Source organism: Cronobacter turicensis (genome assembly GCF_041222865.1).
In the GTDB taxonomy this organism is placed as follows: Bacteria; Pseudomonadota; Gammaproteobacteria; order Enterobacterales; family Enterobacteriaceae; genus Cronobacter; species Cronobacter turicensis.
In genome coordinates this window covers 171,980-399,270 of the sequence record NZ_CP165997.1, presented here as the reverse complement: position 1 = coordinate 399,270, position 227,291 = coordinate 171,980, and the positions used below count along the sequence as shown (strand labels likewise).

Sequence of the window (227,291 nt, the reverse complement as noted above, 5' to 3'; positions counted from 1 at the left end):
CTGACCTTCGTGCTCCTCCGTTACACTTTGGGAGGAGACCGCCCCAGTCAAACTACCCACCAGACACTGTCCCCACGCCGGATCACGGCGCCAGGTTAGAACATCAAACATTAAAGGGTGGTATTTCAAGGTTGGCTCCACGCAGACTGGCGTCCACGCTTCAAAGCCTCCCACCTATCCTACACATCAAGGCTCAATGTTCAGTGTCAAGCTGTAGTAAAGGTTCACGGGGTCTTTCCGTCTTGCCGCGGGTACACTGCATCTTCACAGCGAGTTCAATTTCACTGAGTCTCGGGTGGAGACAGCCTGGCCATCATTACGCCATTCGTGCAGGTCGGAACTTACCCGACAAGGAATTTCGCTACCTTAGGACCGTTATAGTTACGGCCGCCGTTTACCGGGGCTTCGATCAGGAGCTTCTCTTGCGATAACCCCATCAATTAACCTTCCGGCACCGGGCAGGCGTCACACCGTATACGTCCACTTTCGTGTTTGCACAGTGCTGTGTTTTTAATAAACAGTTGCAGCCAGCTGGTATCTTCGACTGACTTCAGCTCCACCCGCAGGGGCTTCACCTACATGTCAGCGTGCCTTCTCCCGAAGTTACGGCACCATTTTGCCTAGTTCCTTCACCCGAGTTCTCTCAAGCGCCTTGGTATTCTCTACCTGACCACCTGTGTCGGTTTGGGGTACGATTTGATGTTACCTGATGCTTAGAGGCTTTTCCTGGAAGCAGGGCATTTGTCACTTCAGCACCGTAGTGCCTCGTCATCACGCCTCAGCCTTAACTCTCCGGATTTGCCTGGAAAGTCAGCCTACACGCTTAAACCGGGACAACCGTCGCCCGGCCAACATAGCCTTCTCCGTCCCCCCTTCGCAGTAACACCAAGTACAGGAATATTAACCTGTTTCCCATCGACTACGCCTTTCGGCCTCGCCTTAGGGGTCGACTCACCCTGCCCCGATTAACGTTGGACAGGAACCCTTGGTCTTCCGGCGAGCGGGCTTTTCACCCGCTTTATCGTTACTTATGTCAGCATTCGCACTTCTGATACCTCCAGCATGCCTCACAGCACACCTTCGACGGCTTACAGAACGCTCCCCTACCCAACAACACATAGTGTCGCTGCCGCAGCTTCGGTGCATGGTTTAGCCCCGTTACATCTTCCGCGCAGGCCGACTCGACCAGTGAGCTATTACGCTTTCTTTAAATGATGGCTGCTTCTAAGCCAACATCCTGGCTGTCTGGGCCTTCCCACATCGTTTCCCACTTAACCATGACTTTGGGACCTTAGCTGGCGGTCTGGGTTGTTTCCCTCTTCACGACGGACGTTAGCACCCGCCGTGTGTCTCCCGTGATAACATTCTCCGGTATTCGCAGTTTGCATCGGGTTGGTAAGCCGGGATGGCCCCCTAGCCGAAACAGTGCTCTACCCCCGGAGATGAGTTCACGAGGCGCTACCTAAATAGCTTTCGGGGAGAACCAGCTATCTCCCGGTTTGATTGGCCTTTCACCCCCAGCCACAGGTCATCCGCTAATTTTTCAACATTAGTCGGTTCGGTCCTCCAGTTAGTGTTACCCAACCTTCAACCTGCCCATGGCTAGATCACCGGGTTTCGGGTCTATACCCTGCAACTTAACGCCCAATTAAGACTCGGTTTCCCTTCGGCTCCCCTATACGGTTAACCTTGCTACAGAATATAAGTCGCTGACCCATTATACAAAAGGTACGCAGTCACCCTCTTACGAAGGCTCCCACTGCTTGTACGTACACGGTTTCAGGTTCTGTTTCACTCCCCTCGCCGGGGTTCTTTTCGCCTTTCCCTCACGGTACTGGTTCACTATCGGTCAGTCAGGAGTATTTAGCCTTGGAGGATGGTCCCCCCATCTTCAGACAGGATATCACGTGTCCCGCCCTACTCATCGAGCTCACAACCTGTGTGCTTTCATGTACGGGACTTTCACCCTGTATCGTGCGACTTTCCAGACGCTTCCATTAACACACAAGCTGATTCAGGCTCTGGGCTGTTCCCCGTTCGCTCGCCGCTACTGGGGGAATCTCGGTTGATTTCTTTTCCTCGGGGTACTTAGATGTTTCAGTTCCCCCGGTTCGCCTCGTTTGACTATGTATTCATCAAACGATGATGCACCAGAGTGCACCGGGTTTCCCCATTCGGACATCGTCGGTTATAACGGTTCATATCACCTTACCGACGCTTTTCGCAGATTAGCACGTCCTTCATCGCCTCTGACTGCCAGGGCATCCACCGTGTACGCTTGTTCGCTTAACCTCACAACCCGAAGAAGTCTTCGTGCTGCGAGTTTGAGAGACTCTGACACACCGCGCATTCCTTATTACGGAGAAATGCAACAGCATGTCTGTTTCAATTTTCAGCTTGTTCCGGATTGTTAAAGAGCAAATATCTCAAACATGACTTTACAGTCAGTTTTGAGATATTAATCGGTAACGCCTTTCACTCATTACCAGCAGGTGGCGTCCCTTAGGGGATTCGAACCCCTGTTACCGCCGTGAAAGGGCGGTGTCCTGGGCCTCTAGACGAAAGGGACTTCGCTTTCGCAGACAACCCTGCTTCTTTACTTTCTATCAGACAATCTGTGTGAGCACTACGAGGTTGTATCTTTCAGGTAAGGAGGTGATCCAACCGCAGGTTCCCCTACGGTTACCTTGTTACGACTTCACCCCAGTCATGAATCACAAAGTGGTAAGCGCCCTCCCGAAGGTTAAGCTACCTACTTCTTTTGCAACCCACTCCCATGGTGTGACGGGCGGTGTGTACAAGGCCCGGGAACGTATTCACCGTGGCATTCTGATCCACGATTACTAGCGATTCCGACTTCATGGAGTCGAGTTGCAGACTCCAATCCGGACTACGACGCACTTTATGAGGTCCGCTTGCTCTCGCGAGTTCGCTTCTCTTTGTATGCGCCATTGTAGCACGTGTGTAGCCCTGGTCGTAAGGGCCATGATGACTTGACGTCATCCCCACCTTCCTCCGGTTTATCACCGGCAGTCTCCTTTGAGTTCCCACCATTACGTGCTGGCAACAAAGGATAAGGGTTGCGCTCGTTGCGGGACTTAACCCAACATTTCACAACACGAGCTGACGACAGCCATGCAGCACCTGTCTCAGAGTTCCCGAAGGCACTCCCGCATCTCTGCAGGATTCTCTGGATGTCAAGACCAGGTAAGGTTCTTCGCGTTGCATCGAATTAAACCACATGCTCCACCGCTTGTGCGGGCCCCCGTCAATTCATTTGAGTTTTAACCTTGCGGCCGTACTCCCCAGGCGGTCGACTTAACGCGTTAGCTCCGGAAGCCACGCCTCAAGGGCACAACCTCCAAGTCGACATCGTTTACGGCGTGGACTACCAGGGTATCTAATCCTGTTTGCTCCCCACGCTTTCGCACCTGAGCGTCAGTCTTCGTCCAGGGGGCCGCCTTCGCCACCGGTATTCCTCCAGATCTCTACGCATTTCACCGCTACACCTGGAATTCTACCCCCCTCTACGAGACTCAAGCTTGCCAGTTTCAAATGCAGTTCCCAGGTTGAGCCCGGGGATTTCACATCTGACTTAACAAACCGCCTGCGTGCGCTTTACGCCCAGTAATTCCGATTAACGCTTGCACCCTCCGTATTACCGCGGCTGCTGGCACGGAGTTAGCCGGTGCTTCTTCTGCGAGTAACGTCAATGACTGCGGTTATTAACCACAATCCCTTCCTCCTCGCTGAAAGTACTTTACAACCCGAAGGCCTTCTTCATACACGCGGCATGGCTGCATCAGGCTTGCGCCCATTGTGCAATATTCCCCACTGCTGCCTCCCGTAGGAGTCTGGACCGTGTCTCAGTTCCAGTGTGGCTGGTCATCCTCTCAGACCAGCTAGGGATCGTCGCCTAGGTGAGCCTTTACCCCACCTACTAGCTAATCCCATCTGGGCACATCTGATGGCATGAGGCCCGAAGGTCCCCCACTTTGGTCCGAAGACGTTATGCGGTATTAGCTACCGTTTCCAGTAGTTATCCCCCTCCATCAGGCAGTTTCCCAGACATTACTCACCCGTCCGCCACTCGTCAGCAGAGCAGCAAGCTGCTCTCTGTTACCGTTCGACTTGCATGTGTTAGGCCTGCCGCCAGCGTTCAATCTGAGCCATGATCAAACTCTTCAATTAAAAGTCTGATGCTCAAAGAATTAAACTGTTAGTTCGTAATGAATTAACTGTTGTTCACTTGAGACTTGATATTCATTTATCGTCCGAAGACGTTAAGATATCAGTGCCCCGAGTGCCCACACAGATTGTCTGATAAATTGTTAAAGAGCGGTGCGACAAGGCTTTCAGCCTGCTGTCGCGAGGTGGCGTATATTACGCTTTCCTCTTTCAGAGTCAACCCTTAATTTCAGGATTTTTCTCTTATCGCGCCGGCCATTTCGTGAAGTGCTTCACATTGCCGTCTCGATGGAGGCGCATTATAGGGATCTCAGTTTTCAGCACAACCTTTTTTTCGATCTTTTCTTTCAACTGCTGTTTTTTCATGCTCATTGCTGCGATCCCGCGCGATCTGCTCAACGAACAGGCGCATTTACGCTTGCACACTGCCTTAAATCCAACCAAAGTCTTCTTACTCTTGATAAGAAACCGAGGCGATTATGTCTTCTTCTGTATTACGTCTTTATAAAAATACCTTTCCCGGCACAGGCCAGCGCGTAATGGTGGATAGCTCAAGCGTAGTGATTGGCGATGTTAGACTGGCTGACGATGTAGGCGTCTGGCCCCTGGTGGTGATCCGCGGAGACGTCAATTATGTTGCCGTTGGCGCGCGCACGAATATTCAGGATGGCAGCGTGTTACATGTCACGCATAAATCTTCTTATAACCCTGAGGGTAATCCGCTCATTATTGGCGAAGACGTTACGGTTGGGCATAAGGTCATGCTGCATGGCTGCACCATTGGCAATCGCGTGCTAGTCGGCATGGGCTCGATCGTACTTGACGGCGCCATTATAGAAAATGACGTGATGATAGGTGCCGGAAGCCTGGTGCCGCAGGATAAGCGTCTGGAAAGCGGTTACCTGTATCTTGGCAGCCCGGTAAAGCAGATTCGCCCGTTAAAAGACGCAGAGCGCGAAGGGCTGCGCTACTCGGCAAATAACTATGTGAAGTGGAAAGATGAGTATCTGGCTCAGGAGAGCCAGACCCAGCCCTGATTATCCTCTTCCTGAGCAGCGATAAGCTGCTCAGCTTCTTCTTCAAGATCCCAACGGTGCTGTCGGAATGCCGCGATCCATTCATCGGGCGACTCACCAGAAAAACGGGCCACCAGCACAGACTGCGGAATCGCACAGGTAAGGACCAGTCCATTGACCAACGCCGGAAAACACACGACCTGACGCCGTTCATCCCAGTGCTCACGATCCGGGAACTGAATCGCCTGATTCATTGCGCCAGCTCCTGCTTGAGCTTCTCAATCACCGGCACAACTTCCGGCAGGACGCCATGCCAGAGCAGAACCGCGTGCGCCGCCTGGCTCACCAGCATACCCAGCCCGTCCGCGAGATGCGTTGCGCCCTGTGTCTGACACCATGACAGGAACGGCGTCAGGCCTTTCTGATAGAACATGTCATAGCAAGCCATTTTTTCCGCAATCAGTGCCGCCGGAAGCGCCGGGATCTCACCATGCATCCCGCTGGAAGTGGCATTAATAATGAGATCGAACTTATGACCAGCCAGATCCGCAAGCGCGACGGCGTTTACGCTGCCGGTATGACTAAAGAGCGTCGCCAGCTCCTGCGCGCGGGCAAAGGTGCGGTTAGTAATGGTTACCACACAATCCAGCGACAGCAGAGGCAACAAGACGCCCCTCGCTGCGCCGCCAGCGCCCACCAGCAGGATCCGGTAACGCGGCTGGATCATATCAAGGCGCTCAAGATCGCTTAAGAGACCAATACCATCCGTGTTATCGCCGAGTAAACGCCCATCCTCAAGCCGCTTCAGCGTATTGACCGCACCGGCAAGCGCCGCTCTTTCCGTCAGTTCATCGGCACGGGCAAAAGCCTGCTCTTTAAAAGGCACCGTCACGTTTGCGCCCTTTCCCCCCGCGCTGAAAAAGTCTTCCAGCGTCTTCACAAAGTTATCACGCGGCGCCAGTACGCGTCCGTACGGATGCGTAATCTGTAACTGCTGCGCAAATTGCTGATGAATAAACGGCGATTTACTGTGCGAGACAGGATTACCAAAAACAGCGTAGGTTTCCATGCGTTACCCTTGTCGGAAAAGTGCACCCGTCAGCGCATCACGGATCTCAGAAGGATTTTGTCGCCCCCCCGTTGCGCCATGCAACACCGGGAAAGCGTCACCGAACTGTGCCAGCACTTCCTGCGCCGTACGGCATGGCTCAAGCCCGGAAAGATTGGCGCTGGTCGATACCAGCGGTTTGCCGAAGGCTTCGCATAGCGCAATGACCTGCGGATGATTCGTGACGCGAACCGCCAGCGAGTCAAAACGGCCCGTCAGCCAGCGGGGCGTTGATGCCTTTGCCGGGAAAACAAACGTCACTGGCCCAGGCCAGCAGGCAAACACCGCTTCACGCTGTTCCGGCGTCAGCGCTGCATCATCTATATAGGGCTTGAGTTGCTCAAAGTTTGCCGCAATCAGGATGAGTCCTTTTTCCATGGGCCGCTGCTTTAATTCCAGCAGTCGTTTTACGGCGGTTTCGCTGTCTGGGTCACATCCCACACCGAATACCGCTTCTGTTGGATAAGCGATGACATGTTCTTTTTTAAGGACGTCGACGATAGAGGATATCGCGTCCGCAGGCTGATTATTCTTCACGGTCTTATTCCGCCGTTACCGGCTTTCCACATTGTTTACTGGCGCAAAAGCGTTTCATGCCGTGCGCGGTTTTCTTTTCTATAAGGAGGGGATAATGGCATTCCGGGCATTCGCCTGCCACCGGTCTGGCATTAATCACAAACTGGCATTCCGGATAGCGATCGCAGGAATAAAAGGTTTTGCCAAAGCGCGACCGACGCTGAACCAGATGGCCATCGCTACACTGAGGACAGTGCAATGCGGTTTCGTCAGGTTTGTCGATTTGTTCAGTGTGTTCGCACTCAGGATAACGGCTGCAGCCGATAAACATGCCGAAACGCCCCTGCCTTAGCACAAGCGTCGCGTCACATACCGGGCATTGCTGGCCTTCAAGTACTTTGACGATGTGACCGTCCGCCTGGCCTTTCAGCGGGCGAACGTAATCACACTCGGGGTAATGCGAACATCCCAGGAAAGGACCATGCTTCCCGGAACGTATAAGGAGTTCAGCCCCGCATTTTGGGCAGGGCTCGTGTTTGGGCACTGAAAAGAGTGCTGACCTTGCCATAATTCACCACTGCGCTGAAAATATCAGTGCAGCATACCGTCATTCACCTCAAAGAGCAGTTCTTCCATTTGTTGATAGGCATTTTCACATCCGGGGATGTTAAAAAGCACCATCAGGATGACCCACTTAAGATCTTCTAAATCAAACTCGGCGGTATCCAGCGCCATGACGCGCTCAATAACCATTTCACGAGTTTCGAGATTCAGCACCTGAATTTGTTCCAGAAACAGCAGGAACCCCCGACAGCTGGCGTCCAGCCGCTGGCACTCTTCTGCGGTGTAAATACGCATTGAGAGTGGATCCGACGCCAGTTGCATCGGCGCGGAAAGACCATCCTGATAATCCGCCAGCTTTTCCAGCCATAACAGCGCATTAAAGATATCTTCCTGATCAAAACCCGCATCCGTCAGGTCCCGCGTCAGCTTATCCTGGTCAACGCGCATCTCAGCTTCGTTATGGATATAGGTTTCAAACAAATACATTAGTACGTCGAACATGGCCTGCCCTCCTCACTCGGACATAGCCGCCGGGTACAGCTGCGATCCATCCTGCTAACTCCAGTTCGAGTAGCTGGGCTACCGTCAATGGCACAGGTTGGCCGGCACGTTCAGCGACGACGTCAACAGGTGTAACCTCATCTCCTACGTTAGCCAACAGCTCGGGAAATGGCAATGCACCTTCCTCTTGATCCGGTGAATAATTCACAGTCTTGAGCCAGGGCAGCTCGTTTTGTAAATAATCGATAATGTCCTGAGGATGCGTAACGGCGATAGCGCCTTGTTGAATCAGCCAGTGCGGCCCTTCACAACCGGGATTACCGACAGGGCCCGGCAGCGCGAAAACTTCGCGCCCTTGCTCAACGGCGCACCGCGCTGTGACCAGTGAACCGCTGCGTAACGCGGCCTCGACCACCAGCACACCAACGCTCAATCCGCTGATGATACGATTACGCCTTGGGAAGTGCGCAGGCCGGGGCTGCGCCTCAAAAGGAAACTCTGACACCACCGCTCCGCCTTGCTCAATTATCTCCTCCGCCAGTTTGCGATGACGCGCCGGATACACCTGTGCGAGGCCGTTACCCAACACCGCGATAGTTTTCCCCTGCGCCTTAAGCGCGCTGCGGTGCGCGATAGCGTCTATCCCCAGCGCCAGCCCGCTGGTTAAGGTCAGGCCGCTTTCCGCCAGCGCATAACAGAATTTGCTGCCCCACTGCTCGCCATACCACGAATGATGGCGGCTACCGACGACAGCCAACTGCGGCCGGGTCAATGCCCGGGGATCGCCTGCCACCAGCAACGCGCCGGGGAACCATTCGATTGCGCGTAGAGAAACGGGATAATGCGCAGAGCGCGCAGTGAGTAAATGGTGCCCCGGCATTTCAAGCCAGCGCAGAGCAGCCTCAAGCTTCGCCTGCGGATAACCGAAGAAAAGCGCCCGTTGCTTTATGTTAAGCCCCGCCAGCCGTAATGCCTCGGCGGGATCGCCGGGCATATTTTGCAGCCGCTGAAAAGCCCGAACCATTATTTCGCCGCTCAGGCTATACACCGCCATCAGGCGTAACCAAATCTCCGTTGGTGACATCGCGCTATCCCCCGCCAGACGCCGTTCTCTAATCCCTGTGATTCGTTGCTGATGCTGTCAATCAAAGGGGGATTTGTCTAGAATAGAGGTTAAGATCCTTTCAACTCTTGAATACAGCTCTGGAAATTTATGTCAGTTTTGCAGGTATTACATATTCCGGACGAGCGGCTTCGCATCGTCGCTGAACCGGTTAAAGAAGTTAATGCAGATATTCAGCGTATCGTTGATGATATGTTCGACACGATGTACGCCGAAGAAGGCATTGGGCTTGCCGCAACCCAGGTAGATATTCATCAGCGTATTATCGTGATTGATGTTTCTGAAAATCGCGATGAGCGCCTGGTCCTTATCAACCCGGAGCTGCTGGAACAGTCCGGCGAAACCGGCATTGAAGAGGGCTGCCTCTCTATCCCGGAACAACGCGCCTTTGTGCCGCGTGCCGAGAAAGTGAAAATCCGCGCGCTTGACCGCAACGGGAAATCGTTTGAACTGGAAGCTGACGGTCTGCTGGCCATTTGTATCCAGCATGAAATGGATCACCTGGTTGGTAAATTATTTATCGATTATCTGTCGCCAATGAAGCGTCAGCGTATTCGCCAGAAAGTTGAAAAACTGGATCGCATGAAGGCGAAAGCCGCAGGTTAAATAAAGACAGGGAATAACGTGTCCGAGTCACTTCGCATTATTTTCGCCGGTACGCCGGATTTCGCAGCGCGTCATCTCGACGCGTTGTTGTCCTCTTCCCATCAGGTCGTTGGCGTATTCACTCAGCCAGACCGTCCGGCGGGCCGCGGTAAAAAGCTGATGCCAGGGCCGGTAAAAGTGCTGGCGCAAGAAAATGACATCCCGATCTTTCAGCCGAAATCTCTGCGTCCAGCTGAAAATCAGGCGCTCGTGTCTGCACTGAATGCTGATGTCATGGTGGTGGTCGCCTACGGCTTGATTCTTCCTGAAGCAGTGCTGGCGATGCCCCGCCTGGGCTGTATTAATGTACACGGCTCGCTGCTTCCGCGCTGGCGCGGCGCGGCGCCTATTCAGCGTTCGCTGTGGGCGGGCGATTCAGAAACCGGCGTGACTATCATGCAGATGGACAAAGGGCTCGATACCGGCGACATGTTGCGTAAGCTTTCCTGTCCGATTACTGCCGACGACACCAGCGCCTCGCTGTATGAAAAGCTGGCACAGCTTGGCCCGCAGGGGCTGCTCGCCACGCTTGAGGATCTGGCAACGGGCCGCGCGGTTCCTGAAAAACAGGATGACGCACAGGCAACGTATGCAGACAAGCTTAGTAAAGAAGAGGCCCGCCTCGACTGGACGCTTTCCGCCGGGCAGCTTGAACGCTGTATCCGCGCGTTTAACCCCTGGCCTGTTAGCTTCTTCATGATTGACGATCAGCCTGTGAAAGTCTGGAAAGCGTCGGTTATCCATCAGCAGGGTAACGCGGCTCCTGGCACCGTGCTTGATGCGGGTAAACAGGGTGTCCAGATAGCGACGGCGGATGGCATCCTCAATCTGGAAGAACTCCAGCCTGCGGGTAAAAAACCGATGTCAGCGCAGGATCTTTTAAACTCCCGCCGGGAGTGGTTTACGCCAGGCGCGATTCTCGCCTGAGCGACGGCATTAACAGCCCGGTTTTCCGGGCCTTTTTATTTCAGATGCAGGTTAACCTGCCCGTGGCTATGAAAAAATCCATTAATCTCCGCAGCCTGGCGGCGCAAGCTATCGAACAGGTAGTCGAAAAAGGCCAGTCCCTCAGTACCGTTCTGCCGCCGCTCCAGCATAAAGTCTCTGATAAAGACAAAGCGCTGTTACAGGAACTTTGCTTCGGCGTTTTGCGCACGCTCTCGCAGCAGGAATGGCTTATCAATAAGCTGATGTCGCGCCCGATGACAGGTAAACAGCGCACCATTCATTACCTGATTATGGTGGGCTTATATCAGCTGCTGTATACGCGTATTCCGCCGCACGCGGCGCTGGCTGAAACCGTGGAAGGCGCGGTGGCGATCAAGCGCATGCAGTTTAAGGGGCTGATTAACGGCGTATTGCGCCAGTTTCAGCGCCAGCAGGATGAGTTACTGGCCGAATTTGCAGGTCAGGATGCGCGCTGGTTACATCCGATGTGGCTGTTAAAGCGGCTTCAGACCGCCTGGCCACAAGAGTGGCAAGCCGTGGTGCAAGCCAACAACGAGCGCCCGCCGATGTGGCTGCGCGTCAACCGTCAGCATCATTCCCGCGACGAGTGGCTTACGCTGCTGGAAGAAAACGGGATGACGGGTCATATCCACCCGCGTTACCCGGACGCCGTACGCCTTGAGGCGCCGGCGCCGGTCAGCGCGCTGCCTGGTTTTGAGCAGGGCTGGGTAACAGTGCAGGACGCCTCGGCACAGGGTTGCGTCGAACTATTAGCGCCGCAAAACGGCGAGACGATCCTCGATTTGTGCGCCGCACCTGGCGGAAAAACCACACATATCCTTGAAGCTGCGCCGCAGGCTAACGTGCTGGCCGTTGACGTTGACGCTCAGCGCATCTCTCGCGTTTATGAAAACCTGAAGCGTGTGAAGATGAGGGCAGAGGTCAAGGTGGGCGATGGCCGCTTCCCGGCAACCTGGTGTGGCGATATGCAGTTTGACAGGATCCTGCTTGATGCGCCCTGCTCCGCGACCGGCGTTATTCGCCGTCACCCGGATATTAAGTGGCTGCGTCGTGATTCTGATATCAGTGAGCTGGCGCAGTTGCAGTCTGATATTCTCGACGCTATCTGGCCGCACCTGAAACCGGGCGGTACATTGCTGTATGCGACCTGCTCCATTTTGCCGGAAGAAAACAGCGAACAGATTCGGGCGTTTTTAACCCGAACGCCGGATGCGCAGCTGGACGGTACGGGCTCGGCGCAAACGCCCGGCATACAGAATCTTCCCGGCGCGACCGAAGGCGATGGCTTCTTTTACGCTAAGCTAATCAAAAAGTGATCGGGCCCCGCAAGCGGCCCCGGATGGGTGAAGCATAACGATGAAGATAATTATTCTGGGTGCAGGTCAGGTGGGCGGCACGCTGGCGGAAAACCTGGTGGGTGAAAACAACGACATTACGGTTGTCGATACCAACAGCGATCGCCTTCGCGTACTTCAGGATAAGTTTGATCTGCGCGTCGTACAGGGACACGGCTCCCATCCGCGTGTTCTGCGCGAAGCGGGCGCCGATGATGCGGATATGCTGGTTGCGGTGACCAGCTCCGATGAAACAAACATGATTGCCTGCCAGGTGGCGTATTCGCTTTTCAATACACCGAACCGCATCGCACGCATCCGCGCGCCGGATTATGTCCGGGATGCCGAGCGCCTGTTCACCCCCGAAGCGGTGCCGATCGATCACCTGATCGCGCCGGAACAGCTGGTCATTGATAACATCTACCGGTTGATTGAATATCCGGGCGCGCTGCAGGTGGTGAACTTCGCCGAAGGTAAAGTCAGCCTCGCGGTCGTGAAAGCCTATTATGGCGGGCCGCTGGTTGGTAATGCGCTGTCGACCATGCGCGAACATATGCCGCATATCGACACACGCGTCGCTGCCATTTTCCGCCATGACAGGCCTATCCGGCCGCAAGGATCCACCATTGTGGAAGCGGGCGATGAAGTCTTCTTTATCGCGGCGTCGCAGCATATCCGCGCCGTGATGAGCGAACTTCAGCGTCTCGAAAAACCCTATAAACGCATCATGCTGGTTGGCGGCGGTAATATCGGCGCAGGCCTCGCGCATCGGCTGGAAAAAGATTACAGCGTAAAGCTTATCGAGCGCGATCAACAGCGCGCCGCAGAGCTTGCTGAAAAACTTCAGCATACGATTGTTTTTTATGGCGATGCGTCGGATCAGGAACTTCTCGCGGAAGAGCATATCGATCAGGTGGATCTTTTTATCGCCGTCACTAACGATGACGAAGCGAATATCATGTCCGCGATGCTCGCTAAACGGATGGGCGCCAAAAAAGTCATGGTGTTGATCCAGCGCCGCGCTTATGTGGATCTGGTCCAGGGAAGCGTGATCGACATTGCTATCTCTCCGCAACAAGCCACCATTTCTGCGCTACTTGGGCATGTGCGCAAGGCCGACATCGTGAGCGTCTCTTCTTTACGCCGTGGTGTGGCTGAAGCAATCGAAGCTGTTGCACATGGCGACGAAACAACATCCAGAGTCGTAGGACGTGTCATCGATGACATCAAGCTTCCGCCGGGTACGATTATCGGTGCCGTAGTACGGGGTAATGATGTCATGATCGCCAATGATAATTTACGTATTGAGCAGGGTGACCATGTAATCATGTTCCTGACCGATAAAAAATTCGTCACCGACGTCGAGCGACTATTCCAGCCGAGCCCGTTCTTTTTATGATTATCTGGCGGCTGCGGCCGCCATTATTATTTTCGCTTGATATTATCCGCATTATTTCCGGGGCTAAAAAGTAATTTGCATTATGCGGCGAAAATGGAAAATCATATTTCCTTTGTTAGACTTAGGTAGGCTTTGAAATCCAGGGAGTAGAAAATGAGCTTTTTTAAAGAGTTTCGTGAGTTCGCGATGCGCGGAAATGTGGTGGATTTGGCAGTGGGTGTCATTATCGGTGCGGCTTTCGGTAAGATTGTCTCGTCACTGGTTGCCGATATTATTATGCCGCCGCTGGGCTTACTGATCGGGGGTATCGACTTTAAACAGTTCGCTCTGACGTTACGACCTGCAGTTGGAGATACGCCAGCTGTCATTATGCATTATGGCGTTTTCATTCAGAACGTATTTGATTTTATTATTGTCGCTTTCGCTATTTTCCTTGCTATTAAGGTGATTAACAGATTACACCAGAAAAAACCGAAGGAAGCGGCGGGTCCAAGCAAAGAGCAGGTACTGCTTACCGAAATCCGTGATTTGCTGAAAGAGCAAAACAATCAGCGTCCTTAACTGCTCTTAAAAGCAGAAGGCCAGTGGTAAAAAAGCGTTTTGCTTGTTTGCCACTGGCCTCCCAGTTACCACCTTTGCCGTGTTTCGCTTTACGCTGGTAGCTGCCCTTCCCCTTCAGGTTTTTTTCAACGCGCTGCCGAAACAGTGGATCATGTAACAGGGCTTCAATGGCGTTGTCCTGAATTTGCCCCTTCGTATGTTTATAGCGGTTCATAAATGCTCCTGTGATTAATTCGCGGCAAGTGTAGGCCTGCGAATGCAAAAGATCAACGTTGTCCATTCTCTCCGTTCGCACCTTGTTCCAGCGTCTCAAGAATCGAGCAGTAGACGCTGCTGTGCGCCGTCCCACAGCACGCGTCGTTTAGCTTTTGCAGCGAAACACGCATGTTTTGTAACTCCTGTATACGGCTGTCCACTTCATTCAATCGTGCCTGCACAATGCCTTTTGATTCCTGGCAGGTGTGATGCTCAGGATCAATGCGGATCGATAACAGTTCTCTTATCGCCTCAAGCGTGAAGCCCAGCTGTCGGGCATATCGGATGAAGCGCAGGCGCCGCAAATCGTTTTCTGTATAGAGCCGGAAACCGCCTTCTGTACGGATTTCATGCTCCATCATCTTCTGTTTCTCATAGTAACGCACGGTGTCAGGCGTAACATCAGCCAGACGGGCAAGCTCTCCGATACGATACATCGTTACTCCTCCAGTTTACTGGCGACAGCGCGGGCATAGCTGCCATGCAAAAAATCAGTACTCAGACCGGCTTGTTTTAATTTCAGCTCCAGGAGGGCCAGTCTTTTACAGGCACGTTGATAATCGGGGTGCTGCTGATTGATGCCCTGTAACAGATCGTTAAGCATCAACGCTTCTTTACGTGCTTCCAGTTCAGGCGGAAGATACCCTGCATTTTTCAGTAACCGGTAACCCACTCGTAGCTGAGGATCCAGATGAGAATCATCATCCAGCGTCAAAGGTTCGCCAGAACCGGGCAGGTTGTCGAATTCGCCTTTTTGTTGGGCTTCGAGGATATGACGCTCAGCCCACTGATCCATTAACCACATCGCGGCCTCCTGGAAGGGAATGAGAAAGAAGAACAGAAATGAAGCATAGGTGATTGGCGAGGAGAACGACAGATATAAAAAAACCCGCCGAAGCGGGTTTTTTCACTACACTGCAAATTACTCTGCAGCTGCTTCTGCTTGCGGCTCGGCGCGATCAACCAGCTCGATGTATGCCATCGGAGCGTTGTCACCAGCACGGAAGCCACACTTCAGAATGCGAGTGTAACCACCGGCACGGGCCGCAAAACGCGGACCCAGCTCGTTAAACAGTTTTGCCACGATCTCGTTATCACGAGTGCGGGCGAATGCCAGACGACGATTAGCTACGCTATCAGTCTTGGCAAGAGTAATCAGCGGCTCAACTACGCGACGCAGCTCTTTCGCTTTAGGCAGGGTCGTCTTGATGATCTCATGACGAACCAGAGAACCTGCCATGTTGCGGAACATAGCCTGGCGATGGCTGCTGTTGCGGTTCAGTTGACGACCACTCTTACGATGGCGCATGACCTTATCCTTCTCAGTAAAACCTTAACCTGTGATCCGGTTACTCGTCAGCAATGCTTGCCGGTGGCCAGTTTTCCAGGCGCATGCCCAGAGAAAGACCACGGGAGGCCAGCACGTCTTTAATCTCAGTAAGAGATTTTTTACCAAGGTTAGGCGTTTTCAGCAACTCAACCTCGGTACGCTGTACCAGATCACCGATATAGTGGATAGCTTCTGCCTTAAGGCAGTTAGCAGAGCGGACAGTCAATTCCAGATCGTCAACAGGGCGCAGCAGGATCGGATCGAATTCTGGTTTCTCTTCTTTAACTTCCGGCTGACGAACATCACGTAAGTCAACGAAAGCTTCAAGTTGTTCTGCCAGGATGGTCGCCGCACGACGAATCGCCTCTTCAGGATCGATTGTGCCATTGGTTTCCATTTCGATGACCAGCTTGTCCAGGTCGGTACGCTGTTCTACACGCGCTGCTTCAACATTGTAGGCAATACGTTCTACAGGGCTGTAGCAAGCGTCGACCAGCAGACGGCCGATTGGGCGCTCATCTTCTTCCGAATGAATTCGGGCAGACGCCGGCACATAACCACGACCGCGCTGAACTTTGATACGCATGCTGATAGATGCGTTTTCATCGGTCAGGTGGCAGATCACGTGCTGCGGCTTGACGATTTCGACATCACCGTCGTGGGTGATGTCGGCTGCGGTTACAGGGCCAATGCCAGATTTATTCAGAGTAAGTACAACTTCATCTTTACCCTGAACTCTTACCGCCAGCCCTTTCAGGTTGAGCAGGATTTCCAGGATATCTTCCTGAACGCCTTCTTTGGTGCTGTACTCGTGCAGTACACCATCAATCTCAACCTCGGTCACCGCGCAACCCGGCATCGAAGAAAGCAGAATACGGCGCAGTGCGTTACCCAGAGTATGGCCAAAGCCACGCTCTAAAGGCTCAAGGGTCACCTTGGCGTGCGTCGAACTCACTTGCTCGATATCTACCAGGCGCGGTTTTAGAAACTCTGTCACAGAACCCTGCATTGTGTCCTCTCTTTGGTACTAAGCTTTACTTGGAGTAAAGCTCGACGATCAGGTGTTCGTTAATGTCCGCAGACAGATCGGTGCGCTCAGGCTTACGCTTGAAGGTACCTTCCATCTTGCCAGCATCAACTTCCAGCCAGGTTGGCTTTTCACGCTGCTCAGCCAGCTCCAGAGCGGCTTTCACGCGAGACTGCTTTTTCGCTTTCTCACGAACGCTGACTACGTCGTTCGGACTAACCTGGTAAGAAGCGATGTTAACAACACGACCGTTTACCATAATGGCTTTATGGCTAACCAGCTGACGTGCTTCTGCACGAGTGGCGCCGAAGCCCATACGGTATACAACGTTGTCCAGACGACCTTCCAGCAGAGCCAACAGGTTTTCACCGGTGTTGCCTTTCAGACGCGCGGCTTCTTTATAGTAGTTACGGAACTGACGCTCCAGCACACCGTAGATACGGCGAACTTTTTGCTTTTCACGCAACTGCACACCATAGTCAGACAGACGCGGTTTACGCGCACCGTGCTGGCCAGGAGCTTGTTCAATTTTACACTTGGTATCGATCGCGCGAACGCCAGACTTAAGGAACAGGTCTGTGCCCTCGCGACGGCTCAGCTTGAGCTTAGGACCCAAATATCTTGCCATTTTCTTTCTCCAACATTCCTAAAAACGGGCGTTATACGCGACGTTTTTTCGGCGGACGACAACCGTTGTGAGGGATCGGAGTCACATCAGTAATATTAGTGATGCGGAAACCAGCGGCGTTCAGAGCACGAATAGTAGATTCGCGGCCCGGACCCGGTCCCTTAACCATAACTTCCAGGTTCTTGATACCGTATTCTTTCACGGCTTCTGCGCAACGCTCTGCTGCAACCTGAGCTGCAAACGGAGTGGATTTGCGAGAACCACGGAAACCGGAACCACCGGCAGTTGCCCAACCCAAAGCGTTACCTTGACGATCAGTAATAGTAACGATGGTGTTGTTGAAAGAAGCATGGATATGAGCCACGCCGTCAGAGACTTGTTTTCTTACACGTTTACGTGCACGAACTGGTGCCTTTGCCATTATTCAATCACCCCGATTATTTCTTGATCGGTTTGCGCGGACCCTTACGGGTACGTGCGTTGGTCTTGGTACGCTGACCGCGAACCGGGAGACCACGACGATGACGCAAACCGCGATAGCAACCAAGATCCATCAGGCGCTTGATGCTCATACTCACTTCACGGCGCAGATCACCTTCAACGACAAATTTGGCAACTTCGTCACGCAGCGTGTCGATTTGTTCTTCAGACAGCTCACTGATCTTAACATCTTCAGCGAAACCCACTGCAGCCAGGATAGCTTTAGAACGGGTTTTGCCGATACCGTAGATCGAGGTTAATGCGATTACGGCATGCTTATGATCAGGAATGTTAATGCCTGCTATACGGGCCACTATGCACTCCTACTATATTGATTATGCGCCCCATGCTGAAAAGCCCGTTTTCAGGATACTCAAATGGAAACGCACAGACATACAAAAGATTGGCTGGCTAATCTAGCCAGCTCAACCCAACTTTGCAAGAAAAATATGCGAGATAATCAGCCTTGACGCTGCTTATGCTTCGGCTCGGCACTGCAAATCACACGGATGACACCATCACGCTTAACGATTTTGCAGTTACGGCATAATTTCTTGACGGAAGCACGAACTTTCATTTTTACTCTCCGTAACTTCACAAGCGACCATTAACGGCCATAGCCTTTGAGGTTCGCTTTCTTCAATGCAGACTCATACTGACTAGACATCATCAGAGTTTGCACTTGAGCCATAAAGTCCATGATCACAACAACAACGATAAGTAACGACGTTCCACCGAAATAGAACGGGACTTTCATTGCGTCACGCATGAACTCCGGGATCAGGCAAATGAAAGTAATATACAGCGCGCCAACAAGAGTCAGGCGTGTCATTACTTTATCGATATACTTCGCCGTTTGTTCTCCCGGACGAATTCCTGGTACAAATGCACCGGACTTCTTCAGGTTATCTGCTGTCTCACGCGGGTTGAAAACCAACGCCGTGTAGAAGAAACAGAAGAAGATGATTGCAGACGCATAGAGTAACACATAAAGCGGTTGCCCAGGCTGCAAATACAGCGAAATTGTTGTCAGCCAGTTCCAACCAGTACCGCCCCCGAACCATGACGCGATGGTCGCTGGGAACAGAATAATACTGGAAGCGAAAATCGCCGGAATAACCCCAGCCATGTTCACTTTCAGCGGTAAATGTGTGCTCTGTGCAGCATAGACACGACGACCTTGCTGACGTTTTGCATAGTTCACGACGATACGGCGCTGACCACGCTCAACAAAGACAACAAAGAAAGTCACTGCAAATACTAATACTGCAACCAACAGCAACAGGAGGAAGTGCAGGTCGCCCTGCCGCGCTTGCTCGATGGTATGGCCAATGGCCGGCGGAAGCCCCGCAACGATACCAGCGAAGATTATGATTGAGATACCGTTGCCGATACCACGTTCAGTAATCTGTTCGCCCAGCCACATCAGGAACATTGTCCCGGTAACCAGACTCACAACAGCGGTGAAATAGAATGCAAAGCCCGGATTAATTACCAGGCCTTGCATACCAGGCATATTCGGCAGACCGGTAGCAATACCGATCGACTGAAATATTGCCAGCACCAGAGTACCGTAGCGGGTGTACTGGCTGATCTTACGACGACCAGACTCCCCTTCTTTCTTCATTTCTGCGAGCGTCGGATGAACGACGGTCAACAGCTGGATAATAATAGAGGCCGAAATGTACGGCATAATACCCAGGGCAAAGATAGAAGCACGGCTAAGAGCACCACCAGAGAACATGTTGAACATTTCAATGATGGTGCCACGCTGTTGCTCAAGCAGTTTGGCAAGTACAGCGGCATCAATACCAGGGATCGGAATAAAAGAGCCAATTCGGAACACAATCAGCGCACCGATAACAAACAGCAGTCTGCGTTTCAGTTCGCCAAGGCCACCTTTGGCACTTTGAAAATCTAATCCCGGTTGTTTAGCCATCTGCTACTTATTCCTCGATTTTACCGCCAGCAGCTTCGATAGCAGCACGAGCGCCTTTAGTCACACGCAGGCCACGAACAGTTACCGGACGAGTAACTTCACCAGCCAGAATCACTTTCGCGAATTCGATCTGGATGCCGATAATGTTTGCCGCTTTCAGCGTGTTCAGGTCTACTACGTCGCCTTCTACTTTAGCCAGATCAGACAGACGAACTTCTGCAGTGATCATTGCTTTACGAGAAGTAAAACCGAATTTCGGCAGACGACGGTACAGAGGCATCTGACCACCCTCGAAACCGCGACGTACGCCACCGCCAGAACGAGATTTCTGACCTTTGTGACCACGACCACCGGTTTTACCGAGGCCAGAACCGATACCACGACCCAGGCGTTTACCCGCCTTTTTGGAGCCTTCGGCCGGAGACAGAGTATTTAAACGCATCTCTTACTCCTCAACTTTAACCATGAAGGAAACCGCGTTGACCATACCGCGAACAGCAGGAGTATCCTCGCGCTCAACGGTGTGACCAATACGACGCAGACCCAGGCCAAGCAGCGTTGCCTTGTGTTTCGGCAGACGACCGATTGCACTGCGGGTTTGAGTGATTTTAATAGTCTTTGCCATGGTCAATTACCCCAGAATTTCTTCAACGGATTTACCACGCTTGGCAGCGACCATTTCCGGGGATTTCATATTGGCCAGGCCATCAATAGTTGCACGAACCACGTTGATCGGGTTGGTGGAACCATAGGCTTTAGCCAGTACGTTATGAACCCCAGCGACTTCCAGAACGGCGCGCATTGCACCACCGGCGATGATACCGGTACCTTCGGAAGCCGGCTGCATGAATACACGAGAACCCGTGTGAGCACCTTTAACCGGGTGCTGCAGGGTGCCGTGGTTCAGCGCGACGTTAATCATATTGCGACGAGCTTTTTCCATCGCTTTCTGGATCGCTGCCGGAACTTCGCGTGCTTTACCGTAACCAAAACCAACGCGGCCGTTGCCATCACCAACTACAGTCAGAGCGGTGAAGCTAAAAATACGACCACCTTTTACGGTTTTAGATACGCGGTTTACCGCGATCAGCTTTTCCTGCAGTTCGCCAGCTTGTTTTTCGATGTGAGCCATCTTACACCTCTACCTTAGAACTGAAGGCCAGCTTCACGGGCAGCATCTGCCAGTGCCTGGACACGACCATGATATTGGAAACCAGAGCGGTCAAAGGAAACATCTTTGATGCCTTTTTCCAGCGCGCGCTCAGCAACAGCTTTACCAACTGCAGCAGCGGCGTCTTTGTTTCCAGTGTACTTCAGTTGCTCAGCGATAGCTTTTTCTACAGTAGAAGCAGCTACCAGAACTTCAGAACCGTTCGGGGCGATTACCTGTGCGTAAATATGACGCGGGGTACGATGTACCACCAGGCGGGTCGCACCAAGCTCTTTGAGCTTGCGACGTGCGCGGGTCGCACGACGGATACGAGCAGATTTCTTATCCATAGTGTTACCTTACTTCTTCTTAGCCTCTTTGGTACGCACGACTTCGTCGGCGTAACGAACACCCTTGCCTTTATAAGGCTCAGGACGACGGTAGGCGCGCAGGTCAGCCGCAACCTGGCCGATCAGCTGTTTATCCGCGCCTTTCAGCACGATTTCAGTCTGAGACGGACATTCTGCAGTGATACCCGCAGGCAGCTGATGATCAACAGGGTGAGAGAAACCCAGAGACAGGTTTACTACGTTCCCTTTGATCGCTGCACGATAACCTACACCAACCAGCTGCAGCTTCTTAGTGAAGCCTTCGGTAACACCGATAACCATTGAATTCAGCAGGGCACGCGCGGTACCAGCCTGAGCCCAACCGTCTGCGTAACCATCACGCGGACCGAAGGTCAGAGCATTATCTGCATGTTTAACTTCAACAGCATCGTTGAGAGTACGAGTCAGCTCGCCGTTTTTACCTTTGATCGTGATAACCTGACCGTTGAGTTTTACATCAACGCCGGCAGGAATAACGACCGGTGCTTTAGCAACACGAGACATTGTTTCCTCCGATTAGGCTACGTAGCAGATAATTTCGCCACCAAGACCAGCCTGGCGCGCTGCACGATCAGTCATAACACCTTTAGAGGTAGAAATAACCGCGATACCCAGGCCGGCCATTACTTTCGGCAGCTCATCTTTTTTCTTATAGATGCGCAGACCTGGGCGGCTGACACGCTGAATGCTTTCTACAACAGCTTTACCCTGGAAGTATTTAAGAGTTACTTCCAGTTCCGGCTTGGTGTCGCCTTCAACTTTAAAATCTTCAATAAAACCTTCTTCCTTCAGCACGTTGGCAATTGCCACTTTCAGCTTGGAGGAAGGCATGGTGACCGCAGCTTTGTTCGCGGCCTGACCGTTACGGATACGGGTCAGCATATCCGCGATCGGATCTTGCATGCTCATCTGTCTTTACTCCCGTGATTCAATTGGTGACAATTACCAGCTAGCCTTTTTCAGACCCGGGATTTCACCGCGCATAGCGGCTTCACGGACCTTGATACGGCTCAACCCGAACTTCCGCAGGAAAGCGTGCGGACGACCAGTTTGACGGCAGCGGTTACGCTGACGAGACGGGCTGGAATCACGCGGCAGAGTCTGCAGCTTCAGAACAGCGTTCCAACGATCTTCGTCGGAAGCGTTCACATCAGAAATGATCGCTTTCAGTTCAGCGCGTTTAGCGAAGTATTTTTCAGCTAAAGCTACGCGCTTTACTTCGCGTGCTTTCATTGATTGCTTAGCCATGAAGTAACCCTACCTTACTTGCGGAACGGGAAGTCAAAGGCAGCCAGAAGAGCACGGCCTTCTTCATCAGATTTCGCAGTAGTGGTAATGGTAATATCCAAACCACGAACGCGATCGACTTTGTCATAGTCGATTTCCGGGAAGATGATCTGCTCACGGACACCCATGCTGTAATTGCCACGACCGTCGAAAGACTTAGCGGACAGGCCGCGGAAGTCACGAATACGCGGTACAGCAATAGTGATCAGGCGCTCAAAGAACTCCCACATGCGTTCGCCACGCAGAGTTACTTTACAGCCGATCGGATAGCCCTGACGGATTTTGAAGCCTGCAACAGATTTGCGTGCTTTGGTGATCAGCGGTTTTTGACCGGAGATTGCTGCCAGGTCAGCTGCTGCGTTATCCAGCAGTTTCTTGTCAGCGATCGCTTCACCAACACCCATATTCAGGGTGATCTTCTCGACCCGAGGGACTTGCATGACAGAATTGTAGTTAAACTCAGTCATGAGTTTGTTAACTACTTCGTCTTTGTAGTAATCATGCAGTTTCGCCATCGTACTACTCCAAATTACTTGATAGTTTCGCTGTTAGACTTGAAGAAACGGACTTTTTTGCCGTCTTCGAATCTAAAGCCTACACGGTCAGCCTTGCCGGTTGCCGCATTGAAGATTGCAACGTTAGAAACCTGAATAGCAGCTTCTTTTTCAACGATGCCACCCGGTTGGTTCAGGGCCGGAACCGGCTTCTGATGTTTCTTAACCAGGTTGATACCTTCAACAATGATCTTGCCGGAAGACAGGACATTTTTTACTTTACCGCGTTTACCTTTATCTTTACCGGTTAACACGATAACTTCGTCATCACGACGGATTTTCGCTGCCATGATTCGCTCCTTAGAGTACTTCTGGTGCCAGAGAGATGATTTTCATAAACTTCTCAGAACGAAGTTCACGAGTTACCGGCCCAAAAATACGCGTACCGATAGGCTGCTCGCTGTTGTTGTTCAGAAGAACACAAGCATTGCCATCGAAGCGAACGACAGAACCGTCAGGGCGACGAACACCCTTCTTGGTGCGCACCACTACCGCCTTCAGCACATCACCTTTCTTAACTTTACCGCGCGGAATCGCTTCCTTGATGGTAATTTTGATGATGTCGCCGACGCCTGCGTAGCGACGGTGCGAGCCACCCAGAACCTTGATACACATTACGCGACGCGCGCCGGAGTTGTCGGCGACGTTCAGCATAGTCTGTTCTTGGATCATTTCAGTGCTCCGCTAATGTCAACTACTACTTCGGGACCTAACTTTCAGGTCGTTAAAAATCCCCATAATCGAGGGCGCGGCATTATAACACCGCTCACAGGATATGGGTAGAAAAAATAAACGGCTCATCGCTGAGCCGTTTATTCTGTTAGAGAGCGCTACTCTATTACAGAACCGCTTTCTCTACAACGCGAACCAGCGTCCAGGATTTGGTCTTGGACAGCGGACGGCATTCGCGGATTTCAACCACGTCACCGATACCGCATTCGTTGTTCTCGTCATGTACGTGCAGTTTGGTCGTACGCTTAATGAATTTACCGTAGATCGGGTGTTTCACAAAACGCTCGATGGCAACAACAATGGATTTCTCCATTTTGTCGCTAACAACGCGACCTTGCAGAGTACGGATTTTATCGGTCATTACGCACCCGCCTTCTCAGTCAGTAAAGTCTTAACGCGTGCGACATCACGACGCACTTGCTTCAACAGGTGAGTCTGTTGCAGCTGGCCACTTGCAGCCTGCATACGCAGGTTGAACTGCTCGCGCAGCAGGTTAAGCAGCTCGGTGTTCAGCTCTTCAACACTCTTCTCACGCAGCTCTTTTGCTTTCATTACATCACCGTCTTAGTTACAAAGGTGGTTTTAATCGGCAGTTTCGCTGCTGCCAGCTTGAATGCTTCACGGGCCAGCTCTTCCGGCACACCGTCCATTTCGTACAGGACTTTACCCGGCTGAATCAAGGCAACCCAATACTCTACGTTACCTTTACCTTTACCCATACGCACTTCCAGCGGCTTTTCGGTGATCGGTTTGTCCGGGAATACACGGATCCAGATCTTACCCTGACGCTTAACTGCACGGGTCATTGCACGACGTGCTGCTTCGATCTGACGGGCAGTCAGACGACCACGGCCAACAGCTTTAAGACCGTAAGTGCCGAAGCTAACATCCGTACCCTGCGCCAGACCACGGTTGCGGCCTTTGTGCACTTTACGGAATTTTGTACGCTTTGGTTGTAACATCAGCGACGCTCCTTATTTACGGCCTTTACGCTGCTGCTTTTTCGGTTGAGCAGCCGGTTTTTCCGGTTGTTCAACAGCAGCCATACCACCAAGGATCTCACCTTTGAAGATCCACACTTTAACGCCGATTACACCGTAAGTGGTGTGCGCTTCGGAGGTGTTGTAGTCAATGTCAGCGCGCAGAGTGTGCAGCGGAACGCGACCCTCACGATACCATTCGGTACGTGCGATCTCAGCGCCGCCCAGACGGCCGCTAACTTCAACTTTGATACCTTTAGCGCCCAGACGCATGGCGTTCTGTACAGCACGCTTCATAGCACGACGGAACATAACACGACGTTCCAGCTGAGAAGTGATGCTGTCAGCAACCAGTTTTGCGTCCAGTTCAGGTTTACGAACTTCGGCGATATTGATCTGTGCAGGCACGCCAGCGATGTCCGCTACGCCCTTACGCAGTTTTTCAACGTCTTCACCTTTTTTACCGATAACGATACCCGGACGAGCAGTGTGAATAGTCACACGGATGCTTTTAGCCGGACGCTCGATAACGATACGAGATACAGACGCTTTAGCCAGTTCCTTGTTCAGGTACTGACGAACTTTAAAGTCGCTGTCCAGGTTGTCAGCGAATTCTTTGGTGTTCGCGAACCAGGTAGAGTTCCATGGTTTGACAATACCCAGGCGAATACCATTAGGATGTACTTTCTGACCCATTGCTAGTCTCCAGAGTCTCAGCGATCGGACACAACCACAGTGATGTGGCTGGTGCGCTTCAGAATGCGATCTGCACGACCTTTCGCACGCGGCATAATGCGTTTCATGCTCGGGCCTTCGTCTACGAAAATTTTCGTGACTTTCAGATCGTCAATGTCAGCGCCATCGTTGTGTTCAGCGTTAGCAATGGCAGATTCCAGGACTTTCTTAACCAATACAGCCGCTTTCTTATTGGTGTAGGTCAGAATATCCAGAGCCTGCGACACTTTCTTACCGCGAATCAGGTCAGCCACAAGGCGAACCTTCTGAGCAGAAGAACGAGCATGGCGATGTTTAGCGATAGTTTCCATCTCTTCCTCCTACTTATTTCTTCTTGGCTTTTTTATCAGCCGCGTGACCGCGATAAGTACGGGTCGGTGCGAATTCACCCAGTTTGTGACCGACCATTTCATCGGAAACAAAGACTGGAACGTGCTGACGACCATTATGGACAGCGATGGTCAAACCGATCATGTTTGGAAAGATCGTTGAACGACGGGACCAAGTGCGCAGGGGCTTCTTGTCACCGCTTTCCACCGCTTTCTCTACCTTCTTCAGCAAGTGCAGGTCAATAAAAGGACCTTTCTTGAGAGAACGTGGCATGGCTTATCCTCTAAAATTATTTGCTACGGCGACGTACGATGAATTTATCAGTACGCTTGTTGCTGCGGGTCTTCTTACCTTTGGTCTGAACGCCCCACGGAGTTACCGGGTGCTTACCAAAGTTACGACCTTCACCACCACCATGTGGGTGATCTACCGGGTTCATCGCCGTACCGCGAACGGTAGGACGAACACCACGCCAGCGTGCAGCACCTGCTTTACCCAGAACGCGCAGCATATGCTCAGCGTTACCAACTTCGCCCAGAGTCGCGCGGCAGTCAGCTTCCACTTTACGCATTTCGCCAGAACGCAGACGCAGGGTGACATAAGCACCGTCACGAGCAACGATCTGAACATAGGTACCAGCAGAACGTGCCAGCTGACCGCCTTTACCTGGTTTCATTTCTACGTTGTGAACAGTAGAACCAACCGGGATGTTGCGCATCGGCAGGGTGTTACCTGGTTTGATTGCAGCATCAACGCCAGACTGAATCTGGTCGCCAGCTTTCAGGCCTTTCGGGGCCAGGATGTAACGGCGCTCGCCATCTTTGTACAGAACCAGTGCGATGTTCGCAGAGCGGTTCGGATCGTACTCAAGACGTTCAACAACTGCCGGGATACCGTCTTTGTTGCGTTTGAAGTCAACAATACGGTAGGCCTGTTTGTGACCACCACCGATGTGACGAGTGGTGATACGGCCATTGTTGTTACGACCACCGGATTTGCTGTTTTTTTCCAGCAACGGAGCAAAAGGTTTGCCCTTGTGCAGCTCAGGGTTAACCACTTTAACAACGTGGCGACGACCCGGAGATGTCGGTTTACATTTAACAACTGCCATTGTATTACTCCTCCGACTTACTCAGCGCCGCCGATGAAGTCCAGATTCTGGCCTTCTTTCAGGGTGACGTAAGCTTTTTTCCAGTCGCTACGACGACCGATACGCTGTCCGTGACGTTTAACTTTCCCTTTAACTACCAGGGTGTTAACGACTTCGACTTCGACTTCAAACAGTTTCTGCACAGCAGCTTTGATTTCTGCTTTAGTCGCGTCTTTAGCAACTTTGAGAACGATGGTGTTGGTTTTTTCCATCGCAGTAGACGCTTTTTCAGAAACGTGCGGTGCGCGCAGCACCTTCAGCAGACGTTCTTCACGAATCATGCCAGCATCTCCTCAACTTGCTTAACAGCATCAGCAGTCATTACGACTTTGTCGAAGGCGATCAGGCTAACCGGGTCGATACCTGTAGCATCACGTACGTCAACCTTGTGCAGGTTACGTGCGGCCAGGAACAGGTTCTCGTCCAGCTCACCGGTGATGATCAGCACATCTTCCAGAGCCATGTCTTTCAGTTTCTGTGCCAGCAGCTTGGTTTTCGGCGCTTCTACAGAGAACTTCTCGACAACGATCAGACGATCCTGACGTACCAGTTCGGACAGGATGCTTTTCAGCGCGCCGCGGTACATCTTTTTGTTAACTTTTTGACTGTGGTCCTGCGGACGCGCAGCGAAGGTCACGCCACCAGAGCGCCAAATCGGGCTCTTGATGGAACCAGAACGCGCACGACCGGTACCTTTCTGGCGCCACGGTTTTTTACCGGAGCCAGTTACTTCAGCACGGGTCTTCTGAGCACGAGTACCCTGACGAGCACCAGCTGCGTAAGCAACTACAACCTGGTGTACCAGCGCTTCGTTGAAATCACGACCGAAGGTAGTTTCGGAAACAGTCAGCGCGCTCTGCGCGTCTTTCAGTACTAATTCCATTGCTATCTCCTCACGCCTTCACAGCTGGTTTAACGATCAGGTCGCTACCGGTTGCACCCGGGACAGCACCTTTAACCAGCAGCAGGTTGCGCTCAGCGTCAACACGTACTACGTCCAGGCTCTGAACAGTTACACGTTCGTTACCCAGCTGACCTGCCATTTTCTTGCCTTTGAACACTTTGCCCGGAGTCTGGTTCTGACCGATAGAACCCGGAACGCGGTGAGACAAGGAGTTACCGTGGGTAGCGTCCTGGGTACGGAAGTTCCAGCGCTTAACGGTACCGGCGAAACCTTTACCTTTAGAGGTGCCAGTTACGTCGACTTTTTTAACTTCAGCAAACAGCTCAACGCTAATGCTCTGACCTACAGTGAATTCTTCGCCATCAGCGAGACGGAATTCCCACAGACCACGGCCAGCTTCTACGCCAGCTTTAGCGAAGTGACCCGCTTCCGGCTTAGTTACGCGGTTAGCTTTTTTAGCACCGGTGGTAACCTGCACAGCGCGGTAGCCGTCGTTAGCCAGGTCTTTAACCTGAGTAACGCGGTTTGCTTCAACTTCGATTACGGTTACTGGGATAGAAACGCCTTCTTCAGTGAAGATGCGGGTCATACCCACTTTTTTACCGACTAAACCAATCATTGTTTCAACCTCTCAATCGCTCAATGACCTGATTAACCCAGGCTGATCTGCACGTCTACACCGGCAGCCAGATCCAGACGCATCAGAGCATCAACGGTTTTCTCGGTTGGCTCAACGATGTCAACCAGACGCTTGTGAGTGCGGATTTCGTACTGATCGCGCGCGTCTTTGTTAACGTGCGGAGAGATCAGAACGGTAAAGCGCTCTTTGCGGGTCGGCAGCGGGATCGGACCACGGACTTGCGCACCAGTGCGCTTAGCAGTCTCGACGATTTCCGCGGTTGATTGATCGATCAGACGATGATCAAACGCTTTCAGGCGGATACGGATTCTTTGGTTCTGCATGAGACCAGAGCTCCAATTATTTTATAGACGAAAATGATTACTCCTCGAACCCATTACGATTGATGGGAGAGTGTAATCGTTCTTACGTAGCTCCCCGATTGGGAGCATTGTTTGATAGCCAAACAGCAACTATCAGGGTTCATATCGAACCTGCCGTCATTAATGACAAGCCCGCGCATTATACGTAAATCTGACGGCGACGCAAGCACTGATTAGAAATTAAACATCCTTTCGCGCTGCCTCGCATTCCTTTGTAAAGGCTTTGTACACATGGCTGCTTTACTGGAATGAAGTTCGCATTGGTGAAAGAAGGCTGTTTTTGATGTTTCTGTAAAAGCGTATTTTGCCAGTCCGTCAGGAGCGCTTCAGGAATGAAAAATGATAGTGATATGGATATCTGGTTATATATTGCTCAATGCCATGCTTATAGCAAAGGATCTACGTGATGGACTGCTACCTGACAGCCTCACCTGTCCCCTGCTCTGGCTGGGCCTTTCTTATCATCTTATCTTCCAGCCGCAATATCTGGCGGATGCTGTCATTGGCGCGTTGGTCGGTTACCTTTCATTATGGTTGCTGTACTGGACCTACCGTTGGTTGCGCGAGTATGAAGGGCTGGGCTATGGGGATGTAAAATTTTTGGGTGCGCTGGGCGCCTGGCATGGATGGCAAATGCTTGGTCTGCTGCTCGTTATCGCATCTGTATTGGGACTCATTGCCGTATTTGTGCTTTATCAGCTAAAAGGGCGGCCTCTTTTATGTAAAACCCCGCTACCTTTTGGGCCGTTTATGGCGGTAGCAGGGTTAATATGCAGTGGCGCTACATTCCAGATACTAAATCTGTGAACGTTAGCTCTGCTCTTTAATCTGGGACTGAATGTAATTCTGCAGACCAATTTTACCGATAAGATCCAGCTCGGTTTCCAGCCAGTCGATATGGTGCTCTTCATCTTCCAGGATTTTGATCATGATATCCCGGCTGACGTAGTCATGAATAGAGTCGGCATAGGCGATCGCTTCACGCAGGTCTTTTGCCCCTTCCATCTCAAGCGTGAGATCGGAGCGCAGCATTTCTTCTACGTCTTCGCCTATATGTAACTTGCCCAGGTCCTGCAGGTTGGGGATACCCTCAAGAAAGAGAATGCGCTCGATATAGATATCAGCGTGCTTCATCTCATCAATGGACTCATGATACTCAACATCGTTGAGGCGCATCAGGCCCCAGTTTTTGAACATTCTCGCATGGAGAAAGTACTGATTGATTGCGACTAGCTCGTTTCCCAATAATTTATTGAGATAATTTATTATCTTGATATCACCTTTCATTTTGCTTCCCTCCGCTTCCACTACATGAAGCGTAGATGGGCTGGCGAGGAAGTCAAAATCTCAGGTTACGCAATTTCCTGATATTCCGGGATCTGCATCAGTTCGTCTTGCATAATTTCACGCGCAGCGCGGACACACTTACCACACTGGTTACCGATCGGCATAAATTTACGCAACTGCTGGAAGGACTGAGGATGGTGCTGACGTACCGCCTGCCGTATTTTTTTATCGCTGATACCATTACACAAACAAACGTACATGATAACTCCCGTTCAGTTTATGCGCAGATTTTAAATGAGAATGGTTATGATTACAACGAGACTTGAATGGACTTTTATCTGGCAAGAAGCATTTAATGAACAGAAAAATAGTATCCAGCCTATTTTCCTTTATAAAACAAAAAGGGCGCCGAAGCGCCCTTTTCAATTCTTGAGCAATTAGCCCAGAACTTTAGCAACCACGCCCGCGCCAACGGTACGGCCGCCTTCGCGGATTGCGAAACGCAGACCGTCGTCCATCGCGATCGGGTGGATCAGGGTGACAACCATTTTAATGTTGTCGCCCGGCATTACCATCTCAACGCCTTCCGGCAGTTCGATGGTACCGGTCACGTCAGTGGTACGGAAGTAGAACTGCGGACGGTAGCCTTTGAAGAACGGAGTGTGACGGCCGCCTTCGTCTTTGGACAGAATGTACACTTCAGATTCGAACTTGGTGTGCGGCTTGATGGAGCCCGGCTTAGCCAGCACCTGACCACGTTCGATTTCTTCACGTTTGATACCACGCAGCAGAACACCTACGTTCTCGCCAGCACGGCCTTCGTCCAGCAGTTTGCGGAACATTTCAACGCCGGTACAGGTGGATTTCGCGGTGTCTTTGATACCCACGATTTCAACTTCTTCACCCACTTTGATGATACCGCGCTCTACACGACCGGTAACAACGGTACCACGACCGGAGATGGAGAATACGTCTTCGATCGGCAGCAGGAACGGCTTGTCAATCGCACGCTCCGGTTCCGGGATGTAGGAATCCAGGAAGCCTGCCAGTTCGATGATTTTCGCTTCCCACTCTGCTTCGCCTTCCAGCGCTTTCAGAGCAGAACCACGAACGATCGGCGTGTCGTCGCCCGGGAAGTCGTACTGAGACAGCAGCTCGCGCACTTCCATCTCAACCAGTTCCAGCAGCTCTTCGTCATCAACCATGTCGCATTTGTTCAGGAACACGATGATGTACGGAACGCCTACCTGACGACCCAGCAGGATGTGCTCACGGGTCTGCGGCATCGGGCCGTCAGTCGCAGCAACAACCAGGATAGCGCCGTCCATCTGAGCAGCACCGGTGATCATGTTTTTCACATAGTCGGCGTGGCCCGGGCAGTCAACGTGCGCGTAGTGGCGAGTCGGGGTGTCATATTCAACGTGAGAGGTGTTGATGGTGATACCACGAGCTTTTTCTTCCGGCGCGTTATCGATCTGGTCGAATGCACGAGCAGAACCACCATAGGTTTTCGCCAGAACGGTAGTGATGGCAGCAGTCAGGGTAGTTTTACCATGGTCAACGTGGCCGATAGTACCGACGTTGACGTGCGGTTTTGTACGTTCAAATTTTTCTTTAGACACGGCTATATTCCTTACTATAGTGCCCCCTCGCCGAGGGGGCACGGGACTTTGGTTTTAACCCTGCGGCTTATTTGCCACGGGCTTCGATAACGGCCTGAGCAACGTTGTTCGGCGCATCATCATACTTCAGGAATTCCATAGTGTATGATGCACGACCTTTGGTCAGAGAACGCAGCTGAGTTGCATATCCGAACATTTCAGACAGCGGAACTTCAGCGTGGATCTTAACGCCAGTTACTTCGGATTCCTGACCACGCAGCATACCGCGACGACGGCTCAAGTCACCGATAACGTCACCAGTGTTCTCTTCCGGAGTTTCTACTTCAACCTTCATGATCGGCTCAAGCAGAACTGGTTTTGCTTTCTTAAAGCCTTCTTTAAAGGCGATAGAAGCAGCCAGTTTAAACGCCAGTTCAGAGGAGTCAACGTCGTGGTAAGAACCGAAGTGCAGACGAACACCCATGTCAACAACCGGGTAACCAGCCAGCGGACCAGACTTCAGCTGCTCCTGGATGCCTTTATCAACGGCAGGGATGTATTCGCCAGGAATCACACCACCTTTGATGTCGTTGATGAACTCGTAGCCTTTCGGGTTTGAGCCCGGCTCCAGCGGGTACATGTCGATAACAACATGACCGTACTGACCGCGACCACCAGACTGCTTGGCGTGTTTACCTTCAACATCGGTAACTTTCGCGCGAATGGCTTCGCGGTAAGCAACCTGAGGTTTACCAACGTTAGCTTCAACGTTGAATTCACGTTTCATACGGTCAACGATGATGTCGAGGTGCAGCTCACCCATACCAGCGATGATGGTCTGGTTAGATTCTTCGTCAGTCCATACGCGGAAAGACGGGTCTTCTTTAGCCAGACGGCCCAGAGCCAGACCCATTTTTTCCTGGTCAGCTTTGGTTTTCGGTTCAACCGCGATAGAGATTACCGGCTCAGGGAACTCCATGCGCTCCAGAATGATCGGGTGATCCGGGTTACACAGAGTGTCACCGGTGGTCACGTCTTTCAGACCGATAGCAGCCGCGATGTCGCCTGCGCGAACTTCTTTGATCTCTTCACGTTTGTTAGCGTGCATCTGTACGATACGACCGAAACGCTCACGTGCGGATTTCACGGAGTTCAGGATGGTGTCGCCAGAGTTAACCACGCCAGAGTACACGCGGAAGAACGTCAGGTTACCAACGAACGGGTCGGTAGCGATTTTGAACGCCAGTGCAGAGAACGGCTCTTCATCGCTAGCGTGACGCTCAGCCGGAGTATCTTTACCGTCGTCCAGGATACCGTTGATCGCAGGTACGTCAACCGGGGATGGCAGGTAATCAATTACCGCATCCAGCATCGCCTGTACGCCTTTGTTTTTGAACGCAGAGCCGCAGGTTACCAGGATGATTTCGTTGTTCAGAACGCGCTGACGCAGAGCCTTTTTGATCTCTTCTTCAGTCAGTTCTTCACCGCCCAGGTATTTCTCCATCAGCTCTTCAGAAGCTTCAGCAGCGGACTCGATCAGGTTCTGGTGCCATTCGTCAGCGAGGTCCTGCATGTCAGCCGGGATATCTTCGTATTCGAAGGTTACGCCCTGGTCTGCATCGTTCCAGTTGATGGCTTTCATTTTCACCAGGTCAACAACACCGGTGAAACCTTCTTCAGCACCAATCGCCAGCTGCAGCGGAACCGGGTTCGCGCCCAGACGGGATTTGATCTGACCAACAACTTTCAGGAAGTTCGCGCCCATGCGGTCCATTTTGTTAACGAACGCAATACGCGGAACTTTGTATTTGTTAGCCTGACGCCATACGGTTTCAGACTGCGGCTGAACACCACCAACTGCGCAGTAAACCATTACCGCACCGTCAAGGACACGCATGGAACGTTCTACTTCGATGGTGAAGTCAACGTGGCCCGGGGTGTCGATGATGTTGATACGGTGCGGTTCATACTGCTTAGCCATACCAGACCAGAATGCGGTAGTCGCAGCAGAGGTAATGGTAATACCACGCTCCTGCTCCTGCTCCATCCAGTCCATAGTTGCGGCGCCGTCATGAACTTCACCGATTTTGTGGTTTACACCGGTGTAGAACAGAATACGTTCGGTAGTAGTGGTTTTACCGGCGTCGATGTGCGCACTGATACCGATGTTACGGTAGCGTGCAATAGGTGTTGTACGAGCCATTTGATTCCTCTATTGCCTTAGGCGTTCAGGATAAGTTACCCAGAGCGGGCGGCTTACCTGAAGCGCCCGTCTGGTGACTAACATGCCGCAGGGATTACCAGCGGTAGTGTGCGAACGCCTTGTTGGCTTCTGCCATACGGTGAACGTCTTCACGTTTCTTAACTGCAGTACCTTTGTTGTCTGCAGCATCAGAAAGTTCGTTCGCCAGGCGGAGAGCCATGGATTTATCACCGCGTTTACGAGCAGCTTCAACGATCCAACGCATTGCCAGAGCATTGCGGCGAACCGGACGGACTTCAACTGGAACCTGATAAGTAGAACCACCAACGCGGCGAGACTTAACTTCTACAGTCGGGCGCACGTTTTCGAGAGCGACTTCGAAAGCTTCCAGTTCGGATTTACCAGAGCGCTGAGCCAGGGTCTCCAGCGCGCTGTATACGATAGATTCTGCAGTAGATTTTTTACCGTCTACCATCAGGATATTGACAAATTTAGCCAGCAGTTCTGATCCGAACTTCGGATCCGGCAGAATTTTACGCTGACCAATGACGCGACGACGTGGCATGGAAATACTCCGTTGTTAATTCAGGATTGTCCAAAACTCTACGAGTTTAGTTTGACATTAAAGTTAAAACGTTTGGCCTTACTTAACGGAGAACCATTAAGCCTTAGGACGCTTCACGCCATACTTGGAGCGAGCCTGCTTACGGTCTTTAACGCCGGAGCAGTCAAGCGCGCCACGCACGGTGTGGTAACGAACACCCGGAAGGTCTTTAACACGACCGCCACGGATCAGGATCACGGAGTGCTCCTGCAGGTTGTGACCTTCACCACCAATGTAGGAAGTCACTTCAAAACCGTTAGTCAGACGAACACGGCATACTTTACGCAGTGCGGAGTTCGGTTTTTTCGGAGTGGTGGTATATACACGGGTACATACACCACGTTTTTGCGGGCAAGCTTCCAGCGCCGGCACGTTGCTTTTAGCAACTTTGCGAGCGCGAGGTTTGCGAACCAGCTGGTTAACTGTTGCCATTAAATAGCTCCTGGTTTTATAGCTTTTGCTTCGTAAACACGTAATAAATCGCCCTCATATAATATGAGGACGCGGAATTTTAGGGCTGTGTTTAAAGGGTGTCAAGAAATATACAGCGTTCGCACGTTACCAGGCCATCTGGCTTGCGTGTTTTACGGTAAGTTTGACGAACTCATTATAGCTAATCGTGTCGATATTGCTCGAAATTTGAGCGGAAAGCCCTCGAGCCTCCACATCGCAGTGTAAGGCGGCAACCCGGGCGGGCGACGCCAGCAGCGCAGCGAGATAGCGGCTGTCGTTAAGCGCAGCGACCACGCCGTCCTGCATCAGAAGAAGATCGTCGCCCGGACATACAAGGCGCAGCAACGCGTTAATATCAGACTGCCAGGGCGAGCGAGAAAGCGTGTACAGCATGGCGCTCCTTAAAAAGTCAGCACGACGTCGTAATCATTGAGGCGCTCGCGCAACGCACCGGCGCTAAGCGGCTCGACATCAATGACAAAATCGTGTTTGTCGCCAAGCCCGCGCTCCTGAAGGGACGCCAGGCAAATATAGCAGCGGTCAATATCGTACAACGGCAGAACTTTAAACGTAGAGATGTAGTCGCGTCCCAGAATCGCCTGCGGGTGCTGGCCCGGCAGAATCTGAAAAACGCCGTCGCTGATAAAAAAGACGCCGATCTCTTCCGTTAACGCGGACATCGCCAGCAGCGCGTCGAGTCCTTCGCGGCCCGCCGCAGTGCCATGCGGCGCCTGGGTAAATACAAAAGCCACCTGTTTCATTAAAACTCTACCACTCTGTCACAGGTCAGCGCGGCTTCGGCAAGCGCGCCCAGGCCGCTCAGCTGAAACCCGGGCTGAAGATTGGCACCCGGCAGCCCCTGCGTACGCGCTTCATTTTCATCCGTCACGCCGCGTCGCAGCGCGGCCGCCACACAAATGTGCAGCGCGACGCCGTTTTCATCATGCAATTGTTGCCAGGCGCGCACCAGATCGAACTCGTCGCTCGCCGGCGACGTGAACTGATTGGCGTTATAGACCCCTTCCCGATAAAAAAAGACGCTCTCAAGGCTATGGCTTTCCGCCAGTAACGCTTTCGCAAACTGCAGGGCGCTGCTGGCCTGTTGCGTACCATAAGCAGGCCCGGTGACCATCAGGGCGAAGCGCATTACCGTTCGTGCCCCTGGAAATCGCCGCTTTTAAACTGGCGGATGTACAGGTACACCGTGTGCTTGGAGATATTCAGCCGGTCAGCCACCTGATTAATAGCGTCTTTAATATCAAAAATGCCTTTCTCGTAAAGGTTAAGCACAATCTGACGGTTCTTGGCGTTGTTCGAGACGTTGCGGTCCGCGTTCACCTCTTCAATGGTGAACTCCAGCGTCTGGGTCACCAGGTCTTCAACAGACGAGGCAAAGTTGACGGAAGACGGCACTTCCTGCGTTTCCGGCGGCACAAAGGTACTCATAATCTGGGAGAACGGCACATCAAGATTCATGTTAATGCACAGCAGGCCTATCACGCGGTGCTCCCGGTTACGGATGGCGATAGTGACCGATTTCATCAGAACGCCGCTTTTCGCACGGGTGAAATAGCATTTCGACACGCTGCTGTCAGCGCCGGTCATATCGTGCAGCATACGCAGCGCCAGATCGGTAATCGGCGAGCCGATTTTACGCCCCGTATGTTCGCCGTTGGCGATGCGGATTGCCGAGCATTTCAGATCCTGCAGGGAATGCAGCACAATTTCACAGTGGGAGCCGATGAGCATCGCTAACCCGTCCACGACCGCTTCGTAGGAGCGCAAAATATCAAAGTCGGTCTGTTCGAAAGGACGCTGATCCAGCAGATCGAGTTCGCTGGCCTCATTGGTTAATAGCGAATTGGACATGAAAACATACCACCCTTTACAGCGAGCCTGTCGTCTCAAGGTCTGGGCAGACTCATCATTCAGTTGTTACGTAACTCGCTAAAGTAATACAGCGGGCGCAACACTAGCCAGCTTTTATTATACGTGGCCCGGATAAAAAAAACCGCCGCCCGGAGGCGGCGGTCTGCGAAGCGTTACTTCGCTTTGGCGGCGTCGTCCGCTTTATCGCCTGCGGCGGCCTTCGGTGCGGCGTCTGCTTTCGCCGCCGGATTGATATCCAGCAGTTCTACGTCAAACACCAGGGTGGAGTTAGCCGGAATACCCGGAACGCCATTTTTGCCGTAAGCCAGCTCAGGCGGGATGACCAGCTTGATTTTGCCGCCTTTCTTGATGTTTTTCAGGCCTTCAGTCCAGCCCGGGATCACACCGTCAAGACGGAAAGAGAGCGGCTCGCCGCGTTTGTAAGAGTTATCGAACTCCTGACCGTCGATAAGCGTGCCTTTGTAGTTAACCACAACGGTGTCGCTCTCTTTCGGCGCAGCGCCGGTACCTTCTTTCTCGACTTTATACAGCAGGCCAGTAGAAGAGGTCTTCACGCCTTTCTCTTTGGCGAATTTGTCACGGAAGGCTTTGCCTTTCGTTTCGTTTTCTGTCGCGTCTTTCTCGACTTTCGCCTGAGCGGCACCTTTCACGCGCGTTTCGAAAGCCTGCAGAGTCTGCTCGATTTCCTGGTCAGAGAGTTTGCTCTTATCGGCAAACGCGTCCTGGACACCGGCGATCAGCTGGTTTTTATCCAGTTTGATGCCCAGTTTTTCCTGTTCTTTCAGGGAGTTTTCCATGTAACGGCCCAGCGAAGCACCCAGCGCGTAAGCCGATTTCTGATCGTCGTTCTGGAATGCGGCTTTGCTGTCAGCGGCAGCAGTATTCTGCTGCTGTGCGGCTGGCGCAGCAAAAGTCAGGGGCGCATTGAACGCCACAGCCATCGTGGTCGCCAGCAGCGTTACTTTAAACAGTGATTTCATCCATTATCTCCAGGGTTGGGGCCTCTCACCCCAGGGTTATCTTAAAAACGAAAGTCGTACTATAAAACGTCGCAGCGGAAATCAACATAACCACTTTTCCGTTTCGCGCGTTATTTCAGACTTAATTTGTTTAAATAAGTTTCTTTCTGATGAAGCAACCCGGCAGAATCCGGAAAAGTTGCGTAGAATCGCGACGCAAAGGGGGAAACATCATGCAAAACGAATCGACTGAACACCGCATTGCTGAGCTGGAAAGCCGGCTAGCGTTTCAGGAAACCACCATTGAAGACTTAAACGCCGCCATCACAAAGCATGAGCTGGAGCTCGCGAAGATGCGCGAACAGCTCAAAATTATGGTGGAGAAAATAAAAGCCTCGCAGCCGTCAATGATCGCATCGCAGGCGGAAGAAACGCCGCCGCCGCATTACTGACAGGTAAATCGCGGGCAGTAAAAAGGGGCGCCGGAGCGCCCCTTTTTTATCAGGCTCTTAGTGGCAACCGCAGCCGCCGTTACCGCAACCGCCTTTACCGTGCTCGTGGTCGTGGCTATGGCCGTGACCGCCGCAGCAACCGTCGTGATCATGGTCATGATCGTGGTCGTGATGATGGCCGTTCGCGCCGTGAACGTGGCCATGGGCCAGCTCTTCTTCGGTCGCTTCGCGGATAGCAACAACTTCTACGTTGAAGTTCAGGTTCTGGCCCGCCAGCATGTGGTTGCCGTCAACGACAACATGGTCGTCGCCCACTTCGGTAATTTCTACCGGTACCGGGCCCTGATCGGTTTCCGCCAGGAAACGCATGCCAACCTGCAGCTCGTCAACGCCCATGAAGACGTCTTTCGGTACGCGCTGCACCAGGTTTTCATCGTACTGGCCGTAAGCGTCGTTGGCGCCTACGTTCACATCGAATTTATCGCCAACATCGTGACCTTCCAGCGCCGATTCCAGGCCGGAAATCAGGGAGCCGTGACCATGCAGGTAGTCCAGCGGCGCACTCACCGGAGACTCATCAACCAATACACCGTCTTCTGTACGTACCTGATAGGCCAGGCTGACCACCAGGTCTTTTGCTACTTTCATGATATCTCCTGAGTGAGGAAAAAAGACTGGCGCCGATTGTAGCCCAATTCGGCGCCTGTGTACCCTTTAGCTTAAAGAAACCTGGGGCATCTCGCTAGTCGGGATGAAAAATCCCTATGACTTGCTCATCTTTGCGAACCTTCTCGCGAACTTCTTTATCCGCCTCGCGCATCTGATGCCCGCACTTAACGCACTCGACAATATCGACCTGATTTTCACGCCACATGGCGAGAGAATCCTGCGCCTGGCATTTCGGGCACACGGCCCCGGCAATAAAACGTTTACGCACAGCCATAGGTTCACCTTCTATTCAAATTCGTCCCAGCCGTCCAGCTGGCGTCGTTCCTGCTGCATCTCGCGATGGAAAATCTCTTCCAGCTCGCGCCGCGCCTCGCGTACACGGGAGATTTGCGCGTTATCGGTATGTACCGGCATCAGTTCGCGCAGCATGCGCATATCAAGGCGCCGGAAATGAAGCTGCGCGCGCTGCGCCTGGTGAGGATGCATCCCCAGCGAAACCAGCGTTTTGCGCCCAAGCTCCAGGGCGCTGGAGAACGTCTCGCGCGAGAACTGTTTGACGCCCGCCTGGAGGAGCTCGTGCGCCTCGACGCGACCGCGCGCCCGCGCCAGGATCTCCAGTTGCGGAAAGTGCTGCTGGCAGAGATGCACGATGCGCATTGTGTCTTCCGGGTCGTTGCAGGTCACGACGATAGACTCTGCGGATTCAGCCCCGGCGGCGCGCAGCAGTTCAAGCTCGGTGGCATCGCCATAGTAAACTTTGTAGCCATATTTACGCATCAGGTTGACCGCGCTGATATCGCGCTCCAGCACCGTAATACGCATTTTGTTGGCCATCAGCAGGCGACCAATCACCTGCCCGAAACGTCCGAAGCCGACAATAATCACCTGCGGCTTATCATCTTCCACATAAGGCGTTTCATCGTGGTCGTCCTGGGCGTTGAAGTGGCGCGCCAGCAGGCGGTTGATGCCTTTCATCACCAGCGGCGTGGTCATCATCGAGAGCGTCACCGTCACCAGCAGCAGCGCCATCTGGTCATTATGAAAGAGCTTCTGCGATGAGGCGCTGGAGAAGAGCACAAAGGCGAACTCCCCGCCCTGGCTCAATACGCCCGCAAACGGCAACCGCTCGGTGCGCCGCAGGCCCTGAAAACGCCCGAGGCCATACAGCACCGCCATCTTGACGCTCACCAGCACGACCACGCTCATCACGACCCACAGAATATGGGTATAGAGGACGCCCAGGTTCAGCGCCATGCCGACGGAGATAAAAAAGAGCCCCAGCAGCAGACCTTTAAACGGCTCGATGGCGATTTCCAGCTCGTGGCGATATTCGCTCTCGGCCAGCAGAATGCCCGCGATAAACGTGCCGAGCGCCATGGAAAGCCCCAGCAAATCCATAAACAGCGCGGAACCCAGCACCAGCAACAGCGCGGCGGCGGTAAACACCTCGCGCACCCCCGAGCCGGCGATAAAGCGAAACACCGGGCGCAGGAGATAACGCCCGCCGACCAGCATGACCGCGAACGCCAGCACTTTCATGCCGATTTTCAGCCAGTCCGGATGCTCATCGCCGTTGCCCGCAAGCAAAGGCACCATCGCCAGCGCCGGGATCACGGCGAGATCCTGAAACAGCAGCACGGAGAACCCTAACTGGCCGCCTTCGGTGCGGTTCATCCCTTTGTCGCGCATCAACTGCAACGCCATCGCGGTAGACGACATCGCAAGCCCGATACCGCCTACCACGGCCGCCTGCCACGCGAAATCAGTGAGCATCAGCAGCCCCGCCAGCACCACGGCGCTTAACAACACCTGCGCGGCGCCGATGCCGAAAATCGAGCGCCGCAGCTTCCAGAGTTTCGAGGGATTAAGCTCAAGCCCTATCAGGAACATCAGAAACACGACGCCCAGCTCCGAAAAGTGCAGGATCTCGTCGACATCGCTGATAAAGCCAAGCCCCCACGGGCCGATGGCGATCCCCGCCAGCAAATAGCCGAGTACCGCGCCGATACCCAGCCGCGCTGCAATCGGCACCGCCACCACCGCGGCGAAAAGAAACAAAATGCCTGCCAGCAGCAGGTCGGAACCTTCCATCAAAAGCCTCCCGGCGTTAACGGGTCCGCCAGCCAGCGTTCATACGCGTGGCCGTGAGACGCCAGTTCGGAAAGCGACTGACGCCGCGCCCAGTAAATAATCAGCGGCGTCATCCAGTGCATACGGCACATGGCGGCGGTCAGCTCGAAAGGCCGCAGAATGTCGCTCAGGGCATAGCGGTTAAACCCATCCGGGCGATAGGCCGTCTCCGGTTCGCCAGTGGTAATAACGCAGCGCCAGTATTTTCCGGCAAGCTCAGTGCCGCCCACGCCGCTGGCGAAACCGCGGCTTAACACGCGATCGAACCACTCTTTCAGCAGCGCCGGACAGCTATAGGTATAAAGCGGGAACTGAAAAACAATCACATCGTGATCGCGCAGCAACGCCTGCTCGTGGCTGATATCGATAAAGAAATCGGGATAGTGGGCATAGAGGTCATGCACCGTGACATTCGGTAATTGCAGAGCCGGCTTAAGCAAAACCCGGTTGGCCACCGAGTCCTGAGATTCCGGATGGGCATACAGCAGCAAAACTTTCGCTGTCTGTGACATCATTCCCCTCCAGGGCGTCGTCATTGTTACTATTTTGGGCTACCATGGCGGCCCCACGCGGTGCCCAAAGCATCACGTTACATGAATATAATGACAATTTAACATAGTCTGAATCTACGGCGCCTTATGATTGTTTTCTCCTCGTTACAAATTCGTCGCGGCACTCGCGTGCTGCTGGACAACGCCACCGCCACGATCAATCCGGGCCAGAAAGTGGGCCTGGTGGGCAAAAATGGCTGCGGCAAATCCACGCTCCTGTCGCTTCTGAAAAACGAGATTAGCGCCGACGGCGGGAGTTTCACCTACCCCGGCACCTGGCAGCTGGCCTGGGTGAATCAGGAGACGCCTGCGCTCGCGCAGCCCGCGCTGGAATATGTGATTGACGGCGATCGCGAATACCGCGCCTTTGAGCGCGAGCTGAACAACGCCACCGAGCGCAACGACGGTCACGCGATCGCCACAGCGCACGGCAAACTGGACGCCATCGACGCCTGGACCATTCGTTCACGCGCCGCGAGCCTCCTGCACGGGCTGGGCTTTAGCAATGAACAACTAACGCACCCGGTGAGCGACTTCTCCGGCGGCTGGCGTATGCGTCTTAACCTCGCGCAAGCGCTGATTTGCCGCTCCGATCTGCTGCTGCTCGACGAACCGACCAACCACCTCGATCTCGACGCAGTCATCTGGCTGGAAAAATGGCTGAAAAGCTATAACGGCACGCTGATCCTTATCTCGCACGACCGTGATTTCCTGGATCCGGTGGTGGACAAAATCATTCATATCGAACAGCAGAATATGTTCGAGTACACCGGCAACTACAGCTCGTTTGAACGCCAGCGCGCCACGCGTCTCGCCCAGCAACAGGCAACCTACGAAAGCCAGCAGCAGCGCGTCGCGCATCTGCAAAGCTTTATCGATCGCTTTAAAGCGAAGGCGTCCAAAGCGAAGCAGGCGCAAAGCCGTATCAAAATGCTGGAGCGCATGGAGCTGATTGCGCCTGCCCACGTGGATAACCCGTTCCACTTCAGCTTCCGCGCGCCGGAAAGCCTGCCCAACCCGCTACTGAAAATGGAAAAAGTCAGCGCCGGTTATGACGAGCGCATCATTCTGAACTCCATCAAGCTCAACCTGGTGCCCGGCTCGCGCATCGGCCTGCTGGGGCGCAACGGCGCCGGGAAATCGACGCTGATTAAACTGCTGGCGGGCGAACTTAACCCCATCAGCGGCGACATCGGGCTCGCCAAAGGCATCAAGCTCGGGTACTTCGCGCAGCATCAGCTGGAGTTTTTACGCGCCGACGAATCGCCGTTGCAGCATCTGGCGCGCATCGCCCCGCGTGAAACCGAACAGCAGCTGCGCGACTATCTCGGCGGCTTCGGCTTCCAGGGCGATAAAGTCACCGACGTCACCGAGCGTTTCTCCGGCGGCGAAAAGGCCCGTCTGGTGCTGGCGCTTATCGTCTGGCAGCGCCCTAACCTGCTGCTACTCGATGAACCGACCAACCACCTGGATCTCGACATGCGCCAGGCGCTAACTGACGCGCTGATCGAATTCGAAGGCGCGCTGGTCGTGGTCTCGCACGACCGTCACCTGATCCGCTCCACCACCGACGATCTCTATCTGGTGCACGACGGCAAAGTCGAACCGTTCGACGGCGATCTGGACGATTACCAGCAGTGGCTGAGCGACGTGCAGAAGCAGGAGAGCCAGGGCGACGACGCCAGCCGCGAGAAAGACAACGGCAACAGCGCGCAGGCGCGCAAAGATCAGAAGCGCCGCGAGGCGGAGCTGCGCACCCAGACGCAACCGCTGCGTAAAGAGATAACCCGTCTGGAAAAAGAGATGGAAAAGCTCAACGCCACGCTTGCGGGCGTCGAAGAGAAACTTGCCGACAGCGCCATTTACGATCCGGCTCGCAAAGCGGAGATGAATGAGTGCCTGCAAACGCAGGCCAGGACCAAAGCGGCGCTGGAAGAGTGCGAAATGGCGTGGCTGGACGCGCAGGAGCAATTAGAAACGATGCTGCAAAACGAGTAACCGGGCGCGGGCGCCCGGTTGGCTGGATTAACGCTGCGCCGCCAGGCGCTGGCGCAGGGTTTCCAGATGCTCCACGCCGTGAAGTTTGCCATCCAGAAAACGGGTTTTCAGTTCACCCAGCTGCTCCTGCTCCAGGGTCTGTTCGTCAAACAGCTGATAATCGCCGTTGTCGTCACGCTCCACCCGCAGCAACCCGCGCGCTGAGCGTTTCAGTCCGCTGTCGGTTTTCGGCTCTTTGAAAATCATGCGGCCCACGCCGTTCACTTCGCCGTATGTCGCCTTCATCGCAAAGCCGAACGTGTCGCGGGTGTTGTACTGATACGTAAACGAACCGACGCCAAACACCACGTTTGAGCTGGCGAAGCCTTTCGCCGCCAGACGGCGCAGGATCTCTTCAGCGCGATCAAGCGTGATGGAATCGCCATAAATCAGACCTACATGCGGGTCGAGCACTTTGAAGCCTTTGTCATTCACGGTGCCGCCGAAAATTTCCCACAGCACTTCCACCGAGCCTTTCTCTTCCGGCGTGCGCTCGCCGCGCGTGTCGTCATCGGCGCCGGTACCGCAGAGGATCTCTACCGGGTCGCCGCTGTCCGGGCGGAACACCACGCGGCCTTCACGCGCCATAATCTGCGTTTTCAGCTCACGGGTATATTCCGTGATGACGCGCCAGTAGTCCCAGGTATCCGACACAATCGAGACAAAGCCATTCGGGTAGAGATCGCAAATCAGGCGGCGGAACGTCTCGATTTCGCTCTCTTTCTCGCCCATGCACATCACGCTGTGCTCGGTCGCCGGGATGGACGCGGCAATGAAGCACTCCTGGCCCTGGGTGTAGTAATCGCGGGCATAGAGCATCGACGGAATGTTATCGGTGCCTTTAAAGCTCAGCAGATGGCCACAGCCCGCCTGCGCGGTATCCTGAAGGCCAGACATGCCGCGAAACGAGAAATCGTGGCACTGAAAATCCAGGTGGCTTACGTCAGAGCAGGTTTTCTCTGCCCAGCGCTCGCAGATAGTACGGTAGTGATGCGCGATAGTGGCGTTGGTGGAGGATTTCCACAACTCCGCCGAGAGCACGGTTTCCAGATAGTTCACCAGCCAGAAGAATTCCGGGCGCGTATTGGTGATGGTCAGCACCGGCACTTTCATCGACACCTTGCTGCCTTCATCCAGCGCTTTGATATGCAGCGGCAGATAGCCGAGCTGATGCAGCGCGCGAATGTGATCCGCGCTGACAGCGCCCTTGCCGATATAACTGTCCATCACCGCCTGGTATTCGTCCACCACTTCCGCCTCAGGACGCGCGAAGAACTGCTCGTTAAACAGATCGACCAGGAACCACTGCAGGAACCCCTGCAGGCCGAAAAACACCAGCTTGCCGTCCGCGACAGGAGAGTGGAAATGACGGTCGCTGCGCGGCGTAAAGTTGGAATAGACTTTGGTGGTGCCTGCCGGATACTGCTCGCGGTGCGACACTTTGTAGCCATCAATAGCCAGAATCGGATTCATGTTCATCTTCCCTCTCCTTACGCGTTATAAATTTTATTGATATCAATCATTTCTACCCGTTCCTGCGCCAGTTCAGCGGGCGCGAAGGAGGTGGTCGTATACAACTGGTCGATGCCGTTATTCAGCAGGTTGTCGACGCCTTTAGAAAACACGCCGTGGGTAACATAGAGGCTGACGCTTCGCGCGCCTGCCTCGCGCAGTACCTGGGCTGAGCCGATAAACGTACCGCCCGCGTCACAGAGATCGTCCACGATCAGTGCCGCTTTGCCTTGCACATCGCCGTCTACCAGGCGAAAACCGGTCAGCTCGCCGGTCGCGACATTGCGCTGTTTGGTCAGAATGGCGAACTCATGGACGCCTGCGGCCTGCGCGACGGCATGGATTTTCTTCAGCGCCCCGGCATCCGGCGCCACCAGCATTAACTCGCCGGCCTTCAGGGCGCGCTCAAGCGTCTTGCTTTGTAACAGGCAACGCTCCTGCGGGATAGCCACCAGATTTTCAATCGCGGCGGCGGCGGCCTCACTGTGGGGGTCGAGTACCCTCACTTTGTCGAAACCGAGGGTGTTCAACTGGCGGGCGAAGACTTTCAGCGCAAAGCTGTCGCCTGGCTGCATGTGCCTGTCCTGACGCGCATACGGCAGCCACGGCAGTTCCAGATGGCTGAAGCGCACATCGCAGTGTTGACGCACCGCGTCGGTCAGTTGCGCCAGCACCATAAAATCGTCCATCGTTTTCATGGCGGCGGCGCGAATACACATCAGCGAGGCGACGCGCGGCAGTTCGCCGGTTACTTTCGCCCATACGGCGCCGTCAGGAAAACGCCCGGTCTGTGTTGCAATCTCTTGTCCGTCTACCATCAGTTGCGGCTGCATCATTTTCGCCCCCGGTTAATGAGTTTGTGTCCTTGCGACACATTTAATGTTGTCCAAGAGACACTAATAAACAAGCGATATTTTCGCCGCGCTGGCTAAAAAATAGCATGTTACTGAAAATTAAAACATTACAGGTTTACTTTGTCCCGGTGCCCTGGGCTGGTAAACTTGTCTCTGAGACAATTAAACGGAGCGGCGCATGACCACTGAAGCGGAATATCTGGAAAACTATGACCCTGCGCGGTTCCCTTCTCCGCTGGTGACCGTCGATAGCGTGCTGTTCACCCTGCATGACCAGGCGCTTTGCGTGCTGCTGGTACAGCGCGCCCGTCAGCCGCAGCAGGGGCGCTGGGCGCTGCCGGGCGGGTTTATCGATATGCGCAAGGATGACTCCACCCATGCGACGGCGCTGCGTAAGCTGACCGAGAAAACCGGCGTGCGCCCGTCATGGCTGGAGCAGCTGGAGACCTTCTCCGGCCCGGATCGCGATCCGCGCGGCTGGAGCCTCACCACCGCCTGGTTTGCGCTAATCGCCTGGGTCGACTGCCAGCCGCATATCGCCTCCGTCAGCGATGCGCAGTGGGTGCCGGTGGCGGAGCTTGGCGCGATTGAACTGGCGTTCGATCACCTGACGATTATCGACGCGGCGCTGCGCCGCCTGCGTCAGAAAACGATGTATTCGCTCCTGCCGGTTTACTGTCTGCCGGAGTGCTTTACGCTGAGCCAGCTTCAGGAGGCGACGGAAATTATTCTCGGCCAGCCCATTCAGCGTAAAAGCCTGATCCGCCGCTTTGAAGCCTCCGGGATGTTTGAAGAGACCGGCGAGAGCGTCGCCACCGGCGCCCGTAAGGCCAGGCTCTGGCGACGCAAGCCGGACGCCGATATTCACCTGTTCTCGCGCAATTTACTGGCTGAATGATCCGCACCAAAGCATCAACAAAATGGATAACAACCGGTATAGTAGTTAGCGAACTAATAAAAGACATCAGCTATGGCCGACATTACTCCCGCAGAACTTCCTGCACTGAACACCGATTCCTCACACTTTCAGCCAATGCCGGGAGTCAGCAATCCACACCTGCAAACCATGCTGCCGCGCGTGCTGCGCCGCCGGGTGCAATTTGAGCCGTACTGGCAGCGTCTGGATTTGCCGGACGGCGATTTTGTCGACCTCGCGTTTAGCGAAAACCCTGACCAGGCGCGCCATAAGCCGCGTCTGGTGGTGTTTCACGGGCTCGAAGGCAGCCTGCACAGCCCTTACGTTCACGGCCTCATCCATGCGGCGAAAGCACGCGGCTGGCTCGGCGTGGTGATGCACTTTCGCGGCTGTAGCGGCGTGCCGAACAAGATGGGGCGCATCTACCATTCTGGGGAAACCGAAGACGGCACCTTTTTCCTGCGCTGGCTGGATGAACGCTACGGCACCGTGCCGACGGCGGCGGTCGGCTATTCGCTCGGCGGCAATATGCTTGGCTGCCTGATGGCGGAGATTGATGCCCGTTTCCCGCTGACCGCAGGCGTAATTGTGTCCGCGCCCTTTATGCTGGAACACTGCTGCAACCATATGGAAAAAGGGTTTTCGCGCTTCTACCAGTTCTATTTGCTGAACCTGTTGAAAGCCAACGCCTCTCGTAAGCTAAAAGCCTGGCCCGGCACGCTGCCGATTGAACTCGCCCAGCTTAAACGTCTGCGCCGCATTCGCGATTTCGATGATTTGATAACGTCGAAAATTCACGGCTTTCGCGACGCCGTCGATTACTATCGCCAGTGCAGCGCCATGCCGCGTCTTACGAATATCACCCGCCCGACGTTGATTATTCATGCCAAAGACGACCCGTTCATGGATCATCACGTGATCCCTGATACCGCCGCGCTGCCTGCTAATATTGAATATCAGCTGACGGAGCATGGCGGCCACGTGGGCTTTGTCGGCGGCACGCTGCGTCAGCCCAGAATGTGGCTGGAGCAGCGCATTCCTGACTGGTTAACCCCTTATCTGGACCGATAAATGATCATTCCCTGGCAAGAGCTGGCGCCCGACACCCTGGACCGCCTGATTGAAGCCTTCGTCTTGCGCGAAGGCACCGATTATGGTGAACATGAACGCTCGCTTGAGCAAAAGGTCGCCGACGTGCGGCGTCAGTTGCAAAGTGGCGAGGCCGTTCTTGTGTGGTCTGAACTGCACGAAACGGTCAATATCATGCCGCGTTCGCAGTTTCGCGGTTAACGTTCCAGGCGGAGCCCTGCCCCGCCGCTTCAGGGAGTTGTCTCGCTATGTCTGCCAAACATCCGGTTATCGCCGTCACGGGCTCCAGCGGCGCGGGAACCACCACCACCAGCCTCGCGTTTCGCAAAATTTTCGCCCAGCTGAATCTTCATGCCGCCGAAGTGGAAGGCGACAGCTTCCATCGCTACACGCGCCCGGAAATGGACATGGCTATCCGCAAAGCGCGCGATCTTGGCCGCCACATCAGCTATTTCGGCCCGGAGGCGAACGATTTTGGCCTGCTGGAGCAAACCTTTGTGGAGTACGGCCTGACCGGCAAAGGGCAGTCGCGCAAATATCTGCACACCTATGACGAAGCGGTGCCGTGGAACCAGGTGCCCGGCACCTTCACGCCGTGGCAGCCGTTACCGGAACCGACAGACGTGCTGTTTTACGAAGGGCTGCACGGCGGCGTGGTGACGCCGCAAAACGACGTGGCGAAACATGTCGACCTGCTGGTGGGCGTGGTGCCTATCGTCAACCTTGAGTGGATACAAAAGCTGATTCGCGATACCAGCGAGCGCGGCCACTCCCGCGAGGCAGTGATGGATTCCGTGGTGCGCTCCATGGAAGATTACATCTCCTACATCACGCCGCAGTTCTCGCGCACCCATATTAACTTCCAGCGCGTGCCGACGGTGGACACGTCCAACCCGTTCGCCGCGAAAAGTATCCCGTCGCTCGATGAGAGTTTCGTGGTGATTCACTTCCGCAATCTGGACAATATCGATTACCCCTGGCTGCTGGCGATGCTACAGGGCTCGTTTATCTCGCACATCAATACGCTGGTGGTGCCGGGCGGCAAGATGGGGCTGGCGATGGAGCTTATTATGCTGCCGCTGGTGCAGCGGCTGATGGAAGGGAAACAGATAGCGTGACAGAATGGCCCGGTGGCGCTGCGCCTGCCGGGCCGCCCGCCGTCACATCACGCGTCGATCACTTCGTAAGAATGGGTGATGTTGACCCCTTTGCCGAGCATCAGCGCCACTGAACAGTACTTCTCCGCCGACAGATCCACCGCGCGCGACACTGCCGCGTCTTTCAGATCTTTACCCGTCACCACAAAGTGCAGATTGATATGCGTGAACAGACGCGGAGCCTCTTCGCGACGCTCTGAGGTCAGCTTCACTTCGCAGTCGGTCACGTCGTGACGGCCTTTTTGCAGAATAGAGACCACATCAATGGCGCTGCAGCCACCTGCCGCCATTAAGACCATTTCCATCGGGCTCGGCGCTTTGTCGCCGGAGTTGCCGTCCATCAGGATCTGATGCCCCGAAGCGGACTCGCCAAGGAAGGTTAAGCCTTCCACCCATTTCACTCGTGCATGCATGTTATTCGCTCCAGGCTATTCATTTTTCTGACAGATTACGCGCGCGCGTCATCAGAGGCAACGGAAGGCGACCTGCGTCAAGCTGAAACGAGACAACAGGAGACACCTGATAAAAGCTATGCTAAAACAGTCTGGATGCAGCGGCGATACATTGATGTTACGCATGGGTGCAGAGGAGAAGACAATTTATCGGCTGCGATGTCCACGGACAGCCAACTTCCCTGGAAGCGGGAAGATGATGATTGCAAAGCCAGACAGGGGTTACGCGCCCTGTCTTTGGAGCCAGTTTAAAACAGAGGATAACCGCGCATGGTGCTTGGCAAACCGCAAACAGACCCGACTCTTGAATGGTTCTTGTCTCATTGCCACATTCATAAGTATCCATCTAAGAGCACGCTGATTCACCAGGGTGAAAAAGCGGAGACGCTGTATTACATCGTCAAAGGCTCAGTGGCAGTGCTGATCAAAGATGAAGAGGGCAAGGAGATGATCCTCTCGTACCTGAATCAGGGAGACTTCATCGGCGAACTGGGTTTGTTCGAGGAAGGTCAGGAACGCAGCGCCTGGGTTCGCGCTAAAACTGCCTGTGAAGTGGCTGAAATCTCCTACAAAAAATTCCGTCAGCTGATTCAGGTTAACCCGGATATTCTGATGCGTCTCTCCTCGCAGATGGCTCGCCGCCTGCAAGTCACCTCAGAGAAAGTGGGCAACCTCGCCTTCCTGGACGTGACCGGCCGCATCGCTCAGACGCTGCTGAACCTGGCGAAACAGCCGGACGCGATGACCCATCCGGACGGAATGCAGATTAAAATCACGCGTCAGGAAATCGGCCAGATTGTCGGCTGCTCCCGCGAAACCGTTGGCCGCATTCTGAAAATGCTCGAAGATCAGAACCTGATCTCCGCCCACGGTAAAACTATTGTGGTTTACGGTACCCGCTAAAAAATCAAAAAACGGCGTGTCGCTTCGGTAACACGCCGTTTTTGTATCTATACTTCTCCCCTATGTGGCGTCGTCTTATCTATCACCCTGAAATTAATTACGCTTTACGGCAAACGCTGATCTTAAGCCTGCCGGTGGCGGTCGGGTTGATGCTGGGCCATCTCCAACAAGGGTTGCTGTTTTCACTCGTCCCCGCCTGCTGCAATATTGCCGGTCTCGATACCCCGCACAAACGCTTCTTCAAACGCTTGATCATCGGCGCCTCGCTGTTTGCGCTGAGCAGCCTGGCGGTACAGTTTCTGCTGTTACAGGCCATCCCGCTGCCGCTTATTCTGCTGATGCTGGCGCTGCTGCTGGGCGTGACGGCGGAGATAAGCCCCCTGCATGCGCGCCTGCTGCCCGCGTCGCTTATCGCGGCCATCTTCACGTTAAGCCTCGCCGGGAATATGCCCGTCTGGGAGCCGATGCTGCTCTACGTTCTCGGCACGCTCTGGTATGGCGCGTTTAACGGTTTCTGGTTCTGGCTGTGGCGTGAACAGCCGCTGCGTGAATCGTTAAGCCTGATTTATAAAAGCCTCGCCGACTACTGCGAAGCGAAATACAGCCTGCTGACGCGCCACACAGAACCGGAACAGGCGCTGCCGCCGCTACTGGTGCATCAGCAAAAAGTGGTGGATCAGATAAGCCAGTGCTATCAGCAGCTACAGATGCTGTCGGCGACCAAACAGAACGGCTACAAACGCCTGCTGCGCACGTTTCAGGTGGCGCTGGATCTTCAGGAGCATATTTCGGTCTCCCTGCATCAGCCGCGTGAAGTGCAAAAGCTGGTGGAGCGCAGCCACGCCGAAGCGGTGCTGCGCTGGACGGCCCAGACCGTCGCCACGCGCCTGCGCACGCTCTCTGACGATATTCTCTACCACCGCTACTCGTACCGCTTCTCAATGGATAAGCAGATTGAGGCGCTGGCGAAAATCGCCCGTCAGCATCCGGACAACCCGGTCGGCCAGTTTTGCGAATACCATTTCAGCCGTATCGCCCGCGTGCTACGCACCCAGCGCCCGCTCTACGCCCGTGACCTGATGGACAGCGGCCAGCGCCGCCTGCCGCTGCTGCGGGCGTTGAAAAGCTATCTGTCGTTGAAATCCGCGGCGCTGCGCACCGCCGCGCGTCTGGGCGTAATGCTGGCGGCGGCGGGCCTGTTAGGGAGCGCGTTCAATTTACCGAAGCCGTACTGGATCCTGATGACGGTGCTCTTCGTCACGCAAAACGGCTATGGCGCGACACGGGTGCGCATCCTGCACCGGGCGGGCGGCACGCTGGCGGGGCTGATTATCGCGGGCATCACGCTGCACCTGAATGTGCCGCAGGGCTATACCCTGCTCGGCATGTTGCTGGTGACCTTAATCAGTTATCTGATAATCCGGCGGCACTACGGCTGGGCGATGATTGGCTTTACCGTCACGGCGGTCTATTCGCTGCAAATCCTGACGCTCAACGGCGAGCAGTACATCGTGGCGCGCCTGATAGACACGCTGTCCGGCTGCCTTATCGCGTTCGGCGGCATGGTCTGGCTCTGGCCCCAGTGGCAGAGCGGCCTGCTGCGCCAGAACGCGCATGACGCGCTGGAGGCCGACCAGGAGGCGCTGCGCCTGATCCTGAGCGACGATCCGCAGCCCGGCCCGCTGGCGTGGCAGCGGATGCAGGTCAACCAGGCGCACAACGCGCTCTATAACTCGCTCAATCAGGCCATGCAGGAGCCGGGCTTTAACAGTCGTTATCTGGAGGATATGCGTCTGTGGGTCACGCACAGTCAGTTTATCGTCGAGCACATCAACGCGATAACGACGATGGCGCGCGAGCAAACCACGCTGACGCCGGAGACGGCGGCGCGCTACTTACAGGCTTGTGAAATTGCGCTACAGCGCTGCCAGCAGCGGCTGGAGCATGACGCGCCGGGCGACACGCAAAACGAGGCGGTACTGGAGGGCGAAGAGGTCTTGCCGGAAGGGGCGCCGGGCGTAATGGAGCATCATCTGCTGCGCATTCTCGATCATCTGCGCACCATGCACACCATCTCTTCCGTGGCGTGGCGCCAGCGCCCGCATCACGGTATCTGGCTCAGGCGACGCCTGAGCCAGTCACGCTGATTAACCGTTAACCACGCGTGCGACGGCGCGCGCGAAACGGGCCATCCCTTCGTCGATATCGGCACTCTCCACCAGCAGCGACGGCGCGAGACGCATCACGTCCGGCCCGGCGTTCAGCACCATCACGCCTTCCGCCGCGGCGGCGTACAAGAAATCGCGGGCGCGCCCGTGGAAGGCTGGGGTCAGCTCGGCGCCAATCAGCAGGCCCATGCCGCGAATATCGCTGAACAGTCCATACTGCTCGCCGATGCGCTGAAGGTGCTGCACGAACTGCTCGCGTTTTTGCGCCACGCCGTCCAGCACCTCCGGGGTGTTGATAATATCAAACGCTTCGCCCGCCACCGCGCAGGCGAGCGGGTTGCCGCCGTAGGTGGAGCCGTGCGAACCCACATGAAACGCCGAGGCGACATCATGCGTGGTGAGCATCGCGCTGACCGGGAAACCGCCGCCCAGCGCTTTGGCGCTGGTCAGGATGTCCGGCGTCACGCCGTAATGCATGTAAGCAAACAGCTTGCCGCTGCGGCCCATGCCGCACTGTACTTCGTCGAACACCAGCAGCGCCTGATGGCGGTCGCACAGCTCGCGCAGGCCGCGCAAAAATTCCGGCGTCGCGGCGGTCACCCCGCCCTCGCCTTGCACCGGCTCGACCACCACCGCGCAAGTGTGGTCGTCCATCACCGCTTTGACCGCATCGAGATCGTTGAACGGCACATGGATGATATCAGCGGGTTTCGGGCCGAAGCCGTCGGAGTATTTCGCCTGGCCGCCCACGGAGACGGTAAACAGCGAACGTCCGTGAAAGGCATTATAAAACGCGATGATTTTCGTTTTGTACGGGCTGTGACGTGTGATGGCGTAATGGCGGGCCAGCTTGAACGCGGTTTCATTGGCTTCGGTGCCGGAGTTCATGAACACCACGCGCTCGGCGAACGTGGCGTCCACCAGCTTTTGGCCCAGGCGCAGCGCGGGCTCGTTGGTAAAGACGTTGCTAGTGTGCCAGAGCGTTTCGCCCTGCGCTTTCAGCGCCTCCACCAGCCGCGGGTGGCAGTGGCCGAGCGCCGTCACCGCGATACCGCCCGCGAAATCGACATACTCTTTGCCCTGCTGATCCCAGACGCGGCTGCCCTTGCCTTTCACCGGGATAAATTCAGCCGGTGCATAAATCGGCAGGATCACTTCATCGAAGGTGGCGCGCGTAATTGCTGTTTTTTCAGTTGCCATTTCATGCCCATCCAGTAAATGTGCCATCGCACATGAAAAGATAAGCACAAAATATGAATAAAAAATCACTGAAAGGCAATAAAAATTCAGCGCGAAAGGAAGTTCGCCAGGAGCTGATGGCCCTGCTCGCTGAGAATGCTTTCCGGGTGAAACTGCACGCCTTCAAGCGCAAGGTGGCGATGGCGAATGCCCATGATTTCGCCCGCCTCTGTCCAGGCGGTGATTTCAAACGCCGCAGGGAGCGTGGCGCGGTCGATAATCAGCGAGTGATAGCGAGTCACGGTCAGCGGGTTATTAAGCCCGGAAAAAACACCGTTATTGTTATGTGAAATCACCGAGGTTTTGCCGTGCATGACCTTTTCAGCCCGCACAACGGACGCGCCGAAGGCCTGCCCGATGGCCTGATGCCCGAGGCAAACGCCGAGGATCGGCAGGCGACCGGCAAAACGCCGGATCGCCGCCAGTGAAATACCGGCTTCATTCGGCGTGCAGGGACCGGGGGAAATCACCAGCTGCGCCGGGGCGAGCGCCTCGATATCCTCACACGTCAGTTCATCGTTGCGCCTGACCACCACCTCCGCGCCCAGCTCGCTGAAATACTGAAACAGGTTCCAGGTGAAAGAATCGTAGTTGTCGATAAGCAGTAACATGGCGGCTCCGTAAAAAAGAACCGCGTCAGTTTACTCGTTTTCCCGCGCGTCGCTCACTACGCTCGTGAAGATTTTCTCAAGCGGCGCCAGGTCGCCCATCGCGCCCGCCTGGTTGGCGGCGCGCCACGCGTCGACATCCACACCGCGCCAGTCCAGGCTGTAGCCCGCATGCAGCGCCAGCTGTTCGAAGAAGACGCGCTGGGCGCGGCCTGTACCGATACGAAACGGATGCAGCACGTTGATTTCGCAGTAGTAGTGCGAAAGACGCGCGACAAACGCCTCCGGCTCCAGACCGATGAGATAGTCTTCATCTTCCAGCGCCTGCATCAGCGCGTTACCTTCTTTCTCCAGATATTCAAAGTGCGCGAAGCGGGTTTCGCCCTGGTAGATGTCTACCTCGCGCAGCTCGCCCGCCCACTCATAGAGATCCTGAAACAGCTGGCGGTGAATGGCGCACAGATGCGGCAGCCCGCGCTGCACAGGGCCCAGTTCCAGCGTCGCCGCGCGCAGCGAGGTGAGTTCGCGCTCGGCATGTTGCAGATCCTGCGCGGCGTGAATGTTCAGCCGGTTGCGCAGCACATCGCTGCCGGACCAGAAGTAAGGGTCGCGCCCGTCGCCAAATTTATCGCTCATAGTGCCCCCTCAGCTCTTCAATGCGCGCCAGCGCTTCTTCGCGGGATAAGGTCACCAGAGGCACCTCAATGCCTTCCAGCCGGTTGCTGGCCTGGAAGTTCTGATTCTTTTGCGCGTCCCAGAGTCGAGACTTTTGTTTATCGGTGAGTTTTCTGGACATTTTGCCTCCCTGAACGTAACCCCGTGTGCCACAAGTATAAGCAGCAATGGGCCGGTTTGCCGGGAGGAGACGCGACGCGGGCCATGTAGCCCGCGTGCGCAAGAAGATTACGGCAGGACTTTCGCGGAGAGGATCACAACCGGTTTGGACGGGACATTCTGGTACGGGCCGACGTCGTGGGTCTGCACCTGGGCGATTTTATCCGCCACGTCCATGCCTTTAACCACTTTACCGAAAACAGCGTAGCCGAAATCGCGCTGGCCATGGTTCAGGAAGGCGTTATCCGCCACGTTGATAAAGAACTGGCTGGTGGCGCTGTCTTTATCGGCGGTGCGCGCCATCGCGATGGTCCCGCGCGCGTTGGGCAGGCCGTTATCCGCCTCGTTTTTCACCGGCGCGTTGGTTGGTTTCTGCTGCATATCCGCGGTAAAACCGCCGCCCTGCACCATAAAGCCTGGGATCACGCGGTGGAAAATCGTGTTGTTGTAAAAACCGCTGTTGACGTAATCAACGAAGTTTTTCACTGATGCCGGCGCTTTCTGGCTGTTCAGCTCCAGCTCAATATTTCCCGCAGAGGTCGTCAGCAGAACATGCGGGTCGCCTTTTGCCGCCAGCGCGGCAGGAGAAAGGGCAGAGAGAGCAAATACAGCCGCAACAGCCGCCAGAGTGGATTTGAGCATGAAGAATTCCTTACGAAGGAGAAAAAAGCGAGTGGGTCGATTCTAAATAGCGATCGCATGCGGTGCCAGAGATTTACCTGGTTTTACGTACCAGCGCGCAGCGAAAAAGCGCTCATCGGATCTGCTACGTAAAATTGTGTGAGCCGCGTCATATAAAATATGTCGTTTTACACAGCATGTGATCAATGAATGTTTTCTTGGATCACAATACCACCTAGAATGCCTGGGTTCCCGGCGCCGTCAACGCGCTTTACACTTCTATTCACAGGCCAGTCATGACTAACAGCAATCGTATTAAGCTCACATGGATCAGCTTTTTTTCCTACGCCCTTACCGGCGCGTTGGTAATCGTCACCGGGATGGTGATGGGTAATATCGCAGAGTATTTCAAACTGCCCGTATCCAGCATGAGCAACACCTTTACGTTCCTGAATGCCGGGATTTTGATCTCTATCTTTTTGAATGCCTGGCTGATGGAAATCGTGCCGCTGAAAACCCAGCTGCGCTTTGGTTTTGTGTTGATGGTGCTGGCCGTGGTGGCGCTGATGTTCAGCCAGAGCCTGATGCTCTTCTCCGCCGCCATGTTTGTGCTTGGCCTGGTCAGCGGGATCACGATGTCGATCGGGACGTTCCTGATTACTCATATGTATGAAGGCCGTCAGCGCGGCTCCCGCCTGCTGTTTACCGACTCCTTCTTCAGCATGGCCGGGATGATCTTCCCGATGGTCGCCGCCTTCCTGCTGGCGCGCAGCATTGAGTGGTACTGGGTGTACGCCTGCATCGGTCTGGTCTATGTCGCAATTTTCATCCTGACGTTCGGCTGCGATTTCCCGGTACTCGGCAAACATGCCCCGCAGGAAAACAAGCCGGTAGCAAAAGAGAAATGGGGCGTGGGCGTGCTGTTCCTCTCCATCGCCGCGCTCTGCTACATTCTGGGTCAGCTCGGTTTTATCGGCTGGGTGCCGGAATATGCCACCAAAGGCCTCGGCATGAACCTCAACGACGCCGGTACGCTGGTGAGTAACTTCTGGATGTCTTATATGGTCGGCATGTGGGTCTTCAGCTTCGTGCTGCGCTTCTTTGATTTGCAGCGCATCCTGACCGTGCTGGCAGGTCTCGCGACGGTGCTGATGTACTTCTTTATCACCAGCAAGCCGGAACATATGGCGTGGTTCATTCTGGCGCTGGGCTTCTTCTCCAGCGCGATTTACACCACCATCATTACGCTCGGCTCGCAACAGACCAAAGTCTCCTCGCCGAAACTGGTTAACTTCATTCTGACCTGCGGCACCGTCGGCACCATGCTGACCTTTATCGTGACCGGCCCGATTGTGGCGAATCACGGCCCGCAGGCGGCGCTGTTTACCGCCAACGGCCTCTACGCCGTCGTGTTCGTGATGTGCTTCGCGCTGGGCTTTGTCAGCCGTCATCGCCAGCACGCGAAAGCCGCGGCAGCGCATTAAGTTTTGCCTGTCCCTTCCCGGCCGGGAAGGGACATTTTCTCTTATCTTTTCCCCGTCGTTTTTCTCCTCACGATTGCCCTTTCTTGCCACGCATTATCCTGTTCACACCGTAAATGGTTCTGGTGAAAATTCACTCCACCGCGGTTCAAAAAACAGACACTCGCGAAATCCTAATCAATTCCAGCACTTAGAAAAACCTACAAAAATCAAGGAAATACCCATTAAGGGGTATATAAAGATGTAATTGATTTACATCAATAAGCGGGGGTGCTGAATCGTTAAGGTAGGCGGTAATAGAAAAGAAATCGAGGCAAAAATGAGCAAAGTCAGACTCGCTATTATCGGTAACGGCATGGTTGGTCACCGCTTTATCGAAGACCTTCTCGATAAAGCCGATCCAGGCCATTTCGACATCACCGTTTTCTGTGAGGAGCCGCGCATCGCCTATGACCGCGTGCACCTCTCCTCTTACTTCTCCCATCACACCGCTGAAGAGCTGTCGCTGGTCCGCGAAGGCTACTACGACAAGCACGGCGTGAAAGTGCTGGTGGGCGAGCGTGCGATCACCATTAACCGCCAGGAGAAAGTGATCCACTCCAGCGCCGGGCGCACCGTCTTCTACGACAAACTGATCATGGCGACGGGCTCCTACCCGTGGATCCCGCCGATTAAAGGCTCCGAAACCCAGGACTGCTTCGTTTACCGCACCATCGAAGATCTGAACGCGATTGAAGCCTGCGCGCGTCGCAGCAAACGCGGCGCGGTCGTCGGCGGCGGTCTGCTCGGTCTGGAAGCCGCGGGCGCGCTGAAAAACTTAGGCGTCGAAACCCACGTCATCGAATTCGCGCCGATGCTGATGGCGGAACAGCTCGACCAGATGGGCGGCGAGCAGCTGCGCCGTAAGATTGAAAGCATGGGCGTGAGAGTTCACACCAGCAAAAACACCCAGGAGATTGTCCAGCAGGGCACTGAAGCGCGTAAAACCATGCGCTTTGCCGACGGCAGCGAGCTGGAAGTCGACTTCATCGTCTTCTCCACCGGCATCCGTCCGCGCGACAAACTGGCGAAACAGTGCGATCTCGAGATTGCGCCGCGCGGCGGCATCATGATTAACGACCAGTGCCAGACCTCCGACCCGGATATCTACGCTATCGGCGAATGCGCCAGCTGGAACAGCCGCGTGTATGGCCTTGTCGCACCGGGCTACAAAATGGCGCAGGTGGCGGTCGACCACATTCTCGGCAACGCGGGCAACCAGTTTGAAGGCGCGGACCTCAGCGCCAAACTGAAGCTGCTGGGCGTTGACGTCGGCGGCATCGGCGACGCGCATGGCCGCACGCCGAAATCACGCAGCTACGTGTTCCTCGACGAAAGCAAAGAGATCTACAAACGCCTTATCGTCAGCGAGGACAACAAAACGCTGCTCGGCGCGGTGCTGGTGGGCGACACCAGCGATTACGGCAACCTGCTGCAACTGGTGTTGAACGGCATCGAGCTGCCGGAAAATCCGGATTCGCTGATCCTCCCGGCGCACGCAGGCCAGGGCAAACCGTCTATCGGCGTCGATAAACTGCCGGACAGCGCGCAGATTTGCTCCTGCTTCGACGTAACCAAAGGGGCGCTGATCGCCGCCATCAACAAAGGTTGTCATACCGTCGCGGCGCTGAAAGCTGAAACCAAAGCTGGCACCGGCTGCGGCGGCTGCATCCCGCTGGTGACTCAGGTGCTGAACGCCGAACTGGCGAAACAGGGCATCGAAGTGAACAACAACCTGTGCGAGCACTTCGCGTTCTCCCGCCAGGAGCTGTATCACCTCATCCGCGTGGAAGGCATTAAATCGTTCGACGAACTGCTGGCGAAATATGGCAAAGGCTACGGCTGCGAAGTCTGTAAGCCGACCGTCGGCTCGCTGCTGGCGTCCTGCTGGAATGAGTACATTCTCAAGCCGCAGCACACGCCGCTACAGGATACTAACGACAACTTCCTGGCGAATATCCAGAAAGATGGCACTTACTCCGTGATCCCGCGCTCTGCTGGCGGCGAAATCACCCCGGAAGGGCTAATGGAAGTGGGCCGTATCGCCCGCGAATTTAACCTCTACACCAAAATCACCGGCTCCCAGCGCATCGGCCTGTTCGGCGCACAGAAAGACGACCTGCCGGAAATCTGGCGTCAGCTGATTGCCGCAGGCTTCGAAACCGGCCACGCCTATGCCAAAGCGCTGCGCATGGCGAAAACCTGCGTCGGCAGTACCTGGTGCCGTTACGGCGTCGGCGACAGCGTGGGCTTCGGCGTTGAGCTGGAAAACCGCTACAAAGGCATCCGCACGCCGCACAAAATGAAATTCGGCGTCTCCGGCTGTACGCGTGAATGCGCCGAGGCGCAGGGCAAAGATGTCGGTATTATCGCCACCGAAAAAGGCTGGAACCTCTATGTCTGCGGCAACGGCGGCATGAAACCGCGCCACGCTGATTTGCTGGCGGCGGATCTCGATAAAGAGACCCTGGTGCGCTATCTCGACCGCTTCATGATGTTCTACATCCGCACCGCGGACAAACTGACCCGTACCGCGCCGTGGCTGGACAACATGGAAGGCGGCATCGACTACCTGAAACGCGTCATCATCGACGACAAACTGGGCCTGAACAGCCAGCTGGAAGCCGAAATGGCGCGTCTGCGCGAAGCGGTAATTTGCGAGTGGACCGAAACGGTCAACGATCCGCAGGCGCAGGGCCGCTTTAAACACTTCGTGAACAGCGATCGCCGCGACCCGAACGTGCAGGTGGTGCCGGAGCGCCAGCAGCACCGTCCGGCCACGCCGTATGAGCGCATCCCTGTCACCTTCGTGGAGGAAACCGTATGAGTCAGTGGAACACGATTTGTTCGCTCGATGAGATTATCCCGGCGACCGGCGTTTGCGCGCTGGTCGGCAAAAACCAGGTGGCGATTTTCCGCCCGCGCGCGAATGACGAGGTTTACGCCATCAGCAACATCGACCCGTTCTTTGAGGCCAGCGTGTTGTCGCGCGGCATCATCGCCGAACATCAGGGCGATTTATGGGTGGCGAGCCCGCTGAAAAAGCAGCGCTTCCGCCTGCGCGATGGGCTGTGTATGGAAGATGAAAGCCGTTCAGTGGCGCACTTTGAGGCGCGCGTGAAGGAGGGTCAGGTACAGGTGAAGGCGTAACGCAAAAAGGCAGGCGGGTGGCGCTTCGCTTACCCGCCCCGGATGCCGGTCTTCTGACACCCCAGGGTGGATAAGCGCAGCGCATCCATCCCGGTTTTCAAATAGCAATAACCGCCCTTCGCAAAGGGCGTTGTAAAGCAGAGAGGCTCAAGCCTCCGCTTATGAAAAGCGTCATCGGCGTTTGCATTACAGGGACGCCCGTTACGGACAACAACAATTACGCGCGCAACAAACAGCGCGCCGCTCTGAATCACCTTTTTCGTTTCTTAATTTTTTACTTTCACTCACTTTTTAGGATAACCACTATGTTTACCGACACGATCAATAAGTGCGCGGCCAATGCGGCCCGCATCGCTCGCCTCTCGGCAAATAATCCTCTGGGCTTCTGGGTCAGCTCCGCGATGGCGGGCGCTTACGTCGGGCTCGGCATTATTTTAATTTTCACCCTCGGCAATCTGCTTGACCCTTCCGTTCGCCCGCTGGTGATGGGCGCCACGTTCGGCATCGCGCTGACTCTGGTTATCATCGCCGGTTCCGAGCTTTTCACCGGCCACACGATGTTTCTGACGCTCGGCGTCAAAGCGGGCACCATCAGCCATGGTCAGATGTGGGCAATCCTCCCGCAGACCTGGCTTGGCAATCTGGTCGGCTCGGTGTTTGTCGCGCTGCTTTACAGCTGGGGCGGCGGCAGCCTGCTGCCGGTCGACACCAGCCTCGTCCATACCGTCGCGCTCGCAAAAACCAGCGCGCCGGCGATGGCGCTGTTCTTTAAAGGCGCGCTGTGCAACTGGCTGGTGTGTCTCGCTATCTGGATGGCGATCCGCACCGAAGGGGCGGCGAAATTTATCGCCATCTGGTGGTGTCTGCTGGCCTTTATCGCTTCGGGCTATGAGCACTCCGTCGCTAACATGACGCTGTTCGCGCTCTCCTGGTTTGGTCATCACAACGAGGCTTTCACGCTTAGTGGTATCGGCCATAACCTCTTGTGGGTAACCCTCGGCAATACCCTCTCTGGCGCCGTGTTCATGGGTTTGGGTTACTGGTATGCTACCCCGAAAGCGGAGCGCCCGCAGCCTGCCGCCCACACCGCACCAGAAACCGCCCGTTAAGCCCGATAAGAAGGATACGCCGTGGATCACCTGCCGATATTTTGTCAGTTACGTCATCGCGCCTGCCTGCTGGTCGGCGGCGGCGATGTCGCAGAACGTAAGGCGCGTCTGCTGCTGGAGGCAGGCGCTGCGCTTACGGTCAACGCGCTCGCGTTCGCGCCGCAGTTTGAAGCCTGGGCTGAACAGGGCATGCTGCGCCTGGCGCAGGGCGAGTTTGACGCCACGCTTCTTGATGAGTGCTGGCTGGTGATCGCCGCGACGGATGACGACGCGGTGAATAATCAGGTCAGCGAGGCTGCCGAAGCGCGGCGTATCTTCTGCAACGTGGTGGATGCGCCGAAACAGGCGAGCTTCATCATGCCGTCGATTATCGACCGCTCGCCGCTGATGGTGGCCGTCTCTTCCGGCGGCACGTCACCGGTGCTGGCGCGCCTGCTGCGTGAAAAGCTCGAAGCGCTGCTTCCGCAGCACCTCGGCAAGGTCGCCGGTTATGCCGGGCAACTGCGCCGTCGCGTGAAGCAAACCTTCGCCTCTGTCAGTGAGCGCCGCCGCTTCTGGGAAAAATTCTTCGTGAACGACCGCCTCGCGCAGTCGCTTGCCAATGACGATGAACAGGCCGTCGCCCGTATTACCGAAACGCTGCTGAGCGAACCGCTTGATGACCGCGGCGAAGTCGTGCTGGTAGGCGCCGGGCCTGGCGATCCGGGTTTGCTGACGCTCAAAGGGCTCCAGCAGATCCAGCAGGCGGATATCGTGGTCTACGACCGCCTGGTGTCCGATGAGATTATGAATCTGGTGCGCCGCGACGCCGATCGCGTGTTTGTCGGCAAACGTGCGGGCTATCACTGCGTGCCGCAGGAGGAGATCAACCAGATCCTGCTGCGCGAAGCCCAGCGCGGCAAACGCGTTGTGCGCCTGAAAGGCGGCGATCCGTTTATCTTCGGGCGCGGCGGCGAGGAGCTGGAAACGCTCTGCGACGCAGGCATTCCTTTCTCCGTGGTACCTGGCATCACCGCGGCGTCGGGCTGTTCAGCCTACGCCGGGCTGCCGCTGACCCACCGCGATTACGCCCAGAGCGTGCGTCTGGTCACCGGGCATCTGAAAAACGGCGGTGAGTTTGACTGGCATAATCTCGCCGCGGAAAAACAGACGCTGGTGTTCTACATGGGGTTAAACCAGGCCGCGGCTATTCAGGAAAAACTCATCGAACACGGTATGGATCCACAGATGCCGGTGGCGCTGGTCGAAAATGGCACCAGCGTAAAACAACGCGTCGTTACCGGTGTTCTGACCGAGCTTGGCGCGCTGGCGCAGCGTGTGGAAAGCCCAAGCCTGATTATCGTCGGCCGCGTTGTGGCGCTACGCGATAAGCTCAACTGGTTCTCGTCTAAATAATCTCTTCTCAGGCCAGCGCCGCTGGCCTCAAAATTTCTTTCCTTATTTTTCAAACACATAACAAATAAATATATTACATATCGCTAACATACAGCGATTTTGTGATCTGCCTCGCCAATACTATTCATCATGTGTTGTTATATTGGTTATGCGTCATCTCATTATGAAAACAGCCTGACGGCATTCCACAACCCCTATACCGGGTCGTGCGGCCTCCTGCTGCCTTCATCCGGGCGACGCGCTCTGAATCCTACAACCCTGTTCAATACTAAAAAGGTAACGATATGGAAGGCCAGGAACTCCAACGCAAGCTCGGCTTCTGGGCCGTGCTGGCCATTTCCGTCGGAACGACCGTCGGTTCCGGTATTTTCGTTTCGGTTGGTGAAGTGGCGAAAGCGGCAGGCACGCCGTGGCTCACGGTGCTCGCTTTTGTGATTGGCGGTTTGATTGTGATCCCGCAGATGTGCGTTTACGCGGAGCTCTCTACCGCTTACCCCGAGAATGGCGCAGATTACGTGTATCTCAAAAATGCCGGCAGCCGCCCGCTGGCGTTTCTTTCCGGCTGGGCCAGCTTCTGGGCCAACGACGCGCCGTCGCTCTCCATTATGGCGCTCGCCATCGTCAGTAATTTCGGTTTTCTGGTGCCGCTCGATCCGCTCACCGGCAAGCTTGTCGCCACCGGGCTGATCCTCGCCTTTATGCTGCTGCACCTGCGCTCGGTGGAGGGCGGCGCCACATTCCAGACGCTGATTACCATCGCCAAAATCATTCCTTTCGCGATTGTGATTGGCATCGGCGTTTTCTGGCTGAAGGGCGATAACTTCACGGCGCCTGCCAGCAGCGCCACCACCAGCACGGCGGCAGGCATTATGGCGCTGCTGGCGGGCATCTCGGCCACCAGCTGGTCCTACACCGGTATGGCATCCATCTGCTACATGACCGGCGAAATCAAAAACCCCGGCAAAACCATGCCGCGGGCGCTGATTGGCTCCTGCCTGCTGGTGCTGGTGCTCTACTCGCTACTGGCGCTGGTTATCTCCGGGCTGATGCCGTTTGACAAGCTCGCCGCCTCCGAAACGCCGATTTCCGACGCGCTGACCTACATTCCGGCGCTCGGCAGCGTGGCGGGCGTGTTTGTCGCCATTACCGCCATGATCGTTATTCTGGGTTCGCTCTCCAGCTGCGTGATGTACCAGCCGCGCCTCGAATACGCGATGGCGAAAGACAATCTCTTTTTCAAATGTTTCGGCCACGTGCACCCGAAGTACAACACGCCGGATGTCTCCATCATTTTGCAGTGCGCGCTGGGCATTTTCTTCATCTTCGTGTCAGACCTCACCAGCCTGCTCGGCTATTTCACGCTGGTGATGTGCTTTAAAAACACGCTCACCTTCGGCTCCATCATCTGGTGTCGCAAACGAGAGGACTACAAACCGCTGTGGCGCACGCCGGCCTTCGGCCTGATGACCTTCGCCGCCATCGCGTCAAGCCTGATTCTGGTCGCTTCCACCTTCGTGTGGGCGCCGGTTCCCGGCCTTATCTGCGCCCTGATTGTTATTGCCACCGGCCTGCCCGCTTACGTCTTCTGGGAAAAGCGCAACCGCCGTCTGGCTCATGTTTCTTAACCCTGTCTGGAGAGTTGTTTCATGCTGAATATCGATAAAAGCACCGTGGATTTCCTGGTCACCGAAAATATGGTTCAGGAAGTGGAGAAGATTCTGGAGAAGGATGTGCCCCGCGTGCACGCCATCGTGGATGAGATGATCAACCGCGGCATCGACCGCATCTATTTCGTCGCCTGCGGCTCGCCGCTTAACGCGGCGCAGACGGCGAAGCACCTGGCGGACCGTTACTCGAGCCTTCAGGTTTACGCGCTTTCCGGCTGGGAGTTCTGCGACAACACGCCGCACCGCCTCGATGCGAAATGCGCGGTGATTGGCGTCTCCGACTATGGCAAAACCGAAGAAGTGATCAAAGCGCTGGCGCTGGGCGCCGCCTGCGGCGCGCTGACCGCCGCGTTCACCAAGCGCCCGGACAGCCCGATTGTACAGGCCGCCGAACATGTGGTGGCGTATGAAGCTGACTGCATCTGGGAAATCCACCTGCTGCTCTGCTACAGCGTGGTGCTGGAGATGATCACCCGCCAGGCGCCGCACGCCGAGATCGGCAAAATCAAAAACGACTTGCGCAAGCTGCCGCAGGCGCTGGGCCATCTGGTGCGCACCTGGGAAGACAAGGGTCGCCAGCTCGGCGAGCAGGCGTCGCAGTGGCCGATGATCTACACCGTCTCCGCGGGCCCGCTGCGTCCGCTTGGCTACAAAGAAGGGATCGTGACGCTGATGGAGTTCACCTGGACGCACGGTTCGGTGATTGAGAGCGGCGAATTCCGCCACGGGCCGCTGGAGATAGTCGAGCCGGGCGTGCCGTTCCTCTTCCTGCTTGGCAATGATGAGAGCCGCCACACCACCGAGCGCGCTATCCGCTTTGTGCGCGAGCGTACCGATAACGTCATCGTTATCGACTACGCGGAGATTTCCCAGGGGCTGCACCCGTGGCTCGCGCCGTTCCTGATGTTCGTGCCGATGGAGTGGCTCTGCTACTACCTCTCCATCTACAAAGACCACAACCCGGACGACCGTCGCTACTACGGCGGCATTGTCGAGTATTAATCCCCTGCCCGGCCTCTGCGGGGGGCCGGGACATTCATGCAAGGAGAAGGGTTATGAAAACGGGTATGTTTACCTGCGGGCATCAGCGACTGCCGCTGGAGCACGCCTTTCGCGACGCGCACGAACTGGGCTATGACGGGCTGGAGCTGTGGGGCGGCAGGCCGCACGCGTTTGCGCCGGATCTTAAAGCAGGCGGCATTCGCCAGGTGAAAGAACTGTCGCGCGTTTATCAGATGCCGATCATCGGCTACACGCCGGAAACCAACGGCTATCCCTATAACATGATGCTGGGCGACGAGCGGATGCGCCGCGAAAGCCTCGACATGATCAAGCTCGCCATGGAGATGGCCAAAGAGATGGACGCGGGCTTTACAATGATCTCCGCCGCCCACGCGGGCTACCTCACCGGGCCTGACGCTATCTGGCACCGCCTCGCCGATAACCTGCGCGAGCTGTGCGAGGTCGCCGAAGATATCGGCATCGACCTGCTGCTGGAGCCGCTCACGCCTTATGAATCCAACGTCGTGTGCAACGCTAACGACGTGTTGCGGGCGCTCTCAATGGTGCCGTCGCCGCGCCTCTACAGCATGGTGGACATCTGCGCGCCGTTTGTGCAGGGCGAGCCGGTGATGAGTTACTTCGACAAGCTCGGCGATAAGCTGCGCCATCTGCATATCGTCGACAGCGATGGCGCAAGCGACAGCCACTACATCCCCGGCGAAGGCAAAATGCCGCTGCGTGAGCTGATGCGCGACATCATCGATCGCGGCTACAACGGCTATTGCACTATTGAGCTGGTCACCATGTACATGAACGAGCCGCGGCTTTACGCCCGCCAGGCGCTGGCGCGCTTTCGCGACCTGCTGCCAGAGGAGGCGCTATGAAAAAACTGGCGACGGTCGGCGATAACTGCGTGGATATCTACCCGCAGCTTGGCAAGGCGTTTTCCGGCGGCAACGCGGTTAATGTGGCGGTTTACAGCACCCGCTACGGGATGCAACCCGCCTGCGTCAGTTGGGTGGGCGATGACGACTATGGCGACATGCTGAAGCAGGACCTGGCGCGCCACGGCATCGATATCTCGCATCTGCGCACCAGACCGGGCGTCACGGCGCAGACCCAGGTGGAGCTTAGCCATAATGACCGCATTCTTGGCGACTACACCGAGGGCGTGATGGCGGACTTTATGGTCAGCGACGAGGATCTGCGCTGGCTGATGGGGTTCGATATCATTCACTCCGCCATCTGGGGCCATGCCGACGCTGTCTTTCCGGCGCTCCACGCCGCCGGGAAAACCCTGTCGTTTGATTTTGCCGACAAATGGGAAAGCCCGCTGTGGCGCACGCTGCCGGCGCATCTCGATTATGCGTTTGCCTCCGCGCACGATGAGACGCCCTGGCTGCGCGACCGCCTGCAAACGGTGGTGGAATGCGGCGCAGGCGTCGCCGTCGCCACGCTCGGCGAGAACGGCAGCCTGGCGTGGGATGGCGCGCGGTTCTGGCGCATGCCGCCGGAGCAGGTCGAGGTAGTTGATACCATGGGCGCCGGGGATTCATACATCGCCGGTTTCCTCTGCGCTATCGCCGCCGGACTGCCGCTGGTCGATGCGATGAAACAGGGTACGCAGTGCGCGGCGAGAACACTCGGCTATCACGGCGCCTGGTAAGGTCTGCGTTGGCGTGACGCAACTCACGCCAACGCCCTGTCACTCCTCAATAAACGCTCTTATAATCATCCCCACGTTTTCTACAACTTCAGGGTCGATACATGCCAGCTACGGAGCGCTACTCTCATCAACTCCTTTATGCCACCGTCCGCCAGCGTCTGCTTGATGATATCGGGCATGGCGTGTACCAGCCCGGGCAGCAGATCCCCACTGAAAGCGAGTTGTGTACGCTCTACAACGTCAGCCGCATCACCATTCGCAAGGCGATTAGCGATCTGGTGAAAGATGGCGTCCTGATCCGCTGGCAGGGTAAAGGCACGTTTGTGCAGAGTAAGAAAGTAGAAAACGCCCTGCTGACCGTGAGCGGCTTTACCGATTTCGGCGTATCGCAGGGCAAACCCACCAAAGAAGAAGTGATTGAACAGGCGCGCGTCAGCGCCGATCCGTTCTGCGAACGCCTGAATATTCCGGGCGGCGGCGAGATATTCCTGCTGCGCCGGGTGATGTATCTCGATGGCGAACCGCTGTTTATCGATGCCTCGTGGATCCCGCTCTCCCGCTACCCGCAGTTTGACGAGATCTACAGCGCAGGCGCATCGACCTATCAGCTGTTTCAGGAGCGCTTCGATACGCAGGTGGTGAGCGATAAAAAAACCATCGATATTTTTACCGCCACCAAAGCCGAGGCGCAGTGGCTGAAATGCGAACTGGGCGAGCCGCTGTTTCGCATCAGCAAAATCGCGTACGACCAGCATCAAAAACCCGTACACTATTCCGAGTTGTTCTGCCGCGCTAACCGCGTCACTTTGACCATCGACAACCAGCGGCGCTGAACGACAGCGCCCGCGCGGTTTTTCCTGTCCTGCAAGTCCTGTTACTGACGTTGACTTCCCCTGCCTGAAATCGCATAAAGTCGTCCCGTTATGAAGCGTCGAAAAAGACATTCATATCAATCACTCAGGATATTTAATTAATAGGGATGCACAATGAAACACGTCATAAAACTCGCGATGCTGGCCGCCGTACTCTCCTCACTGACCGCCTGTACCGGTCATATCGAAAATAAAAATAAAACCTGCAGCTACGACTATCTGCTTCACCCGGCGATTTCGATTTCGAAAATAATTGGCGGCTGCGGTCCGGCGGCGGAGCAGTAATGCGCCTGCGCTAAGCAATAAAAAACCACCTCCTGAGAGGTGGTTTCAACGCGATACGTAAAACCGGGCTTACCCGGTTTTTTATTACGGCTGCGCTACAAAACCGATGGCTTCATACACGTTCTTCAGCGTTTCGCCAGCGTGCGCGCGGGCTTTTTCGGCCCCTTCTTTCATCACGCTTTGCAGGAAGGCTTCGTCGTTGCGATAACGGTGATAGCGCTCCTGAAGCTCGGTGAGCATGCCGGAGACGGCATCCGCCACTTCGCCTTTCAGGTGACCATACATTTTGCCTTCGAAATGCTGCTCCAGTTCCGGGATGCTCTGACCGGTCACGGCGGAAAGGATATCCAGCAGGTTAGAGACGCCCGCTTTGTTCGCCACGTCGTAGCGCACCACCGGCGGCTCGTCGGAATCGGTTACCGCGCGTTTGATTTTCTTCACGACGGATTTCGGATCTTCCAGCAGGCCGATAACGTTATTGCGGTTGTCATCCGACTTGGACATCTTTTTGGTCGGCTCCAGCAGTGACATCACGCGCGCGCCCGATTTCGGGATGAACGGCTCCGGCACGCGGAAAATGTCGCCGTAGATGGCGTTGAAGCGCTGCGCGATATCGCGGCTCAGCTCCAGGTGCTGTTTCTGATCTTCGCCCACCGGCACCAGGTTGGTCTGGTACAGCAGGATATCCGCCGCCATCAGCACCGGGTAATCAAACAGGCCGGCGTTGATGTTTTCCGCATAGCGCGCGGATTTATCTTTGAACTGCGTCATGCGGCTCAGTTCGCCGAAATAGGTGTAGCAGTTCAGCGCCCAACCCAGTTGCGCGTGCTCCGGCACGTGAGACTGAACGAAGATGGTGCTCTTTTTCGGGTCGATGCCGCAGGCGAGGTAAAGCGCCAGCGTATCCAGCGTGGCTTTGCGCAGCGCAGCCGGGTCCTGACGCACAGTGATGGCATGCTGATCCACGATGCAGTAGATGCAGTGGTAGTCGTCCTGCATGTTAACCCACTGACGCAGCGCACCCATGTAGTTACCGATGGTCAGTTCTCCGGATGGCTGCGCGCCACTAAAAACGATGGGCTTACTCATTTTTCAATTCCTGATTGTCACTGTGGGGGAGCCCGAACGCGGGCAGTAAGTCGCGGAAATGGTCAAAGACGAAATCCGGGTTGCTTAACGTTATCGCTTCGCCGTAGTTATAGCCATAGCTCAGACCGACGCTTGCGCAACCCGCGGCCTGCGCCGCCTGAATATCATTGCGTGAATCGCCCACGAAGAGCAACTCCTGCGCCGTAACCCGCAACGCGTCCATAACCTTCAGAAGCGGTTCCGGATGCGGTTTTTTATTCTGCACATCATCGCCGCCGATAATAATGCTGAAATAGTCTGCGATACCGAGCGATTCCAGCATGGGCGCTACGAACGGCGTCGGCTTATTGGTCACCAGCCCCAGCGCGAGCCCATGACGGCGCAGCGCGTCGAGCGTCTGCGCTACCTCCGGGAACAGCGCGCTACCGGCCTCGACAGCCTCGCCATAATAGCGGTCAAACAGACGGCGCATCATGCGGCGCTGTTCTTCTTCCGGAATGCCGTCGGTTTCCACAGGCTTGCCCGCGGCGGCGCGAAGCGCAGCTTTCTCCTGACGCGCCCAGCTCAGCGCGCGCTCAACAAGCACATCGGCGCCGTTGCCAATCCAGGTAATAACCCGCGCGTCGCCCGCGGTCGGCAGTTCCAGCGCATAAAGCGCGTTATCCACGGCGTATGTCAGCCCTGGCGCGCTGTCCACCAGCGTGCCGTCGAGATCGAAGGCGACGGCGCGGATCGTTTGCAGCTTATCCATGAGAAACCTTCGCCAGCTCGCTACGCATATCGTTGATGACGTTCTGGTAATCCGGCTCGTTGAAGATAGCGGAGCCCGCGACAAACATGTCGGCGCCCGCCGCGGCGATAGCGCCGATATTGCTGACCTTCACGCCGCCGTCCACTTCCAGCCGGATGTCGCGCCCGGAGGCGTCGATGCGCTGACGCACTTCTTTGAGCTTCTCCAGCGTCTGCGGAATAAACGACTGACCGCCGAAGCCGGGGTTGACTGACATCAGCAGAATAACGTCCAGTTTATCCATCACATAGTCGAGATAGCTCAGCGGCGTCGCCGGGTTAAAGACCAGGCCCGCTTTGCAGCCGTGCTCTTTGATCAGTTGCAGCGAACGGTCGATATGCTCGGAGGCTTCCGGGTGGAATGTAATGATGCTGGCGCCCGCGTCGGCGAAATCGGGGATCAGGCGATCCACGGGTTTCACCATCAGATGCACGTCGATCGGCGCGGTAATGCCGTAATCGCGCAGCGCCTTCAGCACCATCGGCCCGATGGTGAGGTTGGGCACATAATGGTTATCCATAACATCGAAATGGACGACGTCGGCACCGGCGGCCAGCACCCGGGCGGTGTCTTCACCCAGCCGGGCAAAGTCGGCCGACAGAATCGAGGGGGCAATCAAATACTGTTTCATCCGCTTCTCCATTAAGTCTTGTGTGTATGGCGGACGGAACTCACTCAGGCTTCGTAAAGCGCCAGCAGTTCGTCCACCTTTCTGCGCGTGCCGCCATTGCTGCTGATGCTGCGTCTTACCCGCACCTTATGCAGCTTCGCCTGCTGATACCACTGGCGGGTCAGCTCGGTATCGTGGTTAGAGATGAGCACCGGAATGCGCTGGGTTTGCAGCCCTTCCGCCAGTTGCGCCAGATGCTGCTGCTGTTCGAGATTAAAGCTGTTCGTATGATAAGCCGTAAAATTCGCGGTGGCGGAAAGCGGCGCGTAAGGCGGATCGCAATAGACCACCGCGCTGTTTTCCTGCTGCGCCCGCGCCATGCTGGCGTCATAGGATTCGCAGATAAACAGCGCGTTCTGGGCGCGCTCCGCAAAATGATACAGCTCCGTCTCCGGGAAATAGGGCTTTTTATAGCGACCAAACGGCACGTTGAACTCGCCGCGCAAATTGTAGCGGCACAGCCCGTTGTAACCGTGGCGGTTGAGATACAGGAAGAGCAGCGCCCGGCGGAACTCATCCCGACTCTGATTAAACTCTTCGCGTAACTGATAATACACCTCGGCCTGATTATGCTCGGCGGTAAACAGCAGACGCGCTTCGCTGACATAATCGTCAGTTTTATCTTTCACCGTGGTGTAGAGGCTTATCAGATCGCTATTGATGTCTGATAACACATAGCGCGAATAGTCGGTGTTAAGAAAAACCGACCCCGCGCCGACGAAGGGCTCGATAAGACACTCCCCTTCAGGGAGATGACGTTTGATCTCTTCGAGCAGGGGGTATTTCCCCCCTGCCCATTTAAGAAAAGCGCGATATTTTTTCATGCTGCCTGATTAATTCATACCTTCCCACGCTGTGGAGGAGGCTCCGACAGCATACTGCGCTTTACTCATTACTTCAGATCGGCCTGGACCTGGTGAATCGGCTTAGCCCACGGGTTTTTCGCCTGCACGTCGGCTGGCAGCGAAGAGACGGCGCGTTTCGCTTCCTCTTTCGAGCCATAAACGCCGCTCACCAGCACATACCACGGCTGACCGTTACGGGTCGTCTGGTATACCACGAAGTTTTTCAGATTCTCTTTCTTCGCCCACGCGTTCAGATTGTTGTAGTTCGAAGAACTGCTCAGCTGAAGCGTATAGTGGCTGCCCGGCGCGGATTTCAGCGCGCCGACGTTACCGGCACTCGCCCCACCCGCCGGAGCGGAAGGCTGGCTCGCCGCAGGCGCGCTTTTCGGCGCTTCCGTGGTGGTCGCAGGCGCTTTCACCGGCGCAGAGGCGGTACCGGTCGCCGGTTCGCTGCGCTTCGGCGTGCTGGCCGGTTTCTGTTCGGTGGTTGCGGTTTTCGCTGGCGCCTGCTGCGGTTTGCTCTGGGTGGTCTGCGCTTTACGCGGTTCAGACTCAATCACCATTTGCTTACGCTCAGGGCGCGAAGGTGTGGTTGCGGCGTTATGACGCGCAGGCTTCTCGCTTTGCGCGGCGTCACGCGACGGCTGCGGCGCGGCGGCGTTGCCATTAACCGGCGCAACGGTCGCGGGCTCGGTCGGCAGCGTAGAGCCGGACACCGCGTTATCAATCTGGCCCTGCTGCTGCGTCAGCGCATTGTTCAGATCGCCCGGGACTTCGACACGCTGCTGGCCTTCCGGCGCAGACTGCGCCCCAGCCTGAGTCGGGGTCGAAGAAACCGGCGGCAGAGAGATATCCTGCGGCGCGTTGCTGGTGTTCTGATTCGCGGCAGAGGTGTTGCCCGGCTGCGGCTGCGCGCCGTTAGCCTGGTCTGACGGGCTGCCGGCGTTACCCGCGAGATCGATATTCTTCTCGGCGTTTTGCGCCTGCGCATCGTCGGTTTTCGTGGTGTCCGGGCCTTTCAGCGCTGAACCGATGCCGATAATCAGCAGCACCAGCACAAAAATACCGAGCGCCATCATCAGATGCTGGCGAGAAATGGGCCCTTTCGGCGGCGCTTTTTTACGCTTGCGCGGGCGGCGTTCCTGCACGTCTTCCTCATCCGGCAGCGATTCATCCGCTTCGTAAGTCTCTTGCGTCTGCTCGCGACGCGAGCGCGACGGACGACGATCGTCTGCATCCAGATCAACGTCATCAATGTTGATTTGCGGTTCGTTATCAAACTCAGCAGATTTACGAGAACGACCAGTACGACGATCGCTGGGATCGGGTTTCAGCTCGTCTTCTGGTTTGAATTCATCCATTTAACACCCCACTCGAAGGCTCATTGCGGCCTGCGCCACGCTATTGCCCGATAGTAAAAACGCCATTACTGGCGAACAGTACTTTTCATTCACGCCTGCTGACAGTCAGCAATCGCGCTTAATACCAGATCGTGCGGCACTCCGCCGCGCACTTCACTCTTCCCGATAGCCAGCGGCAGCACTAAGCGCAGCTCGCCAGCCAGAACTTTTTTATCGCGCATCATGTGCGGCAGATACGCCTGCGGCGCCATAGACGCAGGGCCGGTGACCGGCAGACCTGCGCGCCTGAGCAGCGTGATAATGCGCTCGACATCCTGCGTCGCAAACTGGCCGAGACGCTCTGCGGCGCGCGCCGCCATGACCATGCCCGCGGATACCGCTTCGCCATGCAGCCAGTTGCCGTAACCCATTTCCGCTTCGATCGCGTGCCCAAAAGTATGGCCCAGGTTCAGCAATGCGCGCATGCCGCTTTCGCGCTCGTCCGCCGCGACGACATCGGCTTTGATCTCGCAACAGCGGCGAATGCAGTACGCCATCGCCGCGCCGTCGAGAGCCAGCAGCGCGTCGATGTTCTCTTCCAGCCAGTGGAAGAAATCGCGGTCAAGGATGATGCCATATTTGATAACTTCCGCGAGCCCGGAGGCGAGCTCACGCGCAGGCAGGGTTTGTAGACAGTCGAGATCGACCACCACTGAGGCGGGCTGCCAGAAGGCGCCTATCATGTTTTTGCCAAGCGGATGGTTAACGGCCGTTTTGCCGCCAACGGAGGAATCGACCTGAGAAAGCAACGTGGTCGGCACCTGGATGAAGCGCACGCCGCGCTGATAGCACGCCGCGGCAAAGCCAGTGAGATCGCCGATGACGCCGCCGCCCAGCGCGATAAGCGTGGTATCGCGGCCATGCGGTTTTTCCAGCAGCGCGCTGAATACGGTTTCCAGCACGGCCAGGCTTTTATACTGCTCGCCGTCGGGCAAAATCACCTGGTCAACCTTCACGCCAGCCTGTTCCAGCGCAGAGCGGACTTTGTCCAGCCACAGCGGCGCCAGCGTTTCATTGGTGACCAACATGGTCTGGTCACCCGCACGCAAAGGCCAAAAGGAAGCCGGATCGTTGAACAATCCGGCTGCGATGGTGATAGGGTAACTACGTTCCCCGAGAGTAACCGTTAACCTCTCCATGACGTTCAGTAACCTTCTGTGCTTTACCCGCAGGTGAGTAAGGATTCGCCGGAATTAGTTATTTTCCAGCATATGGATAATCTGGTTAGCCACAACTTTTGCGCTCTGATCGTCAGTACGGATGGTGACGTCGGCAATCTCTTCGTACAGCGGATTACGCTCATTGGCGAGCGCTTCGAGTACTTCACGCGGCGGCGTATCAACCTGCAACAGCGGACGTTTTTTATCGCGCTGAGTACGGGCGAGCTGCTTTTCGATAGTGGTTTCCAGATAGACCACCACGCCACGCGCGGAGAGACGATTGCGGGTTTCGCGGGATTTGACAGAGCCACCGCCGGTCGCCAGTACAATACCCTGTTTTTCCGTCAGCTCATTGATGACTTTTTCTTCGCGATCACGGAAACCTTCTTCGCCTTCTACATCGAAGACCCAGCCGACATCAGCCCCGGTACGTTTTTCGATCTCTTGATCGGAGTCGTAAAATTCCATGTTGAGCTGTTGTGCTAACTGACGCCCAATAGTGCTTTTGCCAGCACCCATAGGCCCAACCAGAAAGATATTGCGTTTCTCTGCCATTTTTTCGGTACTACTAAGACAATTCGTTGATGATAAACCCGCGAGCAAATAACCCTGAGCTGCGGGAAATGAACTGAAACCTCTTAAGCGATAGTGCGAGAGTCAGATCAAAAATTATCTCAACACTCAAGGTAGTTTGGCAACCGAATAAATCACCGCGTCTGACGCACAGGAGTGAAAAACAATAACGGGCGCACCGCCTTTGACCGACTCTCAAATCGGTACTCCTTGTATGCTAATTCCAACTCTGCGTCAAACATCCGGCGACGATTATGGCTAAAAACTCCTGTGCGATCAGGCGCCGTTGATGATGCGCGGCGTAATAAACACCACCAGTTCACGCTTTTCTTTATCTTTACCGTCGTGGCGAAACAGGCTCCCTAAGAGCGGAATATTTCCCAATACCGGCACCTGTTCATTCCCCGTTTTATTTTTTTGCTGGAAGATCCCGCCGAGCGCCAGCGTCTCGCCGTCTTTAACCTCAACCTGCGTTTCAATCTCTTGTTTATCAATGGCTAACACTTCACCATCGGCCTGTTGCAGCGCCTGACCCGGCATATTCTGGCTGATACGCAGCTTCAGCCGGATACGTCCGCCCTGGCCGATCGTGGGCGTCACTTCCATCCCCAGCACCGCCTCTTTAAACTCCACCGACGTCGCCCCGCTTTCGCCGCTCGACACCTGATACGGAATTTCACTGCCCTGCTTAATGCTGGCAGGCTGCTGATGCGCGGCCAGCAGACGAGGGCTGGCGATAATTTCCACTTTCTGTTTTTGCTCCAGCGCCGAAAGCTCGAACTCCAGCATGCGCCCGTCGATACGGCCGATATTAAAGCCAAGCCGCGTGGTGGCGTTCGCCACCGCCAGATCTGCCGAGACTGTGGTGGGGTGATAGAGCTTCGTGGCGCCTTCGGCATCCGCGGTGCTCCATTTGACGCCGAGCTCGCGCAGGCTCTGCTGGTTGATGGTAACGATATGGGCGGCCAGCTCCACCTGGCCTACCGGAATATCCATTTTCGCGACCCACTCCTGCACCTGACGCAACGCGCTTGCGGTATCGCGTATCAACAACCGGTTGGTACGCTTATCCACCGTGATGCTGCCGCGCGGCGTCATCAGTTTATCGCCGAGCGCCGCCAGCCCGGCGGCAAGCTCCGTGGCTTCGGCATAGCGCAGCGTGACGGTCTCGCTCGCCAGCGGCAGGCTACGCTCTTGCTGCTGGCGCGCCGCTTCGCGCTGGGCCTGCGTTTGCTGCTCCCAGGTTTCCGGGTAGACTCGCAAAATATTGCTCTCTTTGCGCCAGCGTAGCCGCGCGCTCTCCGTGACCATCTGAAACGCCTGCTGCCAGGGCACGTTCTGCAAGTGCAGCGAGACCACACCCTCCACGCCGGGCGCTATGACCAGATTTAACTGTTCGCTCTCAGCCAGCGCCTGTAACAGCTGGACGACCGGCGTTTCATCCGCCACCAGTGAGACGCCCGGGCTCGCGGGCGCGGCGCAGACGGTTGTCGCTGCGAGTAATAATAAAGGAAGGGATTTCCTTATCATGATGCGCATCCTTAAGTGTCCATACCAGAACCGAAGGGCGACACCCTTCGCCACTTTTTAACGTCACCTTACCGGCTTCGACACCGGTGAGCTGCCAGCCTGTCGGGAGCGTCGCGCCAGGGCTGACACGCAGCCACGTTTTCTCCGGCGTCTGCAACAGCACCCGCACCGACTCGCCCTTTTTCACCATGCCGCCATAGCGCCAGAGATCCGCCTGATGCAGTTGGCAGCGCGCCTGCGGCGGCGCAAAAGGATCGCCCTCGCCCCAGACCGGGAAACACGCCAGCATTAGCCATACCCATAGCGCGCTACTTCTCATGAGCGCGCCCCAGTTGTAGCGTCAGACGCAGGCTCTGTTCGTCCTCCCTGCGCAGCGTAAACCCGAGCGGCAGCATGTCGCTCTGCGCGAGCCCGTCAAAAATGGCTGGTACATGCTGCCAGGCTAACGCCAGCTCCAGCTCGCCCGTATCGCCCTGCGGTTGCCAGCGGATAAGGTGCCCGTCAGGGCCAGGGTTTAGCGCAAGCGGCGAAAACGGCTTCAGGGCGAGCTGCGCTTCCAGCGCGGCGACAGCTTCTCGCCGATCGGGTTGGGCGGCCTGTAGTCGCTGAAGCGTTTGTCGTTCGGCGCTGCGTTGCTCAAACTGCACTTCTGACTGGTGAACAGCCTGGCAGAGCGGCGCCAGCCACGCATAAGTGGCGCCAGTAAGCGCCGCCAGCCAGCCCAGGGCGCACGCCACGCGCAGCAACAGCGGGCCGGTAAGCCAGCGATCAATGAGAAGTCGCATCGGCAGGCTCCTTCTGCAATGAGAGGCTAAAGCGCCAGTAGCCCTCCGCCTCCCGGCGCGTTTCACCCGGCGTTACCCGCGTAAAAGGCGCAAGCCCGCGCAGATTTTCCTCAAAAAGACGGAGCGCCTGCGGTTCATAGGCATTGCCGGTGAGCTCCAGACGATCGTCATGAAAACGCAGCGTGGTGAGCCAGAGCGATGCCGGCAGGGCATCGGCGAGTGTGAGCAGGCGTTGCCGCCACGCCGCGACGTCCTGACGGGCGCTTTCACGCCGCTGCCAGCGCGCGCGTAAGGCCTCATACTCTGTCCCGGCGCGCTGCGCCTGTTGCAGTTGTGTTTTTTGCTCCGTCACGACGAGGAGCAGAGCGTCAAGCTGCTGCTGTCGCGCGCGCTGCTGATGCCCAATGACGTAGTGACCGGCCACAGCCACCAGCGCCGCCGCAAGCGTCACGAGAAGAAAAAAGCCGCCCCAGCGCATCAGCCGCGTGCGCCGCCTTACGTGTCGCCACGGTAAGAGGTTAACGTGCCGCCTCATCACGCCGCTCCCAGCGCCAGCCCAATGGCGACGGCGAAGCGTCCACGCTCATCCGGCAAGGGCGGGCAAGGCCATGTGATGGCCTGCCAGGGATCAAACCTCTGCCAGTCGCCCTCCTCCCGGATTGCGCCGCACAGGGTTATCTCCTGCGCCGGCACGTTAAGCTGCACGCCAAGCGACAATAAGCCCTCCGCGCCTGGCGTCGCGCACACGCCCCAGCGATCGCGGGTCGCCCACAGCCACTGCGCGCCCGCCTGCGCCACGATGACCTTGCAGGTGTTATCAACATACGGAAAGAAGCAGGCCAGCGCGCTCGCGTCAGGCGTCAGCGCGGCGGGCGTGAAACGCAGCGCGCGGGCGCAGGCCGTCAGTTCCGCCACCTCCACAGCGCGCGCGGCGGTTACGGCATAGCCCTCCTGGCTCTCGGTATAATCAAACGCCAGCGCGTCGGGCGGCAGAGAGAGCTGGCGTGCCGCGACGGCGCCAAGCCAGGCTTCGCATTCCGGTTCGCATAACGCGGTAACGGGCCGGGGAAGCTCGCGCTGTAGCGTGCGCTGCGCCGGAAATCCGAGCCGGATGGAGGAATAACGCGGCAGCTGCGCGCGCCACGGCGTTAGTGCTTCGATTAACGCCTGACGGCGCTGTTCGTCGTCATGATAAGGCGCCAGCGGAAGCGCCCACCAGCGCTGCTGACGCCAGCCGCCTCGCTTAGGCGTTAACGCCACGGAAATGACTATATCTGGTTGAATATGAAGGCCTATCTGCCATTGCGCGCCGATCATTTTTGACGTTCTCCCTGTCCCGCAAAATGAAAATGCAATATCAATGCTTCTGGCTTGCCTTTATACTACCGCGCGGTTGTTTATAAACTGCCCAACAGAAACTAAATGGGAAATCCTCGGTGAAGTTCGTAAAGTATTTATTCTTCCTTGCAGTCTTTTGCATTCTGCTGGGAGCCGGCTCGATATACGGTCTGTATAAATTTATTGAGCCGCAGTTGCCTGATGTCGCCACGCTGAAAGATGTGCGGTTGCAGATCCCTATGCAGATCTACAGCGCCGATGGCGAACTGATCGCACAGTACGGCGAAAAGCGCCGCATTCCGCTGACGCTCAATCAGATCCCGCCAGAAATGGTGAAGGCGTTTATCGCCACGGAAGACAGCCGCTTCTACGATCACCACGGCGTCGATCCTATCGGGATTTTCCGCGCCGCAAGCGTCGCGCTGTTCTCTGGTCACGCTTCGCAGGGCGCGAGCACCATTACGCAGCAGCTGGCGCGTAACTTCTTCTTAAGCCCGGAACGCACCCTGATGCGTAAAATCAAGGAGGCCTTTCTCGCGGTGCGTATTGAGCAACTGCTGACGAAAGATGAGATCCTTGAGCTTTACCTGAACAAGATTTACCTCGGCTATCGCGCCTATGGCGTGGGCGCGGCCGCGCAGGTCTATTTCGGCAAAACGGTGGATCAGCTCTCCTTAAGTGAAATCGCCGTGATCGCCGGTCTGCCGAAAGCGCCCTCGACGTTCAACCCGCTCTACTCGCTTGAGCGCGCCACCGCGCGCCGCAATGTCGTGCTCTCACGTATGCTGAGCGAAGGCTATATCAGCCAGTCGCAGTATGACGATGCCCGCAGCGAAGCCATTGACGCCAATTATCACGCGCCGGAAATCGCGTTTTCCGCGCCGTACCTGACGGAAATGGTGCGTCAGGAGATGATTAGCCGTTACGGCGAGAACGCCTATGAAGACGGTTATAAGGTCTACACCACGATCACCCGCCGCATTCAGCAGGCCGCGCAGAAAGCGGTTCGCGATAATGTGATGGACTACGACATGCGCCACGGCTACCGCGGCCCGTCTAACGTGCTGTGGCGCGTGGGCGAGATGGCGTGGGACAGCAAGAAAATCACCGATTCGCTGAAAAACCTGCCGACCTACGGGCCGCTACTGCCTGCCGTCGTCACCTCGGCAAATACGGACGAAGCCACAGCCCTGCTGGCGGACAGCTCGTCGGTGTCGCTGAAGATGGACGGCGTGCGCTGGGCGCGCCCTTACCGTTCCGATACCGCGCAGGGCCCGACGCCGCGCCGCGTGACAGACGTGTTGCAGGCCGGCCAGCAGATTTGGGTGCGCAAGGTGGATGACAGCTGGTGGCTCGCTCAGGTGCCGGATGTGAACTCGGCGCTGGTCTCTATCAACCCGAAAGATGGCTCGGTCCTGGCGCTGGTAGGTGGTTTTGATTTCAACCAGAGCAAATTTAACCGCGCGACTCAGGCGCTGCGCCAGGTCGGCTCAAACATTAAGCCATTCCTGTATACGGCCGCGATGGACAAAGGCCTGACGCTGGCAAGCATTCTGAACGACGTGCCGATTTCCCGCTGGGATGCGGGCGCGGGCTCCGACTGGCGGCCAAAAAACTCTCCGCCGGAATATGCCGGGCCGATTCGTCTGCGCCAGGGCCTGGGCCAGTCTAAGAACGTGGTGATGGTTCGCGCCATGCGCGCCATGGGCGTCGACTACGCGGCGGAATATCTGCAGCGTTTCGGCTTCCCGGCGCAGAATATCGTGCATACCGAATCGCTCGCGCTGGGCTCCGCCTCCTTTACGCCGTTGCAAGTGGCGCGCGGCTACGCGGTGATGGCGAACGGCGGCTTCCTGGTCGACCCGTGGTTTATCAGCAAAATCACCAACGACCAGGGCGAACCGCTGTTTGAGGCGAAACCGAAAATCGCTTGCCCGGATTGCGATATTCCGGTGATTTACGGCGAAACGCCGAAGTCAGACGTGCTGGAAAATAAAGACGTGGAAAACGTCGCCACCTCCGCTGAACAGCAGAACGCCCCGGTGCCGATGCCGCAGCTTGAACAGGCAAACCGCGATCTGGTCGCGCAAAGCCCGGCGCCGCAATATGCGCCGCACGTGATCAGCACGCCGCTGTCGTTTTTGATTAAAAGCGCGCTGAACAGCAATATCTTCGGCGAGCCGGGCTGGCAGGGCACGGGCTGGCGCGCCGGACGCGATCTCCAGCGCCGCGATATCGGCGGTAAAACCGGGACGACCAACAGCTCGAAAGATGCCTGGTTCTCCGGTTACGGTCCGGGTGTGGTGACATCGGTCTGGATAGGCTTTGACGATCATCGCCGCGATCTCGGCCGCACCACGGCCTCGGGCGCGATTAAAGATCAGATCTCCGGCTATGAGGGCGGCGCGAAAAGCGCGCAGCCTGCATGGGATGCGTACATGAAAGCCGCGCTGGAAGGCGTGCCGGAAGAGCCGTTAACCCCGCCGCCTGGCATCGTGACGGTCAACATCGACCGCAGCACCGGCCAGCTCGCGAACGGCGGCAACAGTCGTCAGGAGTTCTTTATCGAAGGCACGCAACCGACCCAACAGGCGGTGCATGAAGTCGGTACAACGATTATCGATAACGGGGAAACCCACGAGCTGTTCTGATAAAACACAAAACGCCCCATCATGGGGCGTTTTTTTATCCGTTGAGCGGGTTGAAACGCCCTTTACCGGGCGTTTTCTTTGGCTACAGCCTGCCGTGCATCTTCAGCCATTCTCGCACTAAAAACAGCGCGCTGACGTTGCGGGCCTCGCTAAAATCGGGGTCTTCCAGCAGATCCATCATATGCGCGAGCGGCCAGCGCTCCTGAACCAGCGGCTCCGGCTCGTCGCCCTGCAACGTTTCCGGGTAGAGACCTTCCGCCACCAGAATATTCATTTTGCTGGAGAAATAAGACGGCGCCATGGTGAGTTTTTTCAGGAACGTCAGTTGCTTTGCGCCAAAGCCGACTTCTTCTTTGAGCTCGCGGTTCGCGGCTTCGTAAATATTCTCACCCGGATCGATAAGTCCCTTGGAAAAGCCCAGCTCATAGGATTCGGTGCCGACGGCATATTCACGGATTAAGACCAGATGATCGTCAATAATCGGCACGATCATGACCGCCTCGCGTTCGGAAGGCCGCATGCGCTCATAGACGCGTTGCTCGCCGTTGCTGAAGGCCAGACTCACCTGCTCGACGCTAAAAAGACGCGAACGGGCGACCGTTTCGATATGTAAAATAGTGGGTTTTTGCAGGGGTTTACTCATTTTAACCGGCCACCGGGTGACAATATCTCTTCTCATTGTGCGACACACCGCACGGTTCGGGCAATGTGAATCGTTTTTTATTTACATTCCCGCAACGTTACGCGCACGTAAAACCCAAATACCCATTTATGTCAAGAGGTTGAATTTAAAATAAGAATTTGCTGATATTTCCACGCTTCTCGCTTTGCTAACATTGATTTACTGCTGGTATGCCTCAAATAATTTCACTCAAATTGAACCCATACCTGTCGATTTTTGTTCATTGTTCTGCCTTAATGTTGCATAGGCAATACTTGTTTACATTTGCATCGAGTACCGTGATTTGATGGGGAAAGCATGAGCACCTTGTTGATTTTAGTCGCTGCTATGCTGGCCTGCATCGTCATTGCAGGTTGGTGGATAAAGCGCAAAATTCGCCCCCGTCATCCCCGTTTACCCGCCCAGGTTTTTGCTGGCGCCACGACCCGTAAACTCAGCAGTGAAGAGCGTAGCGCCATCGAAAGCTATCTGGAAACGCTCTCTCGTTTTCAGGATTCGCCGACGCCGACCGGCGCGATTAAGCCGCCAGTCCGGTTAACGCTGACGCCGCAAAGCAGCACTGTCTACTGTATCCGTCGGGCCATTACCCGCTACGGCCTCTCATCGGACGATCCGAACAAATGGCGCTACTACCTGGATTCGGTCGAAGTGCATCTGCCGCCTTTCTGCGAGCAATACATCACGGACGATAACAGCGTCGAGCTTATCCGCACCGGAACGTTGCCGCTGGTTATTTCGCTAAATGGCCATTCGATCCAGGAACACGTGCATGAAGCGCGCGGCTACGTGCTGGAAGGCCCGGCGTCGGGCCTGGCGTCCATCCGCGGCGAAGAAAGCGAACAGATTGAGCTGCTGAATATTCGTCAGGAGACGCAGGAAGAGCACTTGCTTGGGCGCCCGGACGGGCTGCGCGAAGCGCTGTTGATTTGCGCCGCGTTTGTGCTCTTTTTCCTCTGCCTCGTGACGCCGCCGATGATGCTGCCCTGGCTTGCGGGCGGCGCGATTTTACTGCTGGGCGCGGGCCTGTGGGGGCTGTATGCGCCGCCAGCGAAAACGGCGCTGCGCGAAATACACTGTTTGCGCGGCACGCCCAAACGCTGGGGCCTGTTTGGCGAAACCAATCAGGAACAGCTCAATAATATTTCGCTCGGCATTATCGACCTTATCTATCCGCCGCACTGGCAACCGTTTATCGCGCATGATTTAGGCCAGAAAACGGATATCGATATTTATATGGACAGACATGTGGTGCGCCAGGGGCGTTTCCTGTCGCTGCATGATGAAGTGAAACATTTCCCGCTTCAGCACTGGCTGCGCAGCGCGGTCATCGGCGCAGGCGCGCTGCTGGTACTGCTGCTCCTGACCATCTGGGTGCCGCTCGATATGCCGTTTAAGCTGACGATCTCCTGGCTTAAAGGCGCGCAAACGGTCGAAGCGACCAGCGTCGCGCAGCTTGAAGAAGCGGGTTTGCGCGTTGGCGACACGCTGCGTATCAACGGCACGGGCATGTGTAATATCCATCTGCCGGGGCGTTACACCACGCGCCAGAACTACCCGTTTATGCCGTTCGACTGCTCGCAAATTCTCTGGAATAACGCAAGCCCCCTGCCCCTGCCGGAATCCGATACGGTAACCAAAGCGACGGCGCTGGCAGATGCGGTTAACCGCCAGCTGCATCCGCAGGAAGGTGACACCAAAATCAACCCGCAACTGGCGTCGGCTATCCAAAAATCGGGCATGGTGCTGCTGGATGATTTCGCGGAGATCGTGCTGAAAACCGAAGCGCTGTGTACCGGCGAAGAAGAGTGCGTGAGACTGAAAAACGCGCTGGTGAACCTCGGCAATACCAAAGACTGGCCGTCGCTCGTGAAACGCGCCAGCGAAGGCAAACTCGACGGCATCAACGTGCTGCTGCGCCCGGTCAGCGCGGAATCGCTCGATAATCTGGTGATTGCGTCAACCGCGCCGTTCTTCGTGCGTGAAACCAGCCGCGCCGCGCAGTCGCTCAACAGCCCGCCGCCGGGCGGCTTTATGATTATCAGCGACGAAGGCAAAGATATGGTGAACCAGCCGCTGCCGCCGACATCGCTGTATGATTTCCCGCCGCAGGAGCAGTGGAAAGAGTTTCAGCGTCTGGCCGGTATGCTGATGCAGACGCCGTTCCACGCTGAAGGCGTCGTCACCAGCCTGCGCACCGACGCCAACGGCACCCAGCATGTTACGCTCAGCAGTATTCCGGACAGCGCCGGGCTGTGGCGCTATTTCGGCACCACGCTCCTGATGCTGGTGATGCTCATCTGCGCGCTGTATAACGGCGTCGTCGCGCTGCGCCGCTGGCAGCGCAGCCGCACCCGTATCGAAGAAATCCAGCGCTACTACGAAAATTGCTTCAACCCGCAGCTGGTCCCCTCCGCGGATATTCGCCCCCTGTTCTGATAATCCGGCGGCGACAGGTTTATGGTAATCTGTCGCCCCTTTTTTCCTCAGGCGGGAGTTCCCATGACTATTGATATCGCCTGGCAGGAGGTTGATACCGTTCTGCTGGATATGGACGGCACGCTGCTTGATCTCGCGTTCGATACCTTTTTCTGGCAGAAGCTGGTGCCCGAAACCTTAAGCCAGCAGCGCGGCATCTCGCTGGATGACGCCCACAATCATATCCGCGCCGAATATCACGCCGTTCAGCATACGCTAAACTGGTACTGTCTGGATTACTGGAGCGAGCGCCTGGGGCTCGATATCTGCGCCATGACGACCGAGCAAGGGCCGCGTGCGCTGATACGTGAAGATACCGTGCCGTTTCTCGACGCGCTGAAAGCCTGCGGCAAGCGGCGTATTTTGCTGACCAACGCGCATCCTCATAATCTGGCCGTGAAGCTTGAGCATACCGGGCTTGCTCAGCACCTTGATTTATTACTTTCCACCCACACATTTGGTTATCCAAAAGAGGATCAGCGGTTATGGCAGGCCGTTGCCCGGCACACCGGCCTTGAAAAATCGCGCACGCTGTTTATCGACGACAGCGAGCCGATTCTCGATGCCGCCGCGCGGTTTGGTATTCGCTACTGCCTTGGCGTCACCAATCCCGATTCAGGCGTTGCGGATAAAAGCTATCAGCGCCATCCGGCGCTTGGCGATTACCGGCGTCTGATCCCCTCGCTGCAAACCGAGGAGTCGTGATGAAAGAGAAATCTACGGAAGGGGTTCGCCTGGACAAATGGCTCTGGGCGGCGCGCTTCTATAAAACCCGCACGCTGGCCCGCGAGATGATCGAAGGCGGCAAGGTGCACTACAACGGACAACGGACCAGACCGAGTAAAATTATCGAACCGAACGCGGTATTAACGCTGCGCCAGGGAAACGATGAACGCACGCTGGTGGTAAAAGGCATTACCGATCAGCGACGACCGGCAAACGAGGCGGTACTGCTGTACGAAGAGACGGCAGAAAGTATCGAAAAGCGCGAAAAACTCGCGCTGGCGCGTAAACTCAACGCCCTTTCCATGCCGCATCCGGATCGCCGCCCGGATAAAAAAGAGCGCCGCGATCTGATCAAATTTAAATTTGGCGACAGCGAATAACCGTCACGCCAGGAGAGAGAATAATGGCTCAACACGACCAACTACACCGCTATCTTTTTGAAAATTATGCCGTGCGCGGCGAACTGGTGACGGTTTCAGAAACCTGGAAACAGATACTTGAAAACCACGACTACCCGATGCCGGTGAAAACCCTGCTGGGCGAGCTGCTGGTCGCCACCAGTCTGTTGACCGCGACGCTGAAATTCGCGGGCGATATCACGGTTCAGTTGCAGGGTGACGGCCCGATGACGCTTGCCGTCATTAACGGCAATAACCGCCAGCAGATGCGCGGCGTCGCGCGCGTGCAGGGCGATGTCCCGGCTGATGCCGATCTGAAAACGCTGGTGGGCAACGGCTATCTGGTCATCACCATTACGCCGGAAGAAGGCGAGCGCTATCAGGGCGTGGTTGGCCTGGAAGGCGATACCCTGGCCGCATGTCTGGAAGATTATTTCATGCGCTCCGAGCAGCTGCCGACCCGCCTGTTTATCCGCACCGGCGAAGCGCAGGGCCAGCCTGCCGCAGGCGGTATGCTGTTGCAGGTACTGCCGGCGCAGGATGCCCAGACGGAAGACTTCAACCATCTGGCGACGCTGACTGAAACCATCAAAGCGGACGAGCTGTTTACGCTGCCTGCTAACGATGTGCTGTGGCGTCTCTACCACGAAGAAGAAGTGACCGTTTACGATCCGCAGGCGGTGGAGTTTAAATGCACCTGCTCGCGTGAGCGCTGCGCCGATGCGCTCCGTACGCTGCCCGATGAAGAAATCGCACAGATTCTGGAAGAAGACGGCGAAGTGGATATGCATTGCGACTACTGCGGTAACCACTACGTGTTTGACGCGATGGATATCGCCGGGATCCGCAAAAACGTCTCCCCGGCCGATCCGCAGGTGCACTAAAGCCTGCTGACGCTTCCCGCCGCCCGGCGGGAAGCGTTTCCTGCTATACGCTTACTGATAACTGATCGGTATTCTCACCCCGCCGATTTCCACATCCTGCCAGGTTTTATCTTTTCCTTTGATCTGGTTTTCGCGCAGCGCCTTGTCGAATTTTTCGCGGGTCAGGCTGCCGGGCACCTCAAGACTCCAGCCCGCCTGCCGCCACTGGCCGTTCTCGCGCACCGTCACGCTACAGCTGCGCGTATCGCTACTGCACAGCAGCACTTCATTCTGGCCGTCGTGGTTGAGATCGAGCGCCGCCACGACGCAACTGCCTTTCTCATATAAACAGCCGCGCACGCTGTAGGTATCCTCTTTACGCACCCACTGCCACCAGCTTTCCGCGGGCGCCTGCGCGCCTGCGGCAAGCGAAATGGCGTCGCGCAGATCCGCCTCGTTCACCGCCGACGACGGATCCCCGTCCAGCATATCGCGCAGCGCCTGACGGTTTTCACGATCCGCCATGAAAGCCGTGTTATTGCGAAGTTCATTCAGGGCCGCCTGGCCGCGTCGCCCGGCGTGTTGCAGCATATACAGGCTCATCAGGTCGGCCTTTTGCGCCCCGCTCTCATAGCGTGCCATCTGACTCTCAACGCTGATGCGCCACGGGTCGAGCACCGGCGAATGGCTTAATACTAATAGCGCGAGCGAAAACAGCATGACGACCCGGCCGCCGCGATCGCTGACCGGTTCACTGCGCTTCATTCGCCGCGCCGCCTGCAGCGCTGCGCATACGGCCCAGCACAGCACGGTCGCCGTGATAAGCGCCGCGTAAACGCGTGACGGCGTCCAGCCATATTGCTGCACGCGCAGCCACAGCGACCACCCGGCCAACGCCGAAAAGAGCGGCGTCGCGATAAGCCCGGCGGCGTTCAGCAGACGCAACGCCTTATGCGGCGGCGGCGCGCTGCGCCAGGGCGCGCAGGCCACGCCCGAAAGCGACAGCAAGACCAGCGCCAGCATATTTAGCAGCGCATTGCAGGAGGTGCGCTCCGCAAGACCGCTCAGGCCAACAAACGGCAGCGTCACAAGAAACAGCAGCGCGATGAGTGCGGCAAGCGGCAGCAGGCCGGACGCCACCAGCGTCAGAAAGCGAATCAGCGCCTCGGTAATGCGCGTCTGGCTGCGGCACAGCAGCAAACACACCGCGCCGGAAACGGTCACCATCACGTAGCCGAACAGTGGCGTGTCAAAAAACAGATCGTCGAAAAAGCGGATATTCACCGCGCTGAAGAGCTTCGCCCACAGCAGCAGCACGCCCCAGAATAGGCCAGCGAGCGCCAGCGCCAGCAGCAGCGCGACGCCGTTATTCCACAACGCCAGACGGCGTGAGACGGGCTCGCCGGATACGCTGTCGCGCTGCAGCCAGGGCAGCGCCATAAAGAGCGTGGCCGCCAGGTGGAAATACCAGTTCGCGACCATCTCTGCGGCATCCAGCTCGTCCACACCCGTGACAGACCAGCGCATCCAGCCCGCCATCACGCCGACCAGCGCCAGCAGCGCGCCGGTCATTAACCAGAAACGCGGCGCGCGCAGGCGGGTCGCGGCAAGCGCCACGCTCGCGCATAGCGTGATGGCCAGCGAGTGCAGCACCAGCGCTGAGCCCTGGCTCATCACGATCAAGCTGCGCGGGCCGGTTAAAAACATCAGCAGACCGCAAATTGCGGCAATCATCACGATACTCCAGCGCGTCGCGGGCGCCAGAGGATGGAGTTCAGACATGGGGATAATCCTTTAAAAACGCATTCACGTGATGAAGATAAATCGCCTTCGTGAAGTGAGCGTGAAGTGGGAAAAGACAGGTTTCGGGCACCGGAGCCGGACGCCTTTCAACAAAAGCACGTTTGTCCTGTGCGATCGCCCGCCGGTTTTGGTTTTCACAGAAAAGATAATTTTCTTCAGGAAAGCGCTTACAGTCACAAAGTGCGGGTTTAGCGGGCGGCTTTTATAACATATTCGGAACAATTAACGCGTACACAGATAAAATGTTGCCATACTCTGAGTCCCGTCGTGACCGGTCTCACAGAATTTTTCCACTATGGCGCGCCTGGCGCCCCATCAGTAACGTAAATCTATGAAGCCTGTCGCGGTTAACATCCCCGGAATGACCCTACACTTTCAGTTAGTATAAATTGGCTAAGGAGCAGTGAAATGCGAGTTACAGGCATAACCCCGCAGGATCTCAAGGCTTACGGTATTAACGACGTCCAGGAGGTGGTTTATAACCCCGATTACGACACGCTTTATCGCGAAGAGCTCGACCCGTCACTGGAGGGTTATGAGCGCGGGGTGCTAACTGATCTGGGAGCGGTCGCCGTCGACACGGGCATTTTTACCGGTCGTTCGCCGAAGGATAAATACGTCGTGCGCGACGACACCACGCGCGATACGCTCTGGTGGTCCGATAAGGGCAAAGGCAAAAACGACAACAAACCGCTGACGCCGGAAACCTGGCAGCATCTGAAAGGTCTGGTGACGCAGCAGCTTTCCGGTAAACGCCTGTTCATCGTTGACGCTTTTTGCGGCGCCAACCCGGACAGCCGCCTGGCGGTGCGTTTTATTACCGAAGTGGCCTGGCAGGCGCATTTCGTTAAAAACATGTTTATTCGCCCGTCTGATGATGAACTGGAAGGCTTCGAGCCCGATTTTATCGTGATGAACGGCGCGAAGTGCACCAACCCGGACTGGCAGACGCAGGGGCTGAACTCCGAGAACTTCGTGGCCTTTAACCTGACCGAGCGGATGCAGCTTATCGGCGGCACCTGGTACGGCGGCGAGATGAAAAAAGGCATGTTCTCCATCATGAACTACCTGCTGCCGTTGAAAGGCATTGCCTCAATGCACTGCTCGGCGAATGTCGGCGAAAAAGGCGATGTCGCGGTGTTCTTCGGCCTCTCCGGTACTGGAAAAACCACGCTCTCTACCGATCCAAAGCGCCGCCTTATCGGCGATGACGAGCACGGCTGGGACGATGACGGCGTGTTTAACTTCGAAGGCGGCTGCTATGCCAAAACCATTCGCCTGTCTGAAGAAGCCGAGCCGGATATCTATCACGCCATTCGCCGCGACGCGCTGCTGGAAAACGTGACCGTGCGCGACGACGGCAGTATCGATTTTGACGACGCGTCCAAAACGGAAAACACCCGCGTCTCCTACCCCATTTACCACATCGATAACATTGTGAAGCCCGTGTCGAAGGCGGGCCACGCGACGAAAGTGATCTTCCTGACCGCCGATGCATTCGGCGTGTTGCCGCCGGTCTCGCGCCTGACGGCCAGCCAGACGCAGTATCACTTCCTCTCGGGCTTTACGGCGAAACTGGCGGGCACCGAGCGCGGCGTGACCGAGCCGACCCCAACCTTCTCGGCCTGTTTCGGCGCGGCCTTCCTGATGCTTCACCCGACGCAGTATTCCGAAGTGCTGGTGAAACGTATGCAGGCGGCAGGCGCGCAGGCGTATCTGGTGAATACCGGCTGGAACGGCACCGGCAAACGCATCTCCATTAAAGACACGCGCGCGATTATCGACGCCATCCTGAACGGCTCGCTGGACGACGCGGAAACCTTCACGCTGCCGCTCTTTAATCTGGCTATCCCGACCAGCCTGCCGGGCGTTGACGAGCGCATTCTCGACCCGCGCAATACCTATGCCTCGCCGGAACAGTGGCAGGAGAAAGCGCAGCAGCTGGCGCAGCTGTTTATCAGCAACTTCGAGAAATACACCGACACGCCTGCCGGCGCCGCGCTGGTGAGCGCAGGCCCGCAGCGCTAAAGGGTTGAATGTAAAAACGGCTCCGTAAAGGAGCCGTTTTTTTATGGTGTGAAGAGCAGAAAATTAGCTGTTTTTAACCACCGTCGTCCCCACCGGCACCGGCAGCCAGGCGCGGATGCGCAACCCGCCCCGCTCGCTCTTGCCGATATCGAGCAGCCCGTGGTGGTTATCGATAATACGCTGCACAATCGCCAGCCCCAGCCCGGTGCCGCTGGTGCTGCGCGCGCTGTCGCCGCGCACAAACGGTTGCAGCAGATGCTTGAGCTGGGCAGGGTCAATGCCCGGCCCGTCATCTTCCACCTGGAACCAGGCGCGGTTGAGTTCCGTACCGCTACTCACTTTGATCCAGCCGTTGCCGTAGCGCGCGGCATTCACCACCATATTCGCCACGGCGCGCTTGATGGACAGCGGATGAATGCGCAGCGGGATCTCGCCGGTTTGCAGCGCCGTTTCTATCTCGCGCTCATAGCCGCTTTCCGAGGCGATCACCTCACCCAGCACCGCGTTGAGATCCGCCGTTTCCAGCGGCATCTCCTGCCCGGTGCGCAGGTAGTCGATAAACTGCTCGATGATGGCGTTGCACTCTTCGATATCTTTATTTATAGATTCCGCCAGATAGCCGTCGCCTTCGCTCATCATCTCGGTCGCCAGACGAATACGCGTCAGCGGCGTGCGTAAATCATGACTGACGCCCGCCATCAGCAGCGTGCGGTCGTCTGCCAGCTGTTTTACGCCTGCCGCCATATGGTTAAACGCGCGCGTCACCGAACGCACTTCGGACGCCCCATATTCACGCAGCGGCGGCGGAATAATGCCTTTACCGACCTGCAACGCGGCGTGTTCCAGCTCCACTAAAGGCCGGTTCTGGATGCGGATAAACAGCCAGGCCCCGCCAATCGCCAGCAGCATAATCGCCAGCGTATAGCGAAACAGCGGCGAGAAATCGCCCTGATGAATTTCGGTCAGCGGCACGCGCACCCAGATGTTGGGCGACAACCACGTTTTCAGCCACACCACCGGCGAGCTTTTATTGACCTCGACGCGCACTTCCGTCGGGCCGCCAAGCTGCTGCGCCATCTGCTGGCTTAAAAACTCATAATGTTGCGCCCAGCGCAATCCCGCCTCTTCCGCCGCCTCGTTGGCATAGAGCGAAATCCCAAGCTCGCGGTAGATCTCGCGGCGAAACGCCGGCGGCACCACCAGTTGCGTCCCGTCCTCCAGCTGAAGTTTATCGGTCATCAGCATACGGACTTCGTAGGCCAGGACTTTATTAAACTGCTGGAGGCTCGGCAGGATGGCGAAGTTAAGCACCACCAGGTAGGTCGTCACCAGGCTTGCGAACAGCAGGGTGACGATGAGAAGCAGCGTGCGGGCAAAAGAACTGCGAGGCGAGAAGCGCAGCTTCCTCATGCTTTAGCGCCGTCCGGCACAAAGACGTAGCCCAGGCCCCAGACGGTCTGGATATAGCGCGGATGCGCCGGATCTTCTTCCACCATGCGGCGCAGGCGGGAGATCTGCACGTCGATGGAGCGCTCCATCGCCGAGTATTCACGGCCGCGCGCCAGGTTCATCAGCTTATCGCGCGACAGCGGCTCGCGCGGGTGGCTGACAAGCGCTTTCAGTACGGCGAATTCCCCGCTGGTGAGCGGCATCGGCTCATCTTCACGGAACATTTCACGCGTGCCGAGGTTGAGTTTGAATTTCCCGAAGGCGATGACCGCTTCTTCCTGCGACGGCGCGCCCGGCAGCTCGTTGGCCTGACGGCGCAGTACGGCGCGGATGCGAGCCAGCAGCTCACGCGGGTTGAACGGTTTAGGGATGTAGTCGTCAGCGCCGATTTCCAGCCCCACGATACGATCGACCTCTTCGCCTTTAGCGGTGACCATGATAATCGGCATCGGGTTGCTCTGGCTGCGCAGACGGCGGCAAATCGAGAGCCCGTCTTCGCCAGGAAGCATCAGATCAAGCACCATCAGGTGGAAGGACTCGCGGGTCAGCAGGCGGTCCATCTGTTCGGCGTTTGCCACGCTGCGCACCTGGAAGCCTTGCTCGGTGAGGTAACGCTCAAGCAGCGCGCGCAGGCGCATATCGTCATCCACCACCAGAATCTTGTAATTTTCTTGCATTGTGTTTACTCCCAAAGGCTCAAACAGTTGTAACGCCATTCTAAAAAAGTGTGCGTCAGCCGGTGAGTTAAATCTGGTATATATTGTAGTCGAAATTGTTACAAAGCATATTTAACAGCAGCTTATCTTCACTTTTCATCACAAAACCGGCGTGTCCCTAAAGCGCGATATGACGACGCTGCCGACCTCAGCCCTAATCATAAACGAACTGGCGCATTTCGTATGCTGGCCCTTCGGTTTCAGGCGCGTGAATCAGCCCTGTTTTCACGCGCCCGGCGCTTCACATTCGCCACCGCGCCCGCTAAGGTACGGACGTTAAAATTCTCTGCGAAGGCCAGCCGATGAAAACGCCGTTAATTACCCGCGAAGGCTACGAAAAACTCAAAAAAGAGCTCGACTATCTGTGGCGCGAGGAGCGGCCCGAAGTCACTAAAAAAGTGACCTGGGCGGCAAGCCTTGGCGATCGCAGTGAAAACGCCGATTACCAGTACAACAAAAAGCGACTGCGCGAAATCGACCGCCGCGTGCGCTATCTCACCAAATGCCTTGAGAACCTGAAAATTGTCGATTATTCGCCGCAGCAGGAAGGCAAAGTCTTTTTCGGCGCCTGGGTTGAGGTGGAAAACGACGACGGCGACGTAAAGCGTTTTCGTATCGTCGGCTATGACGAGATTTTCGGACGCAAAGATTACATCTCCATCGACTCCCCCATGGCCCGCGCGCTGCTCAAAAAAGAGGAAGGCGACGTGGCGACCGTCCAGACGCCGGGCGGCGAGGCCACCTGGTATGTGAACGCCATTGAGTATGTGAAGTAACCCTTTGCGGATAGCTCCGAAACCCGCCACGGGCGCGGCTACGGCTGGCATTTTTACCCTTCAGTCCGTATAACTGTGCCCTGACTTTTTGTACATAACAGATGATATTGCCATGATGAATGATTCGCTCAGTCGTATTATCGCCAGTGAGCTTCAGGCCAGGGCTGAACAGGTAGACGCTGCCATTCGCCTGCTTGATGAAGGGAATACCGTGCCGTTTATCGCACGCTATCGTAAGGAGGTCACCGGCGGTCTGGACGACACCCAGTTACGCCTGCTGGAAACGCGTCTGGGTTATCTGCGCGAACTCGAAGAGCGCCGTGCGGCTATCCTCAAATCGATTGCCGATCAGGGCAAACTGACCGATGAACTTCAGGCGGCCATTACCGGCACCCAGAGCAAAACCGAGCTTGAAGACCTTTACCTGCCTTACAAGCCGAAGCGTCGCACCCGCGGGCAGATAGCGATCGAAGCGGGCCTTGAGCCGCTTGCCGATTTGCTGTGGAACGAGCCGTCCCATGAGCCGGAAACGGAAGCCGCGAAATTTATCAACGCCGACAACGGCGTGGCGGACACTAAAGCCGCGCTCGACGGCGCGCGCTATATCCTGATGGAGCGCTTTGCCGAAGACGCGGCGCTGCTCGCCAAAGTGCGCGATTACCTGTGGAAGAACGCCCATCTGGTCTCCGCCGTGGTGCCTGGCAAAGAGGAAGAAGGCGCGAAATTCCGCGACTACTTCGCCCATCATGAACCCGTCTCCACGGTGCCGTCGCACCGCGCGCTGGCGATGTTCCGCGGGCGCAACGAGGGCGTATTGCAGCTTTCGCTCAACGCCGACCCGCAGTTTGACGAGCCGCCGCGCGAAAGCTACTGCGAGCAGATTATTACCGATCATCTCGGTCTGCGCCTGAATAACGCCCCGGCCGACAGCTGGCGTAAAGGTGTCGTGAGCTGGACCTGGCGCATCAAAGTGCTGATGCATCTGGAAACCGAGCTGATGAGCACGCTGCGCGAGCGCGCCGAAGACGAGGCGATTAACGTATTCGCCCGTAACCTGCATGACCTGCTGATGGCCGCGCCCGCCGGGCTGCGCGCCACGATGGGGCTCGATCCGGGCCTGCGTACCGGCGTGAAAGTGGCGGTGGTTGACGCCACCGGCAAGCTGGTCGCAACCGATACCGTCTATCCCCATACCGGCCAGGCGGCCAAAGCGGCGGTCGTCATCGCCGCGCTGTGCGAGAAGCATAATGTGGAGCTGGTGGCTATCGGCAACGGCACCGCGTCGCGCGAAACCGAACGTTTCTTCCTCGACGTGCAGAAGCAGTTCCCGAAAGTGACCGCGCAGAAAGTCATTGTCAGCGAAGCGGGCGCGTCGGTGTACTCCGCCTCTGAACTGGCGGCGCTGGAGTTCCCGGATCTCGACGTGTCGCTGCGCGGCGCGGTGTCTATCGCCCGTCGTCTGCAGGATCCGCTGGCGGAACTGGTGAAAATCGATCCGAAATCCATCGGCGTGGGCCAGTATCAGCATGACGTCAGTCAGAGCCAGCTGGCGCGCAAACTCGATGCGGTCGTGGAAGACTGCGTGAACGCCGTGGGCGTCGATCTCAATACCGCCTCGGTGCCGCTGCTGACCCGCGTGGCGGGCCTGACGCGTATGATGGCGCAGAACATTGTGTCGTGGCGCGACGAGAACGGTCAGTTCCGCAACCGTCAGCAGTTGCTGAAAGTCAGCCGTCTGGGGCCGAAAGCGTTTGAGCAGTGCGCGGGTTTCCTGCGTATTAACCACGGCGATAACCCGCTCGACGCCTCTACGGTTCACCCGGAAGCCTACCCGGTGGTGGAGCGCATTCTGGCGGCGACGGAGCAGTCGCTGCGCGATCTGATGGGCAACAGCAGCGCGCTGCGTAACGTGAAGGCGGTGGATTTTACCGATGAGCGTTTCGGCGTGCCGACCGTGACCGACATTATTAAAGAGCTGGAAAAACCGGGTCGCGACCCGCGTCCGGAATTCAAAACCGCCCAGTTCGCCGACGGCGTGGAGACGATGAACGATCTCCAGCCGGGCATGGTGCTGGAAGGCGCGGTGACCAACGTGACCAATTTCGGCGCGTTTGTGGATATCGGCGTGCATCAGGATGGTCTGGTGCATATCTCCTCGCTCTCCGACAAATTCGTCGAGGATCCGCACACCGTGGTGAAAGCGGGCGATATCGTGAAGGTGAAGGTGCTGGAAGTGGATTTACCGCGTAAGCGTATCGCGCTGACCATGCGTCTCGACGAGCAGCCAGGCGAAGGCAACGCGCGGCGCGGCGGCAATAGCCGCGAGCCGCAGAAGCGCCCGGCGCAGAATAACCGTAAACCGGCGCGCGACAGCGGCGCGGGCGGCAACAGCGCGATGAGCGATGCGCTCGCCGCCGCGTTCGGCAAAAAGCGTTAAGCCGCAGCACAACACATAAGGTCGGAAAACCGGCCTTTTTTATTGGTTTTTCGGGTGATATCCATGGCGGGTGCGCTACGTTTACCCGCCCTACGTTTTGACAGACGCGTTGATTCTGTGGGGTAGCGCACCCACCGCAGCGTTAACGGCCATTTATGTAGTTGTAGGGTGGGTAAGCGCAGCGCACCCACCTGTCATTCCTTGCCCGTACCGCAAAAATTATTTAAAAATCCACATTCAGAAATAAAATCAAATATGAACGCGGTTACATTTTTCATTTAAACAACAACTCGAACAAATAAATAACACTCATAAAAGGTGTCAAAATAATCTCTGGCCGCTTTTAATTTTAATTAAATGAAAAATAAAGAATAAATAATTTGACCACGTCTATTGAAAACGCGGGTGACCGCGTTTTTTTGCGCCAGAACAAATAAACATCAGAAAGTATCGTTACGCTGCATTATTGCATTGAAGATAAAAACCATTCTCATTACCATCTTAATCAGATAAACAACCCTTCCCGCGCAATAGTCGGCTCCTGGCCGTTGTATCGCTACGGCTCACCGCCGCTGAGCGCATTCGGAATAAGCAGGTCCTATGCAATTCACACCTAACAGCAGCTGGAAAATCACGGGTTTCGCCCGGGAAATCAGCCCGGCCTACCGCCAGAAGTTACTGTCGCTCGGCATGCTGCCGGGTTCATCGTTTGAGGTAAAACGCGTAGCTCCCCTGGGGGACCCGATTCATATCGAAACCCGACGCGTAAGCCTGGTGCTGCGAAAAAAAGATCTGGCGCTTTTGCAGGTTGAAGCGACCCGCTGACCTCTTTCTGTGTTGAGTTAACGCAAATGAAAAAATTAACCATCGGCTTAATCGGCAATCCGAACTCCGGCAAAACGACGCTATTTAATCAGCTTACCGGCGCGCGGCAGCGCGTGGGCAACTGGGCGGGCGTGACGGTAGAGCGTAAAGAGGGCAGCTTCGCGACGACCGATCACCAGGTGACGCTGGTCGATCTGCCTGGCACCTACTCTCTGACTACGATTTCTTCGCAAACCTCGCTCGATGAACAAATCGCCTGCCACTACATCCTCAGCGGCGATGCGGACATGCTGATAAACGTGGTGGACGCCTCCAACCTTGAGCGCAACCTCTACCTGACGCTGCAACTGCTGGAGCTCGGCATTCCATGCGTGGTCGCGCTGAACATGCTGGATATCGCCGACAAACAAAACATCCGCATTGATATCGACGCGCTGGCGAACCGCCTCGGCTGCCCGGTCGTACCGCTGGTTTCTACGCGCGCCCGCGGCATCGACAGCCTGAAGCTCGCCATTGACCGCCACAAGCGTAATCAGACTATTGAGCGCGTCCATTACCCGGCGCCGCTTTCTGAAGCGGCTGAGACCCTGGCGGCGGCGATGCCCGGCGATCTCTCCGCCCAGCAACGCCGCTGGCTCGGGCTGCAAATGCTCGAAGGCGATATCTATAGCCACAGTGTGGCGGGCGATGCCGCCGCACGGCTCCCGCACATTCAGGCGCAGCTTGAGAGCCAGCTTGATGACCCGGCGCTGCATATCGTTGACGCCCGCTACCAGAGTATTTCCACCCTTTGCGACGCCGTCAGCAACAGCCTCACCGCCGAGCCGCACCGCCTCACAGCCGCGCTGGATAACATTATTCTCAACCGTTTTCTGGGTTTGCCGGTCTTTCTCGGCGTGATGTACCTGATGTTTCTGCTCGCCATTAACATCGGCGGCGCGTTGCAGCCGATTTTCGACGCGGGCTCCGTGGCGATTTTCATTCACGGGCTGCAATGGGTCGGTTACACGCTGCATTTCCCTACCTGGCTGACGCTGTTCCTCGCCCAGGGGATTGGCGGCGGCATCAACACCGTGCTGCCGCTCGTGCCGCAAATCGGCATGATGTACCTGTTTCTGTCGTTTCTTGAAGATTCCGGTTATATGGCCCGCGCGGCGTTTGTGATGGATCGCCTGATGCAGGCGCTGGGTCTGCCGGGTAAATCGTTCGTTCCGCTGATTGTGGGCTTTGGCTGCAACGTGCCGTCGGTGATGGGCGCCCGCACGCTGGATGCGCCGCGCGAACGGTTGATGACTATCATGATGGCGCCATTTATGTCCTGCGGCGCGCGACTGGCGATTTTCGCGGTATTCGCCGCCGCCTTTTTTGGTCAGCAGGGCGCGCTGGTGGTCTTTTCGCTCTATCTGCTTGGCATCGTCATGGCGATCCTGACCGGCCTGATGCTGAAGTTTACGATCATGCGCGGCGAAGCCACGCCGTTTGTGATGGAGTTGCCGGTATATCACGTGCCGCACCTGAAAAGCCTGCTGCTGCAAACGTGGCAGCGCCTGAAAGGCTTTGTGCTGCGCGCCGGGAAAGTCATCGTCATTGTCAGTGTGTTCATTGGCGCGCTGAATAGCTTTTCGTTCAGCGGCAAGACCGTGGACAACATTAACGATTCCGCGCTGGCCTCCGTCAGCCGCGTACTGACGCCGCTGTTAAAACCGATCGGCGTGCAGGAAGACAACTGGCAGGCCACCGTCGGGTTATTCACCGGCGCGATGGCGAAAGAAGTCGTGGTCGGCACGCTGAACACGCTTTATACCGCCGAAAACATCCATGAAGCCCCGTTCGATGCCGCGAGCTTTAGCCTGAAGGCCGAGCTGACCGGCGCGCTGGCGGAAACCTGGCAGAGCCTGAAAGACACCTTCAGCCTGAGCGTGCTGGCAAACCCTATCGAAGCCAGCAAAGGCGACGGTGAGATGGCGACCGGGGCGATGGGCGTGATGAGCGCTAAATTTGGCAGCGAAGCCGCCGCTTACAGCTATCTGGTGTTCGTGCTGCTCTATATTCCCTGCATCTCGGTGATGGGCGCCATCGCCCGCGAATCAAGCCGCGGCTGGATGGGCTTTTCGATTCTCTGGGGACTGAATATCGCGTATTCACTGGCGACGCTGTTCTACCAGGGCGCGACATTCCAGGCGCATCCGCTCTATAGCCTTACGGCGATGCTGGCGGTCGTTCTGTTTAATATCGCGCTGCTCACGACATTACGCCGGGCGCGCAGCCGCGTGAATGTGAGCCTGCTGGCGCCGCGTCGCGAGGCCCGCTGCTGCGAAACGACCGCCGGGGAGTGTCACTGATGGCCACGCTGATTGAGGTGCGGGATCTGCTGGCGCTCTCGGGAAGAATGGACGCGCAGCGTATTAGCGAACAGCTCGCGACGCCGCTGCCGCTGGTCAATGCCATGCTCAGTCGCCTGGAGACGATGGGGAAAGCGGAACGTCAGGAGGAGTGGCTGTCGGGCTGCCTGAGCGGCAGCTGTCGCCACTGCCCGGAGGGCAAGGCGTGCCGTCAAGAGGTGTGGCGGTTGCGGTAACCGACAGGGCGGGCATCGTGCCCGCCCCTTTTCTTATTGATAAATCGCTTATTTGTAAACATCCGCCGTGGCGTGAATATCCTTACCGGTTTTCTCGCCGCTGGTGATGACATAATATTTGCCGCCCATTTCATCGGCTTTCTTAATCAGTTCTTCTTTCGCGTCCATCGGCGCGGTGCCTTTGTCAGAGACGATAGTGCCGATTTTGGTGAGATTCATCTCTTTGACTTTATCTTTTTGCAGTTCTTCCGCGGCCAGCGCGCCAAAAGAGAGCGAACCCAGAACCACAGACAACAGCATACCGGTGCGTAATTTCATAAGAATGACTCCCTGCTCAGATGATGTTAAGGGCGGGATAAAAACGCCCCGATAACAACGACATCTTAAGTATGGCGCGCTTTCACAGGTTTGCCAGGCGAGCCTGTAACGCCAGCAACGCGTCGCAGAATTCTCGCGGATGAGAAATAAACGGCGCGTGGGCGGCTTTATCAAACACCAGCGATTCGCTTTCAGGAAAGCGTTCATCAAGCAGCGCGGCGACCTTGCGCGGCACCAGCCCGTCAAGACGCCCGTAGAGGCGTAAAAACGGCCCCTGCCAGGCGGCGAGCGCCTCTCGCAGATCGGCGGTTTTCAGGATCTCCAGCCCGCCGTTTAATACCTCAGCACCGGGCATCGGTTGCGCCAGTACGATAGATTTCAGCACGCGCGCATCCTGGCGCGCCGTCTCGGTGCCGAGCGTTTGCAGCGCCAGAAAACGCTCCACCGTGCGCTGAAAATCTTCACTCAGCTGACGCTGAAACCCGCTTAGCACTTCGGGCTTAATGCCGGGCCAGTCGTCGCCTGCCTGAAAACAGGGCGACGAGGCGACCGTCACCAGCGCCTCGACGCGCGACGGTTCATTGAGCGCCACCTGGCTTGCCACCAGCCCGCCAAGGCTCCAGCCCAGCCAGACGGCGCGTTCAGGCGCACGGCTCGCCACCAGGCGCGCCATCTCATCAAGCGTCAGCGCGCCAAAGCCCTGGCTGCGCCCGTAGCCCGGCAAGTCGACCAGATGCAGCGTAAAGTGCGAGCGTAATTCCTGCGAAATGCAACGCCACACTTCGGCATTCAGCCCCCACCCGTGCAGCAGCACAAGATGACAATTTCCTTCGCCCGTGGTCTGCCACCAGATGTCATTCATCCGTTACTCTTCTCATGGTTGATGTACAAGGAGGTTGTCATGCTAACAATACCGGGGATGTGTTGGCTATGCCGGATGCCGCTGCGCGTGCCGGACTGGGGAATTTGCTCGCGCTGCCAGCGGTTGCGGCAGATACCGGTATGCCCGCAGTGCGGGCTGCCTGCCGCGTGTGAGACACAGCCGTGCGGCCGCTGCCTGCAAAAGCCACCCGTCTGGCAGCGGCTACTCGCCGCGAGCGAGTACGCGCCGCCGGTAAGCGGACTGGTGCATCAGTTTAAATTTCAAGGATGTACGGCGCTTGCGCCCGCGCTCGCCCGCCTGTTGCTGTTGAAAATTCTTGCCACGAAGCGCAGCGGCGCGCTTCCCGCGGCGGATCTGCTCATCAGCGTGCCGCTGCACCGTACACGCGCCTGGCGACGCGGTTTTAACCAAAGCGCACTTATCGCCAGGGCGCTGTCACGCTGGCTCGGGATACGCTATGCGCCGGACGCGGTAGCGCGCATCAAAGCCGCCCCGCCCCAGCGGCAGCTCAACGCCCGGCAGCGGCGCAGCAACCTGAAAAACGCCTTCCGGGTTGAATTACCGGTGGCGGGTCTCCATATCGTTATTGTGGATGATGTCGTCACGACAGGGAGTACTGTTGCCCGGATCGCGCGCCTGCTTAAGCGCAACGGCGCGGCGACTGTCCAGGTATGGTGCCTGTGTCGAACCTTGTAGAGCCTCGATGATGGGCGTATTATAACCAACTAAAATAGTCAACTATTAGGCCATTGCTATGATCCGTATTTCCGATGCCGCCCAGGCACACTTTGCCAAGCTACTGGCAAGCCAGGAAGAAGGGACGCAGATCCGCGTATTCGTTATCAACCCAGGCACCCCGAACGCTGAATGCGGCGTGTCCTACTGCCCGCCCGATGCCGTGGAAGCTACGGATACCGCACTGAAATTCGACCTGCTCACCGCCTATGTCGACGAGCTGAGCGCGCCGTATCTGGAAGATGCGGAAATCGATTTCGTGACCGACCAGCTGGGCTCGCAGCTCACGCTGAAAGCGCCTAACGCGAAAATGCGTAAAGTGGCGGATGACGCGCCGCTGATGGAGCGCGTGGAATATTTACTGCAGTCGCAGATCAACCCGCAGCTGGCAGGCCACGGCGGCCGCGTCACGCTGATGGAGATCACCGACGAAGGCTACGCCATTCTGCAATTCGGCGGCGGCTGCAACGGCTGCTCCATGGTAGACGTGACGCTGAAAGAAGGTATCGAGAAGCAGCTGCTGAACGAGTTCCCGGAACTTAAAGGCGTGCGCGATCTCACCGAGCACCAGCGCGGCGAGCACTCTTACTACTAAGCGCGATCGCAAGCTATTAAAAAAGCCCGCTTTAAGCGGGCTTTTTTTTCGCGTATGCTCGGAATAAAAAAACCCGCACAAGGCGGGTTCTTTTTTTGCGTCGATTTCACTGCTCAGGGTTAACCCGTCATCGCTGTCGGAAACCGCGCAAGGGGAGCGATTAGATGGCAGTTACGTTCGCAGCTGCCGGGCCTTTCGCGCCGCTTTCAACGGTGAAAGAGACCTTCTGGCCTTCTTCCAGGGTTTTGAAGCCGTTGTCCTGGATTGCGGAGAAGTGAACGAAAACGTCCTTGCTACCGTTGTCCGGAGTAATGAAGCCGAAACCTTTTTCCGCGTTAAACCATTTTACTAAACCAGTCATTTTATCAGACATGTTATCACCTTAAAAAATCATTGAGCCTTACGGCGTTGCGTGGCCTGCATAACAGAATTTACTTAGCGCTTATGGAGGAGACTCAAAAAGAAGGGATATCTTGGGATAACACTTGAAATGAGAACTGCTTTACTAAACTGCTTTTCGACGGGTCTGTCTCGCAAACCGAGGAGTGCATTAACGCATGCTGGCTCCCACAAAGCAAGCTTTTTATTGAGGGAGGCAAAAATAGTCGCCCCTGCGCGTGTTTTGCGACGCGCAGGGGCGAACTGTTATTTACGCTTTACCGCCGATGCGGCGCGGCGACGTTTATCGAGGTCTTTGATCAGCCGGTTAACGGTGTCGTCGGCAAACATGGTTTCCAGATCGACGGTGAGCTTGCGACGCCAGTTTTGGTACTGATAGCTGGTGCCTGGCACGTTCACCGGCTGCGCCATATCCAGCCAGTCTTCCGGCTGAAGTCCGAGCAGCGCGCTATTGCTGTCGGCGATATAGCGCTGGAGCGCGCGGTTCAGCGTGGCGCCCATTTTCATGCGCGCGGCGTGGTGTCCTGCGCGTTTCGGCAGGCAGCCATGCTGATGCAAGCTCTCCAGCAGTCCCTGTTTGGCCCGCTCGCGATCGGCGTACAGCCCTTCTAACACCTCTTCATCGGGATAGAGCCCCAGCGTTTTACCGAGGGTTAAATCGCCGCTTTCCCAGTAGCCGCGCAGCGTCGGCAGATCGTGAGTGGTCGCGACCGCCATCGCCTGCGACGTCCAGCGTTTCGGCGCGCGGAAGCGGCTGCCCCCTTCGTTTTCAAAGTAGAGGACTTTGTACGAGTAGACGCCGCTGTCGCGCAGCTTGCCGACGATCTCCGCCGGAACCGTACCGAGATCTTCGCCGATCACCATACAGCGGTGGCGCTGGCTTTCGAGCGCGAGGATCGCCAGCAGATCGTCGACCGGATACTGCACGTAAGCGCCGTTATCCGCTGTTTCGCCGTACGGGATCCACCACAGACGCAGCAGCGACATTACATGGTCGATGCGCAGCGCGCCGCAGTGGGTCATATTGGCGCGCAGAAGTTCGATAAACGGCTCGTAGGCGCGCGCCTGCATCACGTGAGGATCCATCGGCGGCAGGCCCCAGTTCTGGCCAAGCGGCCCCAGAATATCCGGCGGCGCGCCGACCGACGCCTTCAGGCAGTACAGCTCGCGGTCGCACCAGGTTTCCGCGCCGCCTTCCGCCACGCCAACCGCCAGATCGCGATACAGCCCGATCGGCATGTCGTATGACTGGCTGGTCTCCCAGCAGCGGGCAAACTGCTCATACGCGAGCCATTGCAGCCAGAGATAAAAATCGACCTCATCCGCCCGTTTTTTGCAAAACGCCTGCACTTCCGGGCTGCTGGTGTTCTGATACGCTTTCGGCCAGGCCGGCCAGCCCCAGCGCATCGGATCTTCCTGCGCCTGCCAGGCGTGAATCGCGTCGAACGCCGCCTGCCAGTAAAGGCTTTCGCCCGAGCGGGCCACGAAATCGCGAAACGCCACCACATCGTCATCATCCGGACCGCGCGTGGAGAAGCGCGTCCAGGCCATCCGCAGCGCCGTGAGCTTCAGCATGGTCACGGTCGAGTAATCGACCCACTGCGACTCGCGGGCCGCTTTCAGCGCCTGCTGCGTGGCGTCGCGCTTCCACCAGGTCTGCGCCTCATCGCTACGCCGAAAATCTTCCACGGCGTTAACGTCAATATAGATAACGTTAAGCCAGCGGCGGGACGACGGGCTGTACGGGCTCGCGCTTTCCGGGTTCGCCGGGTAGAGCGCATGGATCGGGTTTAAGCCGATAAACGCGCCGCCGCGCGGGCCCACTTCATTCAGCATCGCTTTCAGATCGCCGAAATCCCCGATGCCCCAGTTGTTTTGCGAGCGCAGCGTGTAAAGCTGTACGCACGCGCCCCAGAGTTTTTTACCCTCACGCAGCGCCTGCGGCTCATAGCAACGCTTCGGCGCGACGATAAGCCGACAGTGCCAGCGATTATCGTCACGCGTGAGCGTCAGCGTGTGATACCCCTCTTCCAGCTTCGCAGGCAGCGTCAGCGCCTCGCCGCCGCGCGCGTTGCCGCTAAACTGCTCGCCGGTTTCGCTGGTCAGCAGCCAGTGGTAGTCACCGCGGCCTTGCGGCGTTAACTGCATACGGCGGCTTTTCGTCACCACTTTCACCGGCGGCAGCGGCGATTTATCGGCCGCTTTCGGCGCGGCCTCAGGGTTCATCGCTTCCAGCAAACGCCGTTTGGTCTCAGCGCCAATCGCCTGCGGTTTGCCGTGCGCATTGATGTAGTTAGGGCTAATCCCCGCCGCAAGGGCGGAGGAGTCAAGGCGTTTGCTTTCCATGGCGGCTCCTTTAGCGTTTTGCCTGCCAGATACGTTGCTGATAATCCCGGATGGAGCGGTCAGAGCTGAACATGCCGCAGCGCGCGGTATTGAGAATAGCCGCACGGGTCCAGGCTTCCTGGTCGCGGTAGAGCACATCCACCTGCTTCTGGGCTTCAACATAGGCCGAGAAGTCCGCCATCACCAGGTACGGGTCGCCGCCCTGTTTGCCAAGGCTGTGCAACATCTGATCGAAAGCGTGCTTATCGCCATCCGCGTAGACGCCTTTTTCCAGCTCTTTGAGTACTTCATCCAGCAGTTTGTCTTTTTTGCGCCATTTCACCGGGTCATACCCTTTGGCTTTCAGCGCTTTCACTTCTTCGACGGTATGGCCGAAGATAAAGATGTTCTCTTCGCCCACCTGTTCGGCAATCTCGACGTTCGCGCCATCCAGCGTCCCGACGGTAAGCGCGCCGTTCAGCGCCAGCTTCATGTTGCCGGTGCCGGACGCTTCTTTACCGGCGGTTGAGATCTGCTCGGAGATATCCGCCGCCGGGATCATCATCTCGGCGACCGAGACGTTGTAATCCGGCAGGAAGACCACTTTCAGCTTATCGCCGACCCGCGGATCGTTATTCACCGCCTGCGCCACTTTGTTGATAGCGTAGATGATATTTTTCGCGAGGTAGTAACCCGGTGCGGCTTTTGCGCCAAACAGGAAGACGCGCGGCACGCGGTTCGCGTTCGGGTTTTCGCGAATTTCTTTGTACAGCGCCACGATGTGCAGCAGGTTGAGGTGCTGACGTTTGTACTCATGCAGGCGTTTGATCTGCACGTCAAACAGCGCGTTCGGGTTGATTTCAATGCCGGTACGGGCATGGATATACGCCGCCAGACGCTGTTTGTTTTCCTGCTTGATAGTGCGGTACGCCTTGCAGAACGCGGCGTCGTCGGCATATTTCTCCAGCCCGGCCAGCGCGTCGAGATCGTTCACCCACTCTTTTTTCAGTGTTTTGTCGATAAGCGCGGCCAGCGCCGGGTTGCACTGCTTCATCCAGCGGCGCGGCGTGATGCCGTTGGTGACGTTGTGGAATTTATTCGGCCACAGCTGGTGGTATTCCGGGAACAGATCTTTGACGACCAGATCGGAGTGCAGCGCCGCCACGCCGTTCACCGCAAAACCGCTCACCACACAGAGGTTCGCCATACGTACCTGGCCGTTGTGTACCACAGCCAGTTTCGCCCAGACCGCCTCGTCGCCCGGCCAGGTTTTCGTCACCTGCTTTTTAAAGCGCGTATTGATCTCTTTGATAATCTGCATATGACGCGGCAGCAGCGTGCGGATCAGGCGCTCGTCCCAGCACTCCAGCGCTTCCGGCATCAGGGTGTGGTTGGTGTAGGCGAAGGTGCGGCTGGTGATCGCCCAGGCGTCGTCCCAGCTCAGCTGATGCTCGTCGATAAGCACGCGCAGCAGTTCAGGAATAGCGATGGTCGGGTGCGTATCGTTAAGCTGGATGACTTCGTAATCCGGCAGCTCAGCCAGTTTGCGACCCGCCAGATGATGGCGACGCAGAATATCGGCAACGGAACAGGCGCACTGGAAATATTGCTGCATCAGACGCAGTTTTTTGCCCGCCTGATGGTTGTCGTTCGGGTAGAGGACTTTGGTCAGTTTTTCCGCGTCGATGCCCTGCTGCTCAGCGCGCAGGAAATCGCCGTCGTTGAATTTGGTCAGATCGAACGGATGGGCGTGCGTCGCCTGCCACAGACGCAGCGGCTGCGCCACGCTGTTACGGTAACCCACCACCGGCAGATCCCACGCTTCGCCGGTAATGACGAACCCCGGCACCCAGCGCGCGGTTTTCCCGTCTTTAATCACTTTACCGCCGATGCCCACCTGCACATCCAGCGCCTCGTTATGGGTGAACCACGGGTAGCTGCGGCGGTGCCAGTCGTCCGGCGCTTCCATCTGTTTGCCGTCTTCGAAAGACTGGCGGAACAGGCCGTACTGGTAGTTCAGGCCATAGCCGGTCGCCGATTGCCCCACGGTCGCCATGGAATCCAGGAAGCAGGCCGCCAGACGCCCCAGGCCGCCGTTCCCCAGCGCCGGATCGGTTTCCTGCTCCAGCAAATCGCCCAGATGAATATTATGGCTTTCCAGAATGCGGCTCACCTCATCGTGCCAGCCAAGGTTGAGCAGGTTGTTGCCGGTCAGACGGCCAATCAGAAACTCCATCGAGATATAGTTCACATGACGCTGTTTCGCCTGCGGCTGGTGCGGCGGGATCGCGACGAGCATTTCCGAAAGCGCGCCGCTGACCGCCTGCCACCACTGGCGCTGCGTCATTTCTTTGGCGCTGTGTAAACCAAAACGCTGCCACTGACGGGTCAGAGCAGCCTCGAATTCGACCGGGTTAAAGGTGGGCTGTGACATAGTGAATCGGGGTCCTGTAGCAAAAATAAGGAGAATTTCCGCTAGTTTGCCCGGCCCCCTTTGCGAATTCCTCATCCTGCGCAGGATTAGCGAGGGAGGAGGAACGGGTAGTAGCAAAAACTGTGATCCCGGGCACTAAAACCCACACGAAAAGCGGTAAAACACGCAGGAAATACTACACCTTCGGCCCCTTCACGCCGCGTTGTACTCTGACACAGCCACCCCGCCAGGTACGCGGTTACCGCAGAAATGAATTCTCACTAAAAATAACGCTTCAGCCCCGTTCTGACGCTTTTTTACGGTGATTTCGCGCACAAAAACCGGCAAAACGGCTCCCGGTTTGCAAAGTTTACTGCGCCGATGGCGAAATAAAAATCAGCCGCGACGGAACGCGAAGCCAGAGCCAACGGCCTTCGCAGGCGTACGGGGCTGAAATATTCACAGAAAAAATGGAAATGTGACAGAGTGCAACTTTAAGATGCCCCAAAAAGGACATAACTTGCATTCAGCCCGATTCTGTCCGACCTTAATTTAGTATTAATTACGAAGCTCAAAAAAAATCGTCATCTCTTTGCCTCCTGCACAGTGAAGTGATCCTATGTTGATACCGTCTAAGTTAAGTCGCCCGGTTCGTCTTGAACACACTGTGGTTCGTGAACGTCTGCTGGCTAAATTATCCGGCGCTAGCAACTACCGGCTGGCGCTTATCACCAGTCCCGCCGGCTACGGAAAAACAACGTTAATTTCCCAGTGGGCCGCAGGTAAAACCGAACTGGGGTGGTATTCGCTTGATGAAGGCGACAACCAGCCGGAGCGCTTCGCCAGCTATCTTATCGCCGCTATCCAGCAGGCCACCGGCGGCCACTGCGCCAGTAGCGAAGTGATGGCGCAAAAACGCCAGTACGCGAGCCTTTCATCGCTTTTCGCCCAGCTTTTTATTGAACTGGCGGAGTGGCCGCGGCCGCTTTTTCTGGTGATTGATGATTACCACCTCATCACCAACCCGGCTATCCATGAGGCGATGCGCTTCTTCCTGCGCCATCAGCCTGACCACCTGACGCTGGTAGTCCTGTCGCGTAACCTGCCGCAGTTGGGCATCGCCAACCTGCGCGTGCGCGAACAGTTACTCGAAATCGGCAGCCAGCAGCTCGCCTTTACGCACCAGGAAGCGCGTCAGTTTTTCGACTGCCGCCTGAGCCAACCCATCGAACCGGCGCAGAGCAGCCGCCTTTGCGACGACGTCGCAGGCTGGGCCACCGCCCTGCAACTCATCGCTCTGTCGGCGCGTCAGAATACTGGCGCAGTGCATCAGTCGGCGCGCCGCCTGGCGGGCATTAACGCCAGCCATCTCTCCGATTATCTGGTCGATGAAGTCCTGAACAACGTCGATAACGACACCCGCCAGTTTTTACTGAAAAGCGCCCTGCTGCGCTCGATGAACGACGCGCTCATTGTGCGCGTGACCGGCGAAGAGAACGGTCAGATGCGGCTGGAGGAGATTGAGCGTCAGGGGCTGTTTTTGCAGCGTATGGATGATTCCGGTGAATGGTTCAGCTATCACCCGCTGTTCGGTAACTTCCTGCGTCAGCGCTGCCAGTGGGAGCTGTCGACAGAGCTGCCGGATATCCACCGCGCGGCGGCGGAGAGCTGGATGGCGCAAGGCTTTCCGAGTGAAGCCATCCACCACGCGCTTGCCGCGGGCGATGCCAATATGCTGCGCGATATTCTGCTCAATCACGCCTGGGGGCTGTTCAACCACAGTGAACTCACTCTGCTGGAACAGTCTTTAAAAGCCCTGCCCTGGGAGAGCCTGCTGGCGAACCCGCGCCTCGTGCTGTTGCAGGCCTGGCTGATGCAGAGCCAGCACCGCTACAGCGAAGTAAATACCCTGCTGGCGCGCGCCGAGCAGGAGATGAAAGGCGAAATGGACGACACGCTGCATGGCGAATTCAACGCCCTGCGCGCGCAGGTGGCGATTAACGACGGCGACCCGGACGAGGCCGAGCGGCTGGCGATGGTCGCGCTGGAGACGCTGCCGCTGGCGAATTTCTACAGCCGCATTGTGGCGACGTCGGTACACGGCGAAGTGCTGCACTGCAAAGGCGATTTAACGAAATCGCTGTCGGTAATGCAGCAAACTGAGCTGATGGCGCGCCGTCACGATGTCTGGCATTACGCGCTCTGGAGCCTTATCCAGCAGAGCGAAATTCTCTTCGCCCAGGGCTTTTTACAGGCCGCCTGGGAGACGCAGGAGAAGGCGTTTATCCTGATTCAGGAGCAGCATCTCGAACAGCTGCCGCTGCATGAGTTCCTGCTGCGCATTCGCGCGCAGCTGCTGTGGGCCTGGGCGCGGCTGGATGAAGCGGAAGCCTGCGCGCGTACGGGCATGACCGTGCTGGCGAACTACCAGCCGCAGCAGCAGTTGCAGTGTCTGGCGTTGCTGGTGCAGTGCTCGCTGGCGCGCGGCGATCTCGACAACGCCCGCGGCCATCTGAACCGTCTCGAAAACCTGCTCGGTAACGGGCATTACCACAGCGACTGGGTCTCTAACGCCGACAAAGTGCGAGTGATTTACTGGCAGATGACAGGCGACAAAGCCGCGGCGGCCGCCTGGCTGCGCCAGACGCCGAAACCGGCCTTCGCCAATAACCATTTCCTGCAAAGTCAGTGGCGCAATATCGCCCGCGTCCAGATCCTGCTTGGCGATTACGAGCCTGCGGAGATGGTGCTGGAAGAGCTGAATGAAAACGCCCGCAGCCTGCGTCTGATGAGCGATATCAACCGCAACCTGCTGTTGCTGAATCAGCTTTACTGGAATGCCGGGCGGAAAAGCGACGCCCAGCGGGTGCTGATGGAGGCGTTAACGCTGGCGAACCGCACCGGGTTTATCAGCCATTTCGTGATTGAAGGCGAGGCGATGGCGCAGCAGTTGCGTCAGCTGTTGCAGCTTAATACGCTGCCGGAGATCGAACAGCATCGCGCGCAGCGTATTTTGCGCGATATTAACCAGCATCATCGCCACAAGTTCGCGCATTTTGATGAGAATTTCGTCAATAAGCTGCTGAATCATCCGGAAGTGCCGGAGTTAATTCGCACCAGCCCGCTGACGCAGCGTGAATGGCAGGTGCTGGGGCTTATCTATTCCGGTTACAGCAACGATCAGATTGCCGGCGAGCTTGATGTGGCGGCGACCACGATTAAAACCCATATCCGGAATTTGTATCAGAAGCTTGGTGTGGCGCACCGTCAGGATGCCGTTCAGCACGCCCAGCAGTTGTTGAAAATGATGGGGTATGGGGTTTAGGGTGAGCAGTAATTCGCGTTAATGGTGGGTGCGCTGCGCTTACTCACCTTACAAGCCACCGTAGGGCGGGTAAGCGCAGCGCACCCGCCGTTCCGCGGACAACCGTCGCCGCAAAACTCACCACATCAGCACAACTCTAATTGCACCTTATTGGCGTTAATCACCTGCATCACGCCGGCGGGCGGCATAATGTCGGTATACACCGCGTCCACAAGGCTGATACTGCCCAGATTCACCATCGCGTTACGGCCAAATTTGGAGTGATCCACCACCAGCATCACGTGACGCGAGTTCTCAATAATCGCGCGCTTGGTGCGCACCTCGTGATAATCGAACTCCAGCAGTGAGCCGTCGCTGTCGATGCCGCTGATACCCAGAATGCCGAAATCGAGCCGGAACTGAGAGATAAAGTCGAGCGTCGCCTCGCCAATGATCCCGCCGTCGCGGCTGCGCAGTTCACCCCCCGCCAGAATGATGCGGAAATCGTCCTTCACCATCAGCGTATTCGCCACGTTCAGGTTATTGGTCACGATGCGCAGGTTTTCATGGTTTAACAGCGCATGCGCCACCGCCTCCGGCGTGGTGCCAATATCGATAAACAGCGTCGCGCCGTTGGGGATCTGGCTCGCCACTCTGTAGGCGATGCGCTCTTTTTCCGCCGTCTGGGTCGCCTTGCGGTCATGCCAGGAAGTGTTAACCGAACTCGACGGCAACGCCGCGCCGCCGTGGTGGCGCAGGATCATGTTTTGTTCGGCGAGATCGTTGAGATCGCGGCGGATGGTTTGCGGGCTGACGTCAAACTGCTCCACCAGCTCTTCGGTACTGACATAGCCCTGTTTTTTTACCAGTTCAATAATGGCATCGTGACGTTGTGTTTGCTTCACACCCTTCTCCTGACGTGTTGCCGTATTATTTTCGTTTTCGCGCATGCAGGGTATCCGTCATGGCCATCGCCAGGCCAATCAGCATCCCCGCCACCAGATCGGCATTCGCCGTCTTGTTGCCAAACAACCCCAGTCCGCCGATGGCGAGCCACAACAGCATAAACACCAGAATGCCGCGGGGCAGATGTAGCCCGCTTTCCGGTTCGCGTTCGCCGCGAAGCCAGACGTAGCCCACCAGCGCATAGACGACGCCGCCAAGGCCGCCGAACCACGGGCCCGCGATTTGATACTGGATAACGCCGCCCACCAGCGCGGTGACCAGCGTGAGCGTCAGCAGTTTACCGCTGCCGACGGTCTTCTCCAGCGGACCGGCAAGATACCACCACCATAGCAGATTGAAGATCAGGCTCAGCAGGGAAAAGTGCAGCAGCAGCGGGCTGACATAACGCCAGAGTTGAAATTTGAGAGAGGGATCGAAAGGCCATGCAAGCCAGACGGCCACTTGCGCATAACCGATAAAGCTCATCGCGAGATACGCGACGACGCACAGCGCCATCATGCCGAGCGTCAGCGGGCCCGCATGGGCGCGCACGGTGGCCATAAAAGGATAAGAACGGTAGCGCAAACCCGCGTTCAACTGCCCAGTCTGCCAGCTGGCGGAGAGATAACGCGGATCGCTCGGGTGCGAGAGAAAATAGCTCAGCTCCGCTTTGACCTTCTCCGCTTGTGCTTCATCGGCAAGCCAGATATCCCAGGTATCATGCCGCTGGATTTCCAGTATCACGCCCTGGGTGGCCATATAGTCAACAAACGCCTGCGCCAGACGCGGGTTGTCAAACGAGTTAATCATCAACATAGCAAGTCGTTCTTTTCAGAAAGGTATCTCCACACGAGGAAAACAGTATACCTGCGAACGACGCGGACACGATGCTTAACTCTCTGCGTGCGCCACTTCTGCGGGGAAATGACGATGCCAGGCGTCGAAACCGCCGTCCACGCTATAGACCTGGTCAAACCCCTGGTGGAGAAGATACTGCGCCGCGCCTTTGCTGCTGTTGCCGTGATAGCACATCACCAGCACCGGCACATCGAAATCGGTCTGCTGCATAAAAGCGGGCAGCGTGGCGTTGGTTAAATGAAACGCGCCGGGCGCGTGGCCCATCGCATAGCTTTGCGGATCGCGAATATCCACCAGCACGGCGCCGCCCTGTTGCAGTTTCTGGTGCGCTTCTTCGACATTAATACATTCAAACTGATCCATAGTGCTCTCTTTCATCTTTAAAGGGGCGTAAGGCTGGCCAACGACGCACGATGCGTTATGCCGATAATAACGTAAGTGTAAGGCTTCCTCCGTCTGTAACGCCATAATGTTATTCACATCACACTGAAATGTTTTTTTGTTGTTATCAAAAGCGCGTTTGTTTGCTATTATGAGCGATAACGAACATTTATGAGCTTTAACGAAAGTGCGTGAGGGCAGCAGCATGGAAACCAAAGATCTGATTGTGATAGGTGGGGGCATCAACGGTGCCGGTATCGCGGCAGACGCCGCAGGGCGTGGACTCTCTGTGCTGATGCTGGAAGCGCAGGATCTGGCATGTGCCACCTCTTCCGCCAGCTCCAAATTGATCCACGGCGGCCTGCGCTACCTGGAACATTACGAGTTCCGTCTGGTGAGCGAAGCGCTGGCGGAGCGCGAAGTGCTGCTGAAAATGGCGCCGCATATCGCCTTCCCGATGCGCTTTCGTCTGCCGCACCGCCCTCATCTGCGTCCGGCGTGGATGATCCGCACCGGCCTGTTTATGTACGATCACCTCGGCAAACGCACCAGCCTGCCGGGCTCTACCGGTTTGCGTTTTGGCGCGGATTCCGTCCTGAAACCGGAAATCGTGCGCGGTTTCGAATATTCCGACTGTTGGGTCGATGACGCCCGTCTGGTGCTGGCGAACGCTCAGATGGTCGTGAAAAAAGGCGGCGAAGTGCTGACCCGCACCCGCGCGACCTCCGCGCGCCGCGAAAACGGCATGTGGATTGTGGAAGCGGAAGATATCGATACCGGCAAAACCTACACCTGGCAGGCGCGCGGCTTAGTAAACGCCACCGGTCCGTGGGTGAAAAACTTCTTCGACGACGGCCTGAAACTGAAGTCGCCTTACGGCATCCGCCTGATCAAAGGCAGCCATATCGTGGTGCCGCGCGTGCACACTCAGAAACAGGCTTACATCCTGCAGAACGAAGATAAACGCATCGTGTTTGTTATTCCGTGGATGGAAGAGTTTTCGATAATCGGCACTACCGATGTCGAATACAAAGGCGATCCGAAAGAAGTGGCGATCGATGAGTCAGAAATCGGTTATCTGCTGAAAGTGTATAACGCGCACTTCAAAAAACAGCTGACCCGCGAAGATGTGGTCTGGACTTACTCTGGCGTGCGCCCGCTGTGCGATGACGAATCCGATTCTCCGCAAGCCATCACCCGTGATTACACGCTCGATATTCACGATGAAAACGGCCAGGCGCCGCTGCTGTCGGTCTTCGGTGGTAAACTCACGACGTACCGTAAGCTCGCCGAACACGCGATGGAAAAGCTGTCGTCCTATTACAGCAATATCGGCCAGGCGTGGACCCGTAACGCCGTGTTGCCGGGCGGCGCTTTCCAGGGCGAGCGCGACGACTACGCCGCGCAGCTGCGTCGCCGCTATCCGTTCATCAGCGAAGCGCTGGCGCGCCACTATGCCCGCACCTACGGCAGCAACAGCGAACTGATTCTGGGCGATGCCGCCGATCTTAACGCGCTGGGCGAACACTTTGGCCATGAGTTCTACGAAGCGGAGCTGCGTTATCTGGTGGAACACGAATGGGTGCGCCGTCTGGACGACGCCATCTGGCGCCGTACCAAACTCGGCATGTGGCTCAATGCTGAAGAACAGTCGCGCGTAGCGCAGTGGCTGACCGAAAACGTCGGTAAAAAAGCGAACGTGACGCTCTCGCTCGCCTCGTAATACTTTCCCTTTCGCGGCCGCGTTTCCTCCTGCGCGGCCGCGTCTTTTTATCTGCCAAGCCCCCCGCATTGACGTGTTTTTCTGTCGCTACACTTAATAACATCGTATTACTATGGGTTATTGACCCTGTCCTCAGGAGAGCGCCGCTTGCGCAAGGCAACATCCCGGTCGCCGGATGCCGTCATGCTGGCTTTTTTGCTGCTGATTTCGCTGCTGGTGATAGCGGTCAGCGGCAGCTCGCTATGGCAATCGTGGCAACACAGCGTCGAAGAGACGGAGCGACAGGCGCGTAACCAGTCCATTTCGCTGGCGCGACAGGCGGAAGATACATTTCTTCAGGTGCAGTTAACGCTCGATGAACTGGTGCGCCGCTCAGAGGACATTTTCCTGCAGCCCGCCGACTGGAACGGCTCGCGCGGCCTGCTTGCCCAGCAGCAGCGCCAGCTGCCGCAGTTGCACGGGTTGTTTGTCTACGATGCCAACGGCGACTGGATAGCCACGTCCGCCAGCGTCATTCCGGCGCAGGGCAACAGCGCAGACCGCGACTATTTTCGCTGGCACACACAGCACAGCGATACCGGCATTCATATTGGTCATGTGATCCGCAGCCGCTCCACCGGCGAGCTGGTCGTACCGGTCTCGGTGCGGCTGAATAACCGCGAGGGGCGCTTTCACGGCGTGCTACTGGCGACGGTGAAGCTCGACTATTTCCGCCAGTTTTACGGCTATTACGAGATGGGACCGAGCGACACGCTGGGGATCACCTTCGCGGACAGCACAGTGCTGTATGTGCGCCCGTTTCCCGACTCCTACATCAACCGCACCCTCTCCTCCAGCCCGCTCTTTACCCGGATGCTGAAAATCGCCCCAACCGGCGGCGGCGCCTGGAAATCGGCGATTGACGGCGTGCCGCGCATTTTCGGCTATGCCACGCTTGAACGCTATCCGCTGGTGGTGTCGGCAGGTTATGACGTTGACGAACTGCGCGCCGCCTGGTGGCGTAACAATATTCCCACGCTGGCGCTTAATGCCGTACTGTTTGGCGTGGTGCTGATTTTCGGGGTGCTGGTGCTGCGGCAAATCCGCGCCAGTCTGCGTTATCAGCGAGAGCTTATCGGGCTGCGGGACGATCTGACGCGCTCGAACCATATTTTACAGGATCTGGCGCTGCTGGATGGCTTAACGGGGCTGGCTAACCGCCGCCAGTTCGATATCTATCTGGAGCAGTGCATCACGCGCGCGCAGGCGACCGGCGCGCCGGTCTCGCTGGTGATGTTCGATATCGACTATTTCAAAATCTATAACGACACCCAGGGACATGTGGCGGGCGATGCCTGCCTGAAAGCGGTGGGAGATATTCTGCGTCATCTGCCGTTGCACAATACCGACAGAGTCGCGCGCTACGGCGGCGAAGAATTTGCGATTATTCTGCCCGGCGCGGATGCGCATGCCGCACAGCGTGTGGCGCTACGCGCCCTTGAAGCCATCCATCACGCCCGACTGTCGCACCCGGCGACGCCGAGGGAAGAGAAAGTGCTGACGATAAGCGCAGGCGCCGCCACCGTCACAGGTGGGGACGTCAACGGCGAAACGCTGAAGAGCCGGGCGGACGACGCGCTTTATCAGGCGAAGCGCGCAGGCCGCAACTGCGTGGTGGGCGCGGCAGGTGTGAGCCACATTCTGATGGAGGCGCCGTACCAGGCATAACGCGCTTAAGCGGCGCGGCGTCGGCCGTAATAAAACCCTGCCAGCACGATGCCCTGTCCCAGCGCGGGGATCCACAGCGGCCATACAGAAAAAGCGTCCCTCGCGAGCAGCCAGATGTACGCGCTCGGGAGCCAGCCGACAAAGAATAGCGCGCCACGCGGCGCGTCGGGCAAAAACGCCGCACTGGTACTAAACACGGCCGCGCACAGCAGATACCAGCCAAAGACAGCCCAGAACGCGCGTGCGCTGTAGGGCCGCCGCGTCGCCTGACGTTTCCCAAGCAGCGCCAGTGATACCCCTTGCAGCAACACCAGCATGGCGGTGCCGACGTTCGCTGAGGCGAACGAGCTCATCACGCCGGAAAGCGCGATATCCGCGACCGCCCCATAGACCTGAGCCAGTAATGGCGCACCTATCAGCGATACAAGCAGCGCCCCCACCCCTGTGTTTTTCTTCGTCATCCTTGTCTTTCGCACCCATAAAAAAACCAGAGTGTCACCACTCTGGTTATGTTGATAACACAGCGATCTTACAGGCGTACTGGATTGATATGCCAGATATTTTCCGCATACTCCTGAATCGTGCGGTCAGAGGAGAAGTAGCCCATGTTGGCGATGTTATGCATCGCGCGGGTGGTCCACACTTCCGGCTGAAGATAAAGCTCGTCCACGTTATCCTGACAATCCACATAGCTGCGATAATCCGCCAGCACCTGATAGTGATCGCCAAAGTTAATCAGCGAATCCACCAGATCCCGGTAGCGGCTCGGCTCTTCAGGGCTGAACACGCCGGTAGCTATCTGGGTCAGCACCTGGCGCAGCTCTTCGTCCTGCTCATAGTAATCGCGCGGATTGTAGCCAGCGCGGCGCAGCGCTTCCACTTCATCTGCGGTGTTGCCGAAGATGAAAATGTTCTCTTCGCCGACATGCTCCTGCATCTCCACGTTCGCCCCATCGAGCGTGCCAATGGTCAGCGCGCCGTTGAGCGCAAACTTCATGTTACTGGTGCCGGATGCCTCGGTGCCCGCGAGTGAAATCTGCTCTGAAAGATCCGCCGCCGGAATGATGAGCTGCGCAAGGCTGACGCTGTAGTTCGGGATAAAGACCACTTTCAGCCGATCCTTCACTTCCGCATCGTTGTTGATAACCTTCGCCACATCGTTAATCAGGTGAATAATGTGCTTCGCCATGTAATACGCCGAGGCGGCTTTACCGGCGAAAATATTCACGCGCGGCACCCAGTCCGCCTCGGGATCGGCCTTGATGCGGTTATAGCGCGTAATAACATGCAGCACGTTCATTAACTGGCGCTTGTACTCGTGAATACGTTTGATCTGTACGTCAAACAGCGCTTTCGGGTTTACCACCACATTGAGATGCTGCGCGATATAAATCGCCAGGCGCCTTTTATTCTCAAGCTTGGCTTCGCGCACCTGCTGGTTCACCGTCGGGTAGTCGATGTGCTGCTCCAGCTCGCTCAGCTGGCTGAGATCGGTGCGCCAGGTGCGACCGATATTCTCATCCAGCACCTCAGAGAGCGCCGGGTTCGCCAGCGCCAGCCAGCGGCGCGGCGTCACGCCGTTGGTGACGTTCAGGAACCGCATCGGGAAGATCTTCGCAAAATCGGCAAAGAGCGACTGCACCATCAGGTTCGAGTGCAATTCAGAAACGCCGTTGACCTTATGGCTGATAATCACCGCCAGCCAGGCCATGCGCACGCGACGCCCGCCCGACTCATCGACAATCGACACGCGGCTTAACAACGCGGTATCGTTCGGGTATTGATCCTGAACGGTACGCAGGAAGTAATCGTTAATTTCGAAAATGATTTGCAGATGGCGCGGCAGGATCTTGCCGAGCATATCCACAGGCCAGGTCTCCAGCGCCTCGCTCATCAGCGTATGGTTGGTGTAGGAGAACACCTGACACGTCACCTCGAACGCCTCATCCCAGGTGAACTTATGCTCGTCAATAAGCAGACGCATCAGCTCCGGAATCGACAGCACCGGGTGGGTATCGTTCAGGTGAATCGCCACTTTCTGCGCCAGGTTGGCGTAGGTTTTATGCAGCATGTAATGGCGGCTTAAGATGTCCTGCACGGTGGCGGACACCAGGAAATATTCCTGACGCAGGCGCAGCTCGCGCCCCGAATAGGTGGAGTCGTCCGGGTAAAGCACACGCGACACGTTCTCGGAGTGGTTTTTATCTTCCACCGCCGCAAAATAATCGCCCTGGTTAAACTTACCGAGGTTAATGGCGCTACTGGCCTGCGCGCTCCAGAGCCGTAGCGTATTGGTGGCGTCGGTATCGTAGCCGGGCACGATCTGGTCAGAAGCGACCGCGATGATCTCTTCGGTTTCCACCCAGCGGGTCTTTTTGCCTTCCTGCTGAATACGGCCGCCGAAGCGCACTTTATAGCGCGTATTGTGGCGCTGGAACTCCCACGGGTTGCCATATTCCAGCCAGTAATCCGGCGATTCTTTCTGACGCCCGTCAACGATGTTCTGCTTAAACATGCCGTAGTCGTAGCGAATGCCATAGCCGCGGCCCGGCAGGCCCAGCGTCGCCAGCGAATCCAGGAAGCAGGCCGCAAGACGCCCAAGGCCGCCGTTGCCAAGTCCGGGGTCGTTTTCTTCGTCGATGAGTTCTTCAAGACTCAGGCCCATTCCCTCCAGCGCGTCCTGTACATCTTCATAGATGCCAAGCGACAACAGCGCGTTTGAGAGCGTGCGGCCAATCAGAAACTCCATCGACAGATAGTACACCTGACGCACTTCCTGCGAGAGTTGCGCGCGCGTGGAGCGCAACCAGCGCTCCACCATGCGGTCGCGCACGGCAAACAGCGTGGCGTTTAGCCACTCATGTTTGTTAGCGATAGCCGGATCTTTACCGATGGTGAACATCAGCTTGTAAGCGATAGAGTGTTTTAACGCCTCCACGCTCAGGGTTGGCGACGCGTAGCTAAAGGGTTCATTCATCCACGTGTTCCTTTACAACAAGCGTTGATAAAGTTCGCGGTACGACTTCGCCGCGACCTGCCAGCTAAAGTCCATCCCCATGGCCTGGCGCTGCACAAAACGCCAGAGAGACGGACGGGACCACAATACGAAAGCGCGTCGGATAGCCCGCAACAGCGACCAGGCATTGCTGTCTTCAAAGACAAAACCGCTGGCGATGCCGTCCGCCAGGTTTTCCAGCGAGCTGTCGGACACCGTATCCGCAAGCCCGCCAGTGCGGCGCACCAGCGGCAGCGTGCCGTATTTCAGACCATAAAGCTGCGTCAACCCGCACGGTTCAAAGCGGCTCGGCACCAGAATCACATCCGCGCCGCCCATAATGCGGTGCGAGAAAGCTTCATGATAGCCAATCTGCACGCCGACCTGGCCCGGGTGTTCAGCCGCAGCCGCGAGGAAGCCTTCCTGAAGCACCGGATCGCCTGCGCCCAGCAGCGCCAGCTGCCCGCCCTGCTCCAGCAGTCCCGGCAAGGCCTCCAGCACCAGGTCCAGCCCTTTCTGGCTGGTGAGGCGGCTGACCACCGCGAACAGCGGCGCTTTGTCATTCACCTTCAGGCCCATCGCAATCTGGAGCTGGCGCTTGTTCTCAGCCTTCTCTTCCAGCGTATCGCGGGTGTAGCGCGAGGCCAGCAGCAGATCGTGCGCCGGGTTCCAGATGTTTTCATCCACGCCGTTCAGAATGCCCGACAGCCGCCCTTCGCTGTGACGCTGTTTCAGCAACCCTTCAAGACCGTAAGAGAACTGCGGCTCGGTAATTTCGCGCGCGTAGGTCGGGCTCACCGCCGTAATATGATCGGCATAGTAGAGGCCCGCCTTGAGGAACGAAATCTCGCCGTTGAACTCCAGGCCATTCATGTTAAACATCGACCATGGCAATCCGATGTCATCCATGTGATGCGCGTAAAACATGCCTTTGTAGGCGAGGTTATGCACGGTAAACACGGATTTGGCCGGACGACCGCGCGCCGCCAGATACGCAGGCGTCAGGCCCGCATGCCAGTCATGCGCGTGAACGATGTCAGGGCGCCAGAACGGATCGAGGCCTGCGGCCATTTCGCTGCCCACCCAGCCCAGCAGGGCGAAGCGGATAACGTTGTCGCTGTACGCGTACAGGTTAGTGTCGTGATAAGGGCTGCCCGGACGGTCATAGAGATGCGGCGCATCGATAAGATAGATGCCGACACCGTTAAAATGCCCGAATAACAAAGAGATAGGCCCGGCGAAGGTATCGCGGCGCGTAATCACTTTGGCATCCGCGACGCCGCGACGGAGATCGGGGAAGCCCGGCAGCAATACGCGCGTATCCACACCTTCGGCAATCTGCGCAGCAGGCAACGCGCCAAGGACATCCGCCAGACCACCCGTTTTCAGCAGCGGAAAAAGTTCAGAACATACATGTAAGACCTGCATTATCTCTCCCGTTGAAAGTCACAGCGCAACAGGCGCGCCGAACGCGAAACAATCGCGCGCGGAAATTCTCGTCCGTGCGCACGTAATCCTTGTGCGACTCAGTCTGGCAAACGCGCCAGCATGTCGCGGGTCACCAAAACAATTCCCTCTTCGGAGCGGTAGAAACGGCGAGCATCCTCTTCGGCGTTTTCGCCAATCACCATTCCTTCAGGGATAACACAGGCCCGGTCGATGATGCAGCGACGCAGGCGGCAGGAGCGGCCAACCCAGACATCAGGCAGCAGCACCGCAGAATCAATATTGCAGAACGAGTTCACACGCACGCGCGGGAACAGCACCGACTGCACCACCACCGATCCGGAAATAATGCAGCCGCCGGACACCAGCGAGTTCAGCGTCATGCCGTGGCTGCCGGAGCGGTCCTGCACGAACTTGGCGGGCGGCAGCGACTCCATATGCGTACGGATAGGCCAGTCCTGGTCGTACATATCCAGTTCCGGGGTCACCGAAGCCAGATCCAGATTCGCCTTCCAGTATGCCTCCAGCGTCCCGACGTCGCGCCAGTACGGCTCGGCGTTAGGATCGGACTGCACGCACGAGAGCGGGAACGGATGCGCGTAGGCTTCGCCGCTGTACGTGACTTTCGGGATAATGTCTTTCCCGAAGTCATGGCTGGAGGATTCATTTTTGTCATCCTCTTCCAGCAACTCGTAAAGATAGTCAGCATTAAAAATATAGATGCCCATACTGGCGAGCGCTCTGGTCTCGTCGCCAGGCATAGAAGGCGGGTTCGCCGGTTTTTCGACGAAGTCGATGACTTTGCTGTTTTCATCAACCGCCATTACCCCGAACGCGCGCGCCTCAGCCACCGGCACCGGCAGACAGGCCACGGTACAGCGCGCGCCTTTCTCGACATGGTCGATAAGCATGCGCGAGTAGTCCTGCTTGTAGATGTGGTCGCCCGCAAGGATCACCACATACTCCGCTTTATAGCGACGAATGATGTCGAGGTTCTGTGTCACGGCGTCGGCGGTGCCGCGATACCAGGTTTCGCCATGCACGCGTTGCTGCGCGGGCAGGAGATCGACAAACTCGTTCATCTCTTCGCTAAAGAACGACCAGCCGCGCTGGATGTGCTGCACCAGCGTGTGAGACTGGTACTGCGTGATAACCCCGATGCGACGAATGCCGGAGTTCAGGCAGTTCGAGAGCGCGAAGTCGATAATGCGGAACTTGCCGCCGAAATGAACGGCGGGTTTGGCGCGGGTCGCGGTCAAGTCTTTCAACCGCGTGCCGCGACCACCCGCCAGGATTAGCGCCACGGATTTCAATGGCAACTGCCTTGCAAGCATCAACGGATCTTTCTTTTCAAGCCTGACCATGACGAACTCCTGTTTATGACTTCCGGAAGACGCACACACCGTGCGCAGGCCCATGCCATACAGCCATGACAACCGGATTATCCTCTCCGGCAAACGGAGGAACGGCGCGCCATTCCCCTTCAGGTAATACGATCTCGCTTACTTCATCGCGGCCGTTAAGGGTAACAAGCCAGCGATCGGACAAGAGGATTTGCAGCTGGCGTGCGCCGCTGTGCCACTCCTCAGGTCGCATCGGCGCGCCTGCGGCGTTCAGCCAGCGGACGTTGCCGTCGTTCTCTTCCCACCACCGCGAGGCGGTAAGCGCCGGGATTTGCTTGCGCAGGCGAATCAGAGCCGCGGTATACGCGATAAGCCCCTCATCGGCCTGCGACCAGTCAAACCAGGTCAGTTCGTTATCCTGGCAATACGCATTGTTATTGCCATGCTGGCTGTGGCCATGTTCATCACCCGCCAGCAGCATCGGCGTGCCCTGCGACAGCAACAGCGACGCCAGCAGCGCATGCGTGCTCGCACGCCGCGCATCCTGAACGCTCAGCCCGCCGCCCAGGCCTTCGTAACCGTGATTATTGCTATGGTTTTCCCACGCGCCGTCGCGGTTATCCTCGCCGTTCGCTTCGTTATGTTTGTCGTTAAACGACACGCAATCGCGCAGCGTAAAACCGTCATGCGCCGTCACCAGATTGACGCTCGCCCACGGCTCGCGTGCGCCCTGGCGGTAGACATCCGCCGACGCGGCAAAGCGCGTGGCGAATTCGCCCACATCCTGTTCGCGGCGCAGCCAGAAGCGGCGCATATCGTCGCGAAAGCGATCGTTCCACTCGGCGAACGGCGGTGGGTAGTTGCCCACCTGATAGCCGCCGGGGCCGATATCCCATGGCTCGACGATAAGCTTCACCCCTGATAGCGTCGGGTCGCGGCGCATCGCTTCAAAGAGCGGCGCGTCCTGGCGAAATTCCGGCGTGCGGCCCATGACCGTCGCCAGATCAAACCGGAAACCATCTACGTGACACTGCTCGACCCAGAACTTCAGGCAGCCGAGGGCGTACTCCACCACCGCCGGATGACTCAGGTTCAGCGTGTTGCCGCAGCCCGTCCAGTTGTGATAATCGCCATCGTCCTGTATCCAATAATAGCTACGGTTATCAATTCCGCGCAGGGAGAAGGTCGGTCCGTCGAGATCCAGTTCAGCGCTGTGGTTAAGCACCACGTCGAGGATCACCTCGATACCGGCTTTATGCAGCGCTTTGACGGCATCGCGAAATTCATTAAGCGCGGCCTGCGGCGCGGTCTGCGAGGCGTAACGCGTCTCGACGGCCCACAACGCCAGCGGGTTATAACCCCAGTAATTAGCGAGGCCGAGACGTTGTAAACGCGGCTCGCTACAGAATTTCGCAACAGGTTGTAACTCCAGCGCCGTAATGCCGAGCTGGCGGAAATAGGCAATCATCGTCGGGTGGCCGAGCGCCGCGTAGGTGCCGCGCAGCGCAGGCGGGATATCCGGATGCAGGCGCGTTAAGCCGCGCACATGCGCCTCGTAAATCACCGTCTCGCCCCAGGCGGTCGCGGGCGGCGCGTCGTCTTCCCAGTCGTAGCGGTCATCCATCACCACCGATTTCGGCATGATCTCGTGGTTATCGCGCGGGTCTGGCGTCTCGATACCGCCATACAGACGCGGATCGTCGATAACCTCGCCGTCCACGCCGCGGGCGCACGGGTCAAGCAACAGTTTCGCCGGGTTAAAGCGATGGCCCTGCGCCGGGCTCCACGGGCCATGTACCCGATAACCATAACGCAGGCCAGGGCGAGCCTCTGGCAAATAACCGTGCCAGATATCGCCGCTGCGGGCGGGCAGCGCGTAACGCGTTTCGTTGCCGCTTTCATCAAACAGGCACAGCTCCACCTTTTCCGCATGGGCGGAAAACAGCGTGAAATTTACGCCAGCGCCGTCAAACCAGGCGCCAGGCGGAGCGGAATGGCCTGCGTTAAGCTGCATCGTCTGCCTCTCGAACCAGCCAGATAGTGGCAAGCGGCGGCAGCGTCAGGGAGAGCGAGTTATCGCGCCCGTGGCTGGCAATCGCCTCACTGCGCACCTTGCCGCCATTCCCGGCGTTACTGCCATGATAGTGCTGCGAATCGGTATTCAGGATTTCGCGCCATTCGCCCGGCTGGTTAATACCGAAGCGATAGTCGTGGCGCACCACCGGCGTGAAGTTGCTTGCGACGATGATTTCGTTGCCCTGCGAATCGCGGCGCACGAAGATAAATACGGAGTTCTGAGTATCCTCTACCACTAACCATTCGAAGCCGTAAGGATCGAAATCAAGTTCATGCAGCGCTTTATGCTGGCGATACGTGGAATTGAGATCCCGCACCAGTCTTTGCACGCCGTGATGCCAGTTGTCGTCGCCTTCCAGCAGGTGCCAGTCGAGGCTGGCGTCGTGGTTCCACTCCCGTCCCTGCGCAAACTCGTTGCCCATGAACAGCAGTTTTTTACCCGGGAAGCCCCACATCCAGGCGTAGTAAGCGCGCAGATTGGCGAATTTCTGCCAGGCGTCGCCCGGCATACGGTCGAGGATCGATTTTTTGCCATGCACCACTTCATCGTGCGACAGCGGCAGGACGAAGTTTTCGGTGTAGTTGTAAATCATCCCGAAGGTCATTTTGTGGTGATGGTACTGACGGAAGACCGGGTCAAGCTTCATGTAGTCGAGCGTGTCGTGCATCCAGCCCAGGTTCCACTTGTACCAGAAGCCGAGACCGCCGGTTTCCGGCGGACGGGAGACGCCCGGGAAATCGGTGGACTCTTCCGCCATCGTCACCGCGCCGTTCACCTGCTCGCCAATAATGCGGTTGGTATTGCGCAGAAACTCCATCGCCTCCAGGTTTTCGCGCCCGCCGTACTGGTTAGGGATCCACTCGCCTTCTTTACGGCTGTAATCGCGATAAATCATCGAGGCGACGGCGTCCACGCGCAGCGCGTCAATGCCGAAACGCTCCGTCCAGTACAGCGCGTTGCCCACCAGGAAGTTGCTCACTTCGCGGCGGCCGTAGTTGTAGATAAGGGTATTCCAGTCCTGGTGATAACCTTCGCGCGGGTCGCCATGTTCGTACAGCGCGGTGCCGTCGAAATTCGCCAGCGCGAAATCATCGGACGGGAAGTGGCCCGGCACCCAGTCGAGAATGACGTTAAGGCCGGCGGCGTGCGCGGCGTTGATGAAATAGCGGAACTCTTCGCGCGTGCCGAAACGGCGCGTCGGCGCATACAGCCCCGTCGGCTGGTAGCCCCAGCTGCCATCGAACGGATGTTCGTTTATCGGCAGCAGTTCGATATGGGTAAAGCCCATCCACTTCACATACGGGATCAGCTGATCGGCCAGTTCACGGTAGCTGAGCCAGAAATTATTGTCGGTATGGCGACGCCATGAACCAAGATGCACTTCGTAAATGGAAATCGGCGCATCGAAGCGGTTAGCCTCCTGGCGCGCCGTATTCGGCTCCACTTTTTCCGGCAGACCACAGATAAGCGACGCGGTTTCCGGGCGCATCTGCGCCTCGAACGCGTACGGGTCGGATTTCATGCGCAGATGGCCGTGCGCGTCGATCATTTCATATTTGTAGAGCTGGCCGTTGTGCGCGCCGGGGATAAACAGCTCCCAGATGCCGCTTTCTTTACGCAGGCGCATCGGGTGGCGGCGGCCGTCCCAGTAGTTAAACTGCCCCACCACGGAGACGCGCTGCGCATTAGGCGCCCAGACGGAAAAGCGCGTGCCGGTGACGCCATCCATCGTATCGGGATGCGCGCCGAGCGTTTCATAAGGCCGCAGATGGGTGCCTTCAGAAAGCAGCCAGACATCCAGCTCCTGAAGCAGCGGCCCGAAGCGATAGGGGTCATCAATCAGGTTTTGCTGTCCGTGCCAGATCACGGCCAGTTGATAGCGAAAAGGGTTTTTACGACGCGGCACCAGGCCGCTGAAGAAACCGCGAGAATCCAGACACTCAAGCTTACCCACTTTACGCCCGGTCTTAGGTTCAACGACCCAGACTTCTGTGGCATCGGGAAGCAGCGCGCGGACTTCGATCCCGGCGTCGGTAGTGTGCATGCCCAGAACGGAGAAAGGATCCGAAAAATGGCCCGCAATCAGCGCATTAATCACGTCTCTTGAGACACGATCAGACATGGTTATCATCCTGTTTATTTGGTGTCGCCCCATTCCAGCCTTACGCCTTCGCGTCCGGTAGCGACACTCTTAATGACCTGAACGGGCAGAGCCTGATGCATTCCTGCGGCTGTGCCGTTCCACCTGGAAGTATGACGAGTAGAGCCCGCCTTATGCTAAGCATAGCCAGGGGATTCTGTTACCCCTCAGAAAATATGAAACAATCGTCTTTTCTTTATTGATGAACATTAAAAAAGAGCGCCGAAGCGCTCTTTCTATAAATTTGTTTACGCCAGTTGACGCAACATACGCCGCAGCGGTTCGGCGGCCCCCCACAGGAGCTGATCGCCGACGGTAAACGCCGAGAGATATTCCGGCCCCATGTTGAGCTTACGCAGTCGCCCAACCGGCGTGCTCAGCGTGCCGGTGACCGCCGCCGGCGTTAATTCACGCACGGTGATGTCGCGGTCGTTCGGCACCACTTTTACCCAGTCGTTATGGCCCGCCAGCAGCGATTCGATAGTCGCAAGCGACACATCTTTTTTCAGCTTGAGCGTAAACGCCTGGCTGTGACAGCGCAGCGCGCCGATACGCACGCACAGACCGTCTACCGGAATGGTGGACGCGGTGCCGAGAATTTTGTTGGTCTCCGCCTGGCCTTTCCACTCTTCACGGCTCTGGCCGTTATCGAGCTGCTTGTCGATCCACGGGATAAGCCCGCCCGCCAGCGGTACGCCGAAATTATCGACCGGCAAGTCGCCGCTGCGGGTAAGCGCCGTGACTTTGCGTTCGATATCCAGGATAGCGGAGGCCGGCTCGGCGAGTTCCGCCGCGACGTGCTGTTGCAGCAGGCCCATCTGGGTCAGCAGTTCGCGCATATGGCGCGCGCCGCCGCCGGAGGCCGCCTGATAGGTCGCCACAGACGCCCACTCCACCAGGTTTTCCGCGAACAGACCGCCCAGCGACATCAGCATCAGGCTGACGGTGCAGTTGCCGCCGACAAAGGTTTTCACGCCTTTATTCAGCCCATCGGCGATCACATGCTGGTTCACCGGGTCGAGGATGATAATGGCGTCGTCTTTCATGCGCAGCGAAGAGGCCGCATCAATCCAGTAGCCCTGCCAGCCGCTTTCACGAAGCTTTGGATAGATTTCGTTGGTATAATCGCCGCCCTGGCAGGTCACGATGATGTCCAGCGCCTTCAGCGCTTCAAGATTGTAAGCGTCCTGAAGCGTGCCGCCGCCCTGCGCGCCAAAGGCGGGCGCCGGCTGGCCGAGCTGGGAAGTAGAGAAAAAGACAGGACGAATGGCGTCAAAATCGCGCTCTTCCACCATGCGTTGCATGAGTACAGAGCCGACCATACCGCGCCAGCCGATAAAACCAACATTTTTCATAACCCGTGTTCCTGCGAGATGTGCTTTGTGTGCGTGACGGGAGAGCCCCGGAGATACTTTCACCATACAAAATGCAGCTAAAGTGGCAAGTGAAATTAATCAATGATCGCCTGAACATCAGAAACAGAGCTAATCAGGCGTCACGTTTACCGTTATCAGGACTCTTTCATGAATGACATTCTCTCCGCCGCCGTCCTGCTGATCCTGATTATGGATCCGCTGGGCAACCTGCCGATTTTCATGTCGGTGCTCAAGCATACCGAGCCGAAACGCCGTCGGGCGATTATGGTGCGCGAGCTGTTTATCGCGCTGCTGCTGATGCTTATCTTCCTGTTTGCGGGCGAGAACATCCTGGCGTTCCTGAATCTGCGCGCCGAGACCGTCTCTATTTCCGGCGGCATTATTCTGTTCCTTATCGCCATCAAGATGATTTTCCCAAGCCAGGAAGGCAACAGTACCGGTCTGCCTGCGGGTGAGGAGCCGTTTATCGTGCCGCTGGCGATTCCGCTGGTCGCAGGCCCCACGCTGCTTGCGACCCTGATGCTGCTGTCGCACCAGTATCCGAACCAGATGGGGCATCTGGTCATCGCGCTGCTGCTCGCCTGGGGCGGCACGTTTGTTATCCTGTTGCAGTCTTCGCTCTTTTTACGGCTGCTCGGCGAGAAAGGCGTCAACGCGCTGGAGCGCCTGATGGGGCTGGTGCTGGTGATGCTCGCCACCCAGATGTTCCTGGACGGGATTCGGGCGTGGATGAAGGGATAGGAAAAAGGGCTTCCGACGGGAAGCCCTTTTTGACGTTTAACAGCTTACGCCAGACGACCATCTACCGAGTATTAATCTCGACTAACCCTCTATTAATAGCACCCAAAACCTGAACTACGCCTCTTTTTAAAAGCATGTTGTTTGTTATTTTTCACGTACCGGTTTATAGCAACTGCAATAGGCATCGGTAAAACTATATTCATTAAAAGGGATTATTAAATGGATGAATGAAACCTTGCTGCATGTGCCTCAATTTCCAAATCACCTTCATGGGGAGTGACAGACATTTTTAAATGGAAGTTATTACCAAGAAAATTTGGTGGTGGCATAAGATACATACAGAAATTTAAAGATTCATGGGTTATTCATAATAAACTACTTATAAGAATGTCTGCAACGCAGTATCATTTGCTTGCGGAGTTCCTGGCTGGCGTATGTTGGATTGAAGTAGGCGGAGATCCTAATTTTATAGATAGAGTGGCCTTCGAAGTAAGAACCTTTGACTGGAGTGGGCCTGACATTTTTGACAGATATCTAACCATCACCAGTCCACCGGAGAAAACTTCAGTTGGATTCGTAAGCATACAACTGCGTACTGCGGCGAAAACAATGGGCATAGACCCTTCAACCATGAGCACGACACAGTGGCGCCAGTTGTCAAACTGCCTTGAAAAAGATGCCTATAATATCAGCCTGGTTGCCAGGCACCTTCGGCAGTTAGCTGATTATGATAAATTTACGCAAACCTTAAAAAAGGAAGATATAAGAATTGTAGGTACACGGTATAATAGAGGCGTCGTGCCTACACTGGATGAGATAAAAAGAAACACAAGATACGGCGATTTTATTCTAAAAAACTGGCAGCGTTTTCACTGGCTGATATGGGATTAGTATGAAATATTTTTACAGGATTTTATTGCTCGTACTTTATATATCAGGCATCGCCACGTTATTGATCGTCACCGTGGACAAATACTCATGGATGAGCGAAATGGATCCGTCGCTCTCACCTGACATGCTCCCGGTTGATAACGGTTCTGGTGACCGCGGCGTGGTGTCCTTTCTGGCGTTCGTTGTTGCACTGTTAACGCAGGTCATTGCTTCCTTTTTTGAAAAAAGCAAAACGTGGAAAACGCTGTCTGTCTTTTGTGCCGCTTTAGCTATTGTGATTTACGTTTTGCGATAAAGATATTCACGCATGGCAGGCAGAGATATCTGCAATAAAAAAACCGCCGGGTCGATCCGGCGGTTTTTTGCATCAGCAGTAAATTAAGAAAGCAGCGTAAACGCAATCATCCCGACAATCGCGCCGGTGGTGCCAAGCAGCGTTTCCATCATCGTCCAGGTTTTGAGGGTTTGCGCTTCGGTAGCGCCGGTGAATTTACCAAACAACCAGAAACCGGCGTCGTTGACGTGGCTCACCACAATCGAGCCGCCCGCGATGCAGATCGACAGCGCGGCAAGCTGCGCGCCGGAGAAATGCAGCTGATCGATAACCGGCATCACCAGCCCAACCGCAGTCAGGCAGGCGACGGTCGCGGAGCCCTGAATAATGCGCACCGCGGCGGCCAGCACAAAGCAGGTCAAGGCAATCGGCAAGCCCATGCCGGTCAGCGCGCCGCCGAGCGCCGGTCCGACGCCGGAATCCACCAGCACTTGTTTGAACACGCCGCCTGCGCCAATCACCAGCAGAATAATGCCCGCCGGTTGCAGCGCCTGGCCGCAAATCGCCATGACTTTCTCTTTTTCCATCCCCTGACGCCGCGCGAGGCCGTAAATCGCCACCAGGCAGGCGACCAGAATCGCGGTAAACGGATGACCGATAAACTGCAGCCATTCGTAGAGCGTCGAGCCTTGCGCGGTGAAACGCGCCGCGATGGTTTTCAGGCCCACCAGCACCAGCGGCAGCAGAATGAGCGAGAGGCTGAAACCGAAGGACGGCAGTTTGCCTTCGCCGAGGTGCGGTTCGCTGATATCGTCAGGCGTGTACAGTTCGACATGGCGGCTGATGAAGTTACCGAAAAGCGGCCCCGCCACCAGCATGCCAGGGATAGCGGCGCACAGGCCGATTAAAATCATCCAGCCAAAATCGGCGTGCATCTGGGAGGCGAGCAGCATCGGCGCAGGCCCCGGCAGCAGAAACGCCGCGGCGGCCGCGACGCCCGCAAACAGCGGGATCACAAGCTTCACGAGATTCGTGCCGGTGTGGCGCGCCATCGAAAACGCGACGCTAATCAGCAGCACAATCGCCACTTCGAAAAACAGCGGCAGCGCGCAAATCAGGCCCGCAAGGCCAATCGCGTAATGCGCGCGGCTGTGGCCGAAGGATTTCAGCATCTTGACCGCAATCTGATCGACCGCGCCGGTCTCATGCAGGATTTTGCCGAACATCGCGCCCAGCGCCACGACCACCGCCAGAAAGCCGAGCGTGCCGCCCATGCCCTTTTCCATAGTGGACGCGATTTTATCGAGCGGCATGCCGGAGAAAAGCCCGGCGCCAATAGATACCACCATCAGCGCGACAAAGGCGTGCATACGCGCCTTCATCACCAGGAACAACAGAAGTAAAACGGACCCTACTGCCGTTAACACGAGGGTTAATGTATTCACGACTTACTCGCCTTTGTTGATAAGCGCGATGGTGCTGTCGATAACGTCGTCGAGCGACTGGTTAATATCCACAAACAGCACATCTTTTTCATCTTCCTGCGGGGCTTCCAGCGCCTCGAACTGGGTGACCAGCATTTGCGGCTTGAAGAAGTGCCCTTTACGCGCGCGCAGGCGGTTCTCGATCACTTCAAAATCGCCTTTCAGCCAGATGAAAGAGAGGTTCGGGTTGCCGCTGCGCAGGATATCGCGATAGCGTTTTTTCAGCGCCGAGCAGACGATGAGCGATACTTTGTTGGTGCGCTGCATGGCGAAGGCGGCGTCGTTGAGCGCCTGCAACCACGGCGTGCGGTCGTCATCGTTCAGCGGATCGCCCGCCGCCATTTTCATGATGTTGCGGCGCGGATGCAGAAAGTCGCCATCAAGAAACGCGGCTTTCAGACGATGCGCGACTTCGCTGGCGACAACGGATTTCCCGCTGCCGGAAACGCCCATCAGGATATAAATATGGTGATCATGATTGGTCGTGCTCATTGCAGTACTCCCCTGGCAAAGGCATTACGGATAATGTTACGGGTAACTGTTAACGGTAACATTGTCTGGCTCACACTGAAAATTAGCAATTTCCGCAGGCTCTCAGCATGAATAAGTGTGAGCCAGTTCAAATTTGTGGGATTAAATTGAACCGCCAGGCGAGAGCGTAAAACCGAGATCGAGCATTTGCGGGGTAACCGTTTCGCCGCGGATACGCGCCAGCAGACGCTCGGCGCCGATGCGTCCCATACGTTCGCGCGGCGTCAGCACGCTGGCGAGTTGCGGCTCCATCACCTGGCCGATATCGTGGCCGTGAAAACCGGCAATCGCCATATCGTCAGGAATGCGCAGGCCCAGACGCTGGCATTCAAACGCGGCGCCGATCGCGAGATCGTCATTGGTGCAGAAGATACTGTCGAGCTGCGGATACTCCCGACGCGCCTGGCGCAGCAGTTCGCTGCCGGTCGAGAAAGACGAAGAGTGTTCGACCATCACGCTGTAGGGCGTCAGGCCCGCGTCGAGCATCGCCTGCTCGTAGCCTTTCTGTTTCATGATGGTGCGCTCGTCGAGGCGCGCGCCGAGATACGCGACGTGCCGATGACCGCGGGCGATGATGGCCGCCGTCATCTGGCGGGCGGCGTCGAAGTTATCAAACCCCACGGCGATATCCAGACACGGCGAGACGCTGTCCATTAGCTCCACCACCGGAATGCCCGCCACTTCAATCATTTTGAGCGTGCGCGGCGTGTGGTTGCGTTCGGTTAAAATCAGGCCGTCGATATTCCAGGAGAGCATCGACTCCAGGCGCTCCTCTTCCAGCTCCGGCTTATACCCGTAGTGGGCCAGCATAGTCTGGTAGCCGTGCGCGTCGATGACGCTTTCGATGCCGCGTAAGACTTCAGCGAAAACCTGGTTGGTCAGGGAAGGCAGCAGCACGCCGATGGCGCGGCTGGTCGCGTTGGAGAGAATATCCGGCGCGCGGTTGGGAATGTAGCCAAGCTCATCCAGCGCCGCCGCGATTTTGCTGCGCAGCGCCAGCGAGACTTGCTCGGGGTTGCGCAGGTAGCGGCTGATGGTCATTTTGGTCACGCCGACGCGATCGGCCACATCCTGGAGTACCGGTCTTCTCTTTTTCATCGTCCTGAAGGGGGGATAAGATCATGGGTAATAACCAGTTTATCACGGACGTGCAACAACCTTCCCCTGTTTAGAGGAAGGTTGCGAGTGAGGTTAAAGATTTATCAGACCGGCGGCAGATCAAACAGCAGGATTTCGCTGTCGCTGTCGGCGTGGATGGCAAGGGTGGCTTCGTCCCAGATAGCCAGGCCATCGCTGGTGGTCGCGCGGGTGCCGTTGATGGTCACCTCGCCCTTCACCACCTGGATCCAGACGCGGCGGCCATCGGCAGGCACGTACTGCCCGTCTTCGCCATTCAGCAGCGCCCAGCGCGACAGTTCCATATCCTGATGCACTTTCAGCGAGCCGTCGCGGGCATCCGGGGACAGCACCAGTTGGCGGCCCTGGGCGGCGTCGAAGCGGCGCTGCTCGTAGCGTGGCTCAATGCCATTTTCAGACGGCATAATCCAGATCTGGTACAGACGCAGACGCTCGGTGGCGCTCGGGTTGTACTCGGAGTGGCGCACGCCGGTCCCGGCGCTCATTATCTGGAACTCACCGGCAGGCACCTGCTCTTTATTGCCCATGCTGTCCTGATGCTCAACCGCGCCTTCCAGCACGTAAGTCAGGATTTCCATGTCTTTATGCGGGTGGGTACCGAACCCCTGGCCTGCGTCGATGACGTCGTCGTTAATCACCCGCAGGGCGGAAAAGCCCATGAAATTCGGGTCGTAGTAATTAGCGAACGAGAAGGTGTGCCAGGAATCCAGCCAGCCGTGATTCGCGTGACCGCGGTCGTTTGCTTTGCGTAAATAGATCATCGTGTACCCCCTTAGCGATTTGATGGGGTAAGTGTGGACCTGTTACGTTCGCGATCATAGAGGGTGAAAATTGACTCCTCTGTTCAAATTTTGTGAACAAGAACAGAGGAGCCGGTAGCCCTTATTTCGCAAGGGTTACCGTGGCGGGAGACGCCTGCTCGAAGCCGCGTTCGAGGATCTCCAGGTTGGTAAGCACATCAGATTCTCTGACATAATTCGGCGCGCCGTTGACGAGGGTGTCATAGAGCGCGTCATAGACACGGCCATAGTCGCCCTCTTCCGGTTTGATCTCTTCACGCACCGTTTCGCCGCGCTCGTTGACATACTCCAGACGCCCGATGCTGTCATCCGCCGCAAAGCCTGGCTCGCCGGGCATAATCCCGGCCTTCAGGCTGGTTTCCTGCTGGTCGATGCCATATTTGATAAATGAGCCTTTTTTGCCGTGGACGATAAATTTTGGGTAGTCGATTTTGACGTAATGGCTGGTCTTCACGATGGCTTTCAGATCGCCATAAAAGAGCTGCGCCTCGAAGGTGTCATCCGGGTTGGCTTTATTACGCAGGCTGCGGATGTCATAGCTGACGTGATCGGGGCGGCCAAACAGCGAAATAATCTGATCCATCGTGTGCACGCCGAGCCCGAAAAACATGCCGTCTTCCGGCAGGCCGGGTTTGGTTTCCGCCTCAGGCCGGTAGTAGTCGAAATGGCTTTCAATTTCGACAATCTCACCAAGCTTGCCGCTCTCAATGACCTTACGTGCGGTAAGAAAACACGAATCAAAACGGCGGTTCTGATACGGTGTGACCACAAGCCCCTTGCTCCTTGCCAGATCCTGGAGCAGGCGCGCCTCCGCGACGCTTGTCGTGAACGGTTTTTCCACCAGCACGTTTTTCCCGGCTTCCAGCGCGCGTTTCGCATACTCGAAGTGGCTGTCGGCATGCGTACAGATGACCACCAGTTTCACCGAGGCGTCATTCAGGATGTCATCCAGATCGCTCGTAAAGTGAATATGCTGATAACGCGGGTGGCTTTCCAGCTCCGGTTTGGGGTGGCGACGGAAGATATGCGCGACGTGAAACGTCTCTTTGCGGTGTAAAACGTAGGGAAGATGGTAGCGGGTGGTGCTTTTGCCAAAACCAATAAAAGCGCAGTTAATCGTCATTGCCCAATCCTTATCGCGAGTTAACCCATTGTGTTAACCATAGATCATCAGGCAAAAAAAAAGCCAGCACCCGGCTGGCTAAGAAATACTGGAAGCAATGTGAGCAATGTCGTGCTTTCAGGATGTTCCGTTGGGGTTCCCCCTGAACGCATGACAATAATAATCATTATCATTCGCATGTGTCCAGCCTTTTTTGAAAAAAATTTGGGAATTGACCGGCAAGAAAAAAGCATTGATGTTGAAGGGGATTTTGTTTTCCTGGGCGGGGAAGCCATGCGCCTCGCCTTCACATCCTCCGACCACAGCGGGAGCGCGCCATGAATGAGATAGTAGTAAGACATGCGGAAGCGGAAGACGCGCAGGCGTTGCAGCAGATCCACACGATGCCGGAAATCATCCACAACACGCTGCAAATTCCGCATCCGTCGCTCGCGATGTGGCGAGACCGGCTCGGCGCGCCGCAGCCGGGGCGTCGTCAGCTGGTGGCGTGTATTGATGGCGAAGTCGTCGGGCATCTGGCCTTAACGGTGGAGCAAAACCCGCGCCGCAGCCATGTAGCGACGTTCGGGATGAGCGTTCACCCCGGCTGGCGCAACCGCGGCGTGGCGTCGGCGCTGATGCGCGAAATGGTAAACCTGTGTGATAACTGGCTGCGCATCGAGCGGATCGAGCTGACGGTGTTTGTCGATAATGCGCCTGCGCTGGCGGTGTACCGCAAGTTCGGGTTTGAGACGGAAGGCACCGGCAAGCGTTACGGCCTGCGTAACGGCGAGTACGTCGACGCGTATTTTATGGCGCGGGTAAAGGCGGGTTAACGCTCCCACCGCCGTTTCTGGGATGTTTAAATTGCGCCACACGGCGGGTGCGCGTGGCTTACCCGCCCTACAAACAACAAACATTGAGATGTTTAAATTCGTAGGGTGGGTAAGCGTAGCGCACCCGCCATTTACATTGCGCGACCCTTTTTGGTCATGACGCGGCGGGCGCTACATTAATAACCCGCCGTTAAATCATCGACGCTGCGCGGGTCGGACGCGCCGTAAAGCGCCCCGTCCGGGCCAATCATAATGCTCTGGGTGCTGCCCATCGCCTCTTTCACCGCCACGTTCTGTCCTTTCTCACGCAGCAGCTTCAGCGTATCCGGGCTAAAACCCTTCTCCACCCGCAGCTCATCCGGCAGCCACTGGTGATGGAATCGCGGCGCGTTGGTGGCTTCCGCCACGTTCATACCGTAATCAATCGTATTCACCACCATCTGCAATACGGTAGTGATAATGCGACTGCCGCCTGGGCTGCCGGTCACCAGCCACGTCTTGCCATCCTTCACGACAATCGTCGGCGACATCGACGACAGCGGGCGTTTCTTCGGCCCCACCGCGTTCGCATCGCCGCCCACCAGGCCATAAACGTTCGGCGTCCCCGGCTTGGCGGAGAAATCGTCCATCTGGTTATTCATCAGAATGCCGGTATCGCCCGCCACAATGCCGCTGCCAAAGGTGGTGTTAAGCGTATAGGTCACCGCCACCGCATTGCCGTCTTTATCGACGACAGAAAAATGCGTGGTCTGGTTGCTCTCATAAGGCGCGAGATTTCCCGGTTTAATCTCGTTCGACGGACGCGCCTTATTCACATCGATCTGCTGCGCCAGCGATTTCGCGTAGGCCTTGCTGGTCAGCGCCTGCCACGGCACCTTCACGAAATCCGGGTCGCCCAGATACTCCGAGCGGTCGGCGTAGGCGTATTTTTCCGCCTCGGCCATGATCTGCATCGCGTCGGCGCTGCCGAAGCCATATTTATGCAGATCGAAATTCTCAAGGATATTCAGGATCTGCACGATATGGATCCCGCCCGACGACGGCGGCGGCATCGAATACACCTGATAACCACGGTAGCTGCCGCTCACAGGCGTACGCTCCACCGCTTTGTAATTCGCCAGATCGGCTTTGGTGATAAGCCCGCCGTTTTTCGCCATCTCGTCAGCTATCTGGTCGGCAATCGGGCCTTTATAGAAGGCGTCGGGGCCATCTTTGGCGATAAGCTCAAGGCTCTTTGCAAGATTCGCCTGCACCAGCTTGTCGCCCTTCTGATACGGATTACCGTCCTGTTTCCAGAAAATCGCCTTGCTGGTCGGGTGATTCGGGAGCGTCTCCACGCCGTAGGTTTTTAAATCGATGGCAAGCGCGTCATTGACCGTAAACCCGTCGCGAGCAAGCGTAATGGCGGGCTGAATGACTTTATCGAGCGGCATCGTGCCATATTTTTGCAGCGCGAGCGTGAAGCCCGCGACGCTGCCCGGCGTGCCGGAGGCGAGATGCGAGGTGAGCGATTTTTTGCTGTCGGCGTTGCCCTGCGCGTCGAGGAACATATCGCGCGTGGCTTTTTCCGGCGCCATTTCGCGGAAATCGATCGCCGTGACGTTGCCGTCTTTGGTGCGCAGCATCATAAAGCCGCCGCCGCCGAGATTACCGGCCTGCGGATGCGTTACCGCCAGGGCGAACCCCACCGCGACCGCCGCATCCACCGCGTTACCGCCCTGCTTTAGCACATCGACGCCCACCTGCGTCGCCGCGGCGTCCACCGAGGCCACCATGCCGTGTTCGGCACGCACCGGATGAAAGACATCTTCTTCCACGCCATACGAGACGGGCGCAGGCGCTGCGACAGGCGGTGGCGCGGCCCCCGCCATAAAACTACAGGTGACCGCCAGCGCCGCTATCACGCTCTGGCGTACGGTTTTCCACTGCATCATCATTATTGTTCTCCGCTTATTATCCGGGACGCTCCCCGCAATAAGTCTGGTTCACAACTCTTAAAAGATCATCGTGCTGTCACAGAGGAGGTAAACTGAAAAGATCTTCCACAGGGGAGGGAAATACCATGAAACGCTATTTACTGATTGCCGCAGCGCTTCCGCTGGCGGCGCTTGCCGAACCGATTAACGTCATCAACAACCCTAACCAGCCGGGGTATGTGAACCCCAGCCAGCAGCGCTTGCAGACGCAAATGCAAAGCCAGCAGCTTCAGCAGAAAGGGATGCTTAATCAGCAGATCCAGACGCAAAGCCGCCTGCAACAGCAGCAGTTGCAAACTCAGATGAATAATAACGTCGAGCGTATTCAGCAGAACCAGCCGGGGAACCTTAACCCGCCGCGGGAGCAGGTGCTGCCGAACACCAACGGCGGCATGCTGAATAGCAGCAGTAGCGGCAGCAGCACGCAGCATATGCTTAACAGCAACGGCGCGACGCTGAACAGTACGTCGCAGACGCACATGATTGAGCCGCGTCAGAACGGCGATATGCTGCGACAAAGCGGCACCACGCTGAATACGCAGAGCGCCATCACGCCTTAAGCGCGAAAATCCGGCCCGATCTCGTCAATCGCATCAGTGCAGATGCAGTCCACGCCCCAGGCGAGCAGCTCCAGCGCGCGCCGGGGCGAATTCACGGTATAGACCAGAATACGCAGACCCGCGTCTTTCAGTTGCGCGACGCGCGCCTGATCCAGCAGCTTATGGTTCAGATGAATAGACACGCAGGCGAGACGCGTGGTCAACGCCTGCCAGTCGTCGCGCCACTCATCCAGCAGCAACCCGCGCGGCAGTTCCGGCGCGGCCTGTTGCGCCGCCTCCAGCGCCTCGATGGAGAACGACGAGAGCAGCGGCGCGGTCATATCGCTCCAGAGCGCGCGCGCGGCCAGCGCCACTACGCGCCCGGTTTCGGCATCCGCGCCGGTCGTCGGTTTAATCTCAATATTCGCCATCATATGATGCTCGCGGCAGCGCTGCGCCACGTCGCTCATCAGCGCCAGCCTCTCGCCTTTAAACGCGCCGCTGAACCAGCTGCCGGCGTCCACTTTCAGCAGCGCATCCCAGTTCAGCTCGCCCGCCACGCCCCAGCCGTTGCTGGTGCGCTCCAGCGTGTCGTCATGCAGCAGGAAAATCTGGCCGTCTTTCGAGAGCTTCACGTCAAACTCAATCATGGCGTGACCCAGGCGCGCGCCGGTTTCAATCGCCGCCAGGGTGTTTTCCGGTGCCAGTCGGCCGCCGCCGCGGTGGGCGACGATGGGAGGATATGGCCAGTTGCTCATAAACGTTGTCCTGTTTCACCATCAAAAAAGTGCAGATGATTTTCCGGCAGGTGCAGCCACAGCTGGCTGCCCGGCTGCGGACGCTCCTGATGCGCCAGGCGCGCCACCACTTTCTGGCTGCCCCAGCGGCCATGCGCGAGATTATCCGCGCCCAGCATCTCCAGCGTATCGAGCGGCAGCGGCACGCCGCCTGCGGCCTGTGAGCTTAGCGCAATATGTTCCGGGCGGATACCCAGCGTCACCTTGCGCCCGGCGAGCGTTTTATGCAGCCGCCCAAGCGGCAGGGAAAGCCCGCCGTCGATATCAAAATGGGTGCCTTCGGTATTCACCCGCCCTTCCAGCAGGTTCATCGCCGGGCTGCCGATAAAGCTCGCCACAAAGCGGCTGGCGGGCTTTTCGTAGACCTCCACCGGCGTGCCTATCTGCTCCGCCACGCCTTTATTCATCACCATCACGCGCTGGGCGAGCGTCATCGCCTCGACCTGATCGTGCGTCACATACAGCGACGTGGTGCGCAGACGACGGTGCAACTGTTGCAGTTCAAGGCGCATCTGCACGCGCAGCTTAGCGTCGAGGTTTGAAAGCGGTTCATCGAAGAGGAATACCGCCGGATCGCGCACAATCGCGCGGCCCATGGCCACGCGCTGGCGCTGGCCGCCGGAGAGCTCACGCGGGCGGCGTTTTAACAGCTCATCCAGTTCCAGAATGCGCGCCGCTTCTTTGACGCGCTCGGCGATATGCGCTTTGCCCATCCCACGAATTTTCAGGCCCCAGGCCATGTTCTCTTCAACATTCATATGCGGATAGAGCGCATAATTCTGGAACACCATGGCGATGCCGCGCTCTTTCGGCTCCATCTCGGTGACGCGCTGGCGGTCTATCCAGATATCGCCGCTACTCACGCGCTCAAGCCCGGCCACCATACGCAGCAGCGTCGATTTACCACAGCCGGAGGGGCCGACCATCACGATAAATTCGCCATCCGCGACGTCCACCGTCAGCGGCTGAATGACCTGCGTTTTGCCGTTATCCCAGCTTTTGGTGACTGCCTGTAATTTGAGTCCTGCCATCTTATTTCTCGCTATCCACCAGCCCGCGAACAAACGCGCGCTGCATCACTAAAACAATCACCACCGGCGGGATAAGCGTCAGCAGCATCGCCGCCATCACCTGATTCCACTGCGTGCTGCCCTCGCCCACCGAAATCATGCCTTTAATGCCCGCCACCGCCGTGCCGAGCGACGGATCGCTGACAATCAGCAACGGCCAGAGATACTGGTTCCAGCCGTAGATAAACGTAATGACGAACAGCGCCGCGAGGTTGGTTTTGGACAGCGGCAGCACGATGTCGCGGAAAAACCGCATCGGCGAGGCGCCGTCAATGCGCGCCGCTTCCATCAGCTCGTCAGGCAGCGTCATAAAGAACTGGCGGAACAGAAAGGTGGCGGTCGCGGACGCCATCAGCGGCAACGTGAGGCCGGTGTAGCTATCCATCATCTTCAGGTTGGCTATCACCTCCACCGTCGGGAAAATGCGCACTTCCACCGGCAGCATCAGCGTAATAAAAATCATCCAGAAGAAGAGGTTACGCAGCGGGAAGCGAAACCAGACGATGGCGAACGCCGAGAGCATCGACACCGCGATTTTCCCGACGGTAATGCTGAACGCCATGATGAAACTGTTAAGCAGCATCAGCCAAAACGGCGCGCTGTTGGCCCCGACGCCGTTTACCCAGATATCCTTCAGGTTTTCCCACAGGTGCGTGCCGGGAATAAGCGTCATCGGCGTGGCAAACACGGCCTGGTTATCGAGCGTTGCCGCGACAAACGCCACGTAGAGCGGAAAGAGAATCGCGGCGATGCCAAGAATCAAAATGGTATGGCTGAAAATCGTCAGCCCAGGGCGGTTTTCAATCATTGGTAACGCACCTTACTTTCCACATAGCGGAACTGCACCACGGTGAGAATAATCACCAGCACCATCAGCACCACCGACTGCGCGGCGGAGGTGGAGAGATCCAGCCCGGCGAATCCTTCGCGGTAAATCTTGTAAATCAGCGTAGTGGTGGCCTGCACCGGCCCGCCCGCGGTGGCGGCGTCGATGACCGGGAAGGTATCGAAAAAGGCATAGACCAGGTTCACCACCAGCAGGAAAAAGCTCACCGGCGCGATAAGCGGCAGCGACAGCTTAAAGAAGCGACGCACCGGGCCTGCGCCGTCGATGGCGGCCGCCTCGACCAGCGAGCGCGGGATCGACTGCAACGCCGCGAAGAAGAACAAAAAGTTGTAGCTGATTTGCTTCCAGACCGAGGCGAACACCACCAGGAACATCGCCTGGCCGCTGTTCTGCGAGTGGTTCCAGTAGTAGCCCATCTGTTCGAGCACATGAGTGATAAGCCCGCGTCCGGGGTTAAAGAGGAAAATCCACAGTACGGCGGCGATGGCGGGCGCAACGGCATACGGCAGCAGCATTAGCGTTTGATAGAAACGACTGCCGCGCACCACGTAATCCACGAGGGCGGCGAAAAAAAGCGATATCAGCAGCCCGCTGACGGTCACCAGCGTGCTGAATTTAATGGTGGTCCAGAAGGAATCCAGGTAGTAGCTGTCGTGCAACAACTGGGTAAAGTTCGCCAGCCCGACAAACTGGCTCGATAGCCCGAATGGATCGATGCTCTGTACGGAGTACCAGAGCGCCTCGCCCGCAGGCCAGATAAAAAAGATGACGGTGATAATCAGCTGCGGCGCCAGTAACGCATAGGGCAGCCAGCCTGAACGAAACACCGGACGGGATGATGACATAGAGAAACGCTTTCCTGAAAAATGCCGGGTGCGGGTGCGGGTGCGCCTGCGCCTTACCCGGCCTGGGGATCCAGAGCAGGTAAGCGAAGCGCATACGCCGCGCCAACCCGCTCCCGGCGGTACAATTTCTGGTTCCGTGTAGGGCGGGTAAGCGAAGCGCACCCGCCGTTCGAAACGACACCCGCCGCGCCAACCCGCTCCCGACGTTACGATTTCGTCGACTGCTCGAAGCGGCGCAACAGTTGATTACCACGCTCAACGGCGGAATCCAGCGCCTGCTGCGGGGTTTTCTTGCCGGTCCAGACGCTTTCCAGCTCCTCGTCAACCACGGTACGGATCTGCGGCATATTGCCCAGACGCAGCCCTTTGGTGAACGGCAACGGCGGCTTATTCAGCATCTGACGCGTCGCGATATCCGCGCCCGGGTTCTTCTCATAGAAGCCCTGCTGGCGGGTCAGGTCGTAAGCGGCTTTAGTGATAGGCAGATAACCGGTTTTCTGGTGCCATTGCGCGGCATTTTCCGGCTGCGCGAGGAAGTTCAGGAACTCCGCCACGCCTTTGTACATCGCCTTGTCTTTGCCCTGCATCACCCACAGGCTCGCCCCGCCGATAATGGCGTTCTGCGGCGCGCCTTTCACATCGGCATCGTACGGCATCATGCCCACGCCGTAGTTGAATTTGGCGTAGTGGCGGATATCCGCGAGCGAGCCGGAAGAGGCGGTGGTAATGGCGCAATCGCCGTTGTAGAACTTCTCGGTGGACTCATCCTTACGCCCGAAGTAGCTGAAATCGCCTTTCTTGTTCAGATCTTCAAGCAGAGCGATATGCTTCACCTGCTCCGGCTTATTGAACTCCAGCACCGCGTCAGTGCCGTCAAAGCCGTTGTTTTTGGTGGCGACCGGCAGGCCATGCCAGGCGCTGAAGTTTTCAATCTGGATCCAGCCCTGCCAGCCGCTGGCGTAGCCGCACTTCATGCCAGAGGCTTTCAGCTTCGCGGTATAGGCCGCGAGATCCTGCCAGGTTTTCGGCGGCTGCTCCGGGTCTAAGCCCGCTTTTTTGAACGCGTCTTTGTTGTAATAGAGCACAGGCGTCGAGCTGTTGAACGGCTGAGAGAGCAGATGGCCGCTTTTCGCGTCGGTGTAATAGCCAGACACGGTCGGCACAAACTGCGACTCATCGAATGTAATGCCAGCATCGTTGAACACTTCGTACACAGGTTTGATGGCTTTGGACGCCATCATGGTGGCGGTACCTACTTCGTAGACCTGCAAAATCGCGGGCGCATTGCCGGTACGGAAAGCGGCGATCCCGGCCGCCAGGCTCTGCTCGTAGTTACCTTTATAAACCGGCTCGATTTTGTATTCCGGGTGCGCCTGGTTGAACCGCTGCGCCAGCGAATTCACCTCTTTGCCCAGTTCCCCTTCCATCGAATGCCAGAACGGAATGGTGGTGGCGGCCATCGCCTGGCTGCTCAGCGCCCATCCCAGAGCCACACAAATTGCTGTACGTCGTAACGAAGCTGTCATGTCTGTTATCTCTCTGATTATGCGTCGTTTGAGATGCGCGAAATCACGCGTTTTATGCTCGCGAGCTAACATGACATGCGCGTATGACAGAAAAATAACTGAATAGTGACAAGATAGTGACGCAACAGCGGCAGAGAAATGACGCGCCGGTGATGGTCTGGTGACGCAGGTTAAACGCGAAGTTGGGCCCTTGCCCGGCTCACGGGAGAGAGATGAAGAGGCCCGGCACGCGTTGCGCCGCCGGGCCGTACAGGCGAATCAACCGCCGAGATATGCGCTGCGCACCGCTTCGTTAGCGAGCAGCGCTTCGCCGGTATCTTCCAGCACCACGTGACCGTTCTCCAGCACGTAGCCGCGATCGGCGAGCTTCAGCGCCTGGTTGGCGTTCTGCTCAACCAGGAAAATCGTCATCCCCTCTTTGCGCAGCTGCTCGATGGTGTCGAAAATCTGCTGGATGATGATCGGCGCAAGACCAAGCGACGGTTCATCCAGCAACAGCAGGCGCGGCTGGCTCATCAGCGCGCGCCCAATCGCCAGCATCTGCTGTTCGCCGCCGGACATCGTCCCGGCGCGCTGAATGCGGCGCTCGTGCAGGCGCGGAAAGAGATCGTACACGCGCTGAATACGTTCCTGATATTGCGAGCGGTCGGCGAAGAAGCCGCCCATCGCCAGGTTCTCTTCCACCGTCATGCGGGAAAAGACGCGGCGGCCTTCCGGCACAATCGCCACCGCTTCACGCATGATTTTCGCGGTCTGCCAGTCGGTAATGTCTTTACCATCAAAGACGATTTTTCCGGTGCTCGCGCGCGGGTCGCCGCACAGCGTGCCGAGTAGCGTGGTTTTACCGGCGCCGTTCGCGCCGATAAGGGTGACGATTTCACCCTGCCGGATATGCAGACTGACCTCATGCAGCGCCTGGATTTTGCCGTAGTGCGCGCTCACCCTGTCAAAAGATAACATCACGTTTTCCATCTTATGCCTCACCCAGGTATGCGCGAATCACGTCGGGGTTGTTGCGGATCTGCTCCGGCGTGCCGTTGGCAAGCGGCGTCCCCTGGTTTACCACGTAAATACGGTCTGAAATGCCCATCACCAGTTTCATGTCGTGCTCAATCAGCAGAATGGTCGTGTTGTGATGGTTGCGCAGCTCCACGATCAGCTCGTCCAGCTCTTTGGTCTCTTTCGGGTTCAGGCCCGCCGCCGGTTCATCAAGCATCAGAATGGCGGGTTGGGTCACCATGCAGCGGGCGATCTCCAGACGGCGCTGGTCGCCATACGCCAGGTTGCCCGCCTGGCGGTTGGCGTGCTGCAACAGGTTGATACGCTCAAGCCAGGTGGCGGCGCGATCGAGCGCTTCGCTATGCGCGCGGCGAAACGCCGGGGTTTTCAGCAGGCCGGAAAAAAGACCCGATTTAAGCTGCTGGTGTTGCGCCACCAGCAGGTTTTCAATCACCGTCATTTCACGGAACAGACGTACGTGCTGGAAGGTACGCACCACGCCCAGGCGGGCGATTTGCTGACCCGGCAGCCCTTCGAGATGCTGGTCGCGCAGCATAATGGTGCCGCCGGTTGGTTTATAGAAGCCGGTCAGGCAGTTGAATACCGTGGTCTTGCCGGCGCCGTTCGGGCCAATCAGCGAGACGATTTCACGCTCGCGCAGCTCAAGAGAGACATTATTGACGGCAAGCAGGCCGCCAAAGCGCATCATCAGGCCGCTGACGGATAATAAAGGCTGACTCATGCCTGCTCTCCTTTACGGCTCACACCATTTTTCAGTTTCAGCTGCGGGCGCGTCATCGGCAGTAATCCCTGCGGGCGCCAGATCATCATCAGCACCATCAGGCCGCCCAGCACCAGCATGCTGTATTCGTTCAGATCACGCATCAGCTCGCGCGACACCACCAGCAGAACAGCCGCCAGGATCACCGCAAACTGCGAGCCCATCCCGCCCAGCACCACAATCGCCAGCACGAACGCAGATTCCGCGAAAGTGAACGATTCCGGGCTGACAAAGCCCTGGCGCGCCGCAAACAGCGTCCCGGCGAAGCCCGCGAACGCGGCGCTGATGGTAAATGCGGTCAGCTTGATGCGCGTCGGGTTCAGGCCGAGCGAACGGCAGGCGATCTCATCCTCGCGCAGCGCTTCCCAGGCGCGGCCCAGCGGCATACGCAGCAGACGGTTAATCACGAACAGCGAGAACACCACCAGCAGCAACGCCACCAGGTAGAGCCAAATCACGCGATCGCTCGGGTCATACTTAACGCCAAAGAAGTTGCTGAAGGTGTCCCAGCCGCCTTCGCGCGCGGTGCGGCTAAACTCCAGGCCGAAGAAGGTCGGTTTCGGGATCTGGCTGATGCCGTTCGGGCCGCCGGTGATCTCTGTGTTATTCAGCAGCAGAATACGGACAATCTCGCCAAAGCCTAAGGTCACGATCGCCAGATAGTCGCCGCGCAGGCGCAGCACCGGGAAGCCGAGCAGGAAACCGGCGGCGGCGGACACCAGGCCCGCCAGCGGCAGACAGGTCCAGAAGCCCAGTCCGTAGTAGTGGTTCAGCAGCGCGAAGGTATAAGCGCCGATGGCGTAAAAACCGCCGTAGCCCAGCACCAGCAGACCGGAGAGCCCGACGACCACGTTCAGGCCGAGGCCCAGGATCACGTAAATCATGGTGAGCGTGGCGATATCTACCGTCCCGCGCGACACCATAAACGGCCACGCCACGGCGACCAGGAGCAGCGCTACCAGGAACAGTTTCTGTTTCACCGTCGAGCCGTCAATCGCCGGCAGAATAAACTTCGGCCCGGAGAGGTTTTTCAGGCCCTTCTGGAACAGCGGGCGCAAAAGCTGGAATAAAAAGACCACGCCGGCGCCGATGGCGATCCACTCCCAGCGAATGCTGTCGGCGGTGTCGACCACAAGACGCGTGCCGTCCAGCTCCAGCTGAACGCCCATAAAAATACCCGCCAGCAGGCAGAACATGGCGGCGGCCAGCAGCGCCGCCACAAAATGCATCGGTTTCATACTTTTTCTACCTCCGGGCGGCCCAGAATACCGGTCGGCATCACCAGCAGTACGCCGATTAACAGGGCAAACGACACCACATCTTTATATTCGGTGCTCAGGTAAGCCGAGCAGAGCGATTCGGTCACGCCCAGGATCAGGCCGCCTATCATCGCGCCCGGAATACTGCCGATGCCGCCAAGCACCGCCGCAGTGAAGGCTTTCATCCCGGCCATAAAGCCGATGTAGGGGTTAATCACGCCGTAGAACTGGCCGAGCAGCACGCCCGCCACTGCCGCCATCGCCGCGCCAATCACAAAGGTCAGCGCGATAACGCGGTCGGTATTGATGCCAAGCAGGCTCGCCATTTTCAGATCTTCAGCACAGGCGCGGCAGGCGCGACCCATGCGGGAGTAACGGATAAACAGCGTGAGCGCCAGCATCGCGATAAACGTCACGACCCAGATAACCAGCTGCATCGTGGTGATGCTGGCCGCGAAGTTTTCGCTGCTGCCGATGGTCCACTGACCGTTAAAGAGGCTCGGGAGCGCGACGTCGCGCGAGCCCTGCGTCAGGCTGACGTAGTTTTGCAGGAAAATAGACATCCCGATGGCGGAGATGAGCGCTATCAGACGTTTGGAGCTGCGCACGGGGCGATACGCCACACGCTCGATGCTCCAGCCATAGGCGCTGGAGACGACAATCGCGCCGATAAACGCGGCGCCGACCAGCAGCCAGCTGGCGTCGATACCCATCATCATCAGCGCGGCGATGATCATGAATGACACGTAGCTGCCAATCATATACACCTCGCCGTGGGCGAAGTTGATCATGCCGATAATGCCGTAAACCATGGTATAGCCGATGGCGATCAGCGCGTAGGTACTGCCCAGCGTGACGCCGTTAAACATCTGCTGCAGAAAATAGAGAAACTGCTCGGACATAACGTAACCTTATTAAACCCTGCCGGACGAGGCGCCGACAGGCGGGATGAACATGGGGTATGCTTTATTACAGGGCAACGACAGCGCGTTTCTTACAACAATTACCGGCACGTCGCCTGCCCCTTAAAAACGCCAGAGAAAAATCCTTTCAGATCGCTTTTTTCATCCCAGTTCAGCGGCCCGGTTACGGCATGCGCGCCGCGCGCGTGTCGGTTTCCTGTTAGCGCGGCGCACAGCGCGTTTTTAACGCCCCGCCTGGCCGCCGTGTTCACTGTCATCGCATTGACTGCCTGAGATAGCGCCAGCGCAACCATCCCCGCAAGCCAGCGCTTTGCGTTGCTGTTCATTCTCAGAATCCCCGTTCGTGATGTGTGTGTTGCTGATTAGTTTTATTATGGTTAAAAAATATTCTGTTGATTTAATAGACAACGCTACTTTTACCTGTCTCTTTAATGGGTTAGCGTGGTTTTTGGCGAAACTATAATTAAAACATCTATTTTTCAGTCTATTAAGCAAAGATAATATTCTGAAATATACCTGAGATAAACAAAAAAAAGCGCAGCGAATAGCATAAAATATCGGCATTATTAGCCAGATAAAACGCTACCTTTCAGCGTTATGTGCTGGTTAAATTTCATTCCCCGCGCTTTCAAGCTACCTAATGAATAAGACAAAAACTAATCAGCTACCGAATAGATCTTGCCGGGGCGTCCAGCAGCTGAAAAAAATCAGGTAAACTCAGAGATTCATCCCTGGCGGAAAGGCTGTTATGAAACTCACCATTCTTCGTCTGCATACCCTGAGCGAACAGGACAAAATCGACCTCGCGAAAATCTGGCCGGAATATCCTTCTGAATCGTTACGTCTTGATGAGAACCATCGAATTTACGCCGCGCGCTTTAACGACCGACTGCTGGGCGCGGTGCGCGTGACGCTGCGCGGCACCGAAGGCGCGATGGATTCCCTGCGGGTACGCGAAGTGACGCGCCGACGCGGCGTCGGGCATTACCTGATAGAAGAGACGATCCGCGATAACCCGTCGATGACGGACTGGTGGGTGATGGATATTGGCGTGGAAGATTACAACGTGATGAACGCGTTTATGCAGACGCTGGGATTTGCGGCGCAGCAGGATGGCTGGGTGAAGCGGTTAGAGGCGTGACGCTGACGTAGCCATTGATAAAAAGGCAGGTGCGCTGCGCTTACCTGCCCTACAACCCCTTCAATCTCCAGCTCCAGGGCGGGTAAGCCTGCGCACCCGCCGGGTGGGCATGTAAGGTGGGTGCGCTTCGCTTACCCACCCTACGCACTGTGGTGCAGAGGACGCAATAGCCTATTTCCCCAAGGTTTTCGTGCTACAGCAAGGCGGCAAACCCTGAAATCCCCGGGAGCTTACATCAGTAAGTGACCGGGGTTGAAGGGTGCAGCCAACGCCGCTGTGGTGCGAAAGACGCCGGGGAAATTATTTGGCGTCGGTCGCCGTACCATTGGCATGCCAGGTAAACACGCCGAACTCAAACCCTTTCAGATCGCCTTTCGAATCCCAGGTGAGCGGGCCCATCACGGTGTCGACGGCGTTCGCTTTCAGGTATTTGGCGATAGCTGCCGGATCCTGGCTCTGGTTCAGGCCCGCAGCCAGCGACTGCAGCGCGGCGTAGGTGGTCCACACGAACGCGCCGCTCGGATCCTGTTTCTTCGCCTTGATAGCGTCCACAATCGGTTTGTTCGCCGGGACCTGATCGTAGTTCTTCGGCTTGGTGACTAACATGCCTTCGGCGGAATCGCCCGCGATGTTAGACAGCGACACGTTCGCTACGCCTTCCGGGCCCATAAACTGGGTTTTCAGACCAGCGGAGCGCGCCTGGCGCAGGATCTGCCCCATTTCCGGGTGATAGCCGCCGTAGTAAACGAAATCGATGTTTTCTTTCTTCAGACGCGCCACCAGCGTGGAGAAATCTTTTTCGCCCGCGGTAATACCGTCAAAGAAGACCACGTTCGCGCCGCCTTTCTTCAGGCCATCCTGTACCGCGCGGGCCAGGCCTTCGCCGTACTGCTGTTTGTCATGAATGATAGCGATGCGCTTCGGCTTCACTTTATCAAGAATGTATTTAGCGGCGGTCGGGCCCTGATCGGAATCCAGACCAGTGGTGCGCAGGATCAGCTGATAACCGCGCGCGGTCAGCTCCGGCGCCGTGGCGGCAGGCGTGATCATCAGAATGCCTTCGTCTTCATAAATATCAGACGCCGGCTGGGTAGAGGAGGAACACAGGTGGCCGATGACATATTTCACACCGTCATTCACCACTTTGTTTGCCACCGCCACCGCTTGTTTCGGGTCGCAGGCGTCGTCATATTTGGTGATAACCAGTTTGTTGCCTTTGATGCCGCCTTTGGCGTTGATGTCAGCTACCGCCTGCTCGGCGCCGGTAAACTCCTGGTCGCCGTATTGCGCTACCGGGCCAGACATGGCGCCCACTACGGCAATTTTAATGTCTTCTGCCATCGCCATGCTGCTCATCGCCAGCGCAATTGCGCCTGCCAGTAACGCTTTGCCCTTCATTTTCATCCTGAGGTTCCCCATTCTTGTGGTTATTGCAGTTGTGATGTTGTTGTTTTTCGCTACTTTATTTCCGCTTCGCTTATTAGCGCAGCATTTAATATTAGTTTTAAGCCCTGCTGCCCGGCCAAAAGCAGCATACTCTGCTAAAAACATACCCCATTTTTATGAATTTGGAATCACTATTTTTCACGTCAATTATGGTGGGAAGTGGCGAAAAAACGTCCGCCGCGTCTGTCACGCGGCGGGTTATCGGGTTTTACCAGCCCGCGGGCAGATAACCGAAGGCGGAGAGCACCGCGTAAATGGCGCTGGCGATATAGAGCAGCACAATCAGCCCCTGGATGAGCGGATGCGTGCTCCAGCTACACTGCCAGCGGGGCGTTATCTCCCCGTGACGGCGCGCGCCGCGCAAAATAAGCATAGGCATAATGGAGAGGATCACGCCGCTGAAGACGCCCGCAAAGTAGAGCGCGTTCACAAAAGAGACCAGCCCGCTGTAAGCCAGCGCGAACGGCGGCAGCGCCACGACCGCCAGCACACCGAGCCGCTTGAGCGGCTGCGCGTCGTCACCCAGACGGAACTTATCGAAAATATTGGTCAGAAAACTCCCGCCAAGCCCCCAGTAAGAAGTGAGCATCGCGCACAGCGCGAAAATATTGGCGGAAAAGAACGCCCACTCGCCGAGCGCCCGGCCCCAGGAGATGGTCGCCACTTCAGAGATATTATCGAGCCCGCTCAGCGCGATGACCGACAGCGGCACCAGCGCCAGCAGCGTAAAGGTAATGACCATCCCGACGATAATCGCTTTCGGCAGTTTTTCGGGTTTATCGGCGAACCCGCGCGCCATCTCCGGCACGATGTACTGCGCGGCGAAGCAGAACGCGGTGACGTTGAACACCGGCACCATGTAGCGCCAGTCGCCATCGAGCAGCCAGCGCATCTGCGTCGATTCATGCAGGAGAGTGGCGACCACCAGCACGGCAATCATCACCACCATGCCGATACTGATAAATTTCTCGCCGCGGCCGATAGCCTTGAGCCCGAGCCAGAGAATGCCTGCCGCCGGGATAAAGAAAATCAGGCTGCCGATGGCGGGCGAGACGCCGATAAGCGAGCTTAGCAGTTTGCCGCTGCCGGTCATGTAGGCGGTGAGCGCGCCGACGCTGTTGACGCACACCGACGCGAACATCAGCCAGGCGCCGATGCGCCCGACATAGCGCCCGGCGAGGCCGCTGAGCTGTAAATGCGCGCGGGTGCGCAGCGTCGCTTCCGCGACATAAAGCATGGTGATGGTGGTCAGCACGCCGACGAGGGCGAGCCAGAAGAGGAGCGGCATAAAGCCCGCTTTGCTGGAAGCGTAGGCGATGGAGAGTACGCCGGCCCCGATGTTGGTGCCGACGATCATCGCGACGCCTTCAACGAAGCTCAGGGATTTAGGGGATGACGCTGCCCGCTCTCGGGACGCCCACAGTGAGGCGGAAGTCGTGTTTTCAGACATAGTTCTTCCTTAAATATCCGGCGGCTATCACCACCGGAAGCGGTTGTGTTCACGGTGTGTTGTTGTGTTAGCAAGTGAGATATTTAAGCTTCGGGCCTGTCAGCCTCCCGAAGCGCGCTCCTTCGCAGGTCACCCCAAAGACGCGCCGTTATGGCCCGCTGCTGCGCGGCGGCCAGGCCATAAGGCGGGCGCCCTCGGGGTAATTCCTGTTTCGTTTTGCGGCACGGTGGGCGCGCTACGCTTACCCACCCTACGCACGGTTTTATGTGCCTTATCCTGTGGGTGCGCGGTGCCCACCCTACGGGCCAGGGGCTGTGCTTTTATGTAGGGCGGGTAAGCCATGCGCATCCGCCGTTCCAGCCCCCTGGTTCAACGCCCCAGCGCGCGCGAGAGGATCTCCAGCGCTTTACTGAACTGCGCATCCGGGATGGTCAGCGGATAAAGGAAACGGATAACGTTGCCGTAAACGCCGCAGCTCAGCAGCAGCAGCCCCTCTTCGCGGGCGCGCGTCAGCACGTCCTGCGTAAACGCCGGCGACGGCTTGCCGGTTTGTGGATCGTTAAACTCCACCGCCACCATCGAGCCCTGCCCACGTACCTCGGCAATCGCCGGGCAATACGTCCGCGCCTGGTTGAGCACCTCCTGCAGATGCTGGCCCAGCTCGTTCGCGCGCTGGCACAGGTTTTCCTGCTCAATCACATCCAGCACCGCGTGCGCCGCCGCGACCGCCAGCGGGTTGCCGGCGTAGGTGCCGCCAAGGCCGCCCGGCGCAGGCGCGTCCATCACTTCCGCGCGCCCCACCACGCCCGAGAGCGGCATACCGCCCGCGAGGCTTTTCGCCATCGTCAGCAGATCCGGCTTCACGCTGTAATGCTCCATCGCAAAGAGTTTGCCGGTGCGCGCAAAGCCGCTCTGCACTTCATCGGCAATCAACAGAATGCCGTGCTCGTCGCACAGCGCGCGCAGTGCCTCCATAAACGCAGGCGGCGCGACGTTAAAACCGCCTTCGCCCTGTACCGGCTCCAGCACGATGGCCGCCACCTGATCCGGTGCGATATCGGCTTTGAAAATACGCTCCAGGCTCGCCATCGCGTCATCCACCGACACGCCGTGCAGCGCGTTCGGGTATTGCGCGTGGAAAACCGACCCAGGGAACGGGCCGAAGCCGATTTTGTATGGCGCCACTTTGCCGGTGAGCGCCATCGTCATAAACGTGCGTCCGTGGAAGCCGCCGCCGAAGGTGATTAAGCCGGGGCGACGGGTATACGCGCGCGCGATTTTCACGGCGTTTTCCACCGCTTCCGCGCCAGTAGTGAAGAACGCGGTTTTCGCCGGGCCGTCAATCGGCGCGCAGTCGTTAATACGCTCCGCAAGCGACACATAGCTTTCGTAAGGGACTATCTGATAAGCCGTGTGCGTAAAGGCGCGCAGCTGATTTTCGATAGCCTCCACCACGCGTGGATGGCGATGACCAGTGTTCAGCACCGCGATCCCTGCCGCGAAATCGATAATCTCGTTGCCTTCCACGTCCCACAGGGTGGCATTGTCGGCTTTTTCGGCATAGAAGCCGCACATGACGCCGACGCCGCGTGGGGTGGCGCTCTGACGACGTTGGTTCAATTCTGAATTTTTCACCCGCATTCTCCTGCTGATAAACGTCACTTTTTAGCAACAAACCTGAAACAGTGACGTTTATTTACCCAACCTATGGCCCTATAATCGAGTACCAGTTTTGAATAAATGAGGGATCCAATTGCATTCTTTAGTGTCCGATCTCTTATTGCTTCGCCTCGGCGAACAGCGCGACGAACGCCTGCATAAGCGGCTCTATAACGCGCTGCGCCTGACTATTCTCGACGGCAGCCTGCCTGCGCAAAGCCGTCTGCCCGCCTCGCGGGATCTCGCGCAACAGCTTGGCCTTTCTCGCAACACCGTGTTAACAGTTTATGAACAATTACTTGCAGAAGGATATGTGACGTCTCGCGCCGGTAGCGGAACGTTCGTTGCCAGAATGCTGCCGGACAGCCTGTTATCTGCGCCGCCGGTGGCCCAGGGGCAGCACGATCGCGTTGCGCACGCGGAGTTCTCATCACGCGGCAAAACGCTGCTTGGGCAGGTCAGCGCCAGCCCGAAACAGTGGGGCGCGTTTATCCCCGGCGTACCGGATGTACATGCGTTTCCGCACCAGCTGTTCAGCAAAATTCAGGCGCGGATCAGCCGCCGCCCCAGCCCGCAGCGCCTCACCTACAGCTGTCAGGGCGGCACCCCGGAGTTACAGCGCGCGCTGGTGGATTATCTGCGGGTGTCGCGTTCGGTTCACTGCACGGCGGATCAGGTGCTGATCACCGAAGGTATTCATCAGGCGATCGATCTGGTGGCGCGCATGTTGTGCGATCGCGGTGATACGGCGTGGGTGGAAGAGCCGTCGTACTGGGGCATCCGCCATGTGTTGCAGATGAATGAGGTGAACATTACGCCGGTGACGGTCGACCGCGCCGGCATGGTGCCGCCGGAGGGCCAGGAGACGCCGCCGCGGCTGATTTTCGTCACGCCGTCGCACCAGTATCCGCTGGGCGCGGTCATGAGCCTTGAGCGTCGCCAGCGCCTGTTAACGCTGGCGCGCCAGACCGGCAGCTGGATTGTGGAAGACGACTACGACAGTGAATTTCGCTTTTCCGGCCAGCCTATTCCGGCGTTGCAGGGGCTGGTGGCGGACCCGCCGGTGATTTACATCGGCACCTTCAGCAAAACGCTCTATCCGGGCCTGCGTATCGGCTATGTGGTGCTGCCGCGCGCGCTGGCGCAGGAGATGAAAACCGCGCATGCTGAGCTTTATCGCGGCGGCCATTCGATTATCCAGGCAGCGCTGGCGGAGTTTATCGAGGCCGGGCATTACAGCGCACATATCCGCCGGATGCGGCTGCTGTATGGCCGCCGTCGGGCGTTTCTGACGGCGCTGATAACGCGCTATCTGGGGCCGGAGGCGCTGTCGGATTTCAGCGATAACGCCGGGCTGCATCTGGTGCTGAATCTGCCCGATGACGCGGACGACGTGGAGATTGCCCGTCTTGCCAACGCGCGCGACATTCTGGTGCGCCCGCTGTCGCGCTATTACCTGACGGAGAACCGGCGTCGCGGCCTGCTGATGGGATTCGCCTGTGTGGCGGAGGAGAAAATGGAGGGTGCGTTTAAAGCGCTGCTGACATGTATCGAGGCGGCTTACCCCGCGCTTTCGCGCCGCGCATAAAACAAAACACCCCGCTTAAGGCGGGGTGTGTCATCAGACTAACGTGACTTACGCTTCTATCGCGGCACGCAGTTTTTTCATCGCGTTTTTTTCAAGCTGACGCACGCGTTCGGCAGAGACGCCGTAGCGATTGGCCAGTTCCTGCAACGTGCTTTTATTGTCTTCATCCAGCCAACGCGCGCGAATGATCTGCTGGCTGCGCTCGTCGAGACCCTGCATGGCGTCGGTCAGTTTGTCGGCGGCGTGTTCTTCCCAGTTGTCATCTTCAATGCCATCGGCAAAGTTAGAAGATTTATCCTGAAGGAACAGCACCGGAGCCATCGGCTGGCTGTCACCCGCGTCGTCATCCGGGGACATGTCAAAAGTCATGTCCTGCGCGGCCATACGTGATTCCATTTCACGCACATCTTTGCTGGAAACGCCCAGCTCGCGGGCCACCATTTCCACTTCATCCTGGTTAAACCAGCCCAGACGCTGCTTGGTTTTACGCAGGTTAAAGAACAGCTTACGCTGCGCTTTGGTGGTGGCGACTTTCACGATGCGCCAGTTACGCAGCACATATTCGTGAATTTCAGCTTTGATCCAGTGCACGGCGAAGGAAACCAGACGCACGCCCACTTCCGGGTTGAAGCGACGTACCGCTTTCATCAGGCCGATATTGCCTTCCTGGATCAGGTCCGCCTGCGGCAGGCCATAGCCCGCATAGTTACGAGCGATATGAACAACAAAACGCAGGTGAGACAGGATCAGCTTTTTCGCTGCTTCCAGATCGCCCTGGTAATGCAGCTTTTCAGCCAGTGCCCGCTCTTCGTCTGCCGACAACATCGGCCAGGCGTTGGCCGCCCGGATATAGGAATCCAGGTTACCGACCGGGGCTAAAGCTAAAGTTTGCATTTCTTTGGTCATTCAAATCCTCTCAATCGACATCGAACTGGCGTTCGTCCCTGGTCAGGCAACAAACGGGCCAGTGTGTTTGAGCAACGAGAATATCAGCCACTCTTTTATCAGACCGTGATTTTATCCACAAGTTCCCTGTAGGCTTGTGAATAAATTACGCACAAAATGTGACATTGCTATGAAAAAGCGTGGGCAGGAGAAGCAGAAGTTCATCGGTACGCATCCCCTGCTGCCGGGAACTCGTAGCAGGGGATGATTATAACAAATATTTTTTATTCGGGGGTAAAGTGACGTAAATGTTGCACGGTGGCAAGCCAGGCGGCCGCCCAACCGATCATGGAACAGACCAACAGCAGCAACAGGCACTCATCGAAAGATAACCCGCTGATTTCAAATGTAGTTCCGAACACTTTCGCGACATCCGTCACCGCGGCGGATAACCGCATCACCAGGATTTCTGACAGAATCAGTGAAAGTAATGCGCCCGTAAACCCGAGCAGCGCGCCGCCGTAAAGGAACGGTCGCAGGATGAAACCATCCGTCGCGCCAATGAGTTTCTGCACGTTGATGGTGTCGCGGCGCGCGAAAATGCTCAGGCGCACGCTGTTGCCGATAACCAGGAACACGGCCGCCACCATCAGCACGCCAATCATCGCCGCCACGCGCCCGACCAGCCCGGTGAGCGCCGAAAGCCGCGCGAACCAGCTGTCATCCATACGCACTTCGTCAACGCCCTGAAGTTTCGCCACGCGGTCGCGCAGCGTATTGAGCGCCTCGCTGCTCTGGAAATCAAGCTTCGGCTCGACCACCACCACGGCTGGCAGCGGGTTTTCTTCCAGCATATCCAGCGCGCCGCCAAAGCCCGACCAGTTGCGGAATTCACCGAGCGCCTCGTCGCGCGACAGGTAATTGACCTTCGCCACGCCCGGCTCGGCCTGAAGCTGACCCACCACCTGTTGCGCGGCGCTGTCATCAAGCGTCTTGTCGAGATAGACCGTTATCTGCGGCGACGGATAATACTGCGTCGCGGCCTCGCTGACGTTCTTATACACCATGTAGCAGACGCTCGGCAGCGTCAGCGAAATGGCAATCACCATCACCGTTAAAAACGTAGCGAGCGGTTTGCTTTTCAGATCGGCAAGCGCGCCCTGCCAGGCGTAACGCACCTGTTCATTGATGCCGCCCTGCCGCGATTTGCCTTTGACGTTGGAGCCTTTATTTCGCTTCTGCACAGGCCGTCCTGTTTCACCGGAAGAACGCTGTTTACGGAAATTATCCAGTTTGTTGCTAAAGCGCCGGATTTCATTCAGCGCATCACGTTTATTCACCAACACGGCCTCCATGCAAATGCCCTTCGCTCAGGGTGAGCACCGGGTAGCTGCGCCGTGAAATAAGCCCGGTGTCGTGCGTCGCCATTAATACGGTCACCCCGACGCGGTTAAACTCTTCGAAAAGACGCAGAATGCCTTCCGAGAGGGCGTCATCCAGGTTGCCCGTCGGTTCATCCGCCAGCAATACGGCAGGTTTATTGACCACCGCGCGGGCGATGCCCACACGCTGCTGTTCACCGCCGGAGAGCTGAATCGGGAAATTTTTCGCTTTGTCCAGCAGCCCCACTTTATCCAGCGCCGCCGATACGCGACGGCGAATATCTTCGCCGCTGGCGCCCGCGATGATCAGCGGGATCGCCACATTATCGTAGACCGTTCTGTCCATCAGCAGATGGTGATCCTGGAAAATCATGCCGATCTGACGACGCAGAAACGGCACTTCGCGGTTTTTCAGGCGGCTGATATCGTGACCGCCGAACCAGATTTTCCCGGCGCTCGGCCGTTCGATACCGCAAATCAGCTTCAGCAGCGTACTCTTACCGGCGCCGGAGTGGCCGGTAAGAAATGACATCTCGCCAGGGCGCAGGTGGAAAGTCACCCCCTGCAGCGCTTGTCTCCCACCGAGATAGGCTTTGCTGACATGTTCAAAGCGAATCATGGTTAATCCTCTCGGGCAAAAAGTGCCTCAATAAAGTCGCCCGCGTTAAACGGACGCAAATCTTCAATACGTTCGCCCACACCAATGTAGCGAATCGGAATGCCAAACTGATCGGCCACCGAGAAGATCACGCCGCCTTTCGCGGTGCCATCCAGCTTGGTGAGCGTAATGCCAGTGAGCCCTACCGCCTCGTGGAACAGCTTCGCCTGGCTGACGGCGTTCTGCCCGGTGCTGGCGTCGATAGTCAGCATCACTTCATGCGGCGCGTTCTCGTCGAGCTTTTTCATCACGCGAACGATTTTTTTCAGCTCTTCCATCAGGTGCGATTTATTCTGCAAACGCCCGGCGGTATCGGCAATCAGCACGTCCACGCCGCGCGCTTTCGCCGCCTGGATGGCGTCGAAAATGACGGAGGCGGAATCCGCGCCGGTATGCTGCGCGATAACCGGAATGTTATTGCGTTGGCCCCAGACCTGGAGCTGCTCAACCGCGGCTGCGCGGAAGGTATCGCCCGCCGCCAGCATCACCGATTTACCCTGCTGCTCGAACTGACGCGCCAGCTTGCCGATGGTGGTGGTTTTACCCACGCCGTTGACGCCGACCATCAGGATAACAAACGGCGTATTTCCTTCGACACTCAGCGGCTCGTCCACTTTAGCGAGGATATCGCCCATCTCTTCTTTAAGAAGGCCGTAGAGCGCCTCGGCATCGCGCAACTGCTTACGGCTCGCGCCTTCGGTGAGGTTGGCGATGATTTTACGGGTGGTATCCACGCCCACGTCGGCAATCAGCAACTGCTCTTCGAGCTCCTCGAACAGATCGTCGTCGATTTTTTTGCCGCGGAACAGACTGATAAATCCGGAACCGAGATTTTCTTTTGTTTTCAGTAGGCTGCGTTTAAGACGCGCGAAGAAACCTTCTTTGGTCGGCTTCTCCTGCTCCACCACCGGCGCGACGTCTTCTGAGGCTTCCGGCTCGACTTCCAGCGCAGCTTCCGGATCAGCCGCCAGCGCAGCCAGCTCTTCTTCGCTAATCGGCGCGTCTTCTGCAATCTCGTCTTCATCGTGCGGGGCGTCCGCCGCCGCAGGCGCTACCGCCGCCTCTTCAACAACGGGCGCTTCAATAACAGCCGCGTCTTCGATGACGTCTTCTTCGACGATCGTTTCCGCGACCGTTTCGGGCTGAGGCTCAGCGACAGACCCCGGCGCAAGCGTTACCGGCGTGCGGTTTTCTTCCTGCTCCGGCAACCACTCTTCAGCTTGTGCAACCGGCGGGTTTACGGCTTCCGGCTCCGTGTTCAGCGCGGGCTCTGGCTGAACCGGCGTCTCAATGGTTTCCGGCTGCGTAGCCTGCTGCTCTTCATGCACCACGCTTTCGCTGACGGCTACCACCTCATCGGCGAATTTTTCAGACTCCGCCAGGGAATGGGGGGCCTCATCAGCCGCTGTCTGCGAGTCAGGCTCAACGCGCTCTTCTGTCGCCGCGGGTTGTTCTGTTACTTTTTGTTGTTCGGCTTCAGTTTCTGCCTGCTCTTTCTGGCCAAAACCCAGCCAGGAAAAAAAGCCACGTTTCTTCTCTTTTGCCATTGGCGAATGCACTCCTCGCGGTTAATACATGGCGCAGTCCCGTCGTCTGGCTCAGGGTACTGAAAAAAATTGCGAATGAATAAGTTAGTCTACCACTTTCCCGCCGGGGCGGCATACCGCCGCACGGAGGTTTCGCCCGCCCGTTTGCGCCGCTAGAATAGCAGCCTGAACAGAAAAGCGTGTGAGCATAATGAAGAAACCAACCTCCTCGGGTAGCGGCCAGATCCGCATTATTGGCGGACAGTGGCGCGGCAGGAAGCTGCCGGTGCCGGACAGCCCCGGCCTGCGCCCCACCACCGACCGCGTGCGCGAAACCTTATTTAACTGGCTGGCGCCGTATCTGGTCGGCGCGCGCTGCCTGGATTGCTTCGCCGGCAGCGGCGCGCTGGGCCTGGAGGCGCTCTCCCGCTACGCCGCCGACGCCACGCTTCTGGAGATGGAGCGCGGCGTCGCGCAGCAGCTTCAGAAAAACCTTGCTACGCTCAAATCCAGCGCTGCCAAGGTAGTGAACACTAACACACTCAATTTTCTGAGCCAGAATGGCGAGCCGCACGACATCGTGTTTGTCGACCCGCCGTTTCGCAAAGGGCTGCTGGAAGAGACGCTGAACCTGCTGGAGACGCGCGGCTGGCTGGCGCCGCAGGCGCTGATATACGTTGAAAGCGAAGTGGAAAATGGCCTGCCGCCGGTGCCTGCCAGCTGGCAACTGCACCGCGAAAAAGTGGCGGGGCAGGTGGCGTACCGGCTTTATCTGCGCGAATCACAAGGAGAGCAAAATGCTGATTAATCTGGGGCGCCTGCTGATGCTGGGCGTGTGGGGCTTTCTGGTACTGAACCTGATCCAGCCGTTCCCGCGCCCGCTGAATATTTTCGTTAACGTGGCGCTATTTTTCATGATAATCATGCATATTCTGCAATTATCGCTGCTGCGCGCCACGCAACCCAAAGACGCCCCGCCGTTAAGCCGCTTTCAGCAGGCGCGTATTTTTATCTTCGGCGTATTTGAACTGATCGCCTGGCAGAAAAAGCAGAAGAAGCCGCGTTAACGCGCGGACAAGTCATTTTTGTAGGGCGGGTAAGCGACGCGCACCCGCCATGCCAGGTTAACGCGCGGGCGCGGGGACAAACTCCAGAAACCGCGTTCCCTGATACACCAGCTGGCCCTGGTCGCCGACCGTCAGCTGGTGATAATGGGCCTCATCCAGCCGAAACCGCATCTCCGCCCCACCGTCTTGTGGGCGAAACGTCGCCTCATACCGCACGGTTTGCGCAGGCGGCGCCACCTGTTGCTCACGCGAACGCCGTCCGTTAACCGGTTTTTCCCGCTTGCTGGCCACCACCACGTTTTGCTGCGTGACCGGGGCCGCGTCATTTTCTGTTTTCTCGCGCCGCTGCTGCACATAGCGAAATGAGGCGGCCGCAACGATTAACGCAATGATAATAATGAAAAAAAGTGGTGGCTTACTCATGACAGATCCCGGCGGCTTATCTCTTTTTAAGAATACCCCGCAGCGCCAGGCGTTGTCATCCCGCCCGTCTGACCACTAGACTGAAATCAAGGGCCGTGCGCTGCGTGCGTACGTTACAATAACTGAATCAGGGACTTATCATGCTTTGGTCGTTTATTGCTGTCTTTTTATCCGGTTGGCTGTATGTCGATGCGTCTTACCGCGGCGCGACCTGGCAACGGTGGCTGTTTAAGCCATTAACGCTGCTGCTGTTACTCTTGCTGGGCTGGCAGGCGCCGCTCGCGAGCCCGACGGGCTATCTGGTGCTGGCGGGCCTGGTGGCGACGCTGGCAGGCGACGCGCTCATGCTGCTGCCGCGCCAGCAGTTGCTGTACGCCTTCGGGGCGTTTTTCCTGTCGCACCTGCTCTATACCGTCTGGTTCGCCAGCCAGATGACGCTCTCCTTTTTCTGGCCGCTGCCGCTGGCGCTGCTGGTGATAGGCGCGGCGCTGATCGCGACCATCTGGACCCGCCTTGGCGATCTACGCTGGCCGATTTGCACCTATATCGGCATGACGCTGGTGATGGTCTGGCTCGCGGGGGAGCTCTATTTCTTCCGCCCGATAGACACCAGCTTCTCCGGCTTCGTCGGGGCCGTGCTGTTGTTGCTCAATGCGATCGTCTGGCTCGGCAGCCACTACCGTAAGCGCTTCACCGCAGACAGCGCCATCGCCGCCGCCTGCTATTTCGCGGGCCACTTTATGATTGTCCGCTCGCTGTACCTTTAAACCACGGGCGGTGAAATTCCGCCCACAATTTTCTTGACTCTGGAGTCGACTCCAGAGTGTAAGCTCCGTTAATGAGAAAATTATCATTACCGGAGGACGCCATGCGCACCCCTTCTGAAAAGCCCCACGCCACGCCGCAATTCGCGAAAATGACGCTGACGCCTGCGCCGCAAAAGCCTGCCATCAGCGCAGCACCCTGCTGCGAAAGCGGCGACGGCGAAACGTCGCCTGCGATAGAAACAACAGGCGCGCTGAGCTGGCAGGTCGCCGGTATGGACTGCGCCGCCTGCGCCCGCAAAGTGGAAAATGCTGTGCGCCAGGTCCCCGAAGTTCGTCAGGTCCAGGTGCTGTTCGCAACCGAAAAACTGGTGGTGGACGCGCCCGCCTCACAGCGCGAGGCCATTGAAGAGGCGGTACGCGCCGCCGGTTATACGCTGCGCGACGCCCATGCGCCTGCTCCGGCGGCAACGTCAGGCTTGCGGGATAACCTGCCGATTATCGTTATCGCCGTCTTTATGGCGCTGAGCTGGGCGCTGGAGCAGTTCCATCCGCTGGCGGGACGCATCGCGTTTACTCTCACCACGCTGGTCGGGCTGTTTCCGGTCGCCCGTCAGGCCTGGCGTCTTATCCGCAGCGGTAACCCGTTCGCCATTGAAACGCTGATGAGCGTGGCGGCCATCGGCGCGCTGATTATCGGCGCCAGCGAAGAGGCGGCGATGGTACTGCTGCTCTTTTTGGTGGGCGAACGGCTGGAAGGATGGGCGGCGAACCGCGCGCGCAGCGGCGTCAGCGCGCTGGTGGCGTTACGCCCCGAAACGGCGGCGCGCCTGCGCGGCGACGCGCGTGAAACCGTCGCGATAAGCGCACTTCAGCCCGGCGATGTGATTGAAGTGGCCGCGGGCGGCAGGCTGCCGGCCGATGGCAAGCTGCTCGCCGCAGCGGCAAGTTTCGATGAGAGCGCGCTGACCGGCGAATCGCTGCCGGTTGAGCGCCAGCCGGGTGAAAAAGTCCCGGCAGGCGCCACCAGCGTGGATCGTCTGGTGTCGCTGGAGGTGACCTCACGCCCCGGCGACAGCGCCATTGACCGTATTCTGCATCTGATTGAAGAGGCGGAATCAAAACGCGCGCCGATTGAGCGTTTTATCGATCGCTTCAGCCGTGTTTATACCCCCGTCATTATGGCGGCGGCGCTGCTGACGGCGCTTATCCCGCCGCTGCTGTTTGCCGCTCCCTGGCTGCCGTGGATCTACAAAGCGCTGGCGCTGCTGCTGATTGGCTGTCCGTGCGCGCTGGTGATTTCCACACCTGCAGCAATCACATCGGGCCTTGCGGCCGCCACGCGTTTCGGCGCGCTGATTAAAGGCGGCGCCGCGCTGGAGGCGCTGGGGCGCGTTGAGCAGATTGCTTTCGATAAAACCGGCACGCTGACGGCGGGCACGCCGCAGGTGACGGCAATCGATCCAGTCGACGGGCTGGAGGCCGACGCGCTGCTGGCGTACGCCGCGGCCGTTGAGCAGGGCAGCACGCATCCGCTGGCCCAGGCGGTGGTGCGCGAGGCGAATGCGCGCGGCGTGGCGACGCTGCGCGCCGGTGCGCAACGCACGCTGGCGGGCGCCGGGGTTGAAGCGCAGGTGGAAGGCCGCCTGCTTCGTATCAGCGCGCCGGATAAAGTGACTATTGCGCTACCGCCACACTGGCAGGCGCGTATTCGGGAGCAGGAGGCGCAAGGCCAGACAGTGATCGTGGTGACCGCCAGCGATCAGCTTCTCGGCACGCTGGCGCTGCGCGATACGCAACGCGCCGACGCGCGCGATGCGGTGGAGAAACTCCGGGCGCTGGGCGTGGGGAGTGTCATGCTGACCGGTGATAATCCACGCGCCGCGGCCGCGATTGCCGGGGAGTTGGGTATGGACTATCGCGCCGGGCTGCTGCCTGCGGATAAGGTGACGGCGGTCAATGAGCTTAACGCCCGCGCGCCGCTGGCGGTGGTGGGCGACGGCATCAACGACGCGCCGGCGATGAAAGCCGCGACCATCGGTATTGCGATGGGCAGCGGCACCGACGTCGCGCTGGAAGCCGCCGATGCGGCGCTGACGCACAACCGGCTGGCGGCGCTGCCGGAGATGATCGCGCTTGCCCGCGCTACGCACCGCAATATTCGCCAGAACATTACGATTGCGCTGGGGTTAAAGGCCGTTTTTCTGGTGACAACGCTGCTTGGGTTGACCGGTCTGTGGCTGGCCGTGCTGGCCGATACGGGCGCGACGGTGCTGGTGACCGCCAATGCGTTAAGGCTGTTGCGTAAGCGCGGCTGATGGAGGACACGGTGGGTGCGCTCCGCTTACCCACCCTACATTACAGCGGCCGGAATACTCGTAGGGCGGGTAAGCGCAGCGCACCCGCCATCACAAAAGCCTTCCCCGCCACCGCATTTACATCATCCCTAATATCCGCGGCAGCCAGAGCGAAATGGCCGGAATGTAGGTCACCATCGCCAGCACGACAAGCAACACCCCATAAAACGGCAGCATGGCGCGCACCACGCTTTCGATATTCTGCTTACTTACGGCGCTCGCCACAAACAGCACCGAGCCCACCGGCGGCGTAATCAGCCCGATCCCGAGGTTCACCATCATGATCATCCCGAAATGCACAGGATCGATGCCGAGCTGATTGGTGACCGGCAGCAATACCGGCGTCAGGATCAAAATGATTGGCGCCATGTCCATCAGCGTGCCAATCATCAGCAGCATAACGTTGAGATACATCAGGATGACGTATTTGTTATCCGACAGCGTCGTAAAGAATTCCGTAATGCGCGTCGGCAGTTGCATATAGGTCATCACCGCGCCAAACGCTGCGGCAAACCCAATGAGGATCATCACGATCGTCACCGTTTTCACGGTGCGGAACATCAGCTTCGGCAGCTCATTCCATTTGTAATCGCGGTAAATAAACATCGTCACGAAAAACGCCCACAGGCAGGCGACCGCCGCCGACTCCGTCGCCGTAAACACGCCGGTGAGAATGCCGCCCAGGATAATCACGACCGTGATAAGCCCCCACAGCGCATCGATGAAAATTTTCAGCGCCTGCTTCAGCGGGATCCGCTCGCCTTTCGGATAGCCGCGCCGCCGGGCGAAGACGATGCAAAGCACCATCAGGCTCATCCCCAGCAGCAGTCCTGGTAAAACCCCCGCGATAAACAGCGTCGCGATAGACACGGTGCCGCCCGCCGCCAGCGAATAGATAACCGAGTTATGGCTGGGCGGGATAAGAATCGCCTGCACCGAGCCGCTCGCCGTGACCGCTGCGGCGTATTCGCGCGGGTATCCCTTTTTTTCCATCTCCGGGATCATCACGCTGCCGATGGACGCGGTATCCGCCACCGACGAGCCGGAAATCGCGCCGAAAAACGTCGAGGCGACAATATTGACCAAAGACAGCCCGCCGCGGATAAAGCCCACGAACAGATAGGCGAAGTTAACCAGCCGCCGGGCGATGCCGCCTTCGGCCATAATCGCGCCCGCCAGGATAAAAAACGGGATCGCCAGCAGCGTGAATTTGTTGACGCCGCTGGTTATCTGGATCATTAACGCCTCCAGCGGCAGATCTATCCAGAGCGCGCCCACGATGGCGCTCAGGCCCACCGCGAAAGCGACCGGCATCCCCAACGCCAGTAGCACGGCCAGCGTGGCCAGTAAGATAAATGCGTCCATGGTGTTCTCCGTCAGCTATGGTTGCCAATGAGCACGACCGGACGGTTCTCCTGAGAGCCCCACAGCAGCCGCTCGATTACAAACAAAATCATCACCGCCGAGCCGATGGGCAGCGGGAGATAGCTTTCTCCGGAGGTCAGTACCGGAAATTCCGCGACGGGCTGCTCCCACAGCTCCATACACAACAGGGCGCTGTAGTAAAACATCACCAGCGAGATGACCAGCATCAGCAGATCGACCACGCGCGCGCAGACCCGCTGCGCAAACGGCGGCAGGCGATCGGTCAGCATGTTTACCGCGATGTGCGAGCCCGCGCGGTAGCCCACCGCCGCGCCGATAAAGGTAAACGTCACCATGCAGATAATGGCGACCGGCTCAGGCCAGGATTCCCCCCGGTTAAGCACGTAACGCGAGAAAATCCCTATCGGGATCACGATCGTCATGATCAACAGCGCGAACCCGGCCACCATCATGGCGAGCAGGTACAGGCGATCCATCCAGACCAGAAAGAATCGGGACATAAAGACTCCGCAGAGGATGAGACGCCGGGGCCAGCCCGGCGTAAGCGATTATTTGACGTCGGCGATGGCTTTCATCAGGTCCTGATGCTTCGCGCCATACTGGTCGCGCACCGGGGCGGTCGCGTTAACGAAATACGCCTTATCGATGTCGTGGAACTGCACGCCGCCCGCTTTCATTTTGTCGAGCGCCTGCTTGTTATAGGCATTCCACAGCTCACGCTGTTCCATCTGCGCCTCGCGGGCGAGCGTCAGGATTTTCTGTTGCTGCTCGGGCTTGAGCTTGTCCCACTTCACTTTCGAGTAGAGCAGCATTTCGGGAATGATAAAGTGGCCGCTCAGGGTGTAATGCTTCGCGACCGGCAGGTAGTTATGGGCGATATAGGTCGGCGGGTTGTTTTCAGCGCCGTCGATAACGCCGGTTTGCAGGCCGCTGTAGACTTCGCTCACGCCCATCGCCACGGCGTTCGCGCCCATCGCTTTCAGCGTGCCGATGGCGACAGGACTCCCCTGTACGCGAATTTTCATGCCCTTCAGATCGTCCGGCTTCACGACCGGGTTTTTGGTGATTAAGTTGCGGGTGCCAGAGTCCATCCAGCCTAAAAAGACCAGCCGCGATTTCGGGTTGCTGGTGAGTTTATCGCCGATTTGCTTGCCGATATCGCCATCAATGACCTTATGCATATGGTCTTCATCACGAAACACGTACGGCAGCGTAAAAACTTCGATCTCCGGCAAAATCGCCGCGACTGGCGCCATCGAAACGCGGATCATGTCGATAGCGCCCATCTGCGCCTGTTCGATCATCTGCTTCTCATCGCCCAGCACGCCGCCCGGAAAGGTTTTAATTTCCAGCTCGCCGTTGGTTTGTTGTTTTAACTTCTCACCCATATTTTGCACGGCCACGACATTCGGATACCCCTGCGGGTGAACATCGGCCGCTTTAATCACTTGCGCATGCAGAGCGGGCGCAAACAGCAGTGACGCGGTGGACAGGCAAAAACCGGCAAACGCCGGGATAAATCGCTTTTTCATCGGGTCGCTCCAGAGGATAAGGACAGGCTAGTTATAAAACGGTGTTTTGATTTGTCGGTTATAAACTAGACGACGTCCTGTAAAGCCGGGGTGAAGCGCCTCACAAAAGCAGCAACTCTGAAACAAGGGTTTAAAAAGAATGTGACGTGAGTTCAGAAAGCCGCATGACGGCGGCTTACGGCAGGAATTACTGATTTTTACGCAGCAAATAGCGATACGGCAGCGTTTCGGTTTGCGAGGCCACCAGCTCATGCTCCATAAAGCGGCAGAAACCAGGGATATCGCGCGTCGTCGCCGGGTCATCGGCCACGATCAGCAGCGTTTCGCCAGGCTGCATCTGGCGCACGGTTTTACGCACCATCATTATCGGCTCAGGGCAGCGCAGCCCGAGGGCGTCCAGGGTATGGTCAGGGTTGGCGAACAGATCGGTCATGCTTCTCTCGGGGTTGTGAAAAACCGCCTTAGTTTACCCCCCGTTTTACGTGACGCAACTCATGTGAACGATTGCGTTAAAATTAACCATTGCATTGACGATACAAAGCAGTATCATGCGGCGGCTTTGCGCAAACGCGCCGCGTCTGCCTTAGCATGAAGATGAACTGGGTTCCCTCACCCCAACTAACAAAAAGGTCACAATATGACTCCCTTTACGTCTGGTCAGCGCCGCCACGCGCTCGTCTGGCTTTCGTTGTTTCATTTGCTGGTGATCACCTCCAGTAACTATCTGGTGCAGCTGCCGGTCTCCATCTTTGGTTTTCACACCACCTGGGGCGCGTTTAGCTTTCCGTTTATTTTCCTCGCCACCGATCTGACCGTGCGCATTTTTGGCGCGCCGCTGGCTCGTCGCATTATTTTCGCGGTGATGGTGCCTGCGCTGCTGGTCTCCTATGTGATCTCCTCGCTGTTTTATATGGGGAGCTGGCAAGGGTTTGGCGCGCTGTCGCACTTTAATCTGTTCGTCGCGCGCATCGCGACCGCCAGCTTTATGGCCTATGCGCTGGGGCAGATCCTCGACGTGCATGTCTTTAATCGCCTGCGTCAGAGCCCGCGCTGGTGGCTGGCGCCGGGCGCGTCCTTGCTGCTCGGCAACGTCAGCGACACGCTGTCATTCTTCTTTATCGCGTTCTGGCGCAGCCCGGACCCGTTCATGGCCGAACACTGGATGGAAATCGCGCTGGTGGATTACACCTTTAAGGTGCTTATCAGCCTGGTATTCTTCCTGCCGATGTATGGCGTGCTGCTGAATATGCTGTTGAAAAAGCTGGCGGATAAATCCGATTTCCGCGTGCTACAGCGCGGGTAAAGGTTCGCGGAATTTCTTGTGTTAAGATGCAGAGATGGGTCGTGTTGACCGTCTCTTGTAAAGGAATAAGTGAATGCGCAATCTGGTGAAATATGTCGGTATTGGCCTGCTGGTGATGGGGCTTGCCGCCTGCGACAACAAAGACAGCAACGCGCCGGCAAGCGCCGGTGCCTCACAGAGCGAAGCCTCCGGCCAGCCGGTCAGCCTGCTGGACGGTAAACTGAGCTTCTCCCTGCCGGCGGATATGACCGATCAGAGTGGTAAAGTGGGCACCCAGGCGAACAACATGCATGTCTACTCTGACCAGACCGGCCAGAAAGCCGTGATCGTCATCGTCGGCGAGAAAAGCCAGGAATCGCTGGAAGTGCTGGCGAAGCGTCTGGAAGATCAGCAGCGCGCCCGCGACCCGCAACTGCAGGTCGTGACCAATAAAGCGATTGAAATCAAAGGCCAGAAGATGCAGCAGCTCGATACCATCATCTCCGCCAAAGGCCAGACCGCTTACTCCTCCGTGGTGCTGGGCAATGTTGATGACAAACTGCTGACCCTGCAAATCACGCTGCCTGCCGATAACCAGCAGCAGGCGCAGAGCACTGCAGAGAACATCATCAACACCATCGTAGTGAAGTAATCCGCGGTAAAAACGCGCTTACAACAGCGGCCTGCCCTTTACGGGGCGGGCCGTTTTTTTAACTGCGCGCTTAACAGAATGGCGAGCAACACCAGCCCCGCCGCCGCCAGATAAATCGCCGGTACGCCCGCCCAGGCCATCAGCACGCCTGCCGCCGGCCCGGTTATCCCGAGCGACAGATCCATAAACAGCGTATAGGTGGCAAGCGCCGCGCCCTGATTGCTCTGGGGCACCGCTTTCACGGCCACGACGCCGAGCGCCGGGAACACCAGCGAGAACCCGGCGCCTGCGAGAAACGTCCCCACTTTCGCCATCCACGGATCCACCGCCAGCCCAACCAGCAGCAGCCCAAGCGTTTCCACCACGCCGCAGAGTAGCGTCACGTTAATGCCGCCCAGCCGATTAATCGCATTCGGGAATAACAAGCGCGTGCCGACAAACGCGCCGCTGAAAAGTGTCAGGGCGAAGGCCGCGCCGTCCCAGCCTTTGGCCTGATAGAACAGCGTGATAAACGTGGCGATCACCCCAAAGCCGGAGGTGGTGAGCGCCAGGGCCATGCCGAACGGCCAGACCTTGCCGAGCACCGCGCGAAACGGCAGCGGTTTGCCCTTACTCGCCTTCACTGCCGGGCGCGGCAGCGCCAATACAATCCCGAGCAGCGCCACGCCCATAATAACGCCCGCCACCAGCGGCAGGCCGCCCAGCCGGTACAGCAGCGCCCCAAGCGGCGCGCCCACGGCCATCGCGCCGTAGGTGACGACGCCGTTCCAGGAGATCACTTTGCCGATATGCGTCGAACCGACCACGCCGACGCCCCAGAGCGTCGAGCCGGTGCCCGCGCAGCTCTGTCCGAAGCCCAGCACCACACGCCCGAGACACAGCAGCGCCAGCGACGCCAGCGGCAAGCCGCCGCTCCACCACGCCAGAAAATAGCTCGCGCCGCTCAGCAGACAGCCGAACATGCCGACAATGACCACCGTTTTCGGTCCCCAGAGATCGGCGTAACGCCCGGCATGAGGACGACTTATCAGCGTGGCGATATACTGAAGGCTGATAACCAGCCCCGCCCAGAACGGGCTAAATCCCATCACATCATGGACATAGCCCGGCAGTACCGCGAGCGGCAGACCGATAGTCAGAAAGGTAGCGAAGTTGAAGATAACAATGGAGACGATTTTCAGGTTCAGCCGCAGGCCGCTTAACGCGGGTTCGGCGCAGACATCCGGCATGACATTTCACTTTTTTGGCAACAGCGGTAGCGTCAGTATAAACCTGAAATTTCCTTCAACGGAAACGCCCGCGTTTCAGACTTCCTCCCTGCGGCGCAATGCCGGTTCCACACTACACTAAGAAAGCCCTCATAAAAGGAATTGGTTATGATTGGTCCACAACGACCCCAACCCCAACAAGATAAAGTCGGCCTGCATATGCTGCAAAAGCTGGCGGCGCTGGTCATTATTCTGGCTGGCATTCACGCCGCGGCAGATGTGATTGTGCCGCTGCTGCTGGCGCTGTTTCTGGCTATAGTGCTTAACCCTCTGGTGACCTGGTTTATGCGCCGGGGCTTTCGCCGCCCTGTCGCGATAACTATCGTCGTGTTTGTGATGCTGATAGGCCTGACGTTGCTGCTGGGCGTACTGGCGGCGTCATTCAATGAATTTATCGCGTTAATGCCGAAATATAATAAGGAACTGACGCGAAAACTCCTGCATCTTCAGGAAATGGTGCCCTTCATGCACCTGCATCTTTCGCCGGAGCGTATGCTACAGCGCATGGATTCCGACAAGATGGTCACCTTCGCCACCACGCTGATGACGCAGCTCTCCGGCGCGATGGCCAGCGCCGTACTGCTGGTGATGACCGTCGTCTTCATGCTGTTTGAAGTGCGCCACGTGCCTTATAAGCTGCGCTTCGCGCTCTCTAACCCGCAACTGCACATCGCCGGGCTGCATCGCGCCTTAAAAGGCGTCAGCCACTATCTGGCGTTAAAAACGCTCATCAGCCTCTGGACCGGCGTGATCATCTGGCTCGGCCTGACGTTGCTCGACATCCAGTTCGCGCTGATGTGGGGCGTGCTTGGTTTTCTGCTCAATTACATTCCCAACATCGGCGCGGTGCTCTCGGCAATACCGCCCATGATCCAGGCGCTGCTGTTCAATGGCGTGTATGAAGTCGTCATGGTGGGGGTGTTGTTCCTGCTGGTGCATATGATCCTGGGGAATATCGTGGAGCCGCGTATGATGGGCCACCGTCTCGGGATGTCCACGATGGTGGTGTTCCTCTCTCTGCTGTTCTGGGGATGGTTACTCGGGCCGGTCGGCATGCTGCTTTCGGTGCCGCTCACCAGCGTCTGTAAAATCTGGATGGAAACCACGCACGGCGGCAGCAAAATCGCCGTCCTTCTTGGCCCCGGCCGCCCGAAAACCCGGCTACCTGGGTAGTACGGCTGACTTATCAGAGAAGGTATGACTGGATTGCGAGCGGGCAAAATAGCGCCCGCTTTTTCATGTGCTAATTTTGTGTAGCGTCTGTAAATTATTTCGGTGAATTACATTTCATATTCAAATACATTCAGATGCATTAGTTTCAATTGTTTCACAAATGTTTTTTATAGTTATTATTTTCTTGAACAATCAATGAGTTTTTAAATGCCGTCCCCGTCAGCATTTCCCTTCCGCAGTACAAACACCTCATCTACCTTATAAAAAACAGCGACTTAAAAAACTTACGGTAAAAAGCGTTATTAACGACTGGCTATTGCTTACGCGTTAACATTATTTTACTATTTATAAAAATAAGTAAATTCTGATTTTAAAAAGTAATAGCATCTTACGTCACACCGGACGTCTTATCGCCCGTCTCGTTGCCAGAAGATAGCCCGCCTTTTTAGATAATTTACTGAACGACCTTAACGCCAGACGGCGACGCCAGCAGATTGCTGGCGAAATTTTGTGTGGCGGGACCAACACAGCGTCTCGTCGCCCTGTTGCGTTACTCATAAATGAAATATGGAGATTGTATGAAAAAGGTCACTAAATGGGTCGCCGCGCTGGCGGTCATGGGCGCTCTGGCAGGCTGCGCGCGTACGGCGCCTGTCGATAATATTCAGTCCACCGTGAGCGGCACGCACACGGCGCAGCAGGTCCGCACCGCTATCCTGAAAGCCGGGAAACAGCGTGAATGGATGATGACTGACGCAGGCCCTGGCGTAATTACTGGTCGCCTGAAAAACCGCGATCACTCCGCTGAAATCCGTATTCCTTACAGTGCCAACGGCTACTCCATCAATTACGTCGGCAGCATGAACCTCAAAGCAAGCGACGGCAAAATCCACAAAAACTATAACCGTTGGGTCAATAACCTCGATAAAGACATCCAGCTGAATCTCTCTACGGGTGCGGATCTTTAATCGCTTATGACGTAAGCCGGGCCTGCGGGTTCCGGCTTTTTCTGCGTTAAATACTAAGGAAAGTTTTGTGTCCGCTCATTACAACAGTGATCCCCTGAGCGCGCTGGAAGCGATTACGGAAGCCCAGCGTATTGCGTTTGCGCCCATGCTCTTTCAGGCGGCGATCAACCTGCGTGATTCCGGCATTCTTGCGTTTCTCGATGGCAAAAACCGCCAGGGCGCGACGCTGGATGAGATTGCCGAATCCTGCGCATTAAGCCCTTACGCTATCAGTCTTCTGCTGGATATGGGTCTGAGCGGCCGCATTATTTTCGAACGCGACGATCGCTATTTCCTGGCTAAAACCGGCCATTTTCTGCTGCATGACACCATGACGCGGGTCAACATGGATTTTACGCAGGACGTCTGTTATCAGGGGCTTTATTACCTGCGCGACGCCCTGGAAAAAGGCACGCCAGAAGGCCTGAAAGTCTTTGGCGAATGGCCGACGATTTATCCGGCGCTGTCGCAACTGCCGGAGCCCGCGAAAAGTAGCTGGTTCGCCTTCGATCATTACTACTCTGACGCTGCGTTTGACGCCGTATTGCCGCACGTTTTCGCCCTGAACCCAAATTTAATTTATGACGTAGGCGGAAATACCGGTAAATGGGCGCTGCGTTGCTGCCGATATAACAAAGATGTGCGCGTAACCCTGCTGGATTTGCCAGAGCAAATCGCGCTGGCGCGTGAAGCGGTTAGCACGGCGGGGATGGCGGATCGCATCGATTTTCACCCGGTGAACATGCTGACGCCCACGCCGCTGCCGGGCGACGCGGATATCTGGTGGATGAGCCAGTTTCTGGACTGTTTCTCACCCGAGCAGATTGTCGCCATGCTGACGCGCGTCGCCAGCGTTATGAAGCCAGGCGCCCATTTATGCGTCATGGAACTCTTCTGGGATGCGCAGAAGTTTGAGGCGGCCTCGTTCAGTCTGAACGCGTCATCGCTTTACTTCACCTGTATGGCAAACGGCAACAGCCGTTTTTATAGCGTCGTGAAATTTACCGACTGGCTTGAGGCGGCGGGTTTTCACGTTAAACAACAACTCGACCATCTCGGTACCGGGCATACCTTATTGATATGCCAGAAAACCTGAGACGTCACCGATGATTTTGAGTCACAGTAAAATGGTCGCAGCGCCCTTTTCCTGATGCTTCTGAGTCAGAAAAAACCAGTGTGCGGCGGAAGCGCGTGAATGAACTTTGCATTAAACCTTGTTGACTGGCAGGCGAGAGCGCCGGGGCTCAGCGAACCGACTCAGTGGTCAGACTGGGCGCAGGGCTGCCAGGCTATCGATCCGACAGCGCCGCAGGCGAAGCTGACCGCCCTGCCGATGATGACCGCGCGTCGCCTCGCCTCCGGCAGCCGTCTGGCGGTAGAGTGCGGTCTGACGATGCTGCGCCGCCATGCCATTGACGCCGTCCTGTTTACCAGCCGCCATGGCGAACTGGAGCGTAATTTCCGCATTCTGACGTCGCTTGCGTCCCGACAGCCGCTCTCCCCGACCGATTTCGCCATGTCGGTCCATAACTCAGCCGTCGGCAATCTCACCATTGCCGCCAGCCAGCCTCTGGTCTCGTCGTCGCTCTCGGCAGGGGTAGATACCTTCCAGCAAGGGCTGTGCGAAGTTATGTGTCTGATGCAGGCAGGCTATCAGCGCGTCCTGATGGTCGATTTCGATGGCGCGCTGCCCGAGTTTTATCACGGGCGCGTCCCGCAAAATATGCCGGTTTTTGCCTATGCCGTCGCGCTGGTGATTGAACCCGGCGACGCACTGCGCTGCCAGACGCAACCCTGCGCGCCAGCCCCGGAACCGGCGCTTTCACAAAGCCTGCAATTTTTGCGTCACTGTCTGCGCGAACAGTCAGAATTCACGTTGCAGGGCGAGCGGATGCTCTGGCACTGGAGCCGCCGATGAATACCCTGCTGGCGCGTCTCGACTGGCTCTGGCGTTTGCTGATGACCGGCTTTTGTTTTTCGCTATTTGGCGCAGGCGGTCTGCTGCTGTCCGTCGTCTGGTTCAATCTGCTTAATCTTGCAGAGCGAGACAGGCAGCGGCGTCGACGTATTGCAAGACGTAGCATTGCCGCCAGTTTCCGTTTTTTTCTGCGTGTGGCGAAGGCCGTAGGCGTGCTGGATTACGCGATTGACGGCGCGCAGACGCTGCGCGAGGAGCGCGGCTGCCTTGTGGTCGCCAACCATCCGACGCTGATTGATTACGTGCTCATCGCGTCCGTTATGCCGGAAACCGACTGCCTCGTGAAAGGCGATCTGCTGCGTAATCCGTTTGTCAGCGGCGTTATCCGGGCGGCGGATTACCTGATTAATAGCCAGGCTGACCGTCTGCTGCCGCAAAGCGAGAGACGCCTGCGCAACGGCGATACGCTGCTCATTTTCCCGGAAGGCACTCGTACCCGCGTTGGCGAGCCCATGACGCTGCAACGCGGCGCGGCCAATATCGCCGTGCGTTGCCGTGCCGACTTGCGAGTGGTCACGATTCATTGCAGCGAACATCTGCTTGATAAGCAGAGCAAATGGTATCACGTGCCGGCACACAAGCCGCAGTTTAGGGTCATGGTCGGCGAGCGAATCAATACCGCAGAGTTTTGTGAGGCTCAGGAGGCGTTCGAGCCTGCGCTGGCGGCTCGTCAGCTCAACCGCCATCTCTTGTACCAGTTATCACAGCAAACCCCACCTTTGGCAGGAATCCACAACGATGCAAGCGCTTTATCTTGAAATTAAAAATCTGATTATCAACACGCTCAATCTGGAAGAACTGAGCGCCGAGGATATCGAAACCGATGCGGCCCTCTTTGGCGACGGGCTGGGTCTCGATTCCATCGATGCGCTTGAGTTAGGTCTGGCGGTCAAAAACCAGTACGGCGTTGTGCTTTCCGCAGAAAGCGAAGAGATGCGGCAGCACTTTTTCTCTGTCGCCTCGCTGGCGTCCTTTATTCATTCACAACGCGCATAAAACGAGTTTGTTATGGTTGATCAACACGCTATTTATCAGGAAGTTTCCGGCCTCCTCGTCAAATTATTCGAAATCGATCCGGCGGACATTACCCCGCAGGCCAGACTGTATGAAGACCTGGAGCTGGACAGCATTGATGCAGTGGATATGGTTGTCCATCTGCAAAAAAAGACCGGCAAAAAAATTAAGCCGGAGATTTTTAAATCCGTCCGCACCGTTCAGGATGTGGTGGACGCGGTTGAGCGTCTGCTGAGCGAAGAATAAGCGCGCATGACCGGTATCCTGACAGCGTTGCGTCGCGTGAGCGCCCCGGTGACGGTGGTCCTCACCCTGGCATGGCCTTTCGTTATCCTGCTCGGCATCAGGCTTAACATCATGCGCTGGATGATTCCGGTGATGGCGCTGTTGCTGGTGGTCAGGCTGTATCAGGCGCGACGGCTTGCCGGGCCGGGACGCTTTATGTCCGCCGGCGTCGCGATCGCGGGTATCACGTTATGCCTCGCGAGCCTCACGCTCAGACAGCACGATCTCCTGTTGTGGTATCCGGTTGTGGTGAATGCGGTGATGCTGATGCTGTTCGGCGGTTCGCTCTGGCGCGGTATGCCGCTGGTCGAGCGCCTCGCGCGGTTGCGCGACCCTGAACTGCCCCGCGCGCCGTGAGCTACACCCGTCGGGTCACGCAAATCTGGTGCCTCTTTTTTATTTTCAATGGCGCGATAGCCGCCGCTACTTGCCTCGCTGGCGATATGTCGCTATGGACGCTCTGGAACGGCGCCATCGCTTATCTGCTCATGGGGCTTTTGATGGCGGGTGAATGGCTGGTGCGTCGTCGTATTATTCAGCGGAGCGCCGTATGACCGCCTCTACGCTGCCTGTGGCCGAGTGGCTGAGCGCGCCGCGGCCTGACGATACCGTTGTCGCCTGGTCGTGCGAACGAGAATGGACGCTGGGGCAGTTACGCATTGACGTTTCACAACTCACGCAGACGCTGCTGGCGCAGCCTGGCGAACGCTGGGCGCTCTGCTTTGAAGACAGCTACCTGTTTACTACCGCGCTGCTGGCGGCGCTCCATGCGGGTAAGGTGCCGGTCATTCCGGGCCATCGCCGCATCGCGGTATTACGGGAGCAGCGCGGGTTATTCAGCGGCATTCTGACCGATCATCCGATGGACTGGGGCGGCCCGACGCTTATCGTTGCGGCAGGCGCGCCGGATGACGCGCCGCCCCCCGCGCTGCCGCCGTTAACGCCGGACAGTTATGTCGAGTTGTTCACGTCCGGATCGACCGGTCAACCGCGGCGGGTACGCAAACCCGTCGCCTGTCTTGATAACGAGGCCGCTTTGCTGGCGCAGCGCTTCGCGCATCGCCTGGAAGGGTGTCGCGTAGTGGCGTCGGTCGTGCCGCAACATCTCTATGGCCTGACGTTTCGCATCATGTTGCCCATGGCGCTTGGTCTGCCGCTGCATACCGCGATGCTCTATTACGCCGAGCAGCTTGCCGCGCTGCCTTGCGGTCACACATACGCCTTTATCAGCAGCCCGGCATTCCTTAAACGTCTCGATAAACAGCTCGCCGCGCCGTCGCTGTCATTGATTATTTCCGCAGGCGGCATGCTGCCCTGGCAGGATGTTCAGCATACCGTGGACTGGACTGACGTCACGCCGGATGAGATCTACGGCAGTACCGAGACGGGGGTGCTCGCGTGGCGCTACCGTGCGCAGGATGATGCTCCCTGGCAGCCTTTTCCGGGCGTCGTCCTCAGGCAAGAGCAGGCACGCTGGCGCGTGTTCTCAGACATCATTCCCGAGCGCGAAGGGCTGCTGCTGGACGATGCGCTCCATGTGCTGGAGAGCGGACAGTTTCATCTGGCGGGGCGCCAGGGGCGTGTCGTTAAAATCGAAGAAAAAAGAGTTTCATTAAGCGATATAGAACGCCGGATGCTCATGATTGAAGGCATCCATGAGGTCGCAGCGTTGCCAGTCACGCGCGGCGGACGTCAGGGCGTCGGGGTTCTGGTCGTCCTCAATGGCGAAGGCGCTCGCCAGCAACAGCACAGCACCGGCAAACAGCTTGAGCTGTCATGGCGCCGCGCTCTGCTCCCGTGGCTTGAGCCGGTCGCTATCCCCCGTTACTGGCGCATCGTGGATGAAATTCCGGTCAACAGTATGAACAAGCGTGTCTATGCGCAATTAGAGGAACTCTTTCATGACCCCTCCTGAAATCCAACGACACCAGCCGTCGCCCGCGCAGGCTGAAATCGTGTTGCGCCTTGATCCCACGCTTTTCTGGTTTAAAGGGCATTTCCCGGTGCAGCCGTTGCTGCCAGGCGTGGCGCAGCTGGACTGGGTCATGCGCTATGCCGGTGAACTCGTTGCGCCCGGCTACCGGTTTCAGGGCATTCAGAATGTGAAGTTTCAGGCGCCGCTACTGCCGGGCTGCGATGTCCTGCTTTCGCTCGACTGGAATGAGGCGCGCGGCGTGCTGAGCTTCAGCTATCACCGGCTGGCGGGGGACGCGCGCATTCTCTCCAGCAGCGGGAAAATCAAGCTATGTCGCTGACTGCCGCTTCCTTTCGTCCGTGTGTGGTTATCCCGTGTTACAACCATGGCAGCCTGATTGAAAAGGTGTTGCAACGCCTGGCGCCCTTTGCTCTGCCTTGCTTCATCATTGATGACGGCAGCGATGAGACCACGCGCGCCGCGCTGGACGAACTGCCGCAACGTTATCCCTCGCTGACGCTGGTGCGTCTCGCCCGTAATTCAGGCAAAGGCGTCGCGGTGATGGAAGGGCTGCGCCACGTCGCGCAGCAGGGTTTTACGCACGCGGTGCAAGTCGATGCCGACGGACAGCATGCCATTGAAGATATCCCGGCCTTTTTATCGCTGGCGCAACGCCATCCCGACGCGCTGATCTCCGGTCATCCGGTGTATGACGCCTCGATGCCGCGCGCCCGACGCTACGGGCGTTGGGTCACGCATGTCTGGGTCTGGATAGAAACGCTGTCGCTCTCCCTGAAAGACAGCATGTGTGGATTTCGCGTCTATCCGATCGCGCCGACGCTCGCGCTGGCGCAGCGCCATCCGCCCGGCAAACGGATGGATTTCGATACGGAGATCATGGTGCGCCTCTACTGGCGGGGCCATCCCACTTACTTTATTCCCACCCGCGTCACCTATCCGCAGGATGGCATATCGCATTTCGATGCGCTGCGCGATAACTGCCGGATCTCCTGGATGCATACGCGCCTTTTCTTCGGCATGTTGCCGCGCGCGCCGGGGCTATTATGGCGTCGACGCCAGCAACACTGGGCGCGCCAGAAGGAAAGAAAAGGCCTGCTGGGGATGCGCATTATGATCGCGGTCTGGCGCCTTCTGGGACGCAGAGCGTTTGATGCGCTGTTGCGCCCGGTGGTGGCCGTGTACTGGCTGAGCGCCGGTGAGGCCCGTCAGGCATCACGCCAGTGGCTTTCCCGCGTTCAACAAACCCTGGCGATGCGCCAGCAGAACGCGCCGGAGCCGCTTAGCAGCTATCGCCACTTTTTACGTTTCGGCGAGGCCATGCTCAATAAAATCGCCAGCTGGCGCGGTGAATTGCGTCCTGGCAGCGAGGTGGTTATTTCGCCGCAAGCGCAGGAGGCGATCGCCGAAACGCCCCAACGGGGACGGCTCTTGCTGGCCTCGCACCTGGGCGATGTCGAAGCCTGCCGCGCGCTGGCGGAACGACACGGCAATCTCGTTATTAATGCGCTGGTCTTTAGCGAAAATGCGCAGCGTTTTAAGCAAATCATGGAAGAGGTCGCGCCGCGCGCCGGGGTCAATCTCATCTCTGTAACGGATATCGGCCCCGACACGGCGATGCTGCTGAAAGAAAAACTCGATCGCGGCGAATGGGTGGCGATCGTCGGCGATCGCATCGCGGTGAATCCGCAGCGCGGCGGCCAGTGGCGCGTTATCTGGAGCGCATTTATGGGCCAGCCCGCGCCTTTTCCTCAGGGGCCTTTCATCCTCGCGGCCGCGCTCCGTTGCCCGGTCGATCTGGTCTTCGCGCTACATCTTAAAGGAAAACTGCATCTGTTCCTGGAGCCTTTCGCCGACCCGCTGAAGCTGCCGCGCGGCCAGCGCGAGCAAGGGCTACAGGACGCGGTTGACCACTATGCCGCACGCCTGGAGCATTACGCGCTTCAGGCGCCGCTCGAATGGTTCAACTTTTATGATTTCTGGCGCCTGCCCGACGCGGCGGATGACCGGAAAAAGGAGTCTTAACGTGTTAAACGACCCGCGTTTCACCGCAGAAGTGGAGCTCGCCATCCCTTTTCACGACGTCGATTCAATGGGCGTGGTCTGGCATGGCAACTACTTTCGCTATTTTGAAATCGCCCGTGAGGCGTTACTTAACCAGTTCAATTATGGATACCGGCAGATGAAAGCCTCCGGCTACGTATGGCCGGTCGTTGATACGCGGGTGAAATATCGCGATGCCCTGACCTTTGAGCAACGCATCCGGGTACGCGCCGTCATCGAAGAGTATGAAAACCGCTTACGTATCGGTTACACGATTTTCGATGCGCAAACCCATAAACGCACCACGACGGGCTACACCATTCAGGTCGCTGTTGAAGAGGCGAGCCGGGAGCTGTGTTTCGTCAGCCCGGCCATTCTGTTCGAGCGAATGGGAGTGACATTATGAGATTCTGGCCGCTTTTCTTGCTGCTTTGCGGGCCGTTCGCCAGCGCCGTGACGCTTGATGAACTCCAGCAGCGTTTTACGCAGCAACCGGTTGTTCGCGCCCATTTCGAACAAACCCGCGCCATTAAAGATATGCCTCAGCCGCTGCGTTCGCAGGGCGAGATGATTATCGCGCGCGATAAAGGCTTGCTCTGGCGGCAGACGCGCCCCTTCCCGATGACCCTGTTGCTGGACGACGCGCGGATGGCGCAGCAAATCAACGACCAGCCGCCGCAGGTCGTCACGGCACAAAACAACCCGCAGATGTTCCAGTTCAATCACCTGCTCCGCGCGCTTTTTCAGGCGGATCGACAGGTGCTGGAGCAGAATTTCCGCATCGATTTTCAGGACAACGGTCAGGGCCGCTGGCGGCTGATGCTGACGCCCGTCACGACCCCGCTGGATAAAATTTTCGCCTCTATCGAACTGAAGGGACGCGATTATCTGGAAACCATTAACTTGTCTGACAAACAAGGCGACCAGACCGGGATCGTCTTTAGCCAGCACCGCCTTGAGCCTGCGACACTGACCGATGATGAACGTCAACGTTTTGCTTTCTGAATACCCACGGCGTTTCGCCTGGGCCTGGCTTGGCCTCTGTCTGCTGCTGGCGGCAACGCTCTGTGCGCTGCTGCCGCACGCGCGTATTAACAGCAGCGTGCTGGCGCTGTTGCCGCAACAGACATTAGGCGAGATCCCGCCTGCGCTGCATGACGGCTTTATGCAGCGTCTCGACCGCCAGGTAGTGTGGATGGTCAGCCCTGGAAAAACGCCGGACCCGCAGGTAGCGCAACGCTGGCTGGACGAGCTGCGTCGCCAGCCCTTTCTGCGCGACGTCAAAGGCCCGATGGATGCCGCTCAGCAGCAGGCATGGGGCGCGTTTTTCTTTCAGCACCGCAACGGCAATCTGGACGCGCAAACCCGCAGCCGCCTGGAAAAGGGCGGCGAAGCGCAAGCGCAATGGATCCTCTCGCAGCTCTATTCGGCGTTTTCTGGCGTCAGCGGCAAAGAGTTACAAAATGACCCATTGATGCTGGTGCGCGGCGCGCAAATGGCCATGGCGCAAAATACCAGCCGTCTGCGCCTGATGCAGGGCTGGCTGACGGCGCAGGACGATCGGGGCAATTACTGGTACCTGCTGCATGGCGAACTGGCCGGCTCATCATTCGATATGCGCCAGACGCATGAGATAGTCACCACACTCAAAGCGCGCGAGCAGGCGCTGAAAGCCGCATTTCCCCACGCCGATGTGCTCTCGCGCGGCACCGCGTTTTATAGCGATTACGCCAGCCAGCAGGCGAAACAGGATGTCTCTACGTTAGGGCTGGCGACCATTCTTGGCGTTATTGCGCTTATCGTGGCGACCTTTCGCTCGCTGCGCCCGCTGGTGCTGTGCCTGCTTTCTGTCGGTACCGGGGCGCTGGCGGGCAGCGCCGTGACGCTGCTGGTTTTCGGCGAACTGCACCTGATGACGCTGGTCATGAGCGTCAGCATTATCGGCATCTCCGCGGACTACACGCTCTATTATCTGACCGAAAGGCTGATCCACGGACAGGAGGCCTCGGCGCAGCAAAGCATGGCGAAGGTCGGCAAAACGCTGTTGCAGGCGCTGCTGACCACCGTCGCGGCGTACCTTGTGATGATGCTTGCCCCCTTCCCGGGCATCCGTCAGATGGCGCTGTTCGCGGCCGTCGGGCTGAGCGCCTCCTGCCTGACGGTGATTTTCTGGCATCCGCTGCTGTGCCGGGGTCTGCCGGTGCGCCCGGCGCCCGCGATATCGCTGCTACTGCCCGCGCTTGCCGCCTGGCGGCGCGATAAGCGTCTTATTGTCGGGCTGCCGGTTATCATTGCGCTGATGTCGGCCGCCGGGATCGCCACGCTGCGCGTCGATGATGATATCGCGCAGTTGCAGGCGCTTCCGGCGGGTTTACTGGCGCAGGAGAAAACGATCGCCGCGCTCACAGGCCAGGGCAGCGATCAAAAATGGTTCGTTATCTATGCCAGGACGCCGGAAGAAACCTTGCAGCGTATGGAGGCTTTCGCCCCTGTGCTTGAAAAAGCGCGGAAGGAAGGTTTACTGACGCAATACCGTCTGATTCCGATAAATTCCAGCGCCCGCCAGCAGCGCGATCTGGCCTTGATCCAGGCCGCCGCGCCGACCATCAACGCCACGCTTTCGCAGACGGGCATTACGGTTCCCTCCATCAATACGTCCGCGATGCCCGTAACGCTTGAGGCGTGGCTCGCCAGCCCGGCCAGCGAAGGCTGGCGTCTGATGTGGCTGACGCTGCCCGATGGCGCCAGCGGCGCGCTGGTGCCCGTGGACGGCGTGCGCGACAGCGCGGCGTTAAGCACGCTGGCGGCGCGTCAGCCCGGCGTCGCCTGGGTAGACCGGAAGGCGTCGTTTGACGCGCTCTTTTCGCTCTACCGCCATGTGCTGACGGGCCTGTTAGGCGTGGCATTAATCATTATCGCGCTCGGCGCCGTGATACGCCTGGGATGGCGCAAAGGACTGATAAGCCTGCTGCCATCGCTGCTTTCGCTGGGCGCGGGTCTGGCCGCGCTCGCCTTTACCGGCCAGCCGCTGAATATCTTTTCGTTGCTGGCGCTGGTGCTGGTACTGGGCATTGGCATTAACTACACGCTCTTTTTCAGCAACCCGCGCGGTACGCCATTGACCTCGCTGGTCGCCATTACGCTTGCCATGATCACGACCCTGCTGACGCTGGGCATGCTGGTCTTCAGCGCCACACAGGCGATTAGCGGCTTCGGCACGGTGCTGTGCAGCGGCATCTTTGTCGCCTTTTTATTATCTCCTCTGGCCATGCCGGAACGTCGCAAAGCGAGAAAATCACGATGAAAAATAGCCTCTGGCAGGCGGGCATGCTGCTCGCGTTATCACTGCTTGGCGGATGCGCGCCCCATTCAGACGGGCAGAATGACCCGCATCCGCAGGCATGGCTGAAGCCGGGCGTGCGCGTCACGCTGCCGCCGCCGGGTATAACGCCTGCCGTCAGCAGCCAGCAATTGCTGACCGGCGAATTCAACGGACAAAAGCAATCGCTGCTGGTGATGCTAAATGCCGACCATGAAAAAATCACGCTGGCGGGGCTCTCGTCCGTCGGTATTCGCCTGTTTCTGGCCACTTACGACAGCCGCGGCATCCACACCGAGCAATCTATCGTCGTTCCACAGTTGCCGCCTGCAAGCCAGGTGCTGGCCGATATTATGCTGAGCCACTGGCCGGTCGACGCCTGGCGTTCACGGTTACCGGCAGGCTGGACGCTGGAAGATCGGGGTTTACGCCGCGAGCTGCGCGATAACAACGGACACGTGGTGACACAGATTACCTATCTGCAACGCGGCGCACGTCGTGAGCCCATCAGTATTGAGCAGAAGGTCTTCCACTATCACATCACGATTCAATATCTGGACGACTGAGATGATTTACGTTTCCGCCATGGGCATGGTGAGCGCGCTCGGCACCTCGCTTGATGAAACTGCGGCAAGCCTGCAAAGCGGCGTCGTACCCGGCATGAAAGCGCGCAAAGGCTGGCTGCAACAAGACCAGGAGGCCGTGCTGGGCGGTGTTGAAGGCCCGCTGCCGCCTGTTCCGGATGCGTTTCGCGCGCACCGCTCCCGCAATAATCAGCTCCTGCTGGCGGCGCTGGCGCAAATCCAGCCGCAGGTTGACGAGGCGATTGCGCGCTACGGTCGCGATCGGGTAGCCGTCGTGCTGGGCACCAGTACCTCTGGCCTGGATGAAAGCGACCGACATCTGGAAGCTCATCTGAACGAGGGCGATGCCACCGACTGGCACTACTATCAGCAAGAGTTAGGCGATCCATCGCGGTTTCTTGCCGCATGGCTGAGTCTGCATGGTCCGGCATTTACGCTTTCCACGGCCTGCTCCTCAAGCGCCAGAGCGGTAATCAGCGGTAAGCGACTGATTAACGCGGGGCTGGCGGACGTCGCTATCGTCGGCGGCGCCGATACGTTAAGCCGGATGCCGGTGAATGGCTTTGACAGTCTGGAGTCTTTCTCCGCGCGCCTGTGCGAGCCCTTTGGCCGCGACCGCTGCGGCATTACCATCGGCGAAGGCGCGGGACTCATGCTGCTGACGGCCGAGCCGCAGGCTATTGCGCTGCTTGGTACGGGCGAATCCAGCGACGCCTATCATATTTCCGCTCCGCATCCGGAAGGCGAAGGCGCCATTCGCGCTATCGACCAGGCGCTGCGCGAAGCAGGACTGGCCCCGGACGATATCGGCTATATCAACCTGCACGGCACCGCCACGCCGCTCAACGATAAAATCGAATCGCGCGTCGTGCACAGGATCTTCGGCAACCGCGTGCCCTGTAGTTCGACCAAGCACCTCACCGGCCATACGCTGGGCGCCGCCGGGATTTGCGAAGCGGTAATAAGCGCGCTTATCCTGGCGCGTTCGCTGCCGCTGCCATCACAAGATTTTGCACGTTATTCGCCCGATGAAACGCTGCCCGATTGCGGCATTCTGCATGCCCCTGCGCCACTGCGTCGGCCTTACGTGCTTTCTAACTCATTCGCTTTTGGCGGGAATAATACCAGCCTGTTATTCGGGAGGATGTCGTGACCCCTTACCTGGCGCCTGGCGCCTATTTACCCCATGAAACGCCGATGCTGCTGCTGGAAAGCGTCCTTGCCGTCAGCGAAAACACGGCACGTTGTCGCGTGACGATATCGCCGCAAGGGGTACTGGCGCCGTTTCTGACGGCGGAAGGCGAATTGCCCGCGTGGTATGCGATGGAACTGATGGCGCAGACGGTGGGCGTATGGTCGGGCTGGCATCGTATTTCGCGCGGCGAACCGGGCATCGCGCTCGGCATGATTCTGGGCGCACGCGATCTGCAATGCCAGCACAGCGCATTCCCGCAGGGCAGCACGCTTGATATCGACGTCACGCTGCTTTTGCAGGATGAAAAGTTTGGCAGCTTCGAGGCCACGATTCATTGCGGCGAGATCTGCTTCGCCCGCGGGCGCATTAACACCTTTCAGCCGGATAACGCCGAGCTGAACCAGCTATTTTCTCAGGGAGCCCCAACATGAGTCGTTCCGTTCTGGTTACCGGGGCCAGCAAAGGCATTGGCCGGGCGATCGCTCGTCAGCTGGCTGCCGATGGTTTTACCATCGGGGTGCATTATCACCGTGATGAACACGGCGCGCAGGAGACGCTGCGCGAGATTATCGAGGCAGGCGGCGCAGGCCGTTTGCTCTGTTTCGACGTGAGCCAGCGTGAGGCGTGCCGCGAGACGCTTGAGGCCGATATGGCGCAACACGGCGCCTGGTATGGCGTCGTCAGCAACGCGGGTATTACGCGCGACGCCGCCTTCCCGGCGCTCAGCGACAGCGACTGGGACGACGTTATCCACACCAACCTCGACAGTTTCTATAACGTGGTGCAGCCCTGCATTATGCCGATGATCGCCGCTCGTCAGGGGGGAAGGATAGTCACCGTCTCCTCTGTGTCCGGCATCATGGGCAACCGTGGACAGGTCAATTACAGCGCGGCTAAAGCGGGCATTATCGGCGCGACCAAAGCGCTGGCCATCGAGCTTGCGAAGCGCAAAATCACCGTCAACTGCATCGCGCCGGGGCTTATTGATACCGGCATGATTGAGATGGAAGAGGCTGCATTAAAAGAGGCGATGAGCATCATTCCAATGAAACGTATGGGGCAGGCGGATGAAGTCGCGGGCCTCGCCAGCTATCTGATGTCAGATATCGCAGGCTACGTTACCCGCCAGGTCATTTCCATCAATGGAGGCATGTTATGATGCGCCGCGTCGTGATTACCGGTATGGCGGGCGTTACCGCCTTTGGCGAAACCTGGCGCAGCGTGGCGCAGCGTCTGAAGGCGGGCGAAAACGCGGTGCGTAAAATGCCGGAATGGCAGGTCTATGACGGGCTGCATACGCTGCTGGGCGCGCCGATCGACGATTTTGTCACGCCGGAGCACTATACCCGCAAACGCATTCGCTCCATGGGCCGGGTCTCGCTGATGTCGACCCGCGCAACGGAGCTGGCGCTGGACATGGCGGGCCTGCTGGACGCCCCCGTTCTGACCAACGGCGAAACCGGCATCGCCTATGGGTCTTCCACAGGAAGCACCGGCCCGGTGAGTGAGTTCGCCACCATGCTGACGGAAAAGCACACCAACAATATTACCGGCACTACCTATGTACAGATGATGCCGCATACCACCGCCGTCAATACCGGTCTCTTTTTTGGGCTGAAAGGCCGCGTGATCCCGACATCCAGCGCCTGCACCTCCGGCAGCCAGGCCATTGGTTATGCCTGGGAGGCGATTCGTCACGGTTACCAGACGGTGATGGTCGCAGGCGGCGCGGAAGAGTTATGTCCATCCGAAGCCGCGGTTTTCGACACGCTGTTCGCCACCAGCCAGCGCAACGATGCGCCGAAAACTACGCCCGCGCCGTTCGATAAAGACCGCGACGGCCTGGTGATTGGCGAAGGCGCCGGGACGTTAATTCTGGAAGAGCTGGAACATGCCAAAGCACGCGGCGCCACCATCTATGGCGAGATCGTGAGCTTTTACACCAACTGCGACGCGGCGCATATTACGCAGCCGCAGCGGGAAACGATGCAGATCTGCATTGAACGGGCGCTGAAAATGGCGGAACTCGATGCGCGTGATATCGGTTATATCTGCGCGCATGGCACCGCGACCGACCGGGGCGATATCGCCGAATCGCAGGCGACCGCCGCCGTGTTTGGCGACCATACCCCCCTTTCTTCGCTGAAAAGTTATTTTGGCCATACGCTGGGGGCCTGCGGCGCGCTGGAGGCCTGGATGAGCCTCGAAATGATGCGAGAAGGCTGGTTTGCGCCAACGCTTAATCTGCGTCAGCCCGATGAGCAGTGCGGCGCGCTTGATTACATTATGGGCGAGTCACGCGCTATCGATTGCGAATTTATCCAGACCAATAACTTTGCCTTTGGGGGCATCAATACCTCGCTGGTACTGCGTCGCTGGGTTTAACCGTGCTGCGCGTCATTATCGGTGAGATCCCCTCGCTCAGTACCCCTCAGGCTGTTGCGCGCTGGCTGTCGCCTGCCCTGCGCGCGCAACAGCCGTCGGGCAAACGTCAGGCGAGCTGGCTTGCCGGACGAGTGATGCTGGCCTGGGCTGTCGGTACGCGCGGGCTGCCGCCGCTTGAAACAGACCCCCACGGCAAACCTTTTCTGCCGCACCGTCCGGAGCTGGCCTTTAACCTGAGCCACAGCGATGGCGTTGTGGCGCTGACTCTTAGCGATGCGGGAGCGGTGGGCTGCGATATCGAAAGGATCCGCCCGCGAGGGAGCTGGCCATCGCTGGCACGCGCGATATTCAGCGAAGAGGAACAGGCGATGTTATCCGCGCTGCCTGAGGAAGCCAGGCTGCCGGCGTTCTGGCAATGCTGGACCCGGCGTGAAGCGCATCTCAAACAGCGAGGCGGCGCAGTGTGGGAACTCTTACAGGCGCCAGCTATTCTCACGCCGCCTGAAGGCGTTTTTCTCAGTGATTGCCGCATTGAGGATCTACAGATAGCGGTTTGCGCCTGCGTGCCGTGCAAGGATATCGGCAAACGCCTCGAATCCCTGACGCTCGCCTCGCTTTAACGAATCACACCACGCGCCGCGCCGCAAGATAACGTGCGCGCCAGTAGTCGTTGCTGAGGCTGGAGATGGTCACGCCTTTTTCTTTCGAGGCGTGGATGAACTGATTGTCACCGATATAAACCCCCACATGGCGCTGTTGCGGGCCGGTGCTGAAAAACACCAGATCCCCCGGTTGCAGCGCCGTTTTTCTTACCGCTTTGCCCTTTTTGAGCTGCTGCCAGGTCGTGCGCGGCAGTGAAACGCTTGCCGATTCGGCAAACAGATGCTGCATCAGCGCGGAGCAATCGACGCCGCGGTGCGTCGTGCCGCCTAAGTGATAACGGGTGCCCTTCCAGCCTGCATAACGGCTTAACAATGCGTGTTTAAGCCGCGGGTGCTGCGGCGTGGACATATGAAAGCGAGAGGAGAAGCCCGGCGCGGCATCGTGATAATGCCAGGACGGGGGCAGCGCGGCGCTGAAGGCCGGGGCTGCAAGCAGTGAGGTAAAATAAAAAACATTATTAAAAAACGCATCGCGATCGTTACCGTCTCGTGTTGTTGCTCCTTACCCGGTCAGGAAGTGCGCTCCGTATGTGCTTCCTCTGACGGGGCGCAACGTTAACGGCTGGCGATAAAACAGACTATCGACTCTCACTACATTCGTTTGTTACTCCTCTTTCATCGACCCCGACACGCGCTGCGCAACCCGTTCATTCGCCGAAGAATAAACGCCATTTTTATACGCCAGGCCTTTCTTTTTACGGGATTTTTACACCGCCGCCTGCAGGAAAACGCTAGCCTTTGACCATCGCCCGAGCGGCTCACAAGAAGCGTGACCTATGTTCTCCTTTGCCCTTACTCCCTGGTTTAAACCCCTGAGCCCGACAGCGGCGCCTTCCGGTCAGGAACCGATGATGTTCTCTACGTTGCTGAATACCTGGATGCTGGCGGGCGCGCCGGTTTCCTTTCGTCAGGAGGCCGACGCTTACCTGCGTGAATATCCGCATACCCGCCACGTCGATATTTATCTGCATGACCTGAACGGCTGCCGCCGCGGCAAGCGCATCAGCGCTGAGAGCCTGCGCGCGCTGGCGCAGGGCTGCTATTTCCCGCTGTCGGTGTATGCCATGGATACCGAGGGGCGCGTCGTTGAAAGCGCCGTCGCCCGGCACGAGCCGGACAGGCTCTGCCTGCCGGTCAGCGGCACGCTGCGCCCCTGCGCAAGCGATCCGGAACATCACGCCCAGTTACTGCTCGCGATGCAGGACCCTGACGGCGCAGGCTGCGCGCTGGAGCCGCGCGTCGTGCTGGAGCGCCTGCTGGCGCAGTTCCATGCGCGCGGCATCTATCCGGTCATCGCGCCGGAGGTGGAGTTTTATTTACAGGCGCAGGACGGCGCGCCGCCGACGTCGCGCTGTTTTGATATCGACATGCCGGGCCGCGACAGCGCGCTGCTGGAGGCGATGGAAACCGAAGCGCGACGCCAGGGTTTGCCTGTCTGCGGCATCGTGGCGGAAGCGGAAGCGGGCCAGTTCGAACTCAATTTTAACCACACCCCGCGCGTGGTGGAGATGTGCGATCGGGTGCTGGCGGCGCGGCGGCTGGCGCATCAGGTGGCGGAAAAACAGGGCTACTTCGCAAGTTTTATGGCCAAACCGCGTTCTGAGCTGGCAGGCAGCGGCCTGCACGTTCATATCAGCCTGAACGACGCGCAGGGCAATAACCTTTTCACGGGCGCGGCGGGCAGCCCGAACGTAATGATGCGCCGCAGCCTGAGCGGCCTGCTGGCGCTGATGCCCGCAAGCGTCGCGCTGGTCACGCCGGGCGCGAATGCCTTCCGGCGGCTGCGTAAGAGCCTGAACGAACCGCTGTTTTCCTCGTGGGGCTATAACGATCGCTCGGCGGCGCTGCGCCTGCCCTGCGCGGACCCGACCCGTCAACGTATCGAATACCGGCTGGCGAGCGCCGACGCCAACCCGTATCTCGTGGCGGCCGCGGCGCTCGCGGGCATTCTCTATGGCCTTGATCATCCGTTAACGCTGCCGGAGGCGGGCGCGAGCACAGATTTGCCTGCACTGCCGCTCTTCTGGCCGGACGCGCTCGCGCGTTTTCAGGAGGCGGACTGGCTTCGGCAACAGCTGGGCGCGCCGTTCAGCGACGCCTGGCTTGCCTGCAAACGTCAGGAGCTGGCCCGGTTCGAAAGTGAAGTCACCGACGCGGAAATACGCGCCCATCACCATTAATCACGCGGAAAAAAGAGGTGAGTCATGTCTCGCTTAGTCATGATATCCAGCCGCTGCGGCGTGCCGCACGGCGCCGATGCGCAGGCGGAAGCCCTGCACGACATCATGCGCCAGCGCGGCGGCCTGTGGATGGGCTGGAGCGGCGCTGTCGGCCTTGCCGGGGAACCACGCCGCATCGCGGTGCGGGAAACGGCGGGCTATACGCGCCAGCGCTGGGATATGTCGCCTGCGGAATATACCGATTACTATCACGGCTACGTGCATCAGGCGCTGTGGCCGGTGTTCCATAACCGCCCCGATCTCGCCACGCACCAGAAAAGCGCGTTCAGCGCCTATAAAGCGTGGAACGAGGCGGTGGCGGAGATGGCGGCTGAGGAGATTTGCCCGGATGACATCGTCTGGGTGCAGGATTATCACCTGATCCCGCTCGGACGCGGCCTGAAAGAGGCGGGCCTGCTGAACCCGTGTGGTTTCTTTTTGCATCAGCCGTTCCCGCCAGGCGATGTGTTCAGAACGCTGCCGGAGCATGACTGGCTGATGCGCTCGCTCTTTTTCTACGATCTGATTGGGTTTCAGTCCGGCAGCGATGTGAATAATTTCCTGCTGTGCGTGATGCGCCACTACCGCACGGAGCGGCTGTCCGCCACCACGCTTCGGGTCAACGGTCACATTATTAACGTCGGCGTGTTTCCCTGCGGCGTGGCGACGCATCGCCCGACACGCCACGCGCCGCTCGCCCAAAAAAACGGCGCGTTATATTCGCGTAAGCTTATCGTCAGCGACGATGTGATAAACGATATCAGCGGCATTCACTACCGTATCGACGCCATGCGTAACCTGCTGAACAACCATCCGCAATACCTGCGCGACGTCACGCTGTTGCAGCTGAGCGACCCGGCGAAAGAGTACCCGCACTTCTCGCCGCAGCTTGAGCGGCAGCTGGCGCGCTTTTGCAGCGAAGTGAACGGCGCGTTTGGCGATTTGAGCTGGTTCCCGGTGAATTATCTGCATAACGACGCGCTGAACCGGCGCGCTATCGCCGGGATTTACGCACGCTCCCGCGCCGCGCTGTTTACGCCACTGTCAGAAGGCGTGAGCCTGAGCGCGAAAGCCTATGTCCTGGCGCAGGACGCCGCCGATCCGGGCGTGCTGATCCTCTCGCAGTGCAGCGGCACGGCGGAGCAGCTGAAAGGCGCGATGGTGGTCAACCCGTATGACGCCAGCGAGCTTAGCGAAGCGCTGCATTCGGCGCTCGCGATGCCGCTGGCGGAGCGAAAACAGCGCCATGCGGCGCTGCTCACGCAGGTGCGACAGTATGATAATCAGTGGTGGGCGAGCGCCTTTCTCGACGCGCTGGATGGCATGCCCGCGCCGCCGCGCTTTCCACGCCAGCGCGGTATTTTCACGCCGCAGAATCTCTACTGACGACGTTATTCGGCAAGCGCCTGGGCGCAGGCCCAGGCAGAGCTCCAGGCCCACTGGAAGTTATAACCGCCCAGCCAGCCGGTGACGTCCACGACTTCGCCGATAAAATAGAGCCCCGGCACGTTGCGCGCCTCCATGGTGCGGGAGGAAAGCTCATGGGTATCCACCCCGCCGAGCGTCACTTCCGCAGTGCGGTAGCCTTCGGTGCCGTTGGGCTGGACGCGCCAGCCGTGCAGCGTCTCCAGGAGTTCCTGCTGCTGACGGCTGTTGAGCTGTTTCAGCGTCACATCCGGAAGTTGCCCGAGGCTTTGCAGGCACTCCACCAGCCGCTTCGGCAGCAGCATGGCGAGCGTGTTTTTCAGGCTCTGATTCGGATGCGCGGCGCGCTGTTCGTCGATAAACGCCCCGGCGTCCGTATCCGGCAGGAGGTTAACGGTGACCCACTCCCCCGGCTGCCAGTAGCTGGAGATCTGCAAAATCGCCGGGCCGGAAAGCCCGCGATGGGTAAAGAGAATGCTTTCGCGAAAGACGGTGCCGTTATCGGCGGTGACGACCGCAGGCACCGAGACGCCGGAAAGCGTCTGGATCTGCTCAAGCAACGGCTTATGCAGCGTAAACGGCACCAGGCCCGCGCGGGTCGGCAACACCTTCAGGCCGAACTGCTCCGCCACTTTATAGCCAAACGGCGTGGCGCCGAGGCCCGGCATCGACAGGCCGCCGCTGGCGATGACCAGCTTCGGCGTCTGCGCCGCGCCGCCATTGAGCGTCAGTGTATAGCCGCTGTCGTCGCGCGCGATCTCCAGCACTTCACTGCGCAGCCGCACGGTCACGCCGCCTTTGTCGCACTCCGCCATCAGCATGGCGACGATCTGCTCCGCCGAGTCGTCGCAGAAAAGCTGCCCGAGGGTTTTCTCATGCCAGGCGATGCCATGCTTGCCCACCAGATCGATAAAATCCCACTGGGTGTAGCGCGCCAGCGCCGATTTACAGAAGTGCGGATTGGCGCTGAGGTAAGCGGCTGGCTCAATGTAGAGGTTGGTAAAATTGCAGCGTCCGCCGCCGGACATCAGGATTTTACGCCCCGGTTTTTTGCCGTTATCCAGCACTAACACCCGGCGCCCCGCCTGCCCGGCCAGCGCCGCGCAGAATAATCCTGCCGCGCCCGCCCCTACGATGATGGCATCAAACTGTTCCACAACCCTTCCTCATTGCCGTTAAGGCCGCGAATTGTAAAGTTTCCTCTCTGGTCGCACCAGACAAAACCCTGTTACAATTTCTAATAAATTGAATTTAAAAGGTAATCTCTTTAGTGAAATTGACGCTTCAGTGACACCGATTAAAAAAAGTCTATATTTCACTTTGCCCACGCCGCCGTTGTCTTAGATAATGCGCCGCGTTCATGTCCTCAAAATGGCGTAACGTCCTATGCTACATTTGTTTGCCGGGCTGGATTTACACACTGGCCTGTTACTATTGCTTGCTCTGGGATTTGTACTGTTTTATGAAGCTATCAACGGCTTCCATGATACGGCAAACGCAGTCGCAACGGTTATCTACACACGTGCTATGCGATCGCAGCTTGCGGTGGCTATGGCGGCTCTCTTTAACTTCCTCGGTGTTCTGCTTGGCGGCTTAAGCGTAGCCTATGCGATTGTGCATATGCTGCCGACCGATCTGCTGCTTAACGTAGGCTCCGCCCATGGCCTGGCGATGGTCTTTTCCATGCTGCTGGCCGCGATTATCTGGAACCTTGGCACCTGGTATCTGGGCCTGCCGGCGTCCAGTTCCCATACGCTCATCGGCGCTATCATCGGGATTGGTCTCACCAACGCCCTGATGACCGGCACCTCCGTGGTGGATGCGCTGAATATCCCGAAAGTGCTGAACATTTTCGGCTCCCTGATCATTTCGCCGATTGTCGGCCTGGTGTTCGCGGGCGGCCTGGTGTTCCTGCTGCGTCGCTACTGGAGCGGCACCAAAAAACGCGCCCGCATCCACCTGACCCCCGCCGAGCGTGAAAAGAAAGACGGTAAGAAAAAACCGCCGTTCTGGACCCGCATTGCGCTGATCCTCTCCGCTATCGGCGTGAGTTTCTCGCACGGCGCGAACGACGGTCAGAAAGGCATCGGCCTGATTATGCTGGTGCTGATTGGCGTGGCGCCTGCGGGCTTTGTGGTGAACATGAACGCCTCCGGCTATGACATCACCCGCACCCGCGATGCTATCAGCAACGTTGAAACGTACTTCCAGCAGCACCCGGCGGCGCTGCGTCAGGTCGCAGGCACAGAGCCGGTGATCCCGACGCCGGAGCAGGTGAACCCGACGGATAATCCGAAAGAGTTCCACTGCGACGCCAGCCGCGCCATCGTGGCGCTGGATCGCGCTAAAACGATGCTTAACAACATCGACAGCTACGACAAGCTGAGCGTGGAACAGCGCAGCCATCTGCGCCGCATCATGCTGTGCATCTCTGACACCACCGATAAAGTGGCGAAGCTCAAAGAGACCAGCGCCGACGATCAGCGTCTGCTGAAGAACCTGAAAGCCGACATGCTCAGCACCATCGAGTATGCGCCGGTCTGGATAATCATGGCGGTCGCGCTGGCGCTTGGCGTGGGTACGATGATTGGCTGGCGCCGCGTGGCGACGACCATCGGTGAGAAAATCGGTAAGAAAGGCATGACCTACGCACAGGGCATGTCGGCGCAGATGACGGCGGCAGTGTCCATCGGCATCGCGAGCTACACCGGTATGCCGGTTTCCACGACGCACGTGCTGTCATCGTCTGTCGCGGGCACCATGATCGTCGACGGCGGCGGTCTGCAGCGCAAAACCGTCACCAGCATCCTGATGGCATGGGTCTTCACCCTGCCGGCATCTATCCTGCTCTCAGGCGTGCTGTACTGGATTGCGTTGCGTTTCGTATAAGCGAACTGGCGTGAACGGTAAGAAGCGGGTCAGGAAACTGACCCGCTTTTTTAATGCCAAATCATCAGGCCGATTAAGCTAATAATCACCAGCCCGCATAAAGCGCTGGTCAAAATAAACAGGCGGCGCACACGTTCGCAGCGGCGAATAAATTCGTCGTCATGATGATCGAGATAACGCTGCCAGTAGATATACCAGACGAGGCGAATCTGCTTACTCGGCTGACCATGCGCGGTAAAAAAGCCGCCGCCATCCACATACTGATACAGCAGCGGATCGCATCCCCGTAGCACCACCAGCAGCGCGCGTAACGATGAGAAATAACGCGCCATATTAATAACGCAAACCAAGAATAAGGCCCAAAACAGCGCGACGGTGCTGATCATACTTTCCCCCCGACGACTCGCATGGAAAGCAATGGCTCCCCAATACCTGAAAGACTGTTCTGTGAAGCGTGCATGCGTGAAAATCGATCGGGTTCACATTTATTCACCCGAACGGCTTTTTTAATAGTGTAGGAGATCCGGTAATTTTTTTACCACATCGTTAATCCTTATCAACGCTTGCTGACCCATTTTCCGCTTAAATGTATGCGACCCCGGCGGATTGACGGATGTACCAGGGCGCTATAAGGTAAAATTAGCTTTAGCACTAAGTCTTTACGCCGGAATGAGTTCCCGCGATTGTGGTACGCAGGACGCGGGCACGGGGATGACGCCGCAGGTAGCTTGCGCCATCCAGTCCACTGGTCATCGACATCTTATGGAAGGAGTAACACTATGGCTTATAAACATATTCTTATCGCGGTCGATCTGTCCCCTGAAAGTAAGGTACTGGTAGATAAAGCGGTATCCATGGCGCGTCCCTACAACGCGAAAATTTCTCTGATTCATGTCGATGTGAATTATTCCGACCTTTACACCGGGTTGATCGACGTTAACCTGGGCGACATGCAGAAGCGTATCTCTGAAGAGACGCACCACGCGCTGACTGAGCTTTCCACCAATGCGGGCTATCCGATTACCGAAACCCTGAGCGGCAGCGGCGATCTGGGCCAGGTGCTGGTCGACGCCATTAAGAAATACGATGTGGATCTGGTGGTGTGCGGACATCATCAGGATTTCTGGAGCAAGCTGATGTCTTCCGCCCGTCAGCTCATCAACACCGTTCATATCGATATGCTGATCGTCCCGCTGCGCGACGACGAAGAGGCGTAAGGGTGGCGGCGGGTGCGCGACGCTTACCCGCCCTACGAGCCTTTAACCGTGAAAAAGGCGCTGCCGGACGGCAGCGCCACACTGAAGCCAATCGTTGTCAGGCTGGCGTGCCCGTGTAGATATCAAACCGATGGCCTTTCGTCACTACGGCGTTTGGCGTCGCGACGTCGCCGAGCGGCGGCGCGTAATCCGGGCGTTTGACGACCACGCGCTTCATGGCGAGCCTGCGGGCGGGCGCCAGCAAGCCGTCGGCGTCCAGATCCGGCCCCACCAGCGACTGAAACACCCGCATCTCCTTTTTCACCAGCGCGCTTTTCTGCTTATGCGGAAACATCGGATCGAGATAGACCACATCCGGGCGCGGCGTTATCGCGTCAAGCGCCGTCAGGCTGGAGGCGTGAATAAGCTGTAACCGCTCGCGCAGCCACGGCCCGATCTCCGCATCCTGATAGCCGCGCGCCAGGCCGTCGTCCAGCAGCGCCGCGACAACCGGGTTGCGCTCCAGCATTCGCACGTGACACCCCACCGACGCCAGCACGAACGCATCGCGCCCAAGTCCCGCCGTGGCGTCCACCACCTGCGGCAGGTAGCCGCCTTTAATGCCGACCGCTTTCGCCACCGCCTCGCCGCGTCCGCCGCCGAACTTACGCCGGTGCGCCATCGCGCCCTCGACGAAATCGACAAAAATCCCGCCAAGCTTTGGCTCGTCGCGCTTGCGCAGTTCAAGATGCGCAGGCGTCATCACCAACGCCATCGGGTTATCCGCGTCGTGCGTCAGCCCCCAGCGGGCCGCCAGAACAGATAAGGCGCCGTCTCCGGCGCCTGTTTCATCAATAAGACAAATGTTCACGCGTATTGTCAGCCCTGGATGCCGTAGTGTTCCAGCATCGCGTCGAGCTGCGGCTCGCGGCCGCGGAAGCGCTTGAACAGCTCCATTGGTTCTTCAGAGCCGCCGCGCGTCAGGATGTTATCAAGGAACGCCTGCCCGGTTTCGCGGTTGAAAATCCCCTCTTCTTCAAAACGGGAATACGCATCCGCCGCCAGTACGTCGGCCCACAGGTAGCTGTAGTAGCCTGCGGCGTAGCCGCCCGCGAAGATATGGCTGAACGCGTGCGGGAAGCGGCCCCAGGTCGGGCCCGGCACCACGGCGACCTGTTTTTTGATCTCCGCGAGCGTCTCCAGCACTTTCGCGCCCTGCTCCGGGCTGAACTGCGCATGCAGACGGAAATCGAACAGACCGAACTCCAGCTGGCGCAGGATGAACATCGCCGCCTGGTAGTTTTTCGCGGCCAGCATTTTATCCAGCAGCGCCTGCGGCAGCGGCTCGCCGGTTTCATAATGGCCAGAGATAAACGCCAGCGCCTCCGGCTCCCAGCACCAGTTTTCCATAAACTGGCTCGGCAGCTCGACGGCATCCCACGGCACGCCGCTGATCCCCGCCACCCCTGGGGTTTCGATGCGGGTCAGCATATGGTGCAGACCGTGGCCAAATTCATGGAACAGCGTGATCACTTCGTCATGGGTGAACAGCGCCGGTTTGCCGCTCACCGGGCGGTTAAAGTTACAGGTGAGGTAGGCGACCGGTTTTTGCAGCGAGCCGTCCGCTTTACGCATCTGGCCGACGCAGTCGTCCATCCACGCCCCGCCGCGCTTGTTCTCACGCGCGTAGAGATCGAGGTAGAAGCTGCCGCGCAGCTCGCCGCTCTCGTCATACAGCTCGAAGAAGCGCACGTCCGGGTGCCACACGTCGATATCTTTGCGCTCTTTGGCGCTGATGCCGTAAATGCGTTTCACCACTTCAAAGAGGCCGTTAACCGCTTTGTTTTCCGGGAAGTACGGGCGCAGCTGCTCATCGCTGATGCTGTAGAGATGCTGCTTCTGTTTTTCGCTGTAGTACGCGATATCCCAGGGTTGCAGCTCGTCGACGCTGAAGTGCGCTTTGGCGAAGGCGCGAAGCTGAGCGAGCTCTTTTTCGCCCTGCGGACGCGCGCGTTTGGCCAGATCGGTTAAGAAATCCAGCACCTGCTGCGGGTTTTCCGCCATTTTGGTGGCGAGAGATTTGTCAGCGTAGCTGTCAAAGCCCAGCAGTTGCGCCAGCTCGTGACGCAGCGCCAGGATCTCTTCCATCACCGGCGTGTTGTCCCATTTGCCCGCGTTCGGCCCCTGATCGGAGGCGCGCGTGCTGTAGGCGCGATACATCTCTTCGCGAAGCGCCTGATTGTCGCAGTAGGTCATCACCGGCAGGTAGCTTGGGATATCGAGCGTCAGCAGGAAGCCTTCTTGCTCTTTGGCTTCGGCCATCGCTTTCGCGGCCGCCAGCGCGCTTTCCGGCATCCCGGAAAGCTCAGATTCATCGGTAATCAGTTTCGTCCAGCCCTGCGTCGCGTCCAGCACGTTATTGCTGTAGAGCGAGCCAAGCTCAGAGAGGCGCGCGGCGATTTCGCCGTAGCGTTTTTGCTTCTCTTTCGGCAGGCCAATGCCGGAAAGCTCGAAATCGCGCAGCGCGTTATCGACCGCTTTTTTCTGCGCGGTGTCGAGCTTCGCGTAGTTCTCGCCGTCGCGTAAATCGCGATAGGCCTGGTAAAGCCCTTCGTGCTGGCCCACCCAGGTGCTGTATTCAGAGAGCAGCGGCAGCGTCTGCTCATAGGCTTCGCGCAACTCCGGGCTGTTTTTCACGGAGTTCAGATGGCTGACCGGCGAGAAAATACGGCCCAGTCGGTCGTCGGTTTCCGCCAGCGGCTGGCAGAGCGATTCCCAGCTGTAAGGCGCGCCGCGGCTGACTACCGCCTCCACCTGCGCGCGGCAATCTTCCAGCGCCTTTGTCACGGCTGGCACCACATGCTCGGGTTTAAGGGAGGAAAACGGCGGCAGTTCAAAAGGCGTCAGTAATGGATTGGTCATAAGCGCGTCCTGATTAGTGTTGTTAAGCGCATCTTGCAGCGACAATGTCTTGTAGCATGGGGTTTAGTGTAGTTAATTTCAATGGCTGGCGCTGGGCTTTACCCGCCACGACAGCACATCCCGTAAGCGGTCACTTTCCGGTATACTGTCCAGAATCGATGTTCATTTACGCCTTTTGGAAACCCATCCTCCATGCTCAGTTACCGCCACAGCTTCCACGCCGGCAACCACGCCGATGTCCTCAAACATACCGTCCAGAGCCTGATCATTGAATCGCTCAAAGAGAAAGACAAACCGTTTCTGTATCTGGATACCCACGCGGGCGCCGGGCGCTATCTGCTGAGCGGCGAACATGCCGAGCGCACGGGGGAATATCTTGAAGGCATCGCGCGCATCTGGCAGCGGGACGATCTGCCCGCCGAGCTTGAGCCATACATCAGCGCGGTATCGCATTTCAACCGCAGCGGCCAGCTGCGCTACTACCCCGGCTCGCCGCTTATCGCGCGCCAGCTGCTGCGCCCGCAGGACAGCCTGCAACTGACCGAGCTGCACCCGAGCGATTTCCCGCTGCTGCGCGGCGAATTTCAGAAAGATGAACGCGCCCGCGTCGAGCGCGCCGACGGCTATCAGCAGCTGAAATCGAAGCTGCCGCCCGCTTCGCGCCGCGGCCTGATCCTTATCGACCCGCCGTATGAAATCAAAACCGACTACCAGGCGGTGGTTCAGGGCATCAACGAAGGCTACAAACGCTTTGCGACGGGCGTCTATGCCCTCTGGTATCCGGTCGTCTTACGCAACCAAATCAAGCGTATGATGAACGATCTGGAATCCACCGGCATTCGCCGCATTCTGCAAATCGAGCTGGCGGTACGCCCGGACAGCGATCAGCGCGGCATGACCGCCTCGGGCATGGTGGTTATCAACCCGCCGTGGAAGCTTGAGCAGCAAATGGGGACGCTGCTGCCGTGGCTGCACAAGGCGCTGGTTCCGGCGGGCACCGGCCACACGACGCTTAAATGGGTTGTGCCGGAGTAATCGCAGCTATAGGTGGAACCCTGGCTCGTCAGGACTACAATCGCGTTAATTCGCATCATTATTAAAAGGTAACAGCCATGACCAGACACTACGACTACCTCGCCATCGGCGGCGGCAGTGGCGGTATCGCTTCTGTCAACCGTGCGGCCATGTACGGCCAGAAATGCGCCCTGATTGAAGCCAAAGCGCTGGGCGGCACCTGCGTCAACGTGGGCTGCGTACCGAAAAAAATCATGTGGCACGCCGCGCAAATCGCCGAGGCTATCCATCTTTACGGGCCGGATTACGGCTTCGACACCACCGTCAATCATTTTGACTGGCAGAAGCTGGTGGCGAGCCGCACCGCGTATATCGACCGCATCCATACGTCATATGACAACGTGCTGGGCAAGAATAACGTCGATGTGATCCAGGGTTACGCCCGCTTTGTGGACGCGCATACCGTTGAAGTGAACGGCGAGCGGATCACTGCCGATCATATCCTGATCGCGACCGGCGGCCGTCCGAGCCACCCTGATATTCCGGGTGCCGAATACGGTATCGATTCTGACGGTTTCTTCGCGCTGTCGGCGATGCCGCAACGCGTGGCGGTCGTCGGCGCGGGCTATATCGCTGTCGAGCTGGCGGGCGTTATCAACGCGCTGGGCGCAAAGACGCACCTGTTTGTGCGTAAGCACGCGCCGCTGCGCACGTTCGATCCGATGCTTTCCGAAACGCTGGTGGAAGTGATGCAGGCCGAAGGCCCGCAGCTGCATACCCATGCGACGCCGAAAGCCGTGGAGAAAAACAGCGATGGCAGCCTGACGCTGCGCCTGGAAGATGGCCGTTCAGAAACCGTCGACGCGCTGATCTGGGCGATTGGCCGCGAGCCGGAAACGGATAATTTCAACCTGGCGGCAACGGGCGTTAAAACCAACGAAAAAGGCTATATCGTCGTTGATAAATATCAGAATACCAACGTGCCGGGTATTTACGCCGTCGGCGATAATACCGGCGCGGTGGAGCTGACGCCGGTCGCGGTCGCGGCAGGCCGTCGCCTCTCCGAGCGCCTGTTTAACAACAAGCCGGATGAGCATCTGGATTACAACAACATTCCGACCGTGGTCTTCAGCCATCCGCCCATCGGCACCGTCGGGCTCACCGAGCCGCAGGCGCGCGAGCAATATGGCGACGCGGAGGTGAAAATCTACAAATCGTCGTTTACCGCGATGTACACCGCCGTCACCACGCACCGCCAGCCGTGCCGCATGAAGCTGGTCTGCGTCGGGCCGGAGGAGAAAATCGTCGGCATTCACGGGATCGGTTTCGGCATGGACGAAATGCTGCAGGGCTTTGCGGTGGCGCTGAAAATGGGCGCGACCAAAAAAGACTTCGACAACACCGTCGCCATCCACCCGACCGCCGCGGAAGAGTTTGTGACGATGCGCTAAGCGTTCATCGCCGCGGGTAAAAAGAAGGGGAAGCGTCTGCTTCCCCTTTTTGCTGCCGCGATTTTACTACCGCAAAATTACCGAATCGTCTGGTAAATCGTTTCGCGGATCTTCACCCATTTCTTCGTTTCATCGCCCGGATTCGCCTGCGCGCGCAGCTGCGCCTGCTCAAGCTCATACTTCTGGCGCTGCACCACCACCGGCACAGTACAAAACGCCTGAAGATATTGCTTACGCATGGATGTCATTTTCTCACCCTGCGACAGCGCGTGGCTTAAGGTTGTGATCATCCGGCGGCACGGTTTTTTCTCGTCCATCTGAAGGCGGTAGCGCAGCAGCGTTTCCAGCGTCTCTTCATGGTTTTTTGCAAGCGCCTGTTCGGTCCAGGCGACTTTCCAGTTCATCCCGGCTTCAAGAAAGAGACGTGTAACCACGTTATCATCGCGATCGATAGCCGCATGCAGGTTCTCTTCATCCCAGGTGATGCCCATATTGTTGAGCTTGTGGCGCGGGCTATCGTCGTTATTCTCCGGCTCGGCGGCCATGGCCGTGGCGACGGGCGCGGTCATTTCGCGCTCTGCGGCAGGCGGCCTGAGCGCATCGCTGGCGATAAACAGCGCGCCCACGACCATCGCGATAGCGCCGAGACCCACCGCGCCCCAGACCGCGCCCATGACCAGCTGGCGCGTCTCCTGCTGCTTGCCGTCCTGACGGCGGCTCGGGCTTTCGATGGCGTCGCGAACGTCAAAGATATCGCCGCCGACCACGCTGTTTTTCTTCGCGGCATGATCGATAAACGCTTTCAGCTGCACGTCATCGGCTTTCATCAACGCCGCCGGGTTCACACGCGTGCGCCCTTCGCCGCAGGCTTTATGCAGCGGCGCGCTGATGGCGTTGAAATAGTTATCCAGCATCACTTCCTGCGCGCCGGAAAGCGGTTTGCCGAGCGCGGCGTCGTTGCGGATCTCACGGATATCATCCAGCAAGGTTTGCAGCGTTTTGCGCGGCTCGACGAACAGCGTCAGCGAGGTCGCGCCCTGGAAGAGTTTGTCGTAGTGACGGGCGAAGAGCTTTTTATCCACCACCAGCATCGCCAGCTCGCTGAACAACATGCCGCTCAGGATATCGCCCTTGTCGCCCATCTTCAGCCAGCGACGTACTTTGTCGCCGCCGCACAGCTGTTTAAGCTGGTTAACGCGCTGTTGTTCATCCGGCCAGGCTTCGCGCGCCATGCCGCGCAGCGTCAGATCCAGCGCGCGCAACTGGCGCAGCGCGTCGGGCTGCATCTGCGCTTTATCCACATCCATATCGGTGGAGTAACCCAGTTTCGGCTGCTGGTTACGCACCTTTTCAAGACAGGTCACAAAACGCAGCGCCGCGAGGAGCTGGTTTTCCGTGACATCCTGGCCGCTCTCATACTGCGGCACCAGTTGCTGTAAATGGCGCAGCTGTAACGTGAACTGCGACATACCGGCGTCGTTAAGATTCAGGCGTCGGGCGACGGTCGCCCAGTTGCCGAGATTCAGACGCGCCTGATCGAGCTGCTGTAAAAACCACTGCGGATCCTTGCCCTCCGCAACGTTAACGCCAAGCAAAACCAGAATTTCAACTGACGCCTGGCGAATAACCGTGAGCGCAGTTTCAAATGTTTCTCTTACCAGAGGCTGTGTGGAGCGGGCCATGTTGCATCCTTTTCACGCTCAACGCTCCGACAAAAACGCAAACGGAGCGGGCGAAATTTCACTTAAGTATATTGTTATTTCTGAATTTTTTTGTCTGCGCTGACGGGCAGTGAAACAACATAGCTGAAAATGGCAGGAAAAAAAGTGACACATCGAATTTTGCGTGAAAAATCGCCGTTCCCTGCCTGAAATAGCAGGAAAACGGCGGCGGAAATGACAGCGGCGCGCTTTTCAGGCAACACTGTTTGCTGCCCTTACCACGCGGAGCCCCTATGCACACCGACACGCCCTTTAACGACGCCCAGCTGACGTTTGATTCTGCCCACCTCGTCTACCGGCCTCTCTCGCCCGACGACTGGCCGTTCTTTTTAAGCCTGCAACGTGACGACAAGGTGATGCGCTTTGTGGCCGACCCGCGCCCTGACGCGCAGCGGATGCAGGATTTCGCGGCGCGCCTGCCGCCCTGGACGCCCGCAAGCGCCCGTTGGCTCTGTTTGCTGATAAGCGAGAAGCGCAGCGGCCAGCCGGTCGGCGTGACGGGCTTTGTGATGCGCGGCGAGGATATCGCGGAGGTAGGATTTTTGCTGAGCAGCGCCTTTCAGGGCCGGGGTTACGGCTATGAATCGTTGCGCGCGCTCTGCCGTCTCGCCTTTGAAGGCTGCGGCCTGAGGCGTCTCGCGGCGACGGTGACCGGCGGCAATATCGCCTCGAAAAAGACGCTGGAAAAGGCGGGTTTTCTTCAGGAAGGCACGCTGCGGGAGAGCTATTTTCTTGGCGGCCAGTGGCATGACGACTGGCTGTTCGGCCTGCTGGCGCGCGACTATTTACCGGAGCGTTATCCATGACGCAAAGGTGGGTGCGCAGGCGCTTACCCACCCTACGCAAGTCCCCGTTTGGCAGGGCGGGTAAGCGCAGCGCACCCGCCGCCTGACCGTCTGAATTCTCCGCCGCCTGCCCTCCACATGCGACTACGCTGAAAGACGTTTTTGCTTCCTTGTGCCAGGCTTAAAAGACATTCACCTGAAAAAACACAGGGAGACGTATGAAAAAAACAGTGATTATCGCAACGCTTTCCGCGTTATTAGCGCTGCCTGCGCTGGCGGAAGAGAAAGGTGGCTTTAAAAACGACGAAGCGCCGCCGCCGCCGCATCAGCTTAAAGAAGGCTATCGCGGCATCACGGATGCCCGTTCGATAGACGTTAAACAGGCGAAAGAGATGCACGACGGCGCGTCCGTAACGCTGCGTGGCTATCTGATTAAGAAGAAAGGCGAAGATGTCTATCAGTTCCGCGATAAAGGCGGCGATATCGACGTGATGATCCCGCATGCGGTTTTTGAAGGCAAAGATGTCAGCCCGGATGAACTGGTGGGGATCAGCGGCACGCTGGATAAGAAACAGCAGCCGTACCGCATTCGCGTGACGCATTTCCAGAAAGAATAACGCTACCCTGCCTTGCCCGGTTGCGCCGGGCAAGGCGGTCTTTTACAGGAACATCCCGCCGGAAACCTCAATCCGCTGCGCATTCATCCAGCCCAGCTCGTCGCCGATAATCACCGCTATCGCCGCGCCGATATCATCAGGCAGGCCCACGCGCCCCAGCGCCGTCTGCGAGGCGATAAAGCGGTTAAGCTCCTCGTTATCGCGCACCCGCCCCCCGCCAAAATCAGTTTCAATCGCGCCAGGCGCGATGATATTCACCGCAATATTGCGGCTGCCGAGCTCTTTTGCCTGATAGCGCGTGAGCACTTCCATCGCGCCTTTCATCGAGGCATACGCGGAGTAGCCCGGCAGGGCAAAGCGCGTCAGTCCGCTGGAGACGTTGAGGATACGTCCGCCATCGTTGATCAGCGGCAGCAGTTGTTGGGTCAGGAAGAACGGTCCTTTGAAGTGAATGTTCACTAACTCATCAAACTGCGCTTCGCTGAACTCCCCAAACGGCGCATAAATGCCAATCCCCGCATTGTTGATTAAATAATCAAAACTGGCGCGCTGCCAGGTCTGTTGCAGCTGCGCCTTCACCTGCGAAACGAATGTCGGGAAAGACGCGCTATCGGCGACATTCAATGCAAGAGCCGCTGCTTTCACGCCTTTTTGTTCAATTTCATGTACGACGGCCTCGGCATCTTCCCGTCGGCTCTGGTATGTCAGCAAAACGCCAATTCCACGTTCAGCGAGCTTCAGCGCTGCGTTTTTACCAAGCCCGCGGCTGCCACCGGTAATGATTGCGATACGTTGCGTCATAAATACCTCTTCTGGGTCAGGGTGATGATTAAAAAAGAGCTTATTAGCTGACACAGAAACGATAAAGAGCGCAAAATAAGCTTTACTGTTTCATTAACAACAACAATGAGGGCGAGCGATGGATAAAATTCACGCAATGCGTTTATTCGTGCGAGTCGCGGAGCTGGAGAGTTTTACCCGCGCCGCCGAGACCCTGAGCCTGCCTAAGGGCAGCGTGTCGCGACAGGTACAGGCGCTGGAGAGCGCGCTCGGCACGCGTCTGCTGCACCGCACAACGCGACGGGTACATCTTACTCAGGACGGCCAGGTCTATTACGAGCGCGCGCGCGACCTGCTCGCTAATCTCGACGAGCTGGACGGGCTGTTTCTGCACGATCCGGCGAGCATCAGCGGGCGGCTGCGGGTCGATATGCCGGTCGCGGTGGCGCAAAGCGTGGTGATCCCGCGTCTGCCGGAGTTTCTTCACCACTACCCCGGCATCGCCCTTGAGCTGGGCAGCAGCGACCGTCTGGTGGATGTGGTGCGCGAAGGCTTCGACTGCGTGGTGCGCGTCGGCCAGCTGAAGGATTCCGGGCTGGTAGCGCGTCCGCTTGGCAAATTAAGCCAGGTTAACTGCGCAAGCCCGGACTATCTGGCGCGCTTCGGCTGCCCGGAAACGCTCGACGATCTCGCGTCGCACGCGCTGGTGCATTACACGCCCACGCTTGGCACACGACCGGCAGGCTTTGAAATCGGGCGTGAAAACGGAAGTGAGTGGATACCAACCGGCGGCGTGTTGACGGTGAACAGCACGGAAACCTACCAGGCCGCCTGTTTCGCCGGGCTGGGGATTATTCAGGTGCCGCGCATCGGGGTACGAGAAGCGCTGCGCAGCGGAAAACTCGTGGAAGTGCTGCCGCAATATCGCGCCGCGCCGATGCCGGTCTCGCTGATTTATCCGCACCGGCGGCATCTCTCGCGCCGCGTACACCTGTTTATGGAGTGGCTGGCGACCGTCATGAAAGGTTACGTTGACTAGCAGCGGGCTATACTTGGAAGCAAGTTGTAAAAAATAAAAGGAATCAACGCTAATGACCACGCCGGAGCAGCCTGCTAAACGCCCGACCGAAGATCTGAAATACCAGCCTGTCCCGCAGCTGGATACGCGCCCTGAAGAGAAAAAAACCGATGACAAACCCGCTGAGGGCGTCATCGGCGCCGTGAAACAGAAGGTCGAGAACGTGGAGCGCCGTCCGGCGGTCGCTCATCTGATCCGCGCCTTTGAACGGTTTAACGAACGTATGGGGAACCAGTTCGGCGCTGCCATTACCTATTTTTCGTTTTTATCGATGATCCCGATCCTGATGGTGTCGTTTGCGGTCGCGGGTTTTGTGCTCGCCTCGCACCCGACGCTGCTCCAGGATATTTTTAATAAAATTCTGCAAAGCGTCAGCGATCCGACGCTTGCGAAAACGCTCAGCAGCAGCATTAACGCCGCCGTGGAGCAGCGCACCACCGTCGGGATTGTCGGCTTTGCCGTCGCGCTCTATTCCGGCGTGAACTGGATGGGGTATCTGCGCGAGGCTATCCGCGCGCAGTTCCGTGACGACTGGGAGCGCGGCGCGGTTGAAGATAAAGAAAAGTTCTGGCTGAAATACCTGCGCGATTTTATTTCGCTGATTGGCCTGCTGGTGGCGCTGGTCATCACGATGTCTATTACCTCTGTCGCGGGCTCGGCCCAGGAGACGATTATCCGGCTGCTGCGCCTGGACGCCATCGGCTGGCTGAAACCGGTCTGGCATATGATCGGGCTTGCGGTCTCCTTCTGCGCCAACTATCTGCTTTTCTTCTGGATTTTCTGGCGTCTGCCGCGTCATCGCCCACGCAAAAAAGCGCTGCTGCGCGGCACCGTAATTGCGGCCATTGGCTTTGAAGTTATCAAAATCATTATGACCTATACGCTGCCGTCGCTGGTGAAATCGCCATCCGGCGCGGCGTTCGGCTCGGTGCTGGGGCTGATGGCGTTCTTCTATTTCTTCGCGCGCCTGACGCTGTTCTGCTCCGCCTGGATAGCCACCGCGCAATATAAAAACGACCCGCAGATGCCGGGTAAAAGCGATACCTGACGCCTTCGCGCGGGCCGGAAAAACGCATTTTTTCAGCCCGCCGTCTTCCTTTCAGAATAAAAATCCAGGGTGTAACTTTTATTTAACCTAAAACCAGTTTTATCGACTGAATATAAAATTCTGTGAAGCATTTCATAGAAGAGAATCAGCTGGCGCTAAAACTATCCGCTTTTTGCCTGTTTTTTGCGCGCCTTTGCGGCGTCTGCTGAATTGAAATGTCGTTTTTGCTGTGGCTAATATGGGGTTTCGACGGTACTAAAATAAGAAAATTCTATGCAAGCATCCATCGCCACCAGCATCGACAACGAACAAGACGCCACGCCCGTTAACTCGCGCAGTAAGGTCGTCATCGCCTCGCTCATCGGCACCGCCATTGAGTTCTTCGATTTCTACATTTACGCCACCGCGGCGGTGATTGTGTTCCCGCACATTTTCTTCCCGCAGGGCGATCCGACCGCCGCGACGCTACAGTCGCTGGCGACGTTTGCCATCGCCTTCGTGGCGCGCCCTATCGGCTCCGCGGTGTTTGGCCATTTCGGCGACCGCGTGGGCCGTAAGGTCACGCTCGTGGCCTCGCTGCTGACCATGGGCATTTCAACCGTCCTGATCGGCCTTCTGCCAGGCTATGAATCAATCGGCATTATGGCCCCGCTGCTGCTGGCGCTGGCGCGCTTCGGCCAGGGCCTGGGCCTGGGCGGCGAATGGGGCGGCGCGGCGCTGCTGGCCACCGAGAACGCTCCGGCGCATAAACGCGCGCTGTATGGCTCCTTCCCGCAGCTCGGCGCGCCTATCGGCTTCTTCTTCGCCAACGGTACGTTCCTGCTGCTCTCGTGGCTGCTGACCGACGAGCAGTTCATGAGCTGGGGCTGGCGCGTGCCGTTTATCTTCTCCGCCGTGCTGGTGCTGATTGGCCTGTATGTGCGCGTGTCGCTGCATGAAACGCCGGTTTTCGCCAAAATCGCCAAAGCGAAGAAGCAGGTGAAAGTGCCGCTTGGCACGCTGCTGACGAAACATATGCGCGTCACGGTGCTTGGCACGTTCATTATGCTCGCCACGTATACGCTGTTTTACATCATGACGGTCTATTCGATGACCTTCAGCACCACGCCGGCGGCGCAGGGCGGGCTGGGCTTCCCGCGTAACGACGTGCTGTGGATGCTGATGATGGCGGTGATAGGCTTTGGCCTGATGGTGCCGATCGCGGGCCTGCTGGCGGACCGTTTCGGGCGTCGTAAGAGCATGATCGTTATTACCACGCTGATTCTGCTGTTCGCGCTGTTCGTGTTCCCGCCGCTGCTGGGTTCCGGCAGCCAGACGATGGTGATGGCGTATCTGTTGATTGGCCTGAGCCTGATGGGCCTGACGTTTGGCCCGATGGGCGCGCTGCTGCCGGAGCTGTTCCCGACCGAAGTGCGCTACACCGGCGCGTCGTTCTCCTACAATGTGTCGTCGATTCTCGGCGCATCGGTCGCGCCGTATATCGCCACCTGGCTGCAGGCGAATTATGGGCTGTTTTACGTGGGGATTTATCTGGCGGCGATGGCGGCGCTGACGCTTATCGCGCTGATTGCCACCAAAGAGACGCGTCATCAGTCGCTGTGATTGAAGCATGTTAATAAAAAGGCTGCCCGCGGGCGGCCTTTTTTATGGGGTACGGCTGTGGGGCTGGCGGGTGCGCGGTGCTTACCCGCCCTACAAATGATATGAACGGCTGCGCCTGACGGCGGGTGCGCGGCGCTTACCCGCTCTACGCATGATATTAACGGCCTGCGCCTGACGGCCGGTGCGCGGCGCTTACCCGCTCTACAAATGATATTGACGGCCTGCGCCTGGCGGCGGGTGCGCGGCGCTTACCCGCCCTACAGGCTGCGTGCCGGGAGAGAGATGATGTAGGGTGGGTAAGCGTAGCGCACCCACCTTGTACTTAAACGTCATTACTTCTTCATCTGCCCGAGGATCGTGCTGCACTGGTTCTCGCTGCCTTCGGACGGCGAAATCAGCGCCAGCAACGCGGCGGCGGGCGTGACCAGCGTCGCGAGCGCCGCCGCGACGGCGCCGCGGGCAATCAACGGCCCCGGTTTCACGCCATAATCCGGATCTTTAAAGGTGCCGCGCACGTACAGCGGCGAGCGCAGCGTCACGATGCGCACTCCTTTGCTTTCCGGGTTAACGGTGAGATCCAGCCGCTCGTCGGCGAAACTGGTGGTGCCGGTAATATTAATCAGCGCATTTTCGGTATCAAAGGCGAAAATCTCCGGACGCGCCACGCCGTTGGTCAGGTTCAGGTTCGCCGCCGCGCAGTTCACCCGCACTTCGTCGTCGCCGAAAATCTGCCCGACGATAAAGTTACCCACGTTAAGCCCCAGTATTTCCATCAGGTTGCGGCTGATGACGCCGTCATTCATCAGGAGCTTCAGGTTGCCATCACTGGTGCCGAGCAACGACGCGACAGAGTTGCCGGTGCCGCGCAGTTTCGCATCACCGTTCAGTTCGCCAAGCGTACGCTGCATCAGCTCCACGTCCGGCATCAGCTCTTTAAGCTTCAGACGCCGCGCCTGGATGTCCGCCGCGCCCTGCATCGGTTGCTTGTCGCCGTCGAGATGAATATTGGCGTCGATAGTGCCGCCCGCCATACCAAATTTCAGCGGCTTAAGACGCAAATCGCCATTGGCGAGCAGAATATGGGTGGTGAGATCGCTAATCGGCAGGCGTGAGCTGTGCTCGATGCGGCGGCCTTTAAAGCGCACGTCGGCATCCATCACGTCCCACTTGTTGGTTTCAAAGGTGTCGTGCGGCAGCACTTTGTCGCCGGGCTGCGCCGGTTTTTCGCCTTTTTTCTGCTCGGAATTCTTGCTCTTCTCCGCCCCGGCGCCGGAATCGACGCCGATCAGCGGGCCGAGGTCGGCAAGCCGCAGCTGGCGCGACTCCAGATCCCCTTCCAGTTTCGGCCGCGGTTTGCCCTGGCTGTAGGTCAGCGAGCCGTGAATATCGCTCTCGCCAATGCGCCCGTTAAAGCCGCGGTAGTCATAGACCGAGCCTTTATCGCTGTTGATTTTCGCCACCAGGCGGCCGTCGGTTTCAAAGGGCGGCGTATCGGGCAGCAGCACGCCGGTCAGCTCGTAGAGATCGCCCAGCGAATTACCGGCGAATTTCAGCTGTAAATCGACGCCGCCCATGTTCATCGGATCGTTGACCGTCCCGGCAAACGCCACGCGGGTGTCGCCGGAGCGCAGATCCGCCTGCACCGGGAATGGCGTGCCTTTGCTTTTCAGCGCCAGCATCCCGCCGATTTTCCCGTCGCCGCGCAGCGGCTGGTTATTATAGGTGCCGCGCGCCTTCAGGCCGAACACATAATCGCCGACCTTATCGTTCCCTTTTTTGCCTTTTTCACCGGTCACTTCGTTAAACGGCAGCGGTTTGCCGAGCGGATCGATGAGGATCTCCACATCGGCGCGGCTGACGTTATCATCCACCCGCAACCGGCCCTGATCGAACAGAATATTATCGAGCCGGAAAGACCAGGATGACGGCGGCTGCGCCTCCTCGCCTTCGCTCTGCTTCATGTCGAACGTCCAGTTATTGGTCTTTTCCGACAGGCGGATCAGTTGCGCGTCCGGCTTCTGGAATTTAATCCACGGGAGATAAACCGTTTTGGTGAGCAGCGCCAGCGGGGCGAGGGTCGCCTCCACGCGGGGCAGGTGGATCATGGTGACTTGCGGAATATCAGGCGGGTTGCCGAGTACGACATCTTCAGCATGTACGTGCGGCCAGGGCACCCAGCTTCGCCAGCCGGGCTCTTCTTTGTTTCGCTCCCATACCACGCCCAAATCGCCACGTATGGCAAAGGGGCGGTTTAGCTCCGTGGAGACCTTCTGGTTGATGGTCGGCTTAAGCCGATTCCAGTCAAACGTCGCGATAATGATGATTGCGACTACGACCAGCAACAAGAAAACCCCTGCTACCACGCTGATAATTTTGGTTGTTTTTGTCATCCTCACACCTCGTCCTGATGATGCCTGCCTCCACTAAAGATAGTTGACGACAGCGCAAAGCTCATCAGGAGAGTCTGAGTATTACCTTTTCCAGCGTTTCGAATGGCACAGGGCGCGACAGAAAATACCCTTGCGCGGCCAGCGCAGGCGACTGCTGTACATCCTGCCACTCTTCCAGCGTTTCCACGCCTTCAACAATCACGCCTTCGCAGTAGTGATTCATCAGTTGCAGCAGCATCGTGAACAGGTTGCGGCCCTCGCTGCTCTGACGCAGCATGATGAACAGATCGCGCGCCACTTTAATGTAGTCATAACGCACTTCGTTCAGCGCCGAGAAGTTCGCCATACCGGTGCCGAAATCGTCCAGCCACAGCGGGCCGAATTCGCAGAAGCTCGCGAACGTCGAATCCTGCGGCAGGCTGATATGCTCCACCAGCTCAAAGCGCACCCACGGCAGCGATTCAGTCAGGACGCGGATCTGCGGCATGTCGCGCATGGCCATCAGCGTCGGGCCGTCGACATTAACGGACGCCAGAATATTATTTTCCGTAAAAAACGGCGCGCGCGATGACAGGACCTGTAACTGTTCTTCGATAACGTCCACGCGATAACGTACCGGCAGCCCGGCAAAATAACGGTCTGGCGCGATGCGACGCGCAGGGTCGCCCGGGTGCGTGACGACCGTCAGCAGCTCAACCGCCAGCAGGCGCCCGTCAGTCCGGTATATCGGCTGATAGGTGTAGGTGCGCTCGCACTGCAGCCAGTACCGCCGCTCGTGCAGGCTTTCGACACTCGCCGACGGCAACGCCAACCGGTGAGTGACCTGTTTTAAATTCATGGTAAATGGTCCTGTTGTGTGATGGCTTACCGGGACTCGTCCAGGAATTATCGGCTCAAGAATTGAGAACTTTATGCACAGTTGTCCGACCCGCAGGTTAATAAGGTATAACGCTTTTCTTCAGGAATATTGGTTCAGCTCAAAAAATAATGGAACAGCGTTTTAAAAGATTTGACTGCGCGATCGCGGCGGCACACACTAACGCCCATCTTCTCGTTTTCAGGTGAGTCACTATGTCAGAGCAAAAGATTGCCGTGATTGGCGAATGCATGATTGAACTGTCGGAAAAAGGCGCGCAGGTAAACCGCGGCTTTGGCGGCGATACGCTCAATACCGCGGTTTATGTCGCCCGTCAGGTAAGCCCGAAGGCGCTGTCGGTGCACTATGTGACCGCGCTTGGCAAAGACAACTTCAGCCAGCAGATGCTCGACGCCTGGCAGGCCGAAAACGTGCACACCGAACTCACCCAGCGCATGGATAACCGCCTGCCGGGGCTCTATTACATCGAAACCGACGCGCGCGGCGAACGCACGTTCTGGTACTGGCGCAACGAGGCGGCCGCCCGTTTCTGGCTGGAGAGCGACGAGGCCGACGCCATCTGCGCACAGCTGGCGCAGTTTGATTACCTCTACCTGAGCGGCATCAGCCTGGCGATTTTAAGCCCGCAGAGTCGCGAGAAGCTGCTCGGCCTGCTGAAAGCCTGCCGCGCCAACGGCGGTAAAGTGATTTTCGATAACAACTATCGCCCGCGCCTGTGGGCGAGCCGTGAGGAGACGCAGCAGGTTTACCAGCAGATGCTGGGCTGCACCGATATCGCCTTCCTGACGCTGGATGACGAAGATGCGCTGTGGGGCGAAAAACCTGTCGACGACGTTATCGCGCGCACCCAGGCGGCAGGCGTGCGTGAAGTGGTGATTAAGCGCGGCGCCGAATCATGCCTGGTGGCGGTACAGGGCGAGGCGCTCTGTGAAGTGCCCGCCGTGAAATTGCCGAAAGAGAAAGTCATCGACACCACCGCGGCGGGCGACTCATTCAGCGCCGGTTATCTGGCGGTACGCCTGACGGGCGGCAGCGCAGAAGCCGCGGCAAAACGCGGCCACCTGACCGCCAGCACCGTGATTCAGTATCGCGGCGCGATCATCCCGCGCGAGGCGATGCCGCAGTAAACCACGCCGCCTGATGAGCTGGCCCCTGCGCCGGGCTTTTTATTGATGCGCGCATAAAAAAACCCGGCCAGTGCCGGGTTTTTTATGTGCGGTTATCAGCGGGCTGGCGGAATGTCGGTAACATCCGGGCGCGGTTCATCCTGCGCAGGCGCTGCCGTTACGGGCATCATGATGCGATCCCACGTCTCCTGGAGCGCCTTCACGCTGTACTCTTCTTCGCCCTTCGGTTGCAGCAGAATCAGCGCCATTTCCTGGGATAACTGCTGGCGTAAATCCTGGTTCAGCTCCGCGGCGGTCAGGTTATTGAGGAAGCTCTGACGCAGGTTCTGGTACTGCTCCGGCGCGATATCCACCACCTGATTTTGCAGCGAGCGCATCCGCTGATTAATGAGCACATCGGTATCGGTGCGCGCATAGGTGGCGAACAACTTCTGCAGCTCCAGTTTTTTCTGGGCGATCAGGGCGTTGAATTCATCCACCGACAGGCCTTTTTCACGCACGCCAGCCAGCTCGCGGGCGATCAGCGCCAGATTGCTGTCGAGTTTATCGTTCGGCGATTCGACGTTAATGGCGCACTGCGCGCGCTGGAACAATACGCGGCAGTCAAAGCCGATGCCGATGTCTTTGATGTTGTTTTTGCTTAAGTTCTGCTGCACGTGCCAGAACAGCGCTTCGCGCGCCAGGTCCGCGCGCCAGTAGCGTTGCAGCGCGGAGGACTCGCGAATCGGCTGCCAGGGGTTGTCCCACATAATAGAGAGGCGATCCTGACGCACGCTGTCGGTCATGATGGCGACCGGCTCGCGGCGCAGCGGCGACAGCGTCGGCACCGGAGCCGGGGTTTCGCGTTTGCCTTTCAGCTCGCCGAACGCTTTGTTGATTTGTTCCGCCACGGCGCGGCTGTCGACGTTGCCGACCACGATAAGCGTCATGGCGTCCGGGGTGTACCACTTCTTGTAATACGCTTTAAGCTGTTGCGCATCCACCGGCTGTTTCAGCTCGACAGAAGGATCGTGGCCCAGCAGCGTGGAGCCTTTCAGGCGCTGACGCCACCAGCCATCCTGCGTATCCGGCCAGGTGGCGACCATATCCTGCGTCTGCAGCGCTTTAGTAATGCTTTCCGGCGTAATCGCGACCCGCCCGGCGGTATCGGAGAGATACGTCAGCGCTTCTTTCAGCAGGTCGTTGCGGTTATTCGGCAGGCTCAGGTTGAACAACGTGTAATCGTAAGAAACCACCACCGGCGGCATCGGGCGCTTCGGATCGATGCTCTGCTGCCAGAGCGAGCGCGCCTGCACGGCCTGGAGGCTTCCGCTCTGGGTCAGGGCCAGACGCGGCAGAAAGCGGGTATAGCCGCTCTGTTGAGTATTTTCCGCCAGCGAGCCGGTATTAATGGTCAGACGAATTTCAACGCGGTCGCTAGGGCGCTGCGGCGTGGAGAGGATTTGCCACTGAAAGCCATTGCTCAGCGTGCCCTGTTGCCAGGCCGGGTCGGGCTGGAGCGGTTCTGCCTGCACGAGGCTGGCGGCTACCATCAGTAAGCCGCCAGCGATGAGTCGGATTCTTGTGCCCTGCATGTATACCCCTGATCAACATTCCTGGTTAAAAACAGTTAAATGGCGACAAAAGGCTGCTGCGGCCCGTCGCCAAAGAGAGCGCTTAAACTTTTCGTAAGACCGCAAAAATGCGGAAATGTCGCGCAATAGCGTGAAATAAAAGTTAATTATGCGCAGGCACCCGCCGCCAGAGCAAGCAGCGGCGGGCTAAAGAGTGAGATCAGGAGGAGATTTGCTGCGTTTTAGCGGCGGAATTCTTGTTATTCAGGGTGTCATGCAGCTGTTTTTCATCAAGCTCTTTTACCCACTTCGCGACCACGACCGTCGCGACGCCGTTACCCACAAGGTTGGTTAACGCGCGCGCTTCAGACATAAAGCGGTCGATGCCAAGGATCAGCGCAAGCCCGGCGACCGGCAGATGGCCGACAGCGGAGAGGGTGGCCGCCAGCACAATAAATCCACTGCCCGTCACGCCCGCTGCGCCTTTCGACGACAGCAACAACACCACCAGCAGCGTTATCTGATGAAAAATATCCATGTGGCTGTTGGTCGCCTGGGCGATAAACACCGCCGCCATCGTCAGGTAAATCGAGGTGCCGTCGAGGTTAAACGAGTAGCCGGTCGGGATAACCAGCCCCACTACCGATTTACGGCAGCCTAGTTTTTCCATTTTATCGAGCATACGCGGCAGCGCGGATTCGGACGACGACGTGCCGAGCACGATCAGCAACTCTTCGCGGATATAACGAATGAATTTAAAGATGTTAAAGCCCGTCGCGCGGGCGATGCTCCCCAGCACAACCACCACGAACAGAATACAGGTGAGGTAGAAGCAGATAATCAGCTGGCCGAGCTGCACCAGCGTGCCGACGCCATATTTACCAATGGTGAACGCCATGGCGCCGAACGCGCCGATGGGCGCGAGACGCATGATCATGTTGATGATGCCGAAGATGACCTGCGAGAAGCTTTCAATCACGTTGAAAATCAGCTGGCCGTTGCGGCCCAGGCGGTGCAGCGCAAAACCAAACAGCACGGCGAACAGCAGAACCTGTAAGATATTGCCGCTGGCGAACGCGCCGATAACGCTTGAAGGGATAACATCCATCAGGAACGCGACGATGCCCTGCTGCTGCGCCTGCTCGGCATAGACCGCGACGGCTTTCGCGTCGAGCGTCGCCGGATCGACGTTCATGCCAGCGCCCGGCTGGATCACGTTCACAATCACCAGGCCTATGATCAGCGCAATGGTACTGACGATTTCAAAATAGAGCAGCGCGACCGCGCCGGTGCGCCCCACCGCCTTCATACTTTCCATACCCGCGATGCCGGTCACGACGGTACAGAAAATCACCGGCGCGATAATCATTTTAATCAGCTTCACGAAGGCGTCGCCCAGCGGTTTCATCTGCGCGCCCAGTTCCGGGTAGAAGTGACCGAGCAATATCCCGATGGCTATTGCGGTCAGTACCTGAAAATAAAGGCTTTTGAAAATAGAGAGTTTCATAGGGGTGTCCTTGAAGGTAATAACCACAGGAATTGTGTGTGAAAATCCCACCTGTAGCGCTAAAAGTAACACCCGTAAAACATGCCAGAAATATCAGAGCATCAAATAGGAAACATAAATGTTAAGATCTATGAGCTGAAACGCGTCAGCTCCTGGTACCTTACACCCTTTGCAGCGGGCTCAGGGTGTCGGGAGCCACGCGTCTTCAAACGCCGCGGGCGTCATCGCCTTGCCGAAAAGATAACCCTGGCCCACCGTGACGCCCGCGTTCAGCAGCCAGTCGCGCTGCGACTCGTTCTGAATGCCTTCCGCCACCAGTTCAAGGTTAAGCTTTTTCGCCATGCTGATGATGGCCGAGACCACGCTGTCATCGTCCGGCAGGCTGTCGATAAAGCTCTTGTCGATTTTAAGGCTGTCCACCGGCAGCGCTTTCATCTTCTGCAACTGACTCAGGCTGGAATACCCCATGCCGAAATCGTCCAGCGCGATGCGCACGCCCGCCTCGCGCAAGGGGCGCAGAATGGCGATGGCGGCTTCGGTATCGTCGATGCGCTGGCTTTCGGTCATCTCCAGCACCAGCGTACCGGGCGCGATGGCGTAACGCTCCAGCCGTTGCAGCATCGTCTGCACCAGATCGCGCGTTAACAGTTGCAACGACGACACGTTAACCGACAGCGGCAGCGTAATGCCGTGCGCCTGCCAGCGCGCCAGTAACTGGCACGCCTCTTCCAGCACCCAGTCGCCTACGGTGACGATAAGCCCGCTCGACTCAATGTTATCGATAAACCCCACCGGTAACGTCCAGTCGCCGTCCGGCTGGCGCTCACGCAGCAGCGCTTCCGCGCCGACGATATTGCCGTTGCGCATATCCACCTGCGGCTGCAGCCAGATAGCATACTGGCGGCGCGCCAGCGCGCTTTGCATCGCGCTTTCCTGGGTGTTGACCGACGCTTCGCCGAAGAACGCCACCTGATTAATGCCGCTGCGCCGGGCGTCCAGCGCGGCGGAAATCGCGCTCTGGTACAGCGTCGAGGCGCTCTGGCGACCGTCAAACATCGCCACGCCAATGCTTGCCCCGCCCGTTTGCGCGGCGGCAGGCGATTCCAGCGGCTCGTTCAGGGCCGCCAGGAGTTGTTGCGTCAGCGTCACCGCGTGCTCCGGCGTTTTCACCCCGTGCGCGATAATCGCAAAATCGTCCTGGCTTATCTGCGCCAGCACCATACGCGGGGTCAGTACCGAGCGCAGCTTATCCACGCGCGCGTGCTGAAGGGCGTCCCGCTGCGACTCGTTACTCTCACGCAGCGGCTCACAGGCCACGTACAGTAATGCGGTCGCGCCGCCGCCCGCGACGGCCTGTTCAAGCAGCGCCGTCAGCAGCGCCTGATTCGGCAACCCGGTGAGCGGGAAACGGGTGCCGCTGGTGCGCGCCTCGTCGACCTGCCGCGCCAGCGCCTGCTGGTTGCGGTTATAGGTGCGCACCAGCATGCCGATCTCATCATCCTGATGCAGGCGCGGAATGGTGAGCTGATGATGCGCCAGCTCGTGGGCATCCAGCGCACTCAGCGTGCGCGTGATATCCCGCAGCGGGTGGAGGATCAGACGGTTGATGCACCAGGTGATCGCCACCGAGAGGATCAGCGCCAGCAGCAGGAATGTCGTCAGGAGCGTCGAAATCGCGTTGATGATAAAGCGGTACAGACGCCAGGAGTCGGCCTGCAACACCAGATAAGCAAGCGGCTGCGGGTTGGCGGGCCGCTCCAGCGAGTAGAGCGGCAGGGAGATCTGCACCGGCAGTTCAAAGACCCGGGCGAGCGTCACCGGAATGGGGCGCTCCGGCGTAAAACGCATGCGCAACGCCTGAAACTGATTGGGCAACACCACATCGGCGCGGCTTATCACGCCGGCGGGTTTGATTTCGCGAAGGATCGCCTCCGCCTCAGGAATATTGGCCTTCAGGATAGCCGCAGAGAGCGGCTGGCGCACCGAGCGGGCGATGCTTTCCATCTGCATGGCGGTGTGGTAGCGATGCGACTGCACGAAATGAAACAGCAAAACGACGCTGAAAATAAAAAGAAAAAAGACGGAAACGGCCGAAACCATCGCCATCTGTTTAATCGTGAGGGAACGACTGACTCGCAACTTGATTCTCCACTGATGCCACTGCCCGCATGATAATCACTCATAATTATCATTGCGGGCGGGAGTATACTGCATTGTTGTGGAATTTAACCGCGCTGCCGGGCCGAACGCGCATTAATCTTATTACCGATCGGCGTAAGGCGTCAGCGTCTGCGGCGGCATATCCATATCGCCCTGCCAGCCGCCCTGCGAATAGCGGATAAACAGCGAGAAATTGCTTGGCGTATAATCCTTCGCCTGCTGAATATCGACTGCGGCGCCTACCGACCAGTTCGACGTAATGCGTCTTTCAATGAGCGCATTGGCCGTATAACCCCAGCCGCTGCTGCTGCTGCCCTCTTCCAGCGCGTCCTTATCGGCGTAACGGCTTAACGCCGGGTTTTGCGTGTTAATCACGGGCGTCGGGATAAGCCCCGAAAGCGGATAACGGCGCTCGGTCTGCGTGCGGGAGTGCGACCACGAGCCCGACGCGCCAAGCTCCCATGACCAGTTTTCCGTTCTCATCCGCCAGGCCACCGGCACCGCGAAAGAGACGTACTCCTGCGGGCTGTAGTAACCGCCCTGGCCTAAAGAATAACCGCTCAAATCTTTCTCATAGTGCCACACCATATTGTTGAGCCCAATGGTGAGGCGCTGATTATTTTCATTAATCAACTTGTAGTAATAGCCGCTCATCCAGCGCACCCGCCAGTTATCGGCGACGTTTTTACCGGTGAGCTGATCGGCATTGAGGCTGGCCCAGACGCCATGCGCCTCGCCGCGATCGTAGCTGAGGCTCGCTCCGCCGCCAGTGGCGCGCACCCCGCCCCACGTCGTGCCGGTGTTGGACGGCGCGTCGCGTTGCCCGCCGAAAGCCAGCATAGAGCTGGAAATCGGTCGGCGGTGCGCGTTAAGCGTATAGCCAATCGGCCCCAGATCGCTGCTGTAGCTTAAGCCGCCCACCACGTCGACGACGTCGAAGCCTATCGGCGTGGTGCCGATATCCATATCCCAGGTGTCGTTGCGCCAGCCCGCCGCCACGCTCACGCCGGAGGCGCGCTGTTTCGCGTTGCCGGAGCAGGGCGTTTCGGCGCAGGTGCCCCAGGTCTCGCTGTAGCTGTTGCCGCTAAAGCTGCCCGGATTCATATTCACCGCGTCGGTACGCAGGAACAGTCGCCCGTCGCGCAGCGGCGTATCCACCTGCAACATCGTGGTGTTCGCTTTCAGATCCGAATACCCCGGCGTGCCGCTGGAGCCCCAGTAGTCATGCTGGAGCGTCACGTTCAAATCCTGCTGGCGATAGAGATCCGCCGAGTCGCCGCGCACGCTGCGCTTCAGCCAGTCGTCGCTGGCGTCGTTGCGGGTAAGACGTGTAAAGACGTCGTTATCAGCGGGCCGCGTCGGGGCGATACCTGAGGCGACCATCGCGTCGCGATAGGTCTGCAATGCCTGCTGCGGCTGCCCGTTCTGGCGCTGAAAGCGCGCCGCGTCGCGCAGCACCAGCGCGGTTTCCTGCGAAGGCGGCTGCGTTCTGGCGGTGGCGGCCAGCACGGCAAAAGCCTGCTGCGCGCGCGCGGTGTCGCCAAGCGCCGCCTGGGCATTGGCGATACGCCGCTGCGTGCCGGGAGAGCGCGGCTCGCCGCCTGCGCCAGGCGTTTGCAGCGCCGCGAGTTGCTCGCGCGCCGCCGCATTATCGCCGTCGGCGATCAGCGCTTCCGCAAGCCCCAGCCGCGCCTCTTCGCTGGCAGGCGAGCGTTTCAATACCGTCTGATATTGCGCGCGCGCCGCGGCGTTATCGCCACGCTGCTGCGCCCAGTCGGCGAGCGTTAAATCGATACGGTCAGAGGCGGGCTGCTGGCGCAACAGCGCGATGGCCTGCGCCTCCTGCCCGCTGTCGCGCAGGCGATTGGCCGTCTCCATCAGTTCATTGGTCTGCAAGCGCTGCGACAGCTCAAGAATATTCGGCGTCCATTTGTCGCGCGCCAGCGTATTGAGATGGCTCTGCGCGGCGCGCTGACGATCGCTACCGGAGAGATAAAGCCCGTAGGCGTAGACCTGCTCCGGGTCGCCCGCCTTACGCTGCGCCAGTTGCCCCATCACGATATCGGCGTCGCGGCGCGCTCCGGCAGAGGCCAGATCGTTTGCCAGCCGGTAGGTTATCCAGACGCTCTCCGGGTCGAGCGCCAGACGCTGGCGTTGCAGCGCGGCGGCCTCGGCGAAGCGTCCCTGAGCCTCAAGCGTGGCAGCCTGTTGCTCCAGCCGATCGTTCGTCAGACTACGTTCAATATCCTCAATGCTGCGCCGCTGGCTGGCGGAGAGCGTGGCGATAAAGGCGTCTGCCCGTTCCGGCGACTGACGACGATACAGATTGGCAAGCCCGCGCACCGCGTTGCTGTTGGTGTTATCCATGCGCAGCGCCTGACGGTAATAGCGCTCGGCCGCCGCGTCGTTTTTATTCGCCACAGCGACGTCGCCCAGGCCAAGCACCGCGTAACTGTCGGTGTTATCCACCGTCGCGGCCTGCTGATACTTCTGCTGCGCCTGCGCCAGATTGTTGGCTTTCAGCGCCGCGTCGCCCTGCTGTATCAACAGCCAGTAGCGGTTCACCTGCAACAGACTCTGCCAGCGGCCGCTGTTGGGGCTGTTCGGATCCTGTTTTAGCGCCTGCTCCAGCAGCGGTACGGCGCGGGCGCGGTTGCCCTGCTGGGAATACGCCTGGGCGAGCGCGCCCAGCGCTTCGCTGTCATTCGGGTTGGCTTTGACGGCAGTGGTGAGTTCCGAAACGGCTTTCGCGCCCTGGCCCTCTTCCACCCGCGCCATGCCCTGCATTCTGGCGCGATAAGCCGGATCGGCGAGTTTGCTTTGCTGTTCGGCGAGCAGCCCTTTGGCTTTATCGGCGGTTTCGCCGCTGCTGAATACCTGCAGGAAACGCTCCAGCGCGGCGACGCTGTTATCGCTCGCGGGCATGCCCTGAATCTGCTGATACCAGAGATCCGCCGCGGTTTCACGCCCGCCGCCCGATTTCGCCATCTGCTCCAGCACGCTGAAGCCCTCCTGCTGGCGGTTGGCGGAAAAGAGCTGTAACGCCAGCTGCGTGCGTAGCTGATCGTTGCCCGGCGCGCGGGCGTTCAGCGCCTGCATCTGACGAATGGCCTCGTCGCGCTGCGCCGGATCTTTCGCCACCAGCGCCCAGTATTCGACAGCCAGATCGCCATCCGGCGGCGCGCCGTTAAAGAGTTTCTGATACGCCGCCAGCGCCTCCTGCGTATGCCCGGTCGTGCCGAGCAGACGGGCCTGTTGCAGTTGCTGACGCCCTTCCGGCGACGCCAGCGCGAGCGTAATGCGCGCCTGCTGATAAGCCGGGGATTGCGGGGCGAGCTTGCCTAAGCGCGCGAATTGCTGTTGCGCGCCCGCGTTATCGCCCTGACGCAACAGATAGCGCATTTTGGCCGCGACGACATCCGGGTCGTCCGGGCTCATTAACTCCAGACGGTAGAGCGACTGGCGCACCAGATCGTCACGTTTGGCGGATTCGCCAAGCCGCACCTGTTCGAGCAACTGCTGCCTGATATCCGATTGCGCCTGCGCCTGCCCGCAGAGGGCGACGCCAAGCGCCAGCGCGGTAATACTTAACGCGAACTTGTGCATGACTCTCCCCAGGCGGGTTGCAGCTCACCGTCGACGGTGAAACGAAAACGGTGTTCATCCCATCCCTGGCCAAACAGGGTTAACACATAGCTAAAGTAGGCGTCCTGCTGCGGATAGTCGTCCGCCACCCGCTGGCGCTGCAGCGCCTGGATATCGCGGTTTTGCAGAAAGGGAAGCAGCGCGGCGGAGAAGCCCACCGGCCCGTTGCCCTGGGTTTTGCCGTCGATAACGCGCACTTTTTCCGGCGGCAGGCCCGCTTTGGTGGTGGCGGTTTCCATCGGGCTAAGTTTTTTGAGCAGCGGCGCCTGCTGTTCATCCGCCGGGTTCATCATGCCGACCCACAGATAAACGCGGATCGCATCGTAGCTGCCAATCAGCGGTTTTTGCGGCGCCACAGGCTTGAGCACCCAGCCTTTCTTCGCCTCAAAGCTGACCCAGTCCGGCGAAAAACCTTCCGGCGCGGTTTCCAGCAGCAGACGCAGGTTGGTGTCGCGGATGGTCGTCCAGGGCTTGCCGTAACGGGTGAAATAGCGCGCCAGCTGCGGCGGCATATAGCTCGGGTTAAAGCGCCAGAGCGTCGGTTCGGCGAAGCTGACTTTGCCCGGCAGCAGCATGTCGCCAAGCGTCGGCACATTCACCACTTCTTCTTTGGCGATGCGGTCCAGCAGCGCTTTACCGGTGTCGCTGTAACGCTGCTCTTTCCATAAACGCCCGGCCTCCAGCAGGCTCCAGGCTATCCACAGATCGGCGTCTGAGGCGGAGTTGGTATCGAGCACCGCCCAGTCGTCCGGCCCTTTCATCCCCCACAGCCAGGCAGGCAGCGTGTTTTTCAGCGATCCTTCGGCGAGGTTGTTTTCGGTCCACAGCAGAATGTTGTCGAACGCCTCGCGGTCATTGGCCGCGAGGGCGAAGAACAGCGCATAGCTCTGCCCTTCGGACGTCGTGATTTTGCGCGGATCGCTCGGGTCAATCACGCGCCCTTCTTCGCTGATGTAGCCGCCTTTAAAGCGGTCCCAGTCGGGCCAGCTACAGGCGGCGTGGGCTGACACCGTCGCCAGTAGCAGCCCCGCCGTAAGCCATCTGCACAGATTTTTCATGACGCGTTACTCATGGTTGCCCGGATCAAGACGGCGACGGCTCAGGATACGCAGCAGACGCCACAGCACCCAGGCCAGCAACACGACGCTGATAGCCGCGAAAATCGCCAGCAGAATCGGGTGGTTTGCCAGCGCGTACCAGATGCGATCGAACCACGGCAGGTGACCGACATAGTAGACGTCGCCCACGCGCAGGCTGTTGACGCCTGATTCGCGGATAACCGCGACAGAGCCATACATGGCGGCGCGTTTACCGCTGTCATTAAGCGCATTGTTCAGCAGTTCATAACCGCGCGGGCTGTCCGCCAGCAGCGCCACGACGCTGCGCTGATCGTGATACGGCGACTGGAAGCCCACCACGGCGGCCATCGGCCCGGAAGAAGTCACCTGCGTTTGCATCTGCGGCTGACGGTCGCGGGCATCGGTATCGATAAGCGTCACGTCGCGCGTCGGGGTTTTCACCCAGCTTTGCGTGGCGTTCACCAGCATATCGATGCGTTTATCATCTTTCAGCGACGCCGGCAGCGCGCCGATCACCAGAATATCGGCGTCTTTGTTCTGCATGTCGCCGCCATCGTTAGTGATCGTGAGGTTAACCGCCGGGAAACCGGTCTGCGCGCCGATGGTGCCCGCCGTGCCCAGCAGCGTGGTGAGCTGCGCCGGGTTCGGCTGTTTCGGCATCACGATAAGCGTATCAGAGAGATCCGCCATACGGCTGAACGGGAAACCGGCGTTAGCGAAGGAGCGCAAGTCCGGCATCGCGATAAAGTGATGATAGTTCGAAAAATCCAGCGTGGAATCATCGCCCACCACCACGCGGTTCGGCACGGTCTGGAAGGTCACGCAGTTATCAATCGAACCGCCCGGCAACGGGTTGGTGTATTCAAAATCGAACCGCAGCTGGTTCGCCGCGCCGAGGCGCAGCGTTGGCAGCGTCACTTCGGTCTTGCCATCCAGCAGCCCCTGTAGCAGCGGCAGGCGCAGCATCAGACGGTTGGTTTCATCTTTCGGCAACAGCGTGAAGGATTGCAGGAACTGGTTGTTCAGGCTGATATCCATCCGCGAGTTATCGCGTGTGGCAGGCGACGTATAGCGGTAGTTAAGGCGCATGTCGATGCCGTTGCTGCGCAACAGATAGAGATCCGGCGGCAGGTTCAGCGTCAGCGAAATCGGGTTCGGCTCAAGGCCGGTCGCCTGCAACTGCTCTTCATAGTTCTTCAGCTCGCCAAACGTGACGGCGCGATCGGTGCGCACCCAGTTCGGCGCATCGTAAGGCTGGCGCGCCAGCAGCGGTTTTACGTCGCCCACTTCGACACTGTCGCCGCGGAACAGCAGACTGCCCTGCGCAATGCCTTTAGCGGCCTGAATAAGGTCTTTCTCGTCGCGTCCTTCAATCACCAGCAGCTTCACCCACGGGGTTTGCGGGTGGCTCATCATGCGCACCATCGGGCCTTTGGCCGGCGGTAGATCGCGCAGGAAATCCGGGCGCTTATCGTTGGTGGCGAACACCACCGCGTGGCGCGTCGGGAGCGCGTTATAGAGCACCGGGAAGCGCTGGCCGCGCCAGCCGGAGCGGGAGCCGAACCAGGAAGAGACGATGCTCGCGGCCTGCTGGGTCGCGAGATCCGGCGCCGCGGCAAACACCATCGGCAGCTCCAGCGGGCGGTTATCGCGCGAATCAAAGAACGGCACCGGGAAGTGCGACAAATCGTTTTGCAGCTGCAGCGTCTGGAAGGTGAGATTCAGCGCGCTGTTACGCCCGATATCCATCCACAGCGTGTTGCTGGCCTGGTTTTCGCACACGTCGCGATAGTGGCCGACAAACTCCAGACGCACGCGGTTGAAATCGCTGACATAAAGCGGATCGATAGGCACCTGGGCGGTGGTTTTCTTGCCGAGCTGCTCTTTGGTCACCGGCAGGACATCCATCAGCTCATCGTTCAGATAAACCTTCAGCTGCGACTGTACCGGCAGCAGCGACGGCGACGGCGTGTAGGTCAGGTTCAGCGTCGCTTTAGAGATAATTTCATCGCTGCGCATCCCGAATTCGACAAACCCGTCCGGGCTGAGTCCTTTAAGGACCATGCTGCCCGGCGGCGGCGCGATGCTGGCGAAACTCAGCGTGACGTTGCGCGCAGGCGCGCCATCCTGAACGACGGGCGCGCCAGCGCCTTCCACACCCGGCATCACCTGGCCGAGTACCGCCCCTTCTGTCGCAGGCGCAGGCTCGGTGCCCGCGACAGGCGGCGTGGCGGGCGTTAACGCCTCGGTGCGCGCAGGGGTAGCGGTCATCACGCCTTGTGTCGCAGGGGCGACGACCGGCGCGGTCGGCGCGGCGGTGGCGTTGGGATCGTTGGTGGCTTCAGGCGCGCCGTAGGCGCCAGGCAACAGGCTCATTCCAACCGCCACAGCGCACATCCAGGAGAGTTTTCTTTTCATCGCATATTCATCATTGTTGAGCCATAACCGGGAGTGCACGTTCCCCAAAGCCGTCCTGTCCGGACGACGGGGGATAAACGACACTATCCAGGAAACCAGCGTGGTAAGGGTGCGAAAGACAATTTTTAGTGATGCTGGCGCAAATTCCGCCAGGTGGCGATACCCTCTGAAGCCGAGCTTGAGGATATCGAGCATGCTTTCCAGCGGTTTGTCTTCCGGGAAACTGTCCTGCCAGAGCGCCCAGGTGTCGGCGCGCGCAAAGGTACATTGAACAAAATCGATATGCTGGCGCGTGGTCAGGCCGTCGAGGTTGAGGCCGATTTCGTCGCCGAAGACGCGCACGACTTTCGCCGGGAAGACATACTCCTGCGCGCCGCGTTTCATCAGCAGGTTCACCTTCTGCCCCTGTAACAGTTGCGCGCCGCCATGCACTTTAATGCCAAGGCCGCCGTCGGAGTAATCCTGCACCGTACAGGAGAAGAGATGGCCGTCTTCGCGGGCGATAGCCGCCGGCATCACCATCTCCACGCGATGGGCGCGACGCACCTGTTTGCTCTCCACCGACACCGCCACCGCGCCGCCGAGGATAATCAGGTTGTAGAAGACCCAGACGATACTGACGATAACCGTCAGCATCTCGTTAGCCGGGCCGTAGAAGTAGCGCCAGACGCCGACCAGCACGCCGAGCAAGTTAATTAGCACCAGCATCAGGTACGGGCGCGAAATCACCCAGTCGACATACTCTTCTTCCACCAGCCCGCCTTTGGCGGTGACGTTGAACTTCCCTTTGTGCGGGTTGAACAACGCCACCATGGTAGGCCGCGTAATGTACCAGGCGAGCACCGTTTCATAGATTTCGCTCCAGAACGAGTGGCGATATTTGCCCTGGATTTTGGAGTTGGTCAGGCTGGCGTGCGCCATGTGCGGCAACACGAACAGCGCAATCATCAATGCCGGGGCGTAGATGATATAGGCGTGCAGCAGCAGGAACGCCAGCGGCGCGGTCAGGAAGATAAGCCGCGGCACGCCGGAGAGGAAGTGCAGCATCGCGTTGACGTAGCACAGGCGCTGACCGAGCTTGAGCCCTTTGCCAAAGAGCGGGTTATCGAGACGGAAAATCTGCACCATGCCGCGCGCCCAGCGGATACGCTGGCCGATATGCGCCGAGAGGCTTTCGGTCGCCAGCCCCGCCGCCTGCGGGATACGCATATAGGCGGAGGTGTAGCCGCGCCGGTGCAGACGCAGCGAGGTATGGGCATCTTCAGTAACGGTTTCTACGGCGATGCCGCCGATTTCATCCAGCGGGCCGCGGCGAATGACGGCGCAGGAGCCGCAGAAAAAGGTCGCGTCCCACATGTCGTTGCCGTCCTGCACCAGGCCGTAGAACAGCGTCCCTTCGTTCGGCGTTTTACGAAAACGCCCGAGGTTGCGCTCAAACGGGTCCGGCGAGAAGAAGTGGTGCGGGGTCTGCATCATCGCGAGCTTTTTGTCTTTCAGGAACCAGCCCAGCGTGAGTTGCAGGAACGAGCGCGTCGGGACGTGGTCGCAGTCGAAAATCGACACGAAATCGCCTTTCGCGAGCTTCAGCGCGTTGTTGATATTGCCCGCTTTGGCGTGCTCGTGGGTTGGCCGCGCCACATACTCCACGCCGACCGATTCGGCGAAGCGGCGAAACTCCTCGCGGTTGCCGTCATCAAGGATCCAGATTTTGAGTTTGTCTTTCGGCCAGTCGATGCCAAGCGAGGCGTAAATGGTGTTTTTCACCACGTGCAGATCTTCGTTATAGGTCGGCACGAAAATATCGACCGACGGCCACGTTTTCAGATCTTTGGGCAGCGGCACCGGCTGGCGGTTGAGCGGCCAGATCACCTGGAAGTAGCCGAGCACCAGCACCACCCACGCGTAGGTTTCCGCCACCAGCAGCACCAGACCGCACACCAGACTTACCGGATCGTTCCAGTTCAGCGTCGAGGTATAGCGCCACCAGATGTAGCGGCAGGAGACAGTCAGCGACAGCACAATCAGCATCAGCGCCGAGAAACGGCCCGGCAGGCGGCGCACCAGCAGCGCCACGCCCCAGAGCAGCATCAGGAAAATAAACTGCGACAGCGGGTTAAACGGCTGCGTCACGCACAGGAGCGCCAGCACCAGCGAGAAAAAGACCACCACGCCAAGCACGACGCGCCGCAGGCGCTCATTAATATGGCCCAGCTCTTTCTGCTCGTTCAGGTGGTCGGTTTCATCGCTGAAGCGCTGCGGGAGCGACTCCAGCCAGAGGTTAAAGCGCTCGCGCCAGATTTGCAGCGCCGAGACGGGCCGCCAGCGCGGCGCACCGACAGCGCGCCAGGGCCGCAGCGTCACCAGCCACAGCGCCTGCAGCAGATAACGCACCGTATCCAGCGGACGCGGACGGTCAGGATGAATATGCGGGAACAGCAGCGCGTGCTGCGCGCGGATGGCCTGCCAGCGCGGGTTTTCCAGCGGCAGCAGCAGCCAGGCGAGCGTCAGCCACAGACAGCCCAGCGCCGCGCTGAACGGCGGCGCGCCGTTGCGGCGATAGGTAATATAACGCTCGCGCAGCCGCGCGCGAACCGGCGGCGCAAGCACCAGCGCGGAGAGGCTTATCATGCGCCTTCACTCCCGTAATGCAGCAAACACCAGTTCGCCAGCGTGACAATCTCTTCCGCCACCAGCGAATCCGGGCGGTATTCGCCCACAGGCTGTTTGGCGGCGAAGCTCTCCATCATCGCCTCGTCGCGATGCACCGCGACCGGCACCAGATGGCGCTGCGTTTGCAGCCAGAGCTGCCAGATGTCGTTTTGCACCTGGCTTGAGATCAGGCGGAAATTCGCCAGCAGATCGCAGCCGTTGGGCAGCGCCTGCTGATGTAAGCGCGCGTGGCAGTTGGCGTCGGGCTGCACCACGCAGAGCGTGCGGTCGGCCACCTGCAACAGGCTGCGGGTCACGGCGTCAAAACCGCACGGCAGATCGAGCAGCACCCAGCGCCAGTGGCCGCTCGCTTTTAGCGTGTGAAGATGCTGCGCGAACGCGCCGAGCGCAGGCGACACATCATTTTCTCGCTCCGCCTGACGCAGCGCGCCGTATGGCAGAACGTCCAGCCCTGGCGCGTAACGCCAGGCGGTAGATTGCCAGGGTTTATCGTCCAGCAGCGCGCGCGCCCAGCC

222 protein-coding genes, 1 tRNA gene, 2 rRNA genes and 3 pseudogenes (2 of these 228 running past the window's edge) are annotated in these 227,291 nt (G+C 57.8%); 88 read left to right on the top strand and 140 right to left on the bottom strand.

What is annotated here, in order from left to right; genetic code table 11:
- The 3 genes from AB8W27_RS01960 to AB8W27_RS01950 all read right to left on the bottom strand — a co-directional run.
- Positions 1-2,292 (bottom strand): 23S ribosomal RNA (locus AB8W27_RS01960) (it extends 610 nt beyond the left edge of the window).
- Positions 2,293-2,493: 201 nt separating this feature from the next.
- Positions 2,494-2,569: transfer RNA gene (locus tag AB8W27_RS01955), tRNA-Glu, on the bottom strand.
- 79 nt (positions 2,570-2,648) lie between these two features.
- Positions 2,649-4,191: ribosomal RNA gene (locus AB8W27_RS01950) — 16S ribosomal RNA — on the bottom strand.
- Together the 16S and 23S rRNA genes with 1 tRNA gene alongside form the textbook arrangement of a ribosomal RNA operon.
- Positions 4,192-4,667: 476 nt before the next feature.
- Between AB8W27_RS01950 and AB8W27_RS01945 the strand changes: the two genes are divergently transcribed.
- Positions 4,668-5,225 (top strand): gamma carbonic anhydrase family protein, encoded by a 558-nt coding sequence (locus AB8W27_RS01945; RefSeq protein WP_015742694.1) that lies wholly within the window; start codon positions 4,668-4,670, stop codon positions 5,223-5,225.
- Here AB8W27_RS01945 and AB8W27_RS01940 read toward each other — a convergent pair.
- Genes AB8W27_RS01940 through dprA form a run of 6 tightly spaced genes read right to left on the bottom strand, consistent with a single transcriptional unit; the run spans position 5,201 to position 8,977 of the window.
- Positions 5,201-5,458, bottom strand: a complete 258-nt coding sequence (locus tag AB8W27_RS01940; RefSeq protein WP_015742695.1) for a DUF1488 domain-containing protein — start codon at positions 5,456-5,458, stop codon at positions 5,201-5,203. The genes AB8W27_RS01945 and AB8W27_RS01940 overlap by 25 nt on opposite strands.
- Positions 5,455-6,273: a shikimate dehydrogenase gene (gene aroE, locus AB8W27_RS01935; RefSeq protein WP_015742696.1), complete on the bottom strand. Its 819-nt coding sequence runs from the start codon at positions 6,271-6,273 to the stop codon at positions 5,455-5,457. The genes AB8W27_RS01940 and aroE overlap by 4 nt, the downstream gene beginning before the upstream one ends.
- Positions 6,274-6,276: 3 nt before the next feature.
- Positions 6,277-6,849 (bottom strand): L-threonylcarbamoyladenylate synthase type 1 TsaC, encoded by a 573-nt coding sequence (gene tsaC, locus AB8W27_RS01930; protein WP_015742697.1) that lies wholly within the window; start codon positions 6,847-6,849, stop codon positions 6,277-6,279.
- A 4-nt stretch (positions 6,850-6,853) separates the two neighbouring features.
- Positions 6,854-7,396: a type I DNA topoisomerase gene (locus AB8W27_RS01925; RefSeq protein ID WP_071820323.1), complete on the bottom strand. Its 543-nt coding sequence runs from the start codon at positions 7,394-7,396 to the stop codon at positions 6,854-6,856.
- Positions 7,397-7,419: 23 nt separating this feature from the next.
- Positions 7,420-7,893 carry a DUF494 family protein Smg gene (smg, locus tag AB8W27_RS01920; RefSeq protein WP_004388634.1) on the bottom strand — a complete coding sequence of 158 codons (474 nt, stop codon included), beginning with the start codon at positions 7,891-7,893 and terminating at the stop codon, positions 7,420-7,422.
- The gene (gene dprA, locus AB8W27_RS01915; RefSeq protein WP_041923992.1) at positions 7,865-8,977 is read right to left on the bottom strand and encodes a DNA-protecting protein DprA; all 1,113 of its coding nucleotides are present in this window, start codon (positions 8,975-8,977) and stop codon (positions 7,865-7,867) included. Before dprA ends, smg begins: the two co-directional genes overlap by 29 nt.
- A 129-nt stretch (positions 8,978-9,106) precedes the next feature.
- Here dprA and def point away from each other — a divergent pair, with 129 nt between their 5' ends.
- The 5 genes from def (at position 9,107) to mscL (ending at position 13,924) form a co-directional block, all read left to right on the top strand.
- A complete protein-coding gene (gene def, locus AB8W27_RS01910; RefSeq protein WP_007702442.1) occupies positions 9,107-9,622 on the top strand; it encodes a peptide deformylase in 516 nt (171 codons plus the stop codon).
- An 18-nt stretch (positions 9,623-9,640) separates the two neighbouring features.
- On the top strand, positions 9,641-10,588 hold the full coding sequence (gene fmt, locus AB8W27_RS01905) for a methionyl-tRNA formyltransferase (RefSeq protein WP_015742701.1): 948 nt from the start codon (positions 9,641-9,643) through the stop codon (positions 10,586-10,588).
- Between the two features lie 68 nt (positions 10,589-10,656).
- Positions 10,657-11,946, top strand: a complete 1,290-nt coding sequence (gene rsmB / locus AB8W27_RS01900) for a 16S rRNA (cytosine(967)-C(5))-methyltransferase RsmB (protein ID WP_041924215.1) — start codon at positions 10,657-10,659, stop codon at positions 11,944-11,946.
- Between the two features lie 40 nt (positions 11,947-11,986).
- Positions 11,987-13,363, top strand: a complete 1,377-nt coding sequence (gene trkA, locus AB8W27_RS01895) for a Trk system potassium transporter TrkA (RefSeq protein ID WP_007764763.1) — start codon at positions 11,987-11,989, stop codon at positions 13,361-13,363.
- Positions 13,364-13,516: 153 nt separating this feature from the next.
- A complete protein-coding gene (gene mscL, locus AB8W27_RS01890; protein WP_007764765.1) occupies positions 13,517-13,924 on the top strand; it encodes a large-conductance mechanosensitive channel protein MscL in 408 nt (135 codons plus the stop codon).
- Here mscL and AB8W27_RS01885 read toward each other — a convergent pair.
- The 31 genes from AB8W27_RS01885 to rpsJ form a co-directional block, all read right to left on the bottom strand.
- Positions 13,875-14,138: an alternative ribosome-rescue factor A gene (locus tag AB8W27_RS01885; protein ID WP_071820324.1), complete on the bottom strand. Its 264-nt coding sequence runs from the start codon at positions 14,136-14,138 to the stop codon at positions 13,875-13,877. The two genes, mscL and AB8W27_RS01885, sit on opposite strands and share 50 nt — an antisense overlap.
- 52 nt (positions 14,139-14,190) lie before the next feature.
- A complete protein-coding gene (zntR, locus tag AB8W27_RS01880; protein ID WP_015742704.1) occupies positions 14,191-14,616 on the bottom strand; it encodes a Zn(2+)-responsive transcriptional regulator in 426 nt (141 codons plus the stop codon).
- 2 nt (positions 14,617-14,618) lie between these two features.
- Entirely contained in the window at positions 14,619-14,984 is a 366-nt protein-coding gene (locus tag AB8W27_RS01875) for a DUF1992 domain-containing protein (RefSeq protein ID WP_015742705.1), read from the bottom strand.
- Positions 14,985-15,101: 117 nt separating this feature from the next.
- Positions 15,102-15,488 (bottom strand): 50S ribosomal protein L17, encoded by a 387-nt coding sequence (rplQ, locus tag AB8W27_RS01870; RefSeq protein WP_015742706.1) that lies wholly within the window; start codon positions 15,486-15,488, stop codon positions 15,102-15,104.
- Positions 15,489-15,528: 40 nt separating this feature from the next.
- Entirely contained in the window at positions 15,529-16,518 is a 990-nt protein-coding gene (gene rpoA, locus AB8W27_RS01865) for a DNA-directed RNA polymerase subunit alpha (RefSeq protein ID WP_004388623.1), read from the bottom strand.
- A 25-nt stretch (positions 16,519-16,543) separates the two neighbouring features.
- Complete coding sequence (rpsD, locus tag AB8W27_RS01860) at positions 16,544-17,164, bottom strand: 30S ribosomal protein S4 (RefSeq protein WP_004388622.1); 621 nt, start codon at positions 17,162-17,164, stop codon at positions 16,544-16,546.
- A 31-nt stretch (positions 17,165-17,195) separates the two neighbouring features.
- Entirely contained in the window at positions 17,196-17,585 is a 390-nt protein-coding gene (gene rpsK, locus AB8W27_RS01855) for a 30S ribosomal protein S11 (RefSeq protein ID WP_004388621.1), read from the bottom strand.
- Between the two features lie 16 nt (positions 17,586-17,601).
- On the bottom strand, positions 17,602-17,958 hold the full coding sequence (gene rpsM / locus AB8W27_RS01850; protein ID WP_004388620.1) for a 30S ribosomal protein S13: 357 nt from the start codon (positions 17,956-17,958) through the stop codon (positions 17,602-17,604).
- A 146-nt stretch (positions 17,959-18,104) separates the two neighbouring features.
- Positions 18,105-18,221 carry a 50S ribosomal protein L36 gene (gene rpmJ / locus AB8W27_RS01845; RefSeq protein WP_000868187.1) on the bottom strand — a complete coding sequence of 39 codons (117 nt, stop codon included), beginning with the start codon at positions 18,219-18,221 and terminating at the stop codon, positions 18,105-18,107.
- A gap of 30 nt (positions 18,222-18,251) precedes the next feature.
- Entirely contained in the window at positions 18,252-19,583 is a 1,332-nt protein-coding gene (secY, locus tag AB8W27_RS01840; protein WP_004388619.1) for a preprotein translocase subunit SecY, read from the bottom strand.
- Between the two features lie 7 nt (positions 19,584-19,590).
- Entirely contained in the window at positions 19,591-20,025 is a 435-nt protein-coding gene (gene rplO / locus AB8W27_RS01835) for a 50S ribosomal protein L15 (protein WP_004388618.1), read from the bottom strand.
- 3 nt (positions 20,026-20,028) lie between these two features.
- Complete coding sequence (rpmD, locus tag AB8W27_RS01830) at positions 20,029-20,208, bottom strand: 50S ribosomal protein L30 (protein WP_001140434.1); 180 nt, start codon at positions 20,206-20,208, stop codon at positions 20,029-20,031.
- 6 nt (positions 20,209-20,214) lie between these two features.
- The gene (gene rpsE, locus AB8W27_RS01825; protein WP_004388617.1) at positions 20,215-20,715 is read right to left on the bottom strand and encodes a 30S ribosomal protein S5; all 501 of its coding nucleotides are present in this window, start codon (positions 20,713-20,715) and stop codon (positions 20,215-20,217) included.
- Positions 20,716-20,729: 14 nt separating this feature from the next.
- Positions 20,730-21,083 (bottom strand): 50S ribosomal protein L18, encoded by a 354-nt coding sequence (rplR, locus tag AB8W27_RS01820; RefSeq protein ID WP_000358956.1) that lies wholly within the window; start codon positions 21,081-21,083, stop codon positions 20,730-20,732.
- Between the two features lie 9 nt (positions 21,084-21,092).
- A complete protein-coding gene (rplF, locus tag AB8W27_RS01815) occupies positions 21,093-21,626 on the bottom strand; it encodes a 50S ribosomal protein L6 (RefSeq protein ID WP_004388616.1) in 534 nt (177 codons plus the stop codon).
- Positions 21,627-21,638: 12 nt separating this feature from the next.
- A complete protein-coding gene (gene rpsH / locus AB8W27_RS01810; RefSeq protein WP_007702493.1) occupies positions 21,639-22,031 on the bottom strand; it encodes a 30S ribosomal protein S8 in 393 nt (130 codons plus the stop codon).
- A 33-nt stretch (positions 22,032-22,064) separates the two neighbouring features.
- A complete protein-coding gene (gene rpsN / locus AB8W27_RS01805; RefSeq protein WP_004388614.1) occupies positions 22,065-22,370 on the bottom strand; it encodes a 30S ribosomal protein S14 in 306 nt (101 codons plus the stop codon).
- A gap of 14 nt (positions 22,371-22,384) precedes the next feature.
- Complete coding sequence (rplE, locus tag AB8W27_RS01800) at positions 22,385-22,924, bottom strand: 50S ribosomal protein L5 (protein WP_007702494.1); 540 nt, start codon at positions 22,922-22,924, stop codon at positions 22,385-22,387.
- Between the two features lie 14 nt (positions 22,925-22,938).
- Positions 22,939-23,253 carry a 50S ribosomal protein L24 gene (gene rplX / locus AB8W27_RS01795; RefSeq protein WP_007369816.1) on the bottom strand — a complete coding sequence of 105 codons (315 nt, stop codon included), beginning with the start codon at positions 23,251-23,253 and terminating at the stop codon, positions 22,939-22,941.
- Between the two features lie 10 nt (positions 23,254-23,263).
- The gene (gene rplN, locus AB8W27_RS01790) at positions 23,264-23,635 is read right to left on the bottom strand and encodes a 50S ribosomal protein L14 (protein WP_004388611.1); all 372 of its coding nucleotides are present in this window, start codon (positions 23,633-23,635) and stop codon (positions 23,264-23,266) included.
- Positions 23,636-23,801: 166 nt separating this feature from the next.
- Positions 23,802-24,056 carry a 30S ribosomal protein S17 gene (gene rpsQ / locus AB8W27_RS01785; protein ID WP_000130100.1) on the bottom strand — a complete coding sequence of 85 codons (255 nt, stop codon included), beginning with the start codon at positions 24,054-24,056 and terminating at the stop codon, positions 23,802-23,804.
- The gene (rpmC, locus tag AB8W27_RS01780) at positions 24,056-24,247 is read right to left on the bottom strand and encodes a 50S ribosomal protein L29 (RefSeq protein ID WP_004388609.1); all 192 of its coding nucleotides are present in this window, start codon (positions 24,245-24,247) and stop codon (positions 24,056-24,058) included. Before rpmC ends, rpsQ begins: the two co-directional genes overlap by 1 nt.
- Positions 24,247-24,657, bottom strand: a complete 411-nt coding sequence (rplP, locus tag AB8W27_RS01775; protein WP_004388608.1) for a 50S ribosomal protein L16 — start codon at positions 24,655-24,657, stop codon at positions 24,247-24,249. Before rplP ends, rpmC begins: the two co-directional genes overlap by 1 nt.
- A 12-nt stretch (positions 24,658-24,669) precedes the next feature.
- Positions 24,670-25,371 carry a 30S ribosomal protein S3 gene (gene rpsC / locus AB8W27_RS01770; protein ID WP_004388607.1) on the bottom strand — a complete coding sequence of 234 codons (702 nt, stop codon included), beginning with the start codon at positions 25,369-25,371 and terminating at the stop codon, positions 24,670-24,672.
- A 17-nt stretch (positions 25,372-25,388) separates the two neighbouring features.
- Positions 25,389-25,721 carry a 50S ribosomal protein L22 gene (rplV, locus tag AB8W27_RS01765; protein ID WP_000447529.1) on the bottom strand — a complete coding sequence of 111 codons (333 nt, stop codon included), beginning with the start codon at positions 25,719-25,721 and terminating at the stop codon, positions 25,389-25,391.
- Between the two features lie 13 nt (positions 25,722-25,734).
- Entirely contained in the window at positions 25,735-26,013 is a 279-nt protein-coding gene (gene rpsS, locus AB8W27_RS01760; RefSeq protein ID WP_001138115.1) for a 30S ribosomal protein S19, read from the bottom strand.
- A 16-nt stretch (positions 26,014-26,029) separates the two neighbouring features.
- Positions 26,030-26,851 (bottom strand): 50S ribosomal protein L2, encoded by an 822-nt coding sequence (rplB, locus tag AB8W27_RS01755; protein ID WP_000301864.1) that lies wholly within the window; start codon positions 26,849-26,851, stop codon positions 26,030-26,032.
- Between the two features lie 17 nt (positions 26,852-26,868).
- The gene (gene rplW / locus AB8W27_RS01750; protein WP_004388606.1) at positions 26,869-27,171 is read right to left on the bottom strand and encodes a 50S ribosomal protein L23; all 303 of its coding nucleotides are present in this window, start codon (positions 27,169-27,171) and stop codon (positions 26,869-26,871) included.
- Entirely contained in the window at positions 27,168-27,773 is a 606-nt protein-coding gene (gene rplD, locus AB8W27_RS01745; protein ID WP_000424395.1) for a 50S ribosomal protein L4, read from the bottom strand. The genes rplW and rplD overlap by 4 nt, the downstream gene beginning before the upstream one ends.
- Before the next feature lie 10 nt (positions 27,774-27,783).
- On the bottom strand, positions 27,784-28,413 hold the full coding sequence (gene rplC, locus AB8W27_RS01740; protein WP_007702502.1) for a 50S ribosomal protein L3: 630 nt from the start codon (positions 28,411-28,413) through the stop codon (positions 27,784-27,786).
- Positions 28,414-28,445: 32 nt separating this feature from the next.
- A complete protein-coding gene (gene rpsJ / locus AB8W27_RS01735; protein ID WP_001181005.1) occupies positions 28,446-28,757 on the bottom strand; it encodes a 30S ribosomal protein S10 in 312 nt (103 codons plus the stop codon).
- A gap of 378 nt (positions 28,758-29,135) precedes the next feature.
- Between rpsJ and AB8W27_RS01730 the strand changes: the two genes are divergently transcribed.
- Positions 29,136-29,603 (top strand): A24 family peptidase, encoded by a 468-nt coding sequence (locus AB8W27_RS01730; protein WP_015742707.1) that lies wholly within the window; start codon positions 29,136-29,138, stop codon positions 29,601-29,603.
- Between the two features lie 3 nt (positions 29,604-29,606).
- Here AB8W27_RS01730 and bfr read toward each other — a convergent pair whose 3' ends face one another.
- From bfr to fkpA, 11 genes are all read right to left on the bottom strand, one after another.
- Positions 29,607-30,083: a bacterioferritin gene (bfr, locus tag AB8W27_RS01725; protein ID WP_007702509.1), complete on the bottom strand. Its 477-nt coding sequence runs from the start codon at positions 30,081-30,083 to the stop codon at positions 29,607-29,609.
- A 65-nt stretch (positions 30,084-30,148) separates the two neighbouring features.
- Positions 30,149-30,343, bottom strand: a complete 195-nt coding sequence (gene bfd / locus AB8W27_RS01720; protein WP_007702510.1) for a bacterioferritin-associated ferredoxin — start codon at positions 30,341-30,343, stop codon at positions 30,149-30,151.
- Positions 30,344-30,520: 177 nt separating this feature from the next.
- Positions 30,521-31,705 (bottom strand): elongation factor Tu, encoded by a 1,185-nt coding sequence (tuf, locus tag AB8W27_RS01715; RefSeq protein WP_015742710.1) that lies wholly within the window; start codon positions 31,703-31,705, stop codon positions 30,521-30,523.
- 67 nt (positions 31,706-31,772) lie between these two features.
- The gene (gene fusA, locus AB8W27_RS01710; protein ID WP_015742711.1) at positions 31,773-33,887 is read right to left on the bottom strand and encodes an elongation factor G; all 2,115 of its coding nucleotides are present in this window, start codon (positions 33,885-33,887) and stop codon (positions 31,773-31,775) included.
- 94 nt (positions 33,888-33,981) lie between these two features.
- The gene (gene rpsG, locus AB8W27_RS01705; protein WP_001138042.1) at positions 33,982-34,452 is read right to left on the bottom strand and encodes a 30S ribosomal protein S7; all 471 of its coding nucleotides are present in this window, start codon (positions 34,450-34,452) and stop codon (positions 33,982-33,984) included.
- Between the two features lie 96 nt (positions 34,453-34,548).
- Positions 34,549-34,923, bottom strand: coding sequence for a 30S ribosomal protein S12 (rpsL, locus tag AB8W27_RS01700; protein ID WP_000246815.1), 375 nt, complete (start codon positions 34,921-34,923; stop codon positions 34,549-34,551).
- A gap of 126 nt (positions 34,924-35,049) precedes the next feature.
- Entirely contained in the window at positions 35,050-35,337 is a 288-nt protein-coding gene (tusB, locus tag AB8W27_RS01695; RefSeq protein ID WP_015742712.1) for a sulfurtransferase complex subunit TusB, read from the bottom strand.
- Between the two features lie 8 nt (positions 35,338-35,345).
- On the bottom strand, positions 35,346-35,705 hold the full coding sequence (tusC, locus tag AB8W27_RS01690; protein WP_015742713.1) for a sulfurtransferase complex subunit TusC: 360 nt from the start codon (positions 35,703-35,705) through the stop codon (positions 35,346-35,348).
- Entirely contained in the window at positions 35,705-36,091 is a 387-nt protein-coding gene (tusD, locus tag AB8W27_RS01685) for a sulfurtransferase complex subunit TusD (RefSeq protein ID WP_015742714.1), read from the bottom strand. Before tusD ends, tusC begins: the two co-directional genes overlap by 1 nt.
- Positions 36,091-36,813: a transcriptional regulator gene (locus AB8W27_RS01680; protein WP_007764807.1), complete on the bottom strand. Its 723-nt coding sequence runs from the start codon at positions 36,811-36,813 to the stop codon at positions 36,091-36,093. Before AB8W27_RS01680 ends, tusD begins: the two co-directional genes overlap by 1 nt.
- Positions 36,814-36,986: 173 nt before the next feature.
- Positions 36,987-37,814, bottom strand: a complete 828-nt coding sequence (fkpA, locus tag AB8W27_RS01675; RefSeq protein ID WP_007764810.1) for an FKBP-type peptidyl-prolyl cis-trans isomerase — start codon at positions 37,812-37,814, stop codon at positions 36,987-36,989.
- A 212-nt stretch (positions 37,815-38,026) separates the two neighbouring features.
- Between fkpA and AB8W27_RS01670 the strand changes: the two genes are divergently transcribed.
- Positions 38,027-38,245 carry a SlyX family protein gene (locus AB8W27_RS01670; RefSeq protein WP_007702532.1) on the top strand — a complete coding sequence of 73 codons (219 nt, stop codon included), beginning with the start codon at positions 38,027-38,029 and terminating at the stop codon, positions 38,243-38,245.
- A gap of 57 nt (positions 38,246-38,302) precedes the next feature.
- On the opposite strand, the gene slyD is transcribed toward AB8W27_RS01670, so the two are convergent.
- The 4 genes from slyD to kefG all read right to left on the bottom strand — a co-directional run bounded on the left by slyD (position 38,303) and on the right by kefG (position 41,559).
- On the bottom strand, positions 38,303-38,893 hold the full coding sequence (gene slyD / locus AB8W27_RS01665; protein WP_007702535.1) for a peptidylprolyl isomerase: 591 nt from the start codon (positions 38,891-38,893) through the stop codon (positions 38,303-38,305).
- A 94-nt stretch (positions 38,894-38,987) separates the two neighbouring features.
- Complete coding sequence (locus AB8W27_RS01660; protein ID WP_004386608.1) at positions 38,988-39,188, bottom strand: YheV family putative zinc ribbon protein; 201 nt, start codon at positions 39,186-39,188, stop codon at positions 38,988-38,990.
- 11 nt (positions 39,189-39,199) lie between these two features.
- Entirely contained in the window at positions 39,200-41,005 is a 1,806-nt protein-coding gene (kefB, locus tag AB8W27_RS01655) for a glutathione-regulated potassium-efflux system protein KefB (protein ID WP_041923993.1), read from the bottom strand.
- Complete coding sequence (gene kefG / locus AB8W27_RS01650; RefSeq protein WP_007764816.1) at positions 41,005-41,559, bottom strand: glutathione-regulated potassium-efflux system ancillary protein KefG; 555 nt, start codon at positions 41,557-41,559, stop codon at positions 41,005-41,007. Before kefG ends, kefB begins: the two co-directional genes overlap by 1 nt.
- Positions 41,560-41,682: 123 nt before the next feature.
- On the opposite strand from kefG, the gene AB8W27_RS01645 reads away from it, so the two are divergent.
- The gene (locus AB8W27_RS01645) at positions 41,683-43,593 is read left to right on the top strand and encodes an ABC transporter ATP-binding protein (RefSeq protein ID WP_015742718.1); all 1,911 of its coding nucleotides are present in this window, start codon (positions 41,683-41,685) and stop codon (positions 43,591-43,593) included.
- Between the two features lie 27 nt (positions 43,594-43,620).
- Here the strand turns inward: AB8W27_RS01645 and AB8W27_RS01640 are convergent, their stop codons facing one another.
- Both AB8W27_RS01640 and prs read right to left on the bottom strand, forming a co-directional pair.
- On the bottom strand, positions 43,621-45,111 hold the full coding sequence (locus tag AB8W27_RS01640; protein ID WP_015742719.1) for a nicotinate phosphoribosyltransferase: 1,491 nt from the start codon (positions 45,109-45,111) through the stop codon (positions 43,621-43,623).
- Between the two features lie 11 nt (positions 45,112-45,122).
- On the bottom strand, positions 45,123-45,980 hold the full coding sequence (prs, locus tag AB8W27_RS01635) for a ribose-phosphate diphosphokinase (protein ID WP_015742720.1): 858 nt from the start codon (positions 45,978-45,980) through the stop codon (positions 45,123-45,125).
- Positions 45,981-46,176: 196 nt separating this feature from the next.
- Here prs and AB8W27_RS01630 point away from each other — a divergent pair, with 196 nt between their 5' ends.
- The 4 genes from AB8W27_RS01630 to AB8W27_RS01615 all read left to right on the top strand — a co-directional run bounded on the left by AB8W27_RS01630 (position 46,177) and on the right by AB8W27_RS01615 (position 49,121).
- Complete coding sequence (locus AB8W27_RS01630) at positions 46,177-46,896, top strand: NUDIX domain-containing protein (RefSeq protein WP_015742721.1); 720 nt, start codon at positions 46,177-46,179, stop codon at positions 46,894-46,896.
- A gap of 72 nt (positions 46,897-46,968) precedes the next feature.
- On the top strand, positions 46,969-47,985 hold the full coding sequence (locus AB8W27_RS01625; protein ID WP_049787163.1) for a hydrolase: 1,017 nt from the start codon (positions 46,969-46,971) through the stop codon (positions 47,983-47,985).
- Positions 47,986-48,204, top strand: coding sequence for a YheU family protein (locus AB8W27_RS01620; RefSeq protein WP_007764832.1), 219 nt, complete (start codon positions 47,986-47,988; stop codon positions 48,202-48,204). It begins immediately after the preceding gene.
- A 47-nt stretch (positions 48,205-48,251) separates the two neighbouring features.
- Positions 48,252-49,121: a phosphoribulokinase gene (locus AB8W27_RS01615; protein ID WP_007764833.1), complete on the top strand. Its 870-nt coding sequence runs from the start codon at positions 48,252-48,254 to the stop codon at positions 49,119-49,121.
- 47 nt (positions 49,122-49,168) lie between these two features.
- Here the strand turns inward: AB8W27_RS01615 and AB8W27_RS01610 are convergent, their stop codons facing one another.
- Complete coding sequence (locus tag AB8W27_RS01610; protein ID WP_015742723.1) at positions 49,169-49,573, bottom strand: OsmC family protein; 405 nt, start codon at positions 49,571-49,573, stop codon at positions 49,169-49,171.
- A gap of 309 nt (positions 49,574-49,882) precedes the next feature.
- Between AB8W27_RS01610 and crp the strand changes: the two genes are divergently transcribed.
- Positions 49,883-50,515, top strand: coding sequence for a cAMP-activated global transcriptional regulator CRP (crp, locus tag AB8W27_RS01605; protein ID WP_000242758.1), 633 nt, complete (start codon positions 49,883-49,885; stop codon positions 50,513-50,515).
- A gap of 62 nt (positions 50,516-50,577) precedes the next feature.
- A complete protein-coding gene (locus AB8W27_RS01600; protein WP_015742724.1) occupies positions 50,578-52,662 on the top strand; it encodes a YccS/YhfK family putative transporter in 2,085 nt (694 codons plus the stop codon).
- On the opposite strand, the gene AB8W27_RS01595 is transcribed toward AB8W27_RS01600, so the two are convergent.
- From AB8W27_RS01595 to ppiA, 5 genes are all read right to left on the bottom strand, one after another.
- Positions 52,663-53,883, bottom strand: coding sequence for an aspartate aminotransferase family protein (locus AB8W27_RS01595; RefSeq protein ID WP_015742725.1), 1,221 nt, complete (start codon positions 53,881-53,883; stop codon positions 52,663-52,665).
- A gap of 86 nt (positions 53,884-53,969) precedes the next feature.
- Positions 53,970-54,533, bottom strand: a complete 564-nt coding sequence (locus AB8W27_RS01590; protein ID WP_015742726.1) for an aminodeoxychorismate synthase component II — start codon at positions 54,531-54,533, stop codon at positions 53,970-53,972.
- A 30-nt stretch (positions 54,534-54,563) separates the two neighbouring features.
- Entirely contained in the window at positions 54,564-55,166 is a 603-nt protein-coding gene (locus AB8W27_RS01585) for a putative adenosine monophosphate-protein transferase Fic (protein ID WP_015742727.1), read from the bottom strand.
- A complete protein-coding gene (locus AB8W27_RS01580; protein ID WP_007702581.1) occupies positions 55,156-55,326 on the bottom strand; it encodes a YhfG family protein in 171 nt (56 codons plus the stop codon). The genes AB8W27_RS01585 and AB8W27_RS01580 overlap by 11 nt, the downstream gene beginning before the upstream one ends.
- A 107-nt stretch (positions 55,327-55,433) precedes the next feature.
- Positions 55,434-56,006, bottom strand: coding sequence for a peptidylprolyl isomerase A (gene ppiA / locus AB8W27_RS01575; protein WP_007702586.1), 573 nt, complete (start codon positions 56,004-56,006; stop codon positions 55,434-55,436).
- Positions 56,007-56,281: 275 nt separating this feature from the next.
- Here ppiA and tsgA point away from each other — a divergent pair, with 275 nt between their 5' ends.
- The 11 genes from tsgA (at position 56,282) to AB8W27_RS01520 (ending at position 68,651) form a co-directional block, all read left to right on the top strand.
- The gene (gene tsgA, locus AB8W27_RS01570) at positions 56,282-57,469 is read left to right on the top strand and encodes an MFS transporter TsgA (RefSeq protein WP_015742729.1); all 1,188 of its coding nucleotides are present in this window, start codon (positions 56,282-56,284) and stop codon (positions 57,467-57,469) included.
- Between the two features lie 316 nt (positions 57,470-57,785).
- Positions 57,786-60,332: a nitrite reductase large subunit NirB gene (gene nirB, locus AB8W27_RS01565; RefSeq protein WP_015742730.1), complete on the top strand. Its 2,547-nt coding sequence runs from the start codon at positions 57,786-57,788 to the stop codon at positions 60,330-60,332.
- A complete protein-coding gene (gene nirD, locus AB8W27_RS01560; RefSeq protein WP_015742731.1) occupies positions 60,329-60,655 on the top strand; it encodes a nitrite reductase small subunit NirD in 327 nt (108 codons plus the stop codon). The genes nirB and nirD overlap by 4 nt, the downstream gene beginning before the upstream one ends.
- 305 nt (positions 60,656-60,960) lie before the next feature.
- Positions 60,961-61,764, top strand: a complete 804-nt coding sequence (nirC, locus tag AB8W27_RS01555; RefSeq protein ID WP_041924216.1) for a nitrite transporter NirC — start codon at positions 60,961-60,963, stop codon at positions 61,762-61,764.
- Positions 61,765-61,785: 21 nt separating this feature from the next.
- Complete coding sequence (cysG, locus tag AB8W27_RS01550; protein WP_015742733.1) at positions 61,786-63,159, top strand: siroheme synthase CysG; 1,374 nt, start codon at positions 61,786-61,788, stop codon at positions 63,157-63,159.
- Positions 63,160-63,443: 284 nt separating this feature from the next.
- On the top strand, positions 63,444-64,784 hold the full coding sequence (gene frlA / locus AB8W27_RS01545; RefSeq protein WP_015742734.1) for a fructoselysine/psicoselysine transporter FrlA: 1,341 nt from the start codon (positions 63,444-63,446) through the stop codon (positions 64,782-64,784).
- A 21-nt stretch (positions 64,785-64,805) separates the two neighbouring features.
- Positions 64,806-65,828 carry a fructoselysine 6-phosphate deglycase gene (gene frlB, locus AB8W27_RS01540; protein ID WP_041923994.1) on the top strand — a complete coding sequence of 341 codons (1,023 nt, stop codon included), beginning with the start codon at positions 64,806-64,808 and terminating at the stop codon, positions 65,826-65,828.
- Positions 65,829-65,881: 53 nt separating this feature from the next.
- Positions 65,882-66,712, top strand: a complete 831-nt coding sequence (frlC, locus tag AB8W27_RS01535; RefSeq protein ID WP_041923995.1) for a fructoselysine 3-epimerase — start codon at positions 65,882-65,884, stop codon at positions 66,710-66,712.
- On the top strand, positions 66,709-67,494 hold the full coding sequence (frlD, locus tag AB8W27_RS01530; RefSeq protein WP_015742737.1) for a fructoselysine 6-kinase: 786 nt from the start codon (positions 66,709-66,711) through the stop codon (positions 67,492-67,494). The genes frlC and frlD overlap by 4 nt, the downstream gene beginning before the upstream one ends.
- Positions 67,495-67,595: 101 nt before the next feature.
- A complete protein-coding gene (locus AB8W27_RS01525; protein WP_015742738.1) occupies positions 67,596-68,327 on the top strand; it encodes a GntR family transcriptional regulator in 732 nt (243 codons plus the stop codon).
- Positions 68,328-68,480: 153 nt separating this feature from the next.
- The gene (locus AB8W27_RS01520; protein ID WP_015742739.1) at positions 68,481-68,651 is read left to right on the top strand and encodes a YhfL family protein; all 171 of its coding nucleotides are present in this window, start codon (positions 68,481-68,483) and stop codon (positions 68,649-68,651) included.
- Between the two features lie 84 nt (positions 68,652-68,735).
- On the opposite strand, the gene trpS is transcribed toward AB8W27_RS01520, so the two are convergent.
- From trpS to AB8W27_RS01460, 12 genes are all read right to left on the bottom strand, one after another.
- Entirely contained in the window at positions 68,736-69,740 is a 1,005-nt protein-coding gene (gene trpS, locus AB8W27_RS01515) for a tryptophan--tRNA ligase (protein ID WP_007702643.1), read from the bottom strand.
- On the bottom strand, positions 69,733-70,491 hold the full coding sequence (gph, locus tag AB8W27_RS01510) for a phosphoglycolate phosphatase (protein WP_015742740.1): 759 nt from the start codon (positions 70,489-70,491) through the stop codon (positions 69,733-69,735). Before gph ends, trpS begins: the two co-directional genes overlap by 8 nt.
- Positions 70,484-71,161, bottom strand: a complete 678-nt coding sequence (gene rpe, locus AB8W27_RS01505; protein WP_015742741.1) for a ribulose-phosphate 3-epimerase — start codon at positions 71,159-71,161, stop codon at positions 70,484-70,486. Before rpe ends, gph begins: the two co-directional genes overlap by 8 nt.
- A gap of 44 nt (positions 71,162-71,205) precedes the next feature.
- Positions 71,206-72,024, bottom strand: a complete 819-nt coding sequence (gene dam / locus AB8W27_RS01500; protein WP_007764890.1) for an adenine-specific DNA-methyltransferase — start codon at positions 72,022-72,024, stop codon at positions 71,206-71,208.
- A 68-nt stretch (positions 72,025-72,092) separates the two neighbouring features.
- Complete coding sequence (gene damX, locus AB8W27_RS01495) at positions 72,093-73,406, bottom strand: cell division protein DamX (protein WP_015742742.1); 1,314 nt, start codon at positions 73,404-73,406, stop codon at positions 72,093-72,095.
- An 89-nt stretch (positions 73,407-73,495) separates the two neighbouring features.
- Positions 73,496-74,584 (bottom strand): 3-dehydroquinate synthase, encoded by a 1,089-nt coding sequence (aroB, locus tag AB8W27_RS01490; protein WP_015742743.1) that lies wholly within the window; start codon positions 74,582-74,584, stop codon positions 73,496-73,498.
- Between the two features lie 54 nt (positions 74,585-74,638).
- Positions 74,639-75,160 carry a shikimate kinase AroK gene (gene aroK / locus AB8W27_RS01485; RefSeq protein ID WP_004386573.1) on the bottom strand — a complete coding sequence of 174 codons (522 nt, stop codon included), beginning with the start codon at positions 75,158-75,160 and terminating at the stop codon, positions 74,639-74,641.
- Positions 75,161-75,454: 294 nt separating this feature from the next.
- Positions 75,455-76,705 carry a DNA uptake porin HofQ gene (hofQ, locus tag AB8W27_RS01480; RefSeq protein WP_071820353.1) on the bottom strand — a complete coding sequence of 417 codons (1,251 nt, stop codon included), beginning with the start codon at positions 76,703-76,705 and terminating at the stop codon, positions 75,455-75,457.
- Positions 76,617-76,997 carry a HofP DNA utilization family protein gene (locus tag AB8W27_RS01475; RefSeq protein ID WP_015742745.1) on the bottom strand — a complete coding sequence of 127 codons (381 nt, stop codon included), beginning with the start codon at positions 76,995-76,997 and terminating at the stop codon, positions 76,617-76,619. Before AB8W27_RS01475 ends, hofQ begins: the two co-directional genes overlap by 89 nt.
- A gap of 19 nt (positions 76,998-77,016) precedes the next feature.
- On the bottom strand, positions 77,017-77,493 hold the full coding sequence (locus AB8W27_RS01470; RefSeq protein ID WP_015742746.1) for a hypothetical protein: 477 nt from the start codon (positions 77,491-77,493) through the stop codon (positions 77,017-77,019).
- Positions 77,477-77,971 (bottom strand): PilN domain-containing protein, encoded by a 495-nt coding sequence (locus AB8W27_RS01465; protein WP_015742747.1) that lies wholly within the window; start codon positions 77,969-77,971, stop codon positions 77,477-77,479. The genes AB8W27_RS01470 and AB8W27_RS01465 overlap by 17 nt, the downstream gene beginning before the upstream one ends.
- 56 nt (positions 77,972-78,027) lie before the next feature.
- On the bottom strand, positions 78,028-78,810 hold the full coding sequence (locus AB8W27_RS01460; RefSeq protein WP_015742748.1) for a hypothetical protein: 783 nt from the start codon (positions 78,808-78,810) through the stop codon (positions 78,028-78,030).
- A gap of 119 nt (positions 78,811-78,929) precedes the next feature.
- Here AB8W27_RS01460 and mrcA point away from each other — a divergent pair, with 119 nt between their 5' ends.
- Complete coding sequence (mrcA, locus tag AB8W27_RS01455) at positions 78,930-81,482, top strand: peptidoglycan glycosyltransferase/peptidoglycan DD-transpeptidase MrcA (RefSeq protein WP_015742749.1); 2,553 nt, start codon at positions 78,930-78,932, stop codon at positions 81,480-81,482.
- 82 nt (positions 81,483-81,564) lie between these two features.
- Here mrcA and nudE read toward each other — a convergent pair whose 3' ends face one another.
- On the bottom strand, positions 81,565-82,125 hold the full coding sequence (gene nudE, locus AB8W27_RS01450) for an ADP compounds hydrolase NudE (protein WP_041923997.1): 561 nt from the start codon (positions 82,123-82,125) through the stop codon (positions 81,565-81,567).
- Positions 82,126-82,461: 336 nt separating this feature from the next.
- Between nudE and AB8W27_RS01445 the strand changes: the two genes are divergently transcribed.
- The 4 genes from AB8W27_RS01445 (at position 82,462) to hslO (ending at position 86,647) form a co-directional block, all read left to right on the top strand.
- Positions 82,462-84,600 (top strand): intracellular growth attenuator family protein, encoded by a 2,139-nt coding sequence (locus AB8W27_RS01445; RefSeq protein ID WP_041923998.1) that lies wholly within the window; start codon positions 82,462-82,464, stop codon positions 84,598-84,600.
- A 63-nt stretch (positions 84,601-84,663) separates the two neighbouring features.
- A complete protein-coding gene (yrfG, locus tag AB8W27_RS01440) occupies positions 84,664-85,344 on the top strand; it encodes a GMP/IMP nucleotidase (protein WP_041923999.1) in 681 nt (226 codons plus the stop codon).
- Positions 85,344-85,745 (top strand): ribosome-associated heat shock protein Hsp15, encoded by a 402-nt coding sequence (gene hslR / locus AB8W27_RS01435; RefSeq protein WP_015742753.1) that lies wholly within the window; start codon positions 85,344-85,346, stop codon positions 85,743-85,745. Before yrfG ends, hslR begins: the two co-directional genes overlap by 1 nt.
- Positions 85,746-85,768: 23 nt before the next feature.
- Positions 85,769-86,647, top strand: coding sequence for an Hsp33 family molecular chaperone HslO (hslO, locus tag AB8W27_RS01430; protein WP_041924000.1), 879 nt, complete (start codon positions 85,769-85,771; stop codon positions 86,645-86,647).
- A gap of 51 nt (positions 86,648-86,698) precedes the next feature.
- On the opposite strand, the gene AB8W27_RS01425 is transcribed toward hslO, so the two are convergent.
- Positions 86,699-88,408, bottom strand: a complete 1,710-nt coding sequence (locus AB8W27_RS01425) for a DUF4153 domain-containing protein (RefSeq protein WP_015742755.1) — start codon at positions 88,406-88,408, stop codon at positions 86,699-86,701.
- Positions 88,409-88,837: 429 nt separating this feature from the next.
- Here AB8W27_RS01425 and pckA point away from each other — a divergent pair, with 429 nt between their 5' ends.
- Positions 88,838-90,457 carry a phosphoenolpyruvate carboxykinase (ATP) gene (gene pckA / locus AB8W27_RS01420; protein WP_041924001.1) on the top strand — a complete coding sequence of 540 codons (1,620 nt, stop codon included), beginning with the start codon at positions 88,838-88,840 and terminating at the stop codon, positions 90,455-90,457.
- A gap of 63 nt (positions 90,458-90,520) precedes the next feature.
- On the opposite strand, the gene envZ is transcribed toward pckA, so the two are convergent.
- Both envZ and ompR read right to left on the bottom strand, forming a co-directional pair.
- Complete coding sequence (gene envZ, locus AB8W27_RS01415; protein WP_015742757.1) at positions 90,521-91,867, bottom strand: two-component system sensor histidine kinase EnvZ; 1,347 nt, start codon at positions 91,865-91,867, stop codon at positions 90,521-90,523.
- Complete coding sequence (gene ompR / locus AB8W27_RS01410) at positions 91,864-92,583, bottom strand: two-component system response regulator OmpR (RefSeq protein ID WP_006177890.1); 720 nt, start codon at positions 92,581-92,583, stop codon at positions 91,864-91,866. Before ompR ends, envZ begins: the two co-directional genes overlap by 4 nt.
- 341 nt (positions 92,584-92,924) lie before the next feature.
- On the opposite strand from ompR, the gene greB reads away from it, so the two are divergent.
- The 5 genes from greB (at position 92,925) to feoC (ending at position 99,238) form a co-directional block, all read left to right on the top strand.
- Entirely contained in the window at positions 92,925-93,398 is a 474-nt protein-coding gene (gene greB, locus AB8W27_RS01405; RefSeq protein ID WP_004385524.1) for a transcription elongation factor GreB, read from the top strand.
- A gap of 112 nt (positions 93,399-93,510) precedes the next feature.
- Entirely contained in the window at positions 93,511-95,835 is a 2,325-nt protein-coding gene (locus AB8W27_RS01400) for a Tex family protein (protein ID WP_041924002.1), read from the top strand.
- A gap of 600 nt (positions 95,836-96,435) precedes the next feature.
- On the top strand, positions 96,436-96,660 hold the full coding sequence (gene feoA, locus AB8W27_RS01395) for a ferrous iron transporter A (RefSeq protein WP_007702689.1): 225 nt from the start codon (positions 96,436-96,438) through the stop codon (positions 96,658-96,660).
- Positions 96,661-96,686: 26 nt separating this feature from the next.
- Complete coding sequence (gene feoB, locus AB8W27_RS01390; protein WP_041924003.1) at positions 96,687-99,002, top strand: Fe(2+) transporter permease subunit FeoB; 2,316 nt, start codon at positions 96,687-96,689, stop codon at positions 99,000-99,002.
- A complete protein-coding gene (feoC, locus tag AB8W27_RS01385; protein ID WP_015742761.1) occupies positions 99,002-99,238 on the top strand; it encodes a [Fe-S]-dependent transcriptional repressor FeoC in 237 nt (78 codons plus the stop codon). The genes feoB and feoC overlap by 1 nt, the downstream gene beginning before the upstream one ends.
- Before the next feature lie 48 nt (positions 99,239-99,286).
- Here the strand turns inward: feoC and AB8W27_RS01380 are convergent, their stop codons facing one another.
- Both AB8W27_RS01380 and bioH read right to left on the bottom strand, forming a co-directional pair.
- Positions 99,287-99,556: a YdgH/BhsA/McbA-like domain containing protein gene (locus tag AB8W27_RS01380; RefSeq protein ID WP_015742762.1), complete on the bottom strand. Its 270-nt coding sequence runs from the start codon at positions 99,554-99,556 to the stop codon at positions 99,287-99,289.
- An 82-nt stretch (positions 99,557-99,638) separates the two neighbouring features.
- Positions 99,639-100,418 carry a pimeloyl-ACP methyl ester esterase BioH gene (gene bioH, locus AB8W27_RS01375; protein ID WP_015742763.1) on the bottom strand — a complete coding sequence of 260 codons (780 nt, stop codon included), beginning with the start codon at positions 100,416-100,418 and terminating at the stop codon, positions 99,639-99,641.
- A 39-nt stretch (positions 100,419-100,457) separates the two neighbouring features.
- Here bioH and gntX point away from each other — a divergent pair, with 39 nt between their 5' ends.
- Together gntX and nfuA are read left to right on the top strand one after the other, a co-directional pair.
- Positions 100,458-101,135, top strand: coding sequence for a DNA utilization protein GntX (gene gntX / locus AB8W27_RS01370; protein WP_071820328.1), 678 nt, complete (start codon positions 100,458-100,460; stop codon positions 101,133-101,135).
- Positions 101,136-101,193: 58 nt separating this feature from the next.
- Positions 101,194-101,769, top strand: coding sequence for a Fe-S biogenesis protein NfuA (gene nfuA / locus AB8W27_RS01365; protein WP_007702711.1), 576 nt, complete (start codon positions 101,194-101,196; stop codon positions 101,767-101,769).
- Between the two features lie 160 nt (positions 101,770-101,929).
- On the opposite strand, the gene cspA is transcribed toward nfuA, so the two are convergent.
- The 3 genes from cspA to malP form a co-directional block, all read right to left on the bottom strand.
- Entirely contained in the window at positions 101,930-102,142 is a 213-nt protein-coding gene (gene cspA / locus AB8W27_RS01360; protein ID WP_007764985.1) for an RNA chaperone/antiterminator CspA, read from the bottom strand.
- Positions 102,143-102,414: 272 nt separating this feature from the next.
- A complete protein-coding gene (malQ, locus tag AB8W27_RS01355; protein WP_041924005.1) occupies positions 102,415-104,514 on the bottom strand; it encodes a 4-alpha-glucanotransferase in 2,100 nt (699 codons plus the stop codon).
- A 10-nt stretch (positions 104,515-104,524) separates the two neighbouring features.
- Positions 104,525-106,927, bottom strand: coding sequence for a maltodextrin phosphorylase (gene malP / locus AB8W27_RS01350; protein WP_015742766.1), 2,403 nt, complete (start codon positions 106,925-106,927; stop codon positions 104,525-104,527).
- A gap of 598 nt (positions 106,928-107,525) precedes the next feature.
- On the opposite strand from malP, the gene malT reads away from it, so the two are divergent.
- Positions 107,526-110,231, top strand: a complete 2,706-nt coding sequence (malT, locus tag AB8W27_RS01345; RefSeq protein WP_015742769.1) for an HTH-type transcriptional regulator MalT — start codon at positions 107,526-107,528, stop codon at positions 110,229-110,231.
- 125 nt (positions 110,232-110,356) lie between these two features.
- Here the strand turns inward: malT and AB8W27_RS01340 are convergent, their stop codons facing one another.
- From AB8W27_RS01340 to glpE, 3 genes are all read right to left on the bottom strand, one after another.
- A complete protein-coding gene (locus AB8W27_RS01340; RefSeq protein ID WP_007764996.1) occupies positions 110,357-111,115 on the bottom strand; it encodes a DeoR/GlpR family transcriptional regulator in 759 nt (252 codons plus the stop codon).
- Positions 111,116-111,140: 25 nt separating this feature from the next.
- Positions 111,141-111,971 (bottom strand): rhomboid family intramembrane serine protease GlpG, encoded by an 831-nt coding sequence (gene glpG, locus AB8W27_RS01335; RefSeq protein WP_015742770.1) that lies wholly within the window; start codon positions 111,969-111,971, stop codon positions 111,141-111,143.
- A 75-nt stretch (positions 111,972-112,046) separates the two neighbouring features.
- Positions 112,047-112,391 (bottom strand): thiosulfate sulfurtransferase GlpE, encoded by a 345-nt coding sequence (gene glpE, locus AB8W27_RS01330; RefSeq protein WP_202625464.1) that lies wholly within the window; start codon positions 112,389-112,391, stop codon positions 112,047-112,049.
- Positions 112,392-112,599: 208 nt separating this feature from the next.
- On the opposite strand from glpE, the gene glpD reads away from it, so the two are divergent.
- Both glpD and AB8W27_RS01320 read left to right on the top strand, forming a co-directional pair.
- Complete coding sequence (glpD, locus tag AB8W27_RS01325; protein WP_041924006.1) at positions 112,600-114,117, top strand: glycerol-3-phosphate dehydrogenase; 1,518 nt, start codon at positions 112,600-112,602, stop codon at positions 114,115-114,117.
- Positions 114,118-114,300: 183 nt separating this feature from the next.
- A complete protein-coding gene (locus AB8W27_RS01320; RefSeq protein WP_369832993.1) occupies positions 114,301-115,824 on the top strand; it encodes a diguanylate cyclase in 1,524 nt (507 codons plus the stop codon).
- Positions 115,825-115,829: 5 nt separating this feature from the next.
- On the opposite strand, the gene AB8W27_RS01315 is transcribed toward AB8W27_RS01320, so the two are convergent.
- From AB8W27_RS01315 to asd, 7 genes are all read right to left on the bottom strand, one after another.
- The gene (locus AB8W27_RS01315; protein WP_041924008.1) at positions 115,830-116,285 is read right to left on the bottom strand and encodes a hypothetical protein; all 456 of its coding nucleotides are present in this window, start codon (positions 116,283-116,285) and stop codon (positions 115,830-115,832) included.
- A gap of 68 nt (positions 116,286-116,353) precedes the next feature.
- Complete coding sequence (gene glgP / locus AB8W27_RS01310) at positions 116,354-118,801, bottom strand: glycogen phosphorylase (RefSeq protein ID WP_015742775.1); 2,448 nt, start codon at positions 118,799-118,801, stop codon at positions 116,354-116,356.
- Between the two features lie 12 nt (positions 118,802-118,813).
- Positions 118,814-120,247: a glycogen synthase GlgA gene (gene glgA, locus AB8W27_RS01305; RefSeq protein ID WP_007765022.1), complete on the bottom strand. Its 1,434-nt coding sequence runs from the start codon at positions 120,245-120,247 to the stop codon at positions 118,814-118,816.
- Between the two features lie 98 nt (positions 120,248-120,345).
- Positions 120,346-121,629, bottom strand: a complete 1,284-nt coding sequence (glgC, locus tag AB8W27_RS01300; protein WP_041924009.1) for a glucose-1-phosphate adenylyltransferase — start codon at positions 121,627-121,629, stop codon at positions 120,346-120,348.
- A 13-nt stretch (positions 121,630-121,642) separates the two neighbouring features.
- Positions 121,643-123,622: a glycogen debranching protein GlgX gene (glgX, locus tag AB8W27_RS01295; RefSeq protein WP_041924010.1), complete on the bottom strand. Its 1,980-nt coding sequence runs from the start codon at positions 123,620-123,622 to the stop codon at positions 121,643-121,645.
- The gene (gene glgB, locus AB8W27_RS01290) at positions 123,612-125,807 is read right to left on the bottom strand and encodes a 1,4-alpha-glucan branching enzyme (protein ID WP_015742778.1); all 2,196 of its coding nucleotides are present in this window, start codon (positions 125,805-125,807) and stop codon (positions 123,612-123,614) included. The genes glgX and glgB overlap by 11 nt, the downstream gene beginning before the upstream one ends.
- Positions 125,808-126,073: 266 nt before the next feature.
- The gene (gene asd / locus AB8W27_RS01285; RefSeq protein ID WP_015742779.1) at positions 126,074-127,180 is read right to left on the bottom strand and encodes an aspartate-semialdehyde dehydrogenase; all 1,107 of its coding nucleotides are present in this window, start codon (positions 127,178-127,180) and stop codon (positions 126,074-126,076) included.
- Between the two features lie 168 nt (positions 127,181-127,348).
- On the opposite strand from asd, the gene AB8W27_RS01280 reads away from it, so the two are divergent.
- The 3 genes from AB8W27_RS01280 (at position 127,349) to AB8W27_RS01270 (ending at position 129,128) form a co-directional block, all read left to right on the top strand.
- Positions 127,349-127,942: a YhgN family NAAT transporter gene (locus AB8W27_RS01280; protein ID WP_007765032.1), complete on the top strand. Its 594-nt coding sequence runs from the start codon at positions 127,349-127,351 to the stop codon at positions 127,940-127,942.
- Positions 127,943-128,218: 276 nt separating this feature from the next.
- Positions 128,219-128,833, top strand: a complete 615-nt coding sequence (locus AB8W27_RS01275; RefSeq protein ID WP_345955820.1) for a hypothetical protein — start codon at positions 128,219-128,221, stop codon at positions 128,831-128,833.
- Between the two features lies 1 nt (position 128,834).
- Positions 128,835-129,128 carry a hypothetical protein gene (locus AB8W27_RS01270; RefSeq protein ID WP_015742782.1) on the top strand — a complete coding sequence of 98 codons (294 nt, stop codon included), beginning with the start codon at positions 128,835-128,837 and terminating at the stop codon, positions 129,126-129,128.
- Positions 129,129-129,211: 83 nt separating this feature from the next.
- On the opposite strand, the gene gntU is transcribed toward AB8W27_RS01270, so the two are convergent.
- From gntU to AB8W27_RS01245, 5 genes are all read right to left on the bottom strand, one after another.
- Positions 129,212-130,552: a gluconate transporter gene (gntU, locus tag AB8W27_RS01265; protein WP_041924011.1), complete on the bottom strand. Its 1,341-nt coding sequence runs from the start codon at positions 130,550-130,552 to the stop codon at positions 129,212-129,214.
- Between the two features lie 3 nt (positions 130,553-130,555).
- A complete protein-coding gene (gntK, locus tag AB8W27_RS01260; protein ID WP_015742784.1) occupies positions 130,556-131,083 on the bottom strand; it encodes a gluconokinase in 528 nt (175 codons plus the stop codon).
- Positions 131,084-131,224: 141 nt separating this feature from the next.
- Positions 131,225-132,220, bottom strand: a complete 996-nt coding sequence (gene gntR, locus AB8W27_RS01255; RefSeq protein ID WP_007765042.1) for a gluconate operon transcriptional repressor GntR — start codon at positions 132,218-132,220, stop codon at positions 131,225-131,227.
- A gap of 104 nt (positions 132,221-132,324) precedes the next feature.
- Positions 132,325-133,020: a pirin family protein gene (locus AB8W27_RS01250; RefSeq protein WP_007765044.1), complete on the bottom strand. Its 696-nt coding sequence runs from the start codon at positions 133,018-133,020 to the stop codon at positions 132,325-132,327.
- A 121-nt stretch (positions 133,021-133,141) separates the two neighbouring features.
- Positions 133,142-134,182 (bottom strand): oxidoreductase, encoded by a 1,041-nt coding sequence (locus AB8W27_RS01245; protein WP_015742785.1) that lies wholly within the window; start codon positions 134,180-134,182, stop codon positions 133,142-133,144.
- A 99-nt stretch (positions 134,183-134,281) separates the two neighbouring features.
- Here AB8W27_RS01245 and AB8W27_RS01240 point away from each other — a divergent pair, with 99 nt between their 5' ends.
- On the top strand, positions 134,282-134,503 hold the full coding sequence (locus AB8W27_RS01240; RefSeq protein ID WP_161577988.1) for a hypothetical protein: 222 nt from the start codon (positions 134,282-134,284) through the stop codon (positions 134,501-134,503).
- A complete protein-coding gene (gene yhhY / locus AB8W27_RS01235; protein ID WP_041924012.1) occupies positions 134,500-134,997 on the top strand; it encodes an N-acetyltransferase in 498 nt (165 codons plus the stop codon). The genes AB8W27_RS01240 and yhhY overlap by 4 nt, the downstream gene beginning before the upstream one ends.
- 176 nt (positions 134,998-135,173) lie before the next feature.
- Here yhhY and ggt read toward each other — a convergent pair whose 3' ends face one another.
- Positions 135,174-136,934, bottom strand: coding sequence for a gamma-glutamyltransferase (ggt, locus tag AB8W27_RS01230; RefSeq protein WP_369832992.1), 1,761 nt, complete (start codon positions 136,932-136,934; stop codon positions 135,174-135,176).
- A 125-nt stretch (positions 136,935-137,059) separates the two neighbouring features.
- Here ggt and AB8W27_RS01225 point away from each other — a divergent pair, with 125 nt between their 5' ends.
- Complete coding sequence (locus tag AB8W27_RS01225) at positions 137,060-137,533, top strand: DUF2756 family protein (RefSeq protein ID WP_015742788.1); 474 nt, start codon at positions 137,060-137,062, stop codon at positions 137,531-137,533.
- Here the strand turns inward: AB8W27_RS01225 and ugpQ are convergent.
- From ugpQ to AB8W27_RS01175, 10 genes are all read right to left on the bottom strand, one after another.
- Positions 137,530-138,270, bottom strand: a complete 741-nt coding sequence (ugpQ, locus tag AB8W27_RS01220; protein ID WP_015742789.1) for a glycerophosphodiester phosphodiesterase — start codon at positions 138,268-138,270, stop codon at positions 137,530-137,532. The genes AB8W27_RS01225 and ugpQ overlap by 4 nt on opposite strands.
- Positions 138,267-139,340 (bottom strand): sn-glycerol-3-phosphate import ATP-binding protein UgpC, encoded by a 1,074-nt coding sequence (locus AB8W27_RS01215; protein WP_015742790.1) that lies wholly within the window; start codon positions 139,338-139,340, stop codon positions 138,267-138,269. The genes ugpQ and AB8W27_RS01215 overlap by 4 nt, the downstream gene beginning before the upstream one ends.
- Before the next feature lies 1 nt (position 139,341).
- Complete coding sequence (gene ugpE / locus AB8W27_RS01210; protein WP_007765070.1) at positions 139,342-140,187, bottom strand: sn-glycerol-3-phosphate ABC transporter permease UgpE; 846 nt, start codon at positions 140,185-140,187, stop codon at positions 139,342-139,344.
- On the bottom strand, positions 140,184-141,071 hold the full coding sequence (gene ugpA, locus AB8W27_RS01205) for a sn-glycerol-3-phosphate ABC transporter permease UgpA (RefSeq protein ID WP_015742791.1): 888 nt from the start codon (positions 141,069-141,071) through the stop codon (positions 140,184-140,186). Before ugpA ends, ugpE begins: the two co-directional genes overlap by 4 nt.
- Before the next feature lie 206 nt (positions 141,072-141,277).
- Complete coding sequence (gene ugpB / locus AB8W27_RS01200; RefSeq protein ID WP_041924013.1) at positions 141,278-142,597, bottom strand: sn-glycerol-3-phosphate ABC transporter substrate-binding protein UgpB; 1,320 nt, start codon at positions 142,595-142,597, stop codon at positions 141,278-141,280.
- A gap of 258 nt (positions 142,598-142,855) precedes the next feature.
- The gene (livF, locus tag AB8W27_RS01195; RefSeq protein WP_041924014.1) at positions 142,856-143,569 is read right to left on the bottom strand and encodes a high-affinity branched-chain amino acid ABC transporter ATP-binding protein LivF; all 714 of its coding nucleotides are present in this window, start codon (positions 143,567-143,569) and stop codon (positions 142,856-142,858) included.
- Between the two features lies 1 nt (position 143,570).
- Entirely contained in the window at positions 143,571-144,338 is a 768-nt protein-coding gene (gene livG, locus AB8W27_RS01190; RefSeq protein WP_004384853.1) for a high-affinity branched-chain amino acid ABC transporter ATP-binding protein LivG, read from the bottom strand.
- Entirely contained in the window at positions 144,335-145,615 is a 1,281-nt protein-coding gene (locus AB8W27_RS01185; RefSeq protein ID WP_015742794.1) for a high-affinity branched-chain amino acid ABC transporter permease LivM, read from the bottom strand. The genes livG and AB8W27_RS01185 overlap by 4 nt, the downstream gene beginning before the upstream one ends.
- Complete coding sequence (gene livH, locus AB8W27_RS01180; RefSeq protein WP_004384851.1) at positions 145,612-146,538, bottom strand: high-affinity branched-chain amino acid ABC transporter permease LivH; 927 nt, start codon at positions 146,536-146,538, stop codon at positions 145,612-145,614. Before livH ends, AB8W27_RS01185 begins: the two co-directional genes overlap by 4 nt.
- A 101-nt stretch (positions 146,539-146,639) precedes the next feature.
- Positions 146,640-146,885, bottom strand: coding sequence for a hypothetical protein (locus AB8W27_RS01175; protein WP_015742795.1), 246 nt, complete (start codon positions 146,883-146,885; stop codon positions 146,640-146,642).
- A gap of 422 nt (positions 146,886-147,307) precedes the next feature.
- Here AB8W27_RS01175 and panM point away from each other — a divergent pair, with 422 nt between their 5' ends.
- The gene (gene panM / locus AB8W27_RS01170; protein WP_007765109.1) at positions 147,308-147,700 is read left to right on the top strand and encodes an aspartate 1-decarboxylase autocleavage activator PanM; all 393 of its coding nucleotides are present in this window, start codon (positions 147,308-147,310) and stop codon (positions 147,698-147,700) included.
- 300 nt (positions 147,701-148,000) lie between these two features.
- Here the strand turns inward: panM and AB8W27_RS01165 are convergent, their stop codons facing one another.
- From AB8W27_RS01165 to AB8W27_RS01155, 3 genes are all read right to left on the bottom strand, one after another.
- Entirely contained in the window at positions 148,001-149,104 is a 1,104-nt protein-coding gene (locus tag AB8W27_RS01165; RefSeq protein ID WP_161577982.1) for a branched-chain amino acid ABC transporter substrate-binding protein, read from the bottom strand.
- Between the two features lie 250 nt (positions 149,105-149,354).
- Complete coding sequence (locus AB8W27_RS01160) at positions 149,355-150,596, bottom strand: amino acid permease (RefSeq protein ID WP_041924016.1); 1,242 nt, start codon at positions 150,594-150,596, stop codon at positions 149,355-149,357.
- 369 nt (positions 150,597-150,965) lie between these two features.
- Positions 150,966-152,231: a 4-aminobutyrate--2-oxoglutarate transaminase gene (locus AB8W27_RS01155; protein WP_041924017.1), complete on the bottom strand. Its 1,266-nt coding sequence runs from the start codon at positions 152,229-152,231 to the stop codon at positions 150,966-150,968.
- 118 nt (positions 152,232-152,349) lie between these two features.
- Here AB8W27_RS01155 and AB8W27_RS01150 point away from each other — a divergent pair, with 118 nt between their 5' ends.
- Positions 152,350-153,843: a PLP-dependent aminotransferase family protein gene (locus AB8W27_RS01150; protein ID WP_071820330.1), complete on the top strand. Its 1,494-nt coding sequence runs from the start codon at positions 152,350-152,352 to the stop codon at positions 153,841-153,843.
- Positions 153,844-153,891: 48 nt separating this feature from the next.
- Here the strand turns inward: AB8W27_RS01150 and rpoH are convergent, their stop codons facing one another.
- The 4 genes from rpoH to ftsY form a co-directional block, all read right to left on the bottom strand.
- Positions 153,892-154,749, bottom strand: coding sequence for an RNA polymerase sigma factor RpoH (rpoH, locus tag AB8W27_RS01145; protein WP_004384844.1), 858 nt, complete (start codon positions 154,747-154,749; stop codon positions 153,892-153,894).
- 263 nt (positions 154,750-155,012) lie between these two features.
- Positions 155,013-156,068: a permease-like cell division protein FtsX gene (ftsX, locus tag AB8W27_RS01140; RefSeq protein ID WP_207552692.1), complete on the bottom strand. Its 1,056-nt coding sequence runs from the start codon at positions 156,066-156,068 to the stop codon at positions 155,013-155,015.
- Positions 156,061-156,729 (bottom strand): cell division ATP-binding protein FtsE, encoded by a 669-nt coding sequence (gene ftsE / locus AB8W27_RS01135; protein WP_015742802.1) that lies wholly within the window; start codon positions 156,727-156,729, stop codon positions 156,061-156,063. Before ftsE ends, ftsX begins: the two co-directional genes overlap by 8 nt.
- 2 nt (positions 156,730-156,731) lie before the next feature.
- Positions 156,732-158,315 (bottom strand): signal recognition particle-docking protein FtsY, encoded by a 1,584-nt coding sequence (gene ftsY / locus AB8W27_RS01130; protein ID WP_041924020.1) that lies wholly within the window; start codon positions 158,313-158,315, stop codon positions 156,732-156,734.
- A 190-nt stretch (positions 158,316-158,505) separates the two neighbouring features.
- Here ftsY and rsmD point away from each other — a divergent pair, with 190 nt between their 5' ends.
- Both rsmD and AB8W27_RS01120 read left to right on the top strand, forming a co-directional pair.
- Positions 158,506-159,102: a 16S rRNA (guanine(966)-N(2))-methyltransferase gene (gene rsmD / locus AB8W27_RS01125; RefSeq protein WP_038858699.1), complete on the top strand. Its 597-nt coding sequence runs from the start codon at positions 158,506-158,508 to the stop codon at positions 159,100-159,102.
- Positions 159,092-159,361 (top strand): DUF1145 family protein, encoded by a 270-nt coding sequence (locus tag AB8W27_RS01120; RefSeq protein WP_015742805.1) that lies wholly within the window; start codon positions 159,092-159,094, stop codon positions 159,359-159,361. Before rsmD ends, AB8W27_RS01120 begins: the two co-directional genes overlap by 11 nt.
- A gap of 57 nt (positions 159,362-159,418) precedes the next feature.
- Here the strand turns inward: AB8W27_RS01120 and AB8W27_RS01115 are convergent, their stop codons facing one another.
- A complete protein-coding gene (locus AB8W27_RS01115) occupies positions 159,419-159,784 on the bottom strand; it encodes a DUF2500 domain-containing protein (protein ID WP_015742806.1) in 366 nt (121 codons plus the stop codon).
- Between the two features lie 140 nt (positions 159,785-159,924).
- On the opposite strand from AB8W27_RS01115, the gene AB8W27_RS01110 reads away from it, so the two are divergent.
- Positions 159,925-160,551, top strand: a complete 627-nt coding sequence (locus AB8W27_RS01110) for a lysoplasmalogenase (protein ID WP_015742807.1) — start codon at positions 159,925-159,927, stop codon at positions 160,549-160,551.
- 101 nt (positions 160,552-160,652) lie between these two features.
- Positions 160,653-162,866: a Zn(II)/Cd(II)/Pb(II) translocating P-type ATPase ZntA gene (gene zntA / locus AB8W27_RS01105; protein WP_041924021.1), complete on the top strand. Its 2,214-nt coding sequence runs from the start codon at positions 160,653-160,655 to the stop codon at positions 162,864-162,866.
- Between the two features lie 117 nt (positions 162,867-162,983).
- Here the strand turns inward: zntA and AB8W27_RS01100 are convergent, their stop codons facing one another.
- The 4 genes from AB8W27_RS01100 to tusA form a co-directional block, all read right to left on the bottom strand.
- Positions 162,984-164,270 (bottom strand): TRAP transporter large permease, encoded by a 1,287-nt coding sequence (locus AB8W27_RS01100; RefSeq protein WP_015742809.1) that lies wholly within the window; start codon positions 164,268-164,270, stop codon positions 162,984-162,986.
- Positions 164,271-164,281: 11 nt separating this feature from the next.
- Entirely contained in the window at positions 164,282-164,791 is a 510-nt protein-coding gene (locus AB8W27_RS01095) for a TRAP transporter small permease (protein WP_015742810.1), read from the bottom strand.
- A gap of 48 nt (positions 164,792-164,839) precedes the next feature.
- The gene (locus AB8W27_RS01090; RefSeq protein WP_015742811.1) at positions 164,840-165,823 is read right to left on the bottom strand and encodes a TRAP transporter substrate-binding protein; all 984 of its coding nucleotides are present in this window, start codon (positions 165,821-165,823) and stop codon (positions 164,840-164,842) included.
- Positions 165,824-166,010: 187 nt separating this feature from the next.
- Positions 166,011-166,256, bottom strand: coding sequence for a sulfurtransferase TusA (gene tusA / locus AB8W27_RS01085; RefSeq protein ID WP_015742812.1), 246 nt, complete (start codon positions 166,254-166,256; stop codon positions 166,011-166,013).
- A 204-nt stretch (positions 166,257-166,460) separates the two neighbouring features.
- Here tusA and AB8W27_RS01080 point away from each other — a divergent pair, with 204 nt between their 5' ends.
- Both AB8W27_RS01080 and AB8W27_RS01075 read left to right on the top strand, forming a co-directional pair.
- Positions 166,461-167,126 carry a 7-cyano-7-deazaguanine/7-aminomethyl-7-deazaguanine transporter gene (locus AB8W27_RS01080; protein ID WP_015742813.1) on the top strand — a complete coding sequence of 222 codons (666 nt, stop codon included), beginning with the start codon at positions 166,461-166,463 and terminating at the stop codon, positions 167,124-167,126.
- Positions 167,127-167,199: 73 nt separating this feature from the next.
- Positions 167,200-167,757, top strand: a complete 558-nt coding sequence (locus AB8W27_RS01075) for a DcrB family lipoprotein (protein ID WP_015742814.1) — start codon at positions 167,200-167,202, stop codon at positions 167,755-167,757.
- Positions 167,758-167,795: 38 nt separating this feature from the next.
- On the opposite strand, the gene AB8W27_RS01070 is transcribed toward AB8W27_RS01075, so the two are convergent.
- The gene (locus AB8W27_RS01070) at positions 167,796-168,986 is read right to left on the bottom strand and encodes an MFS transporter (RefSeq protein WP_015742815.1); all 1,191 of its coding nucleotides are present in this window, start codon (positions 168,984-168,986) and stop codon (positions 167,796-167,798) included.
- Positions 168,987-169,133: 147 nt separating this feature from the next.
- On the opposite strand from AB8W27_RS01070, the gene AB8W27_RS01065 reads away from it, so the two are divergent.
- The 20 genes and pseudogenes from AB8W27_RS01065 (at position 169,134) to acpT (ending at position 186,561) form a co-directional block, all read left to right on the top strand.
- Positions 169,134-170,198: an AI-2E family transporter gene (locus AB8W27_RS01065; protein WP_015742816.1), complete on the top strand. Its 1,065-nt coding sequence runs from the start codon at positions 169,134-169,136 to the stop codon at positions 170,196-170,198.
- Between the two features lie 578 nt (positions 170,199-170,776).
- Positions 170,777-171,166, top strand: a complete 390-nt coding sequence (locus tag AB8W27_RS01060) for a hypothetical protein (RefSeq protein WP_007765156.1) — start codon at positions 170,777-170,779, stop codon at positions 171,164-171,166.
- A gap of 67 nt (positions 171,167-171,233) precedes the next feature.
- Complete coding sequence (locus AB8W27_RS01055) at positions 171,234-172,301, top strand: methyltransferase (RefSeq protein ID WP_041924022.1); 1,068 nt, start codon at positions 171,234-171,236, stop codon at positions 172,299-172,301.
- Positions 172,302-172,400: 99 nt separating this feature from the next.
- Positions 172,401-173,123, top strand: a complete 723-nt coding sequence (locus tag AB8W27_RS01050; RefSeq protein WP_015742818.1) for a beta-ketoacyl synthase chain length factor — start codon at positions 172,401-172,403, stop codon at positions 173,121-173,123.
- Positions 173,120-173,941 carry a lysophospholipid acyltransferase family protein gene (locus AB8W27_RS01045; RefSeq protein WP_041924023.1) on the top strand — a complete coding sequence of 274 codons (822 nt, stop codon included), beginning with the start codon at positions 173,120-173,122 and terminating at the stop codon, positions 173,939-173,941. The genes AB8W27_RS01050 and AB8W27_RS01045 overlap by 4 nt, the downstream gene beginning before the upstream one ends.
- The gene (locus AB8W27_RS01040) at positions 173,922-174,179 is read left to right on the top strand and encodes a phosphopantetheine-binding protein (RefSeq protein WP_007765160.1); all 258 of its coding nucleotides are present in this window, start codon (positions 173,922-173,924) and stop codon (positions 174,177-174,179) included. Before AB8W27_RS01045 ends, AB8W27_RS01040 begins: the two co-directional genes overlap by 20 nt.
- Positions 174,180-174,191: 12 nt before the next feature.
- Positions 174,192-174,443, top strand: coding sequence for an acyl carrier protein (locus tag AB8W27_RS01035; RefSeq protein ID WP_007765163.1), 252 nt, complete (start codon positions 174,192-174,194; stop codon positions 174,441-174,443).
- A gap of 6 nt (positions 174,444-174,449) precedes the next feature.
- Positions 174,450-175,036, top strand: a pseudogene (locus AB8W27_RS01030) (hypothetical protein).
- Positions 175,033-176,397, top strand: a complete 1,365-nt coding sequence (locus AB8W27_RS01025; protein ID WP_041924024.1) for an AMP-binding protein — start codon at positions 175,033-175,035, stop codon at positions 176,395-176,397. Before AB8W27_RS01030 ends, AB8W27_RS01025 begins: the two are co-directional and overlap by 4 nt.
- Complete coding sequence (locus tag AB8W27_RS01020) at positions 176,384-176,737, top strand: hydroxymyristoyl-ACP dehydratase (RefSeq protein ID WP_007765172.1); 354 nt, start codon at positions 176,384-176,386, stop codon at positions 176,735-176,737. The genes AB8W27_RS01025 and AB8W27_RS01020 overlap by 14 nt, the downstream gene beginning before the upstream one ends.
- The gene (locus AB8W27_RS01015) at positions 176,728-178,440 is read left to right on the top strand and encodes a glycosyltransferase (protein ID WP_015742823.1); all 1,713 of its coding nucleotides are present in this window, start codon (positions 176,728-176,730) and stop codon (positions 178,438-178,440) included. The genes AB8W27_RS01020 and AB8W27_RS01015 overlap by 10 nt, the downstream gene beginning before the upstream one ends.
- Position 178,441: 1 nt before the next feature.
- Complete coding sequence (locus tag AB8W27_RS01010) at positions 178,442-178,864, top strand: thioesterase family protein (protein WP_007765180.1); 423 nt, start codon at positions 178,442-178,444, stop codon at positions 178,862-178,864.
- The gene (locus AB8W27_RS01005) at positions 178,861-179,463 is read left to right on the top strand and encodes an outer membrane lipoprotein carrier protein LolA (protein ID WP_041924025.1); all 603 of its coding nucleotides are present in this window, start codon (positions 178,861-178,863) and stop codon (positions 179,461-179,463) included. The genes AB8W27_RS01010 and AB8W27_RS01005 overlap by 4 nt, the downstream gene beginning before the upstream one ends.
- Positions 179,435-181,762: an MMPL family transporter gene (locus AB8W27_RS01000; protein WP_041924026.1), complete on the top strand. Its 2,328-nt coding sequence runs from the start codon at positions 179,435-179,437 to the stop codon at positions 181,760-181,762. The genes AB8W27_RS01005 and AB8W27_RS01000 overlap by 29 nt, the downstream gene beginning before the upstream one ends.
- A complete protein-coding gene (locus AB8W27_RS00995; protein ID WP_041924027.1) occupies positions 181,759-182,343 on the top strand; it encodes a DUF3261 domain-containing protein in 585 nt (194 codons plus the stop codon). Before AB8W27_RS01000 ends, AB8W27_RS00995 begins: the two co-directional genes overlap by 4 nt.
- 1 nt (position 182,344) lies before the next feature.
- Positions 182,345-183,514, top strand: coding sequence for a beta-ketoacyl-[acyl-carrier-protein] synthase family protein (locus AB8W27_RS00990; protein ID WP_015742827.1), 1,170 nt, complete (start codon positions 182,345-182,347; stop codon positions 183,512-183,514).
- The gene (locus AB8W27_RS00985) at positions 183,511-183,987 is read left to right on the top strand and encodes a 3-hydroxy-fatty acyl-ACP dehydratase (protein ID WP_015742828.1); all 477 of its coding nucleotides are present in this window, start codon (positions 183,511-183,513) and stop codon (positions 183,985-183,987) included. Before AB8W27_RS00990 ends, AB8W27_RS00985 begins: the two co-directional genes overlap by 4 nt.
- Positions 183,984-184,715 (top strand): 3-ketoacyl-ACP reductase FabG2, encoded by a 732-nt coding sequence (locus AB8W27_RS00980; RefSeq protein WP_015742829.1) that lies wholly within the window; start codon positions 183,984-183,986, stop codon positions 184,713-184,715. The genes AB8W27_RS00985 and AB8W27_RS00980 overlap by 4 nt, the downstream gene beginning before the upstream one ends.
- Positions 184,712-185,941 (top strand): beta-ketoacyl-ACP synthase, encoded by a 1,230-nt coding sequence (locus AB8W27_RS00975; protein WP_015742830.1) that lies wholly within the window; start codon positions 184,712-184,714, stop codon positions 185,939-185,941. The genes AB8W27_RS00980 and AB8W27_RS00975 overlap by 4 nt, the downstream gene beginning before the upstream one ends.
- Before the next feature lie 2 nt (positions 185,942-185,943).
- Positions 185,944-186,561 (top strand): 4'-phosphopantetheinyl transferase AcpT, encoded by a 618-nt coding sequence (gene acpT, locus AB8W27_RS00970; protein WP_041924028.1) that lies wholly within the window; start codon positions 185,944-185,946, stop codon positions 186,559-186,561.
- Positions 186,562-186,565: 4 nt separating this feature from the next.
- Here the strand turns inward: acpT and AB8W27_RS00965 are convergent, their stop codons facing one another.
- Entirely contained in the window at positions 186,566-186,952 is a 387-nt protein-coding gene (locus AB8W27_RS00965) for an NlpC/P60 family protein (RefSeq protein WP_369832991.1), read from the bottom strand.
- A 427-nt stretch (positions 186,953-187,379) separates the two neighbouring features.
- Here AB8W27_RS00965 and AB8W27_RS00960 point away from each other — a divergent pair, with 427 nt between their 5' ends.
- Positions 187,380-188,783 carry a glutamine synthetase family protein gene (locus tag AB8W27_RS00960; RefSeq protein ID WP_041924030.1) on the top strand — a complete coding sequence of 468 codons (1,404 nt, stop codon included), beginning with the start codon at positions 187,380-187,382 and terminating at the stop codon, positions 188,781-188,783.
- 24 nt (positions 188,784-188,807) lie between these two features.
- On the top strand, positions 188,808-190,208 hold the full coding sequence (locus AB8W27_RS00955; RefSeq protein ID WP_015742834.1) for a trehalose-6-phosphate synthase: 1,401 nt from the start codon (positions 188,808-188,810) through the stop codon (positions 190,206-190,208).
- Positions 190,209-190,213: 5 nt separating this feature from the next.
- Here AB8W27_RS00955 and AB8W27_RS00950 read toward each other — a convergent pair whose 3' ends face one another.
- The gene (locus AB8W27_RS00950; protein ID WP_015742835.1) at positions 190,214-191,404 is read right to left on the bottom strand and encodes an NAD(P)/FAD-dependent oxidoreductase; all 1,191 of its coding nucleotides are present in this window, start codon (positions 191,402-191,404) and stop codon (positions 190,214-190,216) included.
- Positions 191,405-191,633: 229 nt separating this feature from the next.
- On the opposite strand from AB8W27_RS00950, the gene pitA reads away from it, so the two are divergent.
- Entirely contained in the window at positions 191,634-193,136 is a 1,503-nt protein-coding gene (pitA, locus tag AB8W27_RS00945) for an inorganic phosphate transporter PitA (protein ID WP_041924031.1), read from the top strand.
- Between the two features lie 50 nt (positions 193,137-193,186).
- Here pitA and uspB read toward each other — a convergent pair whose 3' ends face one another.
- A complete protein-coding gene (uspB, locus tag AB8W27_RS00940) occupies positions 193,187-193,522 on the bottom strand; it encodes a universal stress protein UspB (RefSeq protein ID WP_015742837.1) in 336 nt (111 codons plus the stop codon).
- A gap of 393 nt (positions 193,523-193,915) precedes the next feature.
- Between uspB and uspA the strand changes: the two genes are divergently transcribed.
- Complete coding sequence (uspA, locus tag AB8W27_RS00935; RefSeq protein WP_004388310.1) at positions 193,916-194,353, top strand: universal stress protein UspA; 438 nt, start codon at positions 193,916-193,918, stop codon at positions 194,351-194,353.
- 97 nt (positions 194,354-194,450) lie between these two features.
- Here the strand turns inward: uspA and rsmJ are convergent, their stop codons facing one another.
- Together rsmJ and prlC are read right to left on the bottom strand one after the other, a co-directional pair.
- Positions 194,451-195,203: a 16S rRNA (guanine(1516)-N(2))-methyltransferase RsmJ gene (rsmJ, locus tag AB8W27_RS00930; RefSeq protein WP_041924032.1), complete on the bottom strand. Its 753-nt coding sequence runs from the start codon at positions 195,201-195,203 to the stop codon at positions 194,451-194,453.
- 8 nt (positions 195,204-195,211) lie between these two features.
- The gene (prlC, locus tag AB8W27_RS00925) at positions 195,212-197,254 is read right to left on the bottom strand and encodes an oligopeptidase A (RefSeq protein WP_041924219.1); all 2,043 of its coding nucleotides are present in this window, start codon (positions 197,252-197,254) and stop codon (positions 195,212-195,214) included.
- Positions 197,255-197,446: 192 nt separating this feature from the next.
- Here prlC and AB8W27_RS00920 point away from each other — a divergent pair, with 192 nt between their 5' ends.
- Together AB8W27_RS00920 and gorA are read left to right on the top strand one after the other, a co-directional pair.
- Positions 197,447-198,289, top strand: coding sequence for a 23S rRNA (adenine(2030)-N(6))-methyltransferase RlmJ (locus AB8W27_RS00920; RefSeq protein WP_015742840.1), 843 nt, complete (start codon positions 197,447-197,449; stop codon positions 198,287-198,289).
- Between the two features lie 77 nt (positions 198,290-198,366).
- Positions 198,367-199,719 carry a glutathione-disulfide reductase gene (gene gorA / locus AB8W27_RS00915; RefSeq protein ID WP_015742841.1) on the top strand — a complete coding sequence of 451 codons (1,353 nt, stop codon included), beginning with the start codon at positions 198,367-198,369 and terminating at the stop codon, positions 199,717-199,719.
- A gap of 77 nt (positions 199,720-199,796) precedes the next feature.
- Here gorA and AB8W27_RS00910 read toward each other — a convergent pair whose 3' ends face one another.
- Positions 199,797-201,401 carry an STY4199 family HEPN domain-containing protein gene (locus AB8W27_RS00910; protein WP_015742842.1) on the bottom strand — a complete coding sequence of 535 codons (1,605 nt, stop codon included), beginning with the start codon at positions 201,399-201,401 and terminating at the stop codon, positions 199,797-199,799.
- Positions 201,402-201,673: 272 nt separating this feature from the next.
- Here AB8W27_RS00910 and AB8W27_RS00905 point away from each other — a divergent pair, with 272 nt between their 5' ends.
- Entirely contained in the window at positions 201,674-202,246 is a 573-nt protein-coding gene (locus tag AB8W27_RS00905; protein ID WP_041924033.1) for a GNAT family N-acetyltransferase, read from the top strand.
- 197 nt (positions 202,247-202,443) lie between these two features.
- The gene (locus tag AB8W27_RS00900; protein ID WP_007702943.1) at positions 202,444-202,842 is read left to right on the top strand and encodes a YdeI family stress tolerance OB fold protein; all 399 of its coding nucleotides are present in this window, start codon (positions 202,444-202,446) and stop codon (positions 202,840-202,842) included.
- A 42-nt stretch (positions 202,843-202,884) separates the two neighbouring features.
- Here AB8W27_RS00900 and AB8W27_RS00895 read toward each other — a convergent pair whose 3' ends face one another.
- A complete protein-coding gene (locus AB8W27_RS00895; RefSeq protein ID WP_015742845.1) occupies positions 202,885-203,643 on the bottom strand; it encodes an SDR family NAD(P)-dependent oxidoreductase in 759 nt (252 codons plus the stop codon).
- A gap of 118 nt (positions 203,644-203,761) precedes the next feature.
- On the opposite strand from AB8W27_RS00895, the gene AB8W27_RS00890 reads away from it, so the two are divergent.
- From AB8W27_RS00890 to AB8W27_RS00880, 3 genes are all read left to right on the top strand, one after another.
- A complete protein-coding gene (locus tag AB8W27_RS00890) occupies positions 203,762-204,661 on the top strand; it encodes a LysR family transcriptional regulator (protein WP_015742846.1) in 900 nt (299 codons plus the stop codon).
- Between the two features lie 52 nt (positions 204,662-204,713).
- Positions 204,714-205,748, top strand: coding sequence for an inner membrane protein YhjD (gene yhjD, locus AB8W27_RS00885; protein ID WP_015742847.1), 1,035 nt, complete (start codon positions 204,714-204,716; stop codon positions 205,746-205,748).
- A 273-nt stretch (positions 205,749-206,021) separates the two neighbouring features.
- A complete protein-coding gene (locus AB8W27_RS00880) occupies positions 206,022-207,350 on the top strand; it encodes an MFS transporter (protein ID WP_007765262.1) in 1,329 nt (442 codons plus the stop codon).
- 332 nt (positions 207,351-207,682) lie between these two features.
- On the opposite strand, the gene AB8W27_RS00875 is transcribed toward AB8W27_RS00880, so the two are convergent.
- A complete protein-coding gene (locus tag AB8W27_RS00875; RefSeq protein WP_015742848.1) occupies positions 207,683-209,740 on the bottom strand; it encodes an AsmA family protein in 2,058 nt (685 codons plus the stop codon).
- A 64-nt stretch (positions 209,741-209,804) separates the two neighbouring features.
- Positions 209,805-210,578, bottom strand: a complete 774-nt coding sequence (gene pdeH, locus AB8W27_RS00870; RefSeq protein WP_015742849.1) for a cyclic-guanylate-specific phosphodiesterase — start codon at positions 210,576-210,578, stop codon at positions 209,805-209,807.
- Between the two features lie 233 nt (positions 210,579-210,811).
- Here pdeH and AB8W27_RS00865 point away from each other — a divergent pair, with 233 nt between their 5' ends.
- Positions 210,812-211,744, top strand: coding sequence for a sugar kinase (locus AB8W27_RS00865; RefSeq protein ID WP_015742850.1), 933 nt, complete (start codon positions 210,812-210,814; stop codon positions 211,742-211,744).
- A gap of 95 nt (positions 211,745-211,839) precedes the next feature.
- Here the strand turns inward: AB8W27_RS00865 and AB8W27_RS00860 are convergent, their stop codons facing one another.
- From AB8W27_RS00860 to bcsQ, 8 genes and pseudogenes are all read right to left on the bottom strand, one after another.
- Entirely contained in the window at positions 211,840-213,318 is a 1,479-nt protein-coding gene (locus AB8W27_RS00860; RefSeq protein WP_015742851.1) for a pitrilysin family protein, read from the bottom strand.
- 199 nt (positions 213,319-213,517) lie between these two features.
- Positions 213,518-214,804, bottom strand: coding sequence for a dicarboxylate/amino acid:cation symporter (locus AB8W27_RS00855; RefSeq protein ID WP_041924034.1), 1,287 nt, complete (start codon positions 214,802-214,804; stop codon positions 213,518-213,520).
- 180 nt (positions 214,805-214,984) lie between these two features.
- Positions 214,985-216,943: a sensor domain-containing phosphodiesterase gene (locus AB8W27_RS00850; protein WP_041924035.1), complete on the bottom strand. Its 1,959-nt coding sequence runs from the start codon at positions 216,941-216,943 to the stop codon at positions 214,985-214,987.
- A gap of 123 nt (positions 216,944-217,066) precedes the next feature.
- The gene (bcsC, locus tag AB8W27_RS00845) at positions 217,067-220,570 is read right to left on the bottom strand and encodes a cellulose synthase complex outer membrane protein BcsC (RefSeq protein WP_015742854.1); all 3,504 of its coding nucleotides are present in this window, start codon (positions 220,568-220,570) and stop codon (positions 217,067-217,069) included.
- Positions 220,552-221,667, bottom strand: coding sequence for a cellulose synthase complex periplasmic endoglucanase BcsZ (gene bcsZ, locus AB8W27_RS00840; protein WP_015742855.1), 1,116 nt, complete (start codon positions 221,665-221,667; stop codon positions 220,552-220,554). The genes bcsC and bcsZ overlap by 19 nt, the downstream gene beginning before the upstream one ends.
- A 6-nt stretch (positions 221,668-221,673) precedes the next feature.
- Positions 221,674-224,094 (bottom strand): annotated as a pseudogene (gene bcsB, locus AB8W27_RS00835) (cellulose biosynthesis cyclic di-GMP-binding regulatory protein BcsB); the annotation flags it as partial.
- Between the two features lie 22 nt (positions 224,095-224,116).
- Positions 224,117-226,734 (bottom strand): annotated as a pseudogene (gene bcsA / locus AB8W27_RS00830) (UDP-forming cellulose synthase catalytic subunit).
- Positions 226,731-227,291 carry the 3' portion of a cellulose biosynthesis protein BcsQ gene (bcsQ, locus tag AB8W27_RS00825; RefSeq protein WP_015742858.1) on the bottom strand. The gene runs 168 nt beyond the window's last position, so 561 of the gene's 729 nt are visible here — the last part of the coding sequence; the start codon falls outside the window, past its right edge; its stop codon occupies positions 226,731-226,733. Before bcsQ ends, bcsA begins: the two are co-directional and overlap by 4 nt.

Bases quoted from the DNA above. Each gene is read 5' to 3' on its own strand.
- AB8W27_RS01945 (WP_015742694.1), top strand. From the start codon at position 4,668: ATGTCTTCTTCTGTATTACGTCTTTATAAAAATACCTTTCCCGGCACA.
- AB8W27_RS01940 (WP_015742695.1), bottom strand. From the start codon at position 5,458: ATGAATCAGGCGATTCAGTTCCCGGATCGTGAGCACTGGGATGAACGG.
- aroE (WP_015742696.1), bottom strand. From the start codon at position 6,273: ATGGAAACCTACGCTGTTTTTGGTAATCCTGTCTCGCACAGTAAATCG.
- AB8W27_RS01925 (WP_071820323.1), bottom strand. From the start codon at position 7,396: ATGGCAAGGTCAGCACTCTTTTCAGTGCCCAAACACGAGCCCTGCCCA.
- smg (WP_004388634.1), bottom strand. From the start codon at position 7,893: ATGTTCGACGTACTAATGTATTTGTTTGAAACCTATATCCATAACGAA.
- dprA (WP_041923992.1), bottom strand. From the start codon at position 8,977: ATGTCACCAACGGAGATTTGGTTACGCCTGATGGCGGTGTATAGCCTG.
- def (WP_007702442.1), top strand. From the start codon at position 9,107: ATGTCAGTTTTGCAGGTATTACATATTCCGGACGAGCGGCTTCGCATC.
- rsmB (WP_041924215.1), top strand. From the start codon at position 10,657: ATGAAAAAATCCATTAATCTCCGCAGCCTGGCGGCGCAAGCTATCGAA.
- trkA (WP_007764763.1), top strand. From the start codon at position 11,987: ATGAAGATAATTATTCTGGGTGCAGGTCAGGTGGGCGGCACGCTGGCG.
- mscL (WP_007764765.1), top strand. From the start codon at position 13,517: ATGAGCTTTTTTAAAGAGTTTCGTGAGTTCGCGATGCGCGGAAATGTG.
- AB8W27_RS01885 (WP_071820324.1), bottom strand. From the start codon at position 14,138: ATGAACCGCTATAAACATACGAAGGGGCAAATTCAGGACAACGCCATT.
- zntR (WP_015742704.1), bottom strand. From the start codon at position 14,616: ATGTATCGTATCGGAGAGCTTGCCCGTCTGGCTGATGTTACGCCTGAC.
- AB8W27_RS01875 (WP_015742705.1), bottom strand. From the start codon at position 14,984: ATGTGGTTAATGGATCAGTGGGCTGAGCGTCATATCCTCGAAGCCCAA.
- rplQ (WP_015742706.1), bottom strand. From the start codon at position 15,488: ATGCGCCATCGTAAGAGTGGTCGTCAACTGAACCGCAACAGCAGCCAT.
- rpoA (WP_004388623.1), bottom strand. From the start codon at position 16,518: ATGCAGGGTTCTGTGACAGAGTTTCTAAAACCGCGCCTGGTAGATATC.
- rpsD (WP_004388622.1), bottom strand. From the start codon at position 17,164: ATGGCAAGATATTTGGGTCCTAAGCTCAAGCTGAGCCGTCGCGAGGGC.
- rpsK (WP_004388621.1), bottom strand. From the start codon at position 17,585: ATGGCAAAGGCACCAGTTCGTGCACGTAAACGTGTAAGAAAACAAGTC.
- rpmJ (WP_000868187.1), bottom strand. From the start codon at position 18,221: ATGAAAGTTCGTGCTTCCGTCAAGAAATTATGCCGTAACTGCAAAATC.
- secY (WP_004388619.1), bottom strand. From the start codon at position 19,583: ATGGCTAAACAACCGGGATTAGATTTTCAAAGTGCCAAAGGTGGCCTT.
- rplO (WP_004388618.1), bottom strand. From the start codon at position 20,025: ATGCGTTTAAATACTCTGTCTCCGGCCGAAGGCTCCAAAAAGGCGGGT.
- rpmD (WP_001140434.1), bottom strand. From the start codon at position 20,208: ATGGCAAAGACTATTAAAATCACTCAAACCCGCAGTGCAATCGGTCGT.
- rpsE (WP_004388617.1), bottom strand. From the start codon at position 20,715: ATGGCTCACATCGAAAAACAAGCTGGCGAACTGCAGGAAAAGCTGATC.
- rplR (WP_000358956.1), bottom strand. From the start codon at position 21,083: ATGGATAAGAAATCTGCTCGTATCCGTCGTGCGACCCGCGCACGTCGC.
- rplF (WP_004388616.1), bottom strand. From the start codon at position 21,626: ATGTCTCGTGTTGCTAAAGCACCGGTCGTTATTCCTGCCGGCGTTGAT.
- rpsH (WP_007702493.1), bottom strand. From the start codon at position 22,031: ATGAGCATGCAAGATCCGATCGCGGATATGCTGACCCGTATCCGTAAC.
- rpsN (WP_004388614.1), bottom strand. From the start codon at position 22,370: ATGGCTAAGCAATCAATGAAAGCACGCGAAGTAAAGCGCGTAGCTTTA.
- rplE (WP_007702494.1), bottom strand. From the start codon at position 22,924: ATGGCGAAACTGCATGATTACTACAAAGACGAAGTAGTTAACAAACTC.
- rplX (WP_007369816.1), bottom strand. From the start codon at position 23,253: ATGGCAGCGAAAATCCGTCGTGATGACGAAGTTATCGTGTTAACCGGT.
- rplN (WP_004388611.1), bottom strand. From the start codon at position 23,635: ATGATCCAAGAACAGACTATGCTGAACGTCGCCGACAACTCCGGCGCG.
- rpsQ (WP_000130100.1), bottom strand. From the start codon at position 24,056: ATGACCGATAAAATCCGTACTCTGCAAGGTCGCGTTGTTAGCGACAAA.
- rpmC (WP_004388609.1), bottom strand. From the start codon at position 24,247: ATGAAAGCAAAAGAGCTGCGTGAGAAGAGTGTTGAAGAGCTGAACACC.
- rplP (WP_004388608.1), bottom strand. From the start codon at position 24,657: ATGTTACAACCAAAGCGTACAAAATTCCGTAAAGTGCACAAAGGCCGC.
- rpsC (WP_004388607.1), bottom strand. From the start codon at position 25,371: ATGGGTCAGAAAGTACATCCTAATGGTATTCGCCTGGGTATTGTCAAA.
- rplV (WP_000447529.1), bottom strand. From the start codon at position 25,721: ATGGAAACTATCGCTAAACATCGCCATGCTCGTTCTTCTGCTCAGAAG.
- rpsS (WP_001138115.1), bottom strand. From the start codon at position 26,013: ATGCCACGTTCTCTCAAGAAAGGTCCTTTTATTGACCTGCACTTGCTG.
- rplB (WP_000301864.1), bottom strand. From the start codon at position 26,851: ATGGCAGTTGTTAAATGTAAACCGACATCTCCGGGTCGTCGCCACGTT.
- rplW (WP_004388606.1), bottom strand. From the start codon at position 27,171: ATGATTCGTGAAGAACGTCTGCTGAAGGTGCTGCGCGCACCGCACGTT.
- rplD (WP_000424395.1), bottom strand. From the start codon at position 27,773: ATGGAATTAGTACTGAAAGACGCGCAGAGCGCGCTGACTGTTTCCGAA.
- rplC (WP_007702502.1), bottom strand. From the start codon at position 28,413: ATGATTGGTTTAGTCGGTAAAAAAGTGGGTATGACCCGCATCTTCACT.
- rpsJ (WP_001181005.1), bottom strand. From the start codon at position 28,757: ATGCAGAACCAAAGAATCCGTATCCGCCTGAAAGCGTTTGATCATCGT.
- AB8W27_RS01730 (WP_015742707.1), top strand. From the start codon at position 29,136: ATGATAGTGATATGGATATCTGGTTATATATTGCTCAATGCCATGCTT.
- bfr (WP_007702509.1), bottom strand. From the start codon at position 30,083: ATGAAAGGTGATATCAAGATAATAAATTATCTCAATAAATTATTGGGA.
- bfd (WP_007702510.1), bottom strand. From the start codon at position 30,343: ATGTACGTTTGTTTGTGTAATGGTATCAGCGATAAAAAAATACGGCAG.
- fusA (WP_015742711.1), bottom strand. From the start codon at position 33,887: ATGGCTCGTACAACACCTATTGCACGCTACCGTAACATCGGTATCAGT.
- rpsG (WP_001138042.1), bottom strand. From the start codon at position 34,452: ATGCCACGTCGTCGCGTCATTGGTCAGCGTAAAATTCTGCCGGATCCG.
- rpsL (WP_000246815.1), bottom strand. From the start codon at position 34,923: ATGGCAACAGTTAACCAGCTGGTTCGCAAACCTCGCGCTCGCAAAGTT.
- tusB (WP_015742712.1), bottom strand. From the start codon at position 35,337: ATGCTGTACACGCTTTCTCGCTCGCCCTGGCAGTCTGATATTAACGCG.
- tusC (WP_015742713.1), bottom strand. From the start codon at position 35,705: ATGAAACAGGTGGCTTTTGTATTTACCCAGGCGCCGCATGGCACTGCG.
- tusD (WP_015742714.1), bottom strand. From the start codon at position 36,091: ATGCGCTTCGCCCTGATGGTCACCGGGCCTGCTTATGGTACGCAACAG.
- AB8W27_RS01680 (WP_007764807.1), bottom strand. From the start codon at position 36,813: ATGTCCAATTCGCTATTAACCAATGAGGCCAGCGAACTCGATCTGCTG.
- fkpA (WP_007764810.1), bottom strand. From the start codon at position 37,814: ATGAAATCACTGTTTAAAGTAACGCTGCTGGCGACCACGATGGCTGTG.
- AB8W27_RS01670 (WP_007702532.1), top strand. From the start codon at position 38,027: ATGCAAAACGAATCGACTGAACACCGCATTGCTGAGCTGGAAAGCCGG.
- slyD (WP_007702535.1), bottom strand. From the start codon at position 38,893: ATGAAAGTAGCAAAAGACCTGGTGGTCAGCCTGGCCTATCAGGTACGT.
- AB8W27_RS01660 (WP_004386608.1), bottom strand. From the start codon at position 39,188: ATGGCTGTGCGTAAACGTTTTATTGCCGGGGCCGTGTGCCCGAAATGC.
- kefB (WP_041923993.1), bottom strand. From the start codon at position 41,005: ATGGAAGGTTCCGACCTGCTGCTGGCAGGCATTTTGTTTCTTTTCGCC.
- kefG (WP_007764816.1), bottom strand. From the start codon at position 41,559: ATGATGTCACAGACAGCGAAAGTTTTGCTGCTGTATGCCCATCCGGAA.
- AB8W27_RS01645 (WP_015742718.1), top strand. From the start codon at position 41,683: ATGATTGTTTTCTCCTCGTTACAAATTCGTCGCGGCACTCGCGTGCTG.
- AB8W27_RS01640 (WP_015742719.1), bottom strand. From the start codon at position 45,111: ATGAACATGAATCCGATTCTGGCTATTGATGGCTACAAAGTGTCGCAC.
- prs (WP_015742720.1), bottom strand. From the start codon at position 45,980: ATGATGCAGCCGCAACTGATGGTAGACGGACAAGAGATTGCAACACAG.
- AB8W27_RS01630 (WP_015742721.1), top strand. From the start codon at position 46,177: ATGACCACTGAAGCGGAATATCTGGAAAACTATGACCCTGCGCGGTTC.
- AB8W27_RS01625 (WP_049787163.1), top strand. From the start codon at position 46,969: ATGGCCGACATTACTCCCGCAGAACTTCCTGCACTGAACACCGATTCC.
- AB8W27_RS01620 (WP_007764832.1), top strand. From the start codon at position 47,986: ATGATCATTCCCTGGCAAGAGCTGGCGCCCGACACCCTGGACCGCCTG.
- AB8W27_RS01615 (WP_007764833.1), top strand. From the start codon at position 48,252: ATGTCTGCCAAACATCCGGTTATCGCCGTCACGGGCTCCAGCGGCGCG.
- AB8W27_RS01610 (WP_015742723.1), bottom strand. From the start codon at position 49,573: ATGCATGCACGAGTGAAATGGGTGGAAGGCTTAACCTTCCTTGGCGAG.
- crp (WP_000242758.1), top strand. From the start codon at position 49,883: ATGGTGCTTGGCAAACCGCAAACAGACCCGACTCTTGAATGGTTCTTG.
- AB8W27_RS01600 (WP_015742724.1), top strand. From the start codon at position 50,578: ATGTGGCGTCGTCTTATCTATCACCCTGAAATTAATTACGCTTTACGG.
- AB8W27_RS01595 (WP_015742725.1), bottom strand. From the start codon at position 53,883: ATGGCAACTGAAAAAACAGCAATTACGCGCGCCACCTTCGATGAAGTG.
- AB8W27_RS01590 (WP_015742726.1), bottom strand. From the start codon at position 54,533: ATGTTACTGCTTATCGACAACTACGATTCTTTCACCTGGAACCTGTTT.
- AB8W27_RS01585 (WP_015742727.1), bottom strand. From the start codon at position 55,166: ATGAGCGATAAATTTGGCGACGGGCGCGACCCTTACTTCTGGTCCGGC.
- AB8W27_RS01580 (WP_007702581.1), bottom strand. From the start codon at position 55,326: ATGTCCAGAAAACTCACCGATAAACAAAAGTCTCGACTCTGGGACGCG.
- ppiA (WP_007702586.1), bottom strand. From the start codon at position 56,006: ATGCTCAAATCCACTCTGGCGGCTGTTGCGGCTGTATTTGCTCTCTCT.
- tsgA (WP_015742729.1), top strand. From the start codon at position 56,282: ATGACTAACAGCAATCGTATTAAGCTCACATGGATCAGCTTTTTTTCC.
- nirB (WP_015742730.1), top strand. From the start codon at position 57,786: ATGAGCAAAGTCAGACTCGCTATTATCGGTAACGGCATGGTTGGTCAC.
- nirD (WP_015742731.1), top strand. From the start codon at position 60,329: ATGAGTCAGTGGAACACGATTTGTTCGCTCGATGAGATTATCCCGGCG.
- nirC (WP_041924216.1), top strand. From the start codon at position 60,961: ATGTTTACCGACACGATCAATAAGTGCGCGGCCAATGCGGCCCGCATC.
- frlA (WP_015742734.1), top strand. From the start codon at position 63,444: ATGGAAGGCCAGGAACTCCAACGCAAGCTCGGCTTCTGGGCCGTGCTG.
- frlB (WP_041923994.1), top strand. From the start codon at position 64,806: ATGCTGAATATCGATAAAAGCACCGTGGATTTCCTGGTCACCGAAAAT.
- frlC (WP_041923995.1), top strand. From the start codon at position 65,882: ATGAAAACGGGTATGTTTACCTGCGGGCATCAGCGACTGCCGCTGGAG.
- frlD (WP_015742737.1), top strand. From the start codon at position 66,709: ATGAAAAAACTGGCGACGGTCGGCGATAACTGCGTGGATATCTACCCG.
- AB8W27_RS01525 (WP_015742738.1), top strand. From the start codon at position 67,596: ATGCCAGCTACGGAGCGCTACTCTCATCAACTCCTTTATGCCACCGTC.
- AB8W27_RS01520 (WP_015742739.1), top strand. From the start codon at position 68,481: ATGAAACACGTCATAAAACTCGCGATGCTGGCCGCCGTACTCTCCTCA.
- trpS (WP_007702643.1), bottom strand. From the start codon at position 69,740: ATGAGTAAGCCCATCGTTTTTAGTGGCGCGCAGCCATCCGGAGAACTG.
- gph (WP_015742740.1), bottom strand. From the start codon at position 70,491: ATGGATAAGCTGCAAACGATCCGCGCCGTCGCCTTCGATCTCGACGGC.
- rpe (WP_015742741.1), bottom strand. From the start codon at position 71,161: ATGAAACAGTATTTGATTGCCCCCTCGATTCTGTCGGCCGACTTTGCC.
- dam (WP_007764890.1), bottom strand. From the start codon at position 72,024: ATGAAAAAATATCGCGCTTTTCTTAAATGGGCAGGGGGGAAATACCCC.
- damX (WP_015742742.1), bottom strand. From the start codon at position 73,406: ATGGATGAATTCAAACCAGAAGACGAGCTGAAACCCGATCCCAGCGAT.
- aroB (WP_015742743.1), bottom strand. From the start codon at position 74,584: ATGGAGAGGTTAACGGTTACTCTCGGGGAACGTAGTTACCCTATCACC.
- aroK (WP_004386573.1), bottom strand. From the start codon at position 75,160: ATGGCAGAGAAACGCAATATCTTTCTGGTTGGGCCTATGGGTGCTGGC.
- AB8W27_RS01475 (WP_015742745.1), bottom strand. From the start codon at position 76,997: ATGCTGGCGTGTTTCCCGGTCTGGGGCGAGGGCGATCCTTTTGCGCCG.
- AB8W27_RS01470 (WP_015742746.1), bottom strand. From the start codon at position 77,493: ATGCGACTTCTCATTGATCGCTGGCTTACCGGCCCGCTGTTGCTGCGC.
- AB8W27_RS01465 (WP_015742747.1), bottom strand. From the start codon at position 77,971: ATGCGCTGGGGCGGCTTTTTTCTTCTCGTGACGCTTGCGGCGGCGCTG.
- AB8W27_RS01460 (WP_015742748.1), bottom strand. From the start codon at position 78,810: ATGATCGGCGCGCAATGGCAGATAGGCCTTCATATTCAACCAGATATA.
- nudE (WP_041923997.1), bottom strand. From the start codon at position 82,125: ATGAGTAAACCCCTGCAAAAACCCACTATTTTACATATCGAAACGGTC.
- AB8W27_RS01445 (WP_041923998.1), top strand. From the start codon at position 82,462: ATGAGCACCTTGTTGATTTTAGTCGCTGCTATGCTGGCCTGCATCGTC.
- yrfG (WP_041923999.1), top strand. From the start codon at position 84,664: ATGACTATTGATATCGCCTGGCAGGAGGTTGATACCGTTCTGCTGGAT.
- hslR (WP_015742753.1), top strand. From the start codon at position 85,344: ATGAAAGAGAAATCTACGGAAGGGGTTCGCCTGGACAAATGGCTCTGG.
- hslO (WP_041924000.1), top strand. From the start codon at position 85,769: ATGGCTCAACACGACCAACTACACCGCTATCTTTTTGAAAATTATGCC.
- AB8W27_RS01425 (WP_015742755.1), bottom strand. From the start codon at position 88,408: ATGTCTGAACTCCATCCTCTGGCGCCCGCGACGCGCTGGAGTATCGTG.
- pckA (WP_041924001.1), top strand. From the start codon at position 88,838: ATGCGAGTTACAGGCATAACCCCGCAGGATCTCAAGGCTTACGGTATT.
- envZ (WP_015742757.1), bottom strand. From the start codon at position 91,867: ATGAGGAAGCTGCGCTTCTCGCCTCGCAGTTCTTTTGCCCGCACGCTG.
- ompR (WP_006177890.1), bottom strand. From the start codon at position 92,583: ATGCAAGAAAATTACAAGATTCTGGTGGTGGATGACGATATGCGCCTG.
- greB (WP_004385524.1), top strand. From the start codon at position 92,925: ATGAAAACGCCGTTAATTACCCGCGAAGGCTACGAAAAACTCAAAAAA.
- AB8W27_RS01400 (WP_041924002.1), top strand. From the start codon at position 93,511: ATGATGAATGATTCGCTCAGTCGTATTATCGCCAGTGAGCTTCAGGCC.
- feoA (WP_007702689.1), top strand. From the start codon at position 96,436: ATGCAATTCACACCTAACAGCAGCTGGAAAATCACGGGTTTCGCCCGG.
- feoB (WP_041924003.1), top strand. From the start codon at position 96,687: ATGAAAAAATTAACCATCGGCTTAATCGGCAATCCGAACTCCGGCAAA.
- feoC (WP_015742761.1), top strand. From the start codon at position 99,002: ATGGCCACGCTGATTGAGGTGCGGGATCTGCTGGCGCTCTCGGGAAGA.
- AB8W27_RS01380 (WP_015742762.1), bottom strand. From the start codon at position 99,556: ATGAAATTACGCACCGGTATGCTGTTGTCTGTGGTTCTGGGTTCGCTC.
- bioH (WP_015742763.1), bottom strand. From the start codon at position 100,418: ATGAATGACATCTGGTGGCAGACCACGGGCGAAGGAAATTGTCATCTT.
- gntX (WP_071820328.1), top strand. From the start codon at position 100,458: ATGCTAACAATACCGGGGATGTGTTGGCTATGCCGGATGCCGCTGCGC.
- nfuA (WP_007702711.1), top strand. From the start codon at position 101,194: ATGATCCGTATTTCCGATGCCGCCCAGGCACACTTTGCCAAGCTACTG.
- cspA (WP_007764985.1), bottom strand. From the start codon at position 102,142: ATGTCTGATAAAATGACTGGTTTAGTAAAATGGTTTAACGCGGAAAAA.
- malQ (WP_041924005.1), bottom strand. From the start codon at position 104,514: ATGGAAAGCAAACGCCTTGACTCCTCCGCCCTTGCGGCGGGGATTAGC.
- malP (WP_015742766.1), bottom strand. From the start codon at position 106,927: ATGTCACAGCCCACCTTTAACCCGGTCGAATTCGAGGCTGCTCTGACC.
- malT (WP_015742769.1), top strand. From the start codon at position 107,526: ATGTTGATACCGTCTAAGTTAAGTCGCCCGGTTCGTCTTGAACACACT.
- glpG (WP_015742770.1), bottom strand. From the start codon at position 111,971: ATGTTGATGATTAACTCGTTTGACAACCCGCGTCTGGCGCAGGCGTTT.
- glpE (WP_202625464.1), bottom strand. From the start codon at position 112,391: ATGAAAGAGAGCACTATGGATCAGTTTGAATGTATTAATGTCGAAGAA.
- glpD (WP_041924006.1), top strand. From the start codon at position 112,600: ATGGAAACCAAAGATCTGATTGTGATAGGTGGGGGCATCAACGGTGCC.
- AB8W27_RS01320 (WP_369832993.1), top strand. From the start codon at position 114,301: ATGCTGGCTTTTTTGCTGCTGATTTCGCTGCTGGTGATAGCGGTCAGC.
- AB8W27_RS01315 (WP_041924008.1), bottom strand. From the start codon at position 116,285: ATGACGAAGAAAAACACAGGGGTGGGGGCGCTGCTTGTATCGCTGATA.
- glgP (WP_015742775.1), bottom strand. From the start codon at position 118,801: ATGAATGAACCCTTTAGCTACGCGTCGCCAACCCTGAGCGTGGAGGCG.
- glgA (WP_007765022.1), bottom strand. From the start codon at position 120,247: ATGCAGGTCTTACATGTATGTTCTGAACTTTTTCCGCTGCTGAAAACG.
- glgC (WP_041924009.1), bottom strand. From the start codon at position 121,629: ATGGTCAGGCTTGAAAAGAAAGATCCGTTGATGCTTGCAAGGCAGTTG.
- glgX (WP_041924010.1), bottom strand. From the start codon at position 123,622: ATGCAGCTTAACGCAGGCCATTCCGCTCCGCCTGGCGCCTGGTTTGAC.
- glgB (WP_015742778.1), bottom strand. From the start codon at position 125,807: ATGTCTGATCGTGTCTCAAGAGACGTGATTAATGCGCTGATTGCGGGC.
- asd (WP_015742779.1), bottom strand. From the start codon at position 127,180: ATGAAAAATGTTGGTTTTATCGGCTGGCGCGGTATGGTCGGCTCTGTA.
- AB8W27_RS01280 (WP_007765032.1), top strand. From the start codon at position 127,349: ATGAATGACATTCTCTCCGCCGCCGTCCTGCTGATCCTGATTATGGAT.
- AB8W27_RS01270 (WP_015742782.1), top strand. From the start codon at position 128,835: ATGAAATATTTTTACAGGATTTTATTGCTCGTACTTTATATATCAGGC.
- gntK (WP_015742784.1), bottom strand. From the start codon at position 131,083: ATGAGCACGACCAATCATGATCACCATATTTATATCCTGATGGGCGTT.
- gntR (WP_007765042.1), bottom strand. From the start codon at position 132,220: ATGAAAAAGAGAAGACCGGTACTCCAGGATGTGGCCGATCGCGTCGGC.
- AB8W27_RS01250 (WP_007765044.1), bottom strand. From the start codon at position 133,020: ATGATCTATTTACGCAAAGCAAACGACCGCGGTCACGCGAATCACGGC.
- AB8W27_RS01245 (WP_015742785.1), bottom strand. From the start codon at position 134,182: ATGACGATTAACTGCGCTTTTATTGGTTTTGGCAAAAGCACCACCCGC.
- yhhY (WP_041924012.1), top strand. From the start codon at position 134,500: ATGAATGAGATAGTAGTAAGACATGCGGAAGCGGAAGACGCGCAGGCG.
- ggt (WP_369832992.1), bottom strand. From the start codon at position 136,934: ATGATGATGCAGTGGAAAACCGTACGCCAGAGCGTGATAGCGGCGCTG.
- AB8W27_RS01225 (WP_015742788.1), top strand. From the start codon at position 137,060: ATGAAACGCTATTTACTGATTGCCGCAGCGCTTCCGCTGGCGGCGCTT.
- ugpQ (WP_015742789.1), bottom strand. From the start codon at position 138,270: ATGAGCAACTGGCCATATCCTCCCATCGTCGCCCACCGCGGCGGCGGC.
- AB8W27_RS01215 (WP_015742790.1), bottom strand. From the start codon at position 139,340: ATGGCAGGACTCAAATTACAGGCAGTCACCAAAAGCTGGGATAACGGC.
- ugpE (WP_007765070.1), bottom strand. From the start codon at position 140,187: ATGATTGAAAACCGCCCTGGGCTGACGATTTTCAGCCATACCATTTTG.
- ugpA (WP_015742791.1), bottom strand. From the start codon at position 141,071: ATGTCATCATCCCGTCCGGTGTTTCGTTCAGGCTGGCTGCCCTATGCG.
- ugpB (WP_041924013.1), bottom strand. From the start codon at position 142,597: ATGACAGCTTCGTTACGACGTACAGCAATTTGTGTGGCTCTGGGATGG.
- livF (WP_041924014.1), bottom strand. From the start codon at position 143,569: ATGGAAAACGTGATGTTATCTTTTGACAGGGTGAGCGCGCACTACGGC.
- livG (WP_004384853.1), bottom strand. From the start codon at position 144,338: ATGAGTCAGCCTTTATTATCCGTCAGCGGCCTGATGATGCGCTTTGGC.
- AB8W27_RS01185 (WP_015742794.1), bottom strand. From the start codon at position 145,615: ATGAAACCGATGCATTTTGTGGCGGCGCTGCTGGCCGCCGCCATGTTC.
- livH (WP_004384851.1), bottom strand. From the start codon at position 146,538: ATGTCCGAGCAGTTTCTCTATTTTCTGCAGCAGATGTTTAACGGCGTC.
- AB8W27_RS01175 (WP_015742795.1), bottom strand. From the start codon at position 146,885: ATGAACAGCAACGCAAAGCGCTGGCTTGCGGGGATGGTTGCGCTGGCG.
- panM (WP_007765109.1), top strand. From the start codon at position 147,308: ATGAAACTCACCATTCTTCGTCTGCATACCCTGAGCGAACAGGACAAA.
- AB8W27_RS01165 (WP_161577982.1), bottom strand. From the start codon at position 149,104: ATGAAAATGAAGGGCAAAGCGTTACTGGCAGGCGCAATTGCGCTGGCG.
- AB8W27_RS01160 (WP_041924016.1), bottom strand. From the start codon at position 150,596: ATGTCTGAAAACACGACTTCCGCCTCACTGTGGGCGTCCCGAGAGCGG.
- rpoH (WP_004384844.1), bottom strand. From the start codon at position 154,749: ATGACCAAAGAAATGCAAACTTTAGCTTTAGCCCCGGTCGGTAACCTG.
- ftsE (WP_015742802.1), bottom strand. From the start codon at position 156,729: ATGATTCGCTTTGAACATGTCAGCAAAGCCTATCTCGGTGGGAGACAA.
- ftsY (WP_041924020.1), bottom strand. From the start codon at position 158,315: ATGGCAAAAGAGAAGAAACGTGGCTTTTTTTCCTGGCTGGGTTTTGGC.
- rsmD (WP_038858699.1), top strand. From the start codon at position 158,506: ATGAAGAAACCAACCTCCTCGGGTAGCGGCCAGATCCGCATTATTGGC.
- AB8W27_RS01120 (WP_015742805.1), top strand. From the start codon at position 159,092: ATGCTGATTAATCTGGGGCGCCTGCTGATGCTGGGCGTGTGGGGCTTT.
- AB8W27_RS01115 (WP_015742806.1), bottom strand. From the start codon at position 159,784: ATGAGTAAGCCACCACTTTTTTTCATTATTATCATTGCGTTAATCGTT.
- AB8W27_RS01110 (WP_015742807.1), top strand. From the start codon at position 159,925: ATGCTTTGGTCGTTTATTGCTGTCTTTTTATCCGGTTGGCTGTATGTC.
- zntA (WP_041924021.1), top strand. From the start codon at position 160,653: ATGCGCACCCCTTCTGAAAAGCCCCACGCCACGCCGCAATTCGCGAAA.
- AB8W27_RS01100 (WP_015742809.1), bottom strand. From the start codon at position 164,270: ATGGACGCATTTATCTTACTGGCCACGCTGGCCGTGCTACTGGCGTTG.
- AB8W27_RS01095 (WP_015742810.1), bottom strand. From the start codon at position 164,791: ATGTCCCGATTCTTTCTGGTCTGGATGGATCGCCTGTACCTGCTCGCC.
- AB8W27_RS01090 (WP_015742811.1), bottom strand. From the start codon at position 165,823: ATGAAAAAGCGATTTATCCCGGCGTTTGCCGGTTTTTGCCTGTCCACC.
- tusA (WP_015742812.1), bottom strand. From the start codon at position 166,256: ATGACCGATCTGTTCGCCAACCCTGACCATACCCTGGACGCCCTCGGG.
- AB8W27_RS01080 (WP_015742813.1), top strand. From the start codon at position 166,461: ATGACTCCCTTTACGTCTGGTCAGCGCCGCCACGCGCTCGTCTGGCTT.
- AB8W27_RS01075 (WP_015742814.1), top strand. From the start codon at position 167,200: ATGCGCAATCTGGTGAAATATGTCGGTATTGGCCTGCTGGTGATGGGG.
- AB8W27_RS01070 (WP_015742815.1), bottom strand. From the start codon at position 168,986: ATGCCGGATGTCTGCGCCGAACCCGCGTTAAGCGGCCTGCGGCTGAAC.
- AB8W27_RS01065 (WP_015742816.1), top strand. From the start codon at position 169,134: ATGATTGGTCCACAACGACCCCAACCCCAACAAGATAAAGTCGGCCTG.
- AB8W27_RS01060 (WP_007765156.1), top strand. From the start codon at position 170,777: ATGAAAAAGGTCACTAAATGGGTCGCCGCGCTGGCGGTCATGGGCGCT.
- AB8W27_RS01050 (WP_015742818.1), top strand. From the start codon at position 172,401: ATGAACTTTGCATTAAACCTTGTTGACTGGCAGGCGAGAGCGCCGGGG.
- AB8W27_RS01045 (WP_041924023.1), top strand. From the start codon at position 173,120: ATGAATACCCTGCTGGCGCGTCTCGACTGGCTCTGGCGTTTGCTGATG.
- AB8W27_RS01040 (WP_007765160.1), top strand. From the start codon at position 173,922: ATGCAAGCGCTTTATCTTGAAATTAAAAATCTGATTATCAACACGCTC.
- AB8W27_RS01035 (WP_007765163.1), top strand. From the start codon at position 174,192: ATGGTTGATCAACACGCTATTTATCAGGAAGTTTCCGGCCTCCTCGTC.
- AB8W27_RS01025 (WP_041924024.1), top strand. From the start codon at position 175,033: ATGACCGCCTCTACGCTGCCTGTGGCCGAGTGGCTGAGCGCGCCGCGG.
- AB8W27_RS01020 (WP_007765172.1), top strand. From the start codon at position 176,384: ATGACCCCTCCTGAAATCCAACGACACCAGCCGTCGCCCGCGCAGGCT.
- AB8W27_RS01015 (WP_015742823.1), top strand. From the start codon at position 176,728: ATGTCGCTGACTGCCGCTTCCTTTCGTCCGTGTGTGGTTATCCCGTGT.
- AB8W27_RS01005 (WP_041924025.1), top strand. From the start codon at position 178,861: ATGAGATTCTGGCCGCTTTTCTTGCTGCTTTGCGGGCCGTTCGCCAGC.
- AB8W27_RS01000 (WP_041924026.1), top strand. From the start codon at position 179,435: ATGATGAACGTCAACGTTTTGCTTTCTGAATACCCACGGCGTTTCGCC.
- AB8W27_RS00995 (WP_041924027.1), top strand. From the start codon at position 181,759: ATGAAAAATAGCCTCTGGCAGGCGGGCATGCTGCTCGCGTTATCACTG.
- AB8W27_RS00990 (WP_015742827.1), top strand. From the start codon at position 182,345: ATGATTTACGTTTCCGCCATGGGCATGGTGAGCGCGCTCGGCACCTCG.
- AB8W27_RS00980 (WP_015742829.1), top strand. From the start codon at position 183,984: ATGAGTCGTTCCGTTCTGGTTACCGGGGCCAGCAAAGGCATTGGCCGG.
- AB8W27_RS00975 (WP_015742830.1), top strand. From the start codon at position 184,712: ATGATGCGCCGCGTCGTGATTACCGGTATGGCGGGCGTTACCGCCTTT.
- AB8W27_RS00965 (WP_369832991.1), bottom strand. From the start codon at position 186,952: ATGTCCACGCCGCAGCACCCGCGGCTTAAACACGCATTGTTAAGCCGT.
- AB8W27_RS00960 (WP_041924030.1), top strand. From the start codon at position 187,380: ATGTTCTCCTTTGCCCTTACTCCCTGGTTTAAACCCCTGAGCCCGACA.
- AB8W27_RS00955 (WP_015742834.1), top strand. From the start codon at position 188,808: ATGTCTCGCTTAGTCATGATATCCAGCCGCTGCGGCGTGCCGCACGGC.
- pitA (WP_041924031.1), top strand. From the start codon at position 191,634: ATGCTACATTTGTTTGCCGGGCTGGATTTACACACTGGCCTGTTACTA.
- uspB (WP_015742837.1), bottom strand. From the start codon at position 193,522: ATGATCAGCACCGTCGCGCTGTTTTGGGCCTTATTCTTGGTTTGCGTT.
- uspA (WP_004388310.1), top strand. From the start codon at position 193,916: ATGGCTTATAAACATATTCTTATCGCGGTCGATCTGTCCCCTGAAAGT.
- prlC (WP_041924219.1), bottom strand. From the start codon at position 197,254: ATGACCAATCCATTACTGACGCCTTTTGAACTGCCGCCGTTTTCCTCC.
- AB8W27_RS00920 (WP_015742840.1), top strand. From the start codon at position 197,447: ATGCTCAGTTACCGCCACAGCTTCCACGCCGGCAACCACGCCGATGTC.
- gorA (WP_015742841.1), top strand. From the start codon at position 198,367: ATGACCAGACACTACGACTACCTCGCCATCGGCGGCGGCAGTGGCGGT.
- AB8W27_RS00910 (WP_015742842.1), bottom strand. From the start codon at position 201,401: ATGGCCCGCTCCACACAGCCTCTGGTAAGAGAAACATTTGAAACTGCG.
- AB8W27_RS00905 (WP_041924033.1), top strand. From the start codon at position 201,674: ATGCACACCGACACGCCCTTTAACGACGCCCAGCTGACGTTTGATTCT.
- AB8W27_RS00900 (WP_007702943.1), top strand. From the start codon at position 202,444: ATGAAAAAAACAGTGATTATCGCAACGCTTTCCGCGTTATTAGCGCTG.
- AB8W27_RS00895 (WP_015742845.1), bottom strand. From the start codon at position 203,643: ATGACGCAACGTATCGCAATCATTACCGGTGGCAGCCGCGGGCTTGGT.
- AB8W27_RS00890 (WP_015742846.1), top strand. From the start codon at position 203,762: ATGGATAAAATTCACGCAATGCGTTTATTCGTGCGAGTCGCGGAGCTG.
- yhjD (WP_015742847.1), top strand. From the start codon at position 204,714: ATGACCACGCCGGAGCAGCCTGCTAAACGCCCGACCGAAGATCTGAAA.
- AB8W27_RS00880 (WP_007765262.1), top strand. From the start codon at position 206,022: ATGCAAGCATCCATCGCCACCAGCATCGACAACGAACAAGACGCCACG.
- AB8W27_RS00875 (WP_015742848.1), bottom strand. From the start codon at position 209,740: ATGACAAAAACAACCAAAATTATCAGCGTGGTAGCAGGGGTTTTCTTG.
- pdeH (WP_015742849.1), bottom strand. From the start codon at position 210,578: ATGAATTTAAAACAGGTCACTCACCGGTTGGCGTTGCCGTCGGCGAGT.
- AB8W27_RS00865 (WP_015742850.1), top strand. From the start codon at position 210,812: ATGTCAGAGCAAAAGATTGCCGTGATTGGCGAATGCATGATTGAACTG.
- AB8W27_RS00860 (WP_015742851.1), bottom strand. From the start codon at position 213,318: ATGCAGGGCACAAGAATCCGACTCATCGCTGGCGGCTTACTGATGGTA.
- AB8W27_RS00855 (WP_041924034.1), bottom strand. From the start codon at position 214,804: ATGAAACTCTCTATTTTCAAAAGCCTTTATTTTCAGGTACTGACCGCA.
- bcsC (WP_015742854.1), bottom strand. From the start codon at position 220,570: ATGCACAAGTTCGCGTTAAGTATTACCGCGCTGGCGCTTGGCGTCGCC.
- bcsZ (WP_015742855.1), bottom strand. From the start codon at position 221,667: ATGAAAAATCTGTGCAGATGGCTTACGGCGGGGCTGCTACTGGCGACG.